The organism is Paracoccus subflavus (genome assembly GCF_004310345.1).
Lineage (GTDB): Bacteria > Pseudomonadota > Alphaproteobacteria > Rhodobacterales > Rhodobacteraceae > Paracoccus > Paracoccus subflavus.
In genome coordinates, this window is the sequence record NZ_SISK01000006.1 from 1 (window position 1) to 202,882 (window position 202,882).

Genomic DNA, 202,882 nt, shown 5'->3' on the forward strand with positions numbered 1-202,882 from the left:
GTCGAACGCGCCTTCTGTCGCATCAAGGACTTCCGCCGCGTCGCCACCCGCTACGACAAGCTCGCCTGCACCTACACCGCAGCCATAGCCCTCGCCGCTATCGTCACGTGGTGGTTATGAGTCTGGACCCTAGGCCGGGGCCAGCCGCGCCGTCCCCGCCCGCATGTCAGGCCCAACGCGGTCGAAGCGGACATGCGCCAGGGCATGACCGCCGGACTGGGTGAACAGGGTGCCCGCCTCCTTGCCCTCGGCGGTGGCGATCGGGGTGCCCACGGGGGCTGCGCCGTCGATCCTCAGCCGGGTCAGGCCCTTTCGCAGGTCGGTCTTGTGCTTCATGCGGGCCGTCACCTCTTGCCCGACATAGCAGCCCTTGCGGAAATCGACGCCGTGCAGACGCTCGAACCCGGCTTCCAGGATGAACGTCTCGTTCGGGATCAGTTCGGCCAGCGTTTCCGGGACGACATGCTCCACGCGGATGGCGTCGAAATCGGTGCCGTCGTCGCCGGTGCCGCCATACAACCGCCAGCCCAGCGCCGGATGCCGGGGATCGGCAATGGCACCATCGGGCACAGGCCCGGTGCCCCGTGCGACGGTCATGTCGGTTGGCTCGATCGAAACCCTGGAGCGCAGCCTGTACATCCCCAGCCGCCGGATCAGGTCGTCGGCCAGCCGCGCATCGACATCGACCAGCAGCGCGTCGCCATCGGGCACGATCAGGAAGTCGGCCAGATACTTGCCCTGCGGAGTCAGCAGCGCGGCCCAGCAGGGCGCGCGGGTCACGTCGTTGCTGACCAATCCTTGCAGAAAAGGCACGCGGTCATCGCCGGTGACGCGGATGATCGTGCGGGTCATGGCTCATCTCCGAATTGCAGGGCGACAAGGCGGGCATAGGCGCCGTCCTTCGCCATCAACTGTGCATGGCTGCCCTGTTCGACAACCCTGCCCTGTTCCATGACCACGATCCTGTCGGCATTGCGGATGGTGGACAGGCGATGCGCGATCACCAGCGTCGTGCGCCCCCGCGACAGCGTTTCCAGGGCCATCTGAACCAAGCGCTCGCTGGCTGTGTCCAGGGCGCTTGTCGCCTCGTCCAGCAGCAGCACGGGCGCGTCGCGCAGGATGGCGCGGGCGATGGCGATGCGCTGGCGCTGGCCCCCGGACAGGGCCGATCCGCGCGGCCCGGCCCGGCTGTCCAGCCCATCGGGCAGGATTGCGACGAACTCGGTCACATGGGCCGCGTCCATGGCGCGCGCCAGGGTTTCCCCATCCGCCTCGGGGCGGCCCATCAGGATGTTCTCGCGCAGGGTTTCGTCGAACAGCGCCGATTCCTGGGACACGGTGGAAAACTGGTCGCGCAGCACCCCCAGGTCGAAGTCCTGGATGGCCACGCCCCCCAGGGCGATCCGTCCCCGGTCGGGATCGACCAGGCGGGTCAGCAGATTGAAGACCGTGGACTTGCCGGCCCCCGACGGCCCCACCAGCGCGGTGGTCCGGCCCGCCTCGGCCGTAAAGGTCAGACCCTGCAGCACGGGCTTGCCGTCATAGGCCAGCCACACGTCATCAAGAACGACGGTGGTATCCTCGGGCGGGCGGGTCCGCGGCCCCGGCAGGATCGTCGGGCGCGTGTCCAGCACCTGATAGATCCGTTCAAGGCTGGCCGCGGCCGTCTGCCAACTGCCTGCCAGCGCACCCAGCCGCCGCATCGGCTGGAACGCCAGCGCAAGGGCGGTGAAGAAGGCCATGAAGTCGCCGATGCTGCGCTCTCCCTCCATCACCTCGCGCCCGCCAAGGGCCAGCACGGCGACAAAGCCCACGCCGGTCACGATGTCGGTCAGCGCGGGGATGACGGTGCTGGTGGCGGCGACCTTGACCTGGGACTGCTGGATACGGGCCAGAATGCCGGCGAAACGGTCGGTCTGGCGTGCTTCGGCCCGGTTCAGCTTGATCGAGGCGATGCCGTGCATCACCTCGTCCAAGCGGGTGGCGCGGCTGCTGGCGTCTGCCCGGTTCTGGCGCATCTTGCGGCGGATGTAACGCTGCACCAGGGCGGCGGGGGCGATCAGGACCGGCGCCCCGATCAGGGCGGCCAGGGTCCATACAGGGTCGATGCTGACCGCCACCCCGAACAGCATGACCAGCGACAGGGCATCGCGGGTGGCCCCGGTGATCAGGGTGGCCCAGACGCCCTGCACGGCGATGGTGTCGCCTTGCACCCGTTCGATGATGGCGCCGGGGGGGTTTTCCTGGAAGAACCGCCCGTCCAGCGTCATGATGTGGGCCAGAAGATCGCGCTGCATGGCGGTGGAAATGCCCAGCGAGATGCGCGACAATAGCGCCCGGCTGCCAATCAGCGTCCCCGCGCGCAACAGGAAAATCCCCATGATGGCGCCGCCGACCCACCAGATCGCGTCCTGTTCGCCGCCCACGAACACCCGGTCGAACAACGGCTTCAGCATCCAGGATATCAGCGCGAGGGTCGATCCCTCGACCGTCATCAGAACGAAGGCCCAGGCCATGGCACCGCGATGGACGCGCAGGTAGTCGGTCCAGAACCGCCGCAGCAGGGTCGAGGCCGCGGGATGCGGGGACGGGTGGTCGGTCACGGGCGGCGGCGCCTTTCGATGGCTTGGGCAGAGCCCAAGCCTTAGCCCGGACGGGCCGGGTGCGACAAGGTGCGGCGCCCGTGCCGCGGCGGTTGACCTTGGCCCCCGCGGGTTCTAGCGATTCGGCATTTATCTGAAGGATATCGGAACATCATGAGCCTTGCCGCAGGACGCCCCGTGATCGCCATTCCCGGCCCCTCGCCCGTGCCGGACCGGGTGCTGGCGGCCGCGCACCGCGCCTCGCCCGACATTTATGGCGAGGAGTTGGCCGAGTTGAACCTTCGGGTCGTGGCGCAACTGAAGCGGCTGGCCGGAACGCAGGCGCATCTGGCCCCCTATATCGGCAATGGCCATGCCGCGTGGGAGGCGGCGGGCGCGAATCTGTTCAACCCCGGCGATCAGGCTCTGGCCCTGTGTTCGGGCCATTTCGGCCGGTCCTGGGCCGGACACATGGAACAGATGGGCATCAATGTCGAACGGCTGGATTTCGGCAACCTGCCCGCCGATCCTGCCCTGCTGGCGCGCCGCCTGGCCAATGACACGGCCGGCGCGATCAAGGCGGTAATGGTGTGCCAGATCGACACCGCCACCGGCGTGATGGCCGACATTCCGGCGCTGCGCGATGCCATGGGCGATCATCCGGCGTTGCTGGTGGTGGATGCCATCGCATCGCTGGGATGCGCGCCGATGATGATGGACGACTGGGGCGTGGACGTGCTGATCTCGGCCAGCCAGAAGGGGCTGATGTGCCCGCCCGGCACCTGCTTTGTCTGGTTTTCGGACCGGACGGCGGCGCGCGGCCGGACCGCGCTGACCACGCCCTATTGGGACTGGCACCTGCGCGCCGATGCCGAGGCGCTGTGGCGGTTCTGGGGGGGCACGCCGCCGGTCCAGCAGATCTTTGCGCTGGACGAGGCGCTGCGCATGATCCTGGACGAGGACGGGCTGTTCGCCGTCTGGGCACGCCACGCGGCCCTGGCCCGCGCCGTCTGGGCCACCGTCGATGCCTGGGCCGAAGGAGGCACGGGCATCCGCCTGTCGGTGGACGATGCCGCCGCGCGGGCATCATCGGTCACGGCGATCACCCTGCCCGGCGCCGATGCGCTGCGCGCCTTCGTGGCCGAACAATGCGGGGTCACGCTGGGCATCGGCCTGGGCGCCCCTCTGCCCGAGGACGCGCTGCGCGTGGCCCATATGGGACATGCCAATGCCGCGATGATCCTGTCGGCGCTGGGTACGATGCAGGCGGGCATGATCGCCCTGGGCATTCCGCACGGCCCGGGCGGACTGGACGCCGCCGCGCGGGTGCTGGCCGAACCCGCCTGACGCCCGGACCGCATGGCCCGCGTCCGTTTCCCCGTGACCCAACGAAAAGGCCGGAACCTTACCCCCGCGCCGCGTCCGGCAGCCGGGCAAGCGTGACCACGGTGTCGCCATAGCGCCGCTGGTCGATCTGCTTTAACGGCGCGGGGACAAGGGGCGGGCGGCCTTCTTCCCAGACGACCATCGCGCCGGGGGCGATCCAGCCCCCGCCGATCGCCTGAACGATCGCCCGTTCGCCCAGACCCAGGGCATAGGGCGGATCGAGAAAGACCAGATCGTACGGCGCGGCGCGATTGTCGCCCATCCGCATCGCGTCGCGCCGCAGCACATCCGTCCCCGCCTGGGCCCGGGCCCGGGCCACGTTGCTGCGGATCAGGGCCTGCGCCGTTGCGCCGTCATCGACAAAGGTCACATGCGCCGCACCGCGCGACAGCGCCTCGAGCCCCAGGGCGCCGGTGCCCGCGAACAGGTCCAGCACCCGCGCCCCCGGGATCGGATTGCCCTGGGTGCCGTTGACCAGCAGGTTGAAGATCGCCTCGCGCACCCGGTCGGAGGTGGGCCGCAGATGGGCGGCCCTGTCGCCGTCGCCCAGATCGGCCAGTTTCAGGCCCCGCAGACTGCCGCCGACGATCCTCATGCCACGATCCCCGAAAGCGACCGATGGCGGGGAACTGTCTGCCCGCCCGCCCCGCCCGGGCGCCCGAGGATAGGTCGGTCAGGAAGAACACGCATCATGCAAGCAGCGTCCTGAGATCGGCTGCGGCGACAATCGCGTCGGGATCGGGGCTGCGGCCCGCCTCGATCAGGCGCTTGCCGATCATATAGGCGCGCGCGTCGTTCAGCGCATCGACGGCGAGCAGGCGGCCTTGCCGGAAATACCAGACCGATCCGCCGTGACGGCCCTCGCCAGGGCGTGTGATGATCCGGTCATGGCCGGTTCCCAGTCCCGCGATCTGCAGCTTGGCGTCGAACTGATCCGACCAGAACCATGGCCTTGGCTGGTACGGCGTGTTCGCGCCCAGGATGTTGTCGGCCACGGCCTCGGCCATGTCGATGGCGTTGCCCACGCTTTCCAGCCGCAGCCGTCCGCCTTGCCACGGCAGGCTGGCGCAGTCGCCCGCGGCCCAGATTGCAGGGTCCGAGGTCCGGCCCAGGGCATCGGTGGCGATGCCGTTCTCGACCGCCAGACCGGCGGCCTGCGCCAAGGCCGTATCCGGCAGCACACCGATGCCTACGACGATAAGGTCGGCGGGCAGTTCGCGGCCGTCGTTCAGCGCCACCCCGTCCGCCCGGCCGGTCCCGGTGATGTGGGATATGCCGGTGCCTTCCAGAATGTCGACCCCATGCGCCCGGTGCAGGGCGCGGATCATGTCGGCCGTTTCCGGTGCCGCGACCCGGCCCAGGATGCGGGGCGCCGCCTCGATCAGCGTGACGGACAGATCCAGCCTGCGGGCTACGGCGGCGGCTTCCAGCCCGATATAGCCGCCGCCGATCACGATCAGACGGCGGCCGGCCCGCATCTGCGGGGCCAGCGCATCCACATCGGCCAGGGTGCGGATTACATGAACGCCCGGCAGATCGCCCCCCATGGCGGCGGGCAGGCGGCGGGCCTGGGCGCCGGTGGTCAGGGCCAGCACATCGTAGCCGATCTTTCCCTTGTCGGTCAGGATGAACCGCTGCGCCGGATCCAGAGCCGTCGCCGTTTCGCCCGGTCGCAGCATGATTCCCTGATCCCGCCACCAACCGGACGAGCGCAGTTCCAGACGATCCAGCCCCATCTGGCCCAGCAGATAGGCCTTGGACAGGGGCGGACGCTGATAGGGGGCCACGGGTTCGGCGCCGATCACCACGATCCCGCCCGCATGACCCCTGGCGCGCAGCCGCGCCGCCATCGACGCCGCCGCCTGCCCTGCCCCCACGATCACGATCTTCATGCCGGTTTCCGCCCCTTCCCGGCCCGCTGGCCTGTCATCGGCCCGCAGCCTATAGTCGGCGCGAATCCGTTGCAATTCAGGAGGACTGCATGAGCGTCACCGTCGGAGATTCATTGCCCCAGGGCAAACTGCTGCGGGTGGGCGAGAATGGCCCCGAAGCTGTCGAAACGGCCGATCTGGGCCAGGGCCGAATTGCCCTGTTCGGGCTGCCGGGCGCCTTTACCGGCACCTGCACCAATGCCCATATGCCCAGCTTCGTGCGCACCGCCGAGGCGTTCCGCGACAAGGGCGTCAGCCGCATCGTCTGCCTGACCGTGAACGACCCCTTCGTGACCGCCGCCTGGGCCAAGTCAACAGGAGCCGCGGATGCCGGGATCGAGGTTCTGGCCGATGCCGACGGCAGCGTGACCAAATCGCTTGGCCTCGACTTCAGCAACCCGGCCGTCGGCTTTTTCGGGCGCAGCAAGCGCTTTGCGGCGCTGCTGAACGACGGCGTCTTCGAGGTGATCGACGTCGAGGACAGCCCCGGCCAATGTGCCGTCAGCGCCGGAGAGGCGCTGCTGGAAAAGGTCTGATCCCGGCGGCTGGCGGAACGCCCGCCAGCCTCGCACCGCCGGCCTCAGACCTCCTTGCGGAAGGGGGTGAATTCGGCCAGGGCCTCGATCTCGGCGCCCATGGCGTCGCGTTCGCGATCCAGATAGTCGGCCAGAGCACGCCCGAATCCTTCGTCCGCGACCCAGTGCAGGGAATGGGTGGCGACGGGCTCGTATCCGCGCGCCAGCTTGTGTTCGCCCTGGGCGCCGGCCTCGACCCGCGACAGGCCGCGTTCGATCGCCACGTCGATGGCCTGGTGATAGCATAGCTCGAAATGCAGAAACGGGTGATCCTCGACGCAGCCCCAGTATCGGCCATAGATCGCGTCCGGTCCCAGGAAGTTCAGGGCCCCGGCGACCGGCCGCCCGTCGCGTTCGGCCAGAACCAGCAGGATATCGTCGCGCATGGTTTCGTGCACATGGTCGAAGAACGCCCGCGTCAGATAGGGGCGGCCCCATTTGCGGCTGCCGGTATCCTGATAGAACACCCAGAAGGCGTCCCAATGGTGCGGTTTCAGATCGTCTCCGGTCAGGTGCCGGATGATGCCGCCAAAGCCTTGCGCCCGCGCCCGCTCCTTGCGCAGGTCCTTGCGCTTGCGCGACGACAGGGCACCCAGGAAATCGTCAAAGCTGCCATAGCCCCGGTTCAGCCAGTGAAACTGTTGCGTGACGCGCGGCAGAAGGCCCGTCTCGGCCCCGGCCTGCGCCTCGTCCTCGGTGCAAAAGGTGACATGGACCCCCGAGGCCCCAACCCGTTCGGCCAGCCGCGTCATGCCCGCCAGCAGGGGCTGACGCAAGGCGGGATCGCGCGTCAGCAGCCGGGCGCCGGTGGCCGGGGTAAAGGGCACCGCCGCCTGCAACTTGGGATAATAGCGTCCACCCGCCCGGTGATAGGCCTCGGCCCAGGCATGATCGAAGATGTATTCCCCCTGGCTGTGGGCCTTGGCATACAGCGGCGCGGCGGCGACCACCTGGCCGTCGGCCTCCAGCGTCACATGCAGGGGTTGCCAGCCCGTTCCGCCCCCGACAGATCCGGATTCCTCCAGCGCCAGCAGAAAGCGATGCGTGGTGAACGGATTGTCGTCGCCAAGCGAGTCCCATGTATCGGCGGGAATCGCGGCGATGCCGGGGTGGGTGTTCAGGATCAGCGCGGTCATGACCGCAAGCTAGGGGCTTGGGGCGCGTTTGTCAGGGGGGCTGGGCGCCGCATTGCGGCAGAGGGATCCAACTTGGCGAAAATGTCGCACGGGGTGCGGGGGTATGACACCCCCGGTGCCTAGCGCATCGCCGAATAACCCTCGAAGGTGATGTTGTCGGCCACGCGACGAGCGACGGCTTCCTCCTCAGGGCTGCGGATCGTCCAGCACAGGACAGGCACTCCCACAGCCTTCAGGGCATCCACCCGCGGGTTCAACAGATCGTTCTTGTCATGCGAGATGAAGCAGGCGCCGCAGCGGTCGAAATCGGCGATCGTGGCCAGATGGCGCCGCCGCTCCTCGGGGATGCCCGACCAGTCGTTTTCCGGAAAGCCGCAGGTCGTCAGTCCAACGGGAATATCGGGGGCAATCCGATGAAAAGCCTCGGCCACATGCGGATTGAAGGACATCACGGCCACGGGACCATCGTAGGTCCGCAAGGCCTCGGCCACAGGCCGATGCAGATCGCCGATCTGCGGGCCCAGGCGCATGTCCTGGTCCTTGATCTCGATCAGCAGGGGGACACGGCCCGCCACCAGGTCCAGGAACTGCCGCAGGGTCGGGATCGACTGGTCGGTGCCCAGCAGCCGTCTGGCCGACAGCGCGTCCGGTTCAAGCGACGCGACAAGACCGTCCGTCCCGGTCAGACGGCGCAGGTCATAGTCGTGGAACACCACCGGTTCGCCCCCGGCAGGCTGGATGTCCAGTTCGATCGCATAGCCCGCATCAATCGCCGCCTGGGCAGCGGCCAGACTGTTTTCGGGGATGCCGTGGCCGTGCAGGCCGCGATGCGCGATGGGGATGGTCAGGAAGGCGTCGGGCAAACCCATCAGGCAACCTCGAAGATGGCTTCGACCTCGACCGCGACGCCCAGCGGCAGCGCGGCGGCGGATACGGCGGCGCGGGCATGGCGGCCCGCCTCGCCAAAAATCTCGACCATCAGATCAGAACAGCCGTTGATGACCTTGGGCTGGTCGGTGAAATCGGCGGTGGAATTGACGAACCCGGTCAGCTTGACCACGCGGCGAACCCGGTCCAGATCGCCCACGGCGGCCTTGAGCTGCGCGATCAGCGACAGCCCGCAGCAACGGGCGGCGGCGGCGCCCTCATCGACCGACAGGCCGTCGCCCAGACGGCCCTTGATGAGGCCGTTGTCGTCCTGGCTGATCTGGCCGGATACAAAGATCAGGTTGCCGGTCTGCACGAAGGGCACATAGTTCGCGGCAGGCATAGGGGCTGCGGGAAGGGTGATGCCCTTGTCGGCAAGGGTGGCTTCGATGCTCATGATGTCCTCCTGTGCTTCGGGCGCGACCCTAGCGCGGCATCGCTCAGGCGACCAGAGCCTCGGCGCGCTTCAGGTCCACGCTGACCAACTGGCTGACGCCCTGTTCCACCATCGTCACGCCGAACAGCCGGTCCATGCGCGCCATGGTGACGGCGTGGTGGGTGATGATCAGGAACCGGGTGTCGGTGCGCCGGGTCATCGCGTCCAGCAGGTCGCAGAAACGGCTGACATTGGCGTCGTCCAGCGGCGCGTCCACCTCGTCCAGAACGCAGATGGGGGCGGGATTGGCCAGGAACACCGCGAATATCAGCGCCATGGCGGTCAGCGTCTGTTCGCCCCCGGACAGCAGCGACAGCGTGGACAGCTTCTTGCCCGGCGGCTGGCACAGGATCTCCAGCCCGGCATCCAGCGGATCGTCGGATTCGACCAATACCAGCCGCGCCTCTCCGCCGCCGAACAGGGTGGTGAACAGCGTGGCGAAATTGGCGTTCACCGTGTCGAAAGCCGCCAGCAGCCGTTCGCGCCCTTCGCGGTTCAGGGCGCCGATGCCCGCGCGCAGCTTGCGGATCGCCTCCTCCAGATCGGCCTTTTCGCCTGCCAGCCGGTCGCGCTCGGCCTCAAGCTCGCGCTTGTCCTCGTCGGCGCGCAGGTTGACGGCGCCCAGCCCGTCGCGCTGCGCGCGCAGCCGCGTGATCCGATCATCCAGCGCGGCGGCGGGTATGTCGTGCGGCGCATCCCCCAGCAAGGCGAGCAGCGCCTGCGGCGTGGTTTCCGTTTCTTCCAGAATGCGCATCCGCGCTGCGGCTTCCGCATCGCGGGCGGCCTCGGCCTGCGCGTCGCGCATGGCACGGGTTTCGCGGGACCCCGAGGCGGCACGCGCGGCCTCGCGTTCGGCATGGGCGGCGGCGCGGGCGGCCTCCTCGGCCTCGGCCAGGCTGGCGCGGGCGTCGGTCAGCCGGGCGCCGGCTGCCACCTCCCGGCCGCGCAGATCCGCGCGGCGGTCGGCCAGCAGAACGGGCTGCGCCTCGGCCTCGGCCAGTTCGCCCAGGGCGGCGTCACGGCGGGCGGCCAGTTCGGCTGCCCGCGTGCCCGCCTGCTGCAGCCGCAGCCTCCAGCCGGAATCCTCCTGGGCGATTTCCTGAAGACGTTTCGTCCGCGCATTCGACTCGCGCTTCACTTCGTCCAGCGCGGTGCGGCGGGTCATGGCGGCAATGCGCGCGGCCTCGACCCCGGTACGGGCATGATCCAGCGCGGTGGCCGCCACGGCCCGGTCGGGCAGCTCCGCCAGCGCGGCCTGGGCCTGCGACAGCCGCGCCTGCGCGTCGCCCGCGTCGGCACGGTGCCGGGCCAGTTCGGACCGGACCGCCTCGGCGCGGCCCTGGGCCGTGAAAAGATCGGATTCGGCCCGTGTCAGGGCGCGGGCGGCATCGGAAAGCCGCCGTTCCGCATCGCGGCGGGCATCGCGGGCGGATTTCTCGGTCGCGGTGGCGTCGGCCAAAAAGGCGCGCGCCTGGTTGTGGCGCTCGACAGCAAGGGCGGCCTTGGCCTCGGCCTCGGCGGTCTGGTCGGCCAGTTCCGCCAGCCGGTTCACCTGTTGCAGATGCAGCGCGGCGGCCGAGGAGGCCGCGCCCGTCATGACCCGCATCCCGTCCCAGCGGAACAGATCGCCCGCCGGCGTGACCAGCCGCTGGCCGGGCTTCAGATCGGACTGGATGGCCATGGCGGTTGCCGCGTCGGACACCAGCCCCACCTGTGACAATCGTCGCGCCAGAACCGCCGGCGCCGCGACATGGGGGGCAAGCGGCCCCGCGCCATCGGGCAATCGCTGCGGATCGGCCCAATCGTTCAGCGGATGCCAGCCGCTTTCGCCTTGGGCCGCCAGCCCCGCCCGCAGGTCGTCGCCAAGGGCTGCGCCAAAGGCGGCCTCGTGGCCCCTGGCGACCGTCACCTGATCCAGGATCGCCCGGCCGCCGGATCCGCCCCGTTCCACCAGCCTGCGCAGCGCGGTTGTTTCCGCCACCAGGGCGCCCGCCTCTCCCTCGGCCTCGGCACGCGCCAGGCGGGTTGCGGTTTCGACGGATTCGGCATTCGCACGGCCAGCCTCGGCTGCGGCAAGGGCATCCTCGGCGGCCTCGGCGCGGGCGGCGGCCGATTCCTGTGTCTGCTCGGCCATGGCCAGATCGTGTTCCAATGCGGCGCCTGCCGCTGCGGCACGCTCGGCTGCGGCCTCGGCCTCGGTGGCGGCCCGTTCGGACCGGGACAGCATCGCGTGCAGGTCGGCCATCAGCCGTTCGGCGGACTGATGCCGGGCGGCCAGCCGCGCCGCCTCGTCGGTCAGGTCCGCCAACCGCGCCTCGATCTCGCGCAGCGCCTCGGCGGCATCCTGAGCGGCATGGGCGGCATCCTCCAGGCGGGCATCATGCCCTTGCCCTGCCTTGTCCAGTTCGGCCTTTTCCCAGGCCAGCCGTTCCACCATCTCGCCCGCGTCGCGGTTCAGCGCATCCTCCCGTTCGATGTCGCGGTCCAGTTGACTGACGCGAGCTTGCAGGCTGGCGATCGCCTGGGCCGCGCGGGCCTGGGCTTCGTCCAGGGCCGCGCCTTCGGCCAGGATGCGCGACAGGATGGCGGCCGCGACTTGTTCCTCCTCTCGCAGCGCGGGCAGCGCGGCGTCCGCCGCCTCGCGCCGGGCGGATGCCGCGCGCGATGCAACCTCAGCGGCACCGGCATCGCGGATCGCTCCGGCCAGCGCCTCGACCGCGGCCAGCCGCGCCGCCTCGGCCTCGGACCACCGCCGGTACAGCAGCGCGCCTTCGGCCAGCCGCAGCGCCGCGCCGATCTCGCGATAGCGTGCCGCCGTGCGCGCCTGCCGGGCCAGGGATGCAGCCTGCGTGGACAACTGGTCCAGCGTGTCATCGACGCGCGTCAGGTTCGCCTCGGCCCCGTTCAGCTTCAACTCGGCCTCGTGGCGGCGCTGATACAGTCCGCTGATCCCTGCGGCTTCCTCCAGGATACGGCGCCGGGCGCGGGGCTTGGCGCTGATCAGTTCGCTGATCTGCCCCTGCCGCACCAGGGCCGGACTGTGCGCCCCGGTCGAGGCATCGGCGAACAGCATCTGCACGTCGCGCGCCCGCACGTCCTTGCCGCCGATCCTGTAGGCGCTGCCCGCATCCCGCGCGATCCGGCGCACGATGTCGAACTGATCCTCGTCGTTAAAGCCCGCGGGCGCCCGGCGGTCGCGGTTGTCCACGGTCAGCGCGACCTCGGCATGGGCGCGTGCGGACCGGCGCGCGGTGCCGGCAAAGATCACGTCCTCCATCCCCTCGCCCCGCATGGCGGTGGGGCGGTTCTCGCCCATCACCCAGCGCAGCGCCTCGAGCAGGTTCGACTTGCCGCAGCCGTTCGGCCCGACGATGCCGGTCAGCCCCTCGCGGATGACCAGGTCGGTCGGGTCCACGAAGCTCTTGAAGCCGTTCAGCCGCAGTCGGTCAAAGCGCAAGCGGACTCCTTTCCGGTTGTGCGGGCGATTGTCGCATCGCGCAGGGCCAAGTCAACCGGGGGCCGCAATATCTGGAAGACAGCGCGGCATTTTCCACAAGATCGGCATGGCCTTGCCAAACCCCTGCGCTAACATCGCGCCATGATTATCGCCCTGTCCCTGATTCTGGCCTTCCAGCTTGTCGGAGAGGTCCTGTCCCGCGCCCTGGACCTGCCCCTGCCCGGCCCGGTGGTGGGTCTGTGCCTGCTGGTCGCGGCCTGCGTGCTGCGCCCCGCGCTGGCCGACCGGCTGCGTCCGACCGCGCAGGGCCTGCTGGCGAACCTGTCGCTGTTCTTCGTGCCGGCGGGCGTGGGGGTGGTGGCGCATCTGCCCACCCTGCGCGACCACGGCATCGGGCTGGCGGTGGCGATCATGGCATCGACGCTGCTGGCCATCGCGGCGGGGGCGCTGGCGTTCCAGGCCGTGGCCCGCCGGACGGGTTCGGTCGATCCATCCGCGCTGAAGGGGGAGGCCGATGACTGATCCCGCGCTGATCTGGTCCTATCTGGCGCAAGGCCCGCTGCTGTGGCTGACGGCCACGCTGGCGGCCTATGTCGTGGGCGACGCGCTGTCCCGCGCGGCGCGGCGGCAAAGCTGGGCCAACCCGGTGCTGATCGCGGTCATCCTGCTGGCCGTTCTGCTGGGCGCGACGGGCACCGATTACGCGACCTATTTTCAGGGTGCGCAGTTCGTCCATTTCATGCTGGGCCCTGCCACGGTCTGCCTGGCGCTGCCGCTTTACGACAACCTGCCCCGCGTCCGCCGCGCCGCCTGGCCGATGCTGGCGGGGCTGGTGGCGGGGTCGGTCGTGGCGGTGGTGTCCGCGCTGCTGATCGCGCGGGGTTTCGGGATCACCGGCCCGGTGCTGGCGTCGCTGGCGCCCAAGTCCACCACCGCCCCCGTCGCCATCGGCATCGCGGAACGGATCGGCGGCCAGCCCACCCTGACCGCCGCCCTGGTGCTGCTGACCGGCATCTTCGGGGCGATCGTCGTGACGCCCCTGCTGAACGCCCTGCGGGTGCGGGACTGGCGGGCGAGAGGCTTTGCCGTGGGGGTGGCCGCGCATGGCATCGGAACCGCGAGGGCGTTTCAGGTGAACCAGACGGCGGGGGCATTCTCGGGCATCGGGATGGGGCTGAACGCGGTACTAACGGCGGTGATCGCGCCGTGGGTGGTGGGGTGGTTGGGATAAGCAGTACTCACGAGTAATAGGTTTACGCTTCGTGCTTGGCCGTCAGCGTAAAAACGAGGCTTTATCGATCATGTCGAGGGGAGAAAGCAATGAATGAGATGACAACAGCAGAATTATTGCTCTACACAACTGTCAAACTAAGTCTTACTAAACACGGTCAAAATGTAGGGAGCGGGACTGGCTTCTTCTTCAACTTCGCAGTAGATGGTAACATCTACGCACCAGGAGTTGTGACAAACAAACATGTCATTGCGGGAGCCGATACTGTCACAGCCAACTGTCACTTAACAGAATCTAGCGTTCTTTGTGGAAAATTTTTGCCGTGCCATATGGCAATAAGAGAAGGATCATACATTCTTCACCCTGACCCGAACGTCGATCTTTGTGCCATCTTTTTCGGGCCAATCAAGGAAGAAGCGAAATCAAAAGGTCTAGAAATCTTCTGGCCTGGAATATCCTTTGAACTTATTCCCGAAGAGCATGATTGGGACTACTTCGATGCCATTGAGGATGTATTAATGATTGGATGCCCACGGGGAATCTACGACGAAGCGAACAACCTGCCCATTATTAGGAGAGGGATTACTGCTTCCTCTTTGGCAAAAAAGTATCAAGGAAAAAATGAATTTATGGTGGACATGGCTTGCTTTCCTGGCTCGTCAGGTTCTCCAATATTTTTGTATGATCGAAACGGCTATCATGACCGAAAAACAAAATCTTACTCAATTGGAGCTTCTCGTCTAAAACTTGTCGGCATTTTGTTCTCTGGCCCTCTGATCCAGAATGACGGAAGCATAATCCTAGCAGAACCTCCTAAAATCTACATCAATTCCATGATGCATCTTGGTAACGCAATTCGGTCCTCAGAACTCAGAATAATTGACAAAGAGGTTCGGAAGAAGTTCGGAACTCTTTCTTCTCCAAGCACCGAATTTGGCGCGCCCATCAAGTGATTCAATCCAGTTTCACATTGTAGGCCGAAACGCCTTCACCTTCCCCGCATCCGTCTCCACCCGCGCCGCGCCAATCAGATCGAGACAATACGGAACCGCCGCGAACACCGCGTTCAGGCAGGTCGCGATCGCCGCAGGCTTTCCCGGCAGGGTGATGATTAGCGTCGCGTCCCGGATCACCGCCGTTTGCCGCGACAGGATCGCCGTCGGCACCTCGCGCAAGGACGCGCGGCGCATTTCCTCGCCAAAGCCCGCCAATTCCTTTTCGGCCACGTCCATCACCGCCTCGGGGGTCTGGTCGCGCGGCGCCGGGCCGGTGCCGCCGGTCACCAGGATCAGGTCGGCGCCGCCCTCGACCAGTTCGCGCAGGGTCGCGGCCACGCCCTCGCGCCCATCGGGGACGATCACGCGGGTGATTTCCATGGGGGATGTCACCACATCACGCAGCCAGGCCTCGGCGCCGGGGCCGCCCTTGTCCTCGTATTCGCCGCGGGCGGCGCGGTCGCTGACGGTGACGATGCTGATGCGGGCGGGGCGGTCGGGGCGGTCGGTCATGGGGCGGGCCTTTCGGTGATCGCCGCCACTGTGGGACAGGCCCGCGCAAAAGAAAAGGCCGCGGGGATGCCGCGGCCTTTGCCGTGATGCGTCGGCTTACGTGTTCCGCGCGTTGCGGTTCGCGACCAGTTTCAGGCGCAGCGCGTTCAGGCGGATGAAGCCCGCCGCGTCCTTCTGGTCATAGGCGCCGGCGTCGTCCTCGAACGTCACATGCGCCTCGGAGTAGAGCGACTGGTCAGACCAGCGTCCGACGCAGGTGGCCAGGCCCTTGTACAGCTTCAGCCGCACGGTGCCGCTGACATGCTCCTGCGACTTGTCGATCAGCGCCTGCAGCATCTCGCGTTCCGGGCTGAACCAGAAGCCGTTGTAGATCAGTTCCGCATAGCGCGGCATCAGGCTGTCCTTGAGGTGGCCCGACCCGCTGTCCAGCGTGATCTGTTCGATCCCGCGATGGGCCTCCAGCAGGATGGTGCCGCCGGGGGTTTCATAGATGCCGCGCGACTTCATGCCGACGAACCGGTTTTCCACGAAATCCAGCCGCCCGATGCCGTGTTTGCCGCCCAGTTCGTTCAGCCGCGTCAGGATCGTGGCCGGTGACAGCGCCTGCCCGTCGATGGCCACTGCATCGCCGCGTTCAAAGGTGATCTCCACGAATTCGGGCGTGTCCGGCGCATCCTCGGGGTTCACGGTGCGCTGATAGACGTAATCGGGCGCAGCCTCGGCCGGGTTTTCCAGCGCCTTGCCTTCGGACGAGGTGTGCAGCAGGTTCGCGTCCACGCTGAAAGGCGCCTCGCCGCGCTTGTCCTTGGCGATGGGGATCTGGTTCTGTTCGGCGAATTCGATCAGCTTGGTGCGCGAGGTGAGGTTCCACAGCCGCCATGGCGCGATGACCTTGATCGAGGGGTCCAGCGCATAGGCCGACAGTTCGAACCGCACCTGGTCGTTGCCCTTGCCGGTCGCGCCATGGGCCACCGCATCCGCGCCGTGCCGGTGCGCCAGTTCCACCAGCCGCTTGGAAATCAGCGGCCGCGCGATCGAGGTGCCCAGCAGATACAGCCCCTCATACAGCGCATTGGCGCGGAACATCGGGAACACGAAGTCGCGCACGAAGTCCTCGCGCAGATCCTCGATATGGATGTTTTCCGGCGCGATGCCCAGCAGCTCGGCCTTCTGGCGCGCCGGTTCCAGCTCCTCGCCCTGGCCCAGGTCGGCGGTGAAGGTGATGACCTCGCAGCCGTATTCGGTTTGCAGCCATTTCAGGATGATCGAGGTGTCGAGCCCCCCGGAATAGGCCAGAACGACTTTTTTCGGCGCATCAGACATGCGGTGAACCCTTTGGCGACGTTTCGGCGGCAATAAGGCCAATCGCCGGGTGTCACAAGGGCTGGACACCGATCCCCTTGCCAAATGCGCGCTTTCACGTCATGCGCAGGCGCATGGAAAATGCCGCCGCGTCCACTGCCCCCGCCTTTGCCGATCTGGTCCGCAACGCCGAAGTCGCGATCCGCGGCCTGTTCGACGCCACGCCCCTGCAACGCAACGACCACCTGTCGGCCAAGCACGGCGCGGACATCTGGCTGAAACGCGAGGATCTGACCCCCGTGCGCAGCTACAAGCTGCGGGGTGCCTTCAATGCGATGCGCAAGCTGGCGACGCCGGATGCGCCGGGGCATTTCGTCTGCGCCAGCGCCGGCAACCATGCACAGGGCGTGGCCTTTGCCTGCCGCCATTTCGGCGCGCGCGGCACGATCTTCATGCCGGTGACGACGCCCCGGCAAAAGATCGACAAGACCAGGGTGTTTGGCGGCGACGCGATCGAGATCGTGCTGACCGGCGACTATTTCGACCAGACGCTGGCCGCGTCCCAGGCCTTTGCGGCCCAGCATGGGGCACAGTTCCTGCCGCCCTTCGATTCGGCCGACGTGATCGAGGGACAGGCGACGGTGGGCCTGGAGATTCTGGAACAGATGGGCGGGGCGCCCGACCTGGTGGTGCTGCCGGTGGGCGGGGGCGGGCTGTCGGCGGGGATCGCGCGCTATTTCGCCGAAGAGGCGCCCGTCACCCGGTTCGCCTTTGCCGAACCCCTGGGCGGCGCCAGCCTGCAGGCGGCGCTCCAGCAGGGGGGCCCGATCGCGCTGCCCGCCGTGGACAATTTCGTCGATGGCGCGGCGGTGGCCCGCCTCGGCGCCCTGCCCTTCGAGGCATTGCGCCGGTTCAGCCCCCGCGACGTGCATCTGGCACCCGAGGATCGCATCTGCATCACCATGCTGGAAATGCTGAACACCGAAGGCGTTGTGCTGGAACCCGCGGGCGCACTGGCCATCGACGTGCTGGACGACCTGGGCGATCTGTCGGGCCAGCGCGTCGTCTGCGTCTGTTCGGGCGGCAATTTCGATTTCGAGCGCCTGCCCGAGGTCAAGGAGCGTGCCCAGCGTTTCGCCGGCCTGAAGAAGTATTTCGTGCTGCGCCTGCCGCAGCGACCGGGCGCCCTGCGCGATTTTCTTGAACTGCTGGGCCCCGACGACGACATCGCGCGGTTCGAATACCTCAAGAAGTCGGCACGGAATTTCGGTTCGGTCCTGATCGGGATCGAGACATCCGTCCCTGCCAATCTGACCGCCCTGACGCGACGCCTGGACCAGGCCGGGTTCGCCTATCGCGATATTACCAACGACACCATCCTGGCCGAACTTCTGGTCTGATTTCGGGCGTTTACCGCGCCTTTACCGGCGGCGGGTTATCACCGTGGCATGAAACGCGCGAATCGCCAGACATCGACCGCCCCGGAACCGTCGGAAACACGGTTGATGCGCCGCGTCCTGGTGGTCAGCCACAACGCGGCCCAGCGTCGCATCTTTGCCATCCAGTTGCGCCGTGCCCGTTACGAGGTTCTCGAGGCCGGCTCGGTCGAAGATGCACTGGCGGTCTGCGCGCGCATCGAACCCGACATCGTGCTGTCGGACTGGGTGATGCCGGGCCAGACGGGTCTGGATCTGTGCCGGGCTTTCAGGGCATCCGAACGCAGCAATCACGGCTATTTCGTGCTGCTGACCTCGGCCCACAACGCCGAGGACATTTCCCGCGGGCTCGAGGCGGGGGCGGACGACTTTCTGACCAAGCCGGTCATCCAGCAGGAACTGATGGCCCGGCTGGCCGCGGGCGAACGCATCCTGCGGGTCGAGGAGGAACTGCGGGCCAGCAACGCCCAGCTTCGCGCCGCGCTGGAACGGCTGCGCGAAACCCAAGGGGCAATCGACCGCGACCTGCGCGAAGCGCGCAAACTGCAACAGGGCCTGGTCAAGCAGCGGCTGGGCCGGTTCGGCCCCATGCAACTGTCCCTGCTCTTGCGGCCGGCAGGCCATATCGGCGGCGACCTGGTGGGGTTTTTCCCGATTGGAGAGGATCGGGTCGGCATCTATGCCCTGGACGTGTCGGGCCATGGCGTCACCGCCGCCCTGCTGACGGCGCAGCTTTCCGTTCACCTGTCGGGATCGTCCGACCAGAACGTCGCCCTGCGTGCCGCGCAGACGGGAACGGATGCGGTCAGTCCGTCACACCTGGCCCATTTCTTCAACAACATGATGCTCGAGGAAATGGCGACCGACACCTATTACACCATGATCTATGCCGACCTGAATCACCTGACAGGCCGGCTGCGCATGGTGCAGGCCGGTCATCCCCACCCGGTCCTGCAACGCGCCGACGGGACCGTTCAGCCCCTGGGACGGGGCGGGATGCCGATCGGTGTCTTCGAAAAGCCCGTTTTCGACGAGATCGACCTTGTGCTGGAACCGGGCGACCGGCTTCTGATCTGTTCGGACGGCATCACCGAAGCCACCAATCCCGCCGGTCGCCTGCTGGGCAGCGACGGGGTCGAGGCGATCATGCGCACCAACGCCTTTCTCAGCGGCAACGTGTTTCTGGAATCGATGGCCTGGTCCGTGTCGGAATATTGCCGGGGCGAACGCCAGGACGACATCTCTGCCGTGCTGCTCGAATATCTGGCCCCGGCGCAGCCGGTAAGCCTGCCCGGCGGCTAGATCAGCCCCCGGAACCGGGACAGGAACGCCCTCGCCCCCGGATCGGCCAGCAGGTCCATGGCCGCGCGGGGACTGGCCCACCGGGCGGAATGATGCGGCTCGGTCGGATCGGACAGGCGGCGGATCGGCCGGGCGACCCAGACATGGCACAGCTTTTCGGCGTGCCAGCCATGGTCCGGCATGAAGGCAAAGCGGCGATAGGCGCCCAGCCAGCGGGCCTGGCCGATAATCCAGCCGGTTCCCTCGAACACCTCGCGGCGCAGCGCGCGCAGCGCGCCCTCGCCCGCGTCGATGCCGCCGCCGGGCAACTGGAACTCGGGTTCGGGCTGGGACTGGTGCGTCAGCAGCAACCCTCCGTCCCGGACCAGAAGGCCATAGGCGCCCGGCCGCAGGCGGTGGCGCCGTCCGGGAACGGGCGGGTTGCCGTATCGGCGTATCATGCAATGTCCCCCAAGGATCACACGGCCCTGTCTATCCCGAACCGGCGGGCGGAAAAAGCCGCTCCTCAAGGATGCGGCAAAGGCCGCCCCTTGGGATCGCTGGCAAATGTCCTATATTGGGCCCGACCTCGCCCGTCCCTGCGGGCGCGACCCGTTTTTCAGGAACACCGCATGAGCAAGATCAACCAGATTGCATGGGACGACACGGTTTTGCCCTTTCAGCTTGATCGGTCCGACATTCGCGGACGCGTCGCCCGGCTGGATGGGGTGCTGGACCATATCCTGTCGCGTCACGATTATCCGGCCCCGGTGGGGGCGATGGTGGCGGAACTGGCCCTGCTGGTGGCGCTGATCGGCCCTACCGTCAAGCTGCGCTGGAAGCTGAGCCTTCAGGTCCGCGGCAGTGGCGCGATCCGCACGCTGGCGGCCGATTATTATGCCCCCGAACAGGACGGCACGCCCGCGCGCATCCGCGCCTGGGCCAGCTTCGATGCTGACCGTCTGGACGGCCGCCCGCCCTTTGCCCAGATCGGCGAGGGCTATTTCGCCTTGCTGATCGACCAGGGCGCGGGCACCTTGCCCTATCAGGGCATCACGCCGTTGTCGGGCGGGTCGCTGTCTGCCTGCGCGCAGACCTATTTCGCGCAATCCGAACAGTTGCCGACGCGGTTTCAACTGGCCAGCGGCCAGTCGCGCCGTCCGGGCGAGGGGGGCCACTGGCGCGCGGGCGGCGTGATGCTGCAAACCCTGCCCGCACAGCCCATGCAGGCAAGCGAGGGCGGCAGCGGCGACGGCGGGCTGATCGAGGCCGCCGACATCCTCCAGGGCGCCGAATCCGAGGATTGGAACCGCGCCAACCTGCTGCTGGATACCGTCGAGACGCTGGAACTGATCGGTCCCTCGGTCGGGCCGACCGACCTTCTGCTGCGGCTGTTCCATGAGGAGGCCCCCCGTGTCTTCGACGCGCAGCGTGTGGAATTCGGCTGTTCCTGCACATCGGATCGGGTGCGCGACACGCTGTCGATCTATTCGGCCAAGGACATCGCGCACATGACCACCGATGCGGGCATCGTTACCGCCGATTGCCAGTTCTGCGGCGCCCATTACGAATTCGACCCCCACAGCCTGGGATTCGAGGCGACGGTCGATGCCGATGGACAGCCCCTGTCCGGCCCCATCTCTGACCGGGCGGCCGAGTGAGCCCCGCCTGGTCCGAGGATCGCCTGCGCCGGGCCATGGCCGTCGATCCTGAGCCAAGCTCGGACTATGACCTGAACCGGGACATCGCCCTGCCCGCGGACAGTCTGCGTGCGGCCGGCGTTCTGGCCGCCTTTCACGAGGATGACGGACGCCTGATCCTGACCAAGCGGGCTTCCGGCCTGCGTCATCACCCGGGCCAGATCGCCCTGCCCGGCGGCAAGGTCGATCCCGCCGATGCCGACGAGATCGCCGCCGCCCTGCGCGAGGCGCGCGAGGAGGTGGGCCTCGACCCCGCGCAGGTCGATATTCTGGGCACGCTTCCCCCGCATCGCACCGTGACGGGCTTTGCGGTGACGCCGGTGATCGGCATTATCCGCGGCCCCTTCCAGCCGCGTCCCGAACCCGGCGAGGTCGAGGAAGCCTTTGCCCTGCCTTTCGCCCATGTCGCCGATCCGTCCTGCTATCGCATCGAGCGGCGGCGCTGGCGCGGGGGGTGGCGCAGCTATTACGCAGCCCCCTTCGGACCCTATTACCTGTGGGGCGCGACGGCCCGCATCCTGCTGGGGCTGGCCAGAAGGATCGCGGCATGATCCGGCTGCCCGCCGACATGATGAACGAACCCGCCTTGCAGACGGTCATGGGGGCCATTGCGGCAAAGGACAGCCGTGTCTGGCTGGTGGGCGGGGCGGTGCGCAACGCGCTTCTGGACATGCCGGTCAAGGATGTGGACCTGGCCACCGATGCCCTGCCCGACGTGGTCGTGGCGCGGGCCGGCGCGGCGGGCCTGAAGGCGGTGCCTACCGGCATCGACCATGGGACCGTCACGGTGGTCTGCAGGGGCCAGGGGTTCGAGGTGACGACCCTGCGCCGCGATGTGGAAACCGACGGGCGCCGAGCCGTGGTGGCCTTTTCCGGCGATCTGGCGCAGGACGCCCGGCGGCGCGACTTTACCATGAACGCGCTTTATGCCGACCAGCACGGCACGGTCATCGACCTGGTGGGCGGTCTTGACGATCTTTACGCCCGCCGCCTGCGCTTCGTCGGCAGCCCTGCCGAGCGCATCGCCGAGGATTACCTGCGCATCCTGCGGTTCTTCCGTTTTCTGGCCTGGTATGGCCGCGACGCCGATCCGGCGGCCGTTGCGGCCTGCCGCGATTTGCGCGGCGGGCTGGACGGCATTTCCCGCGAGCGCATCGGGCAGGAAATGCGCAAGCTGCTGATGGCGCCCGATCCGGTGCCGGCGGTCCGGCTGATGGCCGGCGCGGGCGTGCTGGACAGGGTGCTGCCCGGCGCCACCCCCGATCGCTTCCTGGCGCTGGAGGCGCTTGGGGATCGCGCGCCCTGGCTTGCCCGCCTGGCAGCCCTGTCACAGGCGGATCTGAGCCTTGACCTTCGCCTTTCGCGGGCCGAGGCGCGCGATCACCGAACCCTTGTGACCGCCCTGGCCGAGGACTGGTCCTTCAACCGCATCGCCTATCGCCTGACCGGCGATCTGGCTGCGGGTGCGGCGCTGCTGGTCCAGACCGGCCCCTCGGGTTCCCGCCCCGGCTGGCCCGAGGCACAGGCGGCGGCCCGCCCGCTGCCCATTGCCGCGTCCGACCTGCAACCCCGTCTGCAAGGTCCGGCCTTGGGTCGTGCCCTGACCGCCGCCGAGACAGCCTGGATCGAATCCGGTTTTGCGCTGTCCCCGCCCGCCTTGATCGACATCGCCATTCTGGCCGGAGAGTCCCGATGACCCTGCATCACCGTCTGGGCCGCCTGATCGACGCGTTCCGCCCCGCAGACGGACCGCCGCCCGCGACGCTGCTGGCGTTTTTCCGCTGGTGCCTGTCGGGGGCCTGGGGTGGACTGACGCTGGCCGCCATTGCATCCGCCCTTGGAGGCTTGGCGGATGTGGTGGCCGCCGTGCTGCTGGGCTGGGTCGTTGATGCCATCGCCACCGGCAGCCCCGAGACGCTGTGGTCGCAGAACGGGCTGCTGATCGCGGCCTTCGTAGGCTTCTTCCTGTTGCTGCGGCCGCTGATCTTTGGCCTGTCCACCGCCACCAGCAGCGTCATCATCGGGCCGAACGTGCTGCCCTTGGTGCTGTCGCGCATCCACCGCTGGACGATGGGCCATTCGGTCGCCTTCTTCGACAACGACTTTGCCGGGCGGCTGGCGCAGAAGCAGATGCAGACCGCCCGCGCCGTCACCGATGTGGCGTCGGAAATGGTCAACGTGGTGGCCTTCGCGTTGGCCTCGGTTCTGGGATCGGCTGCGTTTCTGGTATCGGTCGATACCTGGGGGGCGGTGGCCCTGATCCTGTGGATGCTGTCCTATCTGGGGCTGATCAAGTTCTTTCTGCCGCGCATCCGTGCGAAATCCGGGGCCCGCGCATCCGCCCGCGCGATGATCACCGGGCAGGTCGTCGATACCATCACCAACATCAAGACCGTCAAGCTGTTCGCCCATGCCGAACACGAGGATCGGGCCGCCCTGGGCGCCATGGCGGGGTTCCGCGAACGCGCGCTGGATTTCGGCGTGGTCAGCAGCACGTTCCGCATGTCTCTGATGGTGATTGCGGGCATCCTGCCGGTGATCCTGGTCGGCGGCTCGATCATGCTGTGGCGGCAGGATCAGGCGACGCCCGGCGACGTGGCGGCGGCGGGGGCCATCGCCATGCGGCTGAGCCAGATGACCGGCTGGGTCAGCATGGCGCTGATGGGCATCTGGGGCAGCGTGGGCGAGGTCGAGGACGGCATGAAAACCCTGTCCCCCGCCCACGGCCTGACGGATGCGCCCGATGCCGTGTCGCTGGACCGGGTGGCGGGGCGCATCGACTTCGACCATGTGGGCTTTGCCTATGGCCGCGAGGATGGCGGGCTGCGCGACATCGATCTGCATATCCGGCCGGGGGAAAAGGTCGGCATCGTCGGCGCATCGGGCGCAGGCAAATCCACCATGGTCGCCCTGCTGCTGCGGCTCTATGACGTGGAAAAGGGCGCGATCCGCATCGACGGTCAGGATCTGCGCCATGTGACCCAGGAAAGCCTGCGCCGCCAGATCGGCATGGTCACGCAGGAAACCGCCATGTTCAACCGGTCCGCCCGCGACAACATCATCTATGGCCGTCCGGGCGCATCGCAGGCGGACATCGAGGCGGCGGCCAGGGCTGCCGAGGCGCATGACTTCATCCTGACCCTTCAGGACCACCAGGGACGCACGGGATACGACGCGCATCTGGGCGAACGGGGGGTCAAGCTGTCGGGTGGGCAGCGCCAGCGGATCGCCCTGGCCCGCGCCTTTCTGAAGGACGCCCCGATTCTGGTGCTGGACGAGGCGACCAGTGCGCTGGACAGCGAGGTCGAGGCGCAGGTTCAGGACGCCTTGGTCCGGGCCATGGCGGGCAAGACGGTGCTGGCCATCGCCCACCGCCTGTCCACCATCGCCGAACTGGACAGGATCGTGGTCATGGATGCGGGCCGGATCGTCGAACAGGGCACGCATGGCCAGTTGCTGGCCCGCGGCGGTCTCTATGCGCGATACTGGAACCGGCAATCCGGTGGCTTCCTGGGAACCGAGGAAGCCGCGGAATGACCCTGTGGCGGGTCGAACGCCTGGGCCGTCGTGGCGATGGCGTGGCGGTGGGCGCGTCGGGCCGCGCGCTGGCCCCCCTGACCCTGCCGGAGGAACAGATCGAGGGCGAGGCCATGGACGGCCGTATCGCCGCGCCGCGCATCCTTGCCCCCTCGCCCGACCGGGTGCGGCCCCCCTGCGCCCATTACCGCGCCTGCGGGGGCTGTTCGTTGATGCATGCCAGTGACGGCTTCGCGACCGCGTGGAAACGGCAGGTGGTGGAAACCGCCCTGGCCGCGCGCGGCCTGTCCGCGCCGGTGGCCGGGGTGCAGGTTTCACCGCCCCGCTCGCGGCGGCGGGCGGTGCTATCGGGCAGGCGGACGAAAAAGGGCGCCCTTGTGGGCTTTCATGCCCGCGCGTCGGATGTGATCGTGGATCTGGCGGAATGCCATGTCCTGCGGCCCCAGATCACCGCCGCCCTGCCCCTGCTGCGCCGGATCGTGGTGGCGGGCGCCGCGCGCGGCGCGGAACTGTCGATGACCGTGATCCACGGCCCTGCCGGTCTGGACCTGAGCGTCACCGGCGGCAAGCCGATGGAGCCCGCCCTGTTCCAGACCCTTGCCGCCCTGGCGGACGAGGGCGATCTGGCGCGGCTGACCTGGCAGGATCAGACGGGGGACGGGCAGTCGATCACCCGCCGTCCCCCTGCCCTGCCGATGGGGCGCGCTCGGGTGGTGCCGCCGCCGGGCGCGTTCCTGCAGGCCACCGCCGAGGGAGAGGCCACCCTGACAGCGTCAGTGCGGAATATCGTGGGCGGCGCGACCCGGATCGTCGATCTGTTTTCAGGCTGCGGCACCTTTTCGCTGCCCTTGGCCGAAACGGCGGCCGTTCATGCGGTCGAGGGTCTGGCTGCCCCTTTGAGGGCGCTGGATGCCGCCTGGCGCGGCGCGCCGGGCTTGAACCGCATCACGATCGAGAATCGGGATCTTGCCCGACGGCCCCTGCTGGCGGACGAGCTGGCAGCCTTTGACGCAATCGTGATTGATCCGCCCCGCGCCGGAGCCGAGGCACAGGCGCGCGAAATTGCCCGGTGCGAGGTCGACAGACTGGCCTTTGTCTCCTGCGATCCGGTGAGTTTTGCCCGCGATGCGCAGATTCTTGCCGGTGGCGGCCTGCGTCCGGTCCGGCTCTGGATCGTGGATCAGTTCCGCTGGTCGCCGCATGTCGAAATCGTCGCGGACTTCGCCCGAATCTAGTCAAATCACCGGGCTCTGTGATATTCATGATCCACAAAAAACAGAAACGTCAGAGGCAGTGATGTACAAGCCTACCCGTCGGGTCGTCGCCTTTTCCATGCTTGCCGTTCTGGCAGCCTGCGGCAGGCCCCCCAGCAAGTTCCGCGCCTATAACGGCCCTGCGGTGACGCAGGTCGTGGTCAACAAGGGCGAACGGAAGTTGTATCTCTTGAACGACAGAACCGTGCTGAAAGCCTATGATGTGGGCTTGGGCAACGAGCCGGTCGGCCACAAGCAGTTCGAAGGCGACGGCAAGACGCCCGAGGGCGTCTATTACATCGACCGTTTCAATCCGCGCAGCCAATACCACCTGTCGGTCGGGGTGTCCTATCCCAACGAAAACGACACCGCCCTGGCACAGGCCCTGGGGCGTAAGCCAGGCGGCGACATCTTCATCCATGGCTGGGGTCCGGACGGCAACCGGCTTGCCCCGAACAGGCGCGATTGGACCGCCGGCTGCATCGCCGTCAGGGATGACGAGATCGAGGAAGTCTATGCGATGCTGCGTCCGGGCGTGCCCATCGTGATCAACCCCTGACGCGGGATCAGGCAAGGCCCCGGCCAACCGGGGCCTTTGCCTTTCAGCTTCCGGTCAGAAGCGTCCACCACAGCTTGCCCGAAGGTTCCTGATACCAGGCGATGCCCAGATTGGTCGCGGCAGGGTCCATGATCACGTCGCGGGTATCGCGCGTGGCCATCCATGCGTTCAGCGTCTCGATGTCGTTTTCATAGGTTTCCGAGATGTTCTCGCCGATGATGGTCCCGAAATAGCCCGCCCGACGCGCGCGGTCCAAGGGCGACGATCCGTCCGATCCCCAGTGCCAGGCACGATTCTGCGCCGACATGTCGCGCGAATGGGCCATGGCCGCAGCCGAGAGCTGCGGGTTCAGCACCAGCGGCGGAACCGCGATATTGGCGCGCAGCATGTTGATTTGCTGCAACACGCGAACCGGAATCTGATCGGTTTCCGCAGCGCCGATCTGGTTGCCCGCCCCCGTCGGCTGGGTGGCGGGGACCACGGGCGGCAGGCTGCGTGGCTGACAGGCCGCCAGCGCCACCAGCGATGCACAAGCGATCGCCTTGTAATTCTGCATGTTTTCGCCACCCTTTGGTTCTTGCCGGGGCAGGTTTACCGAATGACGAGAGGCCGTTCAAACCCACGAATTCGTGATGGTCACCTGCCCTGCCCGAACCGTTCTTCGCAAGGGTGAATTGCCGGAATCAGCGGCGGAGAGTAAGGATTTTTCATGCCTTCCAGGGCAGAGTGGTCAGGGCTGTCTGCAAGAGCGGCCATCGACAAAGGACACGGATGATGAGCACGTCATCGAATCTGAATCGCCGGGCTTTTCTGGGTTCGGCTGCTGCGCTTGGCGCAGCCGGTCTGGCGGTTCCCGCGCTGGGCCAGCAATTCGACCCTTATACCGGCCAGCCTCTCCAGACGATCCCCGGCGCCGTTCCTGGCGCCACCCCGGATGCGGGCGCGGTGCAATATGACGCCACAGCCAGCCCGCAGCACAACATTTCCAGCTTTCAGGCGCAAAGCTGGCAGCCGTATTTCGAAAATCTGACCAACGGCGCGATCCTGTGCGACCTGACCTCACGAGCCGTGCACTTCTGGTCCGAGGATGGCGACATCTACCGGCTTTATCCGTCCTCGATCCCGGTCAGCGCGGATCTGACGCGGACCGGCCGCACCGAGATCATCAAGAAGGTCGAAGGCCCAAGTTGGTCGCCCACGCCCGACATGAAGGCCCGCAACCCCGAATGGCCCGATTTCGTCCCCCCCGGCCCCGACAACCCGCTGGGTACCCATGCGCTGTGGCTGAGTTGGCAGTATTACCGCATCCACGGCACCCATGACACCCGCAAGATCGGCCGCAAGTCGTCGAACGGCTGCATCGGGCTGTACAACGAACACATCCAGGATCTGTACAACCTGACCCGTATCGGGACACAGGTCCTGGTACTGTAGACGCGCCGACGGTTGCGCCGTGCAGGATGCCGCACCCAGGACGGGGCGGCATCTTTTCAGCCGATCGCCTCCATGGGCTGCGCGGTCACACCCATCCCCCCATATTGTCGCGCACCACGTTCAGCATCACCTCGACATGCGCGGGGTCGTCGTTCAGGCAGGGAATATAGGTGAACTCCTTGCCGCCTGCGTGTTCGAAGCTTTCGCGGATCTCGCCGTTGATCTCCTCCAGCGTCTCGATACAGTCGGACGAGAAGGCGGGCGAGATGACGGCGATGTCGGTGATGCCTTGCCTGGCCAGTTCGGCCACGTGTTCGACCGTATAGGGCCGCAGCCATTCCTCGGGTCCGAAGACGGACTGGAAGGTCGTGTCGATCACCCCGTCGGGCCAGCCCAGCGCCTCTTTCAGCAGGCGGGATGTCTTCTGGCACTGGCAGTGATAGGGGTCGCCCTCCAGCAGATAGCGTTTGGGCATTCCGTGATAGCTGGCGACCAGTTTGGCAGGCACGGCATCGCCCAATGTGCGGCGCACCGATGCCGCCAGGGCGGCGATATAGTCGGGCCGGTCGAAATAGGGTTCGCAGGTGCGCAGGGCGGGCTGCCATTTCTGCGTCATCAGGGCGCGGAACAACTGATCGTTCGCGGTGGCCGAGGTCGCGCCCGCATAGTGCGGATAAAGCGGCAGGAACACGATCCGCTGGCAGCCCGCCTTGATCATCCGGTCCAGCACGTCCTGGGTCGATGGATTGCCATAGCGCATGCAGAATTCGACCATGACTTGGTCGCCCCATTCCGCCTGCGCGCGGGCGCGCAACGCCTCGGCCTGGGACCGGGTGATGGTCATCAGCGGGCTTTCGTTCTTTTCCTCGTTCCAGATCAGCTTGTAGTTCTTGCCCGAAGTGAAGGGCCGCTTGGTCAGGATGATGCCCTGCAACAGCGGCTGCCATTTCCACGCCGGATAGTCGATGACGCGCCGGTCGGACAGGAATTCATTCAGATAGCGCCGCATGGACCAATAGTCATAGCCGTCGGGCGTGCCCAGGTTGGCGATGAGGATCCCGGTCTTTTTCGGCGGGATCGAGGGATGGTCGGCGGGCGCGTGGATGGGCTTCATGTCATTCCGGTCCTGATTTCGTTCAGAGCATCTTCAAGTCGGGTTCTGGCCGATCCGGGGCGCAGCGGTTTTTGTTGCGTATCCGAGGGCGACCAGCCGGTCAGAAAGACCAGATCGAACGTGACCGAGATACGGGACGGATTGTCGCGGTCCGGGCAGGTGCCGGCCATGATGGCGGCGGCACGGGCCATGATGGCGCGGCGGGTGGGGCGACGCAGCCGCGCGGCCATGGCGTTGCCCTCGCCCATGGCACGCAAGTCATGGCCCAGGTGGAACAGGTCGCGATAGCTCGCCCTTTGGGTGACCAGATCGGCCACCGGCAGGGCCAGCCCGGCGCGGTTCAGCAACTGGCCCATGTCGCGGATCTCGCCCATCGGCAGGATACGCGGGGACAACCCGCCGCTCATCTCGACCTCGGCCTGGGCCAGGGCGGCGCGCAATTCGTGCAGCGTCTGGCCGCCGGGGCAGGCGGCGATGAACAGCCCGTCCTCGCGCAGGGCACGGGCGGACTGGATGATCTGGCCCACGGGATCGTCGGCCCAGTGCAGCGCCATGGCGTGGATCACCAGGTCATGCGCGCCGGGTTGCAGATCCAGCACCGGATCGTCCGCGACGATGCGGGCCTGGGGGAAGTCCTGCGCCCAGAAGGCCGGAAATCCCGTCACCACGGCGGGGGCGGTAAACCTTCTGTTAATCTCGGACAGCCTATCCTGGATCTCGTCGGCGGCGATCCGGTGCAGCACGTCCGCAAAGCCTTGCCGCATGGCGCGGTCGCGCTGGCGCAACAACGCGGCGCGGTCGGTCAGGACGGGGCGGTCTGGCGGGGGGTTGGTCATGGGGACGCAACATAGGGTGCTTCGGGGGGCGATGAAAGGCGCGTTGCGCCTGCTGTACCCGCCGCAATGCGTGGCCTGCGGGACGCCGGTCGCGGCGCAAGGCGACGAACCCGGCCAGCTTTGCCCGGTCTGCTTTCCCGACATGCGCTTCATCGCCGGGGCTGCCTGCACCCGCTGCGGGGTGCCGCTGCCGGATGACGGTACGGGGGCCGACGATCCGCTGCTGTCCTGCGACGATTGCCTGTCCATCGCGCGGCCCTGGGCGCAAGGACGGGCCGCCATGGTCTATTCCGGCACAGGGCGGCGGCTGGTGCTGGCGCTGAAGCACGGCGACCGGCCGGATCTGGCGCCCGCGCTTGCGACCTGGCTGGCGCGCGCGGCTTCACCGCTGATCGGGCCCGACACGGTCGTGGCACCGATCCCCCTGCACCTGCGGCGGCTGCTGAAACGACGATACAACCAAGCGGCGCTGATCTCGGGCCGGGTAGCACGGGCGCACGGAGTTTTGCACCTGCCCGACCTGCTGCTGCGCCAGCGCCACACGCCGGGCCAGGACCATCGCAGCGCCGGCGACCGCTTTGCGAATGTCGCAGGGGCGCTTGCGGTCAATCCCCGGCGTGCCGCAGCGGTCGCGGGGCGGCCGGTGGTGCTGGTCGATGACGTCATGGCCTCGGGCGCGACGCTGGCGGCGGCCACGGATGCACTGCTGGCGGCGGGATCGGGGCCGGTTTCGGTTGCGGTTCTGGCAAGGGCCGTCAAGGATGACTAGGTTGGGGGCCACAGCGAAAGGAAACCGTTCCCATGACCCAGCCTGCGATCACCATCTATACCACCCGCACCTGCCCGTTCTGCATCCGGGCCAAGGGCCTGCTGCGCGACAAGAACCTGTCCTTCGACGAGATCGACGTGGGCGCCGATCCGGCGTTGCGCGCGCAGATGACCCAGCGGGCCCATGGACGGCGCACGGTGCCCCAGATCTTTATCGGCGAGCGTCATGTCGGCGGCTGCGACGACCTATTTGCACTGGAGGACAGCGGCAAGCTGGATACCCTGGTCGCGGGCACGGCGGGCTGACAGGCCGGGCCGCCACGCGCTGCGGCCTTGACCCGGGCGCGGCGGCAGGGCACGGTTCCGACTTCGCCCCGCCGCCACGATGCGCCCCGCCCCGTCTGGCCCCTCCCGTTTGAAACAATGACCCTGACCGCAACCGACAACGACCGTTCCCAGGCCCCCGACAGGCTTGCCGCCAGCCTTTTCGCCGAGGTGCTGATCGCGGAACAGTTGTCGCGCAACCTGATCGGCAAGGCGCTGCCGCGCGGCATGCAGATCTCGCATTTCTCGGTGCTGAACCTGTTGGCCCATGTGAACGAGGAACGCACCCCGGCCCAGTTGGCCCAGGCGTTCCACGTCACGCGGGGCGCCATGACCAACACCCTGTCGCGGCTGGAATGGGCGGGCCATGTCCATATCCGGCCCGACTGGGACGACGCCCGGCGCAAGTTCGTGTCGATCAGCCCGGCGGGCCGGTCGGCGCGCGACGCGGCCATCGCCGCCTTCATGCCGCTGATCGCCCAGGTGGTGCGCGACATCGGCCCCGACCGTGTCAGGACCGCCCTGCCAGTGCTGCGCGAACTGCGTCACCGGCTGGAGGGCAACGAGGCTTAATCCCCGCGCCGCGCGGTCAGGATATAGTTCACGGCCAGATCCCGGCCCGACAGGCTCCAACCGAAGGTCAGGGGATTGAAAACCATGCCGCGCCGATCCTCGACCGTCAATCCCGCCGCGGCGGCCATTGCGGCCAGTTCGGCCGGTGTGATGAACCGGTTCCAGTCATGCGTGCCGCGCGGCAGCCAGCGCAGGATCCATTCCGCGCCGACGATTGCTGCGGCAAAGCTTTTGGCCGTCCGGTTCAGGGTGGACAGGATCACCAATCCACCCGGCCGCACGAGGTTGCGGCAGGTGGCCACGAAGGCCGTGGGGTCGGCCACGTGCTCGACGATCTCCAGCGCCAGGACCGCGTCGAACCGCTCGCCCTCGGCAGCCATCGCCTCGGCCGTGGTGGCGCGATAGTCGATGGACAACCCCTGTTGTTCGGCATGAAGGCGGGCCACGGCGATGTTGGCCTCGGCCGCATCGGCGCCCACCACCCCTGCGCCCAGCCGCGCCATCGGCTCGGCCACCAGCCCGCCGCCGCAGCCGATGTCCAGCACCCGCAGCCCCTCGAAGGGCCGCAGGCTGCGCCGGTCGCGCCCGAATTCCGCTGCGATCTGGTCGGCGATATAATCCAGACGCAGCGGGTTCATCAGGTGCAGGGGCCTGAACTTGCCCCTGGGATCCCACCATTCGGCGGCCATCGCCTCGAACTTGGCGATCTCGGCAGGGTCGATGCTGGTCATGGCGTGTCCTTCTGGCAGGCGGGTCCATCTGCGCTTATATTGGCCCGATGGACCGATTGGCAGGACAAATCGCTGCGACGCATGGCCGCCTTCACCCGGCGGCCGAGCCCTTTGCCCGGCATATGCTGGACGTGGGCGACGGCCATCAGATCTATGTCGAGGAAAGCGGCAATCCCGAAGGCCGGCCCGTGATCGTGCTGCATGGCGGCCCCGGCGGGGGATGCAGCCCCTTCATGCGTCGGTTCTTCGACCCGACCCATTACCGGGCCATCCTGTTCGACCAGCGCGGTTGCGGACGGTCGCGCCCCCAGGCCTCCGTCCTGGCCAATACGACCCATCACCTGATCGCCGACATCGAGGCGATTCGCCGCCGGCTGGGGCTGGACGCGATGCTGCTGTTCGGCGGAAGCTGGGGGGCCACGCTGGCGCTGGCTTATGCCCAGGCGCATCCGGACCGCGTGTCCGGCCTGGTGCTGCGGGGGGTGTTCCTGGGCACGCAAGGGGAACTTGACTGGTTCTATGGCGGCGGCGCGGGACGGTTCTTTCCGGACCTGTGGGCGAGGTTCCGCGATCCGATCCCGCAATCCGAACAGGACAACCTGATCGCGGCCTATCACCGGAGGCTGTTCGACGACGATCCGGGCCGGCAGGGCCGCTATGCCCAGCCCTGGCTGATGTGGGAAAACGCTCTGGCGGGGCTTCAGTCCTCGGGCGCGGCCCATGCGCCCGCCGATTACGCCCGCGCCTTCGCGCGGCTGGAGAACCATTATTTCCTCAACCGCTGCTTTCTGGACGAAGGCCAGCTTCTGCGCGACCGGCACCGCATCGAACACCTGCCGGCGGTGATCGTCCAGGGCCGCTATGACATGGTCTGCCCGCCCCTGTCGGCCTGGCGCCTGGCCGAAGGCTGGGAGGGCTGCGACCTTCGCCTGATCCCGGCCTCGGGGCACGCGCTGTCGGAACCGCGGATTTCGGCGGAACTGGTCCGGGTGATGGACGATATCCGGGACCGCCGGGCCATGGCCCAAGTTTGACCTTGCAAAACCGGCCGCCTGTGCTAAATCCCCCCCAACAGCGGCGCAGGCTTCCACCCCCTGCCCACCGGCGCTTTCCGCATGGCCCGCTTGACGGGCCTTTTCCATATCCGAAGGGATCTCATGTCGAACGATCTGATCGCCAAGACCGCCATCGACCGGCGTCTGGCCGAGATCATCGCCCCGGTGATCGAGGATCTGGGATTCGAACTGGTGCGCATCCGCCTGCAAGGCGGCAAGACCGCCACCTTGCAGATCATGGCCGACCGGCCCGAAGGCGGCATCAACGTGGATGACTGCGGCGACATTTCCGTGGCGGTCAGCGCGGTTCTGGACGTCGAGGACCCGCTTGAGGAAGCCTATTACCTGGAAGTCAGCAGCCCCGGCATCGACCGGCCGCTGACCCGGCTCAAGGATTTCGCGACCTTCGAGGGATACGAGGCGCGGCTGGAAACGAACCAGCCCATCGACGGGCGCAAGCGTTTCAAGGGCGTGCTGGCGGGCGTCGAGCAAGGCGAGGGCGGCGATGAGGTTCTGCTGAATATCGAGGAATCCGGTGAAGTCCAGACCATCGGCCTGCAGTTCGACTGGCTGTCCGATGCCAAGCTGGTGCTGACGGACGACCTGATCCGCGAAATGCTGCGCCAGAAGAAGGAAGCCGGCGTCCAGATCGAGAATCTGGACGAAAGTGCCTTTGACGAGATCGAAACCGAAGACAACGACGGCGAGAACGCCGATGCCAAGGAGTGAGCGATGGCCATCACCTCTGCCAACCAGCTTGAACTGCTGCAAACCGCCGAAGCCGTCGCGCGCGAGAAGATGATCGAGCCCGAACTGGTCATCGAAGCGATGGAGGACAGCCTCGCCCGCGCGGCCAAATCCCGCTACGGGGCGGAAATGGACATCCGCGTCAAGATCGACCGCAAGACCGGCCATGCGACCTTTACCCGCATCCGCACCGTGGTCGAGGATGACGCGGTCGAGAATTACCAGGCGCAACTGACGGTCGAACAGGCCCGTCCCTATCTGGACAACCCGCAGATCGGCGACGAGATCGTGGACCAGGTTCCGCCGGTGGAACTGGGCCGCATCGCCGCACAGTCGGCCAAGCAGGTGATCCTGCAACGCGTGCGCGAGGCCGAGCGCGATCGCCAGTACGAGGAATTCAAGGACCGCGCCGGCACCATCATCAACGGCGTCGTCAAGCGCGAGGAATACGGCAACATCATCGTCGATGTGGGCCGCGGCGAGGCGATCCTGCGCCGCAACGAAAAGATCGGTCGCGAAAGCTATCGCCCGAACGACCGGATCCGCGCCTATGTCAAGGACGTGCGCCGGGAAACGCGCGGCCCGCAGATCTTCCTGTCGCGCACCGATCCGCAGTTCATGGCGGAACTGTTCAAGATGGAGGTGCCCGAGATCTATGACGGCATCATCGAGATCAAGGCCGTGGCCCGCGATCCCGGCAGCCGTGCCAAGATCGCCGTCATTTCCTATGACAACTCGATCGACCCGGTCGGCGCCTGCGTGGGTATGCGCGGTTCCCGCGTTCAGGCCGTGGTGGGCGAGTTGCAGGGCGAAAAGATCGACATCATTCCCTGGAACGAGGATCAGGCCACCTTTCTTGTCAACGCGCTGCAACCGGCCGAAGTCAGCAAGGTCGTGTTCGACGAGGAAGCCGGCAAGATCGAGGTCGTTGTTCCCGACGAACAGCTTGCCCTGGCCATCGGACGGCGGGGCCAGAACGTGCGTCTGGCCAGCCAGTTGACCGGCCTCGACATCGACATCCTGACCGAGGAGGAGGAGTCCAAGCGCCGTCAGGCCGAATTCAACGCCCGGACCCAGTTGTTCATGGATGCGCTGGATCTGGACGAGTTCTTTGCCCAGCTTCTGGTGGCCGAGGGCTTTACCGACCTGGAAGAAGTGGCCTATGTCGATCAGGACGAGCTTCTGTCCATCGACGGCGTGGACGCAGGCACGGCCGCGGAACTGCAGGCCCGCGCCCGCGACGTGCTGCAAGCCCGGACCAAGGCCGCATTGGAAAACGCCCGCACCCTGGGGGCCGAGGACAGCCTTATTGAATTCGAGGGACTGACCCCCCAGATGGTTGAGGCGCTGGCCAAGGACGGCGTCAAGACGCTGGAAGATTTCGCGACCTGCGCCGACTGGGAACTGGCCGGCGGATGGACCACGGTAAACGGCCAGCGCGTCAAGGACGACGGGCTTCTGGAACCATTCGACATATCGCTCGAGGAGGCGCAGACCCTGGTGATGACTGCCCGCGTGCAATTGGGCTGGGTGGATCCGGCCGAACTCGAGGCCGGGCCGACCGATGGTCCCGATGACGAGGAGGCCGGGGCGTGATGCCCCGGATGTGCGCGCTTGAGCCGCGGTGGAATTGTCAAGGATCGGGACGAGCCTGAACGGCGCTGCATCGTCACCGGAGACGTGCAGCCCAAGCGCGGGCTGATCCGGTTCGTGACGGGGCCGGATGGCATGGTGGTGCCCGATCTGGCGGAAAAGCTGCCCGGCCGGGGCATCTGGGTTGCGGCGGATCGCGCCGCAATCGACAAGGCGGCGGCCAAGGGCCTGTTCTCGCGCGCCGCCAGGGCGCCGGTCAAGGCCCCCGAAGGGCTGGCCGATCTGGTCGAGGCGGGGCTGGCGCGGCGGGTGATCGAACTGGTGTCGCTGGCGCGCAAATCGGGCATTGCGGTCGCCGGGTTCGAAAAGGTCAAGGGCTGGCTGGCAGAAGGGCGCGCGCGTGTGCTGCTTCAGGCCAGCGACGGGTCGGATCGCGGCAAGGGCAAGCTGTGGACGCCCACGGGCGGCCGCTGGTTCGGCTGTCTGTCCGCATCAGAATTGGGTTTGTCCTTCGGGCGCGATCATGTCATACACGGCGCGCTTGCGGCGGGTGGCCTGACGGACAAGGTGATCTTGGAAGCCGGCAGACTGACAGGTCTGCGCGGGCATGACGGCGGCAATTCGGCGGCCGGGAAGGAATGAAGACGCAGATGAGCGACAAAGACGGAAAATCGACCTTGGGACTCGGCGGCAGCGGCCGTTCGGGCCAGGTCAAGCAAAGCTTCAGCCACGGTCGCACCAAGAGCGTCGTCGTGGAAACCAAGCGCAAGCGCGTCGTGGTGCCCAAGGCGGGCGCCACGCAGATGACGGATGCCCAGAAGGAAAAGAACCCCCTGACGGCACGCATGGCGGGCGACCCCTCCAAGCGCCCTGCCGGCATCTCGGATGCCGAGATGGAGCGCCGGCTCAAGGCGCTTGCGGCTGCCAAGATCCGCGAGGCCGACGAGGCCGTGACCCGTGTCGCCGAGGAAAAGGCCCGCGAGGAAGAGCGCGAACGCCGCCGCGCCGAAATCGAAGCCAAGGAGCGTGAGGAGCGCGAGCGCGAAGAAGCCCTGCGCCTCAAGGCCGAGGAAGACGAGCGCCGCGCCCGCGAGGCCGAGGAGCGTGCCCGTCTCAAGGACGAGCCCAAGCCCGCTGAACGCCCCGCCCGTGCCGCCGATGCGCGTCCGGCCGGCAGCCGCCCAGCCGCCCCCGACCGCGCCTCGATCGAGGCGGCGGCGGCCCGCGCCGAAAAGCCCGGCGTTGCGGCAGGTCCGAGACGCACCGACCGCGACCGCCGCGACAGTGGCGGCGACAGCGACGCCAAGGCCAAGGCCAAGGCCGAGGATAGCCGCCGCACGGGCCGGCTGTCGCTGAACCAGGCGCTGGACGGCGAAGGCGGACGGCAGCGGTCCCTGGCTGCGATGAAGCGCAAGCAGGACCGCGCCCGGCAAAAGGCCATGGGCAACGTGCGGACCGAAAAACAGGTTCGCGACGTGCAGTTGCCGGAAACCATCGTGGTGTCGGAACTGGCCAACCGCATGGCGGAACGCGCGGCCGACGTGGTCAAGTCGCTGATGAAAATGGGCATGATGGTGTCCATGAACCAGGCGATCGATGCCGACACCGCCGAACTGGTGATCGAGGAATTCGGCCACAAGGCCGTCCGGGTGTCGGACGCCGACGTGGAACAGGTCATCGACACGGTTCAGGACAAGGCCGAGGACTTGCAGCCGCGCCCACCGATCATCACGATCATGGGGCATGTGGACCACGGCAAGACCTCGCTTCTGGATGCGATCCGCCATGCCAATGTCGTTGCGGGCGAAGCCGGGGGCATTACCCAGCACATCGGCGCCTATCAGGTTACGGCAGCGAACGGCGCGGTTTTGACCTTTCTGGACACGCCCGGCCATGCGGCCTTCACCTCCATGCGGGCACGCGGTGCGCAGGTCACGGATATCGTGGTTCTGGTGGTGGCCGCGGACGATGCGGTCATGCCGCAGACGGTCGAGGCGATCAACCATGCCAAGGCCGCGAACGTGCCGATGATCGTGGCGATCAACAAGATCGACAAGCCTTCGGCCGATCCGCAAAAGGTCCGCACGGCGCTGCTGCAGCACGAGGTCGTGGTCGAACAGATGTCCGGCGACGTGCAGGACGTCGAGGTTTCGGCCAAGACCGGCCAGGGGCTGGACGGGCTGCTGGAAGCCATCGCGCTTCAGGCCGAGATCCTGGAACTGAACGCCAACCCCGCCCGCGCCGCCCAAGGCGCCGTGATCGAGGCACAGCTTGACGTGGGCCGCGGACCCGTGGCCACCGTTCTGGTCCAGAACGGCACCCTGCGTCGCGGCGATATCTTTGTCGTGGGCGAACAGTGGGGCAAGGTCCGCGCGCTGATCAACGACAAGGGCGAGCGCGTGGACGAGGCCGGGCCTTCGGTCCCGGTCGAGGTTCTGGGCCTGAACGGCACGCCCGAGGCAGGCGACGTTCTGAACGTGGTCGAAACCGAGGCTCAGGCCCGCGAGATCGCGGACTATCGCAGCCAGGCCGCCAAGGACAAGCGCGCCGCCGCCGGGGCTGCGACCACGCTGGAACAGTTGATGGCCAAGGCCAAGGCAGACGAAAGCGTGGCCGAACTGCCGGTGGTCGTGAAGGCCGACGTGCAGGGCTCGGCCGAGGCGATCGTGCAGGCCCTTGAAAAGATCGGCAACGACGAGGTGCGCGTCCGCGTGCTGCATTACGGCGTCGGGGCGATCACCGAATCCGATATCGGCCTGGCCGAGGCCAGCCAGGCGCCGGTGATCGGATTCAACGTCCGCGCCAATGCCCCGGCCCGCAATTCGGCCAACCAGAAGGGCGTCGAGATCCGCTATTACTCGATCATCTATGACCTGGTGGACGACATCAAGGCGGCGGCCTCGGGCCTGCTGTCGGCCGAAGTGCGCGAAAACTTCATCGGCTATGCCCAGATCCGCGAAGTGTTCAAGGTCACCGGCGTCGGCAAGGTGGCGGGTTGCCTTGTCACCGAAGGCGTGGCGCGACGTTCGGCGGGCGTGCGCCTGCTGCGCGACAACGTGGTCGTCCACGAAGGCACGCTGAAGACACTCAAGCGCTTCAAGGACGAGGTCAAGGAAGTCCAGTCCGGCCAGGAATGCGGCATGGCGTTCGAGAATTACGACGACATCCGCCAGGGCGATGTCATCGAGATCTTCGAACGCGAGGAAGTCGAGCGGAAACTGTAGGCATCCAGGCCCGCAAGGGCGATGCCGAAACATCAAAGGGGCAGCCCCGTGGCCGCCCCTTTTTGCAATTCGTCGTGGCCCCGTGTCGTGGTGGCCAGTATCGTGGTGGACCATGCGGGTCAGCGCGTTACCGGCTTGCCCTCAAAGGTCCGCGTCCCGATCCGGACAATCATGTTCCCATTGGGGGCCAAGCATTCGAAAAGCCCCTGGATGAGAATGTGGCTGCCGATGGAAATCGTGCGAATCATGTCAACCCCTCTGGTTCCCTCTGGTTCCATTCTTGTCACGAAATGGTTTCAAAAGAATTAACGAAATGGCAACATACGACGTTTTGAGGCATCGTGAGGACGAAACCGGCAGGAATGCGCCCTCAAAGCCACATCTGCAAGACCGGGATCAGGGGAATGTCCGCCGGGGGCATGGGGTAATTTCTCAAATCCCCGGCGCGAACCCAGGCCAGGCTCTGACCTTCCTGCGGACGGACGATTCCCTGCCAGCGGCGGCAGGCATAGACCGGCATCAGCAGGTGGAAATCGTCATAGCTGTGGCTGGCGAATGTCAGCGGGGCCAGGCACGAGGTCCAGGTGTCGATGCCCAGTTCCTCGTGCAGTTCGCGAATCAGGGCTGCTTCGGGCGTTTCGCCGGGCTCGACCTTGCCGCCGGGAAATTCCCAAAGGCCCGCCATCGCCTTGCCTTCGGGGCGCTGCGCCAGCAACACGCGCCCGTCAGCGTCGATAAGGGCCACGGCGGCGACAAGGACGGTTTTCACGATCGGTAATCGGCGTTGATGTCGATGTAACCGTGCGTCAGGTCGCAGGTCCAGACGGTCCGCGCCCCCTGCCCAAGGCCCAGATCGACGCCGATGACCAGATCCTGCTGTTTCATATAGGCGCTGGCGGCGGACTCGTCGTAATCCGGCGCGCGCCAGCCGTTTTCGGCCAGAACCATATCCCCGAACCGGATGGTCAGGCGGTCGCGGTCGGCGGCTGCGCCGGACTTGCCCACGGCGGCGACGATGCGACCCCAGTTCGCGTCCTCGCCGGCGATGGCGGTCTTGACCAGGGGCGAATTGGCGATGGCCATGGCGACCTTGTGCGCGTCCGTGTCGGATGCGGCACCCGTCACCCGCACCTCGACGAACTTCGTCGCGCCCTCGCCATCGCGGACGACAAGCTGCGCCAGTTCGCGCATCACGCCATGCAGCGCGGTGACGAAATCCGCGCCCACCCCGCTGTCCAGCGACATGATCGGCGCCGCGTTGCTGCGCCCGGTCGCGGCCAGGATCAGCGCGTCCGAGGTGGACGTGTCGCTGTCCACCGTGATCGCGTTGAAGGTCGAATCCAGGCCGGACGACAGGGCCCGCTGCAACAGCGGCGCGGGAATGGCCGCGTCGGTAAAGACATAGACCAGCATCGTCGCCATGTCGGGCGCGATCATGCCGGACCCCTTGGCGATACCGGCGATGCGGATATCGCCACCCTCGCCCGCGACGGTGGCCGAGGCGCCCTTGGGAAAGGTGTCGGTGGTCATGATCGCCCGCGCCGCATCGGCGATGCCGCCCGCATCCAGCGCCGCAGCCAGATCGTCCACGATGGCGACGATCCGGTCGTGGGGCAGCGGCTCTCCGATCACCCCGGTCGAGGACGAAAATACCCGCGATGCCGGAACGCCTGTGGCCCGCGCCACCGCGGCCGTCACCGCATCGACCGATTCCTGCCCCCTTGCGCCGGTAAAGGCATTGGCATTGCCCGAGTTGACGATGATCGCCGCCCCGTCCGGCGCCTCGCCCCCCTGCGCCAGCTTGGCCTGGTTGTCCAGCACGCAGGCCGCGCGGGTCGAGGATCGGGTGAACGCCCCCGCAACGGTCGATCCCGGCGCGATGCGGATCAGCGTCACATCGGTCCGGCCCTGGTATTTCACGCCCGCCGCGCCGCTGGCGAACTCGACGCCCGCAATCACCGGCAGGGCCGGAAAGCCCGCCGGCGCCAGTGGCGAGACGGGAAGCCCCGCCTTGCCCATGCTATTGGGCCTCCAGCAGATCGGTGCTGTTCATCAGGGCGGGGTCGATCCCCTCGACCTTTTCGACCGTCGCCTCGCTGGTCAGGCGCTGGATTTCGCCCTGCACCCGGTCGCGCAGCACCATCTGGGCGATCTGGTCGCGCACCTCGTCCAGCGGCGGGGCGTCGCGCAGGCGGGTGTCGTCCAGCCGGATCACGTGCCAGCCGAATTCGGTCTGCACCGGGTCGGAAATCTGCCCCTTTTCCATCGCGCTGACCGCGTCGGCAAAGGGCTTGACCATCTGGTCGGCGGAAAACCAGCCCAGATCGCCCTTGTTCGGACCACTGGGACCGGTCGAGTTCTGTTCGGCCAGCGTTCCGAAATCGGCCCCGCCGTCCAACTGGGCTTTGACCTCCCTGGCCTTTTCCTCGGAGTCCACAAGGATATGGGCCGCGGAATATTCGGTCGTGGGCTGGGCCTCGGCGAACATCCCGTCATAGGCCGCCTGAATCTCCTGATCCGTCGGCTCGGCCTTGGTGATCTCGGCAATGGCGGCAGAGGCGAGGACGTTGCGGCGCTGGAGATCCAGTTGCGCCCGGACGGCAGGGGTTTCCGTACCGGCCGAGGCCACCGCGCTTTGCTGGATCAACTGGTCCAGCATCAGATCGTAAAGCGCGGCGTCCGGCAAGGTGGCCATCTGCGGGTCTTGCGCGGCGGCCTGCTTCATCACGATCATCTGGCCCAGGGTGATGGGCGTGCCGTTCACGGTGGCCACCACCGTATCGGCGCTGCGGTCCTGGGCCAGGACGGGCATCGCCAGCGGTGCAGCCGCCAGCAGGGCGGCCAGGATCGACGGTTTCAGCATGTGGGTTTTCCCTCGAATGATGCGCCCGTTCCAACCGATGCCGGATCGGGCCGACGTTGACAGTCTGGCGGGCGAGGCATACATCCCGGATCAACTCCGTGAAAGGCGCCGCCGCCGCGTTCGTTCAGGCCCCTGATACGGCAATGCGGAAGGCCGGGGCAAGTGGCCCGGCCGTGACCGCCTTTCCCAACAACGTGATTGCGAAGGTTTACATGCTCGGCATCGGACAATTGGCGAAAAAGGTCTTTGGCAGCCCCAACGACCGCAAGGTCAAGGGCACGCGCGGGCTGATCGCCCGGATCAATGCGCTGGAAGACCAGTTCCGGGCGCTGAGCGACGGGGGCCTGACCGATAAGACCCGAGAGCTGCAATCCCGCGCTGCAAGTGGCGAAAGCCTGGACGACCTGCTGCCCGAAGCCTTTGCCAATTGCCGCGAGGGTGCGCGCCGCGCCCTGGGGCTGCGCGCCTTCGACGTGCAGTTGATGGGCGGCATCTTCCTGCACCAGGGCAACATTGCCGAGATGAAGACGGGCGAGGGCAAGACCCTGGTCGCGACCTTTCCGGCCTATCTGAACGCGCTGACCGGCAAGGGTGTCCATATCGTCACGGTCAACGACTATCTGGCGAAACGCGACGCCGACTGGATGGGAAAGGTATTTCGCCAACTTGGCATGACGACGGGTGTCGTCTATCCGTTTCAGCCCGAACCGGACAAGCGCGCGGCCTATGCGGCGGACGTGACCTATGCCACCAACAACGAACTGGGCTTTGACTATCTGCGCGACAACATGAAGGGCAGCGTCGAGGAAATGGTCCAGCGCGGTCACAACTTCGCCATCGTGGACGAGGTGGACAGCATCCTGATCGACGAGGCGCGCACCCCGCTGATCATCTCGGGGCCCAGCCAGGACCGCAGCGAACTGTATGTGACGCTGAACCAGTATATCCCGCTGCTGACGGACGAACACTTCAAGCTGGACGAAAAGGCCCGCAACGCCACCTTTACCGAGGAAGGCAACGAATTCCTGGAACAGCGCCTGCAGGCCGACGGCATCCTGCCCGAAGGCCAGACGCTGTATGATCCGGAATCCACCACCATCGTCCACCATGCGAACCAGGCCCTGCGCGCTTGGAAGCTGTTCAACAAGGACCAGCACTACATGGTCCGCGACGGCGAGGTGATGCTGATCGACGAATTCACCGGCCGGATGATGAAGGGCCGCCGCCTGTCGGACGGGCTGCACCAGGCGATCGAGGCCAAGGAAGGCGTCCAGATCCAGCCCGAGAACGTGACGCTCGCATCCGTGACCTTCCAGAACTATTTCCGGCTATACAACAAGCTGGCGGGAATGACCGGCACGGCCGCGACAGAGGCCGACGAATTCGCCGAGATCTACAAGTTGGGCGTGGTCGAGGTTCCCACGAACCGCAGCATCGCGCGCATCGACGAACATGACCGCGTGTATCGCACCGCGCAGGAAAAATACGCCGCCGTGATCGAGGCGATCAAGGATGCCCATGCCAAGGGTCAGCCCACCCTGGTCGGCACCACCAGCATCGAAAAGTCGGAAATGCTGTCCGAGATGCTGAAAAAGCAGAACATCCCTCATAACGTCCTGAACGCCCGCCAGCACGAGGCCGAGGCCCAGATCGTCGCCGACGCGGGCAAGCCCGGCGCCGTGACCATCGCCACCAACATGGCCGGTCGCGGCACCGACATCCAGTTGGGCGGCAATGTCGAGATGAAGGTGATGGAGGCCCTGGCTGCCGACCCCGGGGCAAATCCCGACCAGCTTCGCGCCCGGATCGAATCCGAACATGCCGCCGACAAGGAAAAGGTGCTGGCCGCCGGGGGCCTGTTCGTGCTGGGCACCGAACGCCACGAAAGCCGCCGGATCGACAACCAGCTTCGCGGCCGTTCTGGCCGGCAGGGCGATCCCGGCCGGTCGCTGTTCTTCCTGTCGCTGGACGACGACCTGATGCGCATCTTCGGGTCCGAGCGGCTGGACAAGGTCCTGTCCACCCTGGGCATGAAGGAAGGCGAGGCGATCATCCACCCTTGGGTCAACAAGTCGCTGGAACGCGCCCAGGCCAAGGTCGAGGGGCGCAACTTCGACATCCGCAAGCAGTTGCTGAAATTCGACGACGTGATGAACGACCAGCGCAAGGCGATCTTCAGCCAGCGCCGCGAGATCATGGACAGCACCGAAGTGGGCGAGATCGCGGCGGACATGCGCCATCAGGTGATCGACGATCTGGTCGATGAGTTCATGCCGCCGAAAACCTATCCCGAGCAGTGGGATCTGGAAGGACTGAACGCCGCGATCCGCGAACGGCTGAACATGAACCTGCCGGTGACCGACTGGGCCGCCCAGGAAGGCGTGGATCAGGATGCCCTGCGCGAGCGGATCGAGAAGGCCACCGATACCTATATGGCGGACAAGGCGCAGGCCTTTGGCCCCGAAAACATGCGCAACATCGAAAAGCAGGTGCTGTTGCAGATGATCGACCAGAAATGGCGCGACCATCTGCTGACGCTGGAACATCTGCGCTCGGTCGTGGGCTTTCGCGGCTATGCCCAGCGCGATCCCTTGTCAGAGTACAAGACCGAGGGCTTCCAGTTGTTTGAAACCATGCTGGACGGGCTGCGCTTCGACGTGACGCAGCGCCTGGCGCAGATCCGCCCCCTGACCGAGGCCGAGCGCGACGAAATGCTGCGCCAGATGGCTCAGCAGCAGAAAGCCGCGCAGGAACACCTGACGATGGAACACGGCGCAGACCGGCAGTCCGACGACGATGCCGACAAGCCTGAACCGCTGGTCGAAGGCTTTGACGAAACCGATCCCGCAACCTGGGGCAATCCGTCGCGCAACGACCCCTGCCCCTGCGGATCGGGCAAGAAGTTCAAGCATTGCCACGGCGCCTTCTAGGGCGCCGTTTCCTCAGCCCAGCCGCGCAGGCAGCACCCATCCGCGCAGCAGATCGCGTGCCGGCATCGGCTTTTTCCCGGCCCTTTGCGCCTCCAGCACCTCGACCGCGCCATCGCCGCAGGCGATGGTGAACCCCGGCAAGACCTGCCCCGGTGCCCCTTGGCCCGCGGCCACCCGGCTGCGCAGCAGCTTGACCCGTTCCCCCGCGACCTCGCACCAGGCGCCGGGAAAGGGCGACAGCCCCCGGATCTGCCGGTCCACCACGGCTGCGGGGCGCGTCCAGTCCACCCGTGCCTCGGCCTTGTCGATCTTGGCGGCATAGGTGACGCCTTGCTCGGGCTGGGGGACCGCAGGCAAGGGCAGCCGCGCCAGCACATCGACGATCAGATCCGCGCCCATCCCTGCCAGGCGGTCGTGCAGGTCGGCGGTGGTTTCCTCGGCCCCGATCGGGGTCCGCGCGCAGGCCAGCACCGGCCCGGTGTCCAGCCCCGCCTCCATCTGCATGATTGCCACACCGGTTTCCGCATCGCCCGCCATGATCGCGCGGTGGATCGGCGCCGCCCCGCGCCAGCGCGGCAGCAAAGAGGCGTGGATGTTCAGGCAGCCCAGCCGGGGCGCATCCAGCACCGGCTGCGGCAGGATCAGCCCATAGGCGACGACCACCGCCACGTCGGCCTGCAAGGCCGCGAAGTCGGCCTGATCGGCGGGATCGCGCAGGCGCAGGGGTGTGCGCACCGGCAGCCCCAGATCCAGCGCCGCCTGGTGCACCGGCGTCGGACGCGGCCTTTGCCCCCGTCCGGACGCTCGGGGTGGCTGCGAATACACCGCCAGGATGTCGTGTTCCTGGGCCACCGCCTGCAATGCCGGAACCGAAAACCCCGGCGTTCCCATGAAGATCATGCGCATCGGCAGGCCCTTTCCTTTTCATGCAGGCATTCCGGGGGCTCCGGGGCTGCCGGCCCCGGCCTTGTCACCGGCGCGCCAGCTTAGCCGATTTCTGGACCAGCATCTTGCGACGCAGGGGTGACAGATGATCGACGTATATCCGCCCGTCCAGATGGTCGATCTGATGCTGCACGCTGGTCGCCCACAGGCCTACGAAATCGCGGTCCTCGATCTCGCCCGCCTCGTTCAGGAACCGCACCGTCACCGCGCGCGGCCGACTGACAAGGGCGGAAACCCCCGGCAGGTTCGGACTGGCTTCCTCGTGGCTGCGAGACTGCACACTGGCGTGCAACACCTCGGGATTGGCCATCCTGACCGCCTGCCCCCGTTTGTCGGACGCGTCCACGACCGCCAGCCGCAGCATGATCCCGATCTGCGGCGCGGCCAGGCCGACGCCCGGCATGGCCTCCATCGTGTCGATCATGTCGTCCCAGATCATCCGCACCGTTTCGGTCACAAAGTCCACCGGATTGGCGGCGACATGCAGGCGGCGGTCGCCATAGGGAATAAACGGTCGGACGGTCATGCAGACGGCCTTCCCGGGAAGCCCCGCTTATGCACGGGCCTGCTCGCGCTTCAGCTTGACCATCTTGCGGGTGATCATCTGCCGCTTGATGGCCGACAGATGGTCGATGAACAGGATGCCGTTCAGGTGATCCAGCTCGTGCTGGGCGCAGGTGGCCCACAGCCCGTCGAACTCCTCCTCGTGCGTCCTGCCGTCAAGGCCCAGCCAGCGCAGCCGGACCTGCCGGGGACGCGTCACCTCGGCATAATGCTCGGGGATCGACAGGCAGCCTTCCTCATAGGTGTTCAGATCCTCGGACACCCAGGCGATCTCGGGGTTGACCAGAACCATGGGCCTGCGCTCGGCCTCGGGGTCGCGGGTCGCGTCCATCACGAAGACGCGCGACAACACCCCCACCTGCGGCGCGGCCAGCCCCACCCCCGGCGCATCGTACATGGTCGCCAGCATGTCGGCGGCCAGGGCCTCGATCTCGGGGGTGATGCGGGACACCGGCTCGCAGACCTTCTTCAGGCGCGGGTCGGGATGGATCAGGATCGGGCGCAGGCTGCTCATGTTCCGCGATTTAGGGCAAGGCTTCACCATAAGCAACAACCGCCCTATGCATGGGAAAACGGCAGCAGGCAGGACCATGACCCATCCCGATTTCGACCAGATCATCGACCGTGTTGGCACCCGCTGTTCCAAATGGGACGACATGCAGGCAGCCTATGGCGTCGCCCCGGACGACGGGCTGGCGATGTGGGTGGCCGACATGGACTTTCGCCCCCCTGCCGCCGTGCAGCGCGCGGTCGAGGATATGGCGGCCCATGGCATCTATGGCTATCCCGGCGCGAACCCCGCCTATCTCGAATCGATCCGCTGGTGGATGGAAAACCGTCACGGCTGGCAGATCGAGACGGGCTGGATCTCGACTTGCGCGGGTCTGGTCAACGGCGTGGCCATGACGATCGATGCCTATACCCGGCCGGGCGATGGGGTGGTCGTGATGTCGCCCGTCTATCACGCCTTTGCCCGCGTGATCCGTGCCGCGGGGCGCGGGCTGGTGGAACTGCCGCTGACCCTGCAGGACGGGCTTTACCGGATGGACTGGCCCGCCTGGGAAAACCGCCTGACCGGCACCGAAAGGCTGCTGATCCTGTGTTCGCCGCACAATCCCAGCGGCCGCGTCTGGACCGACGATGAACTGCGCCAGGTCGCCGATTTCTGCGTCCGCCACGACCTGATCCTGGTCTCGGACGAGATTCATTGCGACCTTGTCATGCCCGGCCACAGGCACCGCATGACGGCCCTGGCCTGTCCCGACATCGGCGACCGGTTGGTCACGCTGAGCGCGGCCACCAAGACCTTCAACATTGCCGGCGCCCATATCGGCAACGCCATCATTGCCGAGGACGGCTTGCGAAGCCGGTTCCGCGCGGCGCTGGGCGCGCGCGGCATCTCTCCGGGACTGTTCGGGATGGATATGGTGGCCGCGGCCTATTCGACCGAGGGGGCGGCCTGGGTCGATGCGCTGATCGAATACCTGGACGACAACCGCCGGCTGTTCGACAGCGGCATCGCGGCGATCCCCGGCCTGCGGTCGATGCCCTTGCAGGCGACCTATCTGTCCTGGGTGGATTTCGCGGGCACCGGCATGGCGCCCGCCGAATTCACCGCCCGTGTCGAACAGGGCGCCCGCATCGCCGCCAACCACGGCGCCACCTTCGGCACCGGGGGCGAGACGTTTCTGCGCTTCAACATCGCCACCCCTCGCGCCCGCGTGGCCGAAGCGGTGGCCCGCCTGCAGGACGCGTTCGCGGACCTGCAATAGGCCCGCGTTGCAATCGCGCGCCCCTGCGATCATATAGGGGCGCAACCCGAACAGCCCGAAGGCAGTCACCGCATGGTCTATCTGGATTTCGAAAAACCGCTTGCCGACATCGAAGGCAAGGCCGAGGAGCTTCGCGCCCTGGCACGCAAATCCGAAAACGCCGTTGACGTGGAAAAAGAGGCGGCGGCCCTGGACCGCAAGTCCGCCGACCTGCTGCGCGACCTTTATCGGTCGCTGGACCCATGGCGCAAGACGCAGGTGGCCCGCCATCCCGACCGCCCGCATTGCCGCGATTACATCGAGGCGCTGTTCACCGAATACACGCCCCTGGCCGGCGACCGGGCGTTTGGCGACGACCATGCGGTAATGGGCGGGCTGGCGCGGTTCAACGACGCGCCCTGCCTGGTGATCGGACACGAAAAGGGCAATGACACCAAGACGCGCATTCACCACAATTTCGGCATGGCCCGGCCCGAAGGATACCGCAAGGCGATCCGGCTGATGGATCTGGCCCATCGCTTCGGCCTGCCGGTCATCACCCTGGTCGATACGCCCGGCGCCTATCCCGGCAAGGGCGCCGAAGAACGCGGGCAGTCCGAGGCCATCGCCCGCTGCACGCAGAAATGCCTGGATATCGGCGTGCCTTTGGTCAGCGTCATCATCGGCGAGGGCGGATCGGGCGGCGCGGTGGCCTTTGCCACGGCCAACCGCATCGCCATGCTGGAACATTCGATCTATTCGGTAATTTCGCCCGAAGGATGCGCCTCGATCCTGTGGAAGGACGCCGAACGGATGCGCGAGGCGGCCGAGGCGCTGCGCCTGACCGCGCAGGATCTGAAAAGGCTGGGCGTCATCGACCGCATCATCGCCGAGCCCGTTGGCGGCGCGCAGCGCGATCCGGCGGCGGCGATCAAGGCCGTGGGCGAGGAAATCGCCACGATGCTGGCCGAACTGGATGGCCGGAAACCCGCCGATCTGATCCGCGACCGGCGCCGGAAATTCCTGGACATGGGATCGAAAAGCCTGGCCGCCTGAGGCGGGTCAGGCTGCGGGAGCCCCCTGCGGGGCGAACCCCGCCTCGGCCATCAGGCGGTCGGAATTGCTCTCGATTTCGGCTTCCAGGCGGGCGACGAACCCTTCGGCCGGAACGCCCGGGGGGATGGTGGGCAGGAACTCCACCACGGCGCGGCCCGGCCGGATGCCCCAGCCCTTGCGGGGCCAGAACAGGCCGGTGTTGACCGCGACCGGCACCACCGGCAGATCGGTCGCGGCACGGATGGTGCCAACCCCGTGCTTGTAGGGACGGCGTTCACCCGGCAGGGTGCGGGTCCCTTCGGGATAGATGATAAGCTGACCCAACCCGTCGCCCGACAGGCGGCGGTTGATCTCGGTCGAGATGGCGCGCATGGCGTCGCGCCCTCGCGTCCGGTCGATGGGGATGCAGCCGACCTTCCAGGCATACCAGCCCATGATCGGCACGCGCATCACCTCGCGCTTCATGATAAAGGCGCGGCGCGGAACGGCATGGGCAATGACCAGAATGTCCAGAAAGCACTGATGCTTGGCCGCGACGATGCAATCGCCCGTGGGGGGCGTTCCGCGCACCTCGCAGGCGATGCCCAGATGCAGCCGCGCCGCCCACAGCATGTAGCCGATCCAGCGGGTCGCCACCCGGTTCGCCCCCGCCCGCCCATGGCGCAGCAGGGACGGCAGTCCCGCAAGGCCCAGCACCAGCGTCGCCAGCACCACATGCAGGTAATAAAGCCCGTTCTGAAAATATTGCCAGGCTGTCAGGGGGCCGGGAACGGACCGATCCCTGTGTCCGGTCATCGCACCGCCCCCAGCATCTTCAGCGCCGCCCAGCGGGTCGCCAGAAAGCCGACAACGGCGGCGGTGACGGGGATCAGCAGGGGCACCAGCCAGCCCCAGCCTTGAAAGCCCAGGCCCGTCAGGAACCCGCCTGCGGCATCCATGGGGGGCAGCATGGCGATGCCCGCCATCCCGCACAGGGTGCCCACCGCCGCCCCCAGGGCCGCGCGCTTGGTAAAGCGGCGCACGAAAGCCGTGGCAATGGTGATGTCGCGGGCCCCGATCAGGCGCAGCACCCGGATCACCTGCCCGTTCGCCGCCAGGGCTGCCTTGGCTGCCAGTGTGATCATCGAGGCCGAGGCTGCGGCGATCAGCACCAGAGAGATCACCCCCAGCAACCGCAGCCGGTTCGCCGCGCTGACCAGCGGGCGGCGCCATTCGGTATGGTCGTCCAGCACCGCGCCCGGCGCCTCGGCCTCGAGCCGCAGGCGCAGGCCCTGCGCGTCGAAATCCCGTCCCGTGACGGGCAGGTCGATCAGCGCGGGCACCGGCAGCGCATCGACCGGCATGTCGGGCCCGAACCAGGGCGCCAGAAGACCGGCCACCTCGTCCGGGGGCAGCAGGCGCGGCTGGCCGGCGCCGGGCGTGGTTTCCAGAATGCGCAGGGTTGTCTGGGCCAGGGCTGCCTGTTCATCGCCCGGCGCGCTGACGCGCACGGTGACTGAACCGGCCAGTTCGCTGGCCCAGCGGTCTGCCAATCGCCCGGTTGCCAGCGACAAGGCCAGGGCAAAGACCGCCAGAAAAGCCATCGCCCCTGCCGAAAACAGCGTCAGTTGGGCGGTGAACCCCGTGGGCGGCACGATCCGGTCGCCCGCTGCGCCATCGCGCATCAGCCCATGCCACAGCGACCGGAGGCTCAGGGTCCGCAGTTCAGTCCGTTTCACAGATCAGCCCCCGCCAGTTGCAATGTTCCGTTCGCGATCCGCAGCACGCGCGCCGCGACCTGTGCCTTGACGGCGCGGATCAGGGTCAGGTCATGGGTCGCCACCAGCACGGTCTTGCCGGACTTGTTCAATTCGATCAGCAACTGCATCAGCCGCACCGACATGTCCCAGTCCAGGTTACCCGTCGGTTCGTCGGCAAGGATCAGGTCGGGCGACAGGATCACGGCGCGCGCCAGGGCGGCGCGCTGACGTTCGCCGCCCGACAGGGACGGCGGCAGGGCGCGGGCGTGCTGGGACAGGCCTACCCAGCCCAGAAGGTCACGCAGCGCCTCCATGTCCACGGACTGGCCCGACACGGTCAGCGGCAGGGCGACGTTTTCGGCCACCGGCAGATGGTCCAAGAACTGCGTGTCCTGATGCACCACGCCCACCCGCCGGCGCAGGTCCGCGATGCCGTCGCGCGTCAACCGGCGCACATCGTCGCCAAAGGCCGTCATCTGCCCGGATGTCGGCAGCAGATCCGCATAGCACAGGCGCAACAGGGTGGTCTTGCCCGATCCCGATGGCCCGGTCAGGAAATGAAACAGGCCCGGTTGCAGGCTCAGCGTCATGTTCGACAGCAGCTCGGGCCCTCCGTGATAGCCGAAGCCGACATCCCCCATCTCGATCAAGCGCTGTCCTTTCCTGCATTCGTCCCCTGGCCCGCTTGGAAGCCGGGCCTGCGCTTGATAGAACAGCCACAAGGCGAATGCGAGGGGTCGGCATGGCGGAAATACGGTTGGTCTGTCCGGGTTGCGCCGCGGAATACCGCCTGTCCGACGCAGCCATCCCCCCCCAGGGGCGCGAGGTCGAATGCAGCGGCTGCGGCCATGTCTGGCACGCGACGCCCCTGACGACGCGTCTGGCGCTGGTCGATGCCATGATGCCTCCGGCCCAGACCGCGCCCGGCCAGACCCCGCCGCTGAACCGTTCTCTGCCCCCCTCGGTCCTGGAGATCCTTCGTGACGAGGTGGAACACGAACGCCGCGCCAGGGCGGCGGAAACGGCGATGTCTGCCAGTGCCGAAGCCCAGGGGCCCGCGCCGGACACGGCCCGCAGCCCGGCGGACCCCGACTGGCCCGCCACGACCATCACCCGCCACATCGACCCCCGCCCGTCGCCGCACGGGGGCGATACCCCCGCCCCGGCCGAACCTGCGCCGGACGTACCAGCTGCGGCCCCGGCCGAGGCCGCCAGACCCAACGTCAGGCAGATGCCGTTGGTCCGTCCGGCAGACCCGCCACGAGACGTGGAAACCGCCGGCAGGCCAGGCCCAGGCCGCTATGCGGCGGGATTCGTCTTTGCCGTCATGCTGGCGGTCACCGGCGTCGTTCTTTATGCGATGACCCCGGCGCTTACGGATCAGGGCACCCTGGGCGAGGTTCTGGATCAGGCCCGCGCCCAGGCGGACGGGGTTCGTCTGTGGCTTCAGGATCGTGCGGACATGCTGGTGCGCTGATCAGAACCGTTCCAGCAAACGGCCCAGATAGTCGCGCTCGTCCTGCGGGCGGTCGATCTGGCCGCTGCGGCGGCGGATCTCGTCCAGCAGGTCGCGGGCACGGCGGGCAGGATCGATGCCTTCGGCCAGCGGATCGCCCCCGGCGATGACATTGCCGTTGCCGTCGCGCTGACGCCCCAGGGGGTCCAGCGCCGGGCGCTGGTCATAGGTTTCCCCCGCAGCGCCCGCGCGGTCGCCTGCGCCCGGCTGCTGGCCTTCCTGACCGGGCTGCTGACCCTGTTGGCCCTGCTGGGCCTGCTGCTGGTTCAGCATGTCGCCCAGGGCGCGCATTCCTTCGCGCATCGACTCGATGGCATCGGCCTGACGCTGCAGGGCGCCGCCGGTATCGCCGTCGCGCAGGGCCTGCTCGGCCTCGTCCATGGCGCGGCCCGCCTCGTCCAGTTGGCGCCGTGCCTCGTCGCCGCCGGGCGAGCCCTGGCCAGGCAGCAACCCCTGCTGCTGGCCCAGTTCCTCGCGCAACTGCTGCTGGCGGTCGGCCAGTCCCGGGGCGTTCGGCGACGGCTGGCCCGACTGGCCCTGCCCGAACTGGTCCTGCATGTCCTGGAACGATTCGTCGGAAAGGCGCTGCTGCTCGCGCAGCGTTTCGGCCAGCCGGTTCATCGGCTGGTTGCCGCTGCTGCCCTGTTGGCCCTCGCCCGCCTGGCCCTGCTGGACCTGAAGATTCTCCATCATCCGGTTGAACTGTTCCAGCAGTTCCTGAGCCTCGGCCATGCGGCCCTCGTTCATCAGGCGCTGGATCTCGTCCATCATCTGCTGGATCTGATCGCCGGTGATCTGCTGGCCCTCTTGATCGCCGGTGAATCGCTCGGACGGATCCTGCTGCGCCTGCTGTTGGGCCAGCATCTCGGTATAGGCATCCGTCGCGGCCTTCAGTTCGTCCATCAGGCGCTGGATCTCGTCGGGGCTGGCGCCGTTGCGGATCGCCTCGGACAGTTTCTGCTGGGCCTGGCGCATCCGCTCCAACGCGTCGGACAGCCCGCCATCTTCAAGCTGGACCGCCGCCTGCCACAGGGCCTCGGCCAGATCGTCGCGGGCCTGATCGCTCAGCCGTTCGCCCTCCAGCAGATCGACCGCGCCGCGCAGGTCGGCATACAGGGGCTGGGCCACGAAGCCGTCCGGGCGCCAGGTGACGGCGCGCAGGATCTCGGCGCTGCGGCCGGCATTGTCGCGGGACCACAGCAGGTCGCGGCGCAACTCGATCAGCGCGGCCGCCAGAGGGTTGAAAAACCGCCGCCCCGGCAGAACGGTGTGCATCGGCTGGGCGTCGCCCACCTGCTCGATCCCGTCGATGGCGCGCAGGGACAGGCTGACCGGCAGGTTGGCCCAAGGATGGCGCGACAGATCCTCGGTCAACTGGCCCGCAACCTGCCGGCGGTCCCCGCGCGGCAGGGGCAGGGTCAGGGCCACCGGCTCGCGCGGCTCGGGGTCGATGGACAGGCCAAAGCGGCGATCGACCGCCGCCAGATCCAGCGCGATGACAGCCTGGGCCGAGGCAACGCCATGATCGTCCTCGGCCTCGAAATCCTGAACCATGCGGCCATCGGCCCGCCGCACCGGCGCGGCGCCGGCGCGGATCAGGGGCGCATTGTCGGGCAGCACCGCCACGTCGAAGCGTCGCCCGGACACCTCGATGGTGCCGGACTGTTCGGCGCGAAATCCCGGTGCCTGGGGATCATCAGCCAAGGCGGGACCGATGTCCTGAACGACCTCGGCACCCGCGCCATACAGGCGGAAGGTGACCTCGCTGCCCTTGGGCAGTTCAAGCGCCTGCCCTTCGGCCAGGGCATTGAGATAGATCGTCGGACGCCGGGTATAGGCGGGGGGCTCGGCCCAGCCTTCCCAGCCGGGCCCGGTGGGCACGGCCCCGGACACGCCCGGTCGGCCCATGGTCGCGGCCAGCGCCTCGACCCCCTGCCCCATCTGGGCCGCGCCGCCAAAGATCAGCGCCGTCACAAGCGCCACCAGACCCGCCAGCCGCAGGGCAAAGGGGTCGCGGCGCGCCAGCCCGGCATCGGGCCGAACCGCCCGCGCGCCGACAGTCCGGGCCTGCATCTGCGCCATATGGGCCCGCCACAAGGCACCCTCGCCGCCCAGGGCCGCGCGGTCGGACAATGCCGCCAGCGGCCGCCCCGGCAGGGTGCGGTCCAGCCGGTCCAGCGCGTCGGCCATGCGGATACGCCGAAACCGGATGCCCCCCCGGATCGCCGACCAGATCAGCCCCAGCAGCACCGCCCCCGCCAGCCATGGCAGCACCGGCCCCGGCACCGCGGCCACGACGCCCAGCGCCAGCGCCGCAAGGGCCAGCGCCAGAACGGTGGCCAGCGGCCAGAAGGCACGCGCTGCCTGTTCCCATATCATGCCCCAGCGCGTCAGGCGCAGGGCGCGGGCGACAGGACCCTTCCTCGTCAGAAAAATACCCTCAGCCGTCCCGGGGTCCGAAGCCCCCGGCTGCGACGTCGTATCATGATGCCGGGTCAAAGCCATTCCGGGATGCTATCGCGCGCCAGCATTTCCTCAAACGTCGGCCTTGCCCGGATGACGGCGAAGTGATCGCCGCTGACCAGGACCTCGGGCACCAGCGGCCGGGAATTGTATTCCGAAGCCATCACCGCGCCGTATGCCCCCGCCGAACGGAAGGCGATCAGGTCGCCTGCCGCCATTTGCGGCAGTTCGGCCCCCTTCTGAAAGGTGTCGCCCGATTCGCAGACCGGGCCGACCACGTCGAAGGGCCGCACCGGCGCGCCCACCGCCGGTTCGGCCACCGGCACGATGTCGTGGTGGGCGCCATACATCGCCGGACGCGCCAGGTCGTTCATGGCGGCGTCCACGATCAGGAAATCGCGCCCCTCGCCCTGCTTCACATAGATCACCTGCGACAGCAAGACGCCCGCGTTGCCGACGATGTTTCGGCCCGGCTCGATCTCGATCTCGCAGCCCAGATCACCGACCGTCTCGCGGATGACCTGGCCGTATTCGATGGGCAGGGGCGGGGCGTTGTTGTCGCGGCGATAGGGAATGCCCAGGCCCCCGCCCAGGTCCAGCCGCGAGATCGCATGACCGTCGGCGCGCAGCGTTCGGGTCAGGTCGGCCACCTTGGCATAGGCCGCCCGAAACGGCTCCAGGTCGGTCAACTGGCTGCCGATATGCACATCGATGCCCACCACCTGCAAACCCGGCAGTGCCGCCGCCTCGGCATAGACCTCGGCCGCGCGGGCGATGGGAATGCCGAACTTGTTCTCGGACTTTCCGGTGGCGATCTTCTCGTGTGTCCTGGCGTCCACATCGGGGTTTACCCGCACCGCCACCGGCACCACCGCCCCCATGCTGGCGGCCAGCGCCGACAGCGCCCGCATCTCGGGTTCGGATTCCAGGTTGACCTGACGGATGCCGCCCTCGATGGCCATGCGCATTTCCGCCACCGTCTTGCCCACGCCGGAAAACACGATCCGGTCGCCCGGCACGCCCGCGGCCCGCGCCCGCGCGTATTCGCCGCCCGACACCACATCCATGCCCGCGCCCAGATCCCCCAGCAGCTTCAGCACCGCAAGGTTGCTGTTCGACTTGACGGCGAAGCAGACCAGATGGTCCGTCCAGGCCAGCGCCTGCCGGAACAGCCCGAAATGCCGTGTCAGGGTAGCGGCGGAATAGACATAGACCGGCGTTCCGACCTGGGCCGCGATGCGCGTCAGGGGCACATCCTCGGCGCAGAGCTCGCCCCGATGGTAGTTGAAGTGATCCACCTACAGCTCCGTGATCACGCCCATCGTGGCGTGGCCGGAAATCGAGACGTTGGACTGCGCCGCCGTCCGGGGTGCCGGGACAGGCCGCTCTGGCGGGCCATCGACGCCGCAGCCTGCCAGCCCCGTCACCACCAGGATCGTGATCCATTTCATGCCAGATTCTCCTTCCAGCGATTGATCTGCGCGCGCACCTGATCCGGCGCCGTGCCGCCCTGGCTTTGCCGCGATGCGACCGAATTGTGAACGCCCAGCACGCCAAAGACCGCCTCTGTTATCCCCCCGTGAACCGCCTGCATGTCGGCCAGCGTCAGGTCGGGCAGGTCGCATCCCTTGCCCTCGGCCAGCGCCACCAGCGACCCTGTCACATGATGGGCATCGCGGAACGGCAGTCCCAGTTCGCGCACCAGCCAGTCCGCCAGGTCGGTGGCGGTCGAAAACCCGGCCGAGGCCGCGGCCTCCATCCGGTCGCGGTTGGCGGTCAGGTCGGACAGCATCCCGGCCATCGCGGCCAAGGCCAGCATCAGGTGGTCTGCGGCGTCGAACACCTGTTCCTTGTCCTCCTGCATGTCCTTGGAATAGGCCAGCGGCAGGCCCTTCATCACCGTGAACAGCGCGACCGTGGCCCCCAAAATGCGGCCGATCTTGGCGCGGATCAATTCCGCCGCATCGGGATTGCGCTTCTGCGGCATGATCGAGGATCCGGTGGACCACTTGTCCGACATCGACACAAAGCGGAACTGGGCCGAGGACCAGATCACCAGTTCTTCCGCCAGCCGCGACAGGTGGACGGCGCAGATGCTGGCGGCGGAAAGATATTCCAGCGCAAAGTCCCGGTCGCTGACCGCATCGAGGCTGTTGGCCATCGGCCGGTCGAAACCCAGATCGCGCGCCGTCATCTCGCGGTCGATGGGATAACCGGTGCCCGCCAGCGCAGCCGCCCCCAAGGGCGATTCGTTCATCCGGCGGCGGGCGTCCCGGAACCGCGACAGGTCGCGGCCGAACATCTCGACATAGGCCATCATGTGATGACCCCAGGTCACCGGCTGGGCGGTCTGCAGGTGGGTGAAACCGGGCATGACCCAATCGGCCCCCGCCTCGGCCTGCGCCAGCGCCGCGCGGATCAAGGCAGTAAGCGCGTCGATCGTCGTGTCGCACTGGTCGCGCACCCACAGACGAAAGTCCGTCGCCACCTGGTCGTTCCGGGACCGGCCCGTGTGCAGGCGGCCCGCCGGTTCGCCGATGATCTCCTTCAGCCGGGCCTCGACATTCATGTGGATGTCTTCCAGGTCGGTGCGGAAGGGGAAATCGCCCGTCTCGATCTCTGACAAGACGGTGAGCAGCCCTTCCCTGATCGCCTCGGCATCGTTAGTGCTGATGATGCCTGTCGCGGCCAGCATCGCCGCATGGGCCCGGCTGCCCCGGATGTCCTGGGCGTAGAGCCGCCGGTCGAAGCCGATCGAGGCGTTGATCGCCTCCATGATCGCGTCGGGACCTGCGGCAAAGCGCCCGCCCCACATGCTGTTGGCGGCATCCCGTTGCGGCCGGTCGGTCATTACTGCGTCCTTCGGAGGTCACGTGCTGCGTTCCGCCCTGCTTTATACGGCCCTGCTTTTCGGTGCAAACGCCGCCTTGGCCGGTCCGGTGGACTGGCAGGCCGCCCGCGACGCGGGGATGGTCAAGCTGGTGCCGGCCGAATCGCCCCGGCCCGTTCCCGATGTCGAATTCACCGACCCCGAGGGCGGCACGCACCGTCTGGAGGATTATCGGGGCAAGGTCGTGCTGCTGAATTTCTGGGCCACCTGGTGCGCCCCCTGCCGCGAGGAGATGCCCTCGCTCGACCGGTTGCAGGCAGACATGGGGGGCGATGATTTCGTGGTCCTGGCCGTCGCCACCGGCCGCAACGCGCCCGAGCAGATCGACCGCTTCTATGCCGAAACCGGCCTGCAGAACCTGCCTGTCCTGCTGGACCCGCGGCAGAAGCTGTCACGAGCCATGGGCGTGGTGGGCCTGCCTGTCACCGTGCTGATCGACCGGGAAGGCAACGAGATCGCGCGTCTTCTGGGCGAGGCCGACTGGGCGTCCGAACCCGCCCGACAGGTGATCGAGCAGCTGGCGGCGACAGAATAAGCCCCCGGCGCGATTAACCCTTTCCCCAAAAATGCCTGCCCCTTTACGGCAAATTAAGCGATCATCCGCATAACCATGCACGGAATGATTGTTGATGAGGGCAGACGTGACCGACGCGAACCCGCCCGCCAAGGGCTCTCCGCTGGACTATGCGATGGATCAGCAAAGCCGGCTGACGCTGCCGGCGGTTCGGCTGGCGGTGGAAAAGGGCAACGGACTGCTGGCGTTCCAGCCGGTGGTGCAGGCTCAGCGGACCGACCGCCCCGCCTTTTACGAGGGGCTGATCCGAATCATGGACGATTCGGGCCGCATGGTGCCCTTGCGCGACTTCATGCCGGTGGCAGAAACCACCGAACTGGGCCGCCAGATCGACTGCCTGTCCCTGTCGCTGGGCATGAAGGCCCTGGCCGAAGATCCGTCGCTGCGGCTGTCGGTGAACATGTCGGCACGGTCCATCGGCTATCCCGAATGGATGGGGATTCTGCGGAACGGGGTGGCCGAAGACCCGCAGGCCGCCGAACGGCTGATTCTCGAAATCACCGAAAGCTCGGCCATGGGCCTGCCAGATGAGGTCAAGACCTTCATGCGCGAGGTGCAGCGCTATGGCATCAGCCTGGCACTGGACGATTTCGGGGCCGGTTACACATCCTTCCGCTATCTTCGGGACTTCTGCTTCGACATGATCAAGATCGACGGACAGTTCATCCGCGAAATCTCGACCCATCCCGACAACCAGGTGCTGACCCAGGCGCTGATGTCCATTGCCCAGCACTTCGACATGTTTACCGTGGCCGAGATGGTGGAAACCGCCGACGATGCCAGCTTTCTGATCAGCAACGGCATCGACTGCCTGCAAGGCTATTATTTCGGGGCTCCGACGATCGCGCCGCCCTGGAAGACACCCCCCTCCATCGCTCTGCGCTGAAGGAAGGGCCTGCCCGTCCTTCGGGCGATCTGCTTGACGCGCCGGCATGAAGGCGCATCCTGTTCCCGATTCGACAGCCATCCGGCTTTCAAGGGAAGGAGCCCCTCATGACCACTGCTGTAATTGTTTCTGCTGCCCGCACTGCGGTCGGCAGTTTTCTGGGATCGTTTGCCGGGGTTCCTGCCCATGATCTGGGCGCCGTGGTTCTGCAGGAGGTGGTGTCGCGTGCGGGCATCGACCCGGCCGAGGTGGACGAAACGATCCTGGGACAGGTGCTGACCGCAGCGCAAGGCCAGAACCCGGCCCGCCAGGCGCACATCAAGGCCGGTCTGCCGCAGGAATCCTCGGCCTGGCTGCTGAACCAGGTGTGCGGGTCGGGGCTGCGCGCGGTGGCTCTGGCCGCCCAGCAGGTGATGATGGGGGATGCCCGGGTGGTGTTGGCGGGCGGGCAGGAAAGCATGTCCATGTCCACCCACGCCGCCTATCTGCGCGCGGGCCAGAAGATGGGCGACATGCAGTTCATCGACACAATGATCCGCGACGGGCTGTGGGACGCCTTCAACAACTATCACATGGGCAGCACGGCCGAGAACGTCGCGCAGAAATGGCAGATCAGCCGCGACCAGCAGGACGAATTCGCGCTGGCCTCGCAGAACAAGGCCGAGGCCGCGCAGAAGGCGGGCCGGTTCGACGACGAGATCGTCGGCTATACGGTCAAGACCCGCAAGGGCGACACGGTGGTCGACAAGGACGAATACATCCGCCATGGCGCCACCATCGAGGCCATGCAGAAGCTGCGCCCGGCGTTTTCCAAGGACGGCTCGGTCACGGCCGGCAACGCATCGGGCCTCAACGATGGCGCGGCGGCGGTGATGGTGATGACCGAGGACGAGGCGAACCGGCGCGGCCTGACGCCGCTGGCGCGCATTGCGTCCTGGGCGACCGCGGGGCTGGACCCGGCGATCATGGGCACCGGACCGATCCCGGCCAGCCGCAAGGCCCTGGAAAAGGCCGGATGGAAGGTCGACGACCTGGATCTGGTCGAGGCGAACGAGGCGTTTGCCGCCCAGGCCTGCGCGGTCAACAAGGACATGGGCTGGAACCCCGAGATCGTCAACGTGAACGGCGGGGCCATCGCCATCGGCCATCCGATCGGCGCGTCGGGCGCGCGGGTGCTGAACACGCTTTTGTTCGAGATGAAGCGCCGTGATGCCAAGAAGGGTCTGGCCACGCTGTGCATCGGCGGCGGCATGGGCGTCGCCCTGTGCCTGGAACGCTGACGGCCCGACGGGGACTGCAACATTTTCACAGGAGGAGGGATTCATGTCAAAGGTAGCACTCGTGACCGGAGGCTCGCGCGGCATTGGAGCGGCCATTTCCAAGGCCTTGCAACACGCGGGCCACACGGTCGTGGCCACCTATGCCGGCAACGACGACGCCGCCAAGGCGTTCACTGCCGAAACCGGGATCAAGACCTACAAGTGGTCGGTGGCCGATTATGACGCCTGCGCCGCCGGCATCCGGCAGATCGAGGACGAGGTCGGCCCGATCGCGATCCTAGTCAACAATGCCGGCATCACCCGCGACGCGATGTTCCACAAGATGACCCCCCAGCAATGGAAGGAGGTCATCGACACCAACCTGACCGGGCTTTTCAACATGACCCATCCGGTCTGGTCGGGGATGCGCGACCGCAAGTTCGGCCGCATCATCAACATCAGTTCCATCAACGGGCAAAAGGGCCAGGCGGGTCAGGCCAACTATTCGGCGGCCAAGGCGGGCGATCTGGGATTCACCAAGGCCCTGGCGCAAGAGGGCGCGCGGGCGGGCATCACCGTCAACGCCATCTGTCCCGGCTATATTGCGACCGAGATGGTCAAGGCCATCGACGAAAAGGTGCTGGCCGACCGCATCATCCCCCAGATTCCGGTAGGCCGCCTGGGCGAACCCGAGGAAATCGCGCGGGCCGTGGTGTTCCTTGCCTCCGACGACGCAGGCTTCATCACCGGGTCCACCATCAGCGCCAATGGCGGACAGTATTTCGTCTGATCGGCCCGGCTGAAACGATGCGGCCCGCGCAATCTGCGCGGGCCGTCTGTGGTTCCGTCAGACAAGACGGTCAATGGGACAGTCGGGAGATTTCTTCCTTCAAACGAAGTTTCTCGCGCTTCATGGCCTTGATCTGCAAATCGCTGGCACCCGGGCTTCTTTGTTCCTTTTCAACGGCCTCGGACAGCACCTGGTGTTTCTTTCGCAGTTCTTCGACATGGGAAGCAACCGACATCGCGTCCTCCTGTATAGGTTGAATCGAACAAGGCGATTGCAGCACAGCTTCATGATTCTGTCACGCGGGATTCGATAACATCGATGCCAGTGGCGAACCGTCGCGCAGAACCGCCCGCGCGGTCGGGGTCAGATCCTCGCGGTCCCCCGGATGGGCGGGCGCCTGATGCATCACGAAAGGCGCCAGCAGGCGCAGCGGCCCGCGTGCGCCCTTTTGTGCACGCAAAATCACCCGGCCCGCCGGCTGTCCTGCCCGCCCGGCGACGGGCAGGATAACGGTGGCCCCGGCGCGGCCCGCAAGCCCGGCCAGGATCGCGTCCAGACGGTCGGCCCGCTGGATCAGCGTCAGGATGCCGCCGGGACGCAATCGGCGCAGGCCAGCGTCGATCCAGGCGGACAGGGGGGTATCTTCGCGCCGGGCACCGGCCCTGCCCTTGTCGGGGGCGGGGGTTCCCCCCAGGAAATACGGCGGGTTTGCGATGACATGGTCAAAGGTCCGGGCGCGCAATCCCAGGGGAGGCCGGGCCAGATCGCCGGTCAGCACCTCCAGCGCGATACCGTTTCCGGCAGCGTTCTGCCGCGCCAAGTCCGCGTAATCGGGCTGCCGTTCCAGCCCGACCAGCCGCAGGCCCGGCACCCGCCATCCCAGGCACAGGCTGGCCACCCCGGCCCCGCAGCCCAGTTCCAGCACCGCCTGGTCCATCCGCGCCGGGCAGGCCGCCGCCAGCATCACCGCATCGGCACCCGACCGGAAACCGTGTTTCGGTTGCAGGATGCGCAGACGGCCGTCCAGAAAGCCGTCGCAGGTCGGGTCATTCATCCAGGCCCGCATCCCGCAGGATGGCGCGGGCCATGAATTCGTCCCGATCCGCGACCATCAGCCGCTGCGGCAGGATGCCCAGAGACCCTTCCAGAACGCTCATGTGCTGGTCCATCTGAAAGGCCACGATCCCTTCGTCCTCAAGCAGGCTCAGGGCGCGGGACATGCGGACGGGATCGTTGCTGCGGAAAAGCTCTTTCATGGGCACGACGCTAGGCGGCGGTTGCGCAAATGTCGAGGGCGTGGCAAGGACGGGCGCGGCAATGGGGTTATGGCCATGGGTGTGCAGGAAAACGTGCAGAAACCGCTGGACCGTCTGTCCGAGGCACTGGGCGCCGACATGGCGGCTGTGAATGCTCTGATCCGCGACCGCATGACCAGCGAACACGCCCCCCGCATTCCCGAGGTGACGGCCCATCTGATCGAGGCCGGGGGCAAGCGGCTGCGACCGATGCTGACGCTGGCTGCCGCGCGGATCATGGGATACGAAGGCCCCTACCACATCCATCTGGCCGCAACGGTGGAATTCATCCATACCGCGACGCTGCTGCACGACGACGTGGTGGATGAAAGTCGTCAGCGGCGCGGGCGGCCTACGGCAAACCTGCTTTGGGACAACAAGTCCAGCGTGCTGGTGGGCGATTACCTGTTCGCCCGCAGCTTTCAGTTGATGGTAGAGCCGGGCAATCTGCGCACGCTGGAGATCCTGTCCAACGCGGCCGCCACCATTGCCGAGGGCGAGGTGCTGCAACTGACGGCCGCGCAGGATCTGCGCACGGACGAAGCGGTTTATCTCAAGGTCGTGCGCGGCAAGACCGCCGCGCTGTTTTCCGCCGCGACCGAGGTGGGCGGCGTCATCGCACATGCGGACCCCGAACAGGTGCAGGCCCTGTTCGATTATGGCGATGCGCTGGGGATCAGCTTTCAGATCGTTGACGACCTGCTGGATTACGGCGGCGCGACCGAAACGATCGGCAAGAACGTCGGCGACGACTTCCGCGAACGCAAGCTGACCTTGCCGGTCATCAAGGCGGTTGCCCGGGCCACCCCCGAGGAACGCGCCTTCTGGTCGCGGGTCATCGAATCGGGCGATCAGCGCGAAGGCGATCTGGAACGGGCGCTGTCGATCCTGTCCCGCCACGGCGCGATGCAGGCGGCGCGCGCCGATGCCCTGGGCTGGTCGGCCAAGGCCAAGGCGGCGCTGACCGGGCTGCCGCCGCATCCGATCCGGGACATGCTGTCGGACATGGCCGATTTCATGGTCAGCCGCGTGGCCTGATTCCGGCCATAACACCGCTGCTTCCACGATCGCCCTAGCGCTTTTGGCTTGTGCCATGCACGTCATGAGGGCATCGGCAAAACAGGTTTTGCAACTATTTTAGGCGTCGCGTCGCAATAAAGCCCGCCAAAAGGGCAATTCCCGTCCCGACCCTTTCCGGGAATGCCCGTGGCCTGTGCAATGACCCTGAACCCCGGAATGAAGGGGCATCGGCGGCGCGCCCGGTGCCGCGTTGAAGGGGATATGATGATGAAAAGGGCTGCTCCCTTTATTGCCACCGCCGCGGCCCTGATCGCGGCGCCCGGTTTTGCGCAGGATGCCGCGGTCGCGGCCACGGCACCGGTGCCCGACAAGGGCGACACGACCTGGATGCTGATCTCGGCCATTCTGGTGATGATGATGACGCTGCCGGGCCTGGCGCTGTTCTATGGCGGCCTGGTGCGGGCCAAGAACATGCTGTCGGTGCTGATGCAGGTGCTGGCGGTCTTCAGCATGGTCGCGATCCTGTGGGTGGCCTTCGGCTATTCGCTGGCCTTTACCGGGGCCGCTTCGGCCGAGGATGCGACCGCCCTGACACCCTATATCGGCGGCCTGACCAAGATGTTTCTGGCCGGCGTGACAACGGGGTCGAACATCGAGGGCTTTTCGGCCGGCGTGGTGATCCCGGAGCTGTCCTTCGTGGTCTTCCAGATGGCCTTTGCCTGCATTGCCGGAGCCCTGATCGTGGGCGCCACGGCCGAGCGGCTGAAGTTCAGCGCCATCCTGTTGTTCGTGGTGATCTGGTTCGTTCTGGCCTATCTGCCGATGGCCCACATGGTCTGGTGGTGGGGCGGTCCCAGCGCCTATGACGCGCCTTCGGGTCTGCTGTTCGGTCATGGCGCGCTTGATTTCGCGGGCGGCACGGTCATCCACATCAATGCGGGCGTGGCGGGCCTTGTCGCGGCGATGGTGGCCGGCCCCCGCATCGGCTATCGCAAGGAACTGCTGGCGCCGCACAATCTCAGCCTGACGCTGGTGGGGGGATGCCTGCTGTGGATCGGCTGGTTCGGCTTCAACGCCGGCTCGAACCTTGAAGCGAACGGCCTGACGGCCCTGGCGATGGTCAACACGGTGGTCGCTGCGGCTGCCGGGGTGCTGGCCTGGTCCTTTGGCGAATGGGCGTTTCGCGGCCATCCCAGCCTGCTGGGCGGCATCTCGGGCGCCATCGCGGGTCTGGTGGGCGTCACCCCGGCCGCGGGATTCGTGGGACCGATGGGGGCCATCGCCATCGGGCTGGTGGCGGGCCTGCTGTGCATGTGGTTCGTCATCAGCATGAAGCCGCGCATGGGCATCGACGACAGCCTGGACGTGTTCGGCATCCACGGCATCGGCGGCATTGTCGGCGCGATCCTGACAGGGGTCTTTGCCGCGCCGTCCCTGGGGGGCACGGGCGTGTTCGATTACGGCGCCAATGCAGTGGCCGAATTCTCGATGGGCGCGCAGGTCTGGAACCAGACGCTGGGCGTGGTGATCGCGATCCTGTGGTCGGGCATCGTATCCTTTGTGGCCATTCACATCGTCAAGGCGCTGATCGGGTTGCGGGTCGCCGACAACGACGAACGTCAGGGCCTGGACATCACCACCCACGGCGAAAACGCCTATAATTGAGGCGGGCCGAAACGCACCCGGCCCGGCGCGACCCGCCGGGCCGTTTCCATGCCTTTATCACGGATTGGTCAGGCCAATTCCATCAGGACGATTCCTGGTATAGGCTGGCACCCAATCCGGCCGGCAAGCGGCCCTGGGCAGTTACGCAGGCACCCGACGCATGAAACGACCGACCGGCACCCCCAAGCGCACGGGCCGCAGCCCTGTCGCCGACAAGCGCGCGGCAGCGCCCGACGAACCGAAACCCCCGGTCCGGCGCCACCGGACGCCCGCGCGTCGCGGCAACGTGGTGGTGCGGACCGTGGCGGGCACCGTCGGCCTGATCTGGCGCATCCTGTGGGGGTCGGTCTGGCGCCTGGCGATGGTGGTGGCCCTGATCGTCGGCGGGGCGACTGCCTATTACTATGCCAGCCTGCCCGAGCCCGAGGCCCTGTTCGACGCCCGGGCGCGCGGTTCCGTCACGATGCTGGACAACGATGGAAAGGTCTTTGCCTGGCGGGGCGAAACCTATGGCGCCGTGACCAGCGACAAGATCGCGCCGGTCCTGAAACAGGCCGTGATGGCGACCGAGGATCGCCGCTTCAACTGGCATTTCGGCATCAGTCCGCGCGGCATCGCCAGCGCCATCCGGATCAACCTGGCCGAGGGGCGCGGCGCGCTGGAGGGCAACGGCGGGTCCACCATCACCCAGCAGACAGCCAAGCTGCTGTGCCTGGGGGAAACCTTTGATCCCATCCGATGGGAGAACGAGGCCGAGTTCGAGGCGTCGTGCCGGGTTGGCAGCCTGTGGCGCAAGATCAAGGAAGTGCCTTATTCCTTCGCCCTCGAGGCCAAGTATTCCAAGGACGACATCCTCAGCATCTACATGAACCGCTCGTACATGGGGGGCGGCGCGCGGGGGTTCGAGGCAGCCAGCCAGCGTTATTTCAACAAGCCCGCATCCGACGTGAACGCGGCCGAGGCGGCGATGCTGGCCGGCCTGTTGCAGGCGCCCAGCTATTTCGCGCCGACCGCGAACCTGGCGCGCAGCCAGGAACGCGCCAGCGTGGTTCTGGGCCTGATGGCCGAGGAAGGCTATCTGACCGCCGACGAGGTGGCGGCGGCGCGCGCCAACCCCGCACAACTGTCACAGGCAGCCACGGCGCGGGCGGGCGGTTATTTCGCGGACTGGGTCATGGAATCCGGCCCCGGCTTCCTGACCAGCGAAACGACCGAGGACGTGACCATCCGCACCACCTTCGACCCCCGCATCCAGACCGCCGCAGAACGCGCATTGCAGCGGATCTTTGCTGAAAAGGTCAGCGACGACAGCAAGGCCGAGGCCGCGGTGGTGGTGATGTCGGCCGATGGCGCCGTGCGCGCGATCATCGGCGGGCGCGACAGCATCGTGAACGGCGCCTTCAACCGCGCCGTCCAGGCCAAGCGCCAGACCGGGTCCAGCTTCAAGCCCTTCGTGTTTGCCGCCGCGCTCGAGGCCGGATACGGCCCCGGCGACCAGGTCGAGGATGGGCCGCTGACCATCCGCATTCCCGGCAGCAAGCCGTGGTCGCCCCAGAACTATACCCGCCGCTTCTATGGAAACGTGACCTTGACCACGGCGCTCAAGCAGTCGCTGAACACCGCCACCATCCGGTTGCAGGAAACCGTGGGCCGCGACCAGGTTCGCCGCATCGCCCATGATTTCGGCATCGTCAGCAACCTAACCACCAGCCCCTCGCTGGGTCTGGGCGCGTCCGAGGCGACGCTGATGGAATTGACCGGGGCCTATGCGGGCATCCGCAACGGCGGCACATCGGTCGCGCCCTATGGCCTGGTCGAGCTGCGCATCGCGGGCGACGACCAGCCGCTGATGGGCCAGACCGGCGGCATGGGCCAGCGGGTCATCAGCCAGCGGGCGGCGGGACAGTTGATCTACATGATGCAACAGGTGATCGACAGCGGCACCGGCACCCGCGCCAAGATGGGCACCCGCCCGGTGGCCGGCAAGACCGGCACCACCAGCAGCTATCGCGACGCCTGGTTCGTAGGGTTTTCCGAACAGTATGTCGTCGGCGTCTGGATGGGCTACGACGACAACACGCCCTTGGAGGGCGTCACCGGCGGCGGGTTGCCGGCCGAGATCTGGCAGGCGGTGATGACCGACATCCACGAGGGGCTGCCGGAACTGCCCCTGTCCACGGTATCGCCGGACGGCAGCGGCATCCTGCTGTCGAACGACGGCGCGCCCAGGGTGGTGACCGCGGGATCGGCCGACGATCCGCTGGCGGCGGCGCTTGCGGGGGCGGTGAATTCGGCCAGTCCCGCACCGGGCGGGCAGGTGATCGGCACCCCCGCCACGGCCCCGCAAGTCACGGCCCCGCAAACCCCGGGCAGCAGCAGCACGGCCAGCTCGGACGATGCGCTGAGCCAGGCGCTGAACGGGATCCTGGGGGGGAATTAGGGTTTCCCACTTAGCGGCAGCTTTGAGTCTAAGGCAGTCATTGGCGCACAGTAACCGGTAATGCTTGGCGGATATATAGAGCCTTCGCTGGGTTCTGTGCGCTCTTGCCTACCCATCCGTTGTCGGCAGAGCCGCCCGGACATTCTTTGGACCGCCACCCAGATACCAGATTACTGCCAGAATCACGATGGTGCCGCCGATGAAGCCCGAAAGACCGATCCGCTCGTCGAAAAACAGCCAGACCCAGAATGGCCCCAGCACGACATCGAGCATCGACAGGAACCCCGCCTCGCCCGAAGCAATCAGACGCCCGCCCATCAGGACGAGGATGTAAGAGATCCCGGTGCTCAGCACGCCATAAGCTGCGCAAGCCATCAGTTGTTTGGGCGTCGGCAGGCCGCCGGACATGAAGGGAACCGCGATCAGGCCGCAGGCGATGGCTGCCAGCATTGTCATTTGCGTTAAATCGAGCCTCGGGTATCGTTTGGCGATCACCAGCTCCGTGGCAAAGCTCAGCGTCATTACGGTTGCGGCAAGGATTCCCAGAAGGTCGCGGCCCCCGAAACTCGCGCCGACCATCACCGCGATCCCGACAAAGGCAACGCTCCCGGCCAGAATGAACCGACCGGTTATCCGTTCGCCGAGCCACAGGAAGGCTATCGAGGTAGCCGCAAACGGCAGCGCGGCGTAGACCGTCATAACATTTGCGACCGAGGTCCAAGTCAGCGAAGCGACATAGGTGATAGAGGCCACCACGGCGACGGCCGTGGCCACCAGCCCGGGACGACCGAAGCTGCGGACCGTATGCGTGCCTTCGAACCGATTTCGGCAGACGATGTAGAGACCCAGGACGATGGCCGTGAACGCAGAGCGCCAGCCAACCATGGACCAGATGTCCAAATCCGCGACCCGGACGAACAGTCCTGCGGTGCTCCACAGGATGGCGGACACCAGGACAAGAAGGATGCCAAGCTTGCGTGATCCTTGTAGCATGTAGCAGCCTACTGATATGTGGTGGGATATGAATAGACCGGTCGTCTACACAAATCCTGGAGCAACAGCGACCCGCGATCGACTGATTGCGACAGGTTTGAAAAATCTGCTTGGTCACGGTTATGAAGGCATGGGCATTGGGCCGGTGCTGGCTGAAGCGGGCGTCCCCAAAGGCTCCTTCTACCATTATTTTGCCAGCAAGGACGATTTTGCGGCAGAGATCGTCGGTGCCTATGAAGCGCGATATGAAGCGATGCGGCAGCGGATCTTCGGTGATGAGAGGCTGTCGCCGATGGCGAGGCTCGACGCGTATTTCACGGAGCTTCAGTCGGAATTGGGGCATACGTTGCCGCATGGTGGCTGCCTATACGGCAGTCTCGCCCAGACGGCCTCGTCGCGATCTCCCGCCTTCCAGACCGCCCTCGCAGCCGCCTATGATGCCTGGCATGCATCCCTAGCCGAACAGATCGACGCTGCGAAAGCGCGGGGAGAGGTGGACCCGGTGGTCGATACTCAAGTTGTCGTGGCGGACCTGATCAATCTTTACGAAGGGGTTATCGTCCGGCTCAAGATCACAGGTAACCTTGACGCCTTCTCTTCGCTGCGCCGGTATCTGGCGGGGTTGGGGTCGTTTTCCGTAAGAGCGTAAGGATGCAGAGCAAGGCCATCCGACCGAGACGCCGCGTTCTTATCATGCGACCGATCTGACAGTCATCGCAACGAAGCATTTAAATCTAGAAAGTCAGGCTTGTCCGCGAAAGCCGACAGTATGCCTAAACTAAGCTACTGCCACCTCTGTGCCTCTTGCCCAACTCCTACCCCGCCCTTTGCAAATCCGCCGTCAATCCCGCCAGATCGCCGCGCCGTGCCGTCAGCATCGCGCTGATCTCGGCGCGTTCGCTGGCCAGCATGTTCACGCCCTCGATGATGATGTTGAAGAACCGGTCCCGGCCCGACTTGTTCGACACGTGCCATTCGACCTCCATCGGCGCGCGGCCGTTCAGATAGGCGACCGAGGTGACGGCGAAGAAGCTTTTCAGCGGGCGGGCGCCCGTCACCTCGATCCGCGATCCGATGAACTCTCGGAACCGCTTGCCGTACTTGCGCCCGATATAGCCCTGGAAAGCCTGGGTATAGGCGGCAAGCGCGGCCGGACCGGCCTGCCGCGCGGCAGGCCCCAGGGCCGAACGGGCGATCACGTCCACATCGGCATAGCGGGCAAAGATCGTCTCGAATTCGCGATACATCTGCGCGGGCGGCTGGCCTGCGTTGATGACCCGGTAAACCTCTCCCAGAGCGCGGTCGATCAGCGCACGGGCCTGGTTCGCATCCAGCGCCCAGGCCCCGCCGCCCGGCATCAGAACCGCCGCGGTGCCCGCCCCCATCAGGGCAAGGACGCCGCGCCGGTCAGGGCGCATAGGGGTCGATGACGTCATCCGCGGCAGTATCGGCATATGGGTCAATCTCGGCCCCTCCTTCGTTCAGGTCATGGCGGCGGTGCATCAGATAGATCAGCCGCAACTGGGCATAGCTATCCGCACTGTCCTGCAACACGCTATCCACCGTGTCGCCGAAACGTGCCCGCTCACCGGCTTTTGAGGCGACGCGTAGGCCGAATACCGCCAATGCGCCGTCCGGGTGCAGCAGGTGATACAACGGGTCGATCAGCAGATCCCCCACCTTGCCCGCCGCGTCCCGTCCGGTCGCGGGACCCAGGACAGGCAGTTCCAGATAGGGCCCCTCGGGGACGCCCCAGACGGCCAGCGTTTCGCCGAAATCGGTGTCCTGTTCGGGCAGTCCGAAATCCGTGCCGGCAGGGTCCAGCAATCCGCCGATCCCCAGTGTCGTATTGACGGCAAAGCGGAAAAAATTCCTGATCGCGGGTTCCGGGCGACCCTGCAGCAGGCTGTTGACCACCTTGCCCGGCAGCGACAGGTTGCTGCCTGCGTTGATGACCAGGTTCACCGCACCGCCCTGCGACGGCGTGTCGCCGCCGCCCGACAGACGTGTTGACACAGGGCTGATGACATGGCGGTCCACCGCCTTGTTGAAGGCATGGACACGGCGGTTCTGCGCCTCGTAGGGGTCGTTGACACGGATGCTGTCCTGCATCACAGGCTGCGACGCGCATCCTGCCAGGGCCAGGATCAGGGCCAAGGGTGCGGCAAGGGACAAGGAAGCCAAAGGTTCTCCTAACCTTTATCAGGGAATGCGGTAGTATCCGGCATGAGCTACCCACCACGACGGCCCTCCCCGGCATAGCCGGGAGCGGCCCTTGCGGCAAGGCCACGGGCGACGGCCCACAGGCGAAGGACGAAGGAATGATGAAACCGCCCGCCTTTCACGACGGCGCCAGGGAACTGCGCAGCGCGCGCGCGGCGGGAATGCCGCTTTATGCGGGGATCGGACTGTTCTCGGCGGTCGTGAACCTGCTGATGCTGACCGGCCCGCTGTTCATGCTGCAGGTCTATGACCGGGTGCTGGCCTCCAGGTCGGTGGAAACACTGACGGCGCTGTTCGTGCTGGTGGTGTTCCTGTTCCTGCTGATGGGTTTTCTGGACCTTTTGCGCAGCCGGGTCATGCAGCGGGTCGCGGCCCGCTTTCAGGACCGGATCGAGGGGCGGGTCTTTACCGCCGCCCTGCGCGAAGGGGCGATCGCGGGCGACGAATCGGCAGCGGCCGCCAGCGGGATGCGCGACCTGGACGCGGTGCAGCGGCTGATCGCCTCGCCCGTGCTGATGGCGATGTTCGACCTGCCTTGGGCGCCGCTGTTCCTGGCGGCGGTTTATATCTTCCATCCCCTGCTGGGCGTTGTCGCGACGGTGGGCGGGCTGATCCTGGTGCTGAGTACGCTGGCCAACCGGTCGCTGACCCGGACCCCCCTGCAGCAATCCAACGCGGCGGCGGCGCAGGCGCAGCGCATGGCTGACCTTTATCGCGACGAGGGCGAGGTGATCGGCGCCCTGGGAATGCGGGGCGCGACCCATGCCCGCTGGCGCAAGGCCCGGGCGGAAGCGCAGGAACAGGCCGTGCGCGGCGCCGACCTTTCGCAGGGCTTTGCCGTCTTTTCCAAGACTTTCCGGCTGTTTCTGCAAAGCGCGATGCTGGCCGCCGGCGCGTGGCTGGTTCTGCAGGGGTCGCTGACGCCCGGCGCCATGATCGCCAGTTCGATCATGATGGGCCGCGCGCTTGCCCCGGTGGAGCTGCTGGTCGGCGGCTGGCCCGCCGTGCAGGCGGCGCAGGACGGCTGGAGCCGTCTGGCCCGGCTCTTGTCGCGCCAGCCGCCGCTGCCGGCCCATACCCCCCTGCCCCGCCCCGACGCCACGGTCGAGGTGCGCAACCTGTCCGTCGCCCCGCCGGGCCAGTCTGTCGCAACGGTGCGCGGCGTATCGTTCGGGGTGGCACCGGGGCAGGCACTGGGGGTGATCGGACCCTCGGGCGCGGGCAAATCGACGCTGGCCCGCGCGTTGATCGGGGCCTGGCCGGTGGGCGCGGGCTCGATCCGGCTGGGCGGGGCGACGCTGGACCAGTACGACCCCGACATTCTGGGCACGCTGATCGGCTATCTGCCCCAGCACGTCACCCTGTTCGATGGAACGATCACCGAAAACATCGCCCGGCTGTCCCCGGACCCCGACCCGGTGCGGGTGGTGCGCGCGGCCCAGGCGGCGGCGGCCCATCAGATGATCCTGGACCTGCCGCAGGGCTATGACACACGCATCAGCCAGGCGGCCGGGCGGCTGTCGGGCGGCCAGATCCAGCGGATCGGCCTGGCCCGCGCCCTGTATCCCGACCCGGCGATGCTGGTTCTGGACGAACCGAACTCGAACCTGGACAACGAGGGATCGCTGGCGCTGAACGCGGCAATCCGACGGATCAAGGCGCAGGGCGGATGCGTGATCATCATGGCGCACCGGCCCGCGGCCATCAACGAATGCGATCTTCTGTTGGTGATGGAACAAGGGATGCGGCGCGCCTTTGGCCCGCGCGACAAGGTATTGCAGGAGATGGTGCAGAACTCTGCCCAAATCCTGAAATCACAGGAAGCCGGACGCGCAGGGGGCGTGACATGAGCGAGAACTCGAACAGGCCCGGCGGCAACGAACCCTCCGCCCCGCAAGGGTCCGGCATCCGCACGGGCATCCTGTCCAGCCACGTCGGGACGCCGGGGAACGAGCCGGACCGCCCGGCCAGCCCACCCCCCGCGCAGTCCGCCGCCCCTGCCCAGCAGCCTCCCGTTCAGCCTCCATCCCCCCCGGCACCGCCCAGGCCCATCGCGCCGCCCGACCCGGCCCGCTGGTCGGTGCGCGCGGCAATGTCGATGGGGATTCTGGCCATCGTCGTCCTGCTGGGCGGCACCACCGTCTGGGCGGTGCAAAGCCGGATTTCCGGCGCGGTCGTGGCCCAGGGCCAGGTCGAGGTCGAACAGCAGCGCCAGGTGGTGCAGCATATCGACGGCGGCGTGATCGAGGAAATTCTTGTCCAGGAGGGCCAGACCGTCGAGGCCGGCCAGATCCTGATCCGGCTGGACGGGAACCTTCTGCGCACCGAACATGCCATCGTCGAGGGCCAGTATTTCGAAATCCTCGCCCGCCGCGGCAGGCTCGAGGCCGAGCGTGGTGATGCCGAACAGACCACGTTTCCCGCCGAACTGGTCAGGGGAGCCGAAAGCGACCCCGACCTGGCCGCCCTGATCGAAGGCCAGCGCAGCCTGTTCGAAACCCGCCGCGACACGTTGCGCCAATCCATCGAGCAGTTGGAAAAGCAGTCCGAACAGGTTCGCCAGCAGGTGGACGGCATCGACGCGCAGATCGCGGCACTGGACCGCCAGCGCGCCCTGATCGGCGAGGAGCTGGAAGATCAGCAGACGCTGCTGGACCGGGGGCTGGCGCAGGCCTCCCGCGTGCTGGCGCTCGAACGCGAGGCGGCAAGCCTCGATGGCCGGCTGGGCGAACTCAAGGCCAGCCGCGCCTCTGCGGAAACGCGCCAGACTGAACTGGACATCCAGCGCCTGCGCCTTGGCGCCGAACGGCGCGAACAGGCGGAAACCGAACTGCGTGATCTGGGTTATCGCGAACTGGAACTGGCCGAACGCCGCAGGGGCCTGATCGAACAGATCAACCGGCTGGACATCCGCGCGCCTGCGGCAGGCATCATCTACGACATGCAGGCAACCACGCCCCGCGCGGTCATCCGCCCGGCCGATCCGGTGCTGTATGTCATCCCGCAGGACCGCCCGCTGGTGGTTAGCGCACGTCTTGCGACCATCAACGTGGACGAGGTGCAGGTAGGTCAGCCGGTGGTGCTGCGCTTTTCGGCATTCTCGTCCCGCACGACGCCTGAAATCGACGGCGTACTGGGCCGCGTCTCGGCGGATGCGCTGATCGACGAGGCCACCCAGATGCCCTACTATCGGGCCGAGGTGACCATTCCCGCCGAACAGTTGGCCCGGCTGGGAGACTTGGACCTGATCCCCGGAATGCCGGTCGAGGTCTTTATCCAGACCGGCGAGCGCAGCCCGATGGCATATCTGCTGAAGCCGATGGCCGATTACTTCAATCGCGCCTTCCGCGAAAGCTGAGCCTTGGGCCCGCCATCCCTGGCGGGTCACAGGGATAGCCGGGGATTTTGCCCTATGCGCTTGGCCAGGGCGGCGGGGAATTCGGCCTTTTCCGGACGATCAGCGTTTGCGCCGCCGCTTGGTGGCGCGCTTGATCTCGGCCAGCCGAGAGGTTGTGGACATGCGGCGGGGCGTCCGCCCGCGCTTGCCCTTCTGCGGGCCGCGCGGCAGGGGCTGACCCTCCAGTTCCAGCAGGTCCAGCGTCAGCCCGCCGGTCATCGGGATCGCCTCGGCCAGCCTGACGGTGACACGCTGGCCCAGCCCGATCTCCAGCCCCGTGTCATTGCCGATCAGCGTCTGCGCGCCTGGGTCGAAGTGGAAATATTCCTGCCCGATGGCGCGGATCGGCAGCAGCCCGTCGGCCCCGGTTTCGTCCAGCTTGACGAAGGCGCCGAATTTCTGGACGCCGCTGATCCGCCCGGTCATTTCGGTTCCCACGCGTTCGGACAGAAAGGCCGCCAGATACCGGTCGGTCGTGTCGCGTTCGGCCGCCATGCTGCGGCGTTCGGTTTCGCTGATATGGGTCGCGGTTTCGGACAGCCGCTCCATGTCCTGCGGCGACAGCCCGTCCCCCGTTCCTTTTCGACCCCCGCCCCAACCGTGCCCGCTGATCAGCGCCCGATGCACGATCAGGTCGGAATAACGCCGGATGGGCGAGGTGAAATGTGCATAGGATTTCAGCGCCAGCCCGAAATGGCCAAAGTTTTCGGGGTGGTAATAGGCCTGGGTCATCGACCGCAGCGTGCTGATGTTGATCAGTTCATCGAAATCGGTGCCTTCGGATTGCGCCAGCAGCCGGTTCAGGTGGCTGGTGTGCAGCACCTGCCCCTTGGCCAGCGTAAAGCCCGATGCCTGGGCGACCTCGCGCAGGGCGTCCATTTTTTCCAGGCTGGGTTCCTCGTGGACGCGAAACAGCAGGGGCCGCTGGCGGCGGGTCAGTTCCTCGGCCGCGGCGACGTTCGCCAGCACCATGAATTCCTCGATCAGCCGGTGCGCATCGAAGCGGTCGCGGAAGCTCACCGATTTCACCCGCCCGTCCGGGGTCAGTTCGATCCGCCGTTCCGGCAGGTCCAGATCCAGCGGTTGCCGGCGCGCGCGCGCCTGTTTCAGCAGATCATAGGCGTACCACAGCGGGCGGATCACGCTGTCCATCAAGGGCGCGGTCCGGTCGTCCGGGTTCCCGTCCGCCGCCGCCTGCGCCTGTTCATAGGCCAGGCTGGCGCGGCTGTGCATCATGCCGCGATGAAAATTGTGGCCGATCTTGTTGCCCTGGGCGTCCAGCCGCATCCGCACGGCGATGACGGGACGGTCCACGCCCTCGTGCAGCGAACACAGGTCGGCCGACAGCGCCTCGGGCAGCATGGGGACCACGCGATCGGGAAAATAGGTCGAATTCCCGCGCAGCCAGGCCTCGCGGTCCAGGGCGGAACCGGGAGTGACGTAATGGGCGACATCGGCGATGGCGACCCAGATGGTCGCGCCGCCGTCCTCCTCGATCTGCGCGGCGACCGCGTCGTCGTGGTCGCGCGCATCCGACGGGTCGATGGTGACCAGCGGCAGATCGCGCAGATCCTCGCGGCCCTTCAGGGTGGCGGGCTTGGCCGCCTCTGCCTCGGTGATCACGGCGTCGGGAAATTCGTCGGGGATGCCGTGCTGGTGGATGGCGATCAGGCTGACCGCGCGGGGGGCGGACGGATCGCCCAGCCGGTCGATGATCCGCGCCATGGGCAGGCCCATCCGGCCCCTGGGTCCGATCTGTTCGGCCTGCACCAGTTCGCCGCTCTCGGCGCCAAGGGTCGCGTCGGGGCGGACGCGCCATTCCTTGTCCTGACCCTTGTCGATGGGGACGATCCGGCCCCCTTCGGCCTCTTTCCGAAAGATGCCGGTGATACGGTGGGGGGCGGCGGTGATGCGGCGGATCAGGCGGGCCTGATACTGGTGATCCTCTCCCTGAACCTCGACAAGGCGGCCAAGAAAGCGGTCGCCGCGGCCAAGCGCCGGATCGCTGTCGCGAGGCACGAAGAGAATGCGCGGCATCGGGCCTTCGCCATGCCATTCCAGCGGGCGGGCGAACAGGTCGCCCGACCCGTCAGGCGGCAGCAGTTCCAGCACCGTCACCGGCGGCAGGCGTTCGGCATCCCGATAATGCCGGCGCCGGCGTTCAAGATGGCCTTCGGATTCCAGTTCCTTGAGCAGGCGCTTCAGTTCGATCCGTTCGGCGCCCTTGATGCCAAAGGCCTTGGCGATGTCGCGCTTGGAATTGGCGTCGGGATTGTCCGCGACCCATTCCAGGATCTGTTCCTTGCTGGGCAAATGGGCCATGGGATGTCCTTACAGATCGCGTATCATGTCACGGTGCGGAATTCCGGCGTCGTCGTAAACCGGGCCGCAGGTGGCAAAGCCCAGCTTTTCGTAAAAGCCGATGGCGTGGGTCTGCGACCCCAGCCTGGCACGCCGGATGCCCGGCTGGACCCGCATCACATCCAGAGCCGCCCGGATCAGCGCCGCGCCCAGGCCCCGGCCGCGCGCCTGGGCCAGCACGCAGACACGGCCGATCTTGCCGGTGTCGCCCAGCAGCAGGATGCGCGCCGAGCCGACCGCCCGGCCGTCCTGCCAGGCCAGCAGGTGGATGGCCCGGTCGTCCTGATCGTCCAGTTCCTCGGCCTCGGGGACGCCCTGTTCCTCGATGAACACGGCGCGGCGCAGGGCATGGCAGGCGGCAAGGTCGGTGGTCGTCTCGATCTTCATTCGAAATATTTTTCCAGAATCCGCTGGTAGATGGTCTTGAGCTGGTGAACCTGCGCCACCGGCACCCGTTCGTCCACCTGGTGCATATAGGCCCCCACCAGCCCGAATTCGACCACCGGGCAGTGATCCTTGATGAACCGCGCATCCGACGTGCCACCTGTCGTGGACAAGACCGGCTGGCGATTGGTTTCCTGCGTCACCACGCCCCGCACCAGATCGACAAAGGGGCCGGGCTGGGTCAGGAAGGCCTCGCCTGAAATCTGCGCTTCGATGGACAAGGTCACGCCTGTGGCCTGCGCGACGCGGTTGGCCCGCGCCGTCAGATCGGCCTGCACACTGGCCCCGGTATGAAGATCGTTGAAGCGGATGTTGACCACCGCCCGCGCCGTTTCCGGAATGACGTTCGATGCCGGGTTGCCGCAATCGATGCTGGTGATCTGCAAGCCGGTCGGGTCGAAATGGTCGGTCCCCGCGTCCAGCGGCGCGGCGATCAGGTCGTTCAGGTATGTCGTCAATGCGTGCAGCGGGTTCCTGGCCTTGTGCGGATAGGCGGCATGGCCCTGAACGCCCTTGGCGGTGATGGTAAAGGTGGCGGCGCCGCGCCGGCCGATCTTCATCATCTCGCCCATGATCTCGGGGTTCGACGGTTCGCCCACGATACAGGCGTCCATGCGTTCGCCGTTGTCCCGCATCCAGTCCAGGATGGCGATGGTGCCATCGCGGGACGGGCCTTCCTCGTCGCCGGTGATGGTCAGGATCACCGCGCGATCGGGGGGCGTCTCGCGCACGAAGTCGATGGCGGCGGCCACGAAGGCCGCGACGCCCGATTTCATGTCGGTCGCGCCCCGGCCCCAGATCACCCCGTCCTGAACATGCCCGCTGAAGGGCGGATGCGTCCACGACCCCAGGTCGCCGGGGGGCACGACGTCGGTATGGCCGTTGAAGCCGAAGGTCCGTGCGCCCCTGGCGCCCCAGCGGGCGAACAGGTTCGGGGTGCCGTTGCGGTCCACCCGGTGAACCTCGAACCCGGCATCGGCCAGAAGATCGCCCAGCATCACCAGGGCGCCGCCATCTTCGGGCGTGACAGAGGGGCAGCGGATCAGGCGGGCGGTCAGGTCGGCGGCATCGGTCACGGTGTCAGCTCCAGTCGGAAAGGGCGCGGCGGACAAGGTTCAGGCCGGTGATGACCAGCAGGATCAGCGTCCAGCGGCGAAATTGCGCGACATCCATGCGGTCCTGCAAGGCAAAGCCAGCCATCATCCCGCCAAAGGCCGGAATGCACAGCACCGCCGACAGCGGGATGGTCTGGGCGTTCAGGATGCCGGATACCAGATGCGCAGCGGTCAGTCCCGCGGCGCCCAGCAGAAACACCACCCCTTGCACCCGGATCTGTTCCTGCTTGGGAATGCCCAGCGACAGCAGCAGCACGACCAGCGGCGGCCCCCAGATGCCGGACACCCCGCCGTAAAGGCCGCCGACGATGCCCGTGGCGATTTCGGCCCGGCGGCGGTGGTGGATGGGCAGCGCCATGGGCCGGCCCGACAGTTGCCACAACGCGAACGCCAGGATCGGCAGCCCCAGAAGCGCATACATGGGCCCTTGCGGGATCGCCCGCGCCAAGCCCGCCGATGCTATCAGAAACACCAGCACCATGCCGATGTGCCAGCGGAAATCCCGGATCGACTCGATGGCTGCCGCCGGACCCTGCCGCAGCGCCTGGTGGACATTCGTGGTCAGCACCGGCAGGATCAGCGCCGCCAGCGCCAGTTGCGGCGGCAGGACCGAGGCAAAGGCCGAAGCCATGATCAGCGGCATGGCAAATCCGATCGCGCCCTTCACGAAGCCCGCAAAGGCCGTGACGGCAAAGATCGTCCAGAATTGCCAAGGGTCCAGCCCGAACATGCGTGCAGGCTAGACGCGCGAACCGGAAATGAAAATGGCCGCCAGAGGCACAAGTGTTGTCGGATTCACGCATTGCAGGATAATTCTGCCCCCAAGCAGGCGATTTCGCGTGAAGTGATCGCCCGGCAACTGTCGAAGGGTTCAGATTTCGTCTAGGGTGCTGCAACCAAAGCGGTTTTGCCGCATTTCCGTTCGACGATCGCCTCAGGGAGTCCCTGCCATGACCTGCCTTGCCCGCCCCGGCACCCTTGCCATGCTGACCGCCGCAGCCCTCGCCCTTGGGGCCTGCGCGCCCGCCGCACCGGCCGTGGACCCCGTCAACGACCGCGGCTTCATTCCCGGCGGCGACTATGTGCTGGTCGGCATGGACGGCGAAACCGTCCCCCTGCGCAACATCACCCTGACGATCGCAGAGCAGAGCATTTCGGGCCGCGGTCCCTGCAACGGCTATGGCGCCGCGAATAATGCCGAACTGCCGCTGGTGCAGCTTTCGCCCCTACAGCAGACGGGGGTCGATTGCGGCAAGAATGCCCGGATCGAAAACCGCTATTTCTCGGTCCTGCAATCCGCGACCGAGATGGAGTATTTCGGCGGCGTGCTGAAGGTGAAATCGCCCGAGACCTGGCTGATCTTCGAACGCGGCGTCCCCGAGGCGCAGGCGCAGGTCAGCGCGCTGGATCAGGCGCGGGCCGGTCAGTGACGGCTTGCGGCTGGCAGCGTGCCAGCCGGTCCACAAGACGCTGGCGGGCGGGGGGAACGGGGCGCCCAACCAGTTCGCCGGCGATGCGCGTGGCCAGGAAATGGCCGGTGATGGCCAGCCCTTCGGCCAGATCCTGACCGCGATTGTCGCCCGCACCGCCCAGGACGCCCGGCAGGGGCAGCAGCCGGTCGGCCCATTCGCCTGCCCCTTCGCGGCTGACCGCGCGGCCTGATCTGGGGCTGACATAGGCCAGCCCGCCCCGCGCGCCCGTCACCGCGCAGGCGGACAGATCCAGACCAAAGCCCATCTCGTCCAGAAGACGGATTTCCCATCGCAGATAGTCCGCGCCCCAGTCGCCGCCGGCGTCCATCCGATCCAGCAGATGTTCGGTGTCCGATACCAGGGCCGGATGCGGGTCGCGTTCTGGCAGCGCAAAGACCAGCAGCGAACAGACCGCGTTCAGCCCGGCCAGGGCCGTCGGGTCGGTCATCAGCCCCGAACGCAGCCGCAGCGGTTCGACCGAGAATGTCCCCAACTGGTCGTCGCGCCTTGCCCGCCATCGCAGGTCCAGCCGCGATCCGGGTTGCAGGATCGCCGCCCGCTTCTGCGAGGCGCCGCCCGGAACCAGCCCCGAATGCCGCCCGTGCAAGCCGGTCAGCACGTCCAGGATCACCGCCGTTTCCCCATGCGGGCGGCGTGCAAGGACCGTGCCTTCGGCCTGCCATTCCATTCAAACGTCGGGCAGGGTCAGCGACCCGTCGGCGGCCAGCGGCCAGAAGGGATTGGTGGCGATTTCCCAGACATGCCCGTCAGGATCGGCGAAATAGCCGGAATAACCGCCCCAGAACGTCTTTTCGGGGGACTTCAACGCCGTTGCGCCCGCATTCAGCGCCGCCTGGAACACCGCATCGGTTTCCCTGTCATCCGCACAGTTCTGGGCCAGCGTCACGGCTCCGAAACCCAGGGCCGCGACCGGCCGGCCTTGATCGGCGGCCAGATCCTTCAGTCCGAACAGCGCCAGCACGGCGCCGCTCATCTGATAAAAGGTCACGCCGGGTTGCGAGGCGGGATGCCGCACCCACCCCCAGCCGCGATAGAACCGCTGGGCGCGGTCCATGTCGGCGACCCCCAGGGTGACAAGCGTGATGCGCTGGCGCGGCAGGGACATCATCTGAACCTCCTCCGCGCAGAGTGGCACGGGGCTGCGCCGGTGCCAAGCTATCCGGCGGCGCGGCGCCGCGCGCTGCTGGCTTGCAGCAGGGACAGGCAATACAGGACGACCCCGGCCCAGATCATCGGAAAGGCGATCATCTGCGCCATGCCGAAGGGTTCGGCAAAGATCAGGACAGCCGTCACGAAGATCATCGTCGGCGCGATGTATTGCAGGATGCCGATGGTGGACAGGCGCAACTGCTTGGCGGCCATCGCATAGCAGATCAGGGGCACCGCCGTGACCGGCCCGCAGCCGATCAGAAGGATCGTATCCGCGATGCTGCCCGATGCGAAATGCGACTGACCGCTGACCCCCAGCCAGATCACGAAAGCCAGCGCAAAGGGCGTCAGGATCAGCACCTCGAGCGTGAAGCCCTGCGTCGGCCCCAGCGGCAGGCTTTTCTTGCACAGCGCATAGATGCCCCAGGTCAGCATCAGGCCCAGCGCTACCAGGGGCAGCCGGCCCAGTTGCACCGTCAGCACCACCACCGCCAGGGCGGCCAGGGCGATGGCGATCATCTGCACCCTGCTTAGCCGTTCGTTCAGCAGGAATGCGCCCAGAAAGATGCTGAACAGGGGATTGATGTAATAGCCGAGGGCCGCGTCCAGCGCGTGATTGTTGCCGACAGCCCAGACATAGATCATCCAGTTGATCGAAATCAGCGCCGCCGTCAGCGCCGCCATCACCAGCAGGCGCGGCCGGCGCATCGCCTCGCCCACATCTGCCCAGCGGCCCTGCCACAGCAGCACGGCCAGCGCGATGGGCAGCGACCACAGCACGCGGTGGGCGATCACCTCGGACGGGGGAACGTGGGCAAGCTGCTTCATGAACAGCGGCAGGAACCCCCACATCACATAGGTCGCGACGGCCAGCATCAGACCGCGTGGGGAATCACCGGATGGGGACGGAATGCTCATGCGATGTGCATAGGCTGCAAATCGAATGCACGCCAGATGGGATCAGGTCAGGCCCGGTTCCTGCAGAAGCGTGCGACCGTCGCGGCTTTCGATCTCGATCACCCACAGGTCGGGGTCAAAGCCGCGCTGCCGGGCGATGGCCGCGTCCACCTGGCCTTCCGGCCCCTGAACCAGCAGATGCCAGGGCCGGCTGTCGCTGTCGAAGTCCCATTCCCGGCCATGCAGCGCGGCAGTCCCGTCCAGATGCGCGCATTTCACCAGCACCGCGCCCGCCGTGTCGTCGCCGCGCGCGGTCACATAGGCGGGGATGTTCGCCAGCCCCAGCCGCGCCAGATAGGCCGAAACCCAGATGCCGGTCGCCAGCCTTGGCTCAGGCATCGCCGTCGCGGAAATCGAGACCCATCTCGTTGTACCGTTCGGCCTCGTCCAGCCAGTTCTCGCGGACCTTCACTTGCAAGAACAGATGGACCCGGCGGCCCATGAACTCCTCCAGATCGGCCCGCGCGGCCTGACCCACGGCCTTGATCGTCTCGCCGCCCTTGCCCAGCACGATGCCCTTGTGGCCGGGGCGCGAGACATAGACGATCTGGTCAACCTTGGCCGACCCGTCCTTGCGTTCTTCCCAGGCTTCGGTTTCGACGGTCAGTTGATAGGGAATTTCCTCGTGCAGGCGCAGGGTCAGCTTTTCGCGGGTGATCTCGGCGGCGATCATGCGCATCGGCAGGTCGGCGATCTGGTCTTCGGGGTAAAGCCACGGGCTTTCGGGCAAAGTCGCGGCCAGCCAGTCGCGCAACTGGTCGCAGCCATAGCCCTTTTCGGCCGAAATCATGAAGGTGCTGACAAAGGGATAGGCCGCGTTCATTTCGGCCGACAGCGCCAGCAGGGTTTCCGCCCTGACGCGGTCGATCTTGTTGATGACCAACCCCACGGGCGTCTTGCCGTCCAGCCCTTTCAGCGATTCGATGATCGCCCTTGCGCCTTCGGTCAGGCCGCGATGCGCCTCGATCAGCAGCATGATGATGTCGGCATCCGACGCGCCGCCCCAGGCGGCAGCGACCATCGACCGGTCCAGCCTGCGGCGGGGCCGAAAGATGCCGGGGGTGTCCACGAACACGATCTGCGCGGCATCATGGATGGCGATGCCCCGGATGCGTGCGCGGGTCGTCTGGACCTTGTGGGTCACGATGCTGACCTTGGCGCCGACCATCTGGTTCAGCAGCGTGGATTTCCCGGCATTCGGTTCGCCGATCAGGGCGACGAACCCGGCACGGGTCGGGGTCTCATCGGTCATGCGCGGCCCTCCAGCCGGTCCAGCAGCGCCTGCGCGGCGGCCTGTTCGATGCTGCGTTTGGTGCCCGCGCCCTGGGCCTGAGCCTGCTGGCCGTCGGCCAGGCGGACGGTGATCCGGAAGACCGGGGCATGGTCGGGGCCGCTGCGTTCGGTCTGTTCATAGGCGGGGGGCGGCATCCCGTGGGCCTGCGCCCATTCCTGCAAGGCGGTTTTGGCGTCGCGGGGATCGTCCTCCAGCGTGGCCAGCCGGTCGGCCCACAGCCGCAGCACGATCCGGCGCGCGGCGTCGAACCCGGCGTCCAGATAGACGGCGGCCAGAACGGCCTCCATCGCGTCGGCCAGCACCGCCTCTTTGCGGCGGCCGCCCGACATCATCTCGGACCGGCCCAGCTTCAGCACCTCGCCCAACCCGATCTGGCGGGCGATGGCGGCGCAGGTTTCGCCCCGGACCAGGGCGTTGTAGCGGGGGGCAAGCTGGCCTTCGCTGGCGGACTGGTCGGCGTCGAACAGCGCCTCGGCCATGACCAGACCCAGCACCCGGTCGCCCAGGAATTCCAGCCGCTGGTTGTCGGGCCGGGTTGCGGTGGCGATGGACCCGTGCGTCAGGGCGCGCAGCAGCAGGTCGGGCCGGGCGAAATCGTGGCCCAGCCGGTCCATGAAGGCGCGGATGTCGGCGCCCACCCTGACCGGGGACGGCCTCAATCGACCGCCTTGAAGAAGCGGTCGCCGCGCCAGGTCCAGAAATACAACAGCGACCGGCCCGCGGACGAGAACATGATCCGGTCGGCGCGCCCGATCAGGTATTCGGCGGGCACGAAGCCCAGCCCGCCGATTTCCTGCGGAAAACGCGAATCCTCGGAATTGTCGCGGTTGTCGCCCATGAAGAAATACTGTCCCTCGGGAACGGTAAAGGCCGGGGTGTCGTCGGCATAGGCGCCGTCCTGGATGTTCAGGATGTCATGGCTGACGCCGTTGGGCAGCGTTTCGGTGAACCGTTCGCTGATGCAGTCGCCGCCTTCGGGCACCGGGTCGTTGACGCAGCGCGGGATCAGGCCCTGCGGTCCCTGCTGCTCCTTGACCTCGACGAACTCGCCCGCCGGGGCGATCGGAACTTCCTGACCGTTGATAAGCAGCCGGCCGTTGCGCATCTGCACCGTGTCGCCGGGCAGGCCGATCAGACGCTTGATGAAATCGACGCCGCGCGTGGGATGGCGGAACACGACGACATCGCCGCGCTCAGGCTCGGACCCCAGGATGCGGCCCGAGATCGGGCAAAGCGAGAAGGGGCAGGAATAGCGGGAATAGCCATAGGCCATCTTGTTGACGAACAGGAAATCCCCGATCAGCAGCGTGTCCTTCATCGACCCCGAGGGAATCCAGAAGGGCTGGAAGAACAGAGTGCGAAAGATGCCCGCGATCACCAGGGCCCAGAACACGGTCTTGACCGTTTCCCAGAGCCCTTCCTTCTTCTTTCCCGCCGTGCTGTCGGCCATGATATCGTCCTTCGTCGTCAAGCGCGGGCGAATGGCCGCATTGCCGCGTTCTAGGCCACCGGCAGGCCGCAAAGTCAAGGTTGCGAGACGAAAGGCCGGGCCTCGATCACCACGAAAGCCTGCGCCCAGGGGTGATCGTCGGTCAAGGTGACGTGAACGACGGCATGGTGGCCCGGTGGCGTCATCGCCGCCAGACGGTCGGCGGCCCAGCCGGTCAGTTCCATCACCGGCTGGCCGCTCGCCAGGTTGCTGACCGCCATGTCGCGCCAACTGATGCCCATGGCAAGCCCGGTGCCCAGCGCCTTGGAGCACGCCTCCTTGGCGGCCCAGCGTTTCGCCAGGGTGCCCGCCTCGTCCCGGCGTCGCGCGGCCTTGGCCAGTTCCACGGGGGTAAAGACGCGGTGGCGAAAGCGGTCGCCAAACCGGTCCAGCGTGCTCGCGATGCGGTCGATATTGGCAAGGTCAGTGCCGATGCCCAGGATCATGAGATGCGGGTCCTGAGTTCGAAATGGGCCAGAAAGACCCCGGCCCAGCCGGGCAGACTGGACCAGTGCCAGTTGCCCTTTACTTGCCAGCTTTCTGTCGATTCGTCGAAGAGCGCCCATTCGCGCGCCCAGGCCAGCAGCATGTCATGGGGATAGACGAACACCCGATCACCCTGACGAAAGGCGACATGCAGACCCTTGCCCAGATACTTCCTGTCCAGCGTAAGCCGTGCCTTCAACTGCACCCGCAGCACCGTCTTGCCGTCGATATGACAGGCCAGAAAGTCCGCGCCCTGCCAGTCGTCGCTGAGCCACATCGAATGATAGCCATAGTCGGCAAGGCGCGCCGCGATCTTGTGGAAGTTGTGGAGTTCTTTCTGCCGCGCGTTCAGCCGGGAATAATCGACAGGCGTGAAGGTCATTCCTGCCGCGCCATGTCCATGCAGCGCCGCATTTCCCGGATCGCCTCGCCCAAGCCGACAAACACCGATTCCGAGATCAGGAAATGGCCGATATTCAGTTCCTTGACTTGGGGAATCGCGCCCACCGGGCCGACCGTGTCGAAGGTCAGGCCGTGACCCGCGTGAACCTCGAGCCCCAGGCTGTCGGCAAGGCGGGCACCCTGGACAAGGCCCGCCAGTTCGGCGTCGCGGTCCGCAAGACGCCCCTCGGTGTCATAATCGCAATAGGCGCCGGTGTGCAGTTCGACAACCGCCGCGCCGATGCGGGCGGCGGCCTCGATCTGGGCGGGGTCGTGGCCGATGAACAGCGACACGCGGCAGCCCGCCTCGCGCAGCGGGGCGATGAAGTCCGCCAGCATCGATTCGTTGCCCGCCACGTCCAGGCCGCCCTCGGTGGTGCGTTCCTCGCGCTTTTCGGGCACGATGCAGACGGCATGGGGTCGGTGGCGCAGGGCGATGGCCTGCATTTCGGCGGTGGCCGCCATTTCCAGATTCAGCGGCAGCGTCAGGTTCGCCATCAGCGCGTCGATGTCCGCGTCGCTGATGTGGCGGCGATCCTCTCGCAAATGGGCGGTGATGCCGTCGGCTCCTGCGGCCTCGGCGATTCGGGCGGCGCGCAGGGGGTCTGGCCAGGGGGTGCCGCGCGCATTGCGGATGGTTGCGACGTGATCGATGTTGACGCCAAGACGCAGCATGGGAACCCTCGAGCAAACAGTTTGGCGACAGTCTAGCGAGGTGCGGGCGGGGGTGCCAGTTCCGTGGCGACGGCCCACCAGCCATGCTGTTTCAACGCCGCGGCGGCAATCCGGGCCTGTTCAGGCGTTTCGTATAGGCCAAAGCAGGTCGCCCCCGACCCCGACATGCGGGCGAATGCCGCATTCGTGGCGCGCAGGCCGTCCAGAACCCGCCCGATCACCGGGGCAATGGACAGGGCGGCGGGCTCCAGGTCGTTGCGCGTCTCGGCAAGCCAGCCGATCAGGTCGCCCAGCCCGGCCAGGCGCGGGATGTCGGGCAGGCCCGGATGGTCGCGCCGCTCTGTCGCGGCAAAGACCCGCGGCGTGGACAGCGCGATGCCGGGATTGACCAGCACCACGGCAATGGCAGGCAGCGCCGGCAGCGGCGTCACGATCTCGCCCACGCCTTGCATCCGTGCAGGGCCAGACCCCAGGCAGACCGGCACGTCGGCCCCCAGTCTTTCAGGATTTTCAGGGACAGCATGGCCCATCCGCGCCAGCCCCCGCAGCACCGCCGCGGCATCCGCGGACCCCCCTCCGATGCCCGAGGCGACCGGCAGGTTCTTGGTCAGCACCAGATCAGCACCCGCCCCTGCCAGCCTTGCGGCGCGCAGGCACAGGTTGTCATCGGTGGGCAGCCCTGCGGCGAAAGGTCCGTCGATCCGCAGCGACAGCGGGCCGGGCGACAGCGCGATCACGTCGCCGATGGATGCGAAAACCACCAGCGAATCCAGCAGGTGATAGCCGTCCGGGCGCCGGCCCGTGACGTGCAGCGCCAAATTCAGCTTGGCCCGCGCCAGTTCCACAAGGGGGGGCATCGATCAGTTGCTGGCGGCCGCCTGCGGCGCGGGGGCCGATGCGTCGGTGGCCGCAGGCGCGGCCGCTTCTTCGGCCAGCACCTGGTCCAGCCCGCGATCCAGCTTTGCACGGATACGGTCGGGATCGACATCATCGGTGCCCGTGGGTTCCAGCGACAGGGCACGCTGCCACTGGATTTCGGCCTCGCGGTGGCGGCCGACCTTCCAGTAGATATCGCCCAGATGGTCGTTCACCAGCGGGTCTTCGGACATCGACAGGATGGCGCGTTCCATCGGCGCCACGGCCTCGTCATAGCGGCCCAGCCGGAAATAGGCCCAGGCCAGCGAATCCAGGATATAGCCGTCGTCCGGCGACAGCGCGACCGCCTGTTCGATCAGGGCCAGTGCGCGGTCCAGGTTCTTGCCCCGGTCGATCCAGCTATAGCCAAGATAGTTCAGCAGGCTGGCATCCTCGGGGCGGATCTCGATTGCGGCCAGGAAATCGGCCTCGGCCCGATCGAACTGCTGCGACCGCTCCAAGGCAATACCTCGCGCATACAGCGGGAACCACCGCGCCTCGGCTGGCGCATCCTTTAGCAGATTCAGCGCCTTATCATAGGCAGGCACCGCCTGGGCAAATTTTTCCTGTCGGCGCAGTACGTCGCCCAAGGCGATCCAGGCTTGCGGCAGGTCGGGATAGGCGGCGGTCAGCGACAGGGCGGCCTTGCCGGCCTCCTCGGACCGGCCGGCACCCGTCAGGGTCTCGATGCGAACCAGTTCGGCCGCCGGACGCATCTGCCCCATGCGGCGCAGGGCATCGAATTCGGGTTCCGCCAGATCGAACTGCTGGCGTTCCTGCAGGATCTGGGCCACCATCAGGCGCGCTTCGGCGGTTTCAGGCGACAGCCAGGCCGCCAGACGGGCATGGATCAGCGACAGGGGTTCGGGGTCGGGACTGGAGGCTAGCGCGGCGGCAAAGGTCAGGAAAACCTGGGCGATGCCGTCGGCGGGCGTCCTGACCACATCGAAGGACACGGGCTGTCCCGCCTTCAGCCGGTCGCGAAGCGTCAGAAGCTGCGGCTCGGCCTCGACCCCCGGAATGGCCTCGATCATGGCGACGGCCTCGTCGCGGCGGTCCAGTTGTGCCAGAACCTGCGCGCGGGCGGCAAAACCCAGCAGATGCGCGCCGGTTGTCTCCTCGGCCAGCAGCGCCGCCGCCCCCTCGTGATCGCCGACATGCGCCCGGGCCAGCGCCAGGTGATAGTTCACCATCGGCGCGACCCCCGGCGACCCCGCCAGACGCTCGAACTCGGCCAGCGCATCAGAGGCGCGGCCCGCCCCCAGAAGGGCCCAGCCGCGCATCATGCCCGCCAGGAGGTCGGCCTCGGCCTCGGTATCGGCGGGGGTGCCCAGATCGGCCAGCAGCCCGTCCCAATCGCCCCGATGAACCCGTTCGGCCTGCTGAATCAGGCGGGACAGTTCGGTCGGCTCGCCATCGGTGGCGATGCGCCGGGACAGGTCGACGGCGCGGTCGATTTCTCCGGCGGAAACCAGGGACACAAGCGCGCTGTCCTGAAGGAACCGGTCGCCGGGATCATGGGCCACGGCCTGCACGAAGAACCGGGCGGCGGCCTGAAAGTCGTTTTCGACCACTGCCATGCGCGCGGCCAGGAACGGCCCCGCCAGGCCAAAGGCCTGCGGCGCAGGGGCCGGAACTGGCACGTCTGCAGCGGCCGCGTCCTCGGCAGGGCGCGGCTCGGGGCGGTCCTGGGCGGCCAAGGCGGAAGCCGATGCCAGAAGGGCGGCGATCACGGCCAGGGCCGGGCGGGTCAGGGTCAAGGCATCCATCCCGAAATCACGAAATCGTCGGCAGACCCTAACGCCCGCCCGCCGTTCAGGCAACGCCCCGGCCGCCTTTCCGGATCACATATTCGGGTAATTCGGTCCGTCGCCGCCCTGGGGGGTTGTCCAGACGATGTTCTGGGAGGGGTCCTTGATGTCGCAGGTCTTGCAGTGCACGCAGTTCTGGAAGTTGATGACAAAGCGCGGACCTGATGCGTCCTCGACCACCTCGTAGACGCCCGCCGGGCAATAGCGCTGCGCGGGCTCGGCGTATTCGGGCAGGTTCACGGCGATCGGGACCGTGGGGTCCTTGAGCCGCAGGTGGCAGGGCTGGCTTTCCTCGTGGTTGGTGAAGGAAAAGGCCACGTTGGTCAGCCGGTCGAAGCTCAGCTTGCCGTCGGGTTTCGGATAGTCGATCGGCTGGAAATCCCGCGCCTTGCCGGTGGCCTCGGCGTCCGTCTTGCCGTGCTTCCAGGTCCGCAGGATGTTGCGGCCGGTCAGGCCCGCCCCCCACATGTCCATGCCGCCCAGCACCAGGCTGGGCCAGAGGCCATGACGCGACCAGGCCGGCTTGACGTTGCGCACCTTCTTCAGGTCGCGTCCGATCTCGCCCTCGCGCACGGCCCTGTCATAGTCGGTCAGCCGGTCGCCCGCGCGTCCCGCCGCAATCGCCGCCGCCGCCGCATTGGCCGCCTCGATCCCCGACAGCATGGCGTTGTGGTTGCCCTTGATGCGCGGCACGTTGACCATGCCGGCCGAACAGCCCAAGAGCACGCCGCCGTTGAAGCTCAGTTCCGGCAGCGACTGCCAGCCCCCCTCGCTGATCGCGCGGGCGCCATAGCTGATGCGCTTGCCGCCCTCCAGCAGGTCCGCCACCATCGGGTGGTGCTTGAATCGCTGGAACTCCATGTAGGGATAGAGATACGGGTTCTCGTAGTTCAGGTGCACCACGAAGCCCACCATCACCAGGTTGTCCTCGTCGTGATAGATGAAGCTGCCGCCGCCGGCGTTCCTGCCCAGCGGCCAGCCCATCGTATGGACCACCCGGCCCTGATGGAACTTTTCGGGGCGGACCTCCCAGATCTCCTTCATGCCCAGGCCGTATTTCTGCGGCTCGTGACCTTGGGACAGGTTCAGCTTGTTGATGATCTCCTTGGCCAGCGACCCGCGCACGCCTTCGCCGATCATCACGTACTTGCCGTGCAGCTCCATGCCGGGCTCGTAATGCGGGCCGGGCGTGCCGTCCGACAGCAAGCCCATCTCGCCCGCGACCACGCCCTTGACGCGCTCGGTGCCGTCCTCGTTCTGGGCCCAGACGACCTCGCTTGCCGCCATGCCCGGAAAGATCTCGACGCCCAGCTCCTCGGCCTGTTCCGCGAGCCAGCGGCAGACGCGGCCCATCGAGACGATGTAATTGCCGTGGTTCGACATCAGCCGCGGCATCGGCCAGTTGGGCACCCGGACCTGGCCCGCCGCGCCCAGCACGTAGAAATTGTCGTCCGTGACCGCCGTCCTGACCGGGGCGCCGCGCTCTCTCCAGTCGGGGATCAGCCGGTCCAGCCCCACCGGGTCCAGCACCGCCCCCGACAGGATATGCGCCCCCACCTCGGACCCCTTTTCCAGCACCACCACCGACAGGTCGGGGTCCACCTGCTTGAGCCGGATCGCCGCCGACAACCCCGACGGCCCCGCCCCCACGATCACAACGTCATACTCCATCGACTCGCGGAAAGGACGCGGATGAGAGGTCATGGCGGGGCTCCTTGGCTTGATCTTCATCAGCATGTAGCGTTTCGGCCACGACGCGGCAATGCTGACGCGGCGGCCAAAATTTGCCGCCGATTTGCCGCGCGGGGTTGCAAAGCTGCGGCAAATCGGGTCACGCTGGCGACAAATCGGCCCCGCCCCTGCCATCCGCATGGCAGGGGCTTTGCCTTGCATTTGACCACGAACCGCATCCCGGAAGGACAGGGCAGCGATGGACAAGATTCCAATGACCCGCAGCGGCTATGCCGCGCTGGAACGCGAACTGGGCGACCTGAAATCCAGGGAACGCCCCGCGATCATCCGTCAGATCGCCGAAGCCCGCGAGCATGGCGACCTGTCGGAAAACGCCGAATACCATGCCGCGCGCGAAAAACAGGGCTTTATCGAGGGACGCATCAAGGAACTGGAATCCATCCTGTCGCGGGCCGAGGTGATCGACACCGCCAAGCTGACCGGATCGGTCAAGTTCGGCGCCATTGTTCATGTCGTGGACGAGGATACCGACGACGAGCGCACCTATCAGATCGTGGGCGAGGCCGAGGCCGACATCGAGCGCGGGCTGCTGAACATCCGGTCCCCCCTGGCACGGGCGCTGATCGGCAAGGACGTGGGGGACAGCGTCGAGGTCACGACCCCCGGCGGCCAGCGCAGTTACGAAATCCTTGCCATCCGGTACGAGTAGGCCGATGTCGCTGATCGCACGGATCGCCACCCTGGCGCAGCGCGACGCCATGACCGCCGCCGGCGTCGCCCTCAGCCTGGCCTGGATTTTCCTGGTGGCGCTGTTCTGGCTGTTGTCGCCGGGGGATGGGCAGCCGCAGGGCGGGCTGTCCCGTCTGGCCACGGTTATCGCGACGATCCTGCCCCTCGTGCTGATCTGGCTTGCCATCAGAACCGCGCGCGCCATCGCCGTCCTGCGGGCCGAAGCCGACGATCTGCGCGACCGTTTGGCCCAGTTGCGCGAGGCGGCAGAGGTTCGCGGCGCCCCGCCCCGCGCCCCGGACCGCGCGCCGCCCGACGCCAGTGGCAGCCCGGACCCGGATATCCCGCCTCGCGGCCCGGCCCCCGTGCCGGTTCGGCCGCTGCCCCGCGCGCCGGCCGATTCCCGTCCGCAGCCGCGAACGAACGGCGGGGCCCCGGTTCACGTGGATACCGAAACGCTGATCCGGGCGCTGGACTTTCCCGACGGTCCCGAGGATGCGCAGGCCATCGCGGCGCTGCGCCAGGCGCTGCAAGACCCCGATCATGCCCGCGTGCTGCGGGCCGCGCAGGACGTGGTGACCCTGCTGGCCGGGCAGGATCTGTACATGGACGACCTGTCCCCCGATCCGGCCCCGCCCGCGCTGTGGCGCCGCTTTGCCCAGGGCTTGCGCGGCAGCACGGTGGCGGCCCTGGGGGGCATCCGCGATCAGGCGGCGCTGGATACGGTGGGTGCGATGCTGGAGGCGGACGAGATCTTTCGCGACACGGCACATCATTTCCTGCGCCATTTCGACAGTTTGCTGACCCGGCAGATCCCCCAGATGGACGATGCACAGATCGCCGTTCTGGCCCAGACGCGGTCTGCGCGGGCCTTCATGCTGCTGGGACGCATCGCCGGGTTGTTCGGCTGATCCGGCGGGCCGGTCAGACCGGCCTGCGCAGGATCGCGACCGGCCCCGACCAGGGCCAGCCGAACTGGCCTTGTCCGATCTGGGAAAAGCCCAGGGCCGCATGAAAGGCCATGGCGGGGCCGTTCTCGACCTCGACTTCGGCACGCAGGCCGGGGCGTCCTGCCCGGCGGGCGATCGGCGCCATCGCCTCCAGCAGCGCGCGGCCGGTCCCCCGGCGCGGGCTGGCGACGGCGATGCCGTCGATCACCAGATCGGCGGTGGGCGGCGCCGGCCGGAACAGGTGCCGGGCAATCCAGGGCAGGTCGGCCAGCACCCCACCGTCATGGTCGCGAAAGCCTGCCACGCCTTGCAGGGCGCCATCCCCGCCGATCGCAGCCATGCCATGACAGGCCCGCAGGCGCGGCTGCGCCCGCAGGACGGGCGGCAGGAAATGGTGTGCCCAGAGACGCGCGGCCGCGTCCAGATGGCGATCGGGGATGGGGGTGACGATCTGCACCGGGCTTGTCACTGATTGCGCGTCGTGCAAGCAAGGTGCCGCGATCCCGTGCCAAGCGAAAGTCCCATGGCCCCGACCCCAGACTCCCGGCCCGAGCCTCGGCACCCCCGTGCCGATGACGCTCTGCCGCGCAGCGTGCGCGACACATTCATGCTGGCCGCCGTCAGATCCCTGCCTTTTCTGATCGTGATGATCCCGTTTTCCGTCCTGTTCGGCGTGGTCGCGACCGAGGCGGGGCTGGACGTGGCGCAGGTGATGGGCTTTTCGGTGCTGGTGCTGGCGGGGGCGTCGCAGTTCACGGCAGTGCAGCTTTTGTCCGACAACGCTTCGGTTGCCATCGTCATCCTGTCCTGCCTGGCCGTCAATCTGCGCATGGCGATGTACTCCGCGTCGCTGGTTCCCTGGCTGCGGGGGGCGACAGGCCCGCAAAAGGCGTGGATCGCCTATGCCCTGGTCGATCAAAGCTATGCCATGTCGATCCAGGAATACGAGGCCAATCCGCGCATGGCCCTGCCGCAGCGGCTGGCCTTTTTTGCGGGCGTGGCGGTGACGGTGTGCGTTCCCTGGATGGTCGGGTCCGCACTGGGCGCAACCGCGGGCCGGGCCATTCCAGACGACATCGCGCTGGATTTCGCCATGCCGATCACCTTTCTGGCGATGATCGCGCCGATGCTGCGCACGCCCGCGCATCTGGTCGCCTGTTTCGTGGCGATCGCGGGGTCGCTGGCCCTGGCGGACCTGCCTTCGGGCATGGGGCTGCTGATCGGGGCGGTGCTGGGCATGGCGGCGGGCGCCGCCGTGGAAAGCCGGACCGGGGAAAGGTCGCGGGCATGACTGGCCTGTCCGACACGACCGTCTGGCTGGTGATCGTGGTGCTGGGGATCGGCACCTTCCTGATCCGCTGGTCCTTTCTAGGGGCGCTTGGCAATCGGGACATGCCGCCTTGGGTGCTGCGGCTGCTGCGCTATACGCCCGTTGCCGTCCTGCCCGCCCTGGTCGCGCCGCTGGTGGTCTGGCCCGCCGCGACTGGCGGCCAGATGGACCCGGCACGGATGGCGGCTGCCGCGGCGACGGTGGCGGTCGGCCTGTGGACCCGGAACATGATCCTGGCGATCCTGGCCGGGGCCGTCACCCTGTTCGGCCTGCTCTACATGTTATAGCCGACGATCCGTCCGTCCCTTTGGCGCAGCAGCACATCGTGGTTGTTGGCCGGATCGCCGTCCATGTGGCGCTTAGACTGCACGTTCGGCAGCGTCAGGAACCAGTTGCGCAGCCGGATCGGGCTGAAGCCCGTGGGCGCGCCTTCGAAGCCCGGCACGCGGCGCAGTGCCTGCCCGGTATTGACTGCACAAAAGCTTTTGGGCGAGGCGCCCTGCGTCTCGATCGCCCGAATCGCGGCCTCGGCGACTTCGGGGCTGACGAACACGGTATCCTCGGCCACCCAATAGGTGCGGCGCGCGTGATAGTCGATGTAGAAGTTCTTGAAATTGTCGGTAATCCCGTACAGCACGTCGTTGCGTTCGGGGATACGCGGATGCTGCCAGCTTCCCGCCGGGTCATAGATCACCCGATGGCTGCCGTTGATCATCAGCCCGGAATGGCCGCCCTCGCCGCGCGGGATGCCGATCACTGTCAGAAGCGTGATCGACGGCGGCTCGGGCGAGACATAGCGGGCCGCCCGGACCTCCTCGTCAGTGGCCCAGATGCTCTGCGCGCCGCAGGCCGACAATGCGGCCGGCACTGCCGCCGCCAGGAACACACGTCTTTTCATGAAAAACCCTGCCCGCGATCAGCTGTTGACTAGCGCCAGAAAGATCAGCGTCAGGATCGACAGACCCGCGACCCATCCGGCAAACCTAATGAATCCGGCAAAGGTCTTCTTGTGGTCGGTGATGTCCATCGTGCCGACCTGGTGTTCGGTAACTTCGTGCTTCGAGGCCATGGGCCGTCCTCCTGTCCGTGTCGGTTCCCGCGATAGCCGAAACCGCGCGTCCTGTCACGCCCCCCACAGGACTGCGCCATTCCGATATCCCGCAACCCGCGCCAGCCCCCGATGCCGCAGGTGGTTCATATGGGCCATCGCCTCGACCAGGGCCAGGTTGAACTCGGATTCGCCGATGCGACGGCGGAACAGGATGTCGAAACAGCCCACCGCCGTGCGCGGGCCGTCGCGCAGGGCTGCGGCCAGCCGCTCCAGCGCCGTGTGATGGTTGTCGATCAACTGCTCCAGCCGGGTGGGCAGGCCGGTGAAGGGCAGCTTGTGGCCGGGCAGGACCAGATGGCCCGGCCGGGCCAGCCCGGCCATCTGCGTGCAACTGTCCAGCCACTCGCCAACGGGATCGGCCTGCGGCTCGGTCGCATAGACCCCCAGATTGGGCGAAATCGAGGGCAGCAACTGATCGCCCCCGATCACGAGATCGTCATCCAGCGACCAGAAGGTTGCATGGCAGGGCGCATGGCCGTGGCCCATGGCGATGCGCCAGCGGCGGCCGCCGAACCCGATATCCTGCCCCTCTGCCAGACGGGTGAATCCCAGGGGCAGCGGATGGACCACGTCGGCAAAGTTGAAGGGTTTCTGGCCCGCCCGCCGTGCCAGCAGATCCTCGGGCATCCCGGCGCGACGCCAGAAGGTCAGCGTTTCGGGGGCGGGAACGTCCTGCCGGTCCAGGACCAGCATCCGCGCCATCAGCCAGGCGGTCCGGCTGATCAGCAATTCGGCTTCGTCGCGGGCCATGAACCAGCCCGCAAGGCCGATATGGTCGGGATGGTGATGCGTTCCGATCACCCGCCGGATCGGACCCCCGCCCAGCGGTCCCGCCAGCAAGGCGCCCCATGCGTCGCGGCTGGCGGGCGTGTCAAAGCCTGTATCGACCAGCGTCCAGCCATCGCCCTCGTCCAGCGCATAGACGTTGACGTGGTCCAGCGCCATGGGCAGCGGCAGGCGCATCCACAACACGCCCGGCGCCACCGTCACGGCCTCGCCATGGGCGGGCGGGGCATCGAAAGGAAAGGCGATCACGCTGCGAAATCGCCGGCCAGCGCCGCATCGTCGATGCCGGTCAGGTCGTCCAGGCCCGCCAGCGCCTCGGCCAGGTCCGATACATGCCGCGGCAGCACGCGGGCCATGAACACCCTGGCCAGCGCCCGGTGCCGGTCGCCCCCCGCCTGCGCCGCGCGCAGGTGAAAGAACCCGCCCAACACCCGCGCAAAGGCGGTCAGATAGGGCACCGCCCCGGCAAAGCGGGCCGGCAGGTCGCGCTCCAGCAGGGTTTGCGTTGCCTCGCGCAGGGTTTCCGCCGCTTGCCAGACCTGGTTGGCCATCTGCGGATGGTCGGCCTGCGCGGCCTTGGCGCTGTCCGCGATCTCGTCCAGCAGGCGCAGGGCGGCGTCGCCGCCGTCCGACAGCTTGCGGCCGACCAGATCCATGGCCTGGATGCCGTTGGTGCCTTCGTAGATGGGCGTGATGCGCACGTCGCGCAGATACTGGGCGGCGCCGGTTTCCTCGACATAGCCCATGCCGCCATGGACCTGGATGCCCATGTCGGCCACGCGGCAGCCGACATCGGTGCCATAGGCCTTGGCGATGGGGGTCAGAAAGGCCGCGCGGGCGGCATGGACCGCGTCGCCCGTGGCGCGTTCCAGGTCGATGGCGGTGGCGCAGGCCAGGCCGATGGCGCGGGCCGCAAAAACCTCGGCCCGGGCGGTGGCCAGCATCCGGCGCACGTCGGGGTGCCCGATGATCGGTCCCATCTGGTTGCGGTCGGCGGCATAGGCGACGGCCTGCTGCAGGGCGGCCTCGGCCACGCCGACACCCTGCATCCCGACGCCCAGCCGGGCCACGTTCATCATGGTGAACATCGCGGCCATGCCCTTGTGCTCGTCCCCGACCATCCAGCCCGTCGCGCCCTCGAAGCTCATCACGCAAGTCGGGCTGCCATGGATGCCCAGCTTCTCTTCGAGACTGACGACCTTGAGGCTGTTAGCGACGCCCGGCCGCCCACTGTCGTCGGGAATGAACTTGGGCACCATGAACAGGCTGATGCCACGCGTGCCCTTGGGGGCGCCGGGCAGGCGCGCCAGAACCAGATGGCAGACGTTTTCCGTCACGTCGCTGTCGCCCCAGGTGATATAGATCTTCTGCCCGGTCACGCGATAGGTGCCGTCGTCCTGCGGCTCGGCCCGGGTCACAAGCGCGCCCACGTCGCTGCCGGCGCCGGGTTCGGTCAGGTTCATGGTGCCGGACCATTCGCCGGAAATCAGCTTGGGCAGATACAATGCCTTCAGGTCGTCGCTGGCGTGATGTTCCAGCGCCTCGATCTGGCCCTGGGTCAGCAGCGGGTTCAACTGCAACGCCAGGCAGGCGCCCGACATCATCTCGGCCACGGCCATGTTCAGCGCCTGCGGCAGGCCCATGCCGCCGTGCTGGGGATCGGCCGCCAGCCCGACCCAGCCGCCCTCGGCGATGGCGCGGAACCCGTTCTCGTAACCGGGCGACGACCGCACGCGGCCATTTTCCAGCATCGCCGGATGCTCGTCACCGGCGCGGTTCAGGGGGGCCAGCACGTTGGTTGCCAGCTTTCCCGCCTCGTCCAGGATCGCGGCGGCAGTATCGGCCGTCGCCTCGGCAAAGCGATCCGTTTCGGCAAGGTCGCGGAACGCCACGACATGGTTCAGGATAAACTCGATCTGCGCGACCGGCGCCTTGTAGCCCATCTGGTCCCCTTCCCTTCGCGCCTTGGCAATCGGTCCCGGCGCCACTATCAAAACCTCTGTTCCGGCCATCTTAGGGGGCTTGGGGCCAGGCTCAACCAAAACCCGGCGTCACGGATGCAGACCGAACGATTGTTGCCAGACCAGATGGGCATGGCCCGCGCCGCGATCCTGCTGGCGGGGGGACAGGTCGTGGCGATCCCGACCGAGACGGTTTACGGCCTTGCGGGCGATGCGCGCAACGGCCAGGCGGTCGCGCGGATCTATGAGGCCAAGGGCCGCCCGTCGTTCAATCCGCTGATCGTGCATGTCCCCGACATTGAAGCCGCCCGGACCATCGCCGACCTGACGCCCCAGGGCGAACGGCTGGCCCAGGCCTTCTGGCCCGGCGCGCTGACCCTGGTGCTGCCCATGCGTTCCGATGCCGGGGTCGCGTCGCTGGTCACGGCGGGCCTTTCAACCATCGCCATCCGCGTCCCGGCCCATCCGGTGGCCCAGGCCCTGCTGCGTCTGACCGGCCCGCTGGCCGCGCCTTCGGCCAACCAATCGGGCCGGATCAGCCCGACAAGCGCGGATCACGTGCTGGACCCCGATGGCGGGCTGGACGGACGCATCAGTGCCGTGCTGGATGCCGGAGCCTGCCCGGTCGGGCTGGAATCCACCATTGTCGGCTGGCCCGACAACCGCGCCACCCTGCTGCGCCCCGGCGGCATCCCGGCCGAGACGATCGCCGATGTGCTGGGCCATCCGCTTGCGCCGCACCGGGGCGATCCCGTCGCGCCCCTTGCGCCGGGCCAACTGACCAGCCACTACGCGCCGAACGCCTCGCTGCGCCTGAACGCGACCGAGCCCCGCCCTGGCGAGACGTATATCGCGTTTGGCGCCCCCGGCCCCCTCAGCCTGTCCGAAGCCGGCGATCCGGTTCAGGCGGCGGCCCGCCTGTTCGACACCCTGCGCCGCGCCGACCGCGAGGGCCATCCGATCGCCGTGGCGCCCATCCCGGACCACGGGCTTGGCGCCGCGATCAACGACCGCCTGCGCCGCGCCGCCGCCCCGCGGGGCTGAGGCCGGGTTCGGGCTCTTTGCCTTGAAAAAACATCCCGGGGGAGTCCGAAGGACGGGGGCAGCGCCCCCGGCACCGGTTACAGCCCCAGCGACCCATAGACATTGGCGACGCGCCGGATCGCCACCACATAGGCGGCGGTGCGCATGTCATCGACGCGGGGGTTCGACATCCAGACCTCTTTCATCTTGCCGAACGCCTCTCGCATGGTGTCGTCGAGGCCGGACCGCACCAGATCCAGTTCGTCGGCGCCATGAAGGAACGCATCCTTGAAGCCCGCCGCCAGCTTGAAGTTCGTGCGCGTATCGGCCGAAATCCGTTCCAGTTCCTCGATCAGCATCCGCGCGCGCGCCTCCTCGTGGCGGCGCTCCAGACGGCCCAGGCTGATCTGCGACAGGTTCTTGACCCATTCGAAATAGCTGACCGTGACCCCGCCCGCATTCGCATACATGTCGGGGATGATGACGATGCCCTTGCGTTTCAAAAGGTCGTCGGCATCGGCGGTGACGGGCCCGTTCGCGGCCTCGATGATCAGCTTGCAGCGAATCCGGTCGGCGTTGCCCGCATGGATCACGCTTTCCACCGCGGCGGGGATCAGGATGTCGCAGTCATCCTCAAGCGCGGCAAGCCCGTTCTCGCGGTAATCGCCGCCCGCAAAGCCCCTGATGCCCCCGGTCGCACGGATATGGCCGCGCAGCGCGTCGATGTTGATCCCCTGCGGGTTGGCGATGGCCCCATCGCGTTCGATGACACAGGTGACAAGGGCCTTGTCCTCGGTCGACAGGAACTGCGCGGCGTGATAGCCGACGTTGCCCAGGCCCTGCACGGTCACCCGCTTGCCCGCAAGCGTGCCTTCCAGCCCCGCCTTCTTCATCACGTCCCCATGGCGAAAGAACTCGCGCAGCGCGTATTGCACGCCCCGGCCCGTCGCCTCGACCCGGCCGTCGATGCCGCCCGCATGGCGTGGCTTGCCGGTGACGCAGGCCTTGGCGTTGATGTCGTCGGGATGCAGCCGCTTATAGGCATCGGCCATCCAGGCCATCTCGCGTTCGCCGGTCCCCATGTCGGGCGCGGGCACGTTCTGGCTGGGCGATATCAGATTGCGGCGCGACAGTTCATAGGTGAAACGGCGGGTGATCCGTTCCAGCTCGTCCTCGTCCCAGGCGCGCGGGTCGATGCACAGCCCGCCCTTGGACCCGCCGAACGGCACCTCGACCAGGGCGCATTTATAGGTCATCAGCGCGGCCAGCGCCTCGACCTCGTCCTGGTTCACATCCAGCGAATAGCGGATGCCGCCCTTGACCGGCTCCATGTGTTCGGAATGGACCGAGCGATAGCCGGTAAAGGTATGGATCCGCCCGCGCAGCCGCACCCCGAACCGCACCACATAGGTCGAATTGCAGACCCGGATCTTTTCCTCCAGCCCCGGCGGCAGGTCCATCAGGCCGGCGGCATGGGTGAACATCCGCTCGACCGAATCGCGGAACGAGGCTTGGTGGATCGTCATCGCTTCTCCTGCATGGCAACGCCGGGCCCTGGCCAAGGCTAAGCCGCCCGGCACGGGGTGCCAAGACGGAACCGCACAGGGCACGGTTCTGTCAGCGGCTCCGCCCTGGGGCGATGATGCAAACGTGACACCCCCCGTGGCTTCAAAACCCCCCGCCGCGCCTGTATCATGGCGGGGTCAAGCCCGCGACAGACGGGCACCCCGAGGGAACCTGAGCACCATGAACCGATCGACGCTGTTTTTGCCGCTTGCCGCGATGGCCCTGGTGGCGGGCTGCATGCCTCCGGCCCCGGCCACCATGCCGGCCCCTGTGCCTGCCCCGATGCCCATGCCCGCCCCTGCCCCTGCGGCAGCCATTCCGGCCGCGCCCGAACCGGTGCTGGGCGTGGCTGGCCTGACCGAACGCAAGCCCGACCTGTGCGGTGCGGCCAAGAATCATGGATCGACGGTGGGACAGCCGGGCAGCATCATCCCGACGCTGGGCATCGCCAAGGACTATCGCGTGGTCGAATACCGCGGCATCGAGCCGCAGGAATACGATCCCAACCGCATCGTCTTCCGCCTGGACGCGGCGGGCAATATCAGCAACGTGGACTGTGGATAAAACGCCATGAACGCCAGAACCCTTGTGCTTGTCCTGACGGCCGCCGCCGCCCTTGCCGCCTGCGAACCGATCCCCGCCGAACCCCTGCCGGTCGAGGTGCCCGACGACTGCCGCGCCTCGGCCTATCAGGGCCTGGTCGGGCAGCCCATCTCGGTCCTGGCGGCGATGACCTTTCCCATCGGCACCCGCCAGATCGGACCCGACGATTCGGTCACGGCCGATTTCCGGCCCGACCGGCTGAACATCGAATACGGCCGCACCGGCCGGATCGAAAAGATCAGTTGCTTCTGAGCCGGGCAGGAACAGCCGGCGCCGGCCTTTTGGCATTGCCATGGGCCGGGCGGGCTGTCACCATCCCGTCATGATGAACGCCCTCCCGCCGCCCGGAGCCGATCCGGATCGCGTCGTCTTCGACCGGACGGAACTATCGCTGATCCTGTCGGTTTACGGCCGCTTTGTCGCGGCGGGCGAATGGCGCGACTATGCCATGTCCTTTCTGCGCGATGCCGCCGTCTTCAGCGTTTTTCGCCGGGCGACCGAACATCCCCTGTATCGCATCGAGAAACGCCCCCGGCTGCGCGCGGCCCAGGGCGCCTATGCCGTGATTGCGATGGACGGGCGTATCCTGAAACGCGGCCATGACCTGGCCCAGGTTCTGCGGGTCTTCGACAAGGCGCTGATCCGGGCCGTCGATTAGGCCCGGCGCGGCTTGGCGCGCGTGGTCGGGTCGGCCTCGCGCGGGTCTTCGGGCCAGGGATGGCGGGGATAGCGGCCGCGCATGTCCTTTCTGACCTCGGCATAGCTTGACGCCCAGAACCCCGGCAGGTCGGTCGTCACCTGCACGGGCGTGCCGCCCGGCGACAGCAGGCTGATCCTCAGGGGCCGCCCGCCCACGGCCGGGTGGTGCGTCACGCCGAACAGTTCCTGCAGGCGCAGTTCGATGGACGGCTGTTCATGGCCGTAATCGATCGGCACCCGGCGCCCCAGCGGCGTGACGAAATGCGCGGGCACCTCGCGGTCCAGCCGCTGCTGGCCGTCCCAGCCGATCCGGGCCTTCAGCGGCTCGGTCAGATTCAGGGCCCGCAGGTCGGCCAAAGTCCGCACACGTTCCAGCCAGGGCAGCAGCCAGTCCGCATCGGCCAGCAGGCTGGCATCGTCCACCGGCCCCAGATCCGGCAGCAGGGCGATCCGTGCCCGCAGCCGGGCAGAGGCCGGGGTCCAGGACAGCCCGTCCAGGCGCAGCCCCTCCAGCGCGGCCTGCGCGATGGATTGGGCAGGCGCATCGGGCCAGGCACGATCCGACAGCACCACCGCTCCCAGCCGCTCTTGCAGGCGCGTCAACACCCGCCCCTCGCGCCGCGACCATTCGCAAAGCTCGACCACATCGATCCGGTCGCCGTGCAAGGTGCGCACGTCGCCCTCGTCCAGCCGGGCCGCCATGCGGATGCGCGCCTCGCGCGCGTCGCCGTCCAGATCGACGGCCACGATCAGGCGTTGCGATGCCAGCGGATCGCCCCTGTCCATCACGGCCCCCTTGCCGCCCGACAGCACATATCGCGGATCTTCCCCATTCCGCCGCAATCCGATCCGGTCGGGATAGGCCAGCGAAACCGTCGCGCCCCCTTCTTCATTGCACAAATACCCCGGGGGGTCCGGGGGGCTGGCCCCCCGGCCGTCGCGGGACGCAACAAGCCGCCGCAGCCGGGCAGCCTCGTCGCGGATTTGCTGGACGACCGCGCGGTTCGTCTCAAAGGGATATCGCGCCGCGAATTGCCTGGAATCGCGTATCGCCGCCAGTCGCATCTCCAGATCGACGGGCGCCCCGCGCAGGGGGTCGCGGTTCGACAGCAGCGCCGCCAGGTCCGCCGCATCCGGCCCCGCACGCAGCAGCATATGCGCCAGGCGCGGATGCAGCGGCAAACGCGCCAGGGCCCGTCCGTGATCGGTGATGCGGCCCGCGGCATTCAGGGCCTCAAGCCCCTGCAACAAGGCCCGCGCCTCGGCCAGGGCACCCTCGGGCGGGGGGGTCAGAAAGGCCAGATCGCCCGGTTCCGCGCCCCAGGCCGCCAGTTCCAGGGCCAGCCCCGACAGATCGCCGACAGCGATTTCCGGCGGCGCGAACGCAGGCAGCGCGCCTTCTTCGGCCCGCGTCCACAGGCGATAGCAGATGCCCGGCGCGACCCGGCCCGCGCGGCCGCGCCGCTGATCGGCCTCGGCCCGGCTGACGCGTTCGGTGACCAGCCGCGACATCCCCGACGCTGGGTCGAACCGTGCCCGCCGCGCCCGGCCCGCATCCACCACCACCCGCACCGCTGGAATGGTCAGGGATGTCTCGGCGATTGCCGTTGCCAGAACGATCCGCCGCCGCTCGCCAGGCGCGGACAGGGCCAGCCGCTGTTCGGCCGGTTTCAGCGCCCCATACAGCGGCAGCACCTCGCACCCGTCCCCAAGCCGGGCCTTCACCTGCCGGATCTCGCCCTCGCCCGGCAGAAAGGCCAGCACCGTGCCGCCGGTGTCGCGCGTCTCGGCCTCGGCCTGCGCGATCAGGCGTGCCGCCTCATCGACCAGCCGGGCGCCGGCGGGCAGGGGACGGGTCAGCCAGCGCGTCTCGACGGGAAAGGCGCGGCCCCGGGAGCGGATCACCGGCGCGTCGTCCAGCAGCGCCGCGACGGGTTCTGCCTCCAGCGTCGCCGACATCACCAGAACCGCCAGATCCTCGCGCAGCGCGCCCCGCGCCTCCCAGACAAGGGCCAGCCCCAGATCGGCGTTCAGGCTGCGTTCGTGGAATTCGTCAAAGATCACGCAACCGATGCCGTCAAGGCCGGGATCGGACTGGATCATCCGCGTCAGGATACCCTCGGTCACGACCTCGATCCGGCTGCCCGGCACGCTTTCGCCGCGTATCCGATATCCCACGCGCCGGCCCGCGGCCTCGCCCAACTGCTCGGCCAGCCGTTCGGCCGCCGCCCGTGCCGCTAGACGGCGCGGCTCCAGCATGACGATCTTGCCTGCCACCCGGTCCAGCAGCGCCAGGGGCACCCGCGTCGTCTTGCCCGCGCCCGGCGGGGCGACCAGCACGGCCCGGCCATGCGCCGCCAGCGCATCGCACAGCGCGGGCAGGACATCGTCGATGGGCAACCGATCGGGCATCCCTGCGTTATGTCGCAACGGCGGGCCAAGCGGAACCCCGGCCCGCCGCCCTGTTCAAATCCGGGCCAGGCGCCTATCTTCCGGCAAAGACGAACATAAAGCAGGCAGGCGGAATGGGCATCGGCAGCGCAATCATGGCGGGCATCGGCCTGGGCGATCCGGTGATCCGGCTGGGCGTCACAGGCCTGTCGCGGGCAGGCAAGACGGTGTTCATCACATCGCTGGTCGCCAACCTGATGGACCGGGGACGGATGCACGCCCTGCGGGCCGCCGCCGATGGCAGCATCAAGGCCGCCTGGCTGCAACCCCAGCCCGACGACACCATTCCCCGGTTCGACTTCGAACGGCATCTGGCCGCGCTGACCGGCCCTGCGCCGCACTGGCCCGAAGGCACCCGCCATGTCAGTCAGTTGCGCCTGTCGCTGCGCATGGATGCCAAGGGGTTGTTCGGCGGGCTGACCGGTCCGCGCACCGTGCATCTGGATATCGTGGACTATCCCGGCGAATGGCTGCTGGATCTGCGGCTGATGGAACGGGATTTCGCCGAATGGTCGGCCGAGGTTCTGGACCGCATGGCAGGCCGCCCCGGCGCCGATGCCTATCAGGCGGCATTGGGCGGCATCGACGGCGACCGATTCGACGAACCGACCGCGCAGCGGCTGGCCCAGACCTATACCGCCCACCTGCACGCCACGCGCGAGGCAGGCTGGTCCGATTGCACCCCCGGCCGTTTCCTGATTCCCGGAGAGATGGAGGGGTCGCCCGCGCTGACCTTTGCCCCCCTGCCCGCGTCCTTCGCCGAAGGGCGGCTGCACAAGGAATTCCGGCGCCGCTTCGACGCCTATAAATCGCGGGTGGTCAAACCCTTTTTCCGCGATCATTTCGCCCGTATCGATCGCCAGGTGGTGCTGGTGGACGTGCTGGGCGCGATCCATCAGGGGCCGCGCGCGGTCGAGGACATGCGCCGCGCCATGGCCGACATCCTGACCGCATTCCGTCCCGGCCGTGCGGGCTGGCTGGCGCAACTGCTGGGTACGCGGCGGGTCGAACGCATCCTGTTCGCGGCGACCAAGGCCGACCACCTGCACCATGTCCAGCACAACCGCCTGACCGCGATCCTGTCGGCCATGCTGCGCGAGGCGCGCGACCGCGCGGACTTCAGCGGCGCCCGGACCGAGGCCATGTCGATCGCCGCCCTGCGCGCCACGACCGAGGACACGATCCGCCAGAACGGAGACGAGCTTCCGGCCGTGCGCGGGCAGTTGCTGGACGGGCGGCAAGCGGCCTTTTATCCCGGCGAACTGCCCGCCGATCCCGCGGCCCTGCTGCATCCGGCGCGCGACGGGGCGGACCGCTGGCTGGACGGCGACTATGCCATCATGAACTTTGCCCCCGCGCCGATGACCGCGCGGCCCGGCGACGGTCCGCCCCACATCCGGCTGGACCGGGCCGCCGACTTTCTGATCGGAGACCGGTTGTGAGCGACACACCCCCCCGCCGGGGCCCCGTCCTGATCGAACTGGATGCGCCGCCTGCCGACCCCCGTCCCGGCCCGGCGTCCGAGCCGCGCGACGACACCCTGAACCCCGCCGACGCGCCGCCCATCGACGCGACCGATCCGGTCCTGCCCCGCCCCCGGACGATGGAGATGGTGACGCGGCTGGTCGGGCGCCCGCCGTCCCGCCTGACACGCTTTTTCATCAATTCGGGCGTGGCATTGTTCACCTTCCTTTTGTCCATCTCCGCGCTGAACTTCATCAGCGGTCTGCTGACCCGCTATCCGGTGCTGGGCTGGATCGGGGTGGCGCTGTTCGCGCTGTTCACGCTGGCGGCGCTGGGCATGGCCTGGCGGGAATACCGGGCCTGGGCACGGTTCGCGCGCATCGATGCGATCCAGCGGCAGGCGGGCGCGGCCCTGGCCGATGACAGCATGGACAAGGCCCGGGCGGTGGCCGACGACATGCTGGCGCTGTATCGCGAGCGCCCGGAACTGGAATGGCACCGCAAGCGCCTGGCCGACAATCGCGGCGATGCCTTTGACGCCAGAACCCTGCTGACCATGGCGGAAACCGAACTGCTGGCAAGCCTCGACCAGGACGCCCGGCGCGAGATCGAGGCCGCCGCCCGCACCGTCGCCACCGCCACCGCACTGATTCCGCTCGCCCTGGCCGATGTTGCCGCTGCCCTGGCCGCAAACCTGCGCATGATCCGCCGCATGGCCGAGATCTATGGCGGGCGCGCGGGCGCCGTCGGCGGCTGGCGGCTGGCGCGCACCGTGATGACGCATCTGGTCGCGACCGGCGCGGTCGCGGCGGGCGACGACCTGATCCACACGGTCGCCGGCGGCGGCGTGCTGGCCAAGGTGTCCCGCCGTTTCGGCGAAGGCGTGGTGAACGGCGCGCTGACCGCCCGCGTCGGCATCGCCGCGATGGAGGTTTGCCGCCCCCTGCCCTTCATCGCCCAGCCCCGCCCCAAGGTGCGCAACCTGGTCACACGCGGGTTGCGCGGGTTGTTCGGTAGCGACGAACGGGGCTAGAACACCCCCGACGGCAAGGGGACAGCGCATGGCGTTCTTTCTGGGAATCGACGGTGGCGGCACGGGATGCCGCGCGGCCCTTGCGGACGGCGATGGCCGCATCATCGGACAGGGGCGTGGCGGCCCTGCCAACATCAATACCGATGTCGAAGGGGCAGCGGTCAATATCCTGACCGCCACGGCGCAGGCGCTGGAGGGCACCGGCGCCGATCCTCGCGACCTGATCGCCACGCTGGGCCTGGCCGGGGGCACGATGACGGCGGCGACCGAACGGCTGGCGGTGCTGCTGCCCTTTGCCCGGATGCAGATCGTCAACGATGCGGTGACGGCGGCACGCGGGGCGCTGGGCACGCAGGACGGCATCCTGGCCGCGATCGGCACGGGTTCTGTCTTCGCCGTCCAGCGGGGCGGCGATTTGCGGCAGGTGGGCGGCCGGGGTTTTCTGATGGGCGACGAAGGGTCGGGCGCGGTGCTGGGACGGGCGCTGCTGTCTCTGGCCATGCGGGCCGAGGACGGGTTTGCCGACATGACCCCCCTGCTGCAACAGATTCTCGAGGAACTGGGCGGGATCGAGGGGATCATCCGGTTCGGCAACCGCGCCGGCCCGGCGGATTTCGCCGCGTTCGCGCCGCGTATTGTCGCAGGCGACGACCCGGCGGCGCGGCAAATCCTTAACGGCGCCGTGGCAGAGCTGCGTCACATCCTCTCCGTCCTGCAGGAAAATGCCTCTTTGCCGGTGGTTTTCGTCGGCGGGCTTGGCCCGGTCTATGCGGCGCGGCTGACCGAATGGCCGCAGCGGCCCGCGCTTGGGTCGGGCGTGGACGGCGCGCTGCTGATGGCGCGGCAAATGGCCGGGGCGGCATGACCGTTCTTGCAGCAACGCGGGTCTTCGACGGCCAGCGGTTCCTGACCGATCATGCCGTGGTGATCGAGGGGGACCGCATCGCGGCAGTCGTGCCGGTGGCCGAGGCCGGTCCCGGTCTGCGGCTGGCCGGAACGCTCGCCCCCGCGTTTCTGGACTTGCAGGTGAACGGCGGCGGCGGGGTGATGGTGGGCGGCGACACCGACACCGCCGCGCTGCGTCAGATCTGCGCCACGCATCAGCGGCTGGGCTGCGCGGGGATCCTGCCGACGCTGATCACCGACACGCCCCAAGCGACCGCGCAGGTCATCGCCGCAGGGATCGCGTCCGTGGGAACGCCCGGCTTCCTGGGCCTGCACCTGGAAGGCCCGCATCTGGACCCCCGCCGCCACGGCGCGCATGATCCGGCCCTGATCCGGCCCATGGCGCCAGACGATCTGGCGGGGCTGTGCGATGCGGCCCGCGCCCTGCCGGTGCTGATGGTGACGCTGGCGCCCGAGGCGGTGAGCGCCGACCAGATCGCCGCCCTGACCGGGGCCGGAGCGATCGTCAGCCTGGGCCATACCAATTGCGATTACGATACCGCCCGCGCGGCCTTCGCCGCAGGGGCGCGCTGCGCCACGCATCTGTTCAACGCCATGAGCCCCTTGGGCCACCGCGCGCCCGGACTGGTCGGGGCGGTGCTGGCGGGGGATGTTCACGCCGGGCTGATCGCTGACGGCATTCATGTCCATCCCGCAGCGATGCGCGCAGCCCTTGCGGCGCGGCCCGATGGGATCTTTCTGGTCACCGACTGCATGGGTTTCGCGGGCACGGATCTGACCGAGATGTTTCTGGAGGGCCGCAGGATCATCCGCCGCAACGGACGCCTGACGCTGGCCGACGGCACCCTGGCGGGGGCGGATCTGCGCATGGACCGGGCCATCGGGGTGCTGCTGGATCAGGCCGGCGTCGCCCCGGAACGCGCACTTGCCATGGCGACGACGGAACCGGCGCGCGCCATCGGCCTGTCGCAGGACCACGGCGCGCTGCGGGCAGGCAGGCGCGCCGATCTGGTGCTGCTGGACGATGCCTGGACCCTGCAATCCGTCTGGATCGCAGGCCGGCCGGTTGTCACTCCGGAATGACGCGCACGGCGCCGCGCGCGGCACTGGTGGTCATGGCCGCATAGGCGCGCAAGGCCGTGGACACCTGACGCTGGCGCGGCTTGGCGGGCTTCCAGCCCAGGGCCTCGCGCTGCGCCCGGCGTGCCGCCAGCGTGGCGTCGTCCACATCCAGATGGATCGTGCGGTTCGGAATGTCGATCCGGATCGTGTCGCCCTGTTCGACCAGAGCGATGGTGCCCCCTTCGGCCGCCTCGGGAGAGACATGGCCGATGGACAGCCCCGACGAGCCGCCCGAGAACCGCCCGTCCGTGACCAGGGCGCAGGCCTTGCCCAGCCCCTTGGATTTCAGATAGCTGGTCGGATACAGCATCTCCTGCATCCCCGGCCCGCCGCGCGGACCTTCGTAACGGATCAGCACGATTTCGCCCGGCTTGACCTTGCCGGTCAGGATCGCGGACACCGAATCGTCCTGGCTCTCGAAGATATGCGCGGTGCCCGTAAAGGTCAGGATCGAGTCGTCAACGCCCGCCGTCTTCACGATGCAGCCATCCTCGGCCAGGTTGCCATACAGCACCGCCAACCCGCCATCCTGCGAAAACGCGTGTTCCGCGGTGCGGATTACGCCGCCCTCGCGGTCGGTATCGACGCAATCGTAACGCCGGTCCTGGGAAAACGCGACCTGCGTGGGCACGCCGCCCGGCGCCGCACGGTAGAAGTCATGGACCGATGCGGCATCGGTGCGCATCACGTCCCAGCGGTCAAGCGCCTCGGCCAGCGATCCGGCATGGACGCTGCCCACGTTCGTATGCAGCAGCCCGGCCCGGTCCAGTTCGCCCAGGATGCCCATGATGCCGCCGGCGCGGTGGACATCCTCCATGTGAACGTCGGATTTCGCGGGGGCGACCTTGCACAGCACCGGCACGCGGCGCGACAGGCGGTCGATGTCGGACATGGTGAAGTCGATGCCGCCTTCATGGGCTGCGGCCAGCAGATGCAGCACGGTGTTGGTCGATCCGCCCATGGCGATGTCCAGCGTCATCGCGTTCTCGAACGCCTCGAAGCTAGCGATGGAGCGCGGCAGCACGCTGGCATCCTCGCCTTCATAGTAACGACGGGCCAGATCGACGATCAGGTGCCCGGCCTCGACGAACAGGCGCTTGCGGTCGGCATGGGTCGCCAGGGTCGAGCCGTTGCCGGGCAGCGCAAGGCCCAGCGCCTCGGTCAGGCAGTTCATGGAATTGGCGGTGAACATGCCCGAACAGGATCCGCAGGTCGGGCAGGCGGATCGCTCGATCACCTCGACCTCGGCGTCGGTCACGGTGTCGTCGGCAGCGGCAATCATGGCATCGACCAGATCCAGCGCCTTGACCTTGCCGTTCTCCAGCACGACCTTGCCGGCCTCCATCGGGCCGCCCGAGACAAACACCACCGGGATGTTCAGCCGCAGCGCGGCCATCAGCATCCCCGGCGTGATCTTGTCGCAGTTGGAAATGCAGACCATCGCGTCGGCGCAATGCGCATTGACCATGTATTCCACGGAATCCGCAATGATCTCGCGCGAGGGCAGCGAATACAGCATCCCGTCATGTCCCATGGCGATGCCGTCATCGACCGCGATGGTGTTGAACTCCTTGGCGATGCCGCCCGCCGCCTCGACCTCGCGCGCGACCATCTGGCCCAGATCCTTCAGATGCACATGGCCGGGCACGAACTGGGTGAAGCTGTTGACGATGGCGATGATCGGCTTGCCGAAATCGCTGTCCTTGACCCCGGTCGCGCGCCACAGACCGCGCGCGCCCGCCATGTTGCGGCCGTGGGTGGTGGTGCGGGAACGATAGGCGGGCATGGCGCGACTCCTTTTGGCTGGCGGGTGGTTTTACCACCGACATGCCCGAAAGGAAATTGCCGAATTCGCGCGCCGCGGGTTCGTTCCGGTGTGTCAGGTCGCCAGTTTCATCGTGATGATGCCCGCGATGATCAGTCCCGCGGCCAGCAGGCGGGCAGGCGTCATGGGCTCTCCGAACAGGGCGATCCCGACGATGAACGCCCCCACCGCCCCGATACCGACCCAGATCGTGTAGGACGTGCCCAGGGGCAGCGTGCGCATGGCGACGGCCAGCAGCCAGAAGGACGCGATCATGCCCGCGACCATGATGCCGGTGGGCCAGATGCGGGTGAAGCCTTGCGACTGCTTCATCGCGACGGCCCAGACGATTTCCAGAAGACCGGCAAGGACAAGATAGACCCAGGCCATGACAACCCCCTGTGGTACCGGGTCGTCCCGGCCTGTCTGCCCATGATGGAGAGGTCGTCCTCTGGCACCTAGGATAGGCTGTCCGGCCTGCTGTTCAAGTCCGGTCAGTCCAGCCGGTCCACCTTGATGTTCTCGACAAGCTGCGTCCTGGCGCCGACCAGCCGTTCCGCCAGGATCTTGGCGCCCGAGATCAGCAGGTTGCTGCCGTCCCACAATTCGGCCGTGGCGGGTCGGACGGTGATCACCCGCAGGTCGGGGTTGTCGGGCGACCTGAAGAACGTCTCGTCGCTGAACCGCCAGACCTCGCGGGCCTTGTCGGGGTCGTGGCGGGCCTGCGCGGTGCCGTTGATCACCACGTAATCATTGGCGCGCTCGTCCGAAAAGGCCAGCGTCACATTGGGGTTCGCATCGATGTGGTCCAGCTTGCAGCCCTGGATGTCCGTCAGGACATAGATCGCCCCTTCATCGCGGCGCACGCGGGCATAGACGGGCCGCGCCCGCTGCCCGTTGCCGTCGGTGGTGATGAACATGCAGGGATCCAGCTTGTCGGCGATGGTCCAGATGCGGTCGATCACATCGGGATCGGGCACATCGCGATCGGGCACATCGGAATCGGGCGTATCAGGGTCGGGCATGGGCTCCTCCGATCGCTTGGGCCTTGCCGGGGCGAACGCGCGGGCGGGGGCGATGTTCCGGCCCTCAGCGCATTCCCAGTCCCGCCCGCATCATCAGGCGCCGCACGGGGGAAATGCCGTAAAGCCCGCCCAGCGCCGCGGCGCGCAGGTCGCGCAGGGGGCGGATGCTGGCCTGGCTCGCGCGGTTCAGCGCGTCGATGCCCAGAAGGCGCGCATAGGCCTCGGGGCGGCGGGTGCGGTCATAGGCGGCCAGGCCCGCCGGATTGCCGGGATCGTCGCCGGTCAGGTCGATCAGCGCCGACAGATCCGCCAGGCTCATGTTCAGGCCCTGCGCGCCGATGGGGGGCACGACATGGGCGGCCTCGGCCATCAGGGCGGTGCGGGGGGCGGCAAAGCGGTCGGCGATCTGGCTGATGATCGGCCATTGCGTCAGCCGGGTGGCCAGTGACAGCCGGCCCAGGATGCCGGCCGAGCGGGCGTTCAGTTCGACCTCGAAGGCGTCCCGTGGCAGGGCGGCCAGCCGCGTCACCTCGCGGCCGTCCTCCATCCAGACCACGGCGGAACTGGGCCGGCCGTCGCGGTCGGGCAGCGGCACCAGCGTGAACGGCCCGCCGGTCCGATGCACCTCGGTCGATACATTGTTGTGGGGCAGATCGTGCGTGACCGCAAAGGCCAGCGCCTTCTGGCCGTAACGGAACCGCCGCACGCCGATGCCCAGGGCCTGACGGACAGGCGAATCGCGCCCGTCGGCGCCCACCAGCAGCCGCGCCCTGACCCTGTGCCCGTCGGTCAGCGTCACCACCGCGCCCGAATCGCGCACAAGAACCCTGTCGGTCCCCACGCCCGGCCGGAAGCGGACCTGATCCATCTCGGCCAGCCGGGCCGTGATCTCGCGCCGCAGCAGCCAGTTGGGCAGGTTCCAGCCGAACGGCTGGTCGCCCAGTTCGGCCGCGTCGAAATCGCGGATCAGCCGGGCCACCGGCTGCGCCCCGCCCGCATCGACGACGCGCATCACCTGCAGCGGCATGGCGTGGGGCAGCAGCCGGTCCCACAGCCCGATGCGCCGCAGCAGCGCAACCGATGGCACCAACAGCGCCGTGGTCCGCAGGTCGGCGCCCTCGGCCCCCTCGTCCGTGACGGGGACGGCGGGATCGACGCACAGCGTCGAAAAGCCCTGCGCGCCAAAGGCCGCCGCCGCGATCAAACCGGCGATGCCGCCCCCTGACACCAAGATGTCGATCGGTTCGATATCGCCAGTCATCGCCATCCCGCCCCAATCCCGCAATCGCGGGGATCATGGACTCTGGTGCGCCGTCCGGCCAGAGGCCGCGTTGTCGCAGCCGTCAATTGCCCGAGGTGAACAGCAGCATGACGGCGAACACCGCCACCGTCAGGACCAGCCCGATGATGCCCAGCATGGGCAGGCCAAAGAACAGAACGGTCAGCGCCGCAGCCGCCAGCGCCACCAGCACGGCGGCAAGGATCAGGATGGTCTGGCGATTGTCGCCCTTGTCATGGGTCCGGGTCATGGGAAAACCTGCGAAAGAATGGGCGCGCGTCCGGGCGACAATCTGGCCCATTCATCCGCCGGGCGCAATCCGGCGCAGAAACCCCGTCAGGTCGTGAATGTGGTGATCGACATGGGCCGGCGCCGCGCCCGTCATCGCGTCCGGCCCATGCCGCCCCGGCCCGACCAGGATCGTGCGCATCCCCAGACCGTGCGGAACCGCCAGATTGCGGGGGTCGTCCTCGAAGAAAGCGGCACGGGCGGGATCGATCCGGGCGGCCTCGATCACCAAGGCAAAGGCTTCGGGTGAAGGCTTGGGGTGGAAACGGGTTTCGGCGATCCCGTAGATCGCCTCGAAGACCGGGGCGGGCACGCCGGCATCGGCCGTGCCCAGACCCCGCGCCCGCAGCACCTTGGCCGCATAGGCCGCGTCGGCATTGGTGTGAACCAGCTTGCGCCCCGGCAGGGCGGCGATGGCCTGGGCCAGATCCGGCGCGGGCAGAAGGGGCGCGAAGTCGATGTCGTGCACGTCAACCAGATAGGCCGCCGGGTCGATGGCGTGTTCGGCCATCAGCCCCGCCAGCGTGGTGCCGTGGCGCGCCCACCAGTCGCGCCGCATCCGGTCGGCGGCGTCGCGTTCGACCGCCAGGGTGCGCATGACGTAATCGGTCATGCGCGCTTCGATCTGCGGAAACAGCGCCATCTCGGGCGGGTAGAGGGTGTTGTCCAGATCGAAGATCCAGGTGTCGACATGCGCGAAGTCCATGCCCGCCTGCCTAGACCCGCACGGGCAGGCTTGCAATCGGCCACCGCCCGGCCAATCGTGCCGCCCATGAAGGATGCATACATGCTGATCATGGCCGCGATCGAGGCGGGCACCTATCGCCCCGGCGACCGGCTGGTCGAATCGGAACTGGCCGAACGCTTCGGCGTCAGCCGCACCCCCGTGCGCGAGGCGCTGCAACGGCTGGAAACCCAGGCCATGCTGGTGCGCGACGGGCGCAGCCTGATCGTGGCCTCGCTGGACCACAACCAGTTGGCCGAACTCTACACCGTGCGCGCCGAGCTGGAGGCGCTGGCCGCGCGGCTGGCCGCCCGCCATGCCACCCCCGAGGAGGTGCGCGTCCTGGCGCAGATGGTGTCAGACGACCAGCGCGCGGTCCATGACCCCGAGGCCCTGGCGCGCGCCAACAAGCGGTTCCACCACCAGATCCACCTGGCATCGCACAACCGCTATCTGGTGCAGCAGCTTGATCTGGTCCATCGCAGCATGGCGCTGATGGCGCGGACATCCCTGGCGGCCGAAGGGCGGGGCGAAACGGCGCTGGCCGAACACAAGCGCATCGTGGACGCCATTGCGGCGGGCGACGGCACGGCAGCCGACCGCGCGCTGCGCCAGCACATCTCGATGGCCTGGGAAACGCGGCTGAAGCTGGACGCGGCGGTGGACCGTGACTGAGGCCCCCCGCCACCTTCCCCGTCATGGGCCGCGCATCATCGAAACCGAAGCCGACTTGGCCGAGGGGATGGCCCATCTGGTCGCGGCCTGCCCGGTCTGGGCGCGCATGGCCCCCGAGATCGGCCCCCTGCCCCTGCGACGGCGCCCCGACGGGTTCGAGGCCATCGCCAGCGCCATCGTCGGCCAGCAGATCTCGGTCGCCGCTGCCGGGGCGATCTGGGCGCGGATGGAGGCGGCGGGATTGCTGACGCCCCAGGCGATTGCCGCGGCCGACGAGGATGTCTTGCGGGCGGTCGGTCTGTCGCGGTCCAAGGCGCGCTATCTGCGGGGGATCGCCGCCGCCGGACTGGACTGGGACGGGCTGCGCGCCCTGCCCGACGACCAGGCCATCGCGACCCTGGTGGCCCTGCCCGGCATCGGCGTCTGGACGGCCGAGATATATCTGAAATTCGCACTGGGACGGGCGGACGTGTTCGCCGCCGGCGATCTGGCCCTGCAAGAGGCCGCGCGGATGATGTACGGGCTGGACGCCCGCCCCGGCCCCGCCGCCCTGCGGCAGATGGCCGAGCCCTGGCGGCCCTGGCGCGCGGTTGCGGCCCGGGGGTTGTGGGCCTATTACCGGCTGGCCAAGAACCGCGAGGGAGTGCGATGACCGGTCTGAAATCCGCCCGCAAGGGACCGTCCAGCGCCGATGCGGTCGTGGTGTTCCTGCACGGCTACGGCGCCGACGGGGCCGACCTTTTGGGCCTGGCCGATCCGCTGTCGCCGCATCTGCCGGGCGTGGCCTTTCACGCCCCCGACGCGCCGGAACGCAGCGTCAACAACCCGTTCGGCTATCAGTGGTTTCCGATCCCCTGGCTGGACGGATCGACCGAAGCGCAGGCCCGCGAATCGATGGCCCGGTCCGTGGGCCTGCTGGACAACTGGCTGGACAGGGTGCTGGCCGACGAAGGGCTGACCCCTGACCGCATGGTCGTTGTGGGCTTTTCCCAGGGCACGATGATGGCGCTGCATGTCCTGCCGCGCCGCAAGGCGGCGGTCGCGGGAATCGTCGGCTTTTCAGGGCGCCTGCTGGTCCCCGACCTGTTGGCGGCCGAGGCGCGCGTCAAGCCGCCCGTCCTGCTGCTGCATGGCGATCAGGACCCGATGGTGCCGTTTCAGGACATGCAGGTGGCGGGCGAAGCGCTGGAAAAGGCGGGTTTCGACGTCTTCGGCCATGTGATGAAGGGCACCGGCCACGGGATTTCGCCCGACGGTCTGTCGGTCGCGCTGAGTTTCATCAAGGACCGGTTGGGGAAATGAAGGCCAGGGGCTTCGCGCGCCCGGACGCTGCGGACTGTCCGCACCAGGGCGGATAAACCCTCAGTCCCAGATCGCCGGATCGGCCAGTTCGATCGAATTGCCTGCCGGATCGCGGACATAGATCGACCGGGCGCCGTTGGGCCAGCGGAAATCGGCCTCGATGGGGATGCCTTGCGCCGTCAGGTGGCCGCGCCAGGCATCCAGCAGGTCGGCGGCGACGGCAAGGCAGAAATGCCCCGGCCCGCGCGCCCCGTGGGGCGGGACGGGCAGCCTCGTGCCCGGCGCGGGCGGCCGCGAGGCTGCGGCAGGGTTGAAGACCAGAAGCACCTGCGACCGGGACACGCGAAAGAACACATGCCGGCCCGGCACGGCCTGCAAAGGGGTCAGCCCCATCACGTCGCGCCAGAAGCCCAGCGCCGCATCCAGATCGTCGGCATAAAGCGCCGATTCCAGCGTGCCGAGCACAGGGGGCATTCGGTCGGTCATGCAAGCCAGCCTGCCCGTTGCAAAGGAAGGACGCAACCGTCATGGCCGTGTCACCAAAGCCGGTTAGTCGGACTGCGGGTCGGATAGATCCGGGGGCTTGCCAGACGACGGGCACGATATATAGTCGGCCTCATGAAACTGACGGGCGCCCCCGATCAACCCCATGGGGGCAGGCGGGAAGGCGGCATGCTGGACGAACGACATCAGACGGATTTTCGGACCCAGTTCGTGCGCGAGCCTGCGAGCCTGCGGCATTTCCCGGCCCTGGTGCTGAACGCCGACTATCGTCCGCTGTCCTATTACCCGCTGTCGCTATGGCCCTGGCAAGAGGCGATCAAGGCCGCCTTCCTGGACCGCGTGGACATCATCGCCGAATACGATGCGGTGGTCCGAAGTCAGCGGCAGGCGTTCAGGCTGCCTTCGGTCGTTGTTCTGAAAGATTACGTCAAACCCCAGAAGCGCGTAGCCTTTACGCGCTTCAATCTTTTCCTGCGCGACGAATTCTGTTGCCAGTATTGCGGGGCCAAGGGCGACCTGACCTTTGACCATGTCGTGCCCCGGTCCCGTGGCGGTGTAACCAGTTGGGACAACGTTGTCGCCGCCTGTTCGCCATGCAACCTGCGCAAGGCCAATCGCAGCCTGCGTCATTCCGGTATGAGCCTGCGCCGCAAGCCGCGCCAGCCATCACCCGACGAAATGCACGCGGCGGGCAGGCGGTTTCCACCGAATCACCTGCACGACAGTTGGATGGATTATCTTTATTGGGATGCCGAGCTGGAAAGCTGACGATCCGGGTCAAGCGATCCGGTCAGGCGTCGTGATCGCGGTTGCGGTCCTGTGCCAGATGCAGGGCCGCCGCTGCCGAAAGCGTTACCATGGCCAGCACCACGACCGGTGCATCCGCTGAAAACGCGGCCCACAAGGTCACCGCCGCACCAAGGATCACGGCAACAATCAGAACCAGAAAATGCGGCAGGGGCATGGCAACGTCTCCTCCCCCTCAATATGGGACAGGCTGTTCCGGTTGAAAAGACGGTTGCGACAATTCGCTGCATGTTTGCGCGATACGCCGCCGGGCCGCAGCGGCCGGGCGGCCGCGTCAGATCAGCCCGGCATGATCCAGCGCCGCATCGATCAGGCGCCGGGTCGGGTCGGTCAGCGGCACAAGAGGCAGGCGCACCCGTTCATCGCACAGGCCCAGCCGGGACATGGCGTATTTCGCGCCCACCAGCCCCGGTTCGACAAAGATCGCGATGTGCAGGGGCATCAGCCGATCCTGGTATTCCAGCGCCCTGGCATAGTCACCGGCCAGCGTTGCATTCTGGAATTCGGCGCACAGTTTCGGCGCGACATTGGCGGTCACGCTGATGCAGCCCACGCCGCCATGGGCGTTGAAGCCAAGCGCGGTCCCGTCCTCGCCCGAAAGCTGTACGAAATCCGGGCCGCAGGTGATGCGCTGCTGGCTGACACGCTCCAGCTTGCCGGTGGCGTCCTTGACGCCGATGATCGAGGGGATCTTCGCCAGTTCGCCCATGGTTTCCGGCGTCATGTCCACGACCGAACGGCCGGGGATGTTATAGATGATGATGGGCAGGTCGGACGCCTCGGCCAGGGCCGTGTAATGGGCGATCAGACCGGCCTGCGTCGGCTTGTTGTAATAAGGCGTCACGACCAGGGCGGCGTCGGCCCCCACCTCGGCCGCGTGGCGGATCAGGCCGATGCCTTCGCGGGTCGAATTCGACCCGGCCCCCGCGATGACCGGGACGCGGCCATCCACGGTGCGCACGACCTCCTCGATCACCAGGCGGTGTTCGTCATGGGTCAGCGTCGGGCTTTCGCCCGTGGTGCCCACCGGCACCAGGCCGTGGCTGCCCTGGTCGATATGCCAGTCCACCAGCTTTCTCAGCGTGTCCAGATCCAGCTCGCCGTCCGGGGTGAACGGCGTGACCAGTGCGGGCAATGACCCTTTGAACATGACACGCTCCGTGCAAGGTTGATCGCGCGCCTGATTAGCGGGGGTTGGCGGACTTGCCAAGGTTGTGAATTGCGTCGGGCGCATGTGGCGGCGACACAGGACGGTGATGGGATACCTGCGCGACATGCTGGCCGCCGGGCTTCTGGCCCTTGCCTTTGCCGTCATGCCTTGGACCCCGGCGCGGGCCGAGGACGCGGGCGCCATGGCCCTGGCCCTGTCGGCGGCGGATGCCCGTGACTGGGTGACGGCGCGCGATGCGGCCCGGCGGTCCGGCCCCATGGCCGAGTCCCTGGTGGCCTGGCAGGCCCTACGCGCGGGCGAGGGCGAGATCGGCGACTATATTGCCTTTGTCCGTGCCCGTGGGGATTGGCCGGGACTGGACCTGCTGCGCGAACGCGGCGATGCCCGGCTGAGCCCCGATCTGCCCCCGCAGGACATCCGCGAATGGTTCGCAGACCGCCTGCCCGAGACGCTGGCAGGCGAAACCGCCTATCTTGCGACGCTCGACCCTGCCGCGGCCCGTGCCGAACGTGCCCGGTTCTGGACCGCCGTGCCCCTGACCGCCACCGAGGAAACCGCATTTCTGGCCGCCCACGAGGCCGAGCTGTCGCCCCTGATGACCGCACGGGCAACCGCCATGCTGGACCGGCAGGACTGGGCGCAGGCGGAACGGCTGTTGCCCCGCCTGCCGGAACCCGATCGCCCCCTGCTGGCCGCGCGCCTGGCGTTGCAGGCCGGACAGGCGGGGGTGGACGACCTGATCCAGGCCCTGCCCGATGCGGTTCGCGCCGATCCCGGTCTGACCATGGACCGGTTCCTGTGGCGGGTCCGCGCCAAGCAGCACGAGGGCGCGCAGACGCTGATGCTGGAAGCCTCGACCAGCGCCGCGGGTTTGCGCGATCCCGCCCTGTGGGCGGCGATGCGGGTCGATTATGCGCGTCTGGCAATGCGGGGGGGCGACTGGGTGCGGGCCGAGGCCCTGGCGCGGCCGCATTTCCTGCCGCCCGACAACCGCCATTACGCCGATCTCGAATGGCTCGCTGGCTTTGCGGCGCTGAAGAATGACGCCCCCGACCGGGCGCTGGCGCATTTCCGGCATCTGGAAACCGTGGTCGGCAGCCAGATCAGCCGGGCGCGCGCCCTTTACTGGCAGGGCCGGGCGCTTGACGCGCTGGGCGAGCCGACGGCCAATGCGGCCTTTGCGCGGGCGGCGGCCCTGCCCGGAACCTATTACGGCCAGCTTGCCGCCGAACGGATCGGCGCGCCCATGCCCGTTGACTATGCAGCGCCCGGCCCCCTGCCCGACTGGCGCGGATCGTCCCTGGGCGGCAGCACCGTGTTCCAGGCCGGGCTGTGGCTGCTGGCCACCGGGCGGCGGGACGAGGCGCAGCGGTTCTTTCTGCACCTGTCGGAAAGCGCCGATCCGCAGGACACGCTGCGCATGGCCCGCCTGATGGCTGAATCCGGGGCAGTCTGGCACAGCCTGCGCCTGTCGAAACGCGCTGCCGACAAGGGGCTGATCCATCCTGCCGCGCATTTTCCGCTGACCGGGTTGCAGGATCGGGATCTGGGGGTGCCGCCGGAACTGGTTCTGGCCATCGCGCGCCAGGAATCCGAATTCAATCCGGCGGCGCAAAGTCCGGTCGGTGCGCGGGGGCTGATGCAGGTCATGCCCGACACCGCAAGGCAGATGGCCCGCCAGATCCGCGAACCCTTCGACCTGGGGCGGCTGACGGGGGACGGCGCCTATAACGCCAGGCTGGGCGCGGCCTATCTGGCGGGCTTGCGCGACCGGTTCGGGGCCTCGACGGCGCTGATCGCCTCGGGCTATAACGCGGGGCCCGGGCGCCCGGCGCGTTGGCTGCGCGATTTCGGCGACCTGCGCCAGGGGATGGACCCGGTCGAATGGGTCGAACTGATCCCCTTTGACGAAACCCGCAACTATGTGATGCGCGTGACCGAGGCGATGCCCGTCTATCGCGCCCGCCTTCTTGGCAAGCCCGCCCCGATCGTGCCGACCTGGGATCTGACGGGCGGCGGGCTGATGCCGCCCCCTGTCGCCCGCCTGACCCTGGCGCTGTCGGCGCGGCCGGTCGAAAAGCCGTTCATCGGGCCGCGGCTGCCGCAAGATTGGCAGCCGCCGGTGGCGGTCGAGGCAGGACCGGCGGGTCCGGCATCCGTGAACTGACCGTCAGTTTGTAAAAGCGTCGATCAGGTTCAGAACCGCCAGAACCCGGCGCGTGTCGCTGTCCACCCGATAAATCCGGTTGTCGTCCCGGTAATACTGCCAGCCGGACCGGGGATCGAGGTCATAGCGGCGCGGATCGGAAATGACGATGTAATCGCCGACCCGCAGAACGTCGCCGACGCGCGTCCCATAGCGGACCTCTTGCTTGCGGGCCTGGCCCGGCGGAACGCAAGGCGGATTTTTCTTGGCGAGGCCGGGCGGACAGCCCACGACCTGGCGCGCCTCTGCGCCATGCCCCTTGGCCTTGCCGTTGCCCTGACCGCCGCCGCGCCCCGGATCGGCCGATGCAGGGCCTGCGCACAGCGCGGCGATCAACACTGCCGCCGCCGTTGATGCGAAAGAGACTTTCATGACTGCTCCTGTGATGACAGCGTCTGGCCGCATAACGCGCGACCTGCCGAAAGGCCGCATCACGATCGTGTCTTCGGCGCGGCCTTGCCGGTGGGTTGCAGGCCCGCAGGGCCCACCCGCGCCCGCCACAGGGTGAACAGACCCGCAGCAACCACAATGCCCGTGCCGATCACCACATGGGGTTGCAGAACCTCGCCAAAGACCAGCACGCCGATAAGGCTGACCCAGGCCAACTGGGTATAGGCAAAGGGTTGCAGGGCCGAGGCTTCGGCCACTTCATAGGCGCGGATCAAGAGGTAATGGGAGAGGATTCCGCAGACGCACAGCAATCCCATCCAGATCCAGTCGGCGGGCGCCAGCCATTCCCATTGCCGGATGCCAAGGATCGTCACCGTGACCGCCCCGGCAATGCCGGTCCAGAAAAAGCTGACCTGTGCGGGGTCGTCGCGCGACACATGACGCGTCAGAAGCCCATAGATCGCAAAAAGCAGGGCGCAGACAAAGGCCAGAACGGCGCCCAGGTTCAGGTCCGTGCGACCGGGCTGAAGAATGATCAGGATGCCGACGAATCCCACCGCGATCGCGGTCCAGCGGCGCCAGCCGACCCGTTCGCCCAGGATCGGGCCGGACAGGGCCGCCACCAGCAGGGGATAGGCGGTGAAAATGGCATGGGTGCCGACCAGGCCCAGGCGCACGAACGCCTCGACCATCAGGGTGGTCTCGATCACCAGAATCGCCCCGCGCAGGATTTGTGTCCTGGGCCGCCGGGTGCGGATCGCTCGCTTCAGCCCGCCCGGCTGGCGCGACACCATGGCGATGACGAAAAGCGCAAAGACCCAATAGCGGATCATCACCACCAGGACCGGGGGATATTCCGCCCCCAGCACGCGCGAAAACGCATCCTGCCAGCCAAAGATCAGACAGGTCGCGCACATCAGGACGATCCCCAGTCCCGTCCGGTCCGGCCTGGCCCCCTTTTCGACCGGCGGAAGGGGCGGGGGCGCAGAGGCCGCCGCGGCCGAAGCGGCATAGGGTGGGCTGTTCTGATCGTCTGGCATGGCGCGTCCCCCGGTCCGCTTCGCCATGCGCCGGTCCCGCCGCAAGGTCAAGCCAGCCCGGCCCTGCGTATCCGGCAAGCCGGGGATACCTCTTTCCGTTGCCTCAATCGCGGGTTCGGATGATCTTGGCCAGCGGTTCGAAAACCTGGGTGTTGGCGGCGATCAGGCGGCCCGATTCCAGCGGGTCGTCGCCCTCGCGGATGCCCTCCACGAAGCCGCCCGCCTCGCGCACCATCAGGATGCCGGCGGCCACGTCCCAGGGCTTGTTGCCGCGTTCCCAGTATCCGTCATACCGGCCCGCCGCGACATAGGCCAAATCCAGCGCGGCCGACCCCATCCGCCGCACCCCTGCCGTCAGTGGCATCAGCCGGGCCAGATCCTGCAGGGCCGCAGGCAGAGGGCCGCGCCCGGCAAAGGGGATGCCCGTGGCAAACAGCGATTCATCCAGCCTCCGGCGCCCCGACACCCGCATCCGCTGGTCGTTCATGAAGGCCCCGCCGCCCTTTTCGGCCACGAACAGTTCGTCCTTGGCCGCATCGAAGATGACGGCGGCGACGATTTCGCCCTTGTGTTCCAGCGCGATGCTGACCGCCCAGTGCGGCAGGCCGTGCAGGAAATTGGTGGTGCCGTCCAGCGGATCGACGATCCAGCGGCGGGTCGGATCCTCGCCCGCGTCCTCTCCGGTTTCCTCGCCCAGCCAGCCATAATGGGGACGCGCCCCGCGCAGTTCGTCCTTGATGATCCGTTCGGCCTCCTGGTCGGCCTTGGTGACAAAATCGCCCGCGCCCTTGACGCTGACCTGAAGGTTCTCGACCTCGCGGAAATCCTTGACAAGGCTGCGCCCGGCCTTGCGGGCGGCCTTGATCATGACGTTCAGATTGGCGCTTGCCATGGGATGCTCCGGGACAGGGGGGCGGACAGGGGGTTGGCGGGCGTCATAGGGGCAGGCGGCGGAAATGTGAAGCGTCAGGGCGTCACGCCGCCGCCTCCCGCAGCATCCGCAACGGCTCGGTCCGCGCCAGGCGCAGGACATGCGCCATGTAGGGCTGGTTCAGGTCGTCCTGGCGCACGGCGGCATAGAGGCGGCGGATGATCCCGCCGCGCGTCAGCGGCAGCATGGCGATTTCCGCATTGGCGGCTTCGCGGCGCAGCACCCAGTCGGGCATCACCGCGACCCCGCGCCCCGACGCCACCAGCATCAGCGCCACGGCGGTCAGTTCGACCGTGCGGCTCTGGGCGGGTTCGATGCCCGCCGGGGTCAGGAACTGGCTGAACACGTCCAGCCGGGCGCGGTCCATGGGATAGGTGATCAGGGTTTCCCCGGCCAGATCAGGCGGGTCGGCATAACCCTTGGCGACCAGCGGATGACCGGCAGGCACCACCAGCGTGGGCGAATAGTCGAACAGCGGCTGATAGGCGATGCCCGCCATCTCCTCGGGGTCCGAGGAGATCACCAGATCGACCTCTTGCCGGGCCAGGGCCGGCAAGGCGCCAAAGGCAAGCCGCTGGCGGATGTCCAGGTCCACCTCGGGCCAGGTGCGGCGAAAGATGTCCAGCACCGGCAGCAGCCAGTCGAAACAGGCGTGGCATTCCATGGCAATGTGCAGCCGCCCGATCCGGCCCGCCTCGACACCCTTGAACTCGGCCTCGGTGGCGGCGACCAGCGGCAGGACCTGTTCGGCCAGCCGCAACAGGCGCATTCCCGCGGGGGACAGGCGCAGGGGCTTGGCACGGCGCACGAACAGATCGACTCCGGCCTGTTCCTCGAGCGCCTTGACCTGATGGGACAGCGCGGACTGGGTGATGTTCAGAACCTCGGCCGCGCGGGCAAGGCCGCCCTGTTCGTGGATCGCGTGGACGGTGCGCAGGTGGCGCAGTTCCAGATGCATGGTGAAACAGGCTCATGTTGATCTTGAGGATTATGAATTTGTCTCACGCCGCAGGCCATGGCACAAGCACCGAAAGAAAAGGAACCGCCATGTCCCGCCCGACCGTCAGCTTCGAGTTCTTTCCGCCCAAGACGCTGGATGCGTCCTTTCGGCTGTGGGAAACTGCGCGGGCCCTGGCGCCTCTGGACCCTGATTTCGTGTCCGTCACCTATGGCGCGGGCGGGACAACCCGCAAGCTGACCCACGAGGCGGTGACAACCATCAACCGCCACTACGGCGTCCCGGTGGCGGCTCACCTGACCTGCGTGGAGGCCACGCGGGCCGAGACGATGGAGATCGTCCAGGCCTATGCCGATGCCGGGATCCGGCAGATCGTGGCCCTGCGCGGCGACGCGCCCAAGGGGCAGGACCGGTTCGCGCCCCATCCCGAAGGCTTTGCCAACACGGTCGAACTGATCCAGGCGATCGCCGCGCGCGGCGACATGACCATCCGCGCCGGCGCCTATCCCGAACCCCATCCCGACAGCCCTGGCACGGATGCCGACGTGGCCTGGCTGAAGCGCAAGATCGACGCGGGCGCGACCAGCGCGATCACGCAGTTCTTCTTCGATGCGGACACGTTTTTCCGGTTCCGCGACAAATGCGCAGCCGCAGGGATCAGGGCGCCGATCATTCCCGGCATCCTGCCGATCCAGGGCTGGGCGGGGGCCAGGCGGTTCGCCGCGACCTGCGGAACAAGTGTGCCAGCCTGGGCCGATGAGGCGTTCTCAAAGGCTGCTGCCGAAGGCCCGGAGGCCGAGCGGGCGTTGTCCTTGCGAGTCTGCATCGACTTGTGCCATCGCCTGATGGACGGCGGCGTGGACCGGCTGCATTTCTATACGCTGAACCGGCCCGACCTGACGCTGGCGGTCTGTTCGGCCCTTGGGGTTCAGCCGGTGCGCGATCTGGGGGCGGTGGCGTAAGGCCGGGGCCACGTTTCCCCCCGGCCCCCGAAACCGGCCAGACAAAAATGAGGGTCCCCTATTCGAAGCCCATCACCGTGGCGCGGGTCATGGCCCCAAAGCCGTTGAAGCGGGTATTGGTCACGACCGAATAGGCGCCCGCGCCATGAAAGATGACATAATCGTCTTCGTCTGTGTCATCGGGCAGGCCCATTTCGCCGGGAAGGCGGTCCACCGAATCGCAGGTCGGGCCAAAGATGACGCGGCCGCTGCGTTCGCCGGTGCGGGGCTTGCCCTGGGGTGTCAGAACCTCGATCCGGTCGATGTTGCCGATGATCGGCAATTCCGCCAAGCCGCCATAAACGCCATCGTTCAGGAAGATGTTGGTTCCGTCGCGCACGCCCTTGACCCGGGTGATCAGCGCATAGGCGTCCGCGCAGAGGCCCCGGCCCGGTTCGCAGACCAGCGCGGGGGCATCGTCGCCAAAGCATTCGGTTACGGTATCGCCGATCTCGGCAAAGATGGATGTCAGGTCAGGCTCGACCCCCACCACGCGGTGCGAGGGAAATCCGCCGCCCACGTTCAGCCGCTGTGCCCGGACGCCGGCCATGTCGCAGATGTCCTTGGCGACGCGGATATAGCTTTCCCAGGCGATCGGGTCGGTGCATTGCGTGCCCGGATGGAAGGTCAGCGAGGCGACATAGCCGCGTTCCGCCACCAGCCGCAGCAACTCTGCCGCCAGTTCCGGCGTCGCGCCGAATTTCGACCCGAAGTCATAGGCCGCGCCCAGAACCGGCAGCTTGAAGCGGGGCGAGATCTCGACCCCCTGCCCTTGGACATGGGCCGGCACCTGTTCGAACAGCTTGTCCAGTTCGCTGCGGCTGTCCACGGACCAGGCCAGAATGCCTTCGCGCACGCCATGGGCGATTTCCCGGCGTGACCGGACCGGGTTGTGGTAATGGCGTGCGGCACGGGGGGCCAGGCGTCCGATCAGGTCGATCTCGAACGGGGATGCCACGTCGAATCCCTTGATGCCGGCGGTGACCAGGTTCTGGATCACGGCCTCGTCGGGGTTCGATTTCACGGCATAGGTGACAAGGCCCGGAAAGCCGTCGAGGAACTGCCGCGCCCGATCCTGCAACACCGTGGGCGCAAAGGCCATCACCGGGTGGTCGGGCTGAAGATGGCGGACGATCTCGGCCGGATTGTCCCAGACGGTCTTGTGTGTCCCCATTGAAGGGTTCCTTTCGCGGGTTCGGTCAGGCGGACATAGGGTCAAGGCCCTTTAATCCAGAATGGCGCTTTTGGGTTTCAGTTTCACCGATGAAAAGACCAGAATCGCATGTTATGCCGATCATTATGACGAAATTCATGTCGGTTTGACGAAATCCGTGGGTGATGGTGATGGATGATCTGGATCGCAACATCGTGGCGCTGCTATCGCAGGACGCCCGCATGTCCATCGCGGTGCTGGCGCGGCGGCTGAAGGTGGCGCGGTCCACCCTTCAGGCGCGGCTGGAACGGCTGGAAACGTCGGGCGCCATCGCCGGATATACCCTGCGCCTGGGCGAGGCGGCCCGGCTGGGCCGCATCCGCGCCACGGTGCTGCTGGCGATCGAGCCGCGCAGCCAGCCGGCCATCCTGTCGCGCCTGAAGGCCATGACCCCCGTCGAGCGCATCCATACCACCAGCGGGCGGATCGACCTGCTGGTGCAGATCGTCAGCGGATCGACGGCGGAACTGGACGAGGCCCTGGACCGCATCGGCGCCATCGACGGCATCCGGTCGTCCGAAAGCCTGATCCATCTGTCCACCAAGCTGGACCGGTCGGTCTAGCGCAGGCCGAACAGGTCCACGAAATCCTGCGCCGCAGCGGCATCGCCCGTCAGGCCGATGGTGCCGTTCCGCGCCAGATCGGATAGCGGCGCCGGACCATAGACGGCCCGCGCCAAGTCATTGCCGTTTCCCGACAGAACGAAACCGGCCGTTGGATCGGCCCCGGCCCGAGGCCGCAGAATGCCGTCGCCTGTCAGGTGCAGCGTGAAGGCCTCGTCGCCCATGACGAGCCCTGCAACCGCGTGCGCCGGCGTGGGCCGGATCATGGCCGTCATGGAAATGATCAGCGCCGTGGGGCTGATGAAACGGCGCGGGTCGTGGCCTGGATGCAGCGCCCCCCACCGGCACATGGCCTGCAACACCGGCATCAGGCCGCGCCCGGAATCGGTCAGCGCATACAGGCCGGCACCCTGCGCCACCACGCCCGCCTCGGCCAGTTGCCCCAGCCGCTGGGTCAGCACCGCCGCCGTGACGCCGGGCAGCCCGCGGCGGATCGCCTGGAATCGCTTGGGCGTCAGCATCAGTTCGCGCGCCACCAGCAGCGCCCAGCGGTCGCCGACGACGTTCAGCGCATGGGCGGCAAGGCACCCTTCGTCATAGCGGATGCGCGGGCTCTGGCGTGGCTCTGTCATGGCGAAGCATTATCAGTTGCTTTTTCATACCACAATGGGCAGGCTGAGTCGCATGCGGGCCACCATGCCGCCGCAAAAGAGAGGGCTCATGACCTATATTTTCGGTTTCGTGGCGGCTGTTCCGGCTGCCAACAAGGATGCGTTCATCGCCCATGCCAGGGCCGGATGGCCCTGGTTCCAGAAACGCGGTGCCCTGCGCATGGTCGAATGCTGGGGTATGGACGTAAAGCCCGGAAAGCAGACCGATTTCTATCGCGCGACCCAAGCCGAGGAGGGCGAGGTGCCGTTGTTCTCGTGGATCGAATGGCCCGACCGCGAAACCTGTGATGCGGCCTGGGCCGGCATGGACAGCGATCCGGATCTGCCTCGGATGCCGGAATTGCCCTTTGACGGCGCCCGCATGTTCTGGGGCGGCTTCGAACCCATCGTCACGGTCGGCGACAGCCAGCCCGGCCGCTATGTCCAGGGCTTCGTGCTGGCCGCGCCGAAAGACAGGAAACAGGCCTATATCGACATGGCCCGCAGCGCGACAGACATGTTCACCCGCATGGGCGCCACCTGCCAGATGGAATGCTGGGGCGTGGACGTGCCCCATGGCAAACAGACCGACTTCTATCGCGCGACCCAGGCCGAGCAAGACGAAGTGCCGCTGTTTTCCTGGATCGAATGGCCCGACCGCGCGACCTGCGACGAGGCCGGCCGCAGGATGGAGGCCGAGATGGCCGGCATGGACATGCCCGCCATGCCCTTTGACGGAATGCGCATGTTCTGGGGCGGCTTTGCGCCCGTCTTTGACAGCAAGACCCCTTAGGGTGCTGCCAGGACACCCCATCAGGGACAACCGGTCTGGATCGCACCCGCGACAGGCGATGCCGCCGGGCGCATCCGGGAATCGGGGCGTCATCCCCCATGGGTCTTCACCGGTGACCGGCAATTCCCATATCCTGATCGCGACCGATCCGCAGGGCACCGGCATCGCCCTGCTTGGCACTCTGGAGGAGACGCCATGACCCCCGTCCTGACCACCTATGACTGGGTTCCCGAATTTCCGCGCGGTTTCGTGCGCGACATCCGCGTGCGCTGGCTGCTCGAGGAACTGGGGCGGCCCTATTCCGTGGAAACCGTGCCGCTGCGCGACAAGTCCGCCGGGCATCTGGACAGCCAGCCCTTCCACCAGGTTCCCTTTCTTCGCGACGGCGACCTGACGCTGTTCGAATCGGGCGCGATCCTGCTGTATCTGGCCGAGGGCAGCGACCTGATCCCCGCCGCGCAGCGCCCGATTGTCCAGCAATGGCTGATTGCGGCCCTGAACAGCGTCGAGCCGTTCAGCATGGCCTGGGTTCTGGCCCGGTTCTTTGACAAGGACGAGGCCGGGGCCGCGCGGCAGGAACCCCGGCTGCACCAGCGGCTTGCGCAGGTGCAGGCAGCCCTGGGGGATCAGCCCTGGCTGACCGGCGACCGCTTTACCGTCGCCGACCTGATGATGGCGGATATCCTGCGCATTCCGGCCCAGAACGGCTTTCTGGACGACCTACACGCGCTTGCCGCCTATGTCGAGCGTGCCACCGACCGTCCGGCCTTTCGCAAGGCCCTGGCCGATCACATGGCGCATTGGCGGGCGGCAGACGCGCGCATGGCCGCGGGATAAGCCACCGCCTGTCCCTTGGCCTTTGCCCCCGCTTTCGCTAATCCCGTTCCCAAGCGAAGGGGATCTGCCGACATGAGCATGGACAAAAGCTTTGACGCCAAGGCCGCCGAGGCGCGGATCAGCGCGGCCTGGGAAGAATCGAACGCATTCGCCGCCGGGGCCAATGCCCGGCGCGCGGAAACCTTTACGGTCATGATCCCGCCCCCGAACGTCACCGGCAGCCTGCATATCGGCCATGCCTTCAACAACACCTTGCAGGACATCCTGGTCCGCTGGCACCGGATGCGCGGCTTCGACACGCTGTGGCAGCCCGGACAGGACCACGCGGGCATCGCCACGCAGATGGTGGTGGAACGCAAGCTGGCGTCCGAGGGCAAGCCGCCGCGCCGCGACTGGTCGCGCAAGGATTTCACCGCTGAAATCTGGCGATGGAAACAGGAATCCGGCGACACCATCATCAACCAGTTGAAGCGCCTTGGCGCGTCCTGCGACTGGTCGCGCAACGCCTTCACCATGTCGGGCGCCCCCGGTGCGCCTGCGGGCGAGGAGGGGAATTTCCATGACGCGGTGATCCGGGTGTTCGTGGATCTGTACAACAAGGGGATCATCTATCGCGGCAAGCGGCTGGTGAACTGGGATCCGCATTTCGAGACCGCGATCAGCGATCTCGAGGTCGAGAACCGCGAGGTTCCGGGCCACATGTGGCACTTCAAGTACCCGCTGGCCGGGGGCGAGACGTATGAATACGTGGAACGGGACGCCGACGGCAACGTCACGCTGCGCGAGACGCGCGACTATATCAGCATCGCCACCACCCGGCCCGAAACCATGCTGGGCGACGGCGCGGTGGCAGTCCACCCGGATGATGCGCGCTATGCCCCCATCGTCGGCAAGCTGTGCGAAATCCCGGTGGGGCCACGGGAACACCGCCGCCTGATCCCGATCATCACCGACGAATACCCCGATCCGACCTTCGGGTCGGGCGCGGTCAAGATCACCGGCGCGCATGACTTCAACGACTATGGCGTGGCCCTGCGCAATGGCATCCCGCTCTATTCGCTGATGGACACAAAAGGGGCGATGCGCAGCGACGGGCTGTCCTATCCCGAGTCCGCCGCCATCGCCACCCGCGCAGCAAAGGGCGAGGATGTGGGCGACGTGTCGAACGTGAACCTGGTTCCCGAGGATCTGCGCGGGCTGGACCGGCTCGAGGCGCGCAGGCGGGTGATCGACCAGATCAATGCCGAGCGACTGGCGGTGACATACCTGCACAAGGAAATCGACGAGGATACTGGGGCCGAGCATCTGGAACGACGCCCGCTGGTCGATGCCAAGCCGATCATGCAGCCCTTCGGCGACCGGTCCGGCGTGGTGATCGAGCCGATGCTGACCGACCAGTGGTTCGTGGATACCAAGCGCATCGTCGGCCCGGCGCTGGAGGCCGTGCGGTCGGGCCGCACCGAGATCCTGCCCGAGCAGCACAGGAAGGTGTATTTCAACTGGCTGGAGAACATCGAGCCGTGGACCATCAGCCGCCAGCTTTGGTGGGGGCACCAGATCCCGGTCTGGTATGGTCTCGATCTGTCGCCAGAGGGCCAAGTCGAAGATGACCATGATGGCGCCCTGGACGAGGTTGAAATCTTCGCCCTGTTGGAGGAGGGCCTTGTCCACCGCGACGAACTGCACCGCGCCGCCGCCAGCTTTGCCGAGGTAGCCGAGCAGTTTCGCGATTCTATCGCGGGCCTGCCTCAGCCGCTGGAGATCGCCCGCATCGTCGAGGTGGCCGACCGCGAAGCCGCCGTCGATATCTTTGCGCAGGGACTGGCCGAATACAACCTGACCGAGGATCCCACCAAGCTGGTCTATCCGGTCTGGCGCGACCCCGACGTCCTGGACACCTGGTTCTCCTCCGGCCTGTGGCCCCTCGGCACGCTCGGCTGGCCCGAGGATACGCCGGAACTGCGCAAGTATTTCCCGTCGGACGTGCTGGTCACCGGCTTCGACATCATCTTCTTCTGGGTGGCCCGGATGATGATGATGCAGTTGGAGGTGGCGGGCGACGTGCCGTTCCGCACCGTCTATGTCCACGGCCTTGTGCGCGACGAAAAGGGCGCCAAGATGTCCAAGTCGAAAGGCAACGTCATCGACCCGCTGTCGCTGATCGACGAATACGGGGCCGACGCGCTGCGCATGACGCTGACCGGGATGGCCGCAATGGGCCGCGACCCAAGGCTGGGTCCGAAGCATGTCGAGGGCGCGCGCAACTTCGTCACCAAGATCTGGAATGCCAGCCGGTTCGCGGAAATGAACGGCGTGCGTGGCGGCGGCCCCCTGCCCCAACCCGGCCATACCGTGAACCGCTGGATCATCGGAGAGGTCGCGCGGATTCGCATGGCCACCGACGAGGCGCTGTCATCTTATCGCTTCAACGACGCGGCGAACGGGCTCTATGCCTTCATCTGGGGCAAGGTCTGCGACTGGTATGTCGAATTCGCCAAGCCGCTGTTCGACGGCGACCATGCCGACGAGACCCGCGCCACGATGGGCTGGGTGCTGGATCAGTGCTATCTGCTGCTGCACCCGGTCATGCCCTTCGTGACCGAGGAATTGTGGCGCCTGACCGGTGACCGTGACAAGATGCTGGTCCATGGCGACTGGCCTGACTATGGGGCCGAGTTGATCGACCCCGAGGCGGATCGCCAGATGAACTGGGTCATCGCGCTGATCGAGGCCATCCGGTCCGCCCGCGCCCAGATGGGCGTCCCCGCAGGGGCAAAGCTGGATCTGATTGTGACCGAGGCCGACGCGACCGCCCGCACGGCCCTGACCGCCAACGCCCCGCTGATCGAACGGCTGGCGCGCGTCAACGCGCCGGTGGACGGCGCGGCAGGCCGGGGCATGATTGCGGTGGCCGTCACCGGGGCCAGCTTTGCCCTGCCCATCGGCGACGTGATCGACGCGGTCGCGGAAACTGCGCGGCTGCAAAAGGCCGTTGCGAAATCTGAAAAGGACGCCGACGGGCTGCGCAGGCGGCTGGGCAATCCGAAGTTCGTGGAAAACGCCGAACCCGAGGTGATCGAGGAAACCCGCGACAAACTGGCCGCCTTGGACGACGACATCGCCCGGTTGAAGGCGGCCCTGGCGCAACTGGCGGCGATGTGATCCGCGGCCGCGTCGTTGCAGTCGGCAAAACAGGAAGCGCTCCTTTGTCCGGGAGCGATGCCTCGGCATGGCGCAACAGACGGGAATGCCCACCTCTCAAGGACTGCCATTCCGGCGCTGCCGCTTCGGGACAACCATTGCCTCAAAAGGCATTTGGTTGTTCCCGAAGGGACGCGAAGGCCCTCACAAGCCATCCATGGAAAGGCGGCCACCGATCGGGACGGTGAATTCCCCGACCCCAGGACCAAACGATCAGGGGTCACTCAGGGACTTGCACCCTAGCGTGCAGGCTGCATGAACTCGCGCAGCATGTCCGCCAGACGGACTTCCGCCTCAAGCGCCAGGCTATGGCCGCATTCCTCGAACACTGCCGAGCGTGCGACGCCGTTCGAGACGCGCTTCATCTGGTCCTCGACCAGGGGACCGAAGAACTCGGGTGCGCCAACGGTCATGATCGGCAGGGTCAGCCTGGTCTTTTTCAGATCCTGGTTGATGCGGGCGTTCTTGAGGCCGGCGCGATAGGTCTCCAGGCAGCCGCGCAATCCGCCCGGCGCCGACAGACGGGCGATCCATTCGCTGATCGCCTCGTCGGTGATGGCGGTGGGGTTCCAGGTTTCGGCCTTGATCCAGAATTCCCAGAACTCGCGTTCGCGGCCCTGTATCAGCATCTCGGGCAGGTGCGGGATGTAGAAGAACGGGATGTGCCAGACCCAGACGCCCTGCTGGCGGAACTGGGCCGAGATGTTCTCGGGGGTGAAGTTCGACCACTCCTCCAGCCCTTCTCCAGACAGCAGCATTTCGCAGAAGGACAGGGTTTTGACGCGGTCGCGCTCGGTCGCGGCCAGGGCATAGGCGAATTCGGCCCCGCGATCCTCGCCGTGCAGGTGGAAGGTTTCATGACCCAGGTGGGTCATCAGTTCGGCCATGTCGCGCGCGTTGGTCAGGGAATCGTAGCCTTCCTCTGCGGGCGGCTTGTCGGTGTCGCCAAACCCGCGCAGGTCGGGGGCCACGACCGTGAAATGGGCCGTCAGCAGGGGGATCAGCTTGTACCAGTAGTAATGCGTCTTGGGCGTGCCGTGCAGCAGCAGCAGCGGCTCGCCCTGTCCGGCGGTGACATAGTGCATCCGGATGCCGTTGACGCGTGCGCGGCCGTGGCGGACGGGATTTCCCTCGTGGTCGTAGATTTCTGGCATGATTCCTCCTCCTGCATGGCGGACGCCGCGGGCCGCCCCTGTGGTCGCGGCCCCCGAACAGGACCGGGGCCGTTCCCGAATGTTCTGGAAAGCGGGCGCCCGCGCAAGGGCGGACGCCGCGCCGCTCAGGCGATGCCGTAGATTTCGCGGGCTTCCTGCTGGGTGGCCAGCGGGCGGCCGACTTCGCGCGCGATCGCCTGCACCTCTTGCAGCAGCTCGAGGTTGGTCGGGTTGCGCGCGGGATCGTAGAACAGCTCCAGGCCCGTCTTGACGTGGCCGCCCAGTTCGATGGTGCGCTTGATGACGTCGCGGGTGTCGCGGTCGCCCTCGCCCCAGATCGAGATGCACCAGTTCGGCGTCTTTCCGGTCTGGTTCAGCTGCTCCATCATGTCGAGATAGTAGTAGAGGCTCTCGCGCGTGGGCTCCATGCCGGAGGTGCCGATCGCCTTGGTCGAAGTCAGCGCGTAGGGCCCGATCAGGTAGAAGTCGACGAAAGAGCCCGGAGTGGACATGCCGCGGTTGATGTAGTGCATGGCGAGGCGCAGTTGGCCGGGCTCGTAGACGCCCCAGATGATGCTCATCTTGTTGGCCAGCGCCTGATCGACCTGGCCGGCCACCTGCTTGTAGTTCCAGCCGTATTCCCGGCCCTCGATGTGGCCCTTTTCGTTCACGTCGAACGCGAAAAGGTTGATGCCGGTATCGATGCAAGAGATGTTGACGTTGTGGGTCTTGTGCAGGAACCCGCTGTGCTCGGTGCCGAACTCGTCCTCGGTCAGCAACTCGCGGTTGCAGGTGGTCGGATACCATGTCAGGTCGGGCCGCTGGCGCAGCACCTCGTCGTAGACGGGATGATAGTCCTTGGCGGCCGCCTCCCCCTTCAGGTTGAAGTCGGTGTTGTGCGTGTGGATCGCGCAGGCCCCGGCGTCCCAGCAGCGGATCGCGTCCTCGATGACCTCTTCGTAGGTGCGCGGCGTATTGGGGTTCATCTCCTTGGTGCGTTCGCCGTTCAGGTGCGATTCCACGATCAGCGGCGTGTCCCAGCCGGGCTTGCGGTCGGCATATTTGTCAAGAGATGTTGCCATGATGTCTGTCTCCTCCGTCATGATCTTGGCTTGTCTTGGGTCGTCAGGGGGCAGGCCCCGCGCGGGGCTTGGCCAGAACAGGGCCTGCCGTGTCTTGGTGTCAGTGAGAGGGCTTGCGGGCGAAGGCCACGGCCAGGATGATGATGCCGCCGGCGACCATCATCTGTTCGCTGACATCCAGCCCCATGATGATCAGCCCGTTGTTGATGGTGCCGATCATCAGCGCGCCGGCGAAGGTGCCGATGATGCTGGCCTTCCCGCCGAACAGGCTGGTGCCGCCCAAAATTACCGCCGCGATGGCCGCCAGTTCCATGCCCTCGCCGAAATTGTAGCGCGCGGTCTGCATCATGCCCGAGTAGAGCAGCCCCGCCAGCGCGGCGGCCAGGCCCGACAGCATGAAGGTATAGAGCTTGATGCGGCTGGTGTTGATGCCCGAATAGTCCGCCGACAGCCGGTTGCCGCCGGTGGCCAGCACGCGCCGTCCAAAGGTGGTATAACGCAGCACCACGTGCCCCACCACGGCCAGCAATACCGACCAGATGATCAGCGACGGGATGCCAAACAGCTTGCCCGCGCCGAACAGGCTGTTGAAGGTCGGATCGGGAATGGCCACCGGGTTGGTATAGGTCACGCGCATGTCCACGCCGCGGATCAACTGCATCATGCCCAGCGTCACCAGAAAGGACGGAATGCCGATCTTGGTCACCAGCAGCCCGTTCGCCAGACCGATCGCCAAGCCCGACAACAGGCCGAAGGACGCCGCAACATACCAATCATAGCCGCCCTGGATGGCCAGACCACAGGTCAGGGCCGAAAGCGCGCAGACCGATCCCACCGACAGGTCCAGTTCACCCGAGGCGATCACGAATGTCATCGCGAACGAGACGATCGAGATCATCGCCGTGGTGCGGGCGATGTTGAAGAAGTTGTTGACGGTCAGAAAGCCCTGATCGCCGATAGTGACGGCAAAAAAGATCAGGACCGCGGCAAAGAAGAAATAGACGCTGTAATCCTGGATGAAGCCCAAGCTGCTGCCCATGCTAGGCCGCATGGACGGGATCGGCTTGGGCGATGAGATGGCCTTGGACTGCATGGTGAAGCTCCTCCTCGGACGTGATGTCCCTTCTTTGAATGTTCTGAACGATCCGCCCTTCGTGCAGGATGAGCATACGGTCGCTGACGGCCAGCAACTCCTCCAGTTCCGACGAGATCAGCAGGATCGCGGTACCGGCATCGGCCAGTTCGCGGATCTGGGCGGTGATCTCTCCCTTGGCGCCGATATCGACGCCGATCGTTGGTTCGTCCAGGATCAGCAGCCTGGGATTGCGGATCAGCCATTTGCTGATCACGATCTTCTGCTGGTTCCCCCCGGACAGCAGCCGCGCGGCCTTCGCCGGGCTGGATGTCTTGATGCCAAAGCGGCCGATCAGCCTTTCGATGACGCCTGAGGCATTGGTGTCCGACACGAAGATGCCGTTCGAGAACCGGTCGAGGTTCGGCGCCATCATGTTGCTCTGGACCGAATGGTCCAGCACCAGGCCCATGCGGCGACGATCCTCGGGGACCATGGCGATGCCAGAATCGATGGCATGTTTCTGATCGCTCACCGGCTTGCCGTCGATCAGGATTTCGCCTGCCGCGGGGGTGCGGCGGCCGAAGATCGCCTCGGCGATCTCGGTGCGCCCGCTGCCCATCAGGCCCGCAAGGCCGACAATTTCGCCGGGGTGGATGTCGAAGCTGACATCGACCACCCGCGGGGGCATCGCCAGGCCGCGGACCTTGACCAGCGGTTCTCCGTGGAATTCCTTGTGACGGTCGTGCCAGGTGAATTCGGACGCGGATGACGCGCCCAGCATGGTTTCGACCAATTGCGGAATGGTCAGGTTCGCACAAGGTTCGGTCATGCGGATCTGGCCGTCGCGCATCACCGTTACGCGATCGCACAGCTCGAAGATCTCGGCCATCCGATGCGAGATATAGACGATCGAGATCCCCGCGGCCTTGAGCTTGCGGATGATCTTGAACAGCGTCTCGGTCTCGTGTTCCGACAGCGAGGCCGTGGGTTCGTCCATGACCAGAATCTTGGCTTTCTGCGACAGCGCCTTGGCGATCTCGACCATCTGCATCATCCCTGCGCTGAGATCCGAGACCAGCGTGTTGGGATTCAGATCCTCGCCAAGATCTTCGAGGATGGAGCGTGCCAGACGGTTCGCGGCACGGTCGTTCAGAAACAGCGAGCCGGCGCGCGGTTCATGGTTCAGCAGGATGTTCTGGCCCACCGTCAGCGTCGGGATCAGGCTGAATTCCTGATAGATCATGGCGATCCCGGCACGCTTGGCGTCGTTGGCGTCATGCAGCCGGATCGGCTGGCCCTCGACCGCGATGGTCCCCGCATCCATGCTGTAAACACCCGTCAGGATCTTCATCAGCGTCGATTTGCCGGCGCCATTGCCCCCCATCAGCGCATGAACCTCGCCGCGCTGCAGGGTGAAATCGACCTTTTTCAGTACCGAGATCGCCCCGAAGGACTTTTCGATATCGCGCATTTCAAGGATGGGGTGTTCGTCGCTCATTGCCCTGCCTCCCGCCGGCGTTCGATGATCCGTGGTTCCGGGGGGCACATGTCGGCGCCCCCCGGGACAGTTTCAGTTCGACAAGGCGTTGGTGATTTCGGCCGGGGCATCCTGACGGTAGATCCGCTTGTAGGATTCGGTCAGATTGTCACGCGTCACCTTGATCGGCGGGATCACGACGAAGGGCGGCACTTCCTCACCGATCAGGGCCAGGGCGCCCAAGCGGGCTTCGGTGATCCCGTTCAGATAGGGGTTCTGCGCCGAAATGCCGGCGATGTAGCCATTCTGAGCCATATTTGCCGCGACGATGTGGTCGAAGTTCTCGTTGACGATGCGCAGATCGGTCGGCGCGATGCCCGCGACCGAGGCCGCCGTCACGGCGCCCATGGCCGGGATGCTCCAGCTCCCATAAAGGCCATCCAGATCGGGATAGCGGGCGAATAGGCCCTGGGCGACCTCCTGGCCACGGTCGGGACCGTTATGGCCGATCGATGCAACCAGTTCGACCTCGGGATGCTTGGCGCGCATCCGGGCGATGAAGCCTTCGTAGCGGACGTTGGTCACGTAAAAGTCGGGCGCATAGTACATGGCCGCGACCTTGCCGCTGCCACCGATGGCGTCCGACAGCATGTCGGCGATGTTCATGCCCAAGGCGTGGTTGTCCGAGGACACCATCGAGACATAGCCCTTGCCCGGCTCGAGACCCTCGGCCACCTGGTCCATGAACACGATCTTGGTGCCGGCGTCAGCCAGTTCCTTGTAGGCGCTGGCCGTGGTCTGGGCGTTCAGCGGAAAGCTGACGACCAGATCGGGCTGCAGCACGCTGACCGTGGCCAGATCCGAGATCTGCTGGGCGTCGCGCCAGTTGGCGTTCGTTTCGGCGATGATCTTGATGCCCAGGCGTTCGAATTCCTCGCGCATCCCGGCAAGCTGCTGCTGCGCCCAGTCGTCGCCCAGCCATCCCAGCGCGATCGCAACGGTAAAGTTGCCGGCCCGGATCTTCTCAAGCTGCTCGTCCGACACGGTGATATCGGAATACAGCACACCCTCCTCGCCGAACGGACCCTCGCCGACCACGATGTCGGACAGATCGTCCAGATTGGCCTTTTCCTGCAGATAGGCCGACGGTTCCTTGAACCACAGCGGATGCTTGACGTTGGCCGTGTTGTCGGCCTGGGCCATGCCCGATGCCAACAGCCAGGTCGCCGAGGCCAGCACAGGCCAGATCGCCTTACGAGTCATCAGCTTCTTCTCCCTTTGTCGCGTATGTTTTCCGGACGCACATGAACATGTGCTTCTCCTCCAAACACTTTGTACATTAATCGTGGGGTTCGGTCAAATGTTCAGTTCCCCATCGACCGGAAAGAGATATGGTTGAAATTTAACGAATAATTAATTTTTTAGGTTTTTCTTGCAGAACCGGACGCACTTTCCGCAAAGGAACAGACAAATTGTTCCAGCGAATCGGACTGGACGGGAATATCATCGGGTTGGGTCACAAGGTTCCCGTATCCCCAGAACGCCAATCCGTTCCCTGAGGCCGAATGCGTTCCCGCTCCCTCAAAGGGGATATCAAACGGATAAAACCGGAAGAAAGGATCGGGACATTGCATCACCTGCGCCGCAAAGGGCGCGACCAGAGCGCGACCCGAAAACGCAAGGCCCTATAGGCTGCCGCGCCGATGTCTCGGTCAGCTTGACGCTTTGCGGCCCCTGGCGCCGCCTGTGGTCCTGCCCGCACTGGCCGGGTCGTGGCGTTCCAGCAGCTCGCGGGCCGTGCGCTCGTCCGTGACAAGGACGCTTGGCCGCAAGGAGTTGATCACAGCCAGCATGATCTCGACCTTTTCGGTGCCGCCAGAGATCAACACCTTGTTGGGAATCCGTTTCAACCGCGCAATAGACATTGAGATTGCACGATCGTTCACCGGGTGGTCCACCGGATCGCCCTTGGTGTCCACGAAATTATAGAGGATGTCGCCCACGGCTCCCGCGTCGATCATGGACTGGCGCTCGGCCTCGGAAACATGGCCAAGCCGGTACGATGTGGTCAGCGACGAGATACCCCCGCAGGACAGCAGGGCGACATTGCAGGCCTCGGCGATCTGGAGGATCTGGTCCAAACCGCAATGTTCAAGCAGCGCGTGTTTTGTCTGGACGGAATCCACGATGGCGGGGGCCGACATCAGATAGCCTTCGGCATCGAACAGTTCTGCGAACTGCCAGGCGAATTCAGCCGGATTGAATCGCCGCGCCTGTGCGATCCCGCCCAACAGCGACACGACACGCACCCCCGACAGGGACCGTCCCTCGATAAAGGGCAGCATCGAGTGCAGGGTCCGGCCCCATCCCACGCCGACCGTCAGGTCATCCTTCATGATCTCGCTGACATAGGCACCGGCGGCGGCCGCGATGACCTTGGTGGCATCGCCGCTTTCGTCGTCGAAGGGCGCCACGATCGCCCGGTCCAGGCCAAACCGTTCTTCAAGCCGCTGCTGAAGTTCTACGACAGCCGCCAGTTGCGACCGGACGCGGATCATCACCTCGCCGCGCCGCTTGGCCTCGGACAGCAGGCGGGTGATCATGATGCGGTTCACGCCCAGTTTCTTTGCGACCTCGGACTGGGTCATGCCTTCGATGAAATACAGCCAGGACGCGCGGACGCGAAGCTGCGTGGCCGGATCGTTTGGAATACGATCACGGGTCTGGTCGGCTGTCTGGTCGTAAGGCATGACCTTTCCCCTTCGACGTGGGCGAACACCCGATCATAGATTGGATCGGATGATCTTTCCAACCTCATCTGAGGCTTCCATTTGCGGCATGTGCCCAATGCCATCGAACAGATGCAATCCGACACGACCGGGCGCGCGCAGCGCATGGCGCCATGGGATGATGGCGTCCTGGCGCCCCCAGATCACGCGAGTGGGCATCTCGACCCGTTCCAGGGCAGCGCGCAGGTCGATCGCCTGGACGCCATCGGGGAACAGCATATCAGCCATGGCCAGTTGCGCCGCGCGCAGGTTCGGATCGCTGCGCGCCGCCATCGCCAGCCGGACATAACTGTCGGTGACAAGGCGTTCGTCGGCGACCAGTGTCCGCAGCCAAGGTCCAAGGCTTTCGGGTCGGGTCGCATTGCCGATCCCCAGAAGGGCCGCGCCATTAACCTCGGCCCCCAGCCCCGCAGGGGCGATCAGGGTCAGCGTGGACACCGATTTGGGCCGGGTGTCGGCCAAGGCCAGCGCAAGTGCGCCGCCCAGGCTGTGACCGACCAGATGGGCCGTTTCCAGCGAAAGCGCGTCGAACGCCTCGCGCAGCACTTTCACCAGATCGCGAAAGCTGGGAATGCGCAGTTTCGGCGATTTGCCGTGGCCCGGCAGGTCGATGCGGATCAGCGGCCGTTGCTTCAGCGCCCCTTCGATGGGCGCCCAGGACATCGCGTCGCTGGCAAAGCCATGGATCAGCACCACGGGCGTTCCGGTGCCGCCCTTCGACCGGGTAACCGCCAGCGGCCCGGTTTCGGCGGCAAATCGCGCCGGGGCCGGTGCGGTTCGCGTCGTCTGCAACGCACTCCGGACATCCTCGCCCTGGATGCGGCCTCGGGGACCGGTCCCGGAAAGGCCGCGCAGATCCAGACCGCTCTCGCGGGCAAGGGACCGGGCGCGGGGCGTGGCGCGAAAGCCTTCGCCGGTTTCGGCCGCAGCAGGGTCATCGGCCAGTGCCCCGGCTTCGTGGGCCGGTTCGGGGTCTGCCGCAGGCACCGGGTCCGGTGCCGCAGACTGCCGGTCGTCTGGTCCGACGGGCTGGTCCGCAGCCGGAGAAGTGCCGACTCCGCCCGGACGCTGCGGAGGCTCGACGGGTTTCTCGCCGGCGGCATAGAGCCATGCGACCGGCTGGCCGATGGCGATCTCGCTTCCCTCCGGGGCGGCGAAATGCAGGACGCCGTCGCCCGGGGCCTCGATTTCCATGGCCGCCTTTGCGGTCTCGATGTCGAACAGCGGATCGCCCTTGGCCACGGCCTCGCCCTCGGCCACGTGCCAGACGGCGATCTTGCCGCTGGTCATGTCCATGTCGACCTTGGGCATGATCACTTCGATAGGCATCAGATCCGTCCCTTGACCACGTTCTTCACCGCCTCGACAATGTCTGGGGTCTGGGGAACGACGGCCTTTTCCAGTTCGGGGTTGTAGGGAACCGGGCATTCGGCGCCGCCAAGACGCACGATCGGCGCATCCAGGAAATCGAAGGCGTCGCTTTCGGCCACCATGGCCGAAATCTCTGCCCCGACGCCCAGCGTCTTGACACCCTCATAGACGCAGACCAGCCGCCCTGTCTTGCGCACCGAGGCCAGTACGGTCTCGTGGTCCATCGGACGCACGGTGCGCAGGTCTATCACCTCGGCGTCGATCCCCTCGCCGGCCAACTGCTCGGCGGCGGCCAGGGCCTTGTGGACCATGATCGAGGTCGCGACGATGCTGACGTCCTTGCCGGCGCGGCGGATGGCCGCCTTGCCGATGGGCGTGGTGTAATAGCCTTCGGGAACATGGCCCTTCATCTTGTAAAGGATCTTGTGCTCGAAGATCATCACCGGGTCGGGATCCTCCAGCGCGGCCAGCAGCATCCCCTTGACGTCCTCGGGGGTGGACGGCTGCACGACCTTCAGCCCCGGCACATGGCCCAGCCAGGCCTCCAGGCTTTGCGAATGCTGCGCGGCCGCCCCGGTCCCCGATCCCGACGGAAAACGCATCACCAGCGGCACCGATACGGCGCCGCCCAGCATGTAGCGCACCTTGGCAGCCTGGTTGACGATCTGCTCCATCGCCAGGGCGGCAAAGTCCGAGAACTGGAATTCGAAGATCGGACGCAGGCCGGTCAGCGCCGCGCCCACCGCGACACCCGCCCCACCCAGTTCAGAGATCGGCGTGTCCATCACCCGGTCGGTGCCGTATTTGTGGACCAGATCACCCGTGACCTGGAATGCGCCGCCATAGACGCCGATATCCTCGCCCATCAGGATGACGCGATCATCCGCGGCCATCGCCAGATCCATCGCCTCGCGGATCGCTTCGGCATAGGACAGTTCGCGCAGCGCGGTCGGGGTATGGGCATTCATTCGGCGGCCTCCTGGACGGTATAGACATCCCGGGTCACTTCCTCGACCTTGGGATAGGGGCTGGCGGCGGCGAACTCGATCGCGTCCTTGATGACCTGTTCGGCCTCGGTTTCCAGGGCGGCCACGCCGTCATTGGTCAGGATGCCATGATCCACCAGCAGGCGCGACATGGACACGATGGGATCGCGGCCCATCCAGTCCGAGATCTCTTCCTTGGTCCGATAGCGGTTTCGGTCGGATTTCGAATGCCCGCGCCAGCGATAGGTCAGGTTCTCGATCAGGCTCGGCCCTTCGCCCCGCCGCGCCCGCGCGACCGCCGCATCGACAGCCTCGGTCACGGCCGAAAAGTCGTTGCCGTCCACGGTCCGGCCCGGCATGGAATAGGCCACCGCCCGGTCGGCGATGTTCCTGACCGCCGTGGACCGCTCGGTCGAGGTGGACATGCCGTATTTGTTGTTCTCGCAGACAAAGACCACCGGCAGCTTCCAGACCGAAGCGATGTTCAGCGATTCGTGAAAGGCGCCCTCGTTGTTGGCGCCGTCACCGAAAAAGCAGATCGTGACCGCGCCGGTGCCCAGCCGCTTGGCCGACAGCGCCGCGCCGACCGCGATGGGCAGGCCGCCGCCGACGATGCCGTTGGCGCCGAGATTGCCCTTGGCAGGGTCAGCGATGTGCATCGAGCCGCCGCGGCCCTTGCAATAGCCGGTTTCCTTGCCAAAGAACTCGGCGAACATCTTACCCAGGTCGGCGTTCTTGGCCACGCAATGGCCATGGCCGCGGTGCGTCGAGGTGATCTTGTCCTCGTCGGTCAGCGACATGCAGGACCCGACCGCCGATGCCTCCTGCCCGATGGACAGGTGCATCGTGCCGTGGATGAGGCCGCGGGTATAGCTGTCCTCGGCCCCTTCCTCGAACTTGCGGATCAGGAACATCTTGCGCAGGGCATCCGTCAACTGCTCGGGGCTATAGGCGCGGATGGCATAGGGGATATTCTGTTCAAGCTGGGTATCAGGCATCGACGACCTCTTTTCCGTACAGCATCTCGTCCTGGCGGCGACGCAGCTCGACCAGGCGGGTGTTGGGCAGGGCGGTGTTGCGGGCGGTGATCAACTCGCCCTTGGCGATGGGCTGGGTGACGACCGCGCCGGTCAGCAAACCCGCCGGCAGCGCCTGCGCCGCCTGGGCGCGCGAAACCTCCATAGCCCAGGCGCGGTAGGTGTATTCGCCGATCTGGTCCAGCTTGTCGCCGGGAACCAGGTTCTTCTTGGCGACCGCGCAGACCTCGGCCACGGGACGGTCCAGCGGAACCATGTCGGCCTTGCCATACAGGACCACGCGCGCGCAGGTCAGCGGCACCTCGAGCGAGGTCAGGTGATAGGGGCGGATGAATTCGAAATACGGGCCGTCGCCCATCTTGAGATCCTTCATCCGTTCCCAGATGCGCGGATGCTCGGCCTCGGCCACGACAAAGACGCCGGGCGAGACGCCCTTGCCGATCGAATAATCGACGCGGCCGATGTCGGACAGGATGCCGCCGTCCTTTTTCGGAACAAGAACCTTGGCCAGTTCCTTCGGCCCGGCGGCCGGCCCGTGCATCCCGTCGCAGTCGGGGATCAGGCCGGTCGCGTTGGCAATGGCGGCCATCTCTACAGCGGTCTTGGACCCGTCCACGAACTCCACCAGCAGGCGCGGGTTCATATGGCGGTCGCGCGCCTCGGCGGCATAGGCGTCGGGGGTGGCGTCGACGTTCAGCGGGTTGTTCTTGCCCTTGCCCGCGCAGACGATGCGGTGGCCCATCGCAGAAACGAATTCGATCAGTTCCATGCAGGACGAGGGCTCGTCCCCAGCACCGAGGCTGTAGATCACGCCCAGACGCTCGGCCTCGCGGCGCAGGTACGAGCCGATGGTCACGTCGGCCTCGACGTTCATCATGACCAGATGCTTGCCGCGCTCCATCGCCCTGAGGCCGATGTCGGCCCCCACGGCAGGAATGCCCGTCGCGTCGATCACCACGTCGATCAGCCCGCTTTCCAGGATCGCATCGGCATTGTCGGTGATGGCGACCTGCCCCCCCTCGATGACCGCATTCAGCGCGTCGCTGCCCGAGGCATCGCGGCTGCGGCCCTTGGCCTGATAGGCGATCTCGACCGCCTTGTGGGCATTGGGCAGGTTGATCTCGGAGATGGCGGCCACCTCGACGCCATCCATCATGGCGGCGCGGGTCACGATATCCGTGCCCATCTCGCCCGATCCGATCAGCCCGATGCGAACCGGTCTGCCGGTGTCGGCGCGCGCGGCCAAATCCTTGGCCAATCCCGTCAATGCAATGTTCGAAGCCATGCTTACATCCCCCACACAGTTGCAGCCACTATGATGAACTATTGCATTTTCGTCAATTCATTTGTTCACGATTGATGGGAGTAAATCCACAATGGACAGACCATCCGCACATTCCGATGACATTCTTGCTGAACTGTTCAGAAAAACTTATCCTTGGGCAAACCGGCTTGAAGCGCCATTCTGTTACCTGGTGTTGCCAAATCCTGTGAAATCGCGGTCTTCTGCGTTAAGCTGTCCGCATCACCGTCCCTCGTCCCAGTGAAAAGTCGTCCCGATGAAAGTGCTGCCCGACCTGAAACTGCCATTGCGCGACATTCTTCGCAGTGCGGCAACGCTTGCCGACACGACCGACGACATCCTTGCGCCTGCTGCAGTGCTGCTGCCACCACCGATTCGCACCCAGGTCGGCAGCCTTGTGAACCGGGTCAGGCAGGCCGGAAAGCGTCTGGTGACGTCGCCGGTTACAGAGGATCAGATCCGCACCGCCGCCCGCTTCGTGGCAGGCAGCGCCCCGGACAATGCGGCTGCCGAATGCTGCGCGACCGTCATCGGGAATGCCTGGGAACACCTTCACGATGCCGCCGGGACGCGCCGCCATCTGATCAGCGAAACGATGCTGGCGGCACGCCTTTCGCGCATGACACGCGGCGCCGGTCAGTCGCCGGCCCAGTCCGGGGCCAATCTGATCGTCAGGCTGAGGGATTCATCGGCCCTTTGGCCGACAGCAAGCCTGGGCGGCGCCCCGACGGCAGCCGAACGACAGGAGGTTGATCTTGCTCTGGTGGCCGTCGTTGTCTGGCTGCTGACCGATCGGCCGGCCTCGCTGCGCGAGGAGGAAGTCCTGCTGGACCTTGCCCTGGCCCTTGTGGGGGCTGTCCGCGCCGACGTTCTGGCGGCCATCACCGATCGCAACCTGCTGGCCCCCATCCTGGCAGACACCGCGGCGCATCTTTGAAAGCCGGTGCCATGAACCTTCCCAGCCTGCCAGCGGACCAGCAACCGATCCACAAGGCCGCCCAGCGGATGCGCTGGATCGTGCAGGCCTTTGAACATCAGGTGGATGCAACATCCAGGGACACGGGAAATCGCTTCAGCGTGGACCGCAACGCCCTGGCCCAGGCCTTTGCCGAATGGTTCAAGGCATTCGAGGCGCAGAAGCCCGCCCGACAGGAAGACAAGCAGGCCTATGTAGGCTTTGCTGCCGGGCTGATGCTGCGTGCCCTGATCCGCAACAGGCCGGTGTCGGTTGTCGCCCTGGCGGCCGATGCCGACAAGGCCCTGCCCGCGTATTTCTGGCCAGAAGGCTATCTTTACAGTCTGTTCTGTCTGAATCTGCGCGGGCTTGTCCTGAAAACCGACTTCGACGCGGCACAACATCCCGCCGCCGCGCTGAACGAGACCCGCACCTGGTGGAGCTTCAAGGAAAACGTCTGCGAAGACCCTTCCCTTGCCATCGCGTTCCTGGACCTGTTTGCCGGCGACGAACCGGAATGGCAGCAGCCCGGACTGTTTCGTACGAACGGCGCCAAAGAAATCGCTGCCCAGCCGCACACCCCATCGCTGGACCGTCCGACCGAGACGACCTAGCCTTTGCGGCCATCTGACCAAAGGCAATGGAAAAGGGCGCCCGGAGGCGCCCTGGGAACATAGGGGCCGCATCGCCGCGTCTCAGCGGCGTCTGCGCAGCAGATCCACCAGGATCGCCACCAGCACGACCGCCCCGACAATCACGCGCTGCCAGAAGCCCGACACGTTCATCATGACGGTGCCGTTGGCCAGAACCGCCAGCAGCAGGGCGCCCAGCACCGTGCCGACGATCGACCCCTGCCCCCCGCGCAGCGAGGTGCCCCCCAGGATCGCCGCGGTGATCGCCCCCATTAGCCAGCCTTCGCCGACCGAGGGCTGGGCCGCGTCCATCCGGCTGGCGAACATGATCCCTGCCAGCGCCGACAGCATCCCCGCCATGCCGAAGGCCACGAATTCGACCAGCCGGACGCGGATACCGGCCAGCATCGCCGCATCGCGATTGCCGCCAACGGCAAAGATGTTGCGCCCGAACCGCGTCTGGGTCAGCATCCAGACCAGGATGGCGGCCACCGCCAGGAAGATGATGACCGGCAGCGGAATCCCCAGGATCTCGCCCTTGCCAAAGACGCCGAACTGTTCGCCCAGCGGGCGGATCGGATAGCCCTTGGTGATGACCAGCGTAAGGCCGGCAAAGATTTCCCAGGTGGCCAGCGTCACGATAAAGGGATTCAGCCGCAAGCCCGCGACAAATATCCCGTTCAGGGCCCCCAGGCCGAACCCGAAAGCCATCGTCAGCGGAATGATCATCCAGGGATGGATGCCCAACTGGGTCAAAAGGATCGCCCCGACCGTCGCCGACAGTCCGGCAGCCGCCCCGACCGACAGGTCGATGCCGCCCACCAGCAGAACCAGCGTCTGGCCCAGGGCGACAAGGCCCACGAAAGCGGCCTGACGCATGACCACCGACACATTGTAGGACGACAGGAAATTGTCGGTGGCAAGGGCCAGCGCGGCCGTCAGCACGACCAGCGCCACCAGCACGCCGCTGCCTTCCCAGGCCCAGAACCGCGACAGGATCGATACCTTCCTGCGATCGGCGGGCGATCGATCCGAGGTCGAATTGATGGCTGTCATGATGTTTCCCCTTCGGTTCGATCAGCTCATGGCCAGGCGCAGCAGACCTTCCTGCGTGGCGTCCGAACGGTTGACGATTCCCTTGATGGCGCCTTCGTGCATGACCAGGATGCGGTCGGCGACATCCAGCAGTTCCTCCATTTCGGAGGAGATGACGATGATCGAAAGACCGCGTTCCTCGGTCAGGCGGCGCAGGACCGACTGGATCTCGAACTTGGCGTTCACGTCGATGCCGCGCGTCGGCTCGTCCATGATCAGAACCTTGGCGTCGCGCATCAGCCAGCGGGCGATGATGAACTTCTGCTGGTTCCCGCCTGACAGGCTAACGATCGGATCCTTCAGCGAGTTGAACTTGGCCTTCATCTGGATTGCCAGCCGCTCGACCTCGGCCAGCATCTCGCGGTTGCGCAGGTGCAAAAGGCCCGTGAAGCGGTCCAGCGTCGGCAGGGCGGTGTTTTCGGCGATCGACAGCAGCGGAAAGATCCCCTCCTGCTTGCGTTCTTCGGGCAGGTAGATCACCCCGGCCTGGATGGCCTGCAGGGGACTGTCGAAGCGCACAGGCTGGCCGTTCAGCCGCACCTGCCCGGCATCGGCCCGCGTGGCGCCGAAAATGCACTTGGCCATCTCGGTCCGGCCCGACCCGATCAGGCCCGACACGCCCAGGATCTCGCCCTTGCGCAGAGCGAACGAAAGGTCGCGGAATTCATGCGCGCGCGACAGGCCCTGAACCTCCAGCACGGTTTCGGTGGTCGCGATCTCGCGACGCGGCTGGGCGCCGGTCTTGGGCGGGCGCCCGGCCATCAGCGTGACCATGCGTTCGCGCGTGGCCTCTTCGGGCGTCAGCTCGCCCACATGCCGGCCGTCGCGCAGCACGGTGATCCGGTGGGACAGCCGCCGAACCTCCTCCAGCCGGTGCGAGATATAGAAGGCCGACCGTCCCTCGCGGGCGAGGTTTTCGATATAGCTCAGAAGCGCCTCTTCCTCGCGATAGGTCAGGGTCGCGGTCGGCTCGTCGAAGATGATGATACGGGCCTCGGTTGCGGCGGCGCGGGCGATCTGGACCAGTTGCTGCTGCGCCTTGGACAGCGCCGAAACCTTGGCACTGGGGTCGATGGTGTGGTCGACCTGGTGCAGATGCCGGGTCGCATTGGCGCGCGTGGCCTTCCAGTCGATCCGCGCGGCGCCGCCCAACTGCCGGCCCAGCATGATGTTTTCCGCGACGGTCAGGTCGGGGACCAGGTTGATCTCTTGCGGGGCGATGGCGATGCCCTGGGCCTGCGCATCCTTGGGAACACGAAAATGCGTCTCATTCCCGTCCACCAGCAGGGTGCCGGTGGTCGGCGCCAGACGGCCGCAGATGATGTTCATCAGGGTGGACTTGCCTGCGCCGTTCTCGCCGATGATCGAATGGATTTCGCCGCGATTCAGCGTCACCGACACATCCGACAGCGCGGTGACGGGTCCGAACAGCTTGGACACGCCACGGGCCTCGAAGACGGGAACGGATGAGGACATCGGATCAGTTCTCCACAGGCTGTACGGTCGGGGGTCCGAAGGTCAAATGGCCGCGCCGCCTGTCGAGCGGCGCGGCGGGTGCGCTTACTGGCAGTCCTCTTGGGTCAGGAACCGCGATCCCGTGTCGTGGAACATCGGCACGGTGTGATTTTCGTTCATGGCGACCATATACTTGACCGCCCAGTATCCCATGTCCCACTGACGCTGCGCCTTCAGCGCGTCGATCACGCCCGAACAGACAAAATCCACCGCTTCGGGCAGGTCGTCCATGCCGACGATATGGACTTCGCCCTCTTTTCCGGCGTTCTGGACGGCCCGCGCGGCACCGATCGGGTTCGACGCGTTGGACGCAAAGATGCCATCCAGATCCGGATGGGCCGACAGGACGCTCTCGGTCAGTTCGACCGCCTTTTCCAGGATGTCGTCGTCGGGCTGCTCGAACACGATTTCCATCCCGGGATGCGCGGCAAGCGCCTCCTTGAAGCCCTCGATCCGTTGCACATGGTCGGTCGCGGTCAGGCTGCCCGCCAGGATCGCGATCTTGCCCTCGCCGCCCAGAATTTCGGCCAGACGCTCGCCCAGGTCAAAGCCGTCCTGCTTGCTGCTTTTCGGGCCGATGAACTGGAAAGCATCGTCGCAGAAGGAATTGAAGCTGGTCACAAAGACGCCCGCCTCGACCGCTTCCTTCATCAACTGCACGTTGGTGGCCTGATCCAGGCAGGCAATGGCCAGACCGTCGGGCTGGCGGCCGATATTAGCTTCGATCCGCATGTTCTGATCGACCACGTCGGCCTGTGGCGGCTGGTCCCAGACCACCTCGACCTCGATGCCGCGCTGCTTCATTTCCTCCACGGCAAACGCAGCACCTTCGGCAACGACGTCATACCAGGGATGGATGACCTTGGGCACGAAGATGAAGGTCAGCTTGCGATCGATAGGCGTGATCAGGTCGCCCTGGCCCTGCGCCGCTGCGGTCATCGGCAGCCATGCGGCAAGGGTCGCCGCCAGCACGGCGGACGCACGTTTGGTCTTCATGATGTCTCCTCCAGATTTGGTTGCAGCGGCGGCTTCCTCAGGCCGTGACTGCCTCGTTGTTCAGTTCAAGGGTCGGGGTCGTCCTGATGAAGTCGATGACCTGATCGAAATCCCGGACCCCTGCCTGAGATCCCAGCCCGGTCGCGTTCAGGGCCGAACAGGCTTGGGCAAAGCGCACGGCCTCCTCGGGTGCCATGCCTCGGATCAGGCCGGTCGCAAATCCCGCATTGAAGACATCGCCGCAGCCGCAGGTGCAGCGGACGGCGATCTTGAAGGCCGGGATGCTGAAGATCGTGCCGTCGCGATGATGATAATAGGCCCCCTGCGCCCCGCGGGTGAAGACGCAGCATCGGGCACCCAGGTCAAAGAAGAACTCGGCCATATCCTCGATCCGGTGCAGACCGCTCAGCGCCTCGGCTTCCTCGATCGAGGGAATGAAGTAGTCGGTGTATGGCAGCACCGCGGCGACATCGGGCAGATCGGCCTGCGATCCGGCAAAGACATCGACGGTGGTGATGCAGCCCCGGTCCTGGGCGTATTTCATCAAGGCGGCATTCCGGTCGCCATCCATGGCGTCCATCAGGCCGACGCCGCCCAGATGAAAGACCTTGCAATCCGTGATGGCCTCGAAACGCTCCTCGGGCACGACAAAGGCGCCGGTGGCCCCCTTGACGTGCAGCGCCGGGCGCGAGCCGTCCGCCCGCGTCAGCACGATCGAGCTCGAAGTCGGAACACCGGGGCAGCGACGCAGTTCAGTCGCGTCGATGTCGAACTGGCCGATGCGCTGCAACACCCAATCGCCCATCATGTCCTCGCCCACGCCGCCCACGGCGCAGGTCTTGAGGCCCATCTTGGCTCCGACGATGGCCGCAACACCGGCTGCGCCGGATACGGCAAGCGCGATTTCATCCAGAAGATAGGTTCCGCCACCCGGAGGCACCGCCGAAAAGGGCCAGCCCAGGCAGTCAAAGGTATAGAACCCCATGGATGTATAATCGTAGCGCATTCCTCATCCCCTCCCGACAAGCACGACAAAATTGCCTCTGTCAGGCCAGCATGTCAATACTTTTATTTTTCTGCAGCACATATGTTCATGCCGCCTTGGCTTGTCCTGGCAAGGTTCAAAGTTATCATGGACAATCCAATTTTCAGTAGAGACCGTCTTTGAACTATAGTATATATTGAAGAACAAATGTATAAGGGTGGGGATGCTGTGAAAGCTGCTGTTCTGACTGCGCCGGATGCAATTTCTCTGGAAGATATCGCCGTACCAGAGACGAATCAGGGGGATGTCCTGATCGCCGTGCGGGCTGCGACGATTTGTGGAACGGATATCAGGATCTATCGCGGTCGAAAGACCGCCGGGGTCCGGTATCCTTCTGTTCTGGGCCACGAGTTCGCCGGCGAGATCGTTGACACCGGCGGAAATCCCGCCCTCGGTACGGGCGATCGGGTGGCGCTGTGCCCCTTTGTCGCCTGCGGCCATTGTCATCTTTGCAAGACCGGACATGAGAACCTTTGCACCCAGGGCACGGCCATCGGATACGAAATCGACGGCGCCTTTGCCGAAGTGATCCGCATCCCCGCCCGCGCGGTCGAGGCCGGCAATCTTCGTCGCCTGCCCGACGGCATGAGCTTTGAGGAAGCCGCCCTGGTCGAACCCTTGGCCTGCGTCCTGAATGGCCAGAACAAGGTCAACCTGAGCAGCGCCGATACGGTGGTGATCCTGGGGACCGGACCGATCGGATTGCTGCACGTTCATCTGGCACGCCTGCGCGGGGCGGCGAAGATCCTCGTTTCGGACCCCAATCCTGCCCGCCGCGAGGTCGCGCTGGCCGCAGGCGCGGATTTCACCATCGACCCCATGACCGAGGATGTGGAGGCGCGGGTCAAGGAGGCTACTGGCGGACGAGGCGCCGATGTGGTGATCTGTGCAATCGGGATTCCCGCCCTGGCGCGTCAGGCGACCGATCTTGCAGCCTTCGGAGGACGGATCAGCCTGTTCGCCGGCTTTTCCAAGGGCGAGTCGGCCGAAATGGATGTGAATGCGATCCATTACCGCGAGTTGATGGTGACCGGCGCCTTTGGTCTGTCGCGCAAGGACTATGATCAGGCCTTCGACATGGTGGCAAGCCGCCGGCTGGACCTCCGGCCGATGATCACGCATCGTTTCGGCCTGGACGACATCCAGGATGCTCTGGCGATGGCCGAGAAAGGCGCGGCGATCAAGGTGGCGGTGATGAATGGCTGAGATGCGCAACATCGACGTCCTGATCCTGGGCGGCGGCATCAACGGATGCGGAACGTTTCGCGACCTCTGCGCCCAGGGGGTGGACTGCCTGCTGCTGGAACGGTCGGATTTCTGCAGCGGCGCATCGGCGGGGTCGTCGCGCTTGATGCATGGCGGGTTGAAGTATTTGGAAACCGGCGAATTCAGGCTGGTGCGCGAAAGCGCCGAGGAACGGAACCGCCTGCTGCGGAACGCGGCCCATTACGTCAGTCCCCTGCCCTCGGTTCTGCCCGTGCGCAGCCGGCTCGGTGGCATCCTGCCGTCGATCCTGCGCTTCTTCGGAATGAAGGCGGCCCTGAACGATCGCGGTCATCTCATCACCCGGCTGGGTTTGACTCTGTACGACCTCTATGGCCGCAGGTTCCGCGCCCTGCCGCGTCACAGGATGCTGTCGCGCCGTCAACTGGAGCGCACTGTTCCGGGACTGGATCGCGGCATCGTCGGTGCCGGTCTTTATTACGAAGGCCAGATCAGCCATGCCGAGCGGCTGGGCCTGGAGCTGGTTCTGGACGGCGAGGCCATGAACCCGGGCTCTCGGGCGCTGAACCATGTCACGATCGAAGGGCAGGCAGATGGGATCGTGACATATTCCCATGACGGGGTCCGCCATCGCGTTCGGCCCCGGATCATCATCAATGCCGGCGGCGCATGGATCGACAGCGTCAACGCCGCGATCGGCCTGGACAGCAAGCTGATGGGCGGGTCGAAAGGGGCGCATCTTGTCATCGAGAACGACCGCCTGCTGCAGGCGCTGAACGGCCACATGGTGTATTTCGGCACCGCCGACGGCCGGGTCAACCTTGTCTATCCCTTCATGGGCCGGGTGCTTGTCGGATCAACCGACATCCGCATCGACGATCCCGACCAGGCGCAATGCTCGGATGCGGAAGCGGACTATCTGCGCGGCGTCGTGGCCGAAATCTTTCCCGACATTCCGGTGACTGCCGACCAGATCCGCCACCGCTTCAGCGGGGTGCGGCCGCTGCCGCGTGCGGATGGCGACATTGGCATGGTGACCCGCGACCACTGCATCGCGCGGCTGGCTTTGCCTGCCGGTACGCCGGTCCTCTGTCTCATCGGGGGCAAATGGACGACCTTTCGGCGCTTTTCCGAACAGGCCTCGGACGAAGTTCTGCGCCAACTTGACAGGCCGCGCCAGGCCAGTACGGACAACATGCCGATTGGCGGCGGCAAGGATTTTCCCGATGCCGGGACGCGCGCGGACTGGGTTGCGGAATGCGCACGATCGGCAGGCATTTCCCCGCTCCGGGCCGAGAGTTTGCTGCACCGATATGGCACGCGCGCGCGCCTGATCGCCATGGAACTGGGAAAGGATACACCGCTGGCCTTTCTGCCCGACTACAGCCGCGAAGAACTTGAATGGCTGATCCGGCACGAACGCGTGGGATGCGTGGATGACCTGTTGTACCGCCGCACGGCCATTGGGATATCGGGACTGCTGGATCAGCAGGTGCGCACGGAGATAAACGACATTTATCAAGAAGCATCATTGCACGAGGCAGGGCTTGATACATGTTTCAAGACCCCGGCAGACGCCTTGCCGTGAAGGCTGGGCCTGCTGCCGGGGCTGTGGTTACCAAGACAAGACGCAGGCTGCGCGGCGGCGGCATGACATTCGCCTTCATTGCCAGGTTCCGCCACATCCGCCCCCCCAAGATGCCGTTGCAAACTGCACGGCACGACCGCTTGTGGGCAGCCGCTTTCAGAGCCGGTCAGCCGTCCGTCAGGGCGCGTATCTTGCTGTTCCTGAGTTCTTCAATGCACCGTCAGCGCATTGAACGCGCCCGGCTTGTCGTGGATGGCCAGCTTGTCGACCAAGGTTTCTGAGGCCTGGTTCATGCCGATCACCCGAACCTCTGCCCCCTTGCGACGAAACTTCAGGACCGCCATGTCCAAGGCCTGAACCGAACTGATGTCCCAGATATGCGCTCGGCTGACATCGATAGTGACGCGCTCGACCGCCTCGCGGAAATCGAAGGCTTGGGCAAAATCCTCGGCCGAGCCATAGAACAGTTGCCCTTCGACAATATAGGTCCGTTCCCGTCCATCCTCGGACAATATGGAGCGGATGCGGAACAACTGCGCGATCTTCGCCGCAAAGAAGATGCCCGAGAGCATGACCCCAACCAGGACCCCGATGGCAAGATTGTGGGTATAGACCACCGTCGCCACCGTCGCGAGCATCACAACCGACGACGAGCGGGGGTGCGTCTTGAGAGTCTTGAGCGAGGACCACGAGAAGGTGCCGATCGAGACCATGATCATGATCGCGACAAGGGCGGGCATGGGAATGATGGCAACCAGCCCGCCAAGACCTACGACAAGGATCAGCAGAACCACGCCTGCGGTGAAAGCGGAAAGCCGTCCCCGTCCGCCGAATTTGACGTTGATGATCGATTGCCCGATCATCGCACAGCCCGCCATGCCGCCGATGAAACCGGTCGCGGTATTGGCGATGCCCTGGCCGATGCATTCCTGGTTCCGGTTGGACTTGGTGTCCGTCAGGTCATCAACGATGTTTTGCGTCATCAGGCTTTCCAGCAGCCCCACGACGGCCACGGCCGCCGCATAGGGAAAGATGATCAGCAGCGTTTCCAGGTTCAGCGGGATGTCGGGGATCAGGAAGACCGGCAGCGTGTCGGGCAGCGCGCCCATGTCGCCCACCGTGCGCACGTCCCAGCCCATGGTCCAGACCAGCGCCGTCAGCACGACAATGGTGATCAAGGGCGACGGGATCGCCGTTGTGATGCGCGGGAACAGATAGATGATGCCAAGGCCCGCCGCCACCAGCACCCAGGTCAGCCAGGTGACGCCCGGATTGCCGAAATCCAGTTCCGGCAACTGCGCCATGAAGATCATGATGGCCAAGGCGTTCACGAAACCGGTCATCACCGACCTGGATACGTACCGCATGAACCGGCCGAGCTTCAGCAGGCCCGCACCGATCTGCAAAAGGCCGGCCAGCACGGTCGCGGCCAGCAGGTATTCCAGCCCGTGATCGCGCACCAGCGTGACCATCAGGACGGCGGTCGCCGCCGTCGCGGCGGAAATCATGCCGGGCCTGCCGCCGACGAAGGCGATCAGAACGGCAATCGAAAAGCTGGCATAAAGGCCCACCTTTGGGTCCACGCCAGCGATGAGGGAAAAGGCGATGGCCTCGGGGATCAGGGCCAAGGCCACGACAAGCCCGGCCAGCAGATCGCCGCGGATGTTACCGAACCACTGCGCGCGGTATTCGGAAAATGAGATCATGATGTATCCAATGCCCCGCATCGGAAGGTCTTTATGCAAGACGTTCCAGCGTTCGGGGCGCGGTTCTTTGAAGGATTGTCCGGCGGATCGGCGGCCGGAAGAGCCACCCGGAATTTCACCGGGTCCTTGCGCTTGGCTGCCTCATAGGCCGAAGGCGATCAAAAGATCAACCCGCCTTTGGTGCAAAAATGCTCATCCCTCACCGCGCCGCGGCAAAACCTGTCACATTCGTCAAATGCACGCGAAATAAAGAAAAGGGAATCCGGCATCCTGCCTGCGACACACGACGGTGTCGCCACCCTGATAGGGGCCATCGTCCCGGATCTCAGCCATCCGCTCTGCTTGGGCGACCTTCGGTAAAAAAACGAGGTCGCATCGCCACGCCCAGGATATTCCCTGCGAATGCCGCGATCGCCCATAAATAGCCATGCAGACTTCCAGAGGCGATGCCCGAAAAATACGCCCCGATATTGCAGCCATAGGCGATGCGGGCCCCATAGCCCAGCAGCAGCCCGCCGATCACTGCAGCGATGACCGACCGCAGCGGAATGCGAAGGGACGGCGCGAACCGCCCCGCCAGCGATGCGGCCAGCATCGCTCCGGCGATGATGCCGAAATTCATGACGGTCGTGATGTCGGCAAACAGACTGGCCTGTAACGCCTCGGCATTGCCCGGCCTTTGCCAATACGCCCATGCCGTCGGGTCGATGCCGATGATCTGGGCCAGCTTGGCGCCCCACAACGCAAAGGCCGAGGTGATGCCCCAGGGCCGGCCAGCCAAAGCCAGTGTCAGAAAGTTCAGGAGCACGAGCGCGACTGCTCCTGCAACCAGCGGCCAGGGTCCGCGCAGCCAGCGCGCAATCCCCGTGCGCGGGCTTGCCGGCGCTGTTTCCAAGGCTCCGTTCCGGCGCCGCTCGACCCATACCGTCAGGGCGGCAATGGCAGCAAAAATCGCCAGGGAAAGCGCGATACCGCCACCTGCTCCAAAGGGCTGCCACAAGGCAGTAGGCGGCAAAGACGGCAGGCCGGCCCACCAGTCGAAATGCACTGTTCCCAGAACCGACCCGATGATGAAGAAAAGCAGCGTGATCAGCATCCGCGCGTTTCCGCCGCCGGCCGTGAACAGGGTGCCGGAGGCACATCCGCCGCCCAGTTGCATCCCGATCCCGAACATGAACGCCCCTGCCATCACCCCCAGACCCGCCGGGGCGATCAGTCCGCTGACCTCATTGCCAAACAGCGTTCCCGACGCCAGCGCCGGAAAGAACAGGACCACAGCCAAGGCCAACAGCACCATCTGCACGCGCAGCCCGCGCCCCCGCCCTTCGGTAATGAAGACACGCCAGGCCGACGTAAATCCGAAGGCCGCGTGATACAGGGATATTCCCAGCGCTCCGCCGACAACAAACAGGGCCGCCTGCCTTGGGCCATAAGTCAGGGCAAGGCCGATCGCGCCAAGCACCAGCGCTGCGGCAGCGCCCATCCCCGACGCCCCCAGATCGACCATTCCGGCACCGGATCGGCCTGTTGATATTTTTGTATTTACCATGGCCTGTCTCCGTAAACCAAGGGGCGGGCGGGGAATCTGGCAACCCACCACGGCGCTTAAGGCAAGGCGTGCCAGACGTCGAGATCCTGACGCACAACTGGGCGGGTTAGATAACATGAAATCCTGAAGACCCGGCCTTCATGACTGTTCAGTGGCAGATTACACGAGCCTTGGCGCTAGCTTCCTGCACCCATCGCACTTCCCACAGCCGCCCTTTCCTGACCGGGACCATCAGCCAGTCCCGACCCCAGGGTCGGTTGATGACCGTAATACAGTTGAACCACATGTTCGGCTTGCGCGAAAAACAGCCAGCGTGAAATGAGCGTCCCGACAAGATGGGCGCCGAAAGCCAGGCCAATGGCCAGAACACCGGCGTCAGCAAGAATGATCAAAGCGGGCAAGAGAATGAAAAAAACGATGCAGATTGCGCGAAGCTTGTCAGCCCGCCGTCGGGCGACCTGGAAAACGAATTCCTTCAGAAGGTAGTTCGTGCCGCTATGAGGGGATTCGAATAATCTCACCTGCCCTCCCCTGCCCAATCCGGTGGCCGACGAGACTGAATGGCCACGACCGGCAAAGCTTTGATCGCCCCACCACCAGCACGCCAACTGAATGATCCCAAGCAACAGAATTGCTGTCAGCGCCAGAGCGATATGTCCCGACAGGATCGCCCCGGCGCTGACCGATGAAGCAAGGAAATAGGCGGGCGTCAGCGGTGAATTCCACCGCGGGACCGTGGCCATTTGCGCATAGATCATTGATGTGACGAAAACGGTCCCCAAGGACAGCGCCGCCCCTAAAACGCCGACAATGGGAACAAGACGCTCCAGAAAGACCGCTGCGGCAGCAAACACTCCCATGGTCAGCAGCGCGGCAACGGCGATCCAAGCCTCGCGGCTGAGCCAGCTTGTCCGCCACTGGGTAAAGGCAAGAAGCGCCCGCTTTGGATTTCCCAGATGGAAGGTAGATGAGATCAGGCCCACGACCGCCAAGGCAATGCCCAGTCCGAACTGCCAGAACGCGGTCATTCCCGTACCCGTGGAAATTCCCAGCCCCAGGAAAGCAAGATAGCCGAAACCCGCGCCTGACAGGACACTGAAGATGATGACGGAGGGAGCCGGATGCATCAGATTTTCTCCAGAGCGCGGTCAAGCCAGGCAAAAAATCCCTTGCTGTCCTGCGAGACGGGGACCGGCGGATGGCTTGCCGCTTTGAGACGGTCTTTTGGTCGGGGCGGCAGGTACTTGTTCACGGGCTTTGTGCCCAGTTCAGGCATGAGGTCAAATCCACCCCGGCTGGCAACAAGCTGGCTGACGGCGCTGCCCGGATCGCCCAGATCTCCGAAATAGCGCGCGCCTGCCGGGCAGGTGCGCACGCAGGCGGGGACCCGGTCGTCTTCGGGCAGGTTCTCGTTATAAATCCGATCCACACAAAGCGTGCATTTCTTCATGACCCCGGCGGCCGCATCCATTTCGCGCGCGCCATAAGGACACGCCCAGGCGCAAAGCCCACAGCCGATGCAGGCATCCTCGTTCACCAGCACGATACCATCTTCGGCCCGTTTGTAGCTGGCGCCCGTCGGGCATACCGTCACGCAGGGCGCGTCCTCGCAATGCAGGCAGGATTTCGGGAAATGTACCGTTTGCGCCGTCCCCCCGCATCCCGGTTCTATTTCAAAGCTGTGGACACGATTGAGAAAGGTGCCGGTCGGCTCGGATCCATAGGCATCCATGTCCGACAGCGGAGCGCCGTAATTTTCGGTGTTCCATCCCTTGCAACTGATCACGCAGGCATGGCACCCCACGCAGGTATCCAGATCGATGACTAATCCCAGCTTGCGTTCGGTCGATTGCGGCAATGCGGTCATTTGCCCACCTTCCAGGTCAGATTTTTTGGTCCCTGCCCCACTGGCGAGGCAATCGGCGCAAAGGGGGGTCCGGCTTCGTCCTGGGGCGCCACCTTCTCGATCCTGACGCGCAGATCGAACCAGGCCGCCTGCCCGGTGATCGGATCGGAATTCGACCAGCGCAGTCCGTCGCCACGAGGCGGTTGGAGTTCGTGGATCAGGTGGTTCAGCAGAAATCCCCGCGTCGCCTCTGGCGCGTCTTCGCCAAGTGCCCAGGCGCCCTTGCGTTTGCCGATGGCGTTCCAGGTCCAGACGGTATGCGGGTTAAGCGCCCCATGCAGCGCGACCGGCACGGTGATCGACCCATGGGCCGAAGTCACCCTTGCCCAGTCGCCCTCGCGGAACTCGTGCTTTTCCCAGACATCGCGCGACACATACAGTGGATTATGCCCGTGGATCTGACGCAGCCAGGCGTTTTGGGTACCCCAACTGTGATACATCGCCATCGGCCGTTGCGTCAGGGCATGCAGGGGATAGTCCTTGGGATCGACACGGCTGTCTTCCAGGGGCGGATACCAGATCGGCAGCGGGTCCATGACCTGACGAAGTTGATCCCGAAGATGTTCGGGCGGCTGACGCTCTCCATGACCCTCGGCGGCACGCTGGAACTTGCGCATCGGCTCTACGTACAACTGGAACACGTAGGGCTGAGGCTTGTCGTAAAACCCCATGCCGACCGCCCATTCCTGATAGTCCTTGTTCCATGCCTTGTAGTATTCAGCGCCCGCCGGGACATGGGCGATGTGGAAGCCCCCGGTTTCGATATAGCGGCGCAACTGGTCGGGATTGGGCATCCCCCGCCCTGTCTGATCGCCATTGCCGCGAAATCCAGACAGCGGTCCGATGCCCGGCCGCCGTTCGTGGTTCACGATATAGTCGGCATAGTCCTTGTAGATCGGGGCGCCATCCTCACGCACGAAGCCCGGAAGCTCCATGAGATTGGCCAACTGGATCAGGACCGTTTGAAAGCCGCGCACGTCGCGGTCGGGTTCAATGACTGGCCAGCGGATCGCGTCGGCCGCTGCCTCGGCCTCGCTGATCGGGCGATCAAGCAGACTGATGCAATCGTGACGCTCCAGATAGGTTGTATCGGGCAGGACCAGATCGGCATAGGCCACCATTTCCGAACTGTAGGCATCCGAATAGATGATCCGGGGGATCACATAATCGCCCTTTTCGTCGGTATCCGTCAGCATGTCGATGACGCCACGGGTATTCATCGACGAATTCCACGACATGTTGGCCATATACAGGAACAGGGTGTCGATGGGATAGGGATCCCCGGCATGGGCGTTGGAGATCACCATATGCATCAGCCCATGCACAGATAGCGGGTTTTCCCAGGAAAACGCCTTGTCGATGCGGGCCGGGGTCCCGTCGTCCTTCAAGGCCAGATGCTCTGGCCCATGCACGAAGCCCAGGTGCGGGCCGTCAAGCGGCAGGTCGGGACGTGCCTTGCAATGCGGCACTGGATGGGCTTCCACCGGCTTGGGATAGGGCGGCTTGAAACGGAATCCGCCCGGCACATCGACCGAGCCCAGCAGAATTTGCAGCACGTGCAGCGCCCGGCAGGTCTGAAAGCCGTTCGAATGTGCCGAAATGCCGCGCATTGCATGGAACGCCACCGGCCGGCCAACCATCCTTTCGTGCCGTTCGCCCCTGAAATCCGTCCAGGAACGCTCAAGGCTGATCGCTTCCTGGAAAGCGACGCGGGCGATTTCATCGGCCAGGGCCCTGATCCGCTCGGCGGGGATGCCGCAACGGTCGGCCACGGCCTCGGGGGTATGGTCAGGCTGCAGATACCGCTCGGCCATAAGCTGCAGCACAGTCCGGTGGCCAGGATAGCTGCCGTTCAGATCGGGTCGGACGCCGGGCTGGTCGAAGGCCATCAGATCGCCGGTCACACGGTCGATGACCAGAGGCTTGTTATCGTCGTTGCGCAGGAACAGGCCCGTGGCGTCATCAACCATGACAGGGGCGTTCGTATAGCGCGCAAGGTATTCCAGATCGATCTGCCCTGCCGCCATGAGGCAGTGGATAAGGGACAGGATCAGCAGTCCGTCGGTGCCCGGTGTTATCCCGAACCAGTCGTCCGCCACGGCATTGTAGCCCGACCGGATCGGGTTCACGCCAATCATCCGCGCGCCACGGGCCTTGAGCTTGCCGATTCCCATCTTGATCGGGTTGCTGTCATGATCCTCAGCCACGCCGAACAGGACGAACAGTTTCGTGCGGTCCCAGTCGGGCTGACCGAACTCCCAGAAGGCGCCGCCCATCGTATAGATTCCAGCAGCGGCCATGTTCACCGAACAGAACCCCCCATGCGCGGCATAATTGGGCGTTCCAAAGGCCTGCGCCCAGAAACTGGTGAAGGACTGGGACTGGTCTCTGCCGGTAAAAAATGCCAGCCGCGACGGATCGGTGCGACGGATTTGGCCCAGCCAGTCGCTGGCGGTTCCCAATGCCTCCTCCCATGAGATCTCCTGGAACTGCCCTGACCCGCGTGGACCTGTCCGGCGCAAGGGCGCCCGAAGCCGCGAAGGGGCGTTGATCTGCATGATACCCGCCGACCCCTTGGCACACAGCACGCCACGGTTGACCGGATGATCGCGATTGCCTTCGATATAGGCGACCTTGCCGTCCTTGAGATGCACATTGATCCCGCACCGGCAGGCGCACATGTAGCAGGTGGTCTTCCGGACCTCATCAGAAACTTTCGGGGACAGGTCGATCCGTGGCTGATTCATAACGGGGCGATTCCTTGGGGGTCGGGGATGGAGCAGGCAGGAAGGACAGTGTTTTCGACAGCCTGAAATGACATGGATTGAGCCTGAAGAGCAGTCACGGCAATCATGTAGCGAATATCGTCGGCATCGCAGCCACGGGACAGGTCGTTGGCAGGGCGCGCCAAGCCCTGCAGGATCGGGCCGAGGGCAATGGCGCCCCCGATGCGCTGGGCTATCTTGTAGCCGATGTTTCCGGCGTCGAGATTGGGAAAAACAAAGACATTTGCCCGTCCCGCAATCGGCGAGGCGGAAGCCTTCGTCCGGGCGACGTCGGGGACAAAGGCCGCATCGAACTGCAGCTCTCCGTCGATCAGAAGCTCAGGCGCCCGCGCACGAGCTATACGGGTGGCCGCGGCAACCTTATCGGTCAGCGGGTGTGTGGCGCTGCCATGCGTGGAAAAGGACAGCATGGCCACGCGCGGCTCTTGCGCGCAAAGCTGTCCAAAAGAGGCTGCCGAGGCCAGGGCGATTTCGGCAAGTTGTTCTGCATCGGGATCAACCACGAGGCCCGCGTCGGAAAAGACGCAGGCGCGCCCTTCGCCCGTCGCGCGATCCTGAAATATCATCAGGAAGTAGCTTGAAACAAGCCGGTTCCCCGAAGCGGGTCCGATGATCTGCAAGGCCGCGCGCACGATGTCGGTGGTGGGCAGTACCGCCCCTCCCAGCGTTCCGTCTGCCATTCCGGCGCGCACCATTAGCGCCGCCCGAAGATGCGGCAGCCTTGCCGCCTGCACGGCGTCGCTTGGGCTGATCCCCTTGCTGCGGCGCAGGTGATGGTACAGATCGGCAAGGGGTTCCGTCGCTTGGTCGTCGGCTGGATCAACGATCCGCAGATCCTCGGCCTCCCGCCGCCCCAGATCAGCAAGGCCCTGAGTGATCGGCCCTTTCGGGCCGATCAGGGTAATCCTGGCCAGGCCCTGATCCACCGCCAGCACCGCTGCACGCATGACCCGGATATCCTGACCCTCGGGCAGAACGATGTGGCGGCGCGCGGCGCGGGCACGATCCAGAATGTCTTGCAACAATCTCATGCGGCTGGCTCTCCTGGCTGTTGGTCAGGCGTCTTCGGGCACATGCATGTCGGCGGGATCGATCCCCGCGACCGAAACCGGCTTTTTCATCGCATCCCGGCGGAAGGGTTCGCCAAGTTCCTGGTTGAGCAGCACCTCGATAAAGGTGGTGCGGCGTTCCTTCATCTGCGCATCGATCGCCGAACGAAGCGCCGTGGAGAGTTCCTCCATCGATCGCACCTGCACCCCGTCCACCCCGCAGGCGCGGGCAATATCGGCATAGCAGACCTTCTGCGACAGCTCGGTCCCGACGAAATTGTCGTCAAACCACAATGTGGTATTGCGCTTTTCGGCACCCCACTGATAGTTGCGGAAAATAACCATTGTGATCGCCGGCCAGTCGTCACGCGCGATGGACACCATCTCGTTCATCGAAATTCCGAAGGCACCATCGCCTGCGAAACCGACCACCGGCACGTCCGGGCAGCCGATCTTTGCCCCCAGAATCGCCGGGAACCCATATCCGCAAGGGCCAAAAAGACCTGGCGCGAGGTATTTGCGCCCTTTTTCAAAGGTCGGATAGGCGTTCCCTATCGCACAGTTGTTTCCGATATCGCTGCTGATGATCGCATCTGCGGGCAGGGCTGCCATCACCGCGCGCCAAGCCATGCGGGGGGACATGCGGTCCGCGTCGCGGGCGCGGGCGCGCTGGTTCCAGTCGGTGCCGGGATCATCCTCCTCATGATCGAGGCTCGAAAGCTCCTGCGCCCAGCGCGATCTTGTTTGAGAGATCACCTGACGCCGCTCGTCCCGCTCGGCATCGCCGGCCTCATCGGACAGCCGTGCAAGGATCGCCCGAGCCACCTTGCCCGCATCGCCGACGATCCCCACGCTGACGGGCTTCGTCAGGCCGATCCGGTCGGGATTGATGTCCACCTGGATGATCGCCGCGTCCTTGGGCCAGTAGTCGATGCCGTATCCCGGCAGGGTCGAGAACGGGTTGAGCCGTGTGCCCAGGGCCAGGACCACATCCGCCCTGGCAATCAGTTCCATCGCCGCCTTCGATCCGTTGTAGCCCAGCGGTCCGACCGAAAGCGGATGGCTGCCCGGGAAGGCATCGTTATGCTGATAGCCGCAGCAGACTGGCGCATCGAGCCGTTCGGCCAGCGCACGCGAGTCGTCGATCGCACCGGCCAGCACCACGCCGGCGCCGTTCAGGATGACCGGAAAACGCGCCTTGGAAAGCAGCGCCGCCGCCCTGTCTATCGCAGCCTCTCCGCCGGCCGGACGTTCGAACTCGATGATGTCGGGCAGGCGGATATCGATGACCTGAGTCCAGAAATCGCGCGGGATGTTGATCTGGGCAGGACCCGAGGCACGTTTGGCCTGCAAAATGACACGGTTGAGCACCTCGGCCACGCGCGACGGATCGCGCACCTCCTCCTGATAGGCGACCATGTCCTCCATCAGCGCCATTTGCTCGACTTCCTGGAAGCCGCCCTGCCCGATGGTCTTGTTGGCAGCCTGCGGCGTCACGACCAGAAGCGGCGTATGGTTCCAGTATGCCGTCTTGACCGGCGTCACCAGCGAGGTGATCCCAGGCCCGTTCTGCGCGACCAGCATCGACATGCGGCCCGTCACCCGGCTGTAGCCATCGGCCATCATGCCGGCGTTGCATTCATGCGCGCAATCCCAGAAGGTAATACCCGCTTTCGGAAACAGGTCTGAAATGGGCATCATGGCTGACCCGATGATTCCGAAGGCATGCTGGATGCCGTGCATCTGCAGAACTTTTATGAAGGCCTCTTCGGTGGTCATTTTCATGGTTTCTTCCTTTTCTCAGGCATGCGTCGGCACCAGTCGGAGTAAGCCGACCTGAATCGTGATCAGGGGATAGGGGCGGATCAGGCGGGTTGGCGCCCGATCCGGGATTTCAGCGTCGGCCACAGCGACCACAGGACAAAGACAAAGGCGATGAACAGGATTGTCGCACTGATGGGGCGGGTGAAGAACACGCTGTAATCCTGCCGCGAATTGGCCACCGCAGTCAGGAAATAGCGTTCCGCCAGCGGTCCCAGGATCACCCCCAGCACAAGCGGGGCTGATGGAAAGCCCACTCGTTTCATAGCCCATCCGAGCACGCCGAAGACGAGACAGACATAGACATCAAAGATGTTGTTGCGCACCCCATAGGCCCCGATCAGACTGAGGACCACGATGAAGGCAGCAAGGATCGCAGGCGGCGTGCGCATTAGTGTCGAGAACATCTGGGCGACGCCAAAACCTGCCCCGATCATCAGCACATTGGCGATGATCATGGCGGCGAAGATCGTATACACCATGGAGGGATCCATGATGAACAGCAGAGGTCCGGGGTTGACGCCCTGCAGCATCATCGCTGCAAGCATGATCGCGGTGGCCGCACTGCCCGGGATGCCCAGCGTCAGCAGCGGCACCATGGCCGCGCCGGTTGTGGCGTTCTTGGCCGCCTCGGGGGCGGCAAGGCCAGCCTCGACCCCGGTTCCGAATTCGGCGCCGCGCGGGTTGATCTGCTTTTCAACGCCATAGGCAATCACCGCCCCAGGCGTCGCGCCCGCACCTGGAATGACACCGATCATGCAGCCTATGCCGGTACCCCGCAGGATTGCGCCCTTCACCGCCAGAATGTCGCGCAGACGCACTCGTTCCGGCTTGCCGTCAGTCTTCTTGGGGCGCAGGTCGCGATTGCTGGCAACCAGATCGACAACCTCGCCGATGGCAAACAGGCCTATCATGACCACGACGAAGCGGATGCCGCTTTCCACCTCAGGGATGCCAAAGCTGAACCGCGCCTGTCCATACAGCGGGTCAACGCCCACCGTGCCGATCGCCATTCCGATCAAGAGCGAGATGAGCGTGATTATCGGCTTGTCCTTGGCAATGGCAATCACGCTGACAAGGCCCAGGACCGTTGCGGCAAAAAACTCGGGCTGCGAGAAGCGCATGGCAAAGCTGGCGAAAGGCGCCGACAGAAAGGTAAGCATAAGCGCGCTGACCAGCCCGCCCGTGGCAGAGGCCGTCACCGCGATTGTCAAAGCCCGCTTGACCTGGCCCTTGCGGGTCATCGCATAACCGTCCCAGGTCGAGGGCAGCGATGCAGGCGTGCCCGGAACGTTGATCATGATTGCCGAGATCGATCCGCCGAACACGCCACCGACATAGATCCCGCCCAGAAACAGCATGGCTTGGGTCGCACCCATCGCATAGGTAAAGGGCAGCGCCATCGCCATGGCATTGACGAACGAAATCCCCGGCAATGCACCCGCAATCACCCCGACCAGAAGCCCGACGACCACGGTGATGAAAGCCGCCAGTTCAAAGGCGGACTGAAAACCAGCCAGCAATAAGTTGATGGTTTGCATGATCCCGATCCCCCTAATAGATTCCGATGAACGTCAGCAACCAGACGCTGAAACGTTCAAAGACGCCCACGCCGCGGCTGAGAGGCATCAGGGCAAGGCCCATGAACATCCACAAAAGCGCGACGGTGCCGATCGTTGGAACCAGGGTCAGGACCAAGGGATGGCGCTGCCCGCCGTAGAGGCACCACACCAGCAGAAAAAGTCCCGTGGCCAGTGCAAACCCGATCACCGGCAACAGCCAACCGAAAGCGATGACAAGCCCGATCCCGCCAAGAGCCTTGCCGTATCGGTATGTTTCTTCTTCGGCAGGCGCCTCAAGGCTACTGGTGCGTTCAGATCTGGCCAGAGCGCGTATCTCCAGCAACAGCCACAGGGCGGAAAACGCCGCCAGAGCGAAAAGGATCGCCCCCGGCCAAGCCCCGGGCCCCAACCCCGGCATGGGCTGTTCACGGACGGTTTCAAACATGAATGCCGGCAGCAGGACCGATGCCAGCAAGAGCATACCGGCCAGCATTGCGGGAACCAGACGCGGAACCGTCGAAAGGCCCGTTCCCGCAGCACCGCTCGGGGCAAGGTCAGTTTGTGTCTTGTCAACCATGGCCATGATGCCCCTGCCTCAACTGTTCAGCTGATCAGCAACCAACTGAAAGAAGTCGGTGATCATCGTCTGGGCAGCATCACCCGTGACAGGTTCGATGCAGCTGTAGGTAGAGGCGCAGAAATCCTGCCATTCCGGCGATGCTACGGCCCCGGAAACGGCGTCTTCAAGGATGCCTACAATTTCGGCCGGGGTATCGGCATGCACGGCGATGGTGCGGAAATTATCGAGTCCCGAGATATCGTGGCCGAGTTCGGCCGCGGTGGGCACATCGGGGAAAGCAGGATGGCGTTCCTGGGAAAACACGACCAGCGGCTTGAGCTGGCCAGCCTCGAGAAACTGCGCAACATCGCCCGGCTCCTCGTAGAGAACAGCCGTATGTCCGCCTATCGGCGAAGCATAGCGTTCGCCCGGCGCCTGAAAGGGCACGTTCTCCATTTGAACGCCGCCTTTTGCCAGCAGCTTCAGCGTAACATCGTCCTGGGTGCCATAGCCCGAGGTCGCCACGGTCAGTTGCCCCGGGTTGGACTGGGCATGTTCGAACAGGGCTTCGGCAGTTTGATAGGGGCTGTTGGCGGCGACAAAAAGGAACGAGGGCGAATTCTGCACCACCGAGATGATGCGGAAATCCTCGGGCTTGCTGTCGCCCAGGCCAGAAGCCCAGGACGCGACCGTCAACGAGATCAGCGTGCCGACCGTATAGCCATCGGCCGGATTCGTGCGCAAACGCGTCAATCCGGCATTCCCCGAGGCACCAGCGACATTCGATACCGGCAAGGACACGCCAAGCGAACTCTCCATGAGGCGCGCCATCTGCCGACCCATCAGGTCAGCGCCGCCGCCCGGCCCGAAGGTGACCACCATTTCGATCGGACGCTGGGGATAGTCCTGCGCAGCGGCAATGCTGGCCGAAAAAATCATTGCCGAGGCCGCGAAACCAGCCTTCGCATATTCCAGTACAACAGTCGGGGTCATTGATTTCTCCTCCCATCATGACCATGCCTTTCGTCAAATCCTGCCCCGCTCCTCCCAAAGCGAGGCAGACTTCGGCGTCATTCCGTCATTTGCGCCAGCCGCAGGCGTTGAATCTTGCCCGAGGGTCCCTTGGGCAGTTCGTCCATCACATGTATGATGTCTGGCGACTTGAACTTGCCGAGCTTTCGTTCGCAAAGCTGTGTCAGTTCCTCGATGCTGAGGTTTGATCCCTGGCGCAGGGCCACAGCCGCCTCGACTCTTTCGCCATAGCGGGCGCAGCGACGGGCAAAGGCCGCAGCCTCGATGACATCGGGATGGGCGTAAAGGGCTTCGTCCACTTCACGCGGAGCTATGTTCTCGCCGCCTTTGATGATAAGTTCCTTCAGGCGACCGGTAACAAAGACATAGCCGTCTGCGTCCTTTCGCCCCAGATCGCCGGTTTTCAGCCAGCCATCGGCAGTCAATGCCGCAGCCGTGGCCTCGGGGTTGTTCAGATAGCCGCGCATCACATTGGGCCCGCGCACGGCGATTTCCCCTTCGATGTCAGGCGGAAGCGGAACCATGTCTTCCGACACGATGGCGACCTCGTTGCCGACGGCCACGCCCGGAGAGCCGATTTTACGCAAGCCTGGTGGCAGCGGGTTGGACAGGATCTGGGCCGCGGTTTCCGTCAAACCCATGGTTTCCACGATCGGAATGCCAAAGCGCTGCTCGAACGCCGTCTGAACGTCGATCGCAAGGGCTGCGGATGCGGACCGGCCGAAGCGGATTCTTTGCCGAGTTGTCTCCTCGGGATCGCGTTCGCCGTGCAGAAGATGAGATATGATTGTGGGAACCACGGAAAACCAGGTCACGCCATAGGACTCGCACAAGGGCCAGAACTGTCCCACCGAGAACCGTTCACAGATCACCACCGAGCCCCCTGAAACCAAAGGGCCCATGATCGTCACGCACAGGCCGTTGATGTGGTAGATCGGCAAGACACACATCGCTCGATCACCGGGAACCAGCGCGTGGGCACACGCGGTCGTCCAACCCCCGGCGAGCAGGCTCGAATGGCTGTGCACAACCCCCTTCGGGCGTCCGGTCGTGCCAGAGGTGTACATCAGCAGCGCGTCATCGTCCGGCCCGCACGGATGCAGGTCGGCACCGGCCAGCCCTTCGGGCCAGGAAAACCCCTCGCAGGCGGTGATGGCCACCGGGGGGGCGGTGTTCTCGGCCAGCGCTGCGTCCAGAAGCTCACGCCTTGTTGCAGCGACCAGCACGACCCGGCTGCCTGAATGCCCCAGGGCATAGCCGATCGCGTCGGCACCGGCGACAAGATTGATCATCGTGGCCCGGAAACCGCCATAAAGGGCACCAAACAGGCCAAGCACCGCATCGCGCCCGTTTGGCATCATCAGGGCGACGCTTTCGCCGCGACGGATGCCCATGCCAGTCAGGTTCGCGGCGATCGTGGCGGCACCTGCACGCAACTCGGCCCAGGTAATTTCGCTGGCATCCTCGGCAAACAGATGGCTGGTCCGGTTGCCCTCCGTATCAGCGCGGTGGTCCAGCCAATCCCGGACGGTGCCTGAGGGCGGATCGAAAAGATCGAACCTCATCTCCCGGCCTCCGTCCAATAGCCTGCAAAGATGTCCTCGAGTGCGGGTTCCTGGGGTGCGATGGGACGGACGATCCTGGTGCGCTGAAGATAGTGACGCCAGTGAAGGTTGGCGTCGATCGAGTTTCCGCCCCAGGTGCCGCATCCCATCGACAACGAAAAAGGCAATCCGTTGTCAAACGCCCCGCCGGTGGCAAAGCAATGCGCCTGGTTGACGATGACGCGGCATACGGGCAGGTGCCGGCCCAGAGCCACCGGCCGGTCCGCATCGGCGGTATGCAGGCCGATGGAATGGCCTGCCCCTTGGTATTGCAGGATGCGCTTGGCGAGTTCGGCTGCATGATCGAAATCCCGCGCACGATAGAGCGCAACGACCCGGCTTAGTTTTTCCCCCGACAAGGGATGATCCGGCCCGATGCCGTCGGTTTCCACTGCAATGAACCGGGTTCCGCCTGGGACGAGTTCGGACAACCCAAGCTTTTCTATCATCACCTCGGCATCCTTGGCGATGATGTCGCGATTCAGGTGGCCGTCGGGCCAGAGACGGGCGACGACGCCATCAGCCTGAGACGCCTGAATCGTGGCGCAGCCCTCTGCCGCCAAGGCATCCAGAAAGGTGTCATAGACTGCATCAAGAACGATCAGTTCATTCTCGGACGAGCACGAGGTGGCGTTGTCGAAGGTCTTGGAGGCGGCGATCTTGTGGGCGGCGGCGGCCAAGTCCGCGGTTTCGTCCACAATGACCGCAACATTCCCTGCCCCCACGCCGATCGCGGGGGTTCCGCTTTCATAGGCACGGCGCACGTTGTCCTGGCTGCCTGTAACGATCACAAGATCCGCTGTTTCAAGCAGGCGCTGCGTCTTGGCTTTGGTGCCAGGCGCGGGGATCATCTGCACCAGATCCTTGTCTTCGCCGATCTTGTCGAACTCTGCGTGGATAAAGGCAATCAGCGCCGCACAGCATTCGATTCCCTTCGGCGACGGCGAAAGGATGATCGCATTGCCACATTTCAGCGCGTTGATGATGTTGTTCGCCGGGGTGGCGGCAGGATTGGTCGAGGGCACCACCGCGCCGATCACCCCCAAGGGCCGTGCGATTTCAGTGATCCCCGTACCCGGATCTTCGGGCAGTATTCCGAAAGTCTGGATCCCCTGGATGTCGCGCATCAGGCCCAAGGTCTTGCGATGGTTCTTGGTGATCTTGTCGGCCACGTTGCCCAGACCCGTGGTCCGCACGGCAAGTTCGGCCAGTTGGCGATTGCGGTCCGGCTCCATGATCGCCCAAGCTGCGGCCTGAGCGGCAAGATCATAGCGGCGCTGACTGCCGCCGGCCTCGTATCCGGCCTGCGCGGCCCGAGCCCGCGCCATGATCATATCGACCGAAAGAATATCGTTGGAGATGTTCATATCCGTTACTGTTTTCCGCTTGGGCCCGACAGTCCGGGCAATGCAAGGCAAACGACAGACATCTGGCGAATTTTCCCTGACCGGCAGGGAACGACCGATTGCCTCTTCACAATTTAACGATAAGGAATGAAAATAGTGATGCAAATGTTTTCATGATAAATATGAGATGGCATGAAAAATGGTTAAAAAAGAAAATCTTAAGCCCGATATTGTTTCCGTAGCAAAGCTTGCAGGGGTCTCTGTGGCTACGGTTTCTCGGGTCATGAACCACCCTGACTTGGTTCAGCCATCGACCCGCAAGAAGGTAGAGCAGGCGATTCGGAAATGCGGTTACATCCGGAACCGCGCCGCCCAGACGATCCACGGCAGACGCAGTGCGACCATTGGTCTGGTGGTGCCGACATTGGCGTATACGATCTTCGCCGAACTCGTACAGGCATTCAACGACACCGTGACAGACAGCGGATTTACGCTGCTTCTGGCATCGCACGGCTATGATCTTGCCGCGGAATATCAACTGGTCCGAAAGCTGCTGGAACACCGCGTGGATGCGCTTGCCCTGATCGGGCTTGATCACGGCCAGGACACTTATCGCGTCCTGCGGGAACAAGGCGTGCCGGTTCTGGCCATATGGAATTATGCTGCGAATTCAGAGATATCGTGCATCGGCGTGGACAATGCCGAGGCTGGCCGGCTGGCCGCGAACCACCTGCTCATGCTGGGGCACAGGTCGATTGGCACGGTCTTTCCCGCCCTGGAGGACAACGACCGGGCACGGGCCCGGAAATCATCGGCGATGGATCGCTTCATGTCGCTTGATGCGGAACTTCGCCCGGAATGGCAGCGCCAGACCCCCTACAGCATCGCAGAAGCAAAGGTGGCCTGCCTTGACTTGCTGGACCGGGCAGAACGGCCAACCGCGCTTTTATGCGGCAATGATGTCATCGCGCAGGGGGCGATCTTTTCAGCCCTCAGGCTGGGTCTTTCGGTGCCCAGGGATGTTTCGATCATCGGTATCGGCGACTTTGCCGGATCCGCAGAATTAGAACCAGGGCTGACCACCGTGCGGATCCCCGCCAACCGCATCGGGACCGCTGCCGCCCGGCAACTGATCAAGGCCGTGGACAATGCGGCTGATGGCGCGTTGCTGGGCACCCGGTTCGAATGTGAACTCGTCATGCGCGGCACCACGATCACCGCGCGCCCCGGTTGAAGCAATGCTCACCCGGCAGCGCCCTTTGGACAGCCGCGCATGACGGCAAAGCGATCCACGCTCGCAGGCATCCGGACCTGGGATGCATAATCCGCCAGACACACCGTGGCAGGCTCTCGGGGTTTCGAGATCCCTTGAGCCTGCCGTGGTGGCCGTCGGTGCCCACGGGCAGAGGAGTTTACGCCGCCCGGATGAGAATCACGGCCGCGACACCTGGTGCTTGTCGCAGGGAAAATATCCCCGCCGCCCTAGAACGCCCCGCCATCAACCTTTGCGGCCTTGGCAGGGCCTCCAGCCTCAAGGATGATCAGCAGAAACTGCAAGCCCAGCACCGAAAAACCCAAGGGGATCAGGGCATAGGGGATCCACATCGGGGTGCCGAAGCTGCTCGAGACACGCTCGCCATAGGCATAGGCGTCATGCGACATCAGCACGCCGCGCCATGTCAGGGCAGCGCAGAAGACCACGCCGACCAAGCCCACGATCACGCCCAGAACCCGCTGCACGGCGGGCGAGGCCAGTTCGGCCATGACGCCGATGCCGATCTGTTCGCCCCGTCTCAGGGTCTCGGATGCGGGAACCAGGGCCAGATAGACCAGCAGGAAGGCGTTGACCTCCATGCTCCAACTGGTCGCGCGGGCGAAGAAGTACCGCATCAGGGCATCATAGCCGATGGTCACCATGATGAAGGCCAGCGCCAGGGCGCCGCCCGCATGAAGCAGCAGCGACACCCCGTGCACAAGCCGATCCAGCGATCGCATGGCCTCAGGCCTCCTGACCCAGGGCCAGGTCGATGGCCTGCTGGCCGATCTCGGCGCCGACCTCCTTCAGCCAGATTTCCCTGACATCCGCGTTGATGGCGTCGAATTCGGCCAGCTCGTCAGGGGTTGGATCGACAATCTCGATACCCGCCTCGCGGAAGGCCGGCCAGTACTGGCCCTCGAAGTAATCCTCGTTGGCGACCCGCGCGCTGTCGGCATCGAACCATTCAGCTGCTTCCGTCAGGGCCGCGCGCGCCTCCTCGGGAAGCGATTCCCACCGCTGGGTGGTCATGAAGGCGCCGATGGCAAATCCCGTCACCGGCAGGCGATAGGCGTACTTGACCTGTTCCTGCACGCTGCGCCCGTTGATGGTCGAGATGTTGGCCACGGCCGCATCCACCGTGCCGCGCTCCAGCGCGATATAGAGTTCCGAGGACGGCACACGCACCGGTGCCGCGCCGAAATGTTCCAGCGCGGCCGATGCCTCGAAGGACACCAGACGCACTTTCTTGCCCTCGATGTCGGCCAGAGAGGTGATCGGCGCGCTTTCGATGCTCCAGACGTATTCCGGCTCCATGATGCCGCCGCCCAGGGACAGGCAGGTCAGGCCCTGCTTGGCCAGCTCGGCCTGGATCAGGGCGAAGAGCGGCCCATCGCGGCGCAGGCGGTCGGGGTTTTCGTAAAGCGGCCCGACCACGCCCGGCAGGCCCAGCACCCCCAGGATCGGCAGCGAGCGGGTGATGTAAGAGGTCGTGTGGAACATGAAATCGACCGTTCCGGAGCGCAGCGCCGGCAACTGTTCATCCGCCGACACCAGGCGCGCGCTGTCGTGATAGTCGATGCTGACCGGGCCGTCCTGCGCCTCGTTGACCCGGTCCACGAAGCCTTGCGAGCCATAGGCAAGGTCCGCATAGGATGGCGGAAGATAGCTGACGGCGGTCAGCACCTCGGCCGCGCGGGCGGTCTTGGGCCAGCCCGCCACCGACAAGGCGCCGATGGTGGCCGCGCCGCTCAGGAAAGTGCGTCTTGTGGTCATGTCGTTTCCTCCCAGGTGAACATTCGGATCGTGTGGTCAGCCCGCCAGCCCCGGCAGCCACAATGCCAGTCCCGGTATCAGGACGAACAATGTCAGGACGGCGAATTGCAGAATGACGAAGGGCAGCACGCTGCGGATGATCGTTTCGATCGGCAGGACGGGTGCCACGGCCTTCAATGTGTACAGGTTCAGCCCCACGGGCGGGGTGATCACCGCCATTTCCAGGTTCATCACCAGGATGATGCCGAACCACAGCGGATCATAGCCAAGCGTCGTGACCAGCGGCAGCAGGATCGGCGTGGTGACCACGATCAGCGAGACCGCGTCCAGCAGCATCCCCAGCAGCAGCAGCGCCACCATGACCAGCATCAGGATGGCAAAGGGTGCCAGGCCGGTCTGGGTCAGGGCCTGGGACACGGCATCGGGCAGCCGGATCAGGTTCAGGTAATCGCCAAAGATCCGGGCGCAGCCCATGATCAGCAGGATCGAGCCCGAAATGCGCGCGCTGGAGGCCAGGATGTCCCACAGCCGCGCCCAGGTCAGGGTGCGAAAGATCACTCCCGCCAGGAACATCGCGCCCAATGCCCCGAAGGCCCCCGCCTCGCTGGGGGTGGCGACCCCGGTATAGATGACGCCCAGAACCACGATCACCAGCAGCCCGGCGTGCCACAGACTGCCCAGCGACCGCAGCCGCGCGCCCCAGTCGGGCGGGCCTTCGTGTTCCAGCGGCGCCTCGGACGGGTTCAGCGTCGCGCGGATCCAGATATACACTGCCAACACGAAGGCCAGCATCAGCCCCGGAACGATGCCGCCGATGAACAGGTCGGACACCGACACGCCCGACACCGCGCCGTAGATGATTAGCGGCACGCTGGGGGGAATCAGCATCGCCAGTGCACCGGAACTGACCACCGATCCCGCCGCCAGCCGCTGCGAATAGCCGCGCGCCAGCATTTGCGGCACCGCGATCGAGCCGATGGCCGCGACCCCGGCGATCGAGACGCCCGAGACCGCGCCGAACATGGTCGAGGCGCCTACCGTGGCCACCGCCAGCCCGCCGCGCACGCGGCTGAACCACAGGGCCGCCGCGCGGTACAGGTTCTCGCCCACCGGCGTGGCCGACAGGAAGTTGCCCATCAGGACGAACAGCGGCAGGGCGAGAAGCTCGAAGCTGTTCAGTTGCGCGAAAAGCGAGGTCGGTCCGAAGAACAGCGCCATGGCCCCCCGCGCCATGTAGAGGCCCAGCATCCCGGCAGCCCCCAGGGCCAGGAAGATGGGGGCCCCGATGCCGATCAGGCCCAGCAGGACGACGACGACGATGATGGGTTCGATCATGATGCAGCCCTTTCCCCAAACCATCCGGCCCGGCTCAACTGACCGGTAATCTTGTCGGGAACGCGCCCGGCCAGATCCTCGACCAGGGCCGACAGGCGGTCGTGGTCCAGCCCCGTCGCGATCCCCTCGCGCTGCATCAGGTAATTCACGTCCTCAGTGGCGATGTTGCCGGTGGCGCGCGGCGCAAAGGGGCAGCCCCCCAGGCCCCCGATCGAGGCATCGACAACCGTCGCGCCCAGTTCCAGCGCCGCCGACAGGTTGGCATAGCCGGTGTTGCGGGTGTTGTGCAGATGAACCCCCCAGGGGCGGCCCTGCAGCGTGGGGGCCACGTGGCGGTGCAAGCGGCGGATGTCGCCCGGCACGGCAACCCCGATCGTGTCGGCCAGCACGATCCTGTCCGCGCCCGCCGCGACCAGGGCGGCGACCATGCCGGCCACGCGGTCGGGGGGCACCTCGCCCTCGAACGGGCAGCCATAGGCGGTGGCCACCACCGCCGTGATGTCGCGCCCCGCACCCCGCGCCGCTTCGGCCGCACGGGCGAATTCGGCGACACTGTCCTCGGACGACATGCCCTGGTTGCGCCGGCAAAACGTGTCCGAGGCCACGACGGCAAATCGCAGGCCCTGGACGCGCGTGGCCAGCGCGCGCTCGGCCCCGCGCAGGTTCAGGACCAGCGCGGACAGGTGAACTCCGGGCAGCTCGGGCAGGCCTGCAAGCACCTCCTCGGCGCCCGCCATCTGGGGGACACGGGACGGGCTGACCATGCTGACCGCCTCGATGCTGCGCAACCCGGCCGCAGCCAGCCCGGCGATCAGGCGGATGCGTTCCTCGACCGGGAAGGTCAGCGGCAGGTTCTGTAGCCCGTCGCGCGGGCCCACTTCGCAGATCGTCACCATCAGATCACCCCGTCGGCTTTCAGCCGTGCCAGATCGTCCGCCCTCAGGCCCAAATCTCCGTAAACCTGCGCGTTGCTGGCGCCGATTGCCTGGGGCCCCAGCCAGGCGATGTCGCCCGGGGTCCGCGACAGGACCGGGAACACGCCCGGCACGGTGATGGTGCCGAAGTCGGGGTCCTCGATGTCGCGCACCATGCCGCGTTCGCGGAAATGCGGATCGGCCACCACCTCGGCGATGGAGTTGATCGGCCCGTAAACCACGTCATGCGCCTCCAGCCGGGCGGTCAGTTCCTGCAGGGGCAGCGACCGCGTCCAGTCCGCGATCATCGCGTCCAGTTCGGCGGCGTTCTCTCCGCGCACCTGATGGCCGGAGAAACGGGGGTCATCGGCCAAGTCGGGCCGGTCCATCGCGCGCGCCAGGCGGCGGAACATCGCGTCCACATTCGCGGCGATCACGATCCACGTGCCCTCGGCCGAGGGATAGATGTTGGACGGCGCGATCTTGTCCAGCCCCGATCCCGAGGGCTGTCGCACATGGCCGGTCTTGGAATATTCGGTGACGCAGCTTTCCAGCATGGCAAAACAGCTTTCGGTGATGGCCGCATCGACCACCTGCCCGCGCCCGTCGGTGCGGTCGCGGTGCCACAGCGCCATCATCATCCCCTCGAACGCGAACAGTGCCGTCAGCGTATCGCCCAGAGAGATGCCATAGCGCGGCGGCGGCATGTCGGGATAGCCGTTGATATAGCGCATCCCCGACATCGCCTCTCCGACCGAGGCAAAGCCCGGCCGCCCCGCATAGGGCCCGGTCTGGCCGAATCCCGATACCCGCACGATCACCAGGCGCGGGTTGATGGCGTGCAGTTCGGCCGGGCTCATCCCCCATTTTTCCAGCGTGCCGGGCTTGAAGTTCTCGATCAGGACATCGGCATCGGTCAGCAGCCGGCGCACCAGATCCTGGCCGCGCGGATCGCGCAGGTTGGCCGAAACCGAGCGCTTGTTGCGCGCCATGATCGGCCACCACAGCGTGCGCCCCTCGTGGCGGTTGCGACCCCAGTCGCGGATCGGATCGCCTTGGCCCGGAGCCTCGACCTTGATCACATCGGCCCCGAAATCGGCGCAGCGGGTCCCGACGAATGGCCCGGCCAGCAACTGCCCCATCTCGATGACGCGCAAGCCCCGAAGGGGCCCGAAACCTGACGGTTCGGGTTCAGTCATGTCTTGTCGTCCTCCCTGCCGCGCGATGCGCGACCTCCTCATTGGATACAATCCAATGCCGCCCCGGGATCGCAGGCAAGTTATTTCTGTCAATCAGAACAATCGTCCGATAAATTGTATCAAAACCCGGAGGGGATCGTGACCGGCAGACCCGACAGCGCGGCCGAGCGCGCCTATCGCGTCCTGCGCCAGGCGGCGCTGGATGGGCGGCTTCCCACCGACCGCAAGGTGACCGAGGACGGGCTGGCGCGGATGCTGGGCCTGTCGCGTACGCCGGTGCGCGCCGCGGTGGGCCGCCTGCTTCTTGAGGGGCTTTTGCAGCGGCGCGCCGGCCACGGGCTGTGGTGCGTTCTGCCCACGCGCGCCGCGATGCAAGAGATATTCGACATTCGCGTGCGGCTGGAATCCTATGCTGCGGCCCGCGCGGCCGAACGCGCCAGCACCGCTCAGCGCGACGCGCTGACCGCATCGGCGCATCGCATGTCAGATCTGGTTGCGCTTCTGCGTGGCGGTCCGGACCCCGAGATCGTCCGCCGCATCCACGAGGAGAACGCCCTGTTCCATGGCGTCATCATGCAGGCCGCCGCCGCCCCGCGGCTGGAACGACTGCTCAGTTCCACCGTGGACCTGGCCTTCGTCAGCCTGACGCTGCAGCGCTACAGCCTGCGCCAGCGTGTCCGCTCGGCCGGGCACCACCACGAGATCGCCGAGGGCATCTCGGCCGGGATGTCAGATTGGGCCAGCCGATGCATGGAGGCGCATATTCTTTCTGCCGCCGCGACGTTTCTTCAGCAACCGACCGGAGATGCCCCGACAGAGACGTGATCGGCTCTTTTTCACCCAGGCAACACCTGCCTGAGCCACGCATGTCACGCGCCGAAAGCCTTGAAGCCGGAACGGACGCGCGAGTTGGGTCGCGGGATGTGCGCGGATGGGGTAGGAGGGCTGGCCATATTCTCGATAATGGCGCGGACTTTCAGGCGGCAGGTTACTGGGCACCCAGTTGCTACGTGCACTTTCCTTGACTGCACATCTGCTCTATCCCCCAAAATGACCACAACCAACAAGGCGGACGCAATGTCCTTTGAATATTCCGTCATTCCCGCCCCGACGCGTGGAGAAAAGGCCAAGGACGCCAAGACCCCCGGCAGCCGCTATGCCTTGGCCCTAACCTCGGAACTGAACCGCATGGCGCGCGAGGGATGGGAGTATGTCCGAGCCGACGTGCTGCCCAGCGAGGAGCGCAGCGGGCTGACCGGTCGCAGCACCGTGTATCACAACCTGCTGGTCTTCCGCCGCCCTTTGGCGGCATCTGCGGCCGATACGGCATTGCGGCAGCCTCAGCCCGAATATGCGGTGGCCGCCTCGCCCATGCGCGAACCCCAGCCGGTTCCCGACCTGCCCCGCGCCGCAGCGCCGCAACCCGGCGACCTGCCTATCGGAACGCCTGCGGTCCCACCGGCGGCGGACACCGAGGCGACCCCGCCCGCGCCTCGGACCGCCCCCCTGCAGCCCTGATCAGGCTGCGCAGGCCCGAAGCTGCGGCGCGAAAGGCTGCACCGTCATCGTATCCCGGTCGAACACGCAGAAACTGTCAGGCGGAACCTCGGACCAGTCGTTTTCCTCGGTTTCCAGCGGCTCTGACACCACCGCCCTTCCTTGCCGGCGTTCGGACCAGCGGTGATACAGGCTGGGCGCCTGATCGTCGCTGGCATGGCGGATCGCATACAGCCTTCTGCCATCGGAAAAGGCGCAGGTCGCGCGAACAAAGGGCGCGCAGCCCCGCCGCATGGCCAGATCGGTCAGCCGCGCGACGGCCCGTTCCATGGCGCCTTTGGGATCGTGTTCCAGCCCTTCGCCCAAGGCGATCAGGAACAGCGCCTCGCTGTCCGTGGCCCCCCGGCGGCTGGGATAGAGCGCGTCGGGAATCATCGCGTCGGCATCGCGGCGATAGGTATCATACCCCCCGAACTGCCCGTTGTGCATAAAGCTCCACCGGCCCGACGCGAAGGGATGGCAGTTGTTCCGGCTGGTCGCGGTGCCGGTGGAGGCGCGCACATGCGCCATGAACAGCCCCGAGCGGACCTGCGCCACCAGACTGTGCAGGTTGGGATCCGACCAGGCGGGCAACACATCGCGATAGAGCCCCGGCTCGGGCCGCTCTCCGTACCAGGCCAGCCCGAAGCCGTCGGCATTGACCGGCGTGTGGCAACGCCGTGCGCCCTGGCTCTGCCGGATCAGCGAATGATCCGGGCGGCTGACGATATCCTCGAGGAAAATCGGTTGGCCCACATAGGCGGCCCAACGACACATGATCCTGCCCCTTCGTGTTTGACGTCTTTGCGACAGAACTACCACGAATGGATGAAGAATATAGCCTATTCCGCAGGGGGCGCCGTTTCCTCGACGATCACAAGGTCGCGTTCGGACGCGCCTTTGGCATGGGCAAGCGCCGCCTGATATTCACTGCTTTCGTAACAGGCAACGGCGGCCTCGAAACTGGGAAAGCGGGCCACCACGTTGCGGGGCCGTTCCTGCCCTTCCATCTGCCGGTAACGCCCGCCCCGTGCCAGGAAAACCCCGCCATGCGCGGCAACGGCCGGTCCGGCGGCCTGGGCGTACCGGCCATAGGCCTCGGGGTCGGTGACGGTCACATGGGCAATCCAGAGCGCGGTCATGCGGTTTCCTCGATCAGTTTCTCGACACGGGCGATGGCGTCATCGGCGGCGGCCAGGCTGGGCGCCCCGCCCTGGGCGCGGTCCGGCCGTCCGCCGCCGCCCTTGCCCCCCAATGCGGCGGTCGCGGTCTGCACCAGCGTCACCGCACTGATGCGGTCCACCAGATCGGCCGTCACCCCGGCGGCGACCGTGGCCTTGCCCTCGGTTTCGGCCAGCACCAGAACGGCGCCGCTGCCAAGCTGCGCCTTCATGTTGTCCACAAGCGCGCCCAGCTCTTTGCCGCCGACGCCGTCGATCCTGCGGCCGATGAACTTGACGCCGTTGATGTCCTTGACGGTTTCAGCATCACCGGCGCCGCCCATGGCAAGCTGCCGTTTCAGGTGGGCCACCTCGTTCGCCAGGGCCTTGCGCTCGTCGGCAAGCGCCTTGACGCGGCTCACCACCTCCCCGGCCTGCGCCTTCAGAAGACCGGCAATCTCTGACACCTGACTGTCGGCACGGCGCAGATGCGCCAAGGCCGCCTGTCCGGTCAGCGCTTCGATCCGCCGCACTCCGGCGCTGCTGGCACTGTCCCCCAGCACGACAAAGGCGCCGATATCGCCCGTGCGGGCCACATGGGTGCCGCCGCACAATTCCAGCGAATAGGTCTGCCCGTCGGCGCCCTTGCCGCTGTCGGCAAGCCGCCCCATCGAGACGACCCGAACCTCGTCGCCGTATTTTTCGCCGAACAGGGCCTGAGCGCCCAGGGCCCGGGCATCGTCGGGGGTCATGATACGCGTTTCGACCGGGCTGTTCTGGCGAATGAAATCATTCACCTCGGCTTCGATGCGCGCCAGTTCCGCAGGGGAAACCGCCTGACTGTGGCTGAAATCGAACCGCAGCCGTTCCGCGGCGTTCAGGCTGCCGCGCTGCGCGACATGCGGACCCAGCGCCTGTCGCAGCGCCTCGTGCAGCAGATGCGTCGCGGAATGATTCGCCCGGATGGCGCCACGGCGCACATGATCCACCGACAGGGTTGCGCCCTGCCCCGGCCGGATGGTGCCGGTCGTGATTTCGGCCATGTGCAGAAAGACGCCCGCGATCCGCCGGGTGTCGGTCACGCGGGCAATCCCGGTTTCGGTGCGGATCTGGCCGGTATCGCCTACCTGACCGCCCGCCTCGGCATAAAAGGGCGTCTGGTTGACGACAAGGGCTGTGGTCTGGCCTGCGGTTGCCTCGGGGGCCTCGGCGCCATTCGCGACGATGGCCAGAACCTGCCCTTCGGCTTCTTCGGTATCATAGCCCAGGAACTCGGTCGCGCCGTGCCGTTCGGCAAGCTCGAACCAGATGGCGGCATCGCGGGATTCCCCGGACCCTGCCCAGGCTGCACGCGCCCTGGCCTTCTGTTCAGCCATTGCGGCATCAAAGCCGGCGGTATCCACCGACCGGCCCTGTTCGCGCAGCGCATCCTGCGTCAGATCCAGGGGAAAGCCGTAAGTGTCATAGAGCTTGAAGGCCGTATCGCCCGGCAGGTTCGCACCCTCCGGCAGCTTTGCCAGCTCGTCCTCCAGCAGCCGCAGGCCCCGGTCCAGGGTCTGGCGGAACCGGGCCTCCTCGCTGCGCAGGGTTTCCTGGATCAGGGGCTGCGCGCGGGTCAGTTCGGGATAGGCCGCGCCCATCTGCCGGACCAGGGCGGGCACCAGCTTGTGCATGACCGGATCCTGGGCGCCCAGCATATGCGCGTGCCGCATCGCCCGGCGCATGATCCGCCGCAGCACGTATCCGCGCCCTTCGTTGCTGGGCATCACCCCGTCCGCGATCAGAAAGCTGGTGGACCGCAGATGGTCGGCGATGACGCGGTGATGAACCTTGCCCGGCCCGTCGGGATCGGCATTGGTCGCATGGGCCGACGCCTCGATCAGCGACCGCATCAGATCGGTGTCATAGTTGTCGTGCTTGCCCTGCAACAGCGCGCCGATCCGTTCCAGCCCCATGCCGGTGTCGATGGACTGCATGTCCAGCGCGCGCATTGACCCGTCCTCGAACTGCTCGTTCTGCATGAAGACAAGGTTCCAGATCTCGATGAAGCGGTCGCCGTCCTCCTCGGCCGAGCCCGGAGGGCCGCCCCAGATGTGATCGCCATGATCATAGAAGATTTCCGTGCAGGGACCGCAGGGACCGGTCGGACCCATCTGCCAGAAATTATCGCTGGTCGGGATGCGGATGATCCGGTCGTCCGGCAGGCCCGCGACCTTTTTCCAGATGTTCACCGCCTCGTCATCGGTATGATAGACCGTCACCAGCAGCTTGTCCTTGGGGATGCCGAAATCCCTGGTCAGCAATTCCCAGGCAAAGGGAATGGCGCCTTCCTTGAAATAATCGCCAAAGCTGAAATTGCCCAGCATCTCGAAAAAGGTATGGTGGCGCGCGGTATAGCCCACATTGTCCAGGTCGTTGTGCTTGCCGCCCGCGCGCACGCATTTCTGCGCGGTGGTCGCCCGCTTGTAGTCGCGCGTCTCCACCCCGGTGAACAGGTTCTTGAACTGCACCATGCCCGAGTTGGTGAACATCAGCGTGGGATCGTTGCGCGGCACCAGGGGGGACGACTCGACGATGCGGTGACCGTTGCGCTCGAAAAAGGTCAGGAAGGTCGAGCGGATGTCGTTCAGGCTGGGCATGGGCAGGGCCTTCATGGCTGGATTGCAAACCGGACGCGACCGGGCTGGCTTGGTCTACCCGGCACGTCGTTCCCTGTCCAGCAATGCCAGATCATGGCCGCATGAACGGAACAACTTTCATCAACATCGGTTACCTCCCCTCAAAACGGAGATTCACATGTTCAAATTCATTGGCGGCACCATCGGCATCATTTTTCTTATCGGCCTGCTTGTCGTCATCGGGATACTGTCCCTGATCTTTTGAAGCAGCCCTGAACAGGCAAAGGGCGCAGCCTGCGCCGCGCCCTTGCAAGGTTCATGGACCCTTTTTATTCCTCGGTCAGGCTGTCGTCATCGGTTTCGCCACCCGCGACGGCGAATTCCAGGCCGTGGCTGGCACGGATCTTGTCCTCGATTGCCATGGCCTTGTCGGGATTGTCGCGCAGGAACTGCTTGGCATTCTCGCGCCCCTGGCCGATGCGCTCATCACCATAGGAATACCAGGCCCCCGACTTCTCGACCACGCCGGCCTTGACACCCAGATCGATCAACTCACCGACCTTGCTGATGCCTTCGCCATACATGATGTCGAATTCCACCTGCCGGAAGGGCGGCGCGACCTTGTTCTTGACGACCTTGACGCGGGTGGCATTGCCGATCACTTCGTCCCGGTCCTTGACCGCGCCGGTGCGGCGGATATCCAGACGGACCGAGGCATAGAATTTCAGCGCATTGCCGCCCGTGGTGGTTTCCGGGTTGCCGAACATCACCCCGATCTTCATGCGGATCTGGTTGATGAAGATCACCATGCAGTTCGAACGGCCGATGCTGGCGGTCAGCTTGCGCATCGCCTGGCTCATCAGGCGGGCCTGGCTGCCCATCTGCATGTCGCCCATGTCGCCCTCGATTTCCGACTTGGGCGTCAGCGCCGCGACCGAGTCGACAACCACCAGGCTGACCGCGCCGGACCGCACCAGCGTGTCCACGATTTCCAGCGCCTGCTCACCGGTGTCGGGCTGGCTGATCAGCAGTTCATCAAGGTTCACGCCCAGCTTCCTGGCGTATTGCGGATCAAGGGCATGTTCCGCATCGACAAAGGCGCAAACCCCGCCCTTCTTCTGTTCCTCGGCCACGACATGCAGCGTCAGCGTGGTCTTGCCCGAGCTTTCCGGCCCGAAGATCTCGATGATGCGGCCCTTGGGCAGACCGCCGATGCCCAGCGCGATGTCCAGACCCAGCGAGCCGGTCGAGGTGGCCTCGATCTCGGTCACCGGGTTGTCCTTGCCCAGCTTCATGATCGAGCCTTTGCCGAACTGCCGTTCGATCTGGGCCAAGGCGCTGTCGAGCGCCTTCTGCTTGTCCGCGCTGCGCTTGTCGTTCATGTCGAAGATGCTCGCCTGTACCATATCGTCCTCATGGTTATTCCACAGCGCCGCGGACAAGGCAATCAAACGGCCGCGGTCATGTTCTCTAGTTGTTCTGGGCCTAGATGCGCATTCAGCACGACCTTTTCAAGCGTTAACCAAGACCCCGACCATATACGGTCCGCGTCGTTTCGACACGGGTTCTCTTGCGGCAGGCTCAGGCATCTAGGCGGCGTGGGGGACCTTGCAACTGCTGCGCCACGCATTGAGAAAGCTCTTGCAGGCTGAAGGGCTTGGCCAGAAAGACGGCATTCGGAACCGGGGCATGGCCTTCGCCGAAGATATCCTCGGTATAGCCCGACATGAAGACGACACGGGTGCCCGGGCGGTCCATCAGGGCCGTACGCACCCAGGTGGGCCCATCCATGCCGGGCATCACCACGTCGGTGACGAAAATGTCCACAGCCGGGATGATGTCCAGCAGGGCCAGCGCTTCTTCGGCATTTGCCGCCTCGTGGACCTCGTATCCCTTGAGCCGCAGCGCACGGGCGGCAAAGGCGCGAACCGGGGCTTCATCCTCGACCAGCAGGACCGAGGCGCGGCGGTCGGGCACTGGGGCGGCGGTCACTGCAGGGGTCAGCGCGATGGCCGGGCGGACAGGTTCCGGGACGCCCGCCTGGGCAGGGAAATACAGTGAAAAGCAGGTTCCCCGGCCCAGTTCGCTGTCGCAGAAGATATAGCCGCCGGTCTGCTTGACGATCCCATAGGCGGTGGACAGACCCAGACCGGTCCCCTCGCCCACGCGTTTGGTGGTAAAGAACGGCTCGAAGATCTTGTCGCGCAGGGCCGGGTCGATGCCGCAGCCTTCATCGGTGACGCGGATGCGCAGGTATTCGCCCTGCGGCACGGACACCTTGCCAAGACAGTTTGCGTCGCCGATGGTCGCGACATCGGTGCGGATCTCGATATTGCCGCCCGAGGGCATGGCATCGCGGGCGTTGACGACCAGGTTCATGATGACCTGCTCCAGTTGCCGCTTGTCGGCGCGGATGGCCCGCAGCGCGGTATCGTGGCTGATGGTCAGCGTGACTTTTCCGCCCACCAGCCGGTTCAGAAGATGCGTCAGGTCGGCCAGCACATCGCGCGGGTCCAGCGTTTCCAGCTTCAACTGCTGGCGGCGGGAAAAGGCCAGCAACTGCCCGACCAGCGCAGCCGCGCGGTTGGCGTTCTGGCCGATCTGGTCCAGATCCGCATAGTCGGGATCGCCCTTGTCGTGCCGCAGCATCAGGAGGTCGCAATGCCCCCGAATGGCCGTCAGCAGGTTGTTGAAATCATGCGCGACCCCGCCCGCAAGCTGGCCGATGGCCTGCATCTTCTGGCTTTGCACGAACTGCGCCTCGAGGGTCTTGAGCGCACTGGCATCGCTGAGCACGGCGATCACGCCCGGCTGTTCAACCGAATCGACCGCCAGCGTGACCTGAAAGAACTGCTCTCCGGCGGCGTCGTCGGGGGATCGCAGCCGCAGAACCTCGGGACGGATGGTATCGCGCCGCGCCGCACAGACTTCGGCAATCCATTCGCCGACGGGGCGGCCCGGACCGTCCAGAAGGCTGCCGAGATGAACCGGATCGCTCCCCTCGGGCAGGCGGTTTCCCAGCAGGCGGCGGGCGGCGGCATTGGCCCGGCGGATATGTCCATCGGGCGCGATGCGCAGCAGCGCCACGGGAATGACATCAAAATCGTCGCTGGCCTCTGGCCCGGCTTCGGCCAGCGGGGCAGGAGCGCCCTGGCGGTGATAGGACCAGACCTGCAAGGGCGCATCCTCGGCCCGGCTGAGCGTCAGCATGTCGCCTGACGCCAGGGTCAGATCGGCGCAACCCGCATGGCCCGCCCGACGCACCAGGCCGGCGAGATCGGTATCCGCATCCGCCCGCAAGCCCGACAAGAGGCACAGGACATTCTGTCCGGCAATGTCGCCGAAGCCGGTGCGCGAGGCATCGTTCTGCATCATCACCAGCCCGTCGGAATCACAGATCCAGATCGGATCGAAAGTGGCCGCGACCTCGTCCCGGATGCGGGCCAAAGTCCGTCGCGCCGCCAGCCGGTCCAGGACATAGGTCAGCGAAATGACGCCCCCCAGGACATACCAGGCCACAGCGACAGTCCCGATCGCCAGGGCCAGAGCCCCGTAACCGCTCTGCGGAGCGGCCAGGGCGGTCACGGCGGCCATGACCACCGGGAACATCAGGATCGGCAAGGCCACCGCCGCATGGCGCGATGCCGCCGATTGCGTTTCCCCGAAAACCATCCGTCGCCTCCGTCGTCCGCCCCGCTTCAGAGTGGATAACGCCAGACCGCTTAAGATTGCGTTAACGACGCTGTGGCGGGTCATCGACGCTCCATCAAGGCCAGGAAAAAACCGTCGCCGGCGTCCAGCGGTGTCCACAGGTAACGGGAAACGGGTGAAAAATCCGGGACGTCATCAAGAAATTCCGCGATTTGATCATCGTTTTCCACATCAAGGACCGAACAGGTCATATAGGCTAGATGCCCGCCCCGCCCCACATGCCGGGCCGCCCGGCGCAGGATCGCCGATTGCAGGGCGGTCAGATCACCCAGCGACGTGGGGGTCAGGCGCCATTTCGAATCGGGTGTGCGGCGCCATGTGCCCGACCCCGAACAGGGCACATCGGCCACCACCAAGTCAAAGGCTCCGGATGGAGCGGCCGTCACCTGCACCTGCGCACCCGCCCGCCGCGCACGAACCGGCAGGTCTGCCATGCGGGCCGGATCGGCATCATGTGCCACCATCGTCAGACCGGATGCCCGTGGCGCGATGGCCAGAGTCTTGCCGCCGCCCCCCGCGCAATAATCCAGGATGCGCATTCCCGGTCGGATGGGGAGAGCCGCGCAGGCGAGTTGCGGCGACAGATCCTGCAACTCGACCAGGCCGTTACAATAAACGGGGGACCGCGACAGCCGCCGTTCGTTTTCCAGAACCTCCAGCGCGGTTTCCAGACACCCATGGGGCGCGGCGGCGATAGCGTCGGCCGCCAGACCCGCGATCACCGTCTGGGACGTGGCCTTCAGGGTGTTGACCCGCAGCCAGACCGGCGCGCGATCCCGCATCACCGCGGCCACCGCGCCGGCGCGGTCCCCCAGCGACCGGTCCCACAGGGGGCGAAGCCAGTCCGGCAGATCGCACAGGTCGGCGGCCGAACCGCTGCCTTCGCCCGGCACCAGCGGCGCAGGGGCATGACCCTGCCCGGTGAACAGCGCCGCGAGATCGTGCCCGGCCTCGCGAAGCCCGCCGATCATCAGCCCCCGCCCCGTCAGCGCGCCGCCCAGGGCCGCGTGGCTGTTGCGGCGGCGCAGGGCAGTAAAGACCAGGTCGCGCACTGCCGCCCGGTCGCCAGACCCGGCGTATCGGCTGGCGCGGGACCAGCGCAAAAGGGCCTGTTCGGCCGGGCGCCCGGCCAGGATGGCGTCCAGAACCTCGATCGCGGCCGATATGCGGGCGCCCGGGGTCATCGCCGATCAGGTGTCGCGTTGCAGCAGGTCGCGGGTAAAGACCTTGTAGGCCACATCGGTCAGATCGTCGTGGCGGCGATTGGCGATGATCAGGTCCGACCGGTCCTTGAAGGCCGCAAGGTCGCGCTCGACCGGGGAATGAAAGAAGTGCTCGTCCTTAAGCGCAGGTTCATAGACGACGCAGCCGATCCCCTTGGCCTTGATCCGCTTCATGATTCCCTGGATGGCGCTGTCGCGGAAATTGTCCGACCCTTCCTTCATCACCAGCCGATAGACGCCCACCGTGCGGGGATTTTGCGCAATGATCTGGTCGGCGATGAAATCCTTGCGCGTGCGGTTGGAGTCCACGATGGCCGCGATCAGGTTCTGCGGCACCGCAGAATAGTTCGCCAATAGCTGTTTCGTGTCCTTGGGCAGGCAATAGCCGCCATAGCCGAAGGACGGGTTGTTGTAATAGTCGCCGACCCGCGGATCCAGCCCGACCCCCCGGATGATGGCGCGGGAATCCAGCCCATGGGTCAGGGCATAGCTGTCCAGTTCGTTGAAATAGGCCACACGCATTGCCAGAAAGGTGTTGGAGAACAGCTTGATGGCCTCGGCCTCGGTCGGTTCGGTGAACAGAACCGGGACATTCTCGGCGATCGCACCCTGCGTCAGCAGATCGGCAAAACGGTGCGCGGCATCGCCCTTGTCGCCGATCACGATGCGGCTGGGATGCAGGTTGTCGTGCAGCGCCATTCCTTCACGCAGGAATTCGGGCGAAAAGACGATGCCCCCAAAGCCGGTCTGCTGCCGCATCCGGAGGGTGAAACCCACCGGCACCGTGGACTTGACGATGATCGGCGTGGCGGGCGCGTGCCGGCGCGCGGTGTCGATCACCCCCTCGACCGAGGTCGTATCAAAGCCGTTGGTGCGCGGGTCATAGTTCGTGGGGGTTGCTACCACCACGAAATCGGCGCCCGACAGGGCCGTTGCGGCATCCGTCGTGGCAGACAGGTCCAGATCGCGTTCGGCAAGATAGCGCAGGACATCGGCGTCCTCGATGGGGCTGCGCCTGGCGTTCACATCGGCGACCCGGCCCGCATCGATATCGACTGCAACGACCGATGAATGCTGCGCCAACAGCACCGCGTTGGAAAGCCCCACATAGCCCAGACCGAAAACGGCAATCTTCATGACACCCTCATTCGCAGCAGGCCGATGCCCGATTGTGCCGCAGTGACGATGCAAGGAAACAACGGTGCGGTCAAAACGCAGCATCAATCCCTATTCCACCGGCTCACGTTGTCTTACATGCAAATTTTTCTCTGTAAAAGCAGGTATTCTGTGTCGCTGACAGCCTTGCAGCGCCTTGCAGCCCCGCCTGCCGTCCGGGGAATCCGGATACTCAAGTTGAACGCCGTAGCAGGGCAGTCACGGGCTGCCGGTAAGCACGAAGACCGCGCGCGTCTGCGGCTGGTGAAGCGCGAGGATGGCAGCGGCCACAGTGGGTTTTTCGCTACACCTTTCATGGTCGGCGGCGCGAGATGGTCTGGGCAGCATCCTGACCGTGACCCTGAAGCAGGCTCGAGAGAAGGCGGCCGAATACCGGGCGATGTTGCCAGTCAGGTTGATCCGATCAACGCCCGGGCACGCCACCGTACCGCGAGGAGGCACGATCATGACCTGCTGACGGCCCGTGGCCCACGACGCCCTTGAGAGCAACTGGGCAAGCCTCACGCGCGATGGTGCGGCGGGCTTGAACCGCACCTTGGGGGGATGACCTAGGCCAATAGGGAAAGTCAGAGTGGGCCCAGCCACTTGAGCTTGGGAACAGGCCCACTCTTTGGGATGCCTTGTCAGCCCTCGATCAGTCCAAGGTCGGTCAGCAGGCGTATCGAAGCTGGGATTCCCGCCTTGTCGCGCAACTCCAGCACCAGCCGCGGGGCCGAGGTCAGGCCCTCGAGCGCACGGAAGATCGCAGGCCAGCGGATCGTGCCCTCGCCCAGCGCCCAGTGGCGGTCGGCGTAGCCGTCGGTGTCCTGCAGGTGGACGTGGTGCAGCCGGTTTCCAGCGGCCGAGATGAAATAGTCCGCCGGCGGCGCGTTTTCCGAGAAGTGCAGGCAGTTGGAGTGGCCCACGTCCACCGACAGTTGCAGAGCCTCGGACCCGAAGCTGTCCACCAGCCGAAGGCGTTCCATCGGGTCCACGTCCTGGATATTCTCGAGCACAAGCGTCACGCCTTGGTCGGCGGCACGCCGGACGGCGCCCCCGATGGAGGCGTGGGCGCACTCGACAATGCGCTCTCGGCCGCGCGGGAAATTGTCCATGTTGGCGTGGTCCCAGGGCGTGTAGGGTGAATGGATCACCATCTGGGTCGCGCCGAGGGCCGCACAGATGTCCAGCGCCTGATCCATCCGGCGCGCGACGACGGCCTGCACGGCGGGGTCGCTGGACCCGATGTTCAGGCCCATGAACGGCCCATGGATACCCAGCCGGCCGGTATGACCGTCAAGCAGGGCGCGGGCGCGGTCCACCAGCGCCTGCCAGTCGCCGTCCAGAACGGCAGAGTCGTGGAACGACTGAAGTTCCAGGTCACGCTGACGCTCGATCAGCCAGTCGCGGTAGGTTTCCAGGTCCTCGATCATCAGGCAGGCGCCGATCACGGGCAGGGTCATGGTGGGGATCCTTTCGGGGATGGGGGTGAGATCAGGCGTGGGTTCGGACCGCAATGGCGCGCAGGCGCTGCGGCAGGGCCGAACCGTCGGCCGCGAACAGCATCAGACGGTCTGGGTCGAACGCGATGGACAGGCGATCCGCTACCGGGGCGCGGTCGCCTTCGGGTAGCATCACCGCCACAAGCCGGTCGCCGCAGCGCAGGTGCACCAGCCGCCCGTTGCCCAGTTCCTCGACCATCTCGACCGGCAGGCTGACGCCCGGCCCGCGCGAGGCGTGTTCGGGCCTGAGCCCCGCAATCAGGGGCGCGCGCCCGGGAAGCGCCGGACCCTCGACCACGAAGCGTCCCAGGGCCTCGACCTCGACCGCACGCCCATCGGCGGTCGGTTCGGCCGGGATCAGGTTCATCGGCGGAGTGCCCAGGAACCCCGCGACAAAGGCCGACGCGGGGCGGTGATAAACCTCGGACGGGGTGCCCGCCTGTTCGATGCGGCCCGCGTTCATCACCACCAGCCGGTCCGCCAGCGTCATCGCCTCGACCTGGTCGTGAGTGACGAACAGGCTGGTCACGCCCTGCTTCAGGTGCAGGCGCTTGATCTCGATCCGCATCTGGGTGCGCAGCTTGGCGTCGAGGTTCGACAGGGGTTCGTCGAACAGGAACACGCGCGGGCGCCGGATGATCGCTCGGCCCATGGCGACGCGCTGGCGCTGGCCGCCCGACAACTGCCCTGGGCGGCGGTCGAGCATTTCTGACAACTGCAAGGTCGCCGCCACCTCGGCCACTCGGGCGGCGCGTTCGGTCCGGGGCACGCGCGCCACCTTCAGTGCGTAGCCCAGGTTTTCGGCCACCGTCATGTGCGGGTAAAGCGCGTAGTTCTGGAACACCATCGCCAGGTCGCGGTCCTTGGCGGCAACGTCGTTCATGCGGCGGCCGTTCAGGCGCACCTCGCCCGCACTGACCCGCTCCAGCCCCGCAAGCATCCGCAAAAGCGTGGACTTGCCGCAGCCCGACGGCCCGAGGATCACGGCGAACGCGCCCTGTGCGATGTCCAGCGACACCCCATGCAGCACGCGCGTGCCGCCAAAGGTCTTTTCGACCCGATCGAACTCGACCTCAGGCATTGTCATTTCTCCGCATTTACCAGGCCCTTGACGAACCACCGCTGCGCCAGGACCACCACCAGGACCGGCGGCAGCATCACGATCAGGGCGCCGGCCAGCGTCACGTTCCAGTCGCCGACGGCATCGGCATCGGGGGCAAGGAAGGTCAGGCCCAGGGTCAGGGTGCGATAGTCCGGACCGGTTGTGACGAGAAGCGGCCAGAGATACTGGTTCCACCCCGCCACGAACATGATGACCGCAAGAGCGGCGATGTTCGTCCGCGACAGGGGCAAGAGCACGTCCAGGAAGAACCGCATCGGCCCTGCGCCGTCCAGCTTGGCTGCCTCGGCCAATTCATCCGGCACGGTCAGGTAGAACTGGCGGAACAGGAAAGTTCCAGTCGCTGTCGCGATCAGCGGCAGCGTCAGGCCCCAGTAGCTGTTGATCATGTTCCACTGCAGCGCCACCTCGACCCCCGACAGCGCGCCAATCAGCCAGGTCATCCCGGTCCATTCGAGAATCTGCTGTGCTGGCAGGAGCGCGTTCGCGACGACCTCGTAGGTCGGTACAATGCGCACCTCGAGCGGCAGCATCAGCGTGATGAAGATCGCCCAGAACGCGAGCGTCCGGCCGGGAAAGCGGAAATACACCAGCGCAAAGGCCGTGATCGTGGCCAACGCGATCTTGCCCAGCGTGATCAGCGTGGCCGTAACAAGCGAGTTGAGGAAGTAGATACCGAAGTTCCCGCGCACCCAGGCCTCGCGAATGTTCGCGGTCAGGTGGGTGTCGGGGACCAGCGGCTTCGGGACCTCGCCCAGCCGTTCGTAGGGCAGTGTGGCGGTGACCGCGAGCACATAAAGCGGAAAGCACATCACCAGAAGCGCTGCGATCAGGATCGCGTGGGTGACGATGTTCAGGACGCGCGTGTTCTCGATCACCGCCGCGTCCCCTTGTCGTCGCCCGCGTAGTGGATCTTGCGCTCGATCAACAGGAACTGGGTCAGCGTCAGGACGACCACGAGGCCCATCAGGATCACCGACTGGGCCGATGAGGACGAGAAGTCCAGCCCGACGAACCCGTCGCGATAGATCTTGTAGACGAGGATCTCGGTCGCGTTGCCGGGTCCGCCCTGCGTCATGACATGGATCACGCCAAAGCCTTCGGTGAACGAAATGGCGACGTTCAGCACGATCAGCAGGAAGAAGGTGGGCGAGATCAGCGGGAACACCAGGTCGAACCAGCGCCGTACGGGCCCCGCGCCGTCCAGCGCCGCGGCTTCCACAAGGGAATTGGGGATCGCCTGCAAGCCCGCCAGGAAGAACACGAAGTTGAACGTGACAGACAGCCAGCACGATACCGCAATGACCATGATCATGGCGTGAGTGCCATTCAGCAGCGGGTTCCAGATGCCCGGCCAGACCAGGTTCAGAATCCCGAAATACCCTACCGACGGCTGAAAGATGTACTGCCAGACCACGGCGGCGGCGGGGGCGGCGACAGCATAGGGCCAGATGATGCCGGTCTTATAGATCGCAAGTCCGCGCAGGCCCCGGTCGGCAAAGATGGCGAACAGCAGACCCAGCACCAGTGACACGACTGTAGTGGCCAGGGCAAACACTGCGGTATTGACCGCCGCCTGCCAGTATTCGCCGCTGGCGAGGATGTCGCCGAAGTTGCGCAGGCCGACCCAGGTCGCCGCGCCGCCAAAGGGCGGTTCAAGCGTGAAGGACCAGAACAGCGCCTGGCCCGTGGGCCAGTAGAAGAACACGAAGACGATAAGGATCTGCGGCGCGAGCAGGGCGTAGGGCAGCCAGCGGCTTTCGAACAGGACGCGCTTCAGCATCGGATTATCCGGGGTGTGGGGAAGGAGTGGCGCCCGAATGCGGACGCCGCAACAGCGGGGAAGGATGACCCGGTCAAGGCAGGGTGCGGCCCGCGTACGTGTCCTCGAACCGGCGGAGGAGGATATTCGACCGTTCCACCGCCGTATCGAGTGCAGCCTGCACCGTCACATCTCCGGTCAGCGCCTTTTGCAGCTCTTCTGTGATGATGTTGCGGATTTCAACATAATTGCCCAGTCGGATGCCCTTGGACAGGTCGGTGGGTTCGCCGCGCAGCAGGCTCTTCACGGCCAAGTCGCGGTTCAGGTTCTCGGGGCGCTGGTAATAGCCTTCGGCCACCAGGTCTTCGTAGGCCTGTACGGTGACCGGGAAGTAACCGGTGCCGTCTGACCACAGCTTCTGCTGCTCGGGCTCGGCAAGGAAGGCGTAGAAGGCACCGACCGCGCGGTACTCCTCCTCGGTGAAGCCCTTCATCGTCCACAGCGCGGCGCCGCCGACGAGGTTGTTGATCGGGGTTACGCCTGCGTTGTGCGGCAGTTCCGCGACCGTCCACTTCACACCCGTCTCGGCGGCGAGATCCTGTGCGCTGGTGTAGCCCGCGATGGAATCGAAGAACATCGCGCATTCGCCGTTCACGAACATCGACCTGCGGGCGTCAAAGGCGGGGTCGTATTTCACCAGACCGTCACGGTACCAGCCGAGCTGGCGTTCCATATGGGCCACGAAAGGTGTCTGGTTGATGACCAGTTCGGCGTCGAGGCCCGCGTAACCGTTGTTCTGCGTGGCCACCGGGATGTTGTGGATGGCCGAGAACTGTTCCATGTCCGACCACAGGTCGATGGACCACGCCAACGGGCAGGAAAAGCCGGCCTTGTCGCGCAGGTCCACCAGCAACTGGTCGAACTCTTCCCAGGTGCGGGGGAACGACGTATAGCCCGCCGCCGCCAGCGCGTCGGTGTTGTAATAGACCATTGCCGTCGAGGAGTTGAACGGGAATGCCCAATAGTTGCCTTCGCTGTCGGCATAGTAGTTGCCGATCACCCTGAAGTAATCGTTCCAGTCGACATTGAGGCCATAGGTCGCGACAAGCTCGTGGGCCGGGACGACCGCATCCGACAGCATCATGGTGCCGGTGCCGCGGTCCACCACCTGCAAGATCTGCGGGTGGTTTCCGGTCCGATAGGCGGCGATCGCCTTTTGCAGAATCTCGTCGTAGGTGCCTTCGCGCGAGCAAGTGATCCGGACCTCGGACTGCGCGGCGTTGAACCGATCGCACTGTGCCAGAACCTCGTCCTGCAGGCGGCCGCCGAGGCCGAACCACATCGAGATCTCGGTCTGTGCCGCCGCGGGGGCGGCAGGCAGGACGGCGGCGCCCAGAATCGCGGCCTGGAATACGGTTTTCATGGTCTCTCCTCTCGCCAGAACGGCAACTGGTTCCGACGGGCATGGCTCGCGCGTAAACGTTTCAACGGTGCGAAATTCCTGTGAATGTTTTGTGTTGCACCACCGGGTTGGCGGCGTTCAGCCGGTCCGCGCGCGGGGCGCCGTATTGACGCCAAGCCCGGTCGCCGACAGCGTTGCCCCATGCAGCGCCAGGTCCAGCGCTGCGACAGCCGGGCCGCCCGGCAGGATCGCGGCGAGAAACAGGCCGACGAAGACAGCGCCCGCCCCAGTCGTATCCACCGGCGGCACCGGGGGGACGCTCACTTGGTGCGGGGCATGAGCCTGCCGATGCCCGCACCAACCGGCAGCAAATCGACCCGCTGTGGGACCAACTCTTCCCCGCCGAGCAGGCGCGCATCGTTGCGCTGCTGGTCGAACGCCTGGACCCCGGCGGTGAGGACGGCCTGAATGCCGGGCTGCGCGTTGACGGCCTTGCCAGCCTCCGCGCCCGAGCTGCGGGCAGGTGATACGGGAGCGGCTGCCTGACCCGCGGCACGCCGGCTCCCGAAACCATGACGATCCATGTTCCATTCCGCATCGTGAAGCGCGGCGGTCTCAAGGAGATGCAGTTGCCTGAGGCAGCCACTCAGCCTCGCAGGGCCGATAGCACGCTCGTCACGATGGTGTACCGCGCGTGCCGCTGTAAGCGGGTGCTGGAGCTGGGGGAGGTCGCGACCATCGCCGAACTGCCTGAGAGCAAGGGGATTGCGCGCTGCTACATGACCCGCGTCATGCGGCTCACCTTGCTCGCGCCGGACATCGTCGAGGCGATCCGGGACAGGAGGCAGGGGCCGGAGGCGACACTGGCGAATTCAATGGAGCCGTTTCCGCTGACATGGAAAGCGCAACCTGTTGGACCTTGGCTTTGAAATGGTTCGGTTTTCAGGCCATCTTCGGCATGCGTGGAGCAAGGAGAAGGCGGAAAGCCATGCACGTCAGGTTGGCGACCTCGTCCCCCATCCCGGCCATGTGCAGATTCTGTTCTTTACGGACAAGCAATATGCGCTCAGTCCGGTGTTCCACGGCAAGCAAAGATCAAAAGCCCCTGCGGAAAAACCGGCGCAACTCGTTCTGCTTTGACTGCACTGGGGGCATTTTTCCGCTGCGCAACTCGAAAAAAAACCCCGCGCAACAAGACGTTGCGCGGGATAGATCCTAGCATAAGAAGCGGCGTGGCCAAGCCCGGATTCGCAGGGTTCCGGGGCAACCCAAACCTCGATCCCAGCAGAAGGCATGCAGGGCGGGACAGGAGAGATCAGGGTTTGTAGATGACCCGCATTCACCGGCACGTGAACTGTAGGCGCTTGCGCTTTGAGGAATTCAGGATCGACGCTTGGGAGGCAGACTTTCTCCGGATGGGACCAAGGTGCCTTCACCGCCCTCCGGGAGACGATATCGGCTGCTTGGTCGCAGAGGCATCTTCGCTGACCACAGCCTTCCAGCCGCTCGCAACACTCATCTTCTCAACCGGCGCCGATGCAACGCCGTGCGACGGGGATGAACTGGGGGATCCTCCGGCGACCAATAAGACGAAGTTTCTGGTCAGGAATGCTTTTTCCTGCAAGGATGGTGCGGTCGAGAAGACTCGAACTTCCACTCCGGTTAAGGAACAGCGACCTCAACGCTGCGCGTCTACCAATTCCGCCACGACCGCATCCGGGCAGTGCGGCGGGTGATACCCGAGGCGTGGCAGATTGAAAAGGGGGATTCTGGGCGCTTGACCTGGCGCCGGCCGCGGTCCAGATGCCGCCCATGGTGGACTGGATCACGACCGACGGGCTGACCGACTATGACAAGGCCCTGGCCTTCATGGAGGCGCGCGTGGCCGCGATCCATGGCGGGCACGCGCCCGAGGCCATCTGGCTGGTGGAACATCCGCCGCTTTATACAGCCGGCACCAGCGCGCAGAGGGCCGACCTGCTGGAGGCCCGCTTTCCGGTTCACGTCGCCGGGCGGGGCGGGCAGTACACCTATCACGGGCCGGGCCAGCGGGTCGTCTATGTGATGCTGGACCTGAACCGCCGCGGCCGGGACGTGCGGGCCTTTGTCGCGCGGCTGGAAGCCTGGGTCGTCGCCGCGCTGTCCGAATTCGGCGTGACCGGGGTGATCCGCGAGGGGCGGGTGGGCGTGTGGGTGCCGCGCCCCGACAAGCCCCCGCTGCCCGACGGAAGCCCCCGCGACGACAAGATCGCAGCCATCGGGGTCAAGCTGCGCCGCTGGGTCAGCTTTCATGGCATCGCCATCAACGTCGAACCCGACCTGTCCCATTACGGCGGCATCGTGCCCTGCGGGATCAGCGGTCATGGCGTTACCAGCCTGGTCGATCTTGGCCTGCCCGTGAGCATGGCCGACCTGGACGTGGCGCTGCATCATCGCTTTGAACCGATCTTCGGTTAAGCGCGTTTCACGCAAATGCGACCTTCTGACAGGTGGCAATCGGCCTGTTGCCGGTTATCACTTGTTCCGGGACTTCCAGCGATTGGAACAGCGAGGAGAGACGATGCGATTTGCCATGATTGTCGCCCTGACGGGCGCGACCCTAGCCCTGCCTGCGGGCGCCCAGGACATTGCAACGGGCGAAAAGGAATTCCGCAAGTGCAAGGCCTGCCACATGATCCAGTCGCCCGATGGCGAAGATATCGTGAAAGGCGGTGCGACGGGACCGAACCTCTACGGCATCGTGGGCAAGGCGGCCGCATCGCAGGAAGGCTATAAGTATTCCGAGGCGCTGCTGGCGCTGAACGCCTCGGGCGAGGTGTGGACGGTCGAGGATCTGGCCGCCTATATCACCGACCCGAACAAGTTCGTGCAGGAAAAGACCGGCGATACGTCCGCACGCACCAAGATGACCTTCAAGCTGAACAAGAATCAGCAGGATATCGCCGCCTATCTGGCCAGCATATCGCCCGGCGGCGAGGCCGCGGACCAGCCCGCCGATGAGGACACGTCCGGCTGAGGGACGACTGCGGCAATCTGGCGCAGGCGCCGGATGGCGGGTCGGCCTGTCTGGGCCGGCCCTCTTTGATTTTCGGGCTTCCTTCGGACACCCCTTGTGTCATCGTCATCCAAAAGCCGACCATCACGTCTTTGTCAGGCATTGCCCGGTGCGCATGGCTGGTCTAGAACGCATCCACAACCACCGGTCTGCCTGACCGGATCACGATATCTGAGGGAGTTCGGGTATGGCAGACGCAGCCGTTCACGGCCACGACGACCATCACGACCAACGCGGGTTCTTTACCCGCTGGTTCATGTCCACCAATCACAAGGACATCGGCATTCTGTATCTGTTCACCGCGGGACTCGTGGGCCTGATCTCGGTCAGCTTCACCGTGTACATGCGGATGGAATTGCAGAACCCCGGCGTGCAATACATGTGCCTCGAGGGCGCACGCTTCATCGCCGACGCGGCAGCGGAATGCACCCCCAACGGCCATCTGTGGAACGTGATGATCACCTATCACGGCGTCCTGATGATGTTCTTTGTGGTCATTCCTGCACTGTTCGGGGGCTTTGGCAATTATTTCATGCCATTGCACATCGGCGCCCCGGACATGAGCTTTCCGCGCCTGAACAACCTGTCCTACTGGATGTTTGTTGCGGGCGTGGCCCTGGGTCTGGCCTCGCTGCTGTCGCCGGGCGGTTCGGACCAGACCGGGTCGGGCGTGGGCTGGGTGCTCTATCCCCCCCTGTCCACGTCCGAGATGGGCTATTCCATGGATCTGGCGATCTTTGCCGTCCATGTGTCGGGCGCTTCCTCGATCCTGGGTGCGATCAACATCATCACCACCTTCCTGAACATGCGCGCGCCCGGCATGACACTGTTCAAGGTGCCGCTGTTCGCCTGGTCGGTCTTCATCACCGCCTGGCTGATCCTGCTGGCCCTGCCGGTTCTGGCCGGCGCCATCACCATGCTGCTGATGGACCGCAACTTCGGCACGAACTTCTTCAATCCGGCGGGCGGCGGCGATCCGGTGCTGTATCAGCACATCCTGTGGTTCTTCGGCCATCCCGAAGTCTATATCATCATCCTGCCCGGTTTCGGCATCATCAGCCATGTCATCTCGACCTTTTCCCGGAAACCGATCTTCGGCTATCTGCCGATGGTTCTGGCCATGGCCGCGATCGGCATCCTGGGCTTCGTCGTGTGGGCGCACCACATGTACACCTCGGGGCTGTCGCTGACCCAGCAGAGCTATTTCATGCTGGCGACCATGACCATCGCGGTGCCCACCGGCATCAAGGTGTTCTCGTGGATCGCGACCATGTGGGGCGGTTCGGTCGAATTCAAGACGCCGATGCTCTGGGCCTTCGGGTTCCTGTTCCTGTTCACCGTGGGCGGCGTGACCGGCGTGGTGCTGAGCCAGGCGCCCCTGGACCGGGTGTATCACGACACCTATTACGTCGTGGCGCATTTCCATTACGTGATGTCGCTGGGCGCGGTGTTTGGCATCTTTGCGGGCGTATATTACTGGATCGGCAAGATGTCGGGCCGCCAGTACCCGGAATGGGCCGGCAAGCTGCATTTCTGGATGATGTTCATCGGCTCGAACCTGACGTTCTTCCCCCAGCACTTCCTGGGCCGTCAGGGGATGCCGCGGCGCTATATCGACTATCCGGTCGAGTTTGCCTACTGGAACTATATCAGCTCGCTGGGCGCATACCTTTCCTTTGCCTCGTTCCTGTTCTTTATCGGCATCGTGTTCTATACCCTGTTCGCGGGCAAGCGCGTGACCGCCAACAACTACTGGAACGAATACGCCGATACGCTGGAATGGACCCTTTCGTCGCCTCCGCCGGAGCATACGTTCGAGCAGCTTCCGCGGCGCGAGGATTGGGACCGCAGCCACGCCCACTGATGCCCGCAGATGCCTTATGAATGGCAAGACATGGCCCCGGATCATACCGGGGCCGTTTCATATCGGGTCGTCCTGTGGCCCTATCGGTCGCTGCCCCGGCGCGGCTTTGTCTGGTTCATCGGCCTGACCGCCGGCTTCATGGCCTTGCCGGTGGTGGCGATGCTGGGCACAGCCGTCCTGTGGGGGTTGCTTCCGTTCATGCTGCTGGTCATCGCGGGCATCTGGTTCGCCATCCAGCGCAGCTATGCCCAGGGCGACATGGCCGAGGAACTGACGCTGGACCGCCGCACGGCCCATGTCTCGCGCCGCGACCCCGGCGGGCGATTGCGCGAATGGACCACCAACAGCCATTGGCTGCGTGCCACCCTCCGGCGTGGGCCGGTCGAATCCTATCTGACCCTGACGGACGGCCGGCGCGAGATCGAGCTCGGCGCCTTTCTGACGCCCGAAGAACGCCGCAGCCTGCACGACGATCTGCAACGCCGCCTGGCGCGGCTGCGCTGATCACTCGTCCTGGGCGACGTGCTCAGGCTTGTTCTTGCGGCTGGTCTTGGCCAGATCCTCAAGCTGCTCCTCGTTCATGCTGTCATACATGTCCTTGGACGCGCCTTTCAGATCCTTGACCCTCGTGTCGCCGCGCTTGGCGGACAAGGCGGCCCCGGCTGCCTTTTGCTGGGCTTTCGACTTGGCGGGCATGGCAGATACCTCCTGCCCCTCAACCCGCGCAGGGCGATTCAGTTCAGCAGCCGCGCCTTGACCATCGGTCCCACCGCCCCGAAATCCATCTGACCCGCATGGCGGCTGCGCAGTTCGGCCATGACGCCGCCCATGTCGCGGATGCCGGTCGCCCCCAGCGCGGCGATCACCGCGTCGATGGCCGCCGCCGTTTCCGCCTCGGACAGTTGCCGGGGCAGGAACTGCTGGATCACGGTGATTTCGTCTTCTTCCTTCTGGGCCAGTTCCAGCCGCCCGCCTTCCTCATAGGCCTTGGCGGATTCCTGGCGCTGCTTGACCATCTTCGACAGGATCGCCACCAGATCCGCATCGCTCAGCGTACCTTCGCCGTCGCCGGTGCGGGCCGCGATCTCGCGGTCCTTGATGGCCGCGCCGATCAGGCGCAGCGTGGACAGCCGGGCGCTGTCGCGGGCCTTCATGGCCTCCTTGGTGGCGGCTTGCAGGGTGGCTCGCAGGTCCATTGGCGTCTCCCGTGGCGCGAAAGCCTGCGGTCTAGGGCAAGGGGCAGGCCAGATCAAGGCTTGGCGATGTTCTTGACCTCGCATACGCCTCCCCCTATTGACCGGCAGATTTCAGACAAAGGGTGCGTGCCATGGCCAACAAACCAACCGGCTGCCTTGCGCTTGCCGACGGAACCGTTTTCTATGGACAGGGCTTTGGTGCCGCGGGCGAGGTGGTGGCCGAACTCGTCTTCAACACCGCCATGACCGGCTATCAGGAGATCATGACCGATCCCTCATACGCCAGCCAGATCGTCACCTTCACCTTTCCCCATATCGGCAACACCGGGATCACCCCCGAGGATGACGAGGCCCCCGACCCGGTCGCCAGCGGCATCGTGGTGCGCTGGGACCCGACCGATCCGTCGAACTGGCGCGCGGCAGGCGACCTGCCCGGCTGGATGGCCCGTCGGGGCCGGATCGGCATCGGCGGCGTGGACACCCGCCGCCTGACCCGCGCGATCCGCCAGCAGGGTGCCCCCCATGTGGTTCTGGCCCATGATCCTGACGGGAACTTCGACATCGCCGCCATGGTTGCCAAGGCGCGCGACTGGACCGGCCTGATAGGGCTGGATCTGGCCCGAGAGGTGACCTGCCGCCAAAGCTATCGCTGGGACCAGGGGGCCTGGGAATGGGGCAAGGGCTTCGGCACCTCGCCCGAAAGCAAGCCCTTCAAGGTGGTGGCCCTGGATTACGGGGCGAAACGCAACATCCTGCGATCGCTGGTGGCCTTTGGCGCCGACGTGACCGTGCTGCCCGCCACCGCGACCGCCGACGAGGTTCTGGCCCACGACCCCGAAGGCGTGTTTCTGTCCAACGGGCCGGGCGATCCGGCGGCGACCGGTGCATACGCCGTGCCGATGATCCAGGGGCTTCTGGACCGCGACCTGCCGATCTTCGGGATCTGCCTCGGCCATCAGATGCTGGCGCTGGCGCTTGGGGCAAGGACGGTCAAGATGGGCCACGGACATCACGGCGCCAACCACCCGGTGCGCGATGTGCAGACTGGCAAGGTCGAGATCACCTCGATGAACCACGGCTTTGCGGTGGACAGCCAGACGCTGCCGGCCGGCGTCGTGGAAACCCATGTCAGCCTGTTCGACGGCAGCAACTGCGGCATCCGGGTTCAGGACAAGCCGGTCTTTTCGGTCCAGTATCATCCCGAGGCCGCGCCCGGACCGCAGGACAGCCTTTATCTGTTCCGCCAGTTCGCGGATTCGATGCGCGATCGGCGCACTGGCACTTAACACCTTCTTAACCGTTCTTATGCGACCCATGAACGATCCTTCAAGGAATCGTTCATGGCCAGTGCCGATTTTGCTGCTCTTTCCCGGGTCGAGGCTGCGGCTGAATCCCCGCTGCCGCCAACCCTTGCACCCCGCAGCCACCTGCCCCTGGGCCAGCTTCTGCTGGAAGACGGCGCGGTCGATCCCGGCAACCTGCTGAAGGCCAGCGTCATGCGCGGGCGGCAGGACAGCCGTCTGGGCCAGATCCTTCTGGCGCAGGGCTGGGTCACGCCCGAGGCCTTGTTGCGCGCGCTCTGCCGCCAGTGGCGGACCACGGCCCTTGACCCGGCCCGGACGCCGGGCGATCCCCGCCTGATCGACGCCCTGGGCGTCGAGTTCTGCCTGACCCACGCGGTGCTGCCCTGGCGCCGGATCGGCGGCGTCACCTGGATCGCCACCGCACGGCCCGAGGCATTCGCAGCGCTGACCGCGCAGTTCCCTGCCCAGTTCGGTCAGGTGCGGATGCTGTTGTGCAGCGAGGACCAGATCAAGACCGCCGTTCTGGCCGTCCGCCGCATCGCCATGATCCGCCGGGCCGAACTGCGCGTGCCCGCCGCCGAAAGCTGCCGGTCGCGCAACGAATCGCGCATGGGCCGCATGGCCCTGGGGGCCATGGCGGCGCTTGCTGCGGGCCTGTGGCTGGCGCCCGTCGCCATCCTGTCGGCGCTGACCCTGTGGGCCACGCTGTCGCTGCTGTCGCAAAGCGGGCTGAAGCTGCTGGCGCTGCTGGCAAGCCGCCGCGCCGGGATCGAGGATCGGGCGCAGGCCGCCGGCATGGCTCAGGGCCGGTCCGTGCAAGCCGAAATGTCGGGGCCCCTGCCGGTCATCTCGGTCATGGTGCCCTTGTTTCGGGAAAGCGACGTCGCCGGCAAGCTGATGGACCGGCTGTCGCGGCTGGATTATCCGCGCGAACTGACCGACATCCTTCTGGTGATCGAGGAAAGCGATCACGTTACCCGCAATGCCCTGCAGGGCATCCGCCTGCCCGGCTGGTTCCGCGTGGTCGAGGTTCCGAGCGGCCCGATCCAGACCAAGCCGCGCGCGCTGAACTATGCGCTGAATTTCTGCCGGGGCTCGATCGTTGGCGTCTGGGACGCCGAGGACCGGCCCGATCCCGACCAGTTGCACAAGATCGCGCGCGGCTTTCATTTCGCGGCCCCCGATGTTGCCTGCCTGCAAGGGGCGCTGGATTACTTCAATCCGCGCACCAACTGGCTGGCGCGCTGCTTTACCATCGAATACGCAGCCTGGTTCCGGGTGATCCTGCCCGGCGTCGCGCGGCTGGGGCTGGTGGTGCCCTTGGGCGGCACCACCCTGTTCTTTCGCCGCGACGCGCTGGAACAGGTCGGCGCCTGGGACGCCTGGAACGTGACCGAGGATGCCGACCTGGGCGTGCGGCTGGCCCGGCGCGGGTGGCGGACCCAGATCATCGACACCACCACGGACGAGGAGGCGAACTGCCGCGCCCTGCCCTGGATCAAGCAGCGGTCGCGCTGGCTCAAGGGCTATGCGATGACCTGGGGGGTCCATATGCGCAACCCCCGCGCCCTGTGGCGCGAGCTGGGACCGCGCCGGTTCATCGGCTTTCAGGTCCAGTTCCTGGGCAGCCTGTCGCAATACCTGCTGGCCCCGGTTCTGTGGAGCTTCTGGTTATTGAGCCTGGGCCTGCCCCATCCCCTGCGCGAGCCGCTGGCCGGGGTCTGGGGCGGTTACGCCATTCCCGCATTGTTCGGCACCTTTATCGCCTCGGAACTGCTGTCCATCGGGGTGGGGATGTGGGCCGTGCGCGGGAACAAGCACCGTCACCTGATGGCCTGGGTGCCCAGCCTGCACCTGTATTTCCCGCTGGGCTGCCTGGCGGGCTGGAAGGCGATTTACGAGGTGGTGGTCAAACCCTTCTACTGGGACAAGACGGCGCATGGCATCTTTGATGCCAGCGACATCGTGGTCATGCCTGCCGACGGAACCGTTTCCCTGCCGCTGCTGGGCCAGATCGGCGACCGGCGGGACACAGGCCCCCTGCCCGATCACGTGCGCGCAAAGGACATGATCGTCATCGACGAAGCCGCTGCCGCCGCCCCGATCCGCAAGTCGGCCTAGGGTCCAGCCTCATAACCACCACGTGACGATAGCGGCGAGGGCTATGGCTGCGGTGTAGGTGCAGGCGAGCTTGTCGTAGCGGGTGGCGACGCGGCGGAAGTCCTTGATGCGACAGAA

General features: G+C 66.1%; 195 protein-coding genes, 1 tRNA gene, 2 pseudogenes and 1 other annotated feature. Of the genes and pseudogenes, 76 read left to right on the forward strand and 122 right to left on the reverse strand.

The features are described 5' to 3' along the window. Positions 1 to 120: pseudogene (locus tag EYE42_RS09075) on the forward strand (IS5/IS1182 family transposase); the annotation flags it as partial. A gap of 9 nt (positions 121 to 129) precedes the next feature. Here EYE42_RS09075 and ygfZ read toward each other — a convergent pair. After that, positions 130 to 852 carry a CAF17-like 4Fe-4S cluster assembly/insertion protein YgfZ gene (gene ygfZ / locus EYE42_RS09080; protein WP_130991014.1) on the reverse strand — a complete coding sequence of 241 codons (723 nt, stop codon included), beginning with the start codon at positions 850 to 852 and terminating at the stop codon, positions 130 to 132. After that, complete coding sequence (locus EYE42_RS09085; RefSeq protein WP_130991186.1) at positions 849 to 2,516, reverse strand: ABC transporter ATP-binding protein; 1,668 nt, start codon at positions 2,514 to 2,516, stop codon at positions 849 to 851. The genes ygfZ and EYE42_RS09085 overlap by 4 nt, the downstream gene beginning before the upstream one ends. Before the next feature lie 240 nt (positions 2,517 to 2,756). Between EYE42_RS09085 and EYE42_RS09090 the strand changes: the two genes are divergently transcribed. Further along, complete coding sequence (locus tag EYE42_RS09090; protein ID WP_130991015.1) at positions 2,757 to 3,929, forward strand: pyridoxal-phosphate-dependent aminotransferase family protein; 1,173 nt, start codon at positions 2,757 to 2,759, stop codon at positions 3,927 to 3,929. Between the two features lie 58 nt (positions 3,930 to 3,987). Here EYE42_RS09090 and rsmD read toward each other — a convergent pair whose 3' ends face one another. Both rsmD and EYE42_RS09100 read right to left on the reverse strand, forming a co-directional pair. After that, entirely contained in the window at positions 3,988 to 4,563 is a 576-nt protein-coding gene (gene rsmD, locus EYE42_RS09095; RefSeq protein ID WP_130991016.1) for a 16S rRNA (guanine(966)-N(2))-methyltransferase RsmD, read from the reverse strand. 94 nt (positions 4,564 to 4,657) lie between these two features. Then, a complete protein-coding gene (locus EYE42_RS09100) occupies positions 4,658 to 5,860 on the reverse strand; it encodes an NAD(P)/FAD-dependent oxidoreductase (RefSeq protein ID WP_130991017.1) in 1,203 nt (400 codons plus the stop codon). An 89-nt stretch (positions 5,861 to 5,949) separates the two neighbouring features. Between EYE42_RS09100 and EYE42_RS09105 the strand changes: the two genes are divergently transcribed. Next, positions 5,950 to 6,435 carry a peroxiredoxin gene (locus EYE42_RS09105; RefSeq protein WP_130991018.1) on the forward strand — a complete coding sequence of 162 codons (486 nt, stop codon included), beginning with the start codon at positions 5,950 to 5,952 and terminating at the stop codon, positions 6,433 to 6,435. Between the two features lie 44 nt (positions 6,436 to 6,479). On the opposite strand, the gene EYE42_RS09110 is transcribed toward EYE42_RS09105, so the two are convergent. The 4 genes from EYE42_RS09110 to EYE42_RS09125 all read right to left on the reverse strand — a co-directional run bounded on the left by EYE42_RS09110 (position 6,480) and on the right by EYE42_RS09125 (position 12,430). After that, complete coding sequence (locus EYE42_RS09110) at positions 6,480 to 7,610, reverse strand: GNAT family N-acetyltransferase (RefSeq protein WP_130991019.1); 1,131 nt, start codon at positions 7,608 to 7,610, stop codon at positions 6,480 to 6,482. Positions 7,611 to 7,729: 119 nt separating this feature from the next. Beyond that, complete coding sequence (locus EYE42_RS09115) at positions 7,730 to 8,479, reverse strand: glycerophosphodiester phosphodiesterase family protein (RefSeq protein ID WP_130991020.1); 750 nt, start codon at positions 8,477 to 8,479, stop codon at positions 7,730 to 7,732. Continuing rightward, entirely contained in the window at positions 8,479 to 8,934 is a 456-nt protein-coding gene (locus EYE42_RS09120) for a RidA family protein (RefSeq protein ID WP_130991021.1), read from the reverse strand. The genes EYE42_RS09115 and EYE42_RS09120 overlap by 1 nt, the downstream gene beginning before the upstream one ends. A gap of 43 nt (positions 8,935 to 8,977) precedes the next feature. Next, positions 8,978 to 12,430, reverse strand: coding sequence for a chromosome segregation SMC family protein (locus tag EYE42_RS09125; protein ID WP_130991022.1), 3,453 nt, complete (start codon positions 12,428 to 12,430; stop codon positions 8,978 to 8,980). Between the two features lie 141 nt (positions 12,431 to 12,571). On the opposite strand from EYE42_RS09125, the gene EYE42_RS09130 reads away from it, so the two are divergent. From EYE42_RS09130 to EYE42_RS09140, 3 genes are all read left to right on the forward strand, one after another. Beyond that, on the forward strand, positions 12,572 to 12,952 hold the full coding sequence (locus EYE42_RS09130) for a CidA/LrgA family protein (RefSeq protein WP_130991023.1): 381 nt from the start codon (positions 12,572 to 12,574) through the stop codon (positions 12,950 to 12,952). Then, positions 12,945 to 13,661, forward strand: a complete 717-nt coding sequence (locus EYE42_RS09135) for an LrgB family protein (RefSeq protein WP_130991024.1) — start codon at positions 12,945 to 12,947, stop codon at positions 13,659 to 13,661. Before EYE42_RS09130 ends, EYE42_RS09135 begins: the two co-directional genes overlap by 8 nt. An 89-nt stretch (positions 13,662 to 13,750) precedes the next feature. After that, positions 13,751 to 14,614, forward strand: a complete 864-nt coding sequence (locus EYE42_RS09140; RefSeq protein WP_130991025.1) for a S1 family peptidase — start codon at positions 13,751 to 13,753, stop codon at positions 14,612 to 14,614. 12 nt (positions 14,615 to 14,626) lie between these two features. Here the strand turns inward: EYE42_RS09140 and mog are convergent, their stop codons facing one another. Then, positions 14,627 to 15,169, reverse strand: coding sequence for a molybdopterin adenylyltransferase (mog, locus tag EYE42_RS09145; RefSeq protein ID WP_130991026.1), 543 nt, complete (start codon positions 15,167 to 15,169; stop codon positions 14,627 to 14,629). Between the two features lie 96 nt (positions 15,170 to 15,265). Next, positions 15,266 to 16,492, reverse strand: a complete 1,227-nt coding sequence (locus EYE42_RS09150; RefSeq protein ID WP_130991027.1) for an argininosuccinate synthase — start codon at positions 16,490 to 16,492, stop codon at positions 15,266 to 15,268. A 113-nt stretch (positions 16,493 to 16,605) separates the two neighbouring features. Here EYE42_RS09150 and ilvA point away from each other — a divergent pair, with 113 nt between their 5' ends. Together ilvA and EYE42_RS09160 are read left to right on the forward strand one after the other, a co-directional pair. Next, on the forward strand, positions 16,606 to 17,871 hold the full coding sequence (gene ilvA, locus EYE42_RS09155; protein ID WP_130991187.1) for a threonine ammonia-lyase IlvA: 1,266 nt from the start codon (positions 16,606 to 16,608) through the stop codon (positions 17,869 to 17,871). 48 nt (positions 17,872 to 17,919) lie between these two features. Continuing rightward, positions 17,920 to 19,209 carry a PP2C family protein-serine/threonine phosphatase gene (locus EYE42_RS09160; protein ID WP_130991028.1) on the forward strand — a complete coding sequence of 430 codons (1,290 nt, stop codon included), beginning with the start codon at positions 17,920 to 17,922 and terminating at the stop codon, positions 19,207 to 19,209. Here EYE42_RS09160 and EYE42_RS09165 read toward each other — a convergent pair. Further along, the gene (locus tag EYE42_RS09165; protein WP_130991029.1) at positions 19,206 to 19,649 is read right to left on the reverse strand and encodes an NUDIX domain-containing protein; all 444 of its coding nucleotides are present in this window, start codon (positions 19,647 to 19,649) and stop codon (positions 19,206 to 19,208) included. The genes EYE42_RS09160 and EYE42_RS09165 overlap by 4 nt on opposite strands. A 171-nt stretch (positions 19,650 to 19,820) precedes the next feature. Between EYE42_RS09165 and hslO the strand changes: the two genes are divergently transcribed. The 6 genes from hslO (at position 19,821) to EYE42_RS09195 (ending at position 26,237) form a co-directional block, all read left to right on the forward strand. Further along, positions 19,821 to 20,849, forward strand: a complete 1,029-nt coding sequence (hslO, locus tag EYE42_RS09170; RefSeq protein WP_130991030.1) for an Hsp33 family molecular chaperone HslO — start codon at positions 19,821 to 19,823, stop codon at positions 20,847 to 20,849. 35 nt (positions 20,850 to 20,884) lie between these two features. Beyond that, complete coding sequence (locus EYE42_RS09175) at positions 20,885 to 21,439, forward strand: CoA pyrophosphatase (protein WP_130991188.1); 555 nt, start codon at positions 20,885 to 20,887, stop codon at positions 21,437 to 21,439. Continuing rightward, a complete protein-coding gene (locus tag EYE42_RS09180) occupies positions 21,439 to 22,584 on the forward strand; it encodes a CCA tRNA nucleotidyltransferase (RefSeq protein ID WP_130991189.1) in 1,146 nt (381 codons plus the stop codon). The genes EYE42_RS09175 and EYE42_RS09180 overlap by 1 nt, the downstream gene beginning before the upstream one ends. Next, a complete protein-coding gene (locus EYE42_RS09185; protein WP_130991031.1) occupies positions 22,581 to 24,425 on the forward strand; it encodes an ABC transporter ATP-binding protein in 1,845 nt (614 codons plus the stop codon). The genes EYE42_RS09180 and EYE42_RS09185 overlap by 4 nt, the downstream gene beginning before the upstream one ends. Continuing rightward, on the forward strand, positions 24,422 to 25,660 hold the full coding sequence (locus tag EYE42_RS09190) for a class I SAM-dependent RNA methyltransferase (protein WP_130991032.1): 1,239 nt from the start codon (positions 24,422 to 24,424) through the stop codon (positions 25,658 to 25,660). The genes EYE42_RS09185 and EYE42_RS09190 overlap by 4 nt, the downstream gene beginning before the upstream one ends. Positions 25,661 to 25,721: 61 nt before the next feature. Then, complete coding sequence (locus EYE42_RS09195; protein ID WP_130991033.1) at positions 25,722 to 26,237, forward strand: L,D-transpeptidase family protein; 516 nt, start codon at positions 25,722 to 25,724, stop codon at positions 26,235 to 26,237. 43 nt (positions 26,238 to 26,280) lie between these two features. Here EYE42_RS09195 and dalA read toward each other — a convergent pair whose 3' ends face one another. Next, the gene (gene dalA / locus EYE42_RS09200) at positions 26,281 to 26,793 is read right to left on the reverse strand and encodes a divisome-associated lipoprotein DalA (RefSeq protein ID WP_130991034.1); all 513 of its coding nucleotides are present in this window, start codon (positions 26,791 to 26,793) and stop codon (positions 26,281 to 26,283) included. A gap of 215 nt (positions 26,794 to 27,008) precedes the next feature. Between dalA and EYE42_RS09205 the strand changes: the two genes are divergently transcribed. Then, positions 27,009 to 27,671: a L,D-transpeptidase gene (locus EYE42_RS09205; RefSeq protein ID WP_130991035.1), complete on the forward strand. Its 663-nt coding sequence runs from the start codon at positions 27,009 to 27,011 to the stop codon at positions 27,669 to 27,671. An 85-nt stretch (positions 27,672 to 27,756) separates the two neighbouring features. Here the strand turns inward: EYE42_RS09205 and hemH are convergent, their stop codons facing one another. Together hemH and EYE42_RS09215 are read right to left on the reverse strand one after the other, a co-directional pair. After that, the gene (hemH, locus tag EYE42_RS09210; RefSeq protein WP_130991036.1) at positions 27,757 to 28,785 is read right to left on the reverse strand and encodes a ferrochelatase; all 1,029 of its coding nucleotides are present in this window, start codon (positions 28,783 to 28,785) and stop codon (positions 27,757 to 27,759) included. After that, on the reverse strand, positions 28,782 to 29,621 hold the full coding sequence (locus EYE42_RS09215; RefSeq protein WP_130991037.1) for a methyltransferase domain-containing protein: 840 nt from the start codon (positions 29,619 to 29,621) through the stop codon (positions 28,782 to 28,784). The genes hemH and EYE42_RS09215 overlap by 4 nt, the downstream gene beginning before the upstream one ends. Before the next feature lie 31 nt (positions 29,622 to 29,652). Between EYE42_RS09215 and EYE42_RS09220 the strand changes: the two genes are divergently transcribed. The 3 genes from EYE42_RS09220 (at position 29,653) to EYE42_RS09230 (ending at position 31,286) form a co-directional block, all read left to right on the forward strand. Continuing rightward, complete coding sequence (locus EYE42_RS09220; protein ID WP_130991038.1) at positions 29,653 to 30,390, forward strand: double zinc ribbon domain-containing protein; 738 nt, start codon at positions 29,653 to 29,655, stop codon at positions 30,388 to 30,390. A gap of 32 nt (positions 30,391 to 30,422) precedes the next feature. Next, a complete protein-coding gene (gene grxC, locus EYE42_RS09225) occupies positions 30,423 to 30,695 on the forward strand; it encodes a glutaredoxin 3 (RefSeq protein ID WP_130991039.1) in 273 nt (90 codons plus the stop codon). A 117-nt stretch (positions 30,696 to 30,812) separates the two neighbouring features. Further along, positions 30,813 to 31,286 carry a MarR family winged helix-turn-helix transcriptional regulator gene (locus EYE42_RS09230; protein ID WP_130991040.1) on the forward strand — a complete coding sequence of 158 codons (474 nt, stop codon included), beginning with the start codon at positions 30,813 to 30,815 and terminating at the stop codon, positions 31,284 to 31,286. Here the strand turns inward: EYE42_RS09230 and ubiG are convergent. After that, entirely contained in the window at positions 31,283 to 32,017 is a 735-nt protein-coding gene (ubiG, locus tag EYE42_RS09235) for a bifunctional 2-polyprenyl-6-hydroxyphenol methylase/3-demethylubiquinol 3-O-methyltransferase UbiG (RefSeq protein WP_130991041.1), read from the reverse strand. The genes EYE42_RS09230 and ubiG overlap by 4 nt on opposite strands. 47 nt (positions 32,018 to 32,064) lie before the next feature. Here ubiG and pip point away from each other — a divergent pair, with 47 nt between their 5' ends. The 5 genes from pip (at position 32,065) to infB (ending at position 38,636) form a co-directional block, all read left to right on the forward strand. Beyond that, the gene (pip, locus tag EYE42_RS09240) at positions 32,065 to 33,051 is read left to right on the forward strand and encodes a prolyl aminopeptidase (protein WP_130991042.1); all 987 of its coding nucleotides are present in this window, start codon (positions 32,065 to 32,067) and stop codon (positions 33,049 to 33,051) included. Between the two features lie 123 nt (positions 33,052 to 33,174). After that, entirely contained in the window at positions 33,175 to 33,801 is a 627-nt protein-coding gene (rimP, locus tag EYE42_RS09245) for a ribosome maturation factor RimP (protein WP_130991043.1), read from the forward strand. Between the two features lie 3 nt (positions 33,802 to 33,804). After that, a complete protein-coding gene (nusA, locus tag EYE42_RS09250; RefSeq protein WP_130991044.1) occupies positions 33,805 to 35,415 on the forward strand; it encodes a transcription termination factor NusA in 1,611 nt (536 codons plus the stop codon). Positions 35,416 to 35,433: 18 nt separating this feature from the next. Beyond that, on the forward strand, positions 35,434 to 36,054 hold the full coding sequence (locus EYE42_RS09255) for an RNA-binding protein (protein WP_130991045.1): 621 nt from the start codon (positions 35,434 to 35,436) through the stop codon (positions 36,052 to 36,054). 8 nt (positions 36,055 to 36,062) lie between these two features. Continuing rightward, positions 36,063 to 38,636 carry a translation initiation factor IF-2 gene (gene infB / locus EYE42_RS09260; protein WP_130991046.1) on the forward strand — a complete coding sequence of 858 codons (2,574 nt, stop codon included), beginning with the start codon at positions 36,063 to 36,065 and terminating at the stop codon, positions 38,634 to 38,636. Between the two features lie 370 nt (positions 38,637 to 39,006). Here infB and EYE42_RS09265 read toward each other — a convergent pair whose 3' ends face one another. Genes EYE42_RS09265 through EYE42_RS09275 form a run of 3 tightly spaced genes read right to left on the reverse strand, consistent with a single transcriptional unit; the run spans position 39,007 to position 41,499 of the window. After that, positions 39,007 to 39,405: a (deoxy)nucleoside triphosphate pyrophosphohydrolase gene (locus EYE42_RS09265; RefSeq protein ID WP_130991047.1), complete on the reverse strand. Its 399-nt coding sequence runs from the start codon at positions 39,403 to 39,405 to the stop codon at positions 39,007 to 39,009. After that, a complete protein-coding gene (gene argJ / locus EYE42_RS09270) occupies positions 39,402 to 40,655 on the reverse strand; it encodes a bifunctional glutamate N-acetyltransferase/amino-acid acetyltransferase ArgJ (RefSeq protein WP_130991048.1) in 1,254 nt (417 codons plus the stop codon). Before argJ ends, EYE42_RS09265 begins: the two co-directional genes overlap by 4 nt. Before the next feature lies 1 nt (position 40,656). Then, positions 40,657 to 41,499 (reverse strand): peptidylprolyl isomerase, encoded by an 843-nt coding sequence (locus tag EYE42_RS09275; RefSeq protein WP_130991049.1) that lies wholly within the window; start codon positions 41,497 to 41,499, stop codon positions 40,657 to 40,659. A gap of 212 nt (positions 41,500 to 41,711) precedes the next feature. On the opposite strand from EYE42_RS09275, the gene secA reads away from it, so the two are divergent. Then, positions 41,712 to 44,429 carry a preprotein translocase subunit SecA gene (secA, locus tag EYE42_RS09280; protein WP_130991050.1) on the forward strand — a complete coding sequence of 906 codons (2,718 nt, stop codon included), beginning with the start codon at positions 41,712 to 41,714 and terminating at the stop codon, positions 44,427 to 44,429. A gap of 12 nt (positions 44,430 to 44,441) precedes the next feature. Here the strand turns inward: secA and fmt are convergent, their stop codons facing one another. From fmt to def (EYE42_RS09295), 3 genes are all read right to left on the reverse strand, one after another. Then, positions 44,442 to 45,335, reverse strand: coding sequence for a methionyl-tRNA formyltransferase (gene fmt, locus EYE42_RS09285; RefSeq protein ID WP_130991051.1), 894 nt, complete (start codon positions 45,333 to 45,335; stop codon positions 44,442 to 44,444). A gap of 64 nt (positions 45,336 to 45,399) precedes the next feature. After that, positions 45,400 to 45,900: a peptide deformylase gene (gene def / locus EYE42_RS09290; protein WP_130991052.1), complete on the reverse strand. Its 501-nt coding sequence runs from the start codon at positions 45,898 to 45,900 to the stop codon at positions 45,400 to 45,402. A 27-nt stretch (positions 45,901 to 45,927) separates the two neighbouring features. Continuing rightward, positions 45,928 to 46,452 carry a peptide deformylase gene (gene def / locus EYE42_RS09295; protein WP_130991053.1) on the reverse strand — a complete coding sequence of 175 codons (525 nt, stop codon included), beginning with the start codon at positions 46,450 to 46,452 and terminating at the stop codon, positions 45,928 to 45,930. A gap of 76 nt (positions 46,453 to 46,528) precedes the next feature. On the opposite strand from def (EYE42_RS09295), the gene EYE42_RS09300 reads away from it, so the two are divergent. Both EYE42_RS09300 and EYE42_RS09305 read left to right on the forward strand, forming a co-directional pair. After that, a complete protein-coding gene (locus tag EYE42_RS09300; RefSeq protein WP_130991054.1) occupies positions 46,529 to 47,710 on the forward strand; it encodes a MalY/PatB family protein in 1,182 nt (393 codons plus the stop codon). Between the two features lie 72 nt (positions 47,711 to 47,782). After that, the gene (locus EYE42_RS09305) at positions 47,783 to 48,745 is read left to right on the forward strand and encodes an acetyl-CoA carboxylase carboxyltransferase subunit alpha (RefSeq protein ID WP_130991055.1); all 963 of its coding nucleotides are present in this window, start codon (positions 47,783 to 47,785) and stop codon (positions 48,743 to 48,745) included. Between the two features lie 6 nt (positions 48,746 to 48,751). Here EYE42_RS09305 and EYE42_RS09310 read toward each other — a convergent pair whose 3' ends face one another. The 3 genes from EYE42_RS09310 to EYE42_RS09320 are packed head-to-tail and all read right to left on the reverse strand — an operon-like array spanning position 48,752 to position 51,134. Further along, positions 48,752 to 49,540 carry a lysophospholipid acyltransferase family protein gene (locus EYE42_RS09310; protein WP_130991056.1) on the reverse strand — a complete coding sequence of 263 codons (789 nt, stop codon included), beginning with the start codon at positions 49,538 to 49,540 and terminating at the stop codon, positions 48,752 to 48,754. Beyond that, positions 49,537 to 50,463 (reverse strand): cell division protein FtsX, encoded by a 927-nt coding sequence (locus EYE42_RS09315; protein ID WP_130991057.1) that lies wholly within the window; start codon positions 50,461 to 50,463, stop codon positions 49,537 to 49,539. The genes EYE42_RS09310 and EYE42_RS09315 overlap by 4 nt, the downstream gene beginning before the upstream one ends. Continuing rightward, the gene (locus tag EYE42_RS09320; RefSeq protein ID WP_130991058.1) at positions 50,460 to 51,134 is read right to left on the reverse strand and encodes a cell division ATP-binding protein FtsE; all 675 of its coding nucleotides are present in this window, start codon (positions 51,132 to 51,134) and stop codon (positions 50,460 to 50,462) included. Before EYE42_RS09320 ends, EYE42_RS09315 begins: the two co-directional genes overlap by 4 nt. A gap of 92 nt (positions 51,135 to 51,226) precedes the next feature. Here EYE42_RS09320 and EYE42_RS09325 point away from each other — a divergent pair, with 92 nt between their 5' ends. Continuing rightward, positions 51,227 to 51,961: a zinc-ribbon domain-containing protein gene (locus EYE42_RS09325; protein ID WP_165455752.1), complete on the forward strand. Its 735-nt coding sequence runs from the start codon at positions 51,227 to 51,229 to the stop codon at positions 51,959 to 51,961. Here the strand turns inward: EYE42_RS09325 and EYE42_RS09330 are convergent, their stop codons facing one another. From EYE42_RS09330 to argH, 4 genes are read right to left on the reverse strand one after another with little or no spacing between them, the layout of a single operon-like run. Next, positions 51,962 to 54,436, reverse strand: coding sequence for a DUF4175 domain-containing protein (locus EYE42_RS09330; protein ID WP_342772707.1), 2,475 nt, complete (start codon positions 54,434 to 54,436; stop codon positions 51,962 to 51,964). A gap of 59 nt (positions 54,437 to 54,495) precedes the next feature. Then, positions 54,496 to 55,761, reverse strand: a complete 1,266-nt coding sequence (lysA, locus tag EYE42_RS09335) for a diaminopimelate decarboxylase (RefSeq protein WP_130991061.1) — start codon at positions 55,759 to 55,761, stop codon at positions 54,496 to 54,498. Beyond that, on the reverse strand, positions 55,762 to 55,914 hold the full coding sequence (locus tag EYE42_RS15985; RefSeq protein WP_165455753.1) for a hypothetical protein: 153 nt from the start codon (positions 55,912 to 55,914) through the stop codon (positions 55,762 to 55,764). Then, positions 55,911 to 57,314 (reverse strand): argininosuccinate lyase, encoded by a 1,404-nt coding sequence (argH, locus tag EYE42_RS09340; protein ID WP_130991062.1) that lies wholly within the window; start codon positions 57,312 to 57,314, stop codon positions 55,911 to 55,913. The genes EYE42_RS15985 and argH overlap by 4 nt, the downstream gene beginning before the upstream one ends. Positions 57,315 to 57,336: 22 nt before the next feature. Here argH and EYE42_RS09345 point away from each other — a divergent pair, with 22 nt between their 5' ends. The 4 genes from EYE42_RS09345 (at position 57,337) to phbB (ending at position 60,862) form a co-directional block, all read left to right on the forward strand. Continuing rightward, on the forward strand, positions 57,337 to 57,888 hold the full coding sequence (locus tag EYE42_RS09345; protein WP_425466563.1) for a TlpA disulfide reductase family protein: 552 nt from the start codon (positions 57,337 to 57,339) through the stop codon (positions 57,886 to 57,888). Between the two features lie 94 nt (positions 57,889 to 57,982). Continuing rightward, on the forward strand, positions 57,983 to 58,813 hold the full coding sequence (locus tag EYE42_RS09350) for an EAL domain-containing protein (RefSeq protein ID WP_130991064.1): 831 nt from the start codon (positions 57,983 to 57,985) through the stop codon (positions 58,811 to 58,813). 107 nt (positions 58,814 to 58,920) lie between these two features. Further along, positions 58,921 to 60,093, forward strand: a complete 1,173-nt coding sequence (locus EYE42_RS09355) for an acetyl-CoA C-acetyltransferase (RefSeq protein WP_130991065.1) — start codon at positions 58,921 to 58,923, stop codon at positions 60,091 to 60,093. A gap of 43 nt (positions 60,094 to 60,136) precedes the next feature. Further along, on the forward strand, positions 60,137 to 60,862 hold the full coding sequence (phbB, locus tag EYE42_RS09360; RefSeq protein WP_130991066.1) for an acetoacetyl-CoA reductase: 726 nt from the start codon (positions 60,137 to 60,139) through the stop codon (positions 60,860 to 60,862). 70 nt (positions 60,863 to 60,932) lie between these two features. On the opposite strand, the gene EYE42_RS09365 is transcribed toward phbB, so the two are convergent. Genes EYE42_RS09365 through EYE42_RS09375 form a run of 3 tightly spaced genes read right to left on the reverse strand, consistent with a single transcriptional unit; the run spans position 60,933 to position 62,118 of the window. Further along, positions 60,933 to 61,097 carry a YdcH family protein gene (locus tag EYE42_RS09365; RefSeq protein WP_130991067.1) on the reverse strand — a complete coding sequence of 55 codons (165 nt, stop codon included), beginning with the start codon at positions 61,095 to 61,097 and terminating at the stop codon, positions 60,933 to 60,935. Positions 61,098 to 61,157: 60 nt separating this feature from the next. Continuing rightward, positions 61,158 to 61,916: a tRNA1(Val) (adenine(37)-N6)-methyltransferase gene (locus EYE42_RS09370; protein WP_130991068.1), complete on the reverse strand. Its 759-nt coding sequence runs from the start codon at positions 61,914 to 61,916 to the stop codon at positions 61,158 to 61,160. Next, positions 61,909 to 62,118, reverse strand: coding sequence for a putative signal transducing protein (locus tag EYE42_RS09375; protein WP_130991069.1), 210 nt, complete (start codon positions 62,116 to 62,118; stop codon positions 61,909 to 61,911). Before EYE42_RS09375 ends, EYE42_RS09370 begins: the two co-directional genes overlap by 8 nt. Positions 62,119 to 62,193: 75 nt before the next feature. On the opposite strand from EYE42_RS09375, the gene EYE42_RS09380 reads away from it, so the two are divergent. The 3 genes from EYE42_RS09380 to EYE42_RS09390 all read left to right on the forward strand — a co-directional run bounded on the left by EYE42_RS09380 (position 62,194) and on the right by EYE42_RS09390 (position 67,282). Further along, the gene (locus EYE42_RS09380) at positions 62,194 to 63,195 is read left to right on the forward strand and encodes a polyprenyl synthetase family protein (RefSeq protein ID WP_130991070.1); all 1,002 of its coding nucleotides are present in this window, start codon (positions 62,194 to 62,196) and stop codon (positions 63,193 to 63,195) included. Between the two features lie 249 nt (positions 63,196 to 63,444). Beyond that, positions 63,445 to 64,842: an ammonium transporter gene (locus EYE42_RS09385; protein WP_211657916.1), complete on the forward strand. Its 1,398-nt coding sequence runs from the start codon at positions 63,445 to 63,447 to the stop codon at positions 64,840 to 64,842. 160 nt (positions 64,843 to 65,002) lie between these two features. Beyond that, positions 65,003 to 67,282, forward strand: coding sequence for a transglycosylase domain-containing protein (locus EYE42_RS09390; RefSeq protein ID WP_130991072.1), 2,280 nt, complete (start codon positions 65,003 to 65,005; stop codon positions 67,280 to 67,282). A gap of 108 nt (positions 67,283 to 67,390) precedes the next feature. Here the strand turns inward: EYE42_RS09390 and EYE42_RS09395 are convergent, their stop codons facing one another. After that, positions 67,391 to 68,275 carry a DMT family transporter gene (locus EYE42_RS09395; RefSeq protein WP_130991073.1) on the reverse strand — a complete coding sequence of 295 codons (885 nt, stop codon included), beginning with the start codon at positions 68,273 to 68,275 and terminating at the stop codon, positions 67,391 to 67,393. A 28-nt stretch (positions 68,276 to 68,303) separates the two neighbouring features. Between EYE42_RS09395 and EYE42_RS09400 the strand changes: the two genes are divergently transcribed. Continuing rightward, on the forward strand, positions 68,304 to 68,924 hold the full coding sequence (locus EYE42_RS09400) for a TetR/AcrR family transcriptional regulator (protein WP_165455755.1): 621 nt from the start codon (positions 68,304 to 68,306) through the stop codon (positions 68,922 to 68,924). A gap of 166 nt (positions 68,925 to 69,090) precedes the next feature. Here EYE42_RS09400 and EYE42_RS09405 read toward each other — a convergent pair whose 3' ends face one another. Together EYE42_RS09405 and EYE42_RS09410 are read right to left on the reverse strand one after the other, a co-directional pair. Next, positions 69,091 to 69,693 (reverse strand): MlaC/ttg2D family ABC transporter substrate-binding protein, encoded by a 603-nt coding sequence (locus EYE42_RS09405; protein ID WP_425466564.1) that lies wholly within the window; start codon positions 69,691 to 69,693, stop codon positions 69,091 to 69,093. Further along, on the reverse strand, positions 69,683 to 70,459 hold the full coding sequence (locus tag EYE42_RS09410) for an MlaA family lipoprotein (protein ID WP_246020684.1): 777 nt from the start codon (positions 70,457 to 70,459) through the stop codon (positions 69,683 to 69,685). Before EYE42_RS09410 ends, EYE42_RS09405 begins: the two co-directional genes overlap by 11 nt. A 137-nt stretch (positions 70,460 to 70,596) precedes the next feature. On the opposite strand from EYE42_RS09410, the gene EYE42_RS09415 reads away from it, so the two are divergent. Both EYE42_RS09415 and EYE42_RS09420 read left to right on the forward strand, forming a co-directional pair. Further along, complete coding sequence (locus EYE42_RS09415; protein ID WP_130991075.1) at positions 70,597 to 72,348, forward strand: type I secretion system permease/ATPase; 1,752 nt, start codon at positions 70,597 to 70,599, stop codon at positions 72,346 to 72,348. 242 nt (positions 72,349 to 72,590) lie between these two features. Then, positions 72,591 to 73,856 (forward strand): HlyD family type I secretion periplasmic adaptor subunit, encoded by a 1,266-nt coding sequence (locus EYE42_RS09420; protein WP_246020702.1) that lies wholly within the window; start codon positions 72,591 to 72,593, stop codon positions 73,854 to 73,856. 99 nt (positions 73,857 to 73,955) lie between these two features. Here EYE42_RS09420 and rnr read toward each other — a convergent pair whose 3' ends face one another. From rnr to EYE42_RS09440, 4 genes are read right to left on the reverse strand one after another with little or no spacing between them, the layout of a single operon-like run. Beyond that, on the reverse strand, positions 73,956 to 76,217 hold the full coding sequence (rnr, locus tag EYE42_RS09425) for a ribonuclease R (RefSeq protein WP_130991077.1): 2,262 nt from the start codon (positions 76,215 to 76,217) through the stop codon (positions 73,956 to 73,958). 9 nt (positions 76,218 to 76,226) lie between these two features. Beyond that, positions 76,227 to 76,643, reverse strand: coding sequence for a GNAT family N-acetyltransferase (locus EYE42_RS09430; protein ID WP_130991078.1), 417 nt, complete (start codon positions 76,641 to 76,643; stop codon positions 76,227 to 76,229). Next, entirely contained in the window at positions 76,640 to 77,776 is a 1,137-nt protein-coding gene (dapE, locus tag EYE42_RS09435) for a succinyl-diaminopimelate desuccinylase (protein ID WP_130991079.1), read from the reverse strand. The genes EYE42_RS09430 and dapE overlap by 4 nt, the downstream gene beginning before the upstream one ends. A 4-nt stretch (positions 77,777 to 77,780) precedes the next feature. Next, the gene (locus tag EYE42_RS09440) at positions 77,781 to 78,545 is read right to left on the reverse strand and encodes a sulfite exporter TauE/SafE family protein (protein ID WP_130991080.1); all 765 of its coding nucleotides are present in this window, start codon (positions 78,543 to 78,545) and stop codon (positions 77,781 to 77,783) included. A gap of 220 nt (positions 78,546 to 78,765) precedes the next feature. Between EYE42_RS09440 and EYE42_RS09445 the strand changes: the two genes are divergently transcribed. Beyond that, positions 78,766 to 79,245, forward strand: coding sequence for an META domain-containing protein (locus tag EYE42_RS09445; RefSeq protein ID WP_246020686.1), 480 nt, complete (start codon positions 78,766 to 78,768; stop codon positions 79,243 to 79,245). On the opposite strand, the gene recO is transcribed toward EYE42_RS09445, so the two are convergent. The 13 genes from recO to EYE42_RS09510 all read right to left on the reverse strand — a co-directional run bounded on the left by recO (position 79,211) and on the right by EYE42_RS09510 (position 90,229). Continuing rightward, positions 79,211 to 79,975 carry a DNA repair protein RecO gene (gene recO / locus EYE42_RS09450; protein WP_130991081.1) on the reverse strand — a complete coding sequence of 255 codons (765 nt, stop codon included), beginning with the start codon at positions 79,973 to 79,975 and terminating at the stop codon, positions 79,211 to 79,213. The genes EYE42_RS09445 and recO overlap by 35 nt on opposite strands. Then, on the reverse strand, positions 79,976 to 80,407 hold the full coding sequence (locus tag EYE42_RS09455; protein WP_130991193.1) for a VOC family protein: 432 nt from the start codon (positions 80,405 to 80,407) through the stop codon (positions 79,976 to 79,978). It lies immediately after the preceding gene. A 56-nt stretch (positions 80,408 to 80,463) separates the two neighbouring features. After that, positions 80,464 to 81,375 carry an EamA family transporter RarD gene (rarD, locus tag EYE42_RS09460; protein WP_130991082.1) on the reverse strand — a complete coding sequence of 304 codons (912 nt, stop codon included), beginning with the start codon at positions 81,373 to 81,375 and terminating at the stop codon, positions 80,464 to 80,466. Positions 81,376 to 81,417: 42 nt separating this feature from the next. After that, complete coding sequence (locus EYE42_RS09465; RefSeq protein WP_130991083.1) at positions 81,418 to 81,753, reverse strand: DUF1491 family protein; 336 nt, start codon at positions 81,751 to 81,753, stop codon at positions 81,418 to 81,420. Continuing rightward, positions 81,746 to 82,666 carry a GTPase Era gene (gene era / locus EYE42_RS09470; protein ID WP_130991084.1) on the reverse strand — a complete coding sequence of 307 codons (921 nt, stop codon included), beginning with the start codon at positions 82,664 to 82,666 and terminating at the stop codon, positions 81,746 to 81,748. The genes EYE42_RS09465 and era overlap by 8 nt, the downstream gene beginning before the upstream one ends. Beyond that, a complete protein-coding gene (rnc, locus tag EYE42_RS09475; RefSeq protein ID WP_130991194.1) occupies positions 82,663 to 83,322 on the reverse strand; it encodes a ribonuclease III in 660 nt (219 codons plus the stop codon). The genes era and rnc overlap by 4 nt, the downstream gene beginning before the upstream one ends. Positions 83,323 to 83,363: 41 nt before the next feature. Continuing rightward, the gene (lepB, locus tag EYE42_RS09480; protein WP_130991085.1) at positions 83,364 to 84,158 is read right to left on the reverse strand and encodes a signal peptidase I; all 795 of its coding nucleotides are present in this window, start codon (positions 84,156 to 84,158) and stop codon (positions 83,364 to 83,366) included. Positions 84,159 to 84,232: 74 nt separating this feature from the next. Further along, positions 84,233 to 84,643 (reverse strand): holo-ACP synthase, encoded by a 411-nt coding sequence (acpS, locus tag EYE42_RS09485; RefSeq protein WP_130991086.1) that lies wholly within the window; start codon positions 84,641 to 84,643, stop codon positions 84,233 to 84,235. After that, positions 84,640 to 85,065 carry a hypothetical protein gene (locus EYE42_RS09490; protein WP_130991087.1) on the reverse strand — a complete coding sequence of 142 codons (426 nt, stop codon included), beginning with the start codon at positions 85,063 to 85,065 and terminating at the stop codon, positions 84,640 to 84,642. Before EYE42_RS09490 ends, acpS begins: the two co-directional genes overlap by 4 nt. Continuing rightward, positions 85,062 to 85,799: a pyridoxine 5'-phosphate synthase gene (locus EYE42_RS09495; protein WP_130991088.1), complete on the reverse strand. Its 738-nt coding sequence runs from the start codon at positions 85,797 to 85,799 to the stop codon at positions 85,062 to 85,064. Before EYE42_RS09495 ends, EYE42_RS09490 begins: the two co-directional genes overlap by 4 nt. A gap of 32 nt (positions 85,800 to 85,831) precedes the next feature. Then, positions 85,832 to 86,656 (reverse strand): 4-(cytidine 5'-diphospho)-2-C-methyl-D-erythritol kinase, encoded by an 825-nt coding sequence (locus tag EYE42_RS09500; RefSeq protein WP_130991089.1) that lies wholly within the window; start codon positions 86,654 to 86,656, stop codon positions 85,832 to 85,834. A gap of 3 nt (positions 86,657 to 86,659) precedes the next feature. Continuing rightward, positions 86,660 to 88,483 carry a tetratricopeptide repeat protein gene (locus EYE42_RS09505; protein WP_130991090.1) on the reverse strand — a complete coding sequence of 608 codons (1,824 nt, stop codon included), beginning with the start codon at positions 88,481 to 88,483 and terminating at the stop codon, positions 86,660 to 86,662. A 75-nt stretch (positions 88,484 to 88,558) separates the two neighbouring features. Continuing rightward, positions 88,559 to 90,229 carry an electron transfer flavoprotein-ubiquinone oxidoreductase gene (locus EYE42_RS09510; protein ID WP_130991091.1) on the reverse strand — a complete coding sequence of 557 codons (1,671 nt, stop codon included), beginning with the start codon at positions 90,227 to 90,229 and terminating at the stop codon, positions 88,559 to 88,561. Positions 90,230 to 90,455: 226 nt separating this feature from the next. Between EYE42_RS09510 and greA the strand changes: the two genes are divergently transcribed. Further along, positions 90,456 to 90,926, forward strand: a complete 471-nt coding sequence (gene greA / locus EYE42_RS09515) for a transcription elongation factor GreA (protein ID WP_165455756.1) — start codon at positions 90,456 to 90,458, stop codon at positions 90,924 to 90,926. A gap of 4 nt (positions 90,927 to 90,930) precedes the next feature. Continuing rightward, positions 90,931 to 91,857: a hypothetical protein gene (locus EYE42_RS09520; RefSeq protein ID WP_130991092.1), complete on the forward strand. Its 927-nt coding sequence runs from the start codon at positions 90,931 to 90,933 to the stop codon at positions 91,855 to 91,857. A 13-nt stretch (positions 91,858 to 91,870) separates the two neighbouring features. Here the strand turns inward: EYE42_RS09520 and EYE42_RS09525 are convergent, their stop codons facing one another. Continuing rightward, positions 91,871 to 92,353 (reverse strand): GNAT family N-acetyltransferase, encoded by a 483-nt coding sequence (locus EYE42_RS09525; protein WP_130991093.1) that lies wholly within the window; start codon positions 92,351 to 92,353, stop codon positions 91,871 to 91,873. Positions 92,354 to 92,419: 66 nt separating this feature from the next. Between EYE42_RS09525 and EYE42_RS09530 the strand changes: the two genes are divergently transcribed. Continuing rightward, a complete protein-coding gene (locus EYE42_RS09530) occupies positions 92,420 to 93,187 on the forward strand; it encodes an AzlC family ABC transporter permease (protein WP_342772704.1) in 768 nt (255 codons plus the stop codon). Next, positions 93,184 to 93,513, forward strand: coding sequence for an AzlD domain-containing protein (locus EYE42_RS09535; protein ID WP_130991094.1), 330 nt, complete (start codon positions 93,184 to 93,186; stop codon positions 93,511 to 93,513). Before EYE42_RS09530 ends, EYE42_RS09535 begins: the two co-directional genes overlap by 4 nt. On the opposite strand, the gene EYE42_RS09540 is transcribed toward EYE42_RS09535, so the two are convergent. Genes EYE42_RS09540 through EYE42_RS09555 form a run of 4 tightly spaced genes read right to left on the reverse strand, consistent with a single transcriptional unit; the run spans position 93,501 to position 97,066 of the window. Continuing rightward, positions 93,501 to 94,124: a hypothetical protein gene (locus EYE42_RS09540; protein WP_130991095.1), complete on the reverse strand. Its 624-nt coding sequence runs from the start codon at positions 94,122 to 94,124 to the stop codon at positions 93,501 to 93,503. The genes EYE42_RS09535 and EYE42_RS09540 overlap by 13 nt on opposite strands. An 18-nt stretch (positions 94,125 to 94,142) precedes the next feature. Further along, positions 94,143 to 94,295 carry an aa3-type cytochrome c oxidase subunit IV gene (locus tag EYE42_RS09545; RefSeq protein WP_130991096.1) on the reverse strand — a complete coding sequence of 51 codons (153 nt, stop codon included), beginning with the start codon at positions 94,293 to 94,295 and terminating at the stop codon, positions 94,143 to 94,145. A gap of 54 nt (positions 94,296 to 94,349) precedes the next feature. Then, positions 94,350 to 95,372 (reverse strand): MBL fold metallo-hydrolase, encoded by a 1,023-nt coding sequence (locus EYE42_RS09550; RefSeq protein ID WP_246020689.1) that lies wholly within the window; start codon positions 95,370 to 95,372, stop codon positions 94,350 to 94,352. Further along, the gene (locus EYE42_RS09555; RefSeq protein WP_130991097.1) at positions 95,369 to 97,066 is read right to left on the reverse strand and encodes an acyl-CoA dehydrogenase family protein; all 1,698 of its coding nucleotides are present in this window, start codon (positions 97,064 to 97,066) and stop codon (positions 95,369 to 95,371) included. Before EYE42_RS09555 ends, EYE42_RS09550 begins: the two co-directional genes overlap by 4 nt. Before the next feature lie 114 nt (positions 97,067 to 97,180). Between EYE42_RS09555 and EYE42_RS09560 the strand changes: the two genes are divergently transcribed. Beyond that, on the forward strand, positions 97,181 to 98,128 hold the full coding sequence (locus tag EYE42_RS09560; protein ID WP_130991098.1) for an L-threonylcarbamoyladenylate synthase: 948 nt from the start codon (positions 97,181 to 97,183) through the stop codon (positions 98,126 to 98,128). Between the two features lie 77 nt (positions 98,129 to 98,205). Here EYE42_RS09560 and EYE42_RS09565 read toward each other — a convergent pair whose 3' ends face one another. Continuing rightward, positions 98,206 to 99,633 carry a Glu/Leu/Phe/Val family dehydrogenase gene (locus EYE42_RS09565; RefSeq protein WP_130991099.1) on the reverse strand — a complete coding sequence of 476 codons (1,428 nt, stop codon included), beginning with the start codon at positions 99,631 to 99,633 and terminating at the stop codon, positions 98,206 to 98,208. A gap of 220 nt (positions 99,634 to 99,853) precedes the next feature. Between EYE42_RS09565 and EYE42_RS09570 the strand changes: the two genes are divergently transcribed. From EYE42_RS09570 to EYE42_RS09580, 3 genes are all read left to right on the forward strand, one after another. Further along, positions 99,854 to 100,237, forward strand: coding sequence for a hypothetical protein (locus EYE42_RS09570; protein WP_130991100.1), 384 nt, complete (start codon positions 99,854 to 99,856; stop codon positions 100,235 to 100,237). 6 nt (positions 100,238 to 100,243) lie between these two features. Continuing rightward, entirely contained in the window at positions 100,244 to 100,528 is a 285-nt protein-coding gene (locus tag EYE42_RS09575) for an I78 family peptidase inhibitor (protein WP_130991101.1), read from the forward strand. Positions 100,529 to 100,601: 73 nt separating this feature from the next. Further along, a complete protein-coding gene (locus EYE42_RS09580; protein ID WP_246020704.1) occupies positions 100,602 to 100,934 on the forward strand; it encodes a DUF2794 domain-containing protein in 333 nt (110 codons plus the stop codon). On the opposite strand, the gene hrpB is transcribed toward EYE42_RS09580, so the two are convergent. After that, entirely contained in the window at positions 100,931 to 103,387 is a 2,457-nt protein-coding gene (gene hrpB, locus EYE42_RS09585; RefSeq protein ID WP_130991103.1) for an ATP-dependent helicase HrpB, read from the reverse strand. The genes EYE42_RS09580 and hrpB overlap by 4 nt on opposite strands. 113 nt (positions 103,388 to 103,500) lie before the next feature. On the opposite strand from hrpB, the gene EYE42_RS09590 reads away from it, so the two are divergent. Genes EYE42_RS09590 through nagA form a run of 4 tightly spaced genes read left to right on the forward strand, consistent with a single transcriptional unit; the run spans position 103,501 to position 107,912 of the window. Beyond that, positions 103,501 to 104,868, forward strand: a complete 1,368-nt coding sequence (locus EYE42_RS09590) for a YcjX family GTP-binding protein (RefSeq protein ID WP_130991104.1) — start codon at positions 103,501 to 103,503, stop codon at positions 104,866 to 104,868. After that, complete coding sequence (locus EYE42_RS09595; protein ID WP_130991105.1) at positions 104,865 to 105,923, forward strand: YcjF family protein; 1,059 nt, start codon at positions 104,865 to 104,867, stop codon at positions 105,921 to 105,923. The genes EYE42_RS09590 and EYE42_RS09595 overlap by 4 nt, the downstream gene beginning before the upstream one ends. A 28-nt stretch (positions 105,924 to 105,951) precedes the next feature. Further along, on the forward strand, positions 105,952 to 106,788 hold the full coding sequence (locus EYE42_RS09600; RefSeq protein ID WP_130991106.1) for a glucosamine kinase nucleotide-binding domain-containing protein: 837 nt from the start codon (positions 105,952 to 105,954) through the stop codon (positions 106,786 to 106,788). Next, positions 106,785 to 107,912 (forward strand): N-acetylglucosamine-6-phosphate deacetylase, encoded by a 1,128-nt coding sequence (nagA, locus tag EYE42_RS09605; protein WP_130991107.1) that lies wholly within the window; start codon positions 106,785 to 106,787, stop codon positions 107,910 to 107,912. Before EYE42_RS09600 ends, nagA begins: the two co-directional genes overlap by 4 nt. Here nagA and ilvD read toward each other — a convergent pair. The 6 genes from ilvD to EYE42_RS09635 all read right to left on the reverse strand — a co-directional run bounded on the left by ilvD (position 107,899) and on the right by EYE42_RS09635 (position 113,053). Further along, positions 107,899 to 109,737, reverse strand: coding sequence for a dihydroxy-acid dehydratase (ilvD, locus tag EYE42_RS09610; RefSeq protein ID WP_130991108.1), 1,839 nt, complete (start codon positions 109,735 to 109,737; stop codon positions 107,899 to 107,901). The two genes, nagA and ilvD, sit on opposite strands and share 14 nt — an antisense overlap. A gap of 93 nt (positions 109,738 to 109,830) precedes the next feature. Further along, positions 109,831 to 110,145, reverse strand: a complete 315-nt coding sequence (locus EYE42_RS09615; RefSeq protein ID WP_130991109.1) for a DMT family transporter — start codon at positions 110,143 to 110,145, stop codon at positions 109,831 to 109,833. A 104-nt stretch (positions 110,146 to 110,249) separates the two neighbouring features. Then, entirely contained in the window at positions 110,250 to 110,780 is a 531-nt protein-coding gene (locus EYE42_RS09620) for a pyridoxamine 5'-phosphate oxidase family protein (protein ID WP_130991110.1), read from the reverse strand. Positions 110,781 to 110,844: 64 nt separating this feature from the next. After that, on the reverse strand, positions 110,845 to 112,041 hold the full coding sequence (locus tag EYE42_RS09625) for a UbiH/UbiF family hydroxylase (RefSeq protein ID WP_130991111.1): 1,197 nt from the start codon (positions 112,039 to 112,041) through the stop codon (positions 110,845 to 110,847). 82 nt (positions 112,042 to 112,123) lie between these two features. Beyond that, entirely contained in the window at positions 112,124 to 112,309 is a 186-nt protein-coding gene (locus EYE42_RS09630; RefSeq protein WP_130991112.1) for a hypothetical protein, read from the reverse strand. A 51-nt stretch (positions 112,310 to 112,360) separates the two neighbouring features. Continuing rightward, the gene (locus tag EYE42_RS09635; protein ID WP_130991113.1) at positions 112,361 to 113,053 is read right to left on the reverse strand and encodes a pyrimidine 5'-nucleotidase; all 693 of its coding nucleotides are present in this window, start codon (positions 113,051 to 113,053) and stop codon (positions 112,361 to 112,363) included. Between the two features lie 66 nt (positions 113,054 to 113,119). On the opposite strand from EYE42_RS09635, the gene EYE42_RS09640 reads away from it, so the two are divergent. The 3 genes from EYE42_RS09640 to EYE42_RS09650 all read left to right on the forward strand — a co-directional run bounded on the left by EYE42_RS09640 (position 113,120) and on the right by EYE42_RS09650 (position 115,048). Next, entirely contained in the window at positions 113,120 to 113,746 is a 627-nt protein-coding gene (locus EYE42_RS09640; RefSeq protein WP_130991198.1) for a GntR family transcriptional regulator, read from the forward strand. Positions 113,747 to 113,813: 67 nt separating this feature from the next. Then, entirely contained in the window at positions 113,814 to 114,398 is a 585-nt protein-coding gene (locus EYE42_RS09645; protein ID WP_130991199.1) for a DNA-3-methyladenine glycosylase family protein, read from the forward strand. After that, a complete protein-coding gene (locus EYE42_RS09650; protein ID WP_130991114.1) occupies positions 114,395 to 115,048 on the forward strand; it encodes an alpha/beta hydrolase in 654 nt (217 codons plus the stop codon). The genes EYE42_RS09645 and EYE42_RS09650 overlap by 4 nt, the downstream gene beginning before the upstream one ends. Before the next feature lie 60 nt (positions 115,049 to 115,108). Here the strand turns inward: EYE42_RS09650 and EYE42_RS09655 are convergent, their stop codons facing one another. Next, positions 115,109 to 115,534 (reverse strand): VOC family protein, encoded by a 426-nt coding sequence (locus tag EYE42_RS09655; protein WP_130991115.1) that lies wholly within the window; start codon positions 115,532 to 115,534, stop codon positions 115,109 to 115,111. 186 nt (positions 115,535 to 115,720) lie between these two features. On the opposite strand from EYE42_RS09655, the gene EYE42_RS09660 reads away from it, so the two are divergent. Further along, entirely contained in the window at positions 115,721 to 116,320 is a 600-nt protein-coding gene (locus EYE42_RS09660) for an HNH endonuclease (RefSeq protein ID WP_130991116.1), read from the forward strand. Between the two features lie 22 nt (positions 116,321 to 116,342). Here EYE42_RS09660 and EYE42_RS15990 read toward each other — a convergent pair whose 3' ends face one another. Beyond that, positions 116,343 to 116,516 carry a hypothetical protein gene (locus tag EYE42_RS15990; RefSeq protein WP_165455757.1) on the reverse strand — a complete coding sequence of 58 codons (174 nt, stop codon included), beginning with the start codon at positions 116,514 to 116,516 and terminating at the stop codon, positions 116,343 to 116,345. A gap of 117 nt (positions 116,517 to 116,633) precedes the next feature. Next, positions 116,634 to 117,509 (reverse strand): 4-hydroxy-tetrahydrodipicolinate synthase, encoded by an 876-nt coding sequence (dapA, locus tag EYE42_RS09665; RefSeq protein ID WP_130991117.1) that lies wholly within the window; start codon positions 117,507 to 117,509, stop codon positions 116,634 to 116,636. A gap of 106 nt (positions 117,510 to 117,615) precedes the next feature. On the opposite strand from dapA, the gene EYE42_RS09670 reads away from it, so the two are divergent. After that, a complete protein-coding gene (locus tag EYE42_RS09670) occupies positions 117,616 to 119,697 on the forward strand; it encodes a lytic transglycosylase domain-containing protein (RefSeq protein WP_130991118.1) in 2,082 nt (693 codons plus the stop codon). Between the two features lie 3 nt (positions 119,698 to 119,700). Here EYE42_RS09670 and EYE42_RS09675 read toward each other — a convergent pair whose 3' ends face one another. From EYE42_RS09675 to EYE42_RS09690, 4 genes are all read right to left on the reverse strand, one after another. Further along, the gene (locus tag EYE42_RS09675; RefSeq protein WP_130991119.1) at positions 119,701 to 120,108 is read right to left on the reverse strand and encodes a hypothetical protein; all 408 of its coding nucleotides are present in this window, start codon (positions 120,106 to 120,108) and stop codon (positions 119,701 to 119,703) included. Between the two features lie 59 nt (positions 120,109 to 120,167). Further along, positions 120,168 to 121,193, reverse strand: coding sequence for a DMT family transporter (locus tag EYE42_RS09680; RefSeq protein ID WP_246020690.1), 1,026 nt, complete (start codon positions 121,191 to 121,193; stop codon positions 120,168 to 120,170). Between the two features lie 76 nt (positions 121,194 to 121,269). Further along, positions 121,270 to 122,058, reverse strand: coding sequence for an inositol monophosphatase family protein (locus tag EYE42_RS09685; protein WP_130991120.1), 789 nt, complete (start codon positions 122,056 to 122,058; stop codon positions 121,270 to 121,272). A gap of 82 nt (positions 122,059 to 122,140) precedes the next feature. Next, positions 122,141 to 123,055: a LysR family transcriptional regulator gene (locus tag EYE42_RS09690; protein WP_130991121.1), complete on the reverse strand. Its 915-nt coding sequence runs from the start codon at positions 123,053 to 123,055 to the stop codon at positions 122,141 to 122,143. A gap of 89 nt (positions 123,056 to 123,144) precedes the next feature. Between EYE42_RS09690 and metF the strand changes: the two genes are divergently transcribed. After that, a complete protein-coding gene (metF, locus tag EYE42_RS09695) occupies positions 123,145 to 124,017 on the forward strand; it encodes a methylenetetrahydrofolate reductase [NAD(P)H] (protein ID WP_130991122.1) in 873 nt (290 codons plus the stop codon). 58 nt (positions 124,018 to 124,075) lie between these two features. On the opposite strand, the gene EYE42_RS09700 is transcribed toward metF, so the two are convergent. Then, positions 124,076 to 125,230 (reverse strand): type III PLP-dependent enzyme, encoded by a 1,155-nt coding sequence (locus tag EYE42_RS09700; RefSeq protein ID WP_130991123.1) that lies wholly within the window; start codon positions 125,228 to 125,230, stop codon positions 124,076 to 124,078. A gap of 170 nt (positions 125,231 to 125,400) precedes the next feature. Here EYE42_RS09700 and EYE42_RS09705 point away from each other — a divergent pair, with 170 nt between their 5' ends. After that, on the forward strand, positions 125,401 to 125,832 hold the full coding sequence (locus tag EYE42_RS09705; protein ID WP_130991124.1) for an Lrp/AsnC family transcriptional regulator: 432 nt from the start codon (positions 125,401 to 125,403) through the stop codon (positions 125,830 to 125,832). On the opposite strand, the gene EYE42_RS09710 is transcribed toward EYE42_RS09705, so the two are convergent. Then, a complete protein-coding gene (locus EYE42_RS09710) occupies positions 125,829 to 126,464 on the reverse strand; it encodes a winged helix-turn-helix transcriptional regulator (protein WP_130991125.1) in 636 nt (211 codons plus the stop codon). The two genes, EYE42_RS09705 and EYE42_RS09710, sit on opposite strands and share 4 nt — an antisense overlap. A gap of 88 nt (positions 126,465 to 126,552) precedes the next feature. Between EYE42_RS09710 and EYE42_RS09715 the strand changes: the two genes are divergently transcribed. The 3 genes from EYE42_RS09715 to EYE42_RS09725 all read left to right on the forward strand — a co-directional run bounded on the left by EYE42_RS09715 (position 126,553) and on the right by EYE42_RS09725 (position 131,274). Further along, positions 126,553 to 127,275, forward strand: coding sequence for a DUF1428 domain-containing protein (locus EYE42_RS09715; RefSeq protein WP_130991126.1), 723 nt, complete (start codon positions 126,553 to 126,555; stop codon positions 127,273 to 127,275). Between the two features lie 195 nt (positions 127,276 to 127,470). Continuing rightward, positions 127,471 to 128,112, forward strand: a complete 642-nt coding sequence (locus tag EYE42_RS09720) for a glutathione S-transferase family protein (protein ID WP_130991127.1) — start codon at positions 127,471 to 127,473, stop codon at positions 128,110 to 128,112. A 72-nt stretch (positions 128,113 to 128,184) separates the two neighbouring features. Then, positions 128,185 to 131,274, forward strand: a complete 3,090-nt coding sequence (locus EYE42_RS09725; protein WP_130991128.1) for a valine--tRNA ligase — start codon at positions 128,185 to 128,187, stop codon at positions 131,272 to 131,274. A gap of 278 nt (positions 131,275 to 131,552) precedes the next feature. Here the strand turns inward: EYE42_RS09725 and EYE42_RS09730 are convergent, their stop codons facing one another. From EYE42_RS09730 to EYE42_RS09775, 10 genes are all read right to left on the reverse strand, one after another. Beyond that, positions 131,553 to 132,467: an alpha/beta fold hydrolase gene (locus EYE42_RS09730; RefSeq protein WP_130991129.1), complete on the reverse strand. Its 915-nt coding sequence runs from the start codon at positions 132,465 to 132,467 to the stop codon at positions 131,553 to 131,555. A 125-nt stretch (positions 132,468 to 132,592) separates the two neighbouring features. Next, positions 132,593 to 133,549, reverse strand: coding sequence for a beta-keto acid cleavage family enzyme (locus EYE42_RS09735; RefSeq protein WP_165455758.1), 957 nt, complete (start codon positions 133,547 to 133,549; stop codon positions 132,593 to 132,595). Between the two features lie 100 nt (positions 133,550 to 133,649). Next, on the reverse strand, positions 133,650 to 134,642 hold the full coding sequence (locus EYE42_RS09740) for an ABC transporter permease (protein WP_246020692.1): 993 nt from the start codon (positions 134,640 to 134,642) through the stop codon (positions 133,650 to 133,652). Next, the gene (locus EYE42_RS09745) at positions 134,590 to 136,122 is read right to left on the reverse strand and encodes a sugar ABC transporter ATP-binding protein (RefSeq protein ID WP_130991131.1); all 1,533 of its coding nucleotides are present in this window, start codon (positions 136,120 to 136,122) and stop codon (positions 134,590 to 134,592) included. Before EYE42_RS09745 ends, EYE42_RS09740 begins: the two co-directional genes overlap by 53 nt. A 72-nt stretch (positions 136,123 to 136,194) precedes the next feature. After that, a complete protein-coding gene (locus EYE42_RS09750; protein WP_130991132.1) occupies positions 136,195 to 137,364 on the reverse strand; it encodes a substrate-binding domain-containing protein in 1,170 nt (389 codons plus the stop codon). Positions 137,365 to 137,813: 449 nt separating this feature from the next. Beyond that, the gene (locus tag EYE42_RS09755; protein WP_130991133.1) at positions 137,814 to 138,851 is read right to left on the reverse strand and encodes a sugar-binding transcriptional regulator; all 1,038 of its coding nucleotides are present in this window, start codon (positions 138,849 to 138,851) and stop codon (positions 137,814 to 137,816) included. A 33-nt stretch (positions 138,852 to 138,884) separates the two neighbouring features. Then, on the reverse strand, positions 138,885 to 140,219 hold the full coding sequence (locus EYE42_RS09760) for an acetoin dehydrogenase dihydrolipoyllysine-residue acetyltransferase subunit (RefSeq protein ID WP_130991134.1): 1,335 nt from the start codon (positions 140,217 to 140,219) through the stop codon (positions 138,885 to 138,887). Beyond that, a complete protein-coding gene (locus tag EYE42_RS09765) occupies positions 140,219 to 141,229 on the reverse strand; it encodes an alpha-ketoacid dehydrogenase subunit beta (RefSeq protein ID WP_130991135.1) in 1,011 nt (336 codons plus the stop codon). Before EYE42_RS09765 ends, EYE42_RS09760 begins: the two co-directional genes overlap by 1 nt. Beyond that, positions 141,226 to 142,245 (reverse strand): thiamine pyrophosphate-dependent dehydrogenase E1 component subunit alpha, encoded by a 1,020-nt coding sequence (locus EYE42_RS09770; protein WP_130991136.1) that lies wholly within the window; start codon positions 142,243 to 142,245, stop codon positions 141,226 to 141,228. Before EYE42_RS09770 ends, EYE42_RS09765 begins: the two co-directional genes overlap by 4 nt. Beyond that, a complete protein-coding gene (locus EYE42_RS09775) occupies positions 142,238 to 143,569 on the reverse strand; it encodes an NAD(P)H-dependent oxidoreductase (RefSeq protein WP_130991137.1) in 1,332 nt (443 codons plus the stop codon). Before EYE42_RS09775 ends, EYE42_RS09770 begins: the two co-directional genes overlap by 8 nt. A 274-nt stretch (positions 143,570 to 143,843) precedes the next feature. Between EYE42_RS09775 and EYE42_RS09780 the strand changes: the two genes are divergently transcribed. After that, positions 143,844 to 144,524 (forward strand): hypothetical protein, encoded by a 681-nt coding sequence (locus tag EYE42_RS09780; protein ID WP_130991138.1) that lies wholly within the window; start codon positions 143,844 to 143,846, stop codon positions 144,522 to 144,524. 11 nt (positions 144,525 to 144,535) lie between these two features. Further along, a complete protein-coding gene (locus tag EYE42_RS09785; protein ID WP_130991139.1) occupies positions 144,536 to 145,156 on the forward strand; it encodes a hypothetical protein in 621 nt (206 codons plus the stop codon). Positions 145,157 to 145,237: 81 nt separating this feature from the next. Here the strand turns inward: EYE42_RS09785 and EYE42_RS09790 are convergent, their stop codons facing one another. The 4 genes from EYE42_RS09790 to EYE42_RS09805 form a co-directional block, all read right to left on the reverse strand. Then, on the reverse strand, positions 145,238 to 146,230 hold the full coding sequence (locus EYE42_RS09790) for an ABC transporter permease (protein WP_130991140.1): 993 nt from the start codon (positions 146,228 to 146,230) through the stop codon (positions 145,238 to 145,240). A 21-nt stretch (positions 146,231 to 146,251) separates the two neighbouring features. Beyond that, on the reverse strand, positions 146,252 to 147,745 hold the full coding sequence (locus tag EYE42_RS09795; protein ID WP_130991141.1) for a sugar ABC transporter ATP-binding protein: 1,494 nt from the start codon (positions 147,743 to 147,745) through the stop codon (positions 146,252 to 146,254). A gap of 84 nt (positions 147,746 to 147,829) precedes the next feature. Then, on the reverse strand, positions 147,830 to 148,780 hold the full coding sequence (locus EYE42_RS09800) for a substrate-binding domain-containing protein (protein WP_130991142.1): 951 nt from the start codon (positions 148,778 to 148,780) through the stop codon (positions 147,830 to 147,832). Positions 148,781 to 148,817: 37 nt separating this feature from the next. Further along, positions 148,818 to 149,786, reverse strand: coding sequence for a carbohydrate kinase family protein (locus EYE42_RS09805; RefSeq protein ID WP_130991143.1), 969 nt, complete (start codon positions 149,784 to 149,786; stop codon positions 148,818 to 148,820). 207 nt (positions 149,787 to 149,993) lie between these two features. Between EYE42_RS09805 and EYE42_RS09810 the strand changes: the two genes are divergently transcribed. Both EYE42_RS09810 and EYE42_RS09815 read left to right on the forward strand, forming a co-directional pair. Then, positions 149,994 to 151,031: a zinc-dependent dehydrogenase gene (locus EYE42_RS09810; RefSeq protein WP_246020693.1), complete on the forward strand. Its 1,038-nt coding sequence runs from the start codon at positions 149,994 to 149,996 to the stop codon at positions 151,029 to 151,031. Next, complete coding sequence (locus tag EYE42_RS09815) at positions 151,024 to 152,637, forward strand: glycerol-3-phosphate dehydrogenase/oxidase (protein ID WP_130991145.1); 1,614 nt, start codon at positions 151,024 to 151,026, stop codon at positions 152,635 to 152,637. The genes EYE42_RS09810 and EYE42_RS09815 overlap by 8 nt, the downstream gene beginning before the upstream one ends. Positions 152,638 to 152,846: 209 nt before the next feature. Here the strand turns inward: EYE42_RS09815 and EYE42_RS09820 are convergent, their stop codons facing one another. From EYE42_RS09820 to sauS, 12 genes are all read right to left on the reverse strand, one after another. After that, positions 152,847 to 154,343, reverse strand: a complete 1,497-nt coding sequence (locus EYE42_RS09820; RefSeq protein WP_130991146.1) for a SulP family inorganic anion transporter — start codon at positions 154,341 to 154,343, stop codon at positions 152,847 to 152,849. Positions 154,344 to 154,416: 73 nt separating this feature from the next. Further along, positions 154,417 to 154,472, reverse strand: a sequence feature (sul1 is cis-regulatory element that is thought to sense ions involved in sulfur or methionine metabolism; They are found in Alphaproteobacteria). A gap of 196 nt (positions 154,473 to 154,668) precedes the next feature. Next, positions 154,669 to 155,850 (reverse strand): YeeE/YedE family protein, encoded by a 1,182-nt coding sequence (locus EYE42_RS09825; protein WP_130991147.1) that lies wholly within the window; start codon positions 155,848 to 155,850, stop codon positions 154,669 to 154,671. A 218-nt stretch (positions 155,851 to 156,068) separates the two neighbouring features. Then, positions 156,069 to 157,019, reverse strand: a complete 951-nt coding sequence (locus EYE42_RS09830; RefSeq protein ID WP_130991148.1) for a dimethyl sulfoxide reductase anchor subunit family protein — start codon at positions 157,017 to 157,019, stop codon at positions 156,069 to 156,071. After that, a complete protein-coding gene (locus EYE42_RS09835) occupies positions 157,019 to 157,759 on the reverse strand; it encodes a 4Fe-4S dicluster domain-containing protein (protein WP_130991149.1) in 741 nt (246 codons plus the stop codon). The genes EYE42_RS09830 and EYE42_RS09835 overlap by 1 nt, the downstream gene beginning before the upstream one ends. After that, positions 157,756 to 160,545: a molybdopterin oxidoreductase family protein gene (locus tag EYE42_RS09840; protein WP_130991150.1), complete on the reverse strand. Its 2,790-nt coding sequence runs from the start codon at positions 160,543 to 160,545 to the stop codon at positions 157,756 to 157,758. Before EYE42_RS09840 ends, EYE42_RS09835 begins: the two co-directional genes overlap by 4 nt. After that, complete coding sequence (gene pta, locus EYE42_RS09845; RefSeq protein ID WP_130991151.1) at positions 160,542 to 161,615, reverse strand: phosphate acetyltransferase; 1,074 nt, start codon at positions 161,613 to 161,615, stop codon at positions 160,542 to 160,544. Before pta ends, EYE42_RS09840 begins: the two co-directional genes overlap by 4 nt. Positions 161,616 to 161,639: 24 nt before the next feature. Beyond that, positions 161,640 to 163,418 (reverse strand): sulfoacetaldehyde acetyltransferase, encoded by a 1,779-nt coding sequence (gene xsc / locus EYE42_RS09850; RefSeq protein ID WP_130991152.1) that lies wholly within the window; start codon positions 163,416 to 163,418, stop codon positions 161,640 to 161,642. 80 nt (positions 163,419 to 163,498) lie between these two features. Beyond that, a complete protein-coding gene (locus EYE42_RS09855) occupies positions 163,499 to 164,995 on the reverse strand; it encodes a tripartite tricarboxylate transporter permease (RefSeq protein ID WP_130991153.1) in 1,497 nt (498 codons plus the stop codon). Positions 164,996 to 165,008: 13 nt separating this feature from the next. After that, complete coding sequence (locus EYE42_RS09860) at positions 165,009 to 165,599, reverse strand: tripartite tricarboxylate transporter TctB family protein (protein ID WP_130991154.1); 591 nt, start codon at positions 165,597 to 165,599, stop codon at positions 165,009 to 165,011. Positions 165,600 to 165,611: 12 nt separating this feature from the next. Continuing rightward, a complete protein-coding gene (locus tag EYE42_RS09865; RefSeq protein ID WP_211657918.1) occupies positions 165,612 to 166,568 on the reverse strand; it encodes a Bug family tripartite tricarboxylate transporter substrate binding protein in 957 nt (318 codons plus the stop codon). A gap of 77 nt (positions 166,569 to 166,645) precedes the next feature. Next, positions 166,646 to 168,172 carry an AMP-binding protein gene (locus EYE42_RS09870; RefSeq protein ID WP_130991155.1) on the reverse strand — a complete coding sequence of 509 codons (1,527 nt, stop codon included), beginning with the start codon at positions 168,170 to 168,172 and terminating at the stop codon, positions 166,646 to 166,648. Further along, on the reverse strand, positions 168,169 to 169,578 hold the full coding sequence (gene sauS, locus EYE42_RS09875; RefSeq protein WP_130991156.1) for an acylating sulfoacetaldehyde dehydrogenase: 1,410 nt from the start codon (positions 169,576 to 169,578) through the stop codon (positions 168,169 to 168,171). Before sauS ends, EYE42_RS09870 begins: the two co-directional genes overlap by 4 nt. A 178-nt stretch (positions 169,579 to 169,756) precedes the next feature. Between sauS and EYE42_RS09880 the strand changes: the two genes are divergently transcribed. Further along, complete coding sequence (locus EYE42_RS09880) at positions 169,757 to 170,791, forward strand: LacI family DNA-binding transcriptional regulator (protein ID WP_130991157.1); 1,035 nt, start codon at positions 169,757 to 169,759, stop codon at positions 170,789 to 170,791. Between the two features lie 248 nt (positions 170,792 to 171,039). Here the strand turns inward: EYE42_RS09880 and EYE42_RS09885 are convergent, their stop codons facing one another. From EYE42_RS09885 to EYE42_RS09905, 5 genes are read right to left on the reverse strand one after another with little or no spacing between them, the layout of a single operon-like run. Continuing rightward, positions 171,040 to 171,552 carry a TRAP transporter small permease gene (locus EYE42_RS09885; RefSeq protein WP_130991158.1) on the reverse strand — a complete coding sequence of 171 codons (513 nt, stop codon included), beginning with the start codon at positions 171,550 to 171,552 and terminating at the stop codon, positions 171,040 to 171,042. Positions 171,553 to 171,556: 4 nt separating this feature from the next. Continuing rightward, complete coding sequence (locus tag EYE42_RS09890; RefSeq protein ID WP_130991159.1) at positions 171,557 to 172,588, reverse strand: TRAP transporter substrate-binding protein; 1,032 nt, start codon at positions 172,586 to 172,588, stop codon at positions 171,557 to 171,559. A gap of 36 nt (positions 172,589 to 172,624) precedes the next feature. Continuing rightward, on the reverse strand, positions 172,625 to 173,923 hold the full coding sequence (locus EYE42_RS09895; RefSeq protein WP_130991160.1) for a TRAP transporter large permease: 1,299 nt from the start codon (positions 173,921 to 173,923) through the stop codon (positions 172,625 to 172,627). Then, positions 173,920 to 174,819 carry a hydroxymethylglutaryl-CoA lyase gene (locus EYE42_RS09900; RefSeq protein ID WP_211657919.1) on the reverse strand — a complete coding sequence of 300 codons (900 nt, stop codon included), beginning with the start codon at positions 174,817 to 174,819 and terminating at the stop codon, positions 173,920 to 173,922. Before EYE42_RS09900 ends, EYE42_RS09895 begins: the two co-directional genes overlap by 4 nt. Then, positions 174,819 to 176,036, reverse strand: coding sequence for a CaiB/BaiF CoA transferase family protein (locus tag EYE42_RS09905; protein ID WP_130991162.1), 1,218 nt, complete (start codon positions 176,034 to 176,036; stop codon positions 174,819 to 174,821). The genes EYE42_RS09900 and EYE42_RS09905 overlap by 1 nt, the downstream gene beginning before the upstream one ends. A gap of 138 nt (positions 176,037 to 176,174) precedes the next feature. Here EYE42_RS09905 and EYE42_RS09910 point away from each other — a divergent pair, with 138 nt between their 5' ends. Next, positions 176,175 to 176,861 (forward strand): GntR family transcriptional regulator, encoded by a 687-nt coding sequence (locus tag EYE42_RS09910; protein ID WP_165455759.1) that lies wholly within the window; start codon positions 176,175 to 176,177, stop codon positions 176,859 to 176,861. A gap of 252 nt (positions 176,862 to 177,113) precedes the next feature. Next, complete coding sequence (locus tag EYE42_RS16170) at positions 177,114 to 177,554, forward strand: DUF4177 domain-containing protein (RefSeq protein ID WP_211657920.1); 441 nt, start codon at positions 177,114 to 177,116, stop codon at positions 177,552 to 177,554. On the opposite strand, the gene EYE42_RS09920 is transcribed toward EYE42_RS16170, so the two are convergent. The 3 genes from EYE42_RS09920 to alaS all read right to left on the reverse strand — a co-directional run bounded on the left by EYE42_RS09920 (position 177,555) and on the right by alaS (position 181,371). Continuing rightward, a complete protein-coding gene (locus EYE42_RS09920; RefSeq protein WP_130991164.1) occupies positions 177,555 to 178,349 on the reverse strand; it encodes a class II glutamine amidotransferase in 795 nt (264 codons plus the stop codon). 65 nt (positions 178,350 to 178,414) lie between these two features. Next, positions 178,415 to 178,714, reverse strand: a complete 300-nt coding sequence (locus tag EYE42_RS09925) for a DUF1330 domain-containing protein (protein WP_130991165.1) — start codon at positions 178,712 to 178,714, stop codon at positions 178,415 to 178,417. Next, positions 178,711 to 181,371 (reverse strand): alanine--tRNA ligase, encoded by a 2,661-nt coding sequence (gene alaS, locus EYE42_RS09930; protein ID WP_130991166.1) that lies wholly within the window; start codon positions 181,369 to 181,371, stop codon positions 178,711 to 178,713. The genes EYE42_RS09925 and alaS overlap by 4 nt, the downstream gene beginning before the upstream one ends. On the opposite strand from alaS, the gene EYE42_RS15995 reads away from it, so the two are divergent. Beyond that, positions 181,352 to 181,615, forward strand: coding sequence for a small membrane protein YohP (locus EYE42_RS15995; RefSeq protein ID WP_165455760.1), 264 nt, complete (start codon positions 181,352 to 181,354; stop codon positions 181,613 to 181,615). The genes alaS and EYE42_RS15995 overlap by 20 nt on opposite strands. A 64-nt stretch (positions 181,616 to 181,679) precedes the next feature. On the opposite strand, the gene recA is transcribed toward EYE42_RS15995, so the two are convergent. From recA to EYE42_RS16570, 11 genes are all read right to left on the reverse strand, one after another. Continuing rightward, positions 181,680 to 182,756, reverse strand: coding sequence for a recombinase RecA (gene recA, locus EYE42_RS09940; protein WP_130991167.1), 1,077 nt, complete (start codon positions 182,754 to 182,756; stop codon positions 181,680 to 181,682). A gap of 175 nt (positions 182,757 to 182,931) precedes the next feature. Then, a complete protein-coding gene (locus EYE42_RS09945) occupies positions 182,932 to 185,022 on the reverse strand; it encodes an ATP-binding response regulator (protein ID WP_246020695.1) in 2,091 nt (696 codons plus the stop codon). Positions 185,023 to 185,102: 80 nt separating this feature from the next. Beyond that, entirely contained in the window at positions 185,103 to 186,245 is a 1,143-nt protein-coding gene (locus tag EYE42_RS09950) for an RsmB/NOP family class I SAM-dependent RNA methyltransferase (RefSeq protein ID WP_130991169.1), read from the reverse strand. Between the two features lie 6 nt (positions 186,246 to 186,251). Then, complete coding sequence (locus EYE42_RS09955) at positions 186,252 to 187,421, reverse strand: nucleotide sugar dehydrogenase (protein WP_130991170.1); 1,170 nt, start codon at positions 187,419 to 187,421, stop codon at positions 186,252 to 186,254. A gap of 662 nt (positions 187,422 to 188,083) precedes the next feature. Beyond that, positions 188,084 to 188,902, reverse strand: coding sequence for a sugar phosphate isomerase/epimerase family protein (locus EYE42_RS09965; RefSeq protein WP_130991171.1), 819 nt, complete (start codon positions 188,900 to 188,902; stop codon positions 188,084 to 188,086). Between the two features lie 31 nt (positions 188,903 to 188,933). After that, positions 188,934 to 190,022, reverse strand: coding sequence for an ABC transporter ATP-binding protein (locus EYE42_RS09970; RefSeq protein ID WP_130991204.1), 1,089 nt, complete (start codon positions 190,020 to 190,022; stop codon positions 188,934 to 188,936). A 2-nt stretch (positions 190,023 to 190,024) separates the two neighbouring features. Then, on the reverse strand, positions 190,025 to 190,939 hold the full coding sequence (locus EYE42_RS09975; RefSeq protein ID WP_130991172.1) for an ABC transporter permease subunit: 915 nt from the start codon (positions 190,937 to 190,939) through the stop codon (positions 190,025 to 190,027). Then, complete coding sequence (locus EYE42_RS09980; RefSeq protein ID WP_130991173.1) at positions 190,936 to 191,844, reverse strand: carbohydrate ABC transporter permease; 909 nt, start codon at positions 191,842 to 191,844, stop codon at positions 190,936 to 190,938. The genes EYE42_RS09975 and EYE42_RS09980 overlap by 4 nt, the downstream gene beginning before the upstream one ends. Positions 191,845 to 191,917: 73 nt before the next feature. Further along, on the reverse strand, positions 191,918 to 193,246 hold the full coding sequence (locus EYE42_RS09985) for an extracellular solute-binding protein (protein ID WP_130991174.1): 1,329 nt from the start codon (positions 193,244 to 193,246) through the stop codon (positions 191,918 to 191,920). Positions 193,247 to 193,363: 117 nt separating this feature from the next. Then, positions 193,364 to 193,549, reverse strand: coding sequence for a PfkB family carbohydrate kinase (locus EYE42_RS09990; RefSeq protein ID WP_130991175.1), 186 nt, complete (start codon positions 193,547 to 193,549; stop codon positions 193,364 to 193,366). Beyond that, a complete protein-coding gene (locus tag EYE42_RS16570; RefSeq protein ID WP_165455761.1) occupies positions 193,546 to 193,809 on the reverse strand; it encodes a hypothetical protein in 264 nt (87 codons plus the stop codon). Before EYE42_RS16570 ends, EYE42_RS09990 begins: the two co-directional genes overlap by 4 nt. Between EYE42_RS16570 and EYE42_RS10000 the strand changes: the two genes are divergently transcribed. Next, complete coding sequence (locus EYE42_RS10000) at positions 193,798 to 194,154, forward strand: hypothetical protein (protein WP_342772705.1); 357 nt, start codon at positions 193,798 to 193,800, stop codon at positions 194,152 to 194,154. The two genes, EYE42_RS16570 and EYE42_RS10000, sit on opposite strands and share 12 nt — an antisense overlap. Next, positions 194,138 to 194,365: a hypothetical protein gene (locus tag EYE42_RS10005; RefSeq protein WP_130991177.1), complete on the forward strand. Its 228-nt coding sequence runs from the start codon at positions 194,138 to 194,140 to the stop codon at positions 194,363 to 194,365. Before EYE42_RS10000 ends, EYE42_RS10005 begins: the two co-directional genes overlap by 17 nt. Before the next feature lie 487 nt (positions 194,366 to 194,852). Here the strand turns inward: EYE42_RS10005 and EYE42_RS10010 are convergent. Further along, positions 194,853 to 194,939 (reverse strand) — tRNA-Leu (locus EYE42_RS10010). A gap of 98 nt (positions 194,940 to 195,037) precedes the next feature. Between EYE42_RS10010 and lipB the strand changes: the two genes are divergently transcribed. The 4 genes from lipB (at position 195,038) to EYE42_RS10030 (ending at position 198,648) form a co-directional block, all read left to right on the forward strand. Beyond that, the gene (gene lipB, locus EYE42_RS10015; RefSeq protein ID WP_130991178.1) at positions 195,038 to 195,682 is read left to right on the forward strand and encodes a lipoyl(octanoyl) transferase LipB; all 645 of its coding nucleotides are present in this window, start codon (positions 195,038 to 195,040) and stop codon (positions 195,680 to 195,682) included. Positions 195,683 to 195,785: 103 nt separating this feature from the next. Continuing rightward, entirely contained in the window at positions 195,786 to 196,241 is a 456-nt protein-coding gene (locus tag EYE42_RS10020) for a c-type cytochrome (RefSeq protein WP_130991179.1), read from the forward strand. A gap of 226 nt (positions 196,242 to 196,467) precedes the next feature. Continuing rightward, positions 196,468 to 198,144, forward strand: coding sequence for a cytochrome c oxidase subunit I (locus EYE42_RS10025; protein ID WP_130991180.1), 1,677 nt, complete (start codon positions 196,468 to 196,470; stop codon positions 198,142 to 198,144). 30 nt (positions 198,145 to 198,174) lie between these two features. Beyond that, positions 198,175 to 198,648: a DUF2244 domain-containing protein gene (locus EYE42_RS10030; RefSeq protein WP_342772706.1), complete on the forward strand. Its 474-nt coding sequence runs from the start codon at positions 198,175 to 198,177 to the stop codon at positions 198,646 to 198,648. Here EYE42_RS10030 and EYE42_RS10035 read toward each other — a convergent pair whose 3' ends face one another. Beyond that, positions 198,649 to 198,840, reverse strand: coding sequence for a DUF3008 family protein (locus EYE42_RS10035; RefSeq protein WP_130991182.1), 192 nt, complete (start codon positions 198,838 to 198,840; stop codon positions 198,649 to 198,651). 38 nt (positions 198,841 to 198,878) lie between these two features. Beyond that, positions 198,879 to 199,340, reverse strand: a complete 462-nt coding sequence (locus tag EYE42_RS10040) for a GatB/YqeY domain-containing protein (protein WP_130991183.1) — start codon at positions 199,338 to 199,340, stop codon at positions 198,879 to 198,881. Between the two features lie 131 nt (positions 199,341 to 199,471). Between EYE42_RS10040 and carA the strand changes: the two genes are divergently transcribed. Together carA and EYE42_RS10050 are read left to right on the forward strand one after the other, a co-directional pair. Beyond that, a complete protein-coding gene (carA, locus tag EYE42_RS10045; RefSeq protein ID WP_130991184.1) occupies positions 199,472 to 200,626 on the forward strand; it encodes a glutamine-hydrolyzing carbamoyl-phosphate synthase small subunit in 1,155 nt (384 codons plus the stop codon). 54 nt (positions 200,627 to 200,680) lie between these two features. Then, entirely contained in the window at positions 200,681 to 202,765 is a 2,085-nt protein-coding gene (locus EYE42_RS10050) for a glycosyltransferase family 2 protein (RefSeq protein ID WP_130991185.1), read from the forward strand. A gap of 9 nt (positions 202,766 to 202,774) precedes the next feature. Here the strand turns inward: EYE42_RS10050 and EYE42_RS10055 are convergent. Next, a pseudogene (locus tag EYE42_RS10055) lies at positions 202,775 to 202,882 on the reverse strand (IS5/IS1182 family transposase); the annotation flags it as partial.

What these genes read in the sequence shown, in the direction of transcription:
- EYE42_RS09325 (WP_165455752.1), top strand. Translation starts at nt 51,227, where the DNA reads ATGGCGGAAATACGGTTGGTCTGTCCGGGTTGCGCCGCGGAATACCGC.
- EYE42_RS10025 (WP_130991180.1), top strand. Translation starts at nt 196,468, where the DNA reads ATGGCAGACGCAGCCGTTCACGGCCACGACGACCATCACGACCAACGC.
- EYE42_RS09640 (WP_130991198.1), top strand. Translation starts at nt 113,120, where the DNA reads ATGAAGGATGCATACATGCTGATCATGGCCGCGATCGAGGCGGGCACC.
- pip (WP_130991042.1), top strand. Translation starts at nt 32,065, where the DNA reads ATGGACCGATTGGCAGGACAAATCGCTGCGACGCATGGCCGCCTTCAC.
- EYE42_RS09925 (WP_130991165.1), bottom strand. Translation starts at nt 178,714, where the DNA reads ATGACCGCGCTCTGGATTGCCCATGTGACCGTCACCGACCCCGAGGCC.
- EYE42_RS09670 (WP_130991118.1), top strand. Translation starts at nt 117,616, where the DNA reads ATGGGATACCTGCGCGACATGCTGGCCGCCGGGCTTCTGGCCCTTGCC.
- EYE42_RS09735 (WP_165455758.1), bottom strand. Translation starts at nt 133,549, where the DNA reads ATGGCAACATCTCTTGACAAATATGCCGACCGCAAGCCCGGCTGGGAC.
- EYE42_RS09395 (WP_130991073.1), bottom strand. Translation starts at nt 68,275, where the DNA reads ATGCTACAAGGATCACGCAAGCTTGGCATCCTTCTTGTCCTGGTGTCC.
- EYE42_RS09310 (WP_130991056.1), bottom strand. Translation starts at nt 49,540, where the DNA reads ATGACCGGACACAGGGATCGGTCCGTTCCCGGCCCCCTGACAGCCTGG.
- EYE42_RS09655 (WP_130991115.1), bottom strand. Translation starts at nt 115,534, where the DNA reads ATGACCGACCGAATGCCCCCTGTGCTCGGCACGCTGGAATCGGCGCTT.
- EYE42_RS09600 (WP_130991106.1), top strand. Translation starts at nt 105,952, where the DNA reads ATGGCGTTCTTTCTGGGAATCGACGGTGGCGGCACGGGATGCCGCGCG.
- EYE42_RS09830 (WP_130991148.1), bottom strand. Translation starts at nt 157,019, where the DNA reads ATGCATCCGGCTCCCTCCGTCATCATCTTCAGTGTCCTGTCAGGCGCG.
- EYE42_RS09755 (WP_130991133.1), bottom strand. Translation starts at nt 138,851, where the DNA reads ATGCCTTACGACCAGACAGCCGACCAGACCCGTGATCGTATTCCAAAC.
- EYE42_RS09545 (WP_130991096.1), bottom strand. Translation starts at nt 94,295, where the DNA reads ATGGCCTCGAAGCACGAAGTTACCGAACACCAGGTCGGCACGATGGAC.
- lepB (WP_130991085.1), bottom strand. Translation starts at nt 84,158, where the DNA reads ATGGCCGACAGCACGGCGGGAAAGAAGAAGGAAGGGCTCTGGGAAACG.
- fmt (WP_130991051.1), bottom strand. Translation starts at nt 45,335, where the DNA reads ATGCGCATGATCTTCATGGGAACGCCGGGGTTTTCGGTTCCGGCATTG.
- EYE42_RS09555 (WP_130991097.1), bottom strand. Translation starts at nt 97,066, where the DNA reads ATGGGCTACAAGGCGCCGGTCGCGCAGATCGAGTTTATCCTGAACCAT.
- xsc (WP_130991152.1), bottom strand. Translation starts at nt 163,418, where the DNA reads ATGAAAATGACCACCGAAGAGGCCTTCATAAAAGTTCTGCAGATGCAC.
- EYE42_RS09165 (WP_130991029.1), bottom strand. Translation starts at nt 19,649, where the DNA reads ATGATACGCCGATACGGCAACCCGCCCGTTCCCGGACGGCGCCACCGC.
- ubiG (WP_130991041.1), bottom strand. Translation starts at nt 32,017, where the DNA reads ATGACCAGCATCGACCCTGCCGAGATCGCCAAGTTCGAGGCGATGGCC.
- EYE42_RS09890 (WP_130991159.1), bottom strand. Translation starts at nt 172,588, where the DNA reads ATGACCACAAGACGCACTTTCCTGAGCGGCGCGGCCACCATCGGCGCC.
- phbB (WP_130991066.1), top strand. Translation starts at nt 60,137, where the DNA reads ATGTCAAAGGTAGCACTCGTGACCGGAGGCTCGCGCGGCATTGGAGCG.
- EYE42_RS16570 (WP_165455761.1), bottom strand. Translation starts at nt 193,809, where the DNA reads ATGGATCGTCATGGTTTCGGGAGCCGGCGTGCCGCGGGTCAGGCAGCC.
- EYE42_RS09700 (WP_130991123.1), bottom strand. Translation starts at nt 125,230, where the DNA reads ATGGGGACACACAAGACCGTCTGGGACAATCCGGCCGAGATCGTCCGC.
- hemH (WP_130991036.1), bottom strand. Translation starts at nt 28,785, where the DNA reads ATGAAGCCCATCCACGCGCCCGCCGACCATCCCTCGATCCCGCCGAAA.
- EYE42_RS09215 (WP_130991037.1), bottom strand. Translation starts at nt 29,621, where the DNA reads ATGACCAACCCCCCGCCAGACCGCCCCGTCCTGACCGACCGCGCCGCG.
- EYE42_RS09955 (WP_130991170.1), bottom strand. Translation starts at nt 187,421, where the DNA reads ATGAAGATTGCCGTTTTCGGTCTGGGCTATGTGGGGCTTTCCAACGCG.
- EYE42_RS09570 (WP_130991100.1), top strand. Translation starts at nt 99,854, where the DNA reads ATGAACCGATCGACGCTGTTTTTGCCGCTTGCCGCGATGGCCCTGGTG.
- EYE42_RS09190 (WP_130991032.1), top strand. Translation starts at nt 24,422, where the DNA reads ATGACCCTGTGGCGGGTCGAACGCCTGGGCCGTCGTGGCGATGGCGTG.
- EYE42_RS09305 (WP_130991055.1), top strand. Translation starts at nt 47,783, where the DNA reads ATGGTCTATCTGGATTTCGAAAAACCGCTTGCCGACATCGAAGGCAAG.
- EYE42_RS09140 (WP_130991025.1), top strand. Translation starts at nt 13,751, where the DNA reads ATGAATGAGATGACAACAGCAGAATTATTGCTCTACACAACTGTCAAA.
- EYE42_RS09785 (WP_130991139.1), top strand. Translation starts at nt 144,536, where the DNA reads ATGAACCTTCCCAGCCTGCCAGCGGACCAGCAACCGATCCACAAGGCC.
- def (WP_130991052.1), bottom strand. Translation starts at nt 45,900, where the DNA reads ATGACCGTCCGACCGTTTATTCCCTATGGCGACCGCCGCCTGCATGTC.
- pta (WP_130991151.1), bottom strand. Translation starts at nt 161,615, where the DNA reads ATGAGATTGTTGCAAGACATTCTGGATCGTGCCCGCGCCGCGCGCCGC.
- EYE42_RS10040 (WP_130991183.1), bottom strand. Translation starts at nt 199,340, where the DNA reads ATGGACCTGCGAGCCACCCTGCAAGCCGCCACCAAGGAGGCCATGAAG.
- EYE42_RS09620 (WP_130991110.1), bottom strand. Translation starts at nt 110,780, where the DNA reads ATGCCCGACCCTGATACGCCCGATTCCGATGTGCCCGATCGCGATGTG.
- EYE42_RS09635 (WP_130991113.1), bottom strand. Translation starts at nt 113,053, where the DNA reads ATGGACTTCGCGCATGTCGACACCTGGATCTTCGATCTGGACAACACC.
- EYE42_RS09980 (WP_130991173.1), bottom strand. Translation starts at nt 191,844, where the DNA reads ATGCTGAAGCGCGTCCTGTTCGAAAGCCGCTGGCTGCCCTACGCCCTG.
- EYE42_RS09985 (WP_130991174.1), bottom strand. Translation starts at nt 193,246, where the DNA reads ATGAAAACCGTATTCCAGGCCGCGATTCTGGGCGCCGCCGTCCTGCCT.
- EYE42_RS09715 (WP_130991126.1), top strand. Translation starts at nt 126,553, where the DNA reads ATGACCTATATTTTCGGTTTCGTGGCGGCTGTTCCGGCTGCCAACAAG.
- EYE42_RS09725 (WP_130991128.1), top strand. Translation starts at nt 128,185, where the DNA reads ATGAGCATGGACAAAAGCTTTGACGCCAAGGCCGCCGAGGCGCGGATC.
- EYE42_RS10030 (WP_342772706.1), top strand. Translation starts at nt 198,175, where the DNA reads ATGGCCCCGGATCATACCGGGGCCGTTTCATATCGGGTCGTCCTGTGG.
- EYE42_RS09535 (WP_130991094.1), top strand. Translation starts at nt 93,184, where the DNA reads ATGACTGGCCTGTCCGACACGACCGTCTGGCTGGTGATCGTGGTGCTG.
- EYE42_RS09675 (WP_130991119.1), bottom strand. Translation starts at nt 120,108, where the DNA reads ATGAAAGTCTCTTTCGCATCAACGGCGGCGGCAGTGTTGATCGCCGCG.
- EYE42_RS09120 (WP_130991021.1), bottom strand. Translation starts at nt 8,934, where the DNA reads ATGAGCATCGAAGCCACCCTTGCCGACAAGGGCATCACCCTTCCCGCA.
- EYE42_RS09730 (WP_130991129.1), bottom strand. Translation starts at nt 132,467, where the DNA reads ATGCCAGAAATCTACGACCACGAGGGAAATCCCGTCCGCCACGGCCGC.
- EYE42_RS09970 (WP_130991204.1), bottom strand. Translation starts at nt 190,022, where the DNA reads ATGCCTGAGGTCGAGTTCGATCGGGTCGAAAAGACCTTTGGCGGCACG.
- EYE42_RS09100 (WP_130991017.1), bottom strand. Translation starts at nt 5,860, where the DNA reads ATGAAGATCGTGATCGTGGGGGCAGGGCAGGCGGCGGCGTCGATGGCG.
- sauS (WP_130991156.1), bottom strand. Translation starts at nt 169,578, where the DNA reads ATGAACATCTCCAACGATATTCTTTCGGTCGATATGATCATGGCGCGG.
- EYE42_RS09780 (WP_130991138.1), top strand. Translation starts at nt 143,844, where the DNA reads ATGAAAGTGCTGCCCGACCTGAAACTGCCATTGCGCGACATTCTTCGC.
- EYE42_RS09355 (WP_130991065.1), top strand. Translation starts at nt 58,921, where the DNA reads ATGACCACTGCTGTAATTGTTTCTGCTGCCCGCACTGCGGTCGGCAGT.
- EYE42_RS09375 (WP_130991069.1), bottom strand. Translation starts at nt 62,118, where the DNA reads ATGAAAGAGCTTTTCCGCAGCAACGATCCCGTCCGCATGTCCCGCGCC.
- EYE42_RS09565 (WP_130991099.1), bottom strand. Translation starts at nt 99,633, where the DNA reads ATGACGATCCACCAAGCCTCGTTCCGCGATTCGGTCGAGCGGATGTTC.
- EYE42_RS09380 (WP_130991070.1), top strand. Translation starts at nt 62,194, where the DNA reads ATGGGTGTGCAGGAAAACGTGCAGAAACCGCTGGACCGTCTGTCCGAG.
- era (WP_130991084.1), bottom strand. Translation starts at nt 82,666, where the DNA reads ATGACCGATGAGACCCCGACCCGTGCCGGGTTCGTCGCCCTGATCGGC.
- EYE42_RS09815 (WP_130991145.1), top strand. Translation starts at nt 151,024, where the DNA reads ATGGCTGAGATGCGCAACATCGACGTCCTGATCCTGGGCGGCGGCATC.
- EYE42_RS16170 (WP_211657920.1), top strand. Translation starts at nt 177,114, where the DNA reads ATGTCCTTTGAATATTCCGTCATTCCCGCCCCGACGCGTGGAGAAAAG.
- rimP (WP_130991043.1), top strand. Translation starts at nt 33,175, where the DNA reads ATGTCGAACGATCTGATCGCCAAGACCGCCATCGACCGGCGTCTGGCC.
- EYE42_RS09630 (WP_130991112.1), bottom strand. Translation starts at nt 112,309, where the DNA reads ATGACCCGGACCCATGACAAGGGCGACAATCGCCAGACCATCCTGATC.
- EYE42_RS09770 (WP_130991136.1), bottom strand. Translation starts at nt 142,245, where the DNA reads ATGCCTGATACCCAGCTTGAACAGAATATCCCCTATGCCATCCGCGCC.
- ilvD (WP_130991108.1), bottom strand. Translation starts at nt 109,737, where the DNA reads ATGCCCGCCTATCGTTCCCGCACCACCACCCACGGCCGCAACATGGCG.
- EYE42_RS09645 (WP_130991199.1), top strand. Translation starts at nt 113,814, where the DNA reads ATGGCCCATCTGGTCGCGGCCTGCCCGGTCTGGGCGCGCATGGCCCCC.
- alaS (WP_130991166.1), bottom strand. Translation starts at nt 181,371, where the DNA reads ATGCCCAGCCTGAACGACATCCGCTCGACCTTCCTGACCTTTTTCGAG.
- recO (WP_130991081.1), bottom strand. Translation starts at nt 79,975, where the DNA reads ATGGAATGGCAGGCCGAAGGCACGGTCCTTGCACGCCGCCCGCATGGG.
- EYE42_RS09590 (WP_130991104.1), top strand. Translation starts at nt 103,501, where the DNA reads ATGGGCATCGGCAGCGCAATCATGGCGGGCATCGGCCTGGGCGATCCG.
- EYE42_RS09710 (WP_130991125.1), bottom strand. Translation starts at nt 126,464, where the DNA reads ATGACAGAGCCACGCCAGAGCCCGCGCATCCGCTATGACGAAGGGTGC.
- EYE42_RS09895 (WP_130991160.1), bottom strand. Translation starts at nt 173,923, where the DNA reads ATGATCGAACCCATCATCGTCGTCGTCGTCCTGCTGGGCCTGATCGGC.
- rsmD (WP_130991016.1), bottom strand. Translation starts at nt 4,563, where the DNA reads ATGAGGATCGTCGGCGGCAGTCTGCGGGGCCTGAAACTGGCCGATCTG.
- EYE42_RS09825 (WP_130991147.1), bottom strand. Translation starts at nt 155,850, where the DNA reads ATGGTCGATCTGGGGGCGTCGGGGATGGGCGCTGCCGCAGCGCTGGTG.
- EYE42_RS09625 (WP_130991111.1), bottom strand. Translation starts at nt 112,041, where the DNA reads ATGACTGGCGATATCGAACCGATCGACATCTTGGTGTCAGGGGGCGGC.
- EYE42_RS09350 (WP_130991064.1), top strand. Translation starts at nt 57,983, where the DNA reads ATGAGGGCAGACGTGACCGACGCGAACCCGCCCGCCAAGGGCTCTCCG.
- EYE42_RS09365 (WP_130991067.1), bottom strand. Translation starts at nt 61,097, where the DNA reads ATGTCGGTTGCTTCCCATGTCGAAGAACTGCGAAAGAAACACCAGGTG.
- EYE42_RS09185 (WP_130991031.1), top strand. Translation starts at nt 22,581, where the DNA reads ATGACCCTGCATCACCGTCTGGGCCGCCTGATCGACGCGTTCCGCCCC.
- EYE42_RS09740 (WP_246020692.1), bottom strand. Translation starts at nt 134,642, where the DNA reads ATGCAGTCCAAGGCCATCTCATCGCCCAAGCCGATCCCGTCCATGCGG.
- EYE42_RS09520 (WP_130991092.1), top strand. Translation starts at nt 90,931, where the DNA reads ATGTCGCTGATCGCACGGATCGCCACCCTGGCGCAGCGCGACGCCATG.
- EYE42_RS09465 (WP_130991083.1), bottom strand. Translation starts at nt 81,753, where the DNA reads ATGCCTGAGCCAAGGCTGGCGACCGGCATCTGGGTTTCGGCCTATCTG.
- EYE42_RS09880 (WP_130991157.1), top strand. Translation starts at nt 169,757, where the DNA reads ATGGTTAAAAAAGAAAATCTTAAGCCCGATATTGTTTCCGTAGCAAAG.
- EYE42_RS09230 (WP_130991040.1), top strand. Translation starts at nt 30,813, where the DNA reads ATGACCCTGACCGCAACCGACAACGACCGTTCCCAGGCCCCCGACAGG.
- EYE42_RS09965 (WP_130991171.1), bottom strand. Translation starts at nt 188,902, where the DNA reads ATGACCCTGCCCGTGATCGGCGCCTGCCTGATGATCGAGGACCTGGAA.
- EYE42_RS09415 (WP_130991075.1), top strand. Translation starts at nt 70,597, where the DNA reads ATGATGAAACCGCCCGCCTTTCACGACGGCGCCAGGGAACTGCGCAGC.
- rnr (WP_130991077.1), bottom strand. Translation starts at nt 76,217, where the DNA reads ATGGCCCATTTGCCCAGCAAGGAACAGATCCTGGAATGGGTCGCGGAC.
- EYE42_RS09130 (WP_130991023.1), top strand. Translation starts at nt 12,572, where the DNA reads ATGATTATCGCCCTGTCCCTGATTCTGGCCTTCCAGCTTGTCGGAGAG.
- EYE42_RS09760 (WP_130991134.1), bottom strand. Translation starts at nt 140,219, where the DNA reads ATGCCTATCGAAGTGATCATGCCCAAGGTCGACATGGACATGACCAGC.
- EYE42_RS09195 (WP_130991033.1), top strand. Translation starts at nt 25,722, where the DNA reads ATGTACAAGCCTACCCGTCGGGTCGTCGCCTTTTCCATGCTTGCCGTT.
- secA (WP_130991050.1), top strand. Translation starts at nt 41,712, where the DNA reads ATGCTCGGCATCGGACAATTGGCGAAAAAGGTCTTTGGCAGCCCCAAC.
- EYE42_RS09560 (WP_130991098.1), top strand. Translation starts at nt 97,181, where the DNA reads ATGCAGACCGAACGATTGTTGCCAGACCAGATGGGCATGGCCCGCGCC.
- EYE42_RS15995 (WP_165455760.1), top strand. Translation starts at nt 181,352, where the DNA reads ATGTCGTTCAGGCTGGGCATGGGCAGGGCCTTCATGGCTGGATTGCAA.
- EYE42_RS09705 (WP_130991124.1), top strand. Translation starts at nt 125,401, where the DNA reads ATGGATGATCTGGATCGCAACATCGTGGCGCTGCTATCGCAGGACGCC.
- recA (WP_130991167.1), bottom strand. Translation starts at nt 182,756, where the DNA reads ATGGTACAGGCGAGCATCTTCGACATGAACGACAAGCGCAGCGCGGAC.
- def (WP_130991053.1), bottom strand. Translation starts at nt 46,452, where the DNA reads ATGAGCAGCCTGCGCCCGATCCTGATCCATCCCGACCCGCGCCTGAAG.
- EYE42_RS09855 (WP_130991153.1), bottom strand. Translation starts at nt 164,995, where the DNA reads ATGCAAACCATCAACTTATTGCTGGCTGGTTTTCAGTCCGCCTTTGAA.
- argH (WP_130991062.1), bottom strand. Translation starts at nt 57,314, where the DNA reads ATGACCGACCGGCCGCAACGGGATGCCGCCAACAGCATGTGGGGCGGG.
- ilvA (WP_130991187.1), top strand. Translation starts at nt 16,606, where the DNA reads ATGGAAAATGCCGCCGCGTCCACTGCCCCCGCCTTTGCCGATCTGGTC.
- EYE42_RS09540 (WP_130991095.1), bottom strand. Translation starts at nt 94,124, where the DNA reads ATGAAAAGACGTGTGTTCCTGGCGGCGGCAGTGCCGGCCGCATTGTCG.
- EYE42_RS09150 (WP_130991027.1), bottom strand. Translation starts at nt 16,492, where the DNA reads ATGTCTGATGCGCCGAAAAAAGTCGTTCTGGCCTATTCCGGGGGGCTC.
- acpS (WP_130991086.1), bottom strand. Translation starts at nt 84,643, where the DNA reads ATGATCCTGGGCATCGGCACTGACCTTGCCAATATCGACCGCATCGCG.
- EYE42_RS10035 (WP_130991182.1), bottom strand. Translation starts at nt 198,840, where the DNA reads ATGCCCGCCAAGTCGAAAGCCCAGCAAAAGGCAGCCGGGGCCGCCTTG.
- EYE42_RS09945 (WP_246020695.1), bottom strand. Translation starts at nt 185,022, where the DNA reads ATGGTTTTCGGGGAAACGCAATCGGCGGCATCGCGCCATGCGGCGGTG.
- EYE42_RS09495 (WP_130991088.1), bottom strand. Translation starts at nt 85,799, where the DNA reads ATGCTGCGTCTTGGCGTCAACATCGATCACGTCGCAACCATCCGCAAT.
- EYE42_RS15990 (WP_165455757.1), bottom strand. Translation starts at nt 116,516, where the DNA reads ATGCCCCTGCCGCATTTTCTGGTTCTGATTGTTGCCGTGATCCTTGGT.
- nagA (WP_130991107.1), top strand. Translation starts at nt 106,785, where the DNA reads ATGACCGTTCTTGCAGCAACGCGGGTCTTCGACGGCCAGCGGTTCCTG.
- EYE42_RS09400 (WP_165455755.1), top strand. Translation starts at nt 68,304, where the DNA reads ATGAATAGACCGGTCGTCTACACAAATCCTGGAGCAACAGCGACCCGC.
- EYE42_RS09220 (WP_130991038.1), top strand. Translation starts at nt 29,653, where the DNA reads ATGAAAGGCGCGTTGCGCCTGCTGTACCCGCCGCAATGCGTGGCCTGC.
- EYE42_RS09575 (WP_130991101.1), top strand. Translation starts at nt 100,244, where the DNA reads ATGAACGCCAGAACCCTTGTGCTTGTCCTGACGGCCGCCGCCGCCCTT.
- dalA (WP_130991034.1), bottom strand. Translation starts at nt 26,793, where the DNA reads ATGCAGAATTACAAGGCGATCGCTTGTGCATCGCTGGTGGCGCTGGCG.
- EYE42_RS10020 (WP_130991179.1), top strand. Translation starts at nt 195,786, where the DNA reads ATGCGATTTGCCATGATTGTCGCCCTGACGGGCGCGACCCTAGCCCTG.
- greA (WP_165455756.1), top strand. Translation starts at nt 90,456, where the DNA reads ATGGACAAGATTCCAATGACCCGCAGCGGCTATGCCGCGCTGGAACGC.
- EYE42_RS09105 (WP_130991018.1), top strand. Translation starts at nt 5,950, where the DNA reads ATGAGCGTCACCGTCGGAGATTCATTGCCCCAGGGCAAACTGCTGCGG.
- hslO (WP_130991030.1), top strand. Translation starts at nt 19,821, where the DNA reads ATGAGCAAGATCAACCAGATTGCATGGGACGACACGGTTTTGCCCTTT.
- EYE42_RS09110 (WP_130991019.1), bottom strand. Translation starts at nt 7,610, where the DNA reads ATGACCGCGCTGATCCTGAACACCCACCCCGGCATCGCCGCGATTCCC.
- EYE42_RS09720 (WP_130991127.1), top strand. Translation starts at nt 127,471, where the DNA reads ATGACCCCCGTCCTGACCACCTATGACTGGGTTCCCGAATTTCCGCGC.
- EYE42_RS09650 (WP_130991114.1), top strand. Translation starts at nt 114,395, where the DNA reads ATGACCGGTCTGAAATCCGCCCGCAAGGGACCGTCCAGCGCCGATGCG.
- EYE42_RS09750 (WP_130991132.1), bottom strand. Translation starts at nt 137,364, where the DNA reads ATGACTCGTAAGGCGATCTGGCCTGTGCTGGCCTCGGCGACCTGGCTG.
- EYE42_RS09680 (WP_246020690.1), bottom strand. Translation starts at nt 121,193, where the DNA reads ATGGCGAAGCGGACCGGGGGACGCGCCATGCCAGACGATCAGAACAGC.
- EYE42_RS09490 (WP_130991087.1), bottom strand. Translation starts at nt 85,065, where the DNA reads ATGACCTTCACGCCTGTCGATTATTCCCGGCTGAACGCGCGGCAGAAA.
- EYE42_RS09885 (WP_130991158.1), bottom strand. Translation starts at nt 171,552, where the DNA reads ATGCGATCGCTGGATCGGCTTGTGCACGGGGTGTCGCTGCTGCTTCAT.
- EYE42_RS09775 (WP_130991137.1), bottom strand. Translation starts at nt 143,569, where the DNA reads ATGGCTTCGAACATTGCATTGACGGGATTGGCCAAGGATTTGGCCGCG.
- EYE42_RS09950 (WP_130991169.1), bottom strand. Translation starts at nt 186,245, where the DNA reads ATGACCCCGGGCGCCCGCATATCGGCCGCGATCGAGGTTCTGGACGCC.
- EYE42_RS09795 (WP_130991141.1), bottom strand. Translation starts at nt 147,745, where the DNA reads ATGTCCTCATCCGTTCCCGTCTTCGAGGCCCGTGGCGTGTCCAAGCTG.
- EYE42_RS09660 (WP_130991116.1), top strand. Translation starts at nt 115,721, where the DNA reads ATGCTGGACGAACGACATCAGACGGATTTTCGGACCCAGTTCGTGCGC.
- EYE42_RS09275 (WP_130991049.1), bottom strand. Translation starts at nt 41,499, where the DNA reads ATGCTGAAACCGTCGATCCTGGCCGCCCTGCTGGCGGCTGCACCGCTG.
- nusA (WP_130991044.1), top strand. Translation starts at nt 33,805, where the DNA reads ATGGCCATCACCTCTGCCAACCAGCTTGAACTGCTGCAAACCGCCGAA.
- EYE42_RS09530 (WP_342772704.1), top strand. Translation starts at nt 92,420, where the DNA reads ATGGCCCCGACCCCAGACTCCCGGCCCGAGCCTCGGCACCCCCGTGCC.
- grxC (WP_130991039.1), top strand. Translation starts at nt 30,423, where the DNA reads ATGACCCAGCCTGCGATCACCATCTATACCACCCGCACCTGCCCGTTC.
- EYE42_RS09865 (WP_211657918.1), bottom strand. Translation starts at nt 166,568, where the DNA reads ATGACCCCGACTGTTGTACTGGAATATGCGAAGGCTGGTTTCGCGGCC.
- EYE42_RS09800 (WP_130991142.1), bottom strand. Translation starts at nt 148,780, where the DNA reads ATGAAGACCAAACGTGCGTCCGCCGTGCTGGCGGCGACCCTTGCCGCA.
- EYE42_RS09405 (WP_425466564.1), bottom strand. Translation starts at nt 69,693, where the DNA reads ATGCGCCCTGACCGGCGCGGCGTCCTTGCCCTGATGGGGGCGGGCACC.
- EYE42_RS09690 (WP_130991121.1), bottom strand. Translation starts at nt 123,055, where the DNA reads ATGCATCTGGAACTGCGCCACCTGCGCACCGTCCACGCGATCCACGAA.
- EYE42_RS09870 (WP_130991155.1), bottom strand. Translation starts at nt 168,172, where the DNA reads ATGAGGTTCGATCTTTTCGATCCGCCCTCAGGCACCGTCCGGGATTGG.
- EYE42_RS09745 (WP_130991131.1), bottom strand. Translation starts at nt 136,122, where the DNA reads ATGAGCGACGAACACCCCATCCTTGAAATGCGCGATATCGAAAAGTCC.
- EYE42_RS09440 (WP_130991080.1), bottom strand. Translation starts at nt 78,545, where the DNA reads ATGTTCGGGCTGGACCCTTGGCAATTCTGGACGATCTTTGCCGTCACG.
- EYE42_RS09370 (WP_130991068.1), bottom strand. Translation starts at nt 61,916, where the DNA reads ATGAATGACCCGACCTGCGACGGCTTTCTGGACGGCCGTCTGCGCATC.
- EYE42_RS09390 (WP_130991072.1), top strand. Translation starts at nt 65,003, where the DNA reads ATGAAACGACCGACCGGCACCCCCAAGCGCACGGGCCGCAGCCCTGTC.
- mog (WP_130991026.1), bottom strand. Translation starts at nt 15,169, where the DNA reads ATGACCGACCGCCCCGACCGCCCCGCCCGCATCAGCATCGTCACCGTC.
- EYE42_RS09160 (WP_130991028.1), top strand. Translation starts at nt 17,920, where the DNA reads ATGAAACGCGCGAATCGCCAGACATCGACCGCCCCGGAACCGTCGGAA.
- EYE42_RS09790 (WP_130991140.1), bottom strand. Translation starts at nt 146,230, where the DNA reads ATGACAGCCATCAATTCGACCTCGGATCGATCGCCCGCCGATCGCAGG.
- EYE42_RS09860 (WP_130991154.1), bottom strand. Translation starts at nt 165,599, where the DNA reads ATGGCCATGGTTGACAAGACACAAACTGACCTTGCCCCGAGCGGTGCT.
- rarD (WP_130991082.1), bottom strand. Translation starts at nt 81,375, where the DNA reads ATGAGCATTCCGTCCCCATCCGGTGATTCCCCACGCGGTCTGATGCTG.
- EYE42_RS09445 (WP_246020686.1), top strand. Translation starts at nt 78,766, where the DNA reads ATGACCTGCCTTGCCCGCCCCGGCACCCTTGCCATGCTGACCGCCGCA.
- EYE42_RS09905 (WP_130991162.1), bottom strand. Translation starts at nt 176,036, where the DNA reads ATGACTGAACCCGAACCGTCAGGTTTCGGGCCCCTTCGGGGCTTGCGC.
- EYE42_RS09920 (WP_130991164.1), bottom strand. Translation starts at nt 178,349, where the DNA reads ATGTGTCGTTGGGCCGCCTATGTGGGCCAACCGATTTTCCTCGAGGAT.
- EYE42_RS09505 (WP_130991090.1), bottom strand. Translation starts at nt 88,483, where the DNA reads ATGGATGCCTTGACCCTGACCCGCCCGGCCCTGGCCGTGATCGCCGCC.
- EYE42_RS09805 (WP_130991143.1), bottom strand. Translation starts at nt 149,786, where the DNA reads ATGCGCTACGATTATACATCCATGGGGTTCTATACCTTTGACTGCCTG.
- EYE42_RS15985 (WP_165455753.1), bottom strand. Translation starts at nt 55,914, where the DNA reads ATGAAATGGATCACGATCCTGGTGGTGACGGGGCTGGCAGGCTGCGGC.
- EYE42_RS09510 (WP_130991091.1), bottom strand. Translation starts at nt 90,229, where the DNA reads ATGACCTCTCATCCGCGTCCTTTCCGCGAGTCGATGGAGTATGACGTT.
- lipB (WP_130991178.1), top strand. Translation starts at nt 195,038, where the DNA reads ATGGTGGACTGGATCACGACCGACGGGCTGACCGACTATGACAAGGCC.
- EYE42_RS09840 (WP_130991150.1), bottom strand. Translation starts at nt 160,545, where the DNA reads ATGAATCAGCCACGGATCGACCTGTCCCCGAAAGTTTCTGATGAGGTC.
- EYE42_RS09205 (WP_130991035.1), top strand. Translation starts at nt 27,009, where the DNA reads ATGATGAGCACGTCATCGAATCTGAATCGCCGGGCTTTTCTGGGTTCG.
- metF (WP_130991122.1), top strand. Translation starts at nt 123,145, where the DNA reads ATGTCCCGCCCGACCGTCAGCTTCGAGTTCTTTCCGCCCAAGACGCTG.
- EYE42_RS09820 (WP_130991146.1), bottom strand. Translation starts at nt 154,343, where the DNA reads ATGATCTCATTTTCCGAATACCGCGCGCAGTGGTTCGGTAACATCCGC.
- EYE42_RS09135 (WP_130991024.1), top strand. Translation starts at nt 12,945, where the DNA reads ATGACTGATCCCGCGCTGATCTGGTCCTATCTGGCGCAAGGCCCGCTG.
- EYE42_RS10000 (WP_342772705.1), top strand. Translation starts at nt 193,798, where the DNA reads ATGACGATCCATGTTCCATTCCGCATCGTGAAGCGCGGCGGTCTCAAG.
- hrpB (WP_130991103.1), bottom strand. Translation starts at nt 103,387, where the DNA reads ATGCCCGATCGGTTGCCCATCGACGATGTCCTGCCCGCGCTGTGCGAT.
- EYE42_RS09900 (WP_211657919.1), bottom strand. Translation starts at nt 174,819, where the DNA reads ATGGTGACGATCTGCGAAGTGGGCCCGCGCGACGGGCTACAGAACCTG.
- carA (WP_130991184.1), top strand. Translation starts at nt 199,472, where the DNA reads ATGGCCAACAAACCAACCGGCTGCCTTGCGCTTGCCGACGGAACCGTT.
- EYE42_RS10050 (WP_130991185.1), top strand. Translation starts at nt 200,681, where the DNA reads ATGGCCAGTGCCGATTTTGCTGCTCTTTCCCGGGTCGAGGCTGCGGCT.
- EYE42_RS09175 (WP_130991188.1), top strand. Translation starts at nt 20,885, where the DNA reads ATGGCCGTCGATCCTGAGCCAAGCTCGGACTATGACCTGAACCGGGAC.
- EYE42_RS09500 (WP_130991089.1), bottom strand. Translation starts at nt 86,656, where the DNA reads ATGCCCCCCCTTGTGGAACTGGCGCGGGCCAAGCTGAATTTGGCGCTG.
- EYE42_RS09430 (WP_130991078.1), bottom strand. Translation starts at nt 76,643, where the DNA reads ATGAAGATCGAGACGACCACCGACCTTGCCGCCTGCCATGCCCTGCGC.
- EYE42_RS09300 (WP_130991054.1), top strand. Translation starts at nt 46,529, where the DNA reads ATGACCCATCCCGATTTCGACCAGATCATCGACCGTGTTGGCACCCGC.
- EYE42_RS09580 (WP_246020704.1), top strand. Translation starts at nt 100,602, where the DNA reads ATGAACGCCCTCCCGCCGCCCGGAGCCGATCCGGATCGCGTCGTCTTC.
- EYE42_RS09685 (WP_130991120.1), bottom strand. Translation starts at nt 122,058, where the DNA reads ATGGCAAGCGCCAATCTGAACGTCATGATCAAGGCCGCCCGCAAGGCC.
- infB (WP_130991046.1), top strand. Translation starts at nt 36,063, where the DNA reads ATGAGCGACAAAGACGGAAAATCGACCTTGGGACTCGGCGGCAGCGGC.
- EYE42_RS09835 (WP_130991149.1), bottom strand. Translation starts at nt 157,759, where the DNA reads ATGACCGCATTGCCGCAATCGACCGAACGCAAGCTGGGATTAGTCATC.
- dapA (WP_130991117.1), bottom strand. Translation starts at nt 117,509, where the DNA reads ATGTTCAAAGGGTCATTGCCCGCACTGGTCACGCCGTTCACCCCGGAC.
- ygfZ (WP_130991014.1), bottom strand. Translation starts at nt 852, where the DNA reads ATGACCCGCACGATCATCCGCGTCACCGGCGATGACCGCGTGCCTTTT.
- EYE42_RS09115 (WP_130991020.1), bottom strand. Translation starts at nt 8,479, where the DNA reads ATGGGTTTGCCCGACGCCTTCCTGACCATCCCCATCGCGCATCGCGGC.
- EYE42_RS09765 (WP_130991135.1), bottom strand. Translation starts at nt 141,229, where the DNA reads ATGAATGCCCATACCCCGACCGCGCTGCGCGAACTGTCCTATGCCGAA.
- EYE42_RS09420 (WP_246020702.1), top strand. Translation starts at nt 72,591, where the DNA reads ATGTCGATGGGGATTCTGGCCATCGTCGTCCTGCTGGGCGGCACCACC.
- EYE42_RS09090 (WP_130991015.1), top strand. Translation starts at nt 2,757, where the DNA reads ATGAGCCTTGCCGCAGGACGCCCCGTGATCGCCATTCCCGGCCCCTCG.
- argJ (WP_130991048.1), bottom strand. Translation starts at nt 40,655, where the DNA reads ATGGGCAAGGCGGGGCTTCCCGTCTCGCCACTGGCGCCGGCGGGCTTT.
- rnc (WP_130991194.1), bottom strand. Translation starts at nt 83,322, where the DNA reads ATGGACCGGCTGGGCCACGATTTCGCCCGGCCCGACCTGCTGCTGCGC.
- EYE42_RS09385 (WP_211657916.1), top strand. Translation starts at nt 63,445, where the DNA reads ATGAAAAGGGCTGCTCCCTTTATTGCCACCGCCGCGGCCCTGATCGCG.
- EYE42_RS09085 (WP_130991186.1), bottom strand. Translation starts at nt 2,516, where the DNA reads ATGGCCTGGGCCTTCGTTCTGATGACGGTCGAGGGATCGACCCTCGCG.
- EYE42_RS09615 (WP_130991109.1), bottom strand. Translation starts at nt 110,145, where the DNA reads ATGGCCTGGGTCTATCTTGTCCTTGCCGGTCTTCTGGAAATCGTCTGG.